Annotated in this window: 194 protein-coding genes, 5 tRNA genes, 3 pseudogenes and 2 riboswitches (1 of these 204 cut by a window edge); of the genes and pseudogenes, 126 read left to right on the plus strand and 76 right to left on the minus strand. The window is 69.5% G+C overall.

Translation table 11 applies throughout. From position 1 onward, the window contains the following. Positions 1-94: 94 nt before the first annotated feature. Both OP79_RS16360 and OP79_RS16365 read right to left on the minus strand, forming a co-directional pair. Positions 95-1,966 (minus strand): tetratricopeptide repeat protein, encoded by a 1,872-nt coding sequence (locus tag OP79_RS16360; RefSeq protein WP_051744705.1) that lies wholly within the window; start codon positions 1,964-1,966, stop codon positions 95-97. A gap of 118 nt (positions 1,967-2,084) precedes the next feature. After that, entirely contained in the window at positions 2,085-2,972 is an 888-nt protein-coding gene (locus OP79_RS16365) for a 5'-methylthioadenosine/S-adenosylhomocysteine nucleosidase family protein (protein WP_106972405.1), read from the minus strand. Between the two features lie 109 nt (positions 2,973-3,081). On the opposite strand from OP79_RS16365, the gene OP79_RS16370 reads away from it, so the two are divergent. Next, the gene (locus tag OP79_RS16370; protein ID WP_033321168.1) at positions 3,082-5,220 is read left to right on the plus strand and encodes a tetratricopeptide repeat protein; all 2,139 of its coding nucleotides are present in this window, start codon (positions 3,082-3,084) and stop codon (positions 5,218-5,220) included. On the opposite strand, the gene OP79_RS16375 is transcribed toward OP79_RS16370, so the two are convergent. The 3 genes from OP79_RS16375 to OP79_RS16385 are packed head-to-tail and all read right to left on the minus strand — an operon-like array spanning position 5,210 to position 8,433. After that, positions 5,210-6,055, minus strand: coding sequence for a carbohydrate ABC transporter permease (locus tag OP79_RS16375; RefSeq protein ID WP_033320958.1), 846 nt, complete (start codon positions 6,053-6,055; stop codon positions 5,210-5,212). The two genes, OP79_RS16370 and OP79_RS16375, sit on opposite strands and share 11 nt — an antisense overlap. Position 6,056: 1 nt before the next feature. Then, a complete protein-coding gene (locus OP79_RS16380; RefSeq protein WP_033320959.1) occupies positions 6,057-7,001 on the minus strand; it encodes a carbohydrate ABC transporter permease in 945 nt (314 codons plus the stop codon). A 52-nt stretch (positions 7,002-7,053) separates the two neighbouring features. After that, entirely contained in the window at positions 7,054-8,433 is a 1,380-nt protein-coding gene (locus OP79_RS16385) for an extracellular solute-binding protein (RefSeq protein WP_169786199.1), read from the minus strand. 212 nt (positions 8,434-8,645) lie between these two features. Between OP79_RS16385 and OP79_RS16390 the strand changes: the two genes are divergently transcribed. Further along, positions 8,646-9,185: a hypothetical protein gene (locus OP79_RS16390; RefSeq protein WP_033320961.1), complete on the plus strand. Its 540-nt coding sequence runs from the start codon at positions 8,646-8,648 to the stop codon at positions 9,183-9,185. An 89-nt stretch (positions 9,186-9,274) separates the two neighbouring features. On the opposite strand, the gene OP79_RS16395 is transcribed toward OP79_RS16390, so the two are convergent. Beyond that, positions 9,275-9,961: a response regulator gene (locus tag OP79_RS16395; protein ID WP_033320962.1), complete on the minus strand. Its 687-nt coding sequence runs from the start codon at positions 9,959-9,961 to the stop codon at positions 9,275-9,277. Beyond that, entirely contained in the window at positions 9,958-11,688 is a 1,731-nt protein-coding gene (locus OP79_RS16400) for an ATP-binding protein (RefSeq protein WP_078491829.1), read from the minus strand. Before OP79_RS16400 ends, OP79_RS16395 begins: the two co-directional genes overlap by 4 nt. Before the next feature lie 140 nt (positions 11,689-11,828). On the opposite strand from OP79_RS16400, the gene OP79_RS16405 reads away from it, so the two are divergent. The 6 genes from OP79_RS16405 to OP79_RS16430 all read left to right on the plus strand — a co-directional run bounded on the left by OP79_RS16405 (position 11,829) and on the right by OP79_RS16430 (position 19,808). Further along, complete coding sequence (locus OP79_RS16405; protein ID WP_033320963.1) at positions 11,829-13,211, plus strand: cation:dicarboxylate symporter family transporter; 1,383 nt, start codon at positions 11,829-11,831, stop codon at positions 13,209-13,211. Between the two features lie 329 nt (positions 13,212-13,540). After that, on the plus strand, positions 13,541-15,016 hold the full coding sequence (locus OP79_RS16410) for an AAA family ATPase (RefSeq protein ID WP_051744707.1): 1,476 nt from the start codon (positions 13,541-13,543) through the stop codon (positions 15,014-15,016). A gap of 59 nt (positions 15,017-15,075) precedes the next feature. Then, positions 15,076-15,504 (plus strand): MerR family transcriptional regulator, encoded by a 429-nt coding sequence (locus tag OP79_RS16415; protein WP_033320964.1) that lies wholly within the window; start codon positions 15,076-15,078, stop codon positions 15,502-15,504. Continuing rightward, positions 15,501-15,833, plus strand: coding sequence for a thioredoxin (gene trxA, locus OP79_RS16420; protein ID WP_033320965.1), 333 nt, complete (start codon positions 15,501-15,503; stop codon positions 15,831-15,833). The genes OP79_RS16415 and trxA overlap by 4 nt, the downstream gene beginning before the upstream one ends. Positions 15,834-15,994: 161 nt before the next feature. Beyond that, complete coding sequence (locus tag OP79_RS16425; RefSeq protein ID WP_033320966.1) at positions 15,995-18,253, plus strand: HelD family protein; 2,259 nt, start codon at positions 15,995-15,997, stop codon at positions 18,251-18,253. Between the two features lie 121 nt (positions 18,254-18,374). Then, the gene (locus OP79_RS16430) at positions 18,375-19,808 is read left to right on the plus strand and encodes a cytochrome P450 family protein (protein WP_033320967.1); all 1,434 of its coding nucleotides are present in this window, start codon (positions 18,375-18,377) and stop codon (positions 19,806-19,808) included. 19 nt (positions 19,809-19,827) lie between these two features. Here the strand turns inward: OP79_RS16430 and glgB are convergent, their stop codons facing one another. The 5 genes from glgB to OP79_RS16455 form a co-directional block, all read right to left on the minus strand. After that, positions 19,828-22,140, minus strand: a complete 2,313-nt coding sequence (gene glgB, locus OP79_RS16435) for a 1,4-alpha-glucan branching enzyme (protein ID WP_078491843.1) — start codon at positions 22,138-22,140, stop codon at positions 19,828-19,830. A 94-nt stretch (positions 22,141-22,234) separates the two neighbouring features. Continuing rightward, positions 22,235-23,632: a maltokinase N-terminal cap-like domain-containing protein gene (locus OP79_RS16440; RefSeq protein WP_033320968.1), complete on the minus strand. Its 1,398-nt coding sequence runs from the start codon at positions 23,630-23,632 to the stop codon at positions 22,235-22,237. 194 nt (positions 23,633-23,826) lie between these two features. Then, a complete protein-coding gene (gene treS, locus OP79_RS16445) occupies positions 23,827-25,527 on the minus strand; it encodes a maltose alpha-D-glucosyltransferase (RefSeq protein WP_033320969.1) in 1,701 nt (566 codons plus the stop codon). Beyond that, entirely contained in the window at positions 25,524-27,908 is a 2,385-nt protein-coding gene (locus OP79_RS16450; RefSeq protein WP_033320970.1) for an alpha-1,4-glucan--maltose-1-phosphate maltosyltransferase, read from the minus strand. The genes treS and OP79_RS16450 overlap by 4 nt, the downstream gene beginning before the upstream one ends. A 203-nt stretch (positions 27,909-28,111) precedes the next feature. Further along, complete coding sequence (locus OP79_RS16455) at positions 28,112-29,311, minus strand: S8 family peptidase (protein ID WP_033320971.1); 1,200 nt, start codon at positions 29,309-29,311, stop codon at positions 28,112-28,114. Positions 29,312-29,744: 433 nt separating this feature from the next. On the opposite strand from OP79_RS16455, the gene glgP reads away from it, so the two are divergent. Continuing rightward, positions 29,745-32,369: an alpha-glucan family phosphorylase gene (gene glgP / locus OP79_RS16460; protein ID WP_033320972.1), complete on the plus strand. Its 2,625-nt coding sequence runs from the start codon at positions 29,745-29,747 to the stop codon at positions 32,367-32,369. Between the two features lie 194 nt (positions 32,370-32,563). On the opposite strand, the gene OP79_RS55275 is transcribed toward glgP, so the two are convergent. Continuing rightward, positions 32,564-32,935: a DUF6188 family protein gene (locus OP79_RS55275; protein WP_157857321.1), complete on the minus strand. Its 372-nt coding sequence runs from the start codon at positions 32,933-32,935 to the stop codon at positions 32,564-32,566. 257 nt (positions 32,936-33,192) lie between these two features. Between OP79_RS55275 and OP79_RS55280 the strand changes: the two genes are divergently transcribed. Both OP79_RS55280 and OP79_RS16465 read left to right on the plus strand, forming a co-directional pair. After that, the gene (locus OP79_RS55280; RefSeq protein ID WP_157857322.1) at positions 33,193-33,609 is read left to right on the plus strand and encodes a hypothetical protein; all 417 of its coding nucleotides are present in this window, start codon (positions 33,193-33,195) and stop codon (positions 33,607-33,609) included. Next, positions 33,602-34,090 carry a GNAT family N-acetyltransferase gene (locus tag OP79_RS16465; protein WP_033320973.1) on the plus strand — a complete coding sequence of 163 codons (489 nt, stop codon included), beginning with the start codon at positions 33,602-33,604 and terminating at the stop codon, positions 34,088-34,090. The genes OP79_RS55280 and OP79_RS16465 overlap by 8 nt, the downstream gene beginning before the upstream one ends. 71 nt (positions 34,091-34,161) lie before the next feature. Here the strand turns inward: OP79_RS16465 and OP79_RS16470 are convergent, their stop codons facing one another. Beyond that, entirely contained in the window at positions 34,162-34,602 is a 441-nt protein-coding gene (locus OP79_RS16470; RefSeq protein ID WP_033320974.1) for an ATP-binding protein, read from the minus strand. Between the two features lie 286 nt (positions 34,603-34,888). On the opposite strand from OP79_RS16470, the gene OP79_RS16475 reads away from it, so the two are divergent. After that, complete coding sequence (locus tag OP79_RS16475) at positions 34,889-35,767, plus strand: helix-turn-helix domain-containing protein (RefSeq protein ID WP_033320975.1); 879 nt, start codon at positions 34,889-34,891, stop codon at positions 35,765-35,767. A 5-nt stretch (positions 35,768-35,772) separates the two neighbouring features. Further along, positions 35,773-35,979: a DUF397 domain-containing protein gene (locus tag OP79_RS16480; protein ID WP_033320976.1), complete on the plus strand. Its 207-nt coding sequence runs from the start codon at positions 35,773-35,775 to the stop codon at positions 35,977-35,979. Positions 35,980-36,226: 247 nt separating this feature from the next. On the opposite strand, the gene OP79_RS16485 is transcribed toward OP79_RS16480, so the two are convergent. After that, positions 36,227-36,562 carry an ankyrin repeat domain-containing protein gene (locus OP79_RS16485; protein ID WP_033321172.1) on the minus strand — a complete coding sequence of 112 codons (336 nt, stop codon included), beginning with the start codon at positions 36,560-36,562 and terminating at the stop codon, positions 36,227-36,229. Between the two features lie 84 nt (positions 36,563-36,646). Here OP79_RS16485 and OP79_RS16490 point away from each other — a divergent pair, with 84 nt between their 5' ends. Next, entirely contained in the window at positions 36,647-36,955 is a 309-nt protein-coding gene (locus OP79_RS16490) for a hypothetical protein (RefSeq protein WP_033320977.1), read from the plus strand. Here the strand turns inward: OP79_RS16490 and OP79_RS16495 are convergent. From OP79_RS16495 to OP79_RS16520, 6 genes are all read right to left on the minus strand, one after another. Continuing rightward, on the minus strand, positions 36,952-37,470 hold the full coding sequence (locus OP79_RS16495) for a DUF1990 domain-containing protein (RefSeq protein WP_033320978.1): 519 nt from the start codon (positions 37,468-37,470) through the stop codon (positions 36,952-36,954). The genes OP79_RS16490 and OP79_RS16495 overlap by 4 nt on opposite strands. Before the next feature lie 77 nt (positions 37,471-37,547). After that, positions 37,548-39,197 (minus strand): M4 family metallopeptidase, encoded by a 1,650-nt coding sequence (locus tag OP79_RS16500; protein WP_033320979.1) that lies wholly within the window; start codon positions 39,195-39,197, stop codon positions 37,548-37,550. Between the two features lie 331 nt (positions 39,198-39,528). Then, a complete protein-coding gene (locus tag OP79_RS16505) occupies positions 39,529-40,161 on the minus strand; it encodes a response regulator (RefSeq protein ID WP_033320980.1) in 633 nt (210 codons plus the stop codon). Further along, a complete protein-coding gene (locus OP79_RS16510) occupies positions 40,151-41,452 on the minus strand; it encodes a sensor histidine kinase (protein WP_211270809.1) in 1,302 nt (433 codons plus the stop codon). Before OP79_RS16510 ends, OP79_RS16505 begins: the two co-directional genes overlap by 11 nt. Positions 41,453-41,455: 3 nt before the next feature. Then, a complete protein-coding gene (locus OP79_RS16515; protein WP_033320981.1) occupies positions 41,456-42,193 on the minus strand; it encodes an ABC transporter permease in 738 nt (245 codons plus the stop codon). Then, positions 42,190-43,101, minus strand: coding sequence for an ABC transporter ATP-binding protein (locus OP79_RS16520; RefSeq protein ID WP_033320982.1), 912 nt, complete (start codon positions 43,099-43,101; stop codon positions 42,190-42,192). The genes OP79_RS16515 and OP79_RS16520 overlap by 4 nt, the downstream gene beginning before the upstream one ends. A gap of 185 nt (positions 43,102-43,286) precedes the next feature. Here OP79_RS16520 and OP79_RS16525 point away from each other — a divergent pair, with 185 nt between their 5' ends. Genes OP79_RS16525 through OP79_RS16540 form a run of 4 tightly spaced genes read left to right on the plus strand, consistent with a single transcriptional unit; the run spans position 43,287 to position 50,656 of the window. Continuing rightward, positions 43,287-45,230, plus strand: a complete 1,944-nt coding sequence (locus OP79_RS16525; RefSeq protein WP_078491830.1) for an ABC transporter ATP-binding protein — start codon at positions 43,287-43,289, stop codon at positions 45,228-45,230. Beyond that, positions 45,227-47,095, plus strand: a complete 1,869-nt coding sequence (locus tag OP79_RS16530) for an ABC transporter ATP-binding protein (protein ID WP_033320983.1) — start codon at positions 45,227-45,229, stop codon at positions 47,093-47,095. The genes OP79_RS16525 and OP79_RS16530 overlap by 4 nt, the downstream gene beginning before the upstream one ends. Before the next feature lie 46 nt (positions 47,096-47,141). Then, positions 47,142-48,884 (plus strand): ABC transporter ATP-binding protein, encoded by a 1,743-nt coding sequence (locus tag OP79_RS16535; RefSeq protein WP_245685349.1) that lies wholly within the window; start codon positions 47,142-47,144, stop codon positions 48,882-48,884. Positions 48,885-48,889: 5 nt separating this feature from the next. Beyond that, positions 48,890-50,656, plus strand: coding sequence for an ABC transporter ATP-binding protein (locus tag OP79_RS16540; protein WP_033321176.1), 1,767 nt, complete (start codon positions 48,890-48,892; stop codon positions 50,654-50,656). 10 nt (positions 50,657-50,666) lie between these two features. On the opposite strand, the gene glgX is transcribed toward OP79_RS16540, so the two are convergent. Then, on the minus strand, positions 50,667-52,997 hold the full coding sequence (gene glgX, locus OP79_RS16545; protein ID WP_033320984.1) for a glycogen debranching protein GlgX: 2,331 nt from the start codon (positions 52,995-52,997) through the stop codon (positions 50,667-50,669). 311 nt (positions 52,998-53,308) lie between these two features. Here glgX and OP79_RS16550 point away from each other — a divergent pair, with 311 nt between their 5' ends. From OP79_RS16550 to OP79_RS16565, 4 genes are all read left to right on the plus strand, one after another. Further along, complete coding sequence (locus OP79_RS16550; RefSeq protein ID WP_078491832.1) at positions 53,309-54,517, plus strand: L,D-transpeptidase; 1,209 nt, start codon at positions 53,309-53,311, stop codon at positions 54,515-54,517. A 191-nt stretch (positions 54,518-54,708) separates the two neighbouring features. Beyond that, positions 54,709-55,959 carry a L,D-transpeptidase gene (locus tag OP79_RS16555; protein WP_211270810.1) on the plus strand — a complete coding sequence of 417 codons (1,251 nt, stop codon included), beginning with the start codon at positions 54,709-54,711 and terminating at the stop codon, positions 55,957-55,959. 139 nt (positions 55,960-56,098) lie between these two features. Continuing rightward, positions 56,099-56,866 carry an enoyl-CoA hydratase/isomerase family protein gene (locus tag OP79_RS16560; RefSeq protein WP_033320986.1) on the plus strand — a complete coding sequence of 256 codons (768 nt, stop codon included), beginning with the start codon at positions 56,099-56,101 and terminating at the stop codon, positions 56,864-56,866. A 278-nt stretch (positions 56,867-57,144) separates the two neighbouring features. Next, complete coding sequence (locus OP79_RS16565) at positions 57,145-57,651, plus strand: ATP-binding protein (protein ID WP_033320987.1); 507 nt, start codon at positions 57,145-57,147, stop codon at positions 57,649-57,651. A gap of 27 nt (positions 57,652-57,678) precedes the next feature. On the opposite strand, the gene OP79_RS16570 is transcribed toward OP79_RS16565, so the two are convergent. Both OP79_RS16570 and OP79_RS16575 read right to left on the minus strand, forming a co-directional pair. Continuing rightward, positions 57,679-58,332, minus strand: a complete 654-nt coding sequence (locus tag OP79_RS16570; RefSeq protein WP_033320988.1) for a GNAT family N-acetyltransferase — start codon at positions 58,330-58,332, stop codon at positions 57,679-57,681. Further along, on the minus strand, positions 58,329-58,553 hold the full coding sequence (locus OP79_RS16575; protein WP_033320989.1) for a hypothetical protein: 225 nt from the start codon (positions 58,551-58,553) through the stop codon (positions 58,329-58,331). The genes OP79_RS16570 and OP79_RS16575 overlap by 4 nt, the downstream gene beginning before the upstream one ends. Before the next feature lie 171 nt (positions 58,554-58,724). Between OP79_RS16575 and OP79_RS16580 the strand changes: the two genes are divergently transcribed. After that, a complete protein-coding gene (locus OP79_RS16580; protein WP_033320990.1) occupies positions 58,725-58,937 on the plus strand; it encodes an EF-hand domain-containing protein in 213 nt (70 codons plus the stop codon). Positions 58,938-59,088: 151 nt separating this feature from the next. Here the strand turns inward: OP79_RS16580 and OP79_RS16585 are convergent, their stop codons facing one another. Then, a complete protein-coding gene (locus OP79_RS16585; RefSeq protein WP_033320991.1) occupies positions 59,089-59,739 on the minus strand; it encodes a TetR/AcrR family transcriptional regulator in 651 nt (216 codons plus the stop codon). Positions 59,740-59,849: 110 nt separating this feature from the next. On the opposite strand from OP79_RS16585, the gene OP79_RS16590 reads away from it, so the two are divergent. Continuing rightward, a complete protein-coding gene (locus OP79_RS16590) occupies positions 59,850-62,048 on the plus strand; it encodes an MMPL family transporter (protein WP_033320992.1) in 2,199 nt (732 codons plus the stop codon). A gap of 179 nt (positions 62,049-62,227) precedes the next feature. Here the strand turns inward: OP79_RS16590 and OP79_RS16595 are convergent, their stop codons facing one another. Beyond that, entirely contained in the window at positions 62,228-62,785 is a 558-nt protein-coding gene (locus OP79_RS16595; RefSeq protein WP_033320993.1) for a glycoside hydrolase family 25 protein, read from the minus strand. Between the two features lie 167 nt (positions 62,786-62,952). On the opposite strand from OP79_RS16595, the gene OP79_RS16600 reads away from it, so the two are divergent. After that, positions 62,953-63,453: an NUDIX domain-containing protein gene (locus tag OP79_RS16600; RefSeq protein WP_033320994.1), complete on the plus strand. Its 501-nt coding sequence runs from the start codon at positions 62,953-62,955 to the stop codon at positions 63,451-63,453. A 61-nt stretch (positions 63,454-63,514) separates the two neighbouring features. On the opposite strand, the gene OP79_RS16605 is transcribed toward OP79_RS16600, so the two are convergent. The 4 genes from OP79_RS16605 to gcvT all read right to left on the minus strand — a co-directional run bounded on the left by OP79_RS16605 (position 63,515) and on the right by gcvT (position 67,943). Further along, entirely contained in the window at positions 63,515-64,882 is a 1,368-nt protein-coding gene (locus tag OP79_RS16605) for an L-serine ammonia-lyase (protein WP_033320995.1), read from the minus strand. A gap of 112 nt (positions 64,883-64,994) precedes the next feature. Beyond that, positions 64,995-66,257, minus strand: a complete 1,263-nt coding sequence (gene glyA / locus OP79_RS16610; protein WP_033320996.1) for a serine hydroxymethyltransferase — start codon at positions 66,255-66,257, stop codon at positions 64,995-64,997. A 14-nt stretch (positions 66,258-66,271) separates the two neighbouring features. Beyond that, on the minus strand, positions 66,272-66,661 hold the full coding sequence (gene gcvH, locus OP79_RS16615; protein ID WP_033320997.1) for a glycine cleavage system protein GcvH: 390 nt from the start codon (positions 66,659-66,661) through the stop codon (positions 66,272-66,274). 154 nt (positions 66,662-66,815) lie between these two features. Further along, entirely contained in the window at positions 66,816-67,943 is a 1,128-nt protein-coding gene (gene gcvT / locus OP79_RS16620) for a glycine cleavage system aminomethyltransferase GcvT (protein ID WP_033320998.1), read from the minus strand. Between the two features lie 35 nt (positions 67,944-67,978). Next, positions 67,979-68,092: riboswitch (glycine riboswitch) on the minus strand. Beyond that, a riboswitch (glycine riboswitch) is annotated at positions 68,093-68,207 on the minus strand. It abuts the riboswitch before it with no gap. A gap of 208 nt (positions 68,208-68,415) precedes the next feature. Between gcvT and OP79_RS16625 the strand changes: the two genes are divergently transcribed. The 9 genes and pseudogenes from OP79_RS16625 (at position 68,416) to OP79_RS16665 (ending at position 78,459) form a co-directional block, all read left to right on the plus strand. Next, entirely contained in the window at positions 68,416-69,111 is a 696-nt protein-coding gene (locus OP79_RS16625) for an AAA family ATPase (RefSeq protein WP_033320999.1), read from the plus strand. A 231-nt stretch (positions 69,112-69,342) separates the two neighbouring features. Next, complete coding sequence (locus OP79_RS16630; protein WP_033321000.1) at positions 69,343-70,119, plus strand: enhanced serine sensitivity protein SseB; 777 nt, start codon at positions 69,343-69,345, stop codon at positions 70,117-70,119. Positions 70,120-70,313: 194 nt separating this feature from the next. Next, a complete protein-coding gene (locus tag OP79_RS16635) occupies positions 70,314-71,102 on the plus strand; it encodes an enhanced serine sensitivity protein SseB C-terminal domain-containing protein (RefSeq protein WP_033321001.1) in 789 nt (262 codons plus the stop codon). 435 nt (positions 71,103-71,537) lie between these two features. Then, on the plus strand, positions 71,538-72,548 hold the full coding sequence (locus OP79_RS16640; protein WP_033321002.1) for an ABC transporter permease: 1,011 nt from the start codon (positions 71,538-71,540) through the stop codon (positions 72,546-72,548). A gap of 61 nt (positions 72,549-72,609) precedes the next feature. Beyond that, positions 72,610-73,990 (plus strand): annotated as a pseudogene (locus OP79_RS49745) (ABC transporter substrate-binding protein). 116 nt (positions 73,991-74,106) lie between these two features. After that, positions 74,107-75,105 (plus strand): ABC transporter permease, encoded by a 999-nt coding sequence (locus OP79_RS16650; protein ID WP_033321003.1) that lies wholly within the window; start codon positions 74,107-74,109, stop codon positions 75,103-75,105. Further along, the gene (locus OP79_RS16655; RefSeq protein WP_033321004.1) at positions 75,102-76,199 is read left to right on the plus strand and encodes an ABC transporter ATP-binding protein; all 1,098 of its coding nucleotides are present in this window, start codon (positions 75,102-75,104) and stop codon (positions 76,197-76,199) included. The genes OP79_RS16650 and OP79_RS16655 overlap by 4 nt, the downstream gene beginning before the upstream one ends. A gap of 23 nt (positions 76,200-76,222) precedes the next feature. Beyond that, positions 76,223-77,467 (plus strand): ABC transporter ATP-binding protein, encoded by a 1,245-nt coding sequence (locus OP79_RS16660; protein WP_033321005.1) that lies wholly within the window; start codon positions 76,223-76,225, stop codon positions 77,465-77,467. A gap of 143 nt (positions 77,468-77,610) precedes the next feature. Next, positions 77,611-78,459: a thioesterase family protein gene (locus OP79_RS16665; RefSeq protein WP_033321006.1), complete on the plus strand. Its 849-nt coding sequence runs from the start codon at positions 77,611-77,613 to the stop codon at positions 78,457-78,459. A gap of 98 nt (positions 78,460-78,557) precedes the next feature. On the opposite strand, the gene OP79_RS16670 is transcribed toward OP79_RS16665, so the two are convergent. After that, positions 78,558-79,175 carry a TetR family transcriptional regulator gene (locus tag OP79_RS16670; protein ID WP_033321007.1) on the minus strand — a complete coding sequence of 206 codons (618 nt, stop codon included), beginning with the start codon at positions 79,173-79,175 and terminating at the stop codon, positions 78,558-78,560. A 133-nt stretch (positions 79,176-79,308) separates the two neighbouring features. Here OP79_RS16670 and OP79_RS16675 point away from each other — a divergent pair, with 133 nt between their 5' ends. The 3 genes from OP79_RS16675 (at position 79,309) to OP79_RS16685 (ending at position 81,084) form a co-directional block, all read left to right on the plus strand. After that, the gene (locus OP79_RS16675) at positions 79,309-79,473 is read left to right on the plus strand and encodes a hypothetical protein (protein WP_033321178.1); all 165 of its coding nucleotides are present in this window, start codon (positions 79,309-79,311) and stop codon (positions 79,471-79,473) included. A gap of 31 nt (positions 79,474-79,504) precedes the next feature. Continuing rightward, positions 79,505-79,783, plus strand: a complete 279-nt coding sequence (locus OP79_RS16680; RefSeq protein WP_033321008.1) for a DUF4190 domain-containing protein — start codon at positions 79,505-79,507, stop codon at positions 79,781-79,783. Positions 79,784-79,914: 131 nt separating this feature from the next. Continuing rightward, positions 79,915-81,084 (plus strand): cysteine desulfurase family protein, encoded by a 1,170-nt coding sequence (locus OP79_RS16685; protein WP_033321009.1) that lies wholly within the window; start codon positions 79,915-79,917, stop codon positions 81,082-81,084. A 149-nt stretch (positions 81,085-81,233) separates the two neighbouring features. Here OP79_RS16685 and OP79_RS16690 read toward each other — a convergent pair whose 3' ends face one another. Beyond that, entirely contained in the window at positions 81,234-81,992 is a 759-nt protein-coding gene (locus OP79_RS16690) for an N-acetylmuramoyl-L-alanine amidase (RefSeq protein ID WP_078491833.1), read from the minus strand. Positions 81,993-82,052: 60 nt separating this feature from the next. Between OP79_RS16690 and mnmA the strand changes: the two genes are divergently transcribed. Continuing rightward, entirely contained in the window at positions 82,053-83,177 is a 1,125-nt protein-coding gene (gene mnmA, locus OP79_RS16695; RefSeq protein WP_033321010.1) for a tRNA 2-thiouridine(34) synthase MnmA, read from the plus strand. A gap of 4 nt (positions 83,178-83,181) precedes the next feature. Here the strand turns inward: mnmA and OP79_RS16700 are convergent, their stop codons facing one another. Then, entirely contained in the window at positions 83,182-83,505 is a 324-nt protein-coding gene (locus tag OP79_RS16700; protein WP_033321011.1) for a DUF427 domain-containing protein, read from the minus strand. Positions 83,506-83,593: 88 nt separating this feature from the next. Between OP79_RS16700 and OP79_RS16705 the strand changes: the two genes are divergently transcribed. The 10 genes from OP79_RS16705 (at position 83,594) to gatB (ending at position 95,182) form a co-directional block, all read left to right on the plus strand. Further along, positions 83,594-84,397: a class I SAM-dependent methyltransferase gene (locus OP79_RS16705; protein ID WP_211270811.1), complete on the plus strand. Its 804-nt coding sequence runs from the start codon at positions 83,594-83,596 to the stop codon at positions 84,395-84,397. Then, complete coding sequence (locus OP79_RS16710; protein WP_033321012.1) at positions 84,394-84,933, plus strand: LOG family protein; 540 nt, start codon at positions 84,394-84,396, stop codon at positions 84,931-84,933. The genes OP79_RS16705 and OP79_RS16710 overlap by 4 nt, the downstream gene beginning before the upstream one ends. A gap of 15 nt (positions 84,934-84,948) precedes the next feature. Further along, positions 84,949-85,647 carry an SDR family oxidoreductase gene (locus OP79_RS16715; protein WP_033321013.1) on the plus strand — a complete coding sequence of 233 codons (699 nt, stop codon included), beginning with the start codon at positions 84,949-84,951 and terminating at the stop codon, positions 85,645-85,647. Positions 85,648-85,696: 49 nt separating this feature from the next. After that, positions 85,697-86,716 (plus strand): methionine synthase, encoded by a 1,020-nt coding sequence (locus OP79_RS16720; RefSeq protein WP_033321014.1) that lies wholly within the window; start codon positions 85,697-85,699, stop codon positions 86,714-86,716. Positions 86,717-86,731: 15 nt separating this feature from the next. Next, the gene (gene ligA / locus OP79_RS16725; RefSeq protein WP_033321015.1) at positions 86,732-88,939 is read left to right on the plus strand and encodes an NAD-dependent DNA ligase LigA; all 2,208 of its coding nucleotides are present in this window, start codon (positions 86,732-86,734) and stop codon (positions 88,937-88,939) included. Positions 88,940-89,052: 113 nt separating this feature from the next. Then, a complete protein-coding gene (locus OP79_RS16730; protein WP_425428574.1) occupies positions 89,053-91,494 on the plus strand; it encodes a putative bifunctional diguanylate cyclase/phosphodiesterase in 2,442 nt (813 codons plus the stop codon). Positions 91,495-91,606: 112 nt separating this feature from the next. After that, complete coding sequence (gatC, locus tag OP79_RS16735) at positions 91,607-91,903, plus strand: Asp-tRNA(Asn)/Glu-tRNA(Gln) amidotransferase subunit GatC (RefSeq protein ID WP_030258164.1); 297 nt, start codon at positions 91,607-91,609, stop codon at positions 91,901-91,903. A gap of 6 nt (positions 91,904-91,909) precedes the next feature. Continuing rightward, on the plus strand, positions 91,910-93,415 hold the full coding sequence (gatA, locus tag OP79_RS16740) for an Asp-tRNA(Asn)/Glu-tRNA(Gln) amidotransferase subunit GatA (RefSeq protein ID WP_033321017.1): 1,506 nt from the start codon (positions 91,910-91,912) through the stop codon (positions 93,413-93,415). Beyond that, positions 93,412-93,654 carry a hypothetical protein gene (locus OP79_RS16745; protein WP_033321018.1) on the plus strand — a complete coding sequence of 81 codons (243 nt, stop codon included), beginning with the start codon at positions 93,412-93,414 and terminating at the stop codon, positions 93,652-93,654. Before gatA ends, OP79_RS16745 begins: the two co-directional genes overlap by 4 nt. 16 nt (positions 93,655-93,670) lie before the next feature. Next, positions 93,671-95,182 (plus strand): Asp-tRNA(Asn)/Glu-tRNA(Gln) amidotransferase subunit GatB, encoded by a 1,512-nt coding sequence (gene gatB / locus OP79_RS16750; RefSeq protein ID WP_033321019.1) that lies wholly within the window; start codon positions 93,671-93,673, stop codon positions 95,180-95,182. A gap of 130 nt (positions 95,183-95,312) precedes the next feature. On the opposite strand, the gene OP79_RS16755 is transcribed toward gatB, so the two are convergent. Beyond that, positions 95,313-96,719, minus strand: a complete 1,407-nt coding sequence (locus OP79_RS16755; RefSeq protein ID WP_033321020.1) for a DHA2 family efflux MFS transporter permease subunit — start codon at positions 96,717-96,719, stop codon at positions 95,313-95,315. Then, positions 96,716-97,318, minus strand: a complete 603-nt coding sequence (locus OP79_RS16760) for an NADPH-dependent FMN reductase (protein ID WP_033321021.1) — start codon at positions 97,316-97,318, stop codon at positions 96,716-96,718. Before OP79_RS16760 ends, OP79_RS16755 begins: the two co-directional genes overlap by 4 nt. 96 nt (positions 97,319-97,414) lie before the next feature. On the opposite strand from OP79_RS16760, the gene OP79_RS16765 reads away from it, so the two are divergent. The 7 genes from OP79_RS16765 to OP79_RS16795 all read left to right on the plus strand — a co-directional run bounded on the left by OP79_RS16765 (position 97,415) and on the right by OP79_RS16795 (position 105,629). Next, entirely contained in the window at positions 97,415-98,059 is a 645-nt protein-coding gene (locus OP79_RS16765) for a TetR/AcrR family transcriptional regulator (RefSeq protein ID WP_033321022.1), read from the plus strand. A 249-nt stretch (positions 98,060-98,308) separates the two neighbouring features. After that, positions 98,309-100,585 carry an MMPL family transporter gene (locus tag OP79_RS16770; protein ID WP_033321023.1) on the plus strand — a complete coding sequence of 759 codons (2,277 nt, stop codon included), beginning with the start codon at positions 98,309-98,311 and terminating at the stop codon, positions 100,583-100,585. Continuing rightward, on the plus strand, positions 100,563-101,138 hold the full coding sequence (locus OP79_RS16775; protein WP_033321024.1) for a GNAT family N-acetyltransferase: 576 nt from the start codon (positions 100,563-100,565) through the stop codon (positions 101,136-101,138). Before OP79_RS16770 ends, OP79_RS16775 begins: the two co-directional genes overlap by 23 nt. A 35-nt stretch (positions 101,139-101,173) precedes the next feature. Further along, on the plus strand, positions 101,174-101,758 hold the full coding sequence (locus OP79_RS16780) for a hypothetical protein (RefSeq protein WP_033321025.1): 585 nt from the start codon (positions 101,174-101,176) through the stop codon (positions 101,756-101,758). Between the two features lie 200 nt (positions 101,759-101,958). Further along, positions 101,959-102,144, plus strand: a complete 186-nt coding sequence (locus tag OP79_RS16785; RefSeq protein WP_033321026.1) for a hypothetical protein — start codon at positions 101,959-101,961, stop codon at positions 102,142-102,144. Between the two features lie 134 nt (positions 102,145-102,278). Further along, the gene (locus OP79_RS16790; RefSeq protein WP_033321027.1) at positions 102,279-105,395 is read left to right on the plus strand and encodes a helix-turn-helix transcriptional regulator; all 3,117 of its coding nucleotides are present in this window, start codon (positions 102,279-102,281) and stop codon (positions 105,393-105,395) included. A 39-nt stretch (positions 105,396-105,434) separates the two neighbouring features. Further along, positions 105,435-105,629 (plus strand): DUF6191 domain-containing protein, encoded by a 195-nt coding sequence (locus OP79_RS16795; protein WP_033321028.1) that lies wholly within the window; start codon positions 105,435-105,437, stop codon positions 105,627-105,629. A gap of 23 nt (positions 105,630-105,652) precedes the next feature. Here OP79_RS16795 and OP79_RS16800 read toward each other — a convergent pair whose 3' ends face one another. Beyond that, the gene (locus OP79_RS16800) at positions 105,653-106,852 is read right to left on the minus strand and encodes a PQQ-dependent sugar dehydrogenase (RefSeq protein ID WP_078491834.1); all 1,200 of its coding nucleotides are present in this window, start codon (positions 106,850-106,852) and stop codon (positions 105,653-105,655) included. 171 nt (positions 106,853-107,023) lie between these two features. Continuing rightward, positions 107,024-108,034, minus strand: coding sequence for an aldo/keto reductase (locus OP79_RS16805; RefSeq protein WP_033321030.1), 1,011 nt, complete (start codon positions 108,032-108,034; stop codon positions 107,024-107,026). A 74-nt stretch (positions 108,035-108,108) separates the two neighbouring features. On the opposite strand from OP79_RS16805, the gene OP79_RS16810 reads away from it, so the two are divergent. From OP79_RS16810 to serA, 6 genes are all read left to right on the plus strand, one after another. Next, complete coding sequence (locus OP79_RS16810) at positions 108,109-109,050, plus strand: 2-hydroxyacid dehydrogenase (RefSeq protein ID WP_078491835.1); 942 nt, start codon at positions 108,109-108,111, stop codon at positions 109,048-109,050. A gap of 411 nt (positions 109,051-109,461) precedes the next feature. Next, positions 109,462-112,446 (plus strand): putative bifunctional diguanylate cyclase/phosphodiesterase, encoded by a 2,985-nt coding sequence (locus tag OP79_RS16815; RefSeq protein WP_051744711.1) that lies wholly within the window; start codon positions 109,462-109,464, stop codon positions 112,444-112,446. A gap of 228 nt (positions 112,447-112,674) precedes the next feature. Beyond that, entirely contained in the window at positions 112,675-114,555 is a 1,881-nt protein-coding gene (locus tag OP79_RS16820; protein ID WP_033321033.1) for an acetolactate synthase large subunit, read from the plus strand. Positions 114,556-114,575: 20 nt separating this feature from the next. Then, positions 114,576-115,103, plus strand: a complete 528-nt coding sequence (ilvN, locus tag OP79_RS16825; RefSeq protein ID WP_033321034.1) for an acetolactate synthase small subunit — start codon at positions 114,576-114,578, stop codon at positions 115,101-115,103. Positions 115,104-115,234: 131 nt separating this feature from the next. Then, a complete protein-coding gene (ilvC, locus tag OP79_RS16830) occupies positions 115,235-116,236 on the plus strand; it encodes a ketol-acid reductoisomerase (protein WP_033321035.1) in 1,002 nt (333 codons plus the stop codon). Positions 116,237-116,486: 250 nt separating this feature from the next. Further along, entirely contained in the window at positions 116,487-118,088 is a 1,602-nt protein-coding gene (gene serA / locus OP79_RS16835; RefSeq protein WP_033321036.1) for a phosphoglycerate dehydrogenase, read from the plus strand. 153 nt (positions 118,089-118,241) lie between these two features. Here serA and OP79_RS16840 read toward each other — a convergent pair whose 3' ends face one another. Further along, entirely contained in the window at positions 118,242-119,798 is a 1,557-nt protein-coding gene (locus OP79_RS16840) for an MFS transporter (RefSeq protein ID WP_033321181.1), read from the minus strand. A gap of 96 nt (positions 119,799-119,894) precedes the next feature. On the opposite strand from OP79_RS16840, the gene OP79_RS16845 reads away from it, so the two are divergent. Next, positions 119,895-120,479: a TetR/AcrR family transcriptional regulator gene (locus tag OP79_RS16845; protein WP_033321037.1), complete on the plus strand. Its 585-nt coding sequence runs from the start codon at positions 119,895-119,897 to the stop codon at positions 120,477-120,479. Here OP79_RS16845 and OP79_RS16850 read toward each other — a convergent pair. From OP79_RS16850 to OP79_RS16865, 4 genes are read right to left on the minus strand one after another with little or no spacing between them, the layout of a single operon-like run. Continuing rightward, positions 120,433-121,170 (minus strand): ABC transporter ATP-binding protein, encoded by a 738-nt coding sequence (locus tag OP79_RS16850; RefSeq protein WP_245685350.1) that lies wholly within the window; start codon positions 121,168-121,170, stop codon positions 120,433-120,435. The two genes, OP79_RS16845 and OP79_RS16850, sit on opposite strands and share 47 nt — an antisense overlap. Beyond that, positions 121,167-122,186 (minus strand): ABC transporter ATP-binding protein, encoded by a 1,020-nt coding sequence (locus OP79_RS16855; RefSeq protein ID WP_033321039.1) that lies wholly within the window; start codon positions 122,184-122,186, stop codon positions 121,167-121,169. Before OP79_RS16855 ends, OP79_RS16850 begins: the two co-directional genes overlap by 4 nt. Next, the gene (locus tag OP79_RS16860; protein WP_245685351.1) at positions 122,183-124,048 is read right to left on the minus strand and encodes an ABC transporter permease subunit; all 1,866 of its coding nucleotides are present in this window, start codon (positions 124,046-124,048) and stop codon (positions 122,183-122,185) included. The genes OP79_RS16855 and OP79_RS16860 overlap by 4 nt, the downstream gene beginning before the upstream one ends. Further along, positions 124,045-125,535, minus strand: a complete 1,491-nt coding sequence (locus OP79_RS16865; protein WP_033321040.1) for an ABC transporter substrate-binding protein — start codon at positions 125,533-125,535, stop codon at positions 124,045-124,047. The genes OP79_RS16860 and OP79_RS16865 overlap by 4 nt, the downstream gene beginning before the upstream one ends. 152 nt (positions 125,536-125,687) lie before the next feature. Here OP79_RS16865 and OP79_RS16870 point away from each other — a divergent pair, with 152 nt between their 5' ends. Next, entirely contained in the window at positions 125,688-126,071 is a 384-nt protein-coding gene (locus tag OP79_RS16870; protein WP_033321041.1) for a metalloregulator ArsR/SmtB family transcription factor, read from the plus strand. Continuing rightward, complete coding sequence (locus OP79_RS16875; RefSeq protein WP_033321042.1) at positions 126,068-126,574, plus strand: SRPBCC family protein; 507 nt, start codon at positions 126,068-126,070, stop codon at positions 126,572-126,574. Before OP79_RS16870 ends, OP79_RS16875 begins: the two co-directional genes overlap by 4 nt. A gap of 18 nt (positions 126,575-126,592) precedes the next feature. Here OP79_RS16875 and OP79_RS16880 read toward each other — a convergent pair whose 3' ends face one another. Continuing rightward, a complete protein-coding gene (locus OP79_RS16880) occupies positions 126,593-127,858 on the minus strand; it encodes a PucR family transcriptional regulator (protein WP_033321043.1) in 1,266 nt (421 codons plus the stop codon). A 180-nt stretch (positions 127,859-128,038) separates the two neighbouring features. Between OP79_RS16880 and OP79_RS16885 the strand changes: the two genes are divergently transcribed. Continuing rightward, entirely contained in the window at positions 128,039-128,965 is a 927-nt protein-coding gene (locus OP79_RS16885) for a proline dehydrogenase family protein (RefSeq protein ID WP_033321044.1), read from the plus strand. 32 nt (positions 128,966-128,997) lie between these two features. After that, positions 128,998-130,629 (plus strand): L-glutamate gamma-semialdehyde dehydrogenase, encoded by a 1,632-nt coding sequence (pruA, locus tag OP79_RS16890; RefSeq protein WP_033321045.1) that lies wholly within the window; start codon positions 128,998-129,000, stop codon positions 130,627-130,629. An 80-nt stretch (positions 130,630-130,709) separates the two neighbouring features. On the opposite strand, the gene OP79_RS16895 is transcribed toward pruA, so the two are convergent. Continuing rightward, positions 130,710-132,617, minus strand: a complete 1,908-nt coding sequence (locus OP79_RS16895) for a glycoside hydrolase family 97 catalytic domain-containing protein (protein ID WP_033321046.1) — start codon at positions 132,615-132,617, stop codon at positions 130,710-130,712. Between the two features lie 156 nt (positions 132,618-132,773). Continuing rightward, positions 132,774-133,721 carry an NADP-dependent oxidoreductase gene (locus OP79_RS16900; protein ID WP_033321047.1) on the minus strand — a complete coding sequence of 316 codons (948 nt, stop codon included), beginning with the start codon at positions 133,719-133,721 and terminating at the stop codon, positions 132,774-132,776. 112 nt (positions 133,722-133,833) lie between these two features. On the opposite strand from OP79_RS16900, the gene OP79_RS16905 reads away from it, so the two are divergent. After that, on the plus strand, positions 133,834-134,373 hold the full coding sequence (locus OP79_RS16905) for a GNAT family N-acetyltransferase (RefSeq protein ID WP_033321048.1): 540 nt from the start codon (positions 133,834-133,836) through the stop codon (positions 134,371-134,373). A 257-nt stretch (positions 134,374-134,630) separates the two neighbouring features. Next, positions 134,631-134,762: a hypothetical protein gene (locus OP79_RS58035; protein ID WP_103782913.1), complete on the plus strand. Its 132-nt coding sequence runs from the start codon at positions 134,631-134,633 to the stop codon at positions 134,760-134,762. Positions 134,763-134,835: 73 nt separating this feature from the next. Here OP79_RS58035 and OP79_RS16910 read toward each other — a convergent pair whose 3' ends face one another. Further along, positions 134,836-136,437, minus strand: a complete 1,602-nt coding sequence (locus OP79_RS16910) for a purple acid phosphatase family protein (protein WP_051744712.1) — start codon at positions 136,435-136,437, stop codon at positions 134,836-134,838. Between the two features lie 178 nt (positions 136,438-136,615). On the opposite strand from OP79_RS16910, the gene OP79_RS16915 reads away from it, so the two are divergent. The 5 genes from OP79_RS16915 to OP79_RS16935 all read left to right on the plus strand — a co-directional run bounded on the left by OP79_RS16915 (position 136,616) and on the right by OP79_RS16935 (position 143,841). Next, on the plus strand, positions 136,616-137,656 hold the full coding sequence (locus OP79_RS16915) for a 3-isopropylmalate dehydrogenase (protein WP_033321049.1): 1,041 nt from the start codon (positions 136,616-136,618) through the stop codon (positions 137,654-137,656). A 244-nt stretch (positions 137,657-137,900) separates the two neighbouring features. Next, positions 137,901-138,989 carry a branched-chain amino acid aminotransferase gene (locus OP79_RS16920; protein WP_033321050.1) on the plus strand — a complete coding sequence of 363 codons (1,089 nt, stop codon included), beginning with the start codon at positions 137,901-137,903 and terminating at the stop codon, positions 138,987-138,989. Between the two features lie 231 nt (positions 138,990-139,220). Further along, positions 139,221-140,480 (plus strand): TolB family protein, encoded by a 1,260-nt coding sequence (locus tag OP79_RS16925; RefSeq protein ID WP_033321051.1) that lies wholly within the window; start codon positions 139,221-139,223, stop codon positions 140,478-140,480. Positions 140,481-140,811: 331 nt separating this feature from the next. After that, positions 140,812-142,437: a citramalate synthase gene (cimA, locus tag OP79_RS16930; protein WP_033321052.1), complete on the plus strand. Its 1,626-nt coding sequence runs from the start codon at positions 140,812-140,814 to the stop codon at positions 142,435-142,437. Between the two features lie 72 nt (positions 142,438-142,509). Beyond that, on the plus strand, positions 142,510-143,841 hold the full coding sequence (locus tag OP79_RS16935) for a hypothetical protein (RefSeq protein WP_033321053.1): 1,332 nt from the start codon (positions 142,510-142,512) through the stop codon (positions 143,839-143,841). Positions 143,842-143,945: 104 nt separating this feature from the next. Here the strand turns inward: OP79_RS16935 and OP79_RS16940 are convergent, their stop codons facing one another. The 6 genes from OP79_RS16940 to OP79_RS16965 form a co-directional block, all read right to left on the minus strand. Next, positions 143,946-144,728: a S1 family peptidase gene (locus tag OP79_RS16940; protein ID WP_033321054.1), complete on the minus strand. Its 783-nt coding sequence runs from the start codon at positions 144,726-144,728 to the stop codon at positions 143,946-143,948. Positions 144,729-145,169: 441 nt separating this feature from the next. Then, a complete protein-coding gene (locus tag OP79_RS16945) occupies positions 145,170-146,042 on the minus strand; it encodes an alpha/beta fold hydrolase (RefSeq protein WP_211270812.1) in 873 nt (290 codons plus the stop codon). Between the two features lie 175 nt (positions 146,043-146,217). Further along, positions 146,218-146,712, minus strand: a complete 495-nt coding sequence (locus OP79_RS16950) for a hypothetical protein (RefSeq protein ID WP_033321056.1) — start codon at positions 146,710-146,712, stop codon at positions 146,218-146,220. 197 nt (positions 146,713-146,909) lie between these two features. After that, positions 146,910-148,079: a Cmx/CmrA family chloramphenicol efflux MFS transporter gene (locus tag OP79_RS16955; RefSeq protein WP_033321184.1), complete on the minus strand. Its 1,170-nt coding sequence runs from the start codon at positions 148,077-148,079 to the stop codon at positions 146,910-146,912. 212 nt (positions 148,080-148,291) lie between these two features. Then, positions 148,292-148,564: a DUF397 domain-containing protein gene (locus OP79_RS16960; RefSeq protein WP_033321057.1), complete on the minus strand. Its 273-nt coding sequence runs from the start codon at positions 148,562-148,564 to the stop codon at positions 148,292-148,294. Then, positions 148,561-149,382 (minus strand): helix-turn-helix domain-containing protein, encoded by an 822-nt coding sequence (locus tag OP79_RS16965; RefSeq protein ID WP_033321058.1) that lies wholly within the window; start codon positions 149,380-149,382, stop codon positions 148,561-148,563. Before OP79_RS16965 ends, OP79_RS16960 begins: the two co-directional genes overlap by 4 nt. A gap of 112 nt (positions 149,383-149,494) precedes the next feature. Here OP79_RS16965 and OP79_RS58525 point away from each other — a divergent pair. The 3 genes and pseudogenes from OP79_RS58525 to OP79_RS16980 all read left to right on the plus strand — a co-directional run. Continuing rightward, a pseudogene (locus OP79_RS58525) lies at positions 149,495-149,797 on the plus strand (ATP-binding protein); the annotation flags it as partial. A gap of 1,345 nt (positions 149,798-151,142) precedes the next feature. Then, positions 151,143-151,748, plus strand: a complete 606-nt coding sequence (locus tag OP79_RS16975; RefSeq protein ID WP_033321059.1) for a YdeI/OmpD-associated family protein — start codon at positions 151,143-151,145, stop codon at positions 151,746-151,748. A gap of 299 nt (positions 151,749-152,047) precedes the next feature. Beyond that, positions 152,048-152,536 carry an RICIN domain-containing protein gene (locus OP79_RS16980; RefSeq protein ID WP_033321060.1) on the plus strand — a complete coding sequence of 163 codons (489 nt, stop codon included), beginning with the start codon at positions 152,048-152,050 and terminating at the stop codon, positions 152,534-152,536. A gap of 70 nt (positions 152,537-152,606) precedes the next feature. Here the strand turns inward: OP79_RS16980 and OP79_RS51755 are convergent. The 3 genes and pseudogenes from OP79_RS51755 to OP79_RS16995 all read right to left on the minus strand — a co-directional run bounded on the left by OP79_RS51755 (position 152,607) and on the right by OP79_RS16995 (position 154,684). Then, positions 152,607-153,180, minus strand: a pseudogene (locus tag OP79_RS51755) (transposase). A gap of 73 nt (positions 153,181-153,253) precedes the next feature. Next, a complete protein-coding gene (locus OP79_RS16990; RefSeq protein WP_033321061.1) occupies positions 153,254-153,889 on the minus strand; it encodes a hypothetical protein in 636 nt (211 codons plus the stop codon). A gap of 186 nt (positions 153,890-154,075) precedes the next feature. Further along, positions 154,076-154,684, minus strand: a complete 609-nt coding sequence (locus OP79_RS16995) for a YceI family protein (RefSeq protein WP_033321062.1) — start codon at positions 154,682-154,684, stop codon at positions 154,076-154,078. 326 nt (positions 154,685-155,010) lie between these two features. On the opposite strand from OP79_RS16995, the gene OP79_RS17000 reads away from it, so the two are divergent. The 7 genes from OP79_RS17000 to OP79_RS17030 all read left to right on the plus strand — a co-directional run bounded on the left by OP79_RS17000 (position 155,011) and on the right by OP79_RS17030 (position 164,512). Then, positions 155,011-156,366, plus strand: a complete 1,356-nt coding sequence (locus tag OP79_RS17000) for a S1 family peptidase (RefSeq protein ID WP_078491837.1) — start codon at positions 155,011-155,013, stop codon at positions 156,364-156,366. Next, complete coding sequence (locus tag OP79_RS17005) at positions 156,363-158,669, plus strand: tetratricopeptide repeat protein (RefSeq protein ID WP_033321064.1); 2,307 nt, start codon at positions 156,363-156,365, stop codon at positions 158,667-158,669. Before OP79_RS17000 ends, OP79_RS17005 begins: the two co-directional genes overlap by 4 nt. Positions 158,670-158,760: 91 nt before the next feature. Next, positions 158,761-160,170, plus strand: coding sequence for a vWA domain-containing protein (locus tag OP79_RS17010; protein ID WP_033321065.1), 1,410 nt, complete (start codon positions 158,761-158,763; stop codon positions 160,168-160,170). Further along, on the plus strand, positions 160,167-161,249 hold the full coding sequence (locus OP79_RS17015; protein WP_245685352.1) for a hypothetical protein: 1,083 nt from the start codon (positions 160,167-160,169) through the stop codon (positions 161,247-161,249). Before OP79_RS17010 ends, OP79_RS17015 begins: the two co-directional genes overlap by 4 nt. Continuing rightward, on the plus strand, positions 161,246-162,529 hold the full coding sequence (locus tag OP79_RS17020; protein ID WP_033321066.1) for an ABC transporter substrate-binding protein: 1,284 nt from the start codon (positions 161,246-161,248) through the stop codon (positions 162,527-162,529). The genes OP79_RS17015 and OP79_RS17020 overlap by 4 nt, the downstream gene beginning before the upstream one ends. A 143-nt stretch (positions 162,530-162,672) precedes the next feature. Then, positions 162,673-164,277 (plus strand): acyl-CoA carboxylase subunit beta, encoded by a 1,605-nt coding sequence (locus OP79_RS17025; protein ID WP_033321067.1) that lies wholly within the window; start codon positions 162,673-162,675, stop codon positions 164,275-164,277. A 46-nt stretch (positions 164,278-164,323) separates the two neighbouring features. Then, positions 164,324-164,512, plus strand: coding sequence for an acyl-CoA carboxylase subunit epsilon (locus OP79_RS17030; RefSeq protein ID WP_033321068.1), 189 nt, complete (start codon positions 164,324-164,326; stop codon positions 164,510-164,512). 180 nt (positions 164,513-164,692) lie between these two features. Here OP79_RS17030 and OP79_RS17035 read toward each other — a convergent pair whose 3' ends face one another. From OP79_RS17035 to OP79_RS17070, 8 genes are all read right to left on the minus strand, one after another. Then, positions 164,693-165,274: a GTP-binding protein gene (locus OP79_RS17035; protein WP_026248371.1), complete on the minus strand. Its 582-nt coding sequence runs from the start codon at positions 165,272-165,274 to the stop codon at positions 164,693-164,695. Continuing rightward, positions 165,255-165,854, minus strand: a complete 600-nt coding sequence (locus tag OP79_RS17040; protein WP_033321069.1) for a DUF742 domain-containing protein — start codon at positions 165,852-165,854, stop codon at positions 165,255-165,257. Before OP79_RS17040 ends, OP79_RS17035 begins: the two co-directional genes overlap by 20 nt. A gap of 95 nt (positions 165,855-165,949) precedes the next feature. Then, a complete protein-coding gene (locus tag OP79_RS17045) occupies positions 165,950-166,363 on the minus strand; it encodes a roadblock/LC7 domain-containing protein (RefSeq protein WP_033321188.1) in 414 nt (137 codons plus the stop codon). 10 nt (positions 166,364-166,373) lie between these two features. Continuing rightward, a complete protein-coding gene (locus OP79_RS17050) occupies positions 166,374-169,601 on the minus strand; it encodes a sensor histidine kinase (RefSeq protein ID WP_078491838.1) in 3,228 nt (1,075 codons plus the stop codon). 349 nt (positions 169,602-169,950) lie between these two features. Continuing rightward, positions 169,951-170,526 (minus strand): GTP-binding protein, encoded by a 576-nt coding sequence (locus OP79_RS17055; RefSeq protein ID WP_033321071.1) that lies wholly within the window; start codon positions 170,524-170,526, stop codon positions 169,951-169,953. Next, complete coding sequence (locus tag OP79_RS17060) at positions 170,507-170,905, minus strand: DUF742 domain-containing protein (protein WP_033321072.1); 399 nt, start codon at positions 170,903-170,905, stop codon at positions 170,507-170,509. The genes OP79_RS17055 and OP79_RS17060 overlap by 20 nt, the downstream gene beginning before the upstream one ends. A gap of 102 nt (positions 170,906-171,007) precedes the next feature. Beyond that, positions 171,008-171,421 (minus strand): roadblock/LC7 domain-containing protein, encoded by a 414-nt coding sequence (locus tag OP79_RS17065; RefSeq protein ID WP_033321189.1) that lies wholly within the window; start codon positions 171,419-171,421, stop codon positions 171,008-171,010. A gap of 9 nt (positions 171,422-171,430) precedes the next feature. Continuing rightward, positions 171,431-175,285, minus strand: a complete 3,855-nt coding sequence (locus OP79_RS17070) for a sensor histidine kinase (RefSeq protein ID WP_033321073.1) — start codon at positions 175,283-175,285, stop codon at positions 171,431-171,433. A 595-nt stretch (positions 175,286-175,880) separates the two neighbouring features. Here OP79_RS17070 and OP79_RS17075 point away from each other — a divergent pair. The 9 genes from OP79_RS17075 to OP79_RS17115 all read left to right on the plus strand — a co-directional run bounded on the left by OP79_RS17075 (position 175,881) and on the right by OP79_RS17115 (position 179,979). Next, the gene (locus tag OP79_RS17075; protein WP_033321074.1) at positions 175,881-176,078 is read left to right on the plus strand and encodes a hypothetical protein; all 198 of its coding nucleotides are present in this window, start codon (positions 175,881-175,883) and stop codon (positions 176,076-176,078) included. A gap of 133 nt (positions 176,079-176,211) precedes the next feature. Then, positions 176,212-177,000, plus strand: a complete 789-nt coding sequence (locus OP79_RS17080) for a fumarylacetoacetate hydrolase family protein (protein ID WP_033321075.1) — start codon at positions 176,212-176,214, stop codon at positions 176,998-177,000. Continuing rightward, positions 176,993-178,492 carry a glutamate--tRNA ligase gene (gene gltX, locus OP79_RS17085; RefSeq protein ID WP_033321076.1) on the plus strand — a complete coding sequence of 500 codons (1,500 nt, stop codon included), beginning with the start codon at positions 176,993-176,995 and terminating at the stop codon, positions 178,490-178,492. The genes OP79_RS17080 and gltX overlap by 8 nt, the downstream gene beginning before the upstream one ends. Before the next feature lie 108 nt (positions 178,493-178,600). Continuing rightward, positions 178,601-179,368, plus strand: coding sequence for an HAD family hydrolase (locus OP79_RS17090; protein ID WP_033321077.1), 768 nt, complete (start codon positions 178,601-178,603; stop codon positions 179,366-179,368). A gap of 90 nt (positions 179,369-179,458) precedes the next feature. Continuing rightward, a tRNA-Gln gene (locus tag OP79_RS17095) sits at positions 179,459-179,530 on the plus strand. A 22-nt stretch (positions 179,531-179,552) separates the two neighbouring features. Beyond that, positions 179,553-179,625: transfer RNA gene (locus tag OP79_RS17100), tRNA-Glu, on the plus strand. 88 nt (positions 179,626-179,713) lie between these two features. Then, positions 179,714-179,786: transfer RNA gene (locus OP79_RS17105), tRNA-Glu, on the plus strand. Positions 179,787-179,806: 20 nt separating this feature from the next. After that, a tRNA-Gln gene (locus OP79_RS17110) sits at positions 179,807-179,878 on the plus strand. Positions 179,879-179,906: 28 nt separating this feature from the next. Continuing rightward, positions 179,907-179,979 (plus strand) — tRNA-Glu (locus tag OP79_RS17115). A gap of 119 nt (positions 179,980-180,098) precedes the next feature. Here the strand turns inward: OP79_RS17115 and ndgR are convergent. Further along, complete coding sequence (gene ndgR, locus OP79_RS17120; RefSeq protein ID WP_015036427.1) at positions 180,099-180,815, minus strand: IclR family transcriptional regulator NdgR; 717 nt, start codon at positions 180,813-180,815, stop codon at positions 180,099-180,101. A gap of 188 nt (positions 180,816-181,003) precedes the next feature. Here ndgR and leuC point away from each other — a divergent pair, with 188 nt between their 5' ends. The 4 genes from leuC (at position 181,004) to OP79_RS17140 (ending at position 184,288) form a co-directional block, all read left to right on the plus strand. Continuing rightward, complete coding sequence (leuC, locus tag OP79_RS17125; protein ID WP_033321078.1) at positions 181,004-182,437, plus strand: 3-isopropylmalate dehydratase large subunit; 1,434 nt, start codon at positions 181,004-181,006, stop codon at positions 182,435-182,437. 11 nt (positions 182,438-182,448) lie between these two features. Next, complete coding sequence (gene leuD, locus OP79_RS17130) at positions 182,449-183,042, plus strand: 3-isopropylmalate dehydratase small subunit (protein WP_033321190.1); 594 nt, start codon at positions 182,449-182,451, stop codon at positions 183,040-183,042. Between the two features lie 274 nt (positions 183,043-183,316). After that, positions 183,317-183,547, plus strand: a complete 231-nt coding sequence (locus OP79_RS17135) for an SCO5555 family protein (protein ID WP_033321079.1) — start codon at positions 183,317-183,319, stop codon at positions 183,545-183,547. A 138-nt stretch (positions 183,548-183,685) separates the two neighbouring features. Further along, complete coding sequence (locus OP79_RS17140) at positions 183,686-184,288, plus strand: HU family DNA-binding protein (protein WP_033321080.1); 603 nt, start codon at positions 183,686-183,688, stop codon at positions 184,286-184,288. Between the two features lie 121 nt (positions 184,289-184,409). Here the strand turns inward: OP79_RS17140 and OP79_RS53950 are convergent, their stop codons facing one another. Further along, positions 184,410-184,613 (minus strand): hypothetical protein, encoded by a 204-nt coding sequence (locus tag OP79_RS53950; protein ID WP_033321081.1) that lies wholly within the window; start codon positions 184,611-184,613, stop codon positions 184,410-184,412. Positions 184,614-184,623: 10 nt separating this feature from the next. Continuing rightward, on the minus strand, positions 184,624-185,256 hold the full coding sequence (cofC, locus tag OP79_RS17150) for a 2-phospho-L-lactate guanylyltransferase (protein WP_033321082.1): 633 nt from the start codon (positions 185,254-185,256) through the stop codon (positions 184,624-184,626). 205 nt (positions 185,257-185,461) lie between these two features. Here cofC and OP79_RS17155 point away from each other — a divergent pair, with 205 nt between their 5' ends. Genes OP79_RS17155 through OP79_RS17165 form a run of 3 tightly spaced genes read left to right on the plus strand, consistent with a single transcriptional unit; the run spans position 185,462 to position 188,481 of the window. Then, positions 185,462-186,247, plus strand: coding sequence for a lysophospholipid acyltransferase family protein (locus OP79_RS17155; protein ID WP_033321191.1), 786 nt, complete (start codon positions 185,462-185,464; stop codon positions 186,245-186,247). Further along, a complete protein-coding gene (locus OP79_RS17160) occupies positions 186,244-187,263 on the plus strand; it encodes an NAD(P)H-dependent glycerol-3-phosphate dehydrogenase (RefSeq protein ID WP_033321083.1) in 1,020 nt (339 codons plus the stop codon). The genes OP79_RS17155 and OP79_RS17160 overlap by 4 nt, the downstream gene beginning before the upstream one ends. A 60-nt stretch (positions 187,264-187,323) precedes the next feature. Continuing rightward, positions 187,324-188,481 (plus strand): D-alanine--D-alanine ligase family protein, encoded by a 1,158-nt coding sequence (locus OP79_RS17165; RefSeq protein WP_033321084.1) that lies wholly within the window; start codon positions 187,324-187,326, stop codon positions 188,479-188,481. Positions 188,482-188,511: 30 nt separating this feature from the next. Here OP79_RS17165 and OP79_RS17170 read toward each other — a convergent pair whose 3' ends face one another. Then, positions 188,512-188,994 (minus strand): DUF3515 domain-containing protein, encoded by a 483-nt coding sequence (locus tag OP79_RS17170; protein WP_033321192.1) that lies wholly within the window; start codon positions 188,992-188,994, stop codon positions 188,512-188,514. Positions 188,995-189,014: 20 nt separating this feature from the next. Continuing rightward, positions 189,015-189,248: an Lrp/AsnC ligand binding domain-containing protein gene (locus OP79_RS17175; protein WP_033321085.1), complete on the minus strand. Its 234-nt coding sequence runs from the start codon at positions 189,246-189,248 to the stop codon at positions 189,015-189,017. 206 nt (positions 189,249-189,454) lie between these two features. Between OP79_RS17175 and OP79_RS17180 the strand changes: the two genes are divergently transcribed. Both OP79_RS17180 and thiD read left to right on the plus strand, forming a co-directional pair. After that, entirely contained in the window at positions 189,455-190,420 is a 966-nt protein-coding gene (locus OP79_RS17180; protein ID WP_033321086.1) for a thiamine-phosphate kinase, read from the plus strand. Then, positions 190,417-191,244, plus strand: coding sequence for a bifunctional hydroxymethylpyrimidine kinase/phosphomethylpyrimidine kinase (gene thiD, locus OP79_RS17185; RefSeq protein WP_051744713.1), 828 nt, complete (start codon positions 190,417-190,419; stop codon positions 191,242-191,244). The genes OP79_RS17180 and thiD overlap by 4 nt, the downstream gene beginning before the upstream one ends. A 144-nt stretch (positions 191,245-191,388) precedes the next feature. On the opposite strand, the gene rpmB is transcribed toward thiD, so the two are convergent. Further along, positions 191,389-191,574, minus strand: a complete 186-nt coding sequence (rpmB, locus tag OP79_RS17190) for a 50S ribosomal protein L28 (protein ID WP_003993230.1) — start codon at positions 191,572-191,574, stop codon at positions 191,389-191,391. A gap of 264 nt (positions 191,575-191,838) precedes the next feature. On the opposite strand from rpmB, the gene OP79_RS17195 reads away from it, so the two are divergent. Further along, positions 191,839-193,599 (plus strand): DAK2 domain-containing protein, encoded by a 1,761-nt coding sequence (locus OP79_RS17195; RefSeq protein WP_033321194.1) that lies wholly within the window; start codon positions 191,839-191,841, stop codon positions 193,597-193,599. 41 nt (positions 193,600-193,640) lie between these two features. On the opposite strand, the gene OP79_RS17200 is transcribed toward OP79_RS17195, so the two are convergent. After that, positions 193,641-196,631, minus strand: coding sequence for a tetratricopeptide repeat protein (locus tag OP79_RS17200; protein WP_211270813.1), 2,991 nt, complete (start codon positions 196,629-196,631; stop codon positions 193,641-193,643). Next, positions 196,628-198,472, minus strand: a complete 1,845-nt coding sequence (locus tag OP79_RS17205; protein ID WP_033321087.1) for an HSP90 family protein — start codon at positions 198,470-198,472, stop codon at positions 196,628-196,630. Before OP79_RS17205 ends, OP79_RS17200 begins: the two co-directional genes overlap by 4 nt. A gap of 163 nt (positions 198,473-198,635) precedes the next feature. On the opposite strand from OP79_RS17205, the gene recG reads away from it, so the two are divergent. The 8 genes from recG (at position 198,636) to mutM (ending at position 206,089) form a co-directional block, all read left to right on the plus strand. Beyond that, positions 198,636-200,834, plus strand: coding sequence for an ATP-dependent DNA helicase RecG (gene recG / locus OP79_RS17210; RefSeq protein ID WP_033321088.1), 2,199 nt, complete (start codon positions 198,636-198,638; stop codon positions 200,832-200,834). Positions 200,835-200,917: 83 nt separating this feature from the next. Further along, a complete protein-coding gene (gene rsmD / locus OP79_RS17215; RefSeq protein ID WP_033321089.1) occupies positions 200,918-201,505 on the plus strand; it encodes a 16S rRNA (guanine(966)-N(2))-methyltransferase RsmD in 588 nt (195 codons plus the stop codon). 26 nt (positions 201,506-201,531) lie between these two features. Then, positions 201,532-202,011, plus strand: coding sequence for a pantetheine-phosphate adenylyltransferase (gene coaD / locus OP79_RS17220; RefSeq protein ID WP_211270814.1), 480 nt, complete (start codon positions 201,532-201,534; stop codon positions 202,009-202,011). Positions 202,012-202,144: 133 nt separating this feature from the next. Further along, complete coding sequence (locus OP79_RS17225) at positions 202,145-203,239, plus strand: F0F1 ATP synthase subunit B (RefSeq protein WP_033321091.1); 1,095 nt, start codon at positions 202,145-202,147, stop codon at positions 203,237-203,239. A 172-nt stretch (positions 203,240-203,411) separates the two neighbouring features. Continuing rightward, complete coding sequence (locus OP79_RS17230) at positions 203,412-204,056, plus strand: YceD family protein (RefSeq protein WP_033321092.1); 645 nt, start codon at positions 203,412-203,414, stop codon at positions 204,054-204,056. 2 nt (positions 204,057-204,058) lie between these two features. Beyond that, positions 204,059-204,232 carry a 50S ribosomal protein L32 gene (gene rpmF / locus OP79_RS17235; protein WP_033321093.1) on the plus strand — a complete coding sequence of 58 codons (174 nt, stop codon included), beginning with the start codon at positions 204,059-204,061 and terminating at the stop codon, positions 204,230-204,232. Between the two features lie 19 nt (positions 204,233-204,251). Further along, complete coding sequence (gene rnc, locus OP79_RS17240; protein ID WP_033321094.1) at positions 204,252-205,076, plus strand: ribonuclease III; 825 nt, start codon at positions 204,252-204,254, stop codon at positions 205,074-205,076. 152 nt (positions 205,077-205,228) lie between these two features. Continuing rightward, positions 205,229-206,089: a bifunctional DNA-formamidopyrimidine glycosylase/DNA-(apurinic or apyrimidinic site) lyase gene (mutM, locus tag OP79_RS17245; RefSeq protein WP_033321095.1), complete on the plus strand. Its 861-nt coding sequence runs from the start codon at positions 205,229-205,231 to the stop codon at positions 206,087-206,089. Here the strand turns inward: mutM and OP79_RS17250 are convergent. Both OP79_RS17250 and OP79_RS17255 read right to left on the minus strand, forming a co-directional pair. Next, complete coding sequence (locus OP79_RS17250) at positions 206,062-206,451, minus strand: winged helix-turn-helix transcriptional regulator (RefSeq protein ID WP_033321096.1); 390 nt, start codon at positions 206,449-206,451, stop codon at positions 206,062-206,064. The two genes, mutM and OP79_RS17250, sit on opposite strands and share 28 nt — an antisense overlap. A gap of 69 nt (positions 206,452-206,520) precedes the next feature. Further along, positions 206,521-207,654 carry a CAP domain-containing protein gene (locus tag OP79_RS17255; RefSeq protein ID WP_033321097.1) on the minus strand — a complete coding sequence of 378 codons (1,134 nt, stop codon included), beginning with the start codon at positions 207,652-207,654 and terminating at the stop codon, positions 206,521-206,523. Between the two features lie 132 nt (positions 207,655-207,786). On the opposite strand from OP79_RS17255, the gene OP79_RS17260 reads away from it, so the two are divergent. From OP79_RS17260 to OP79_RS17275, 4 genes are all read left to right on the plus strand, one after another. Continuing rightward, complete coding sequence (locus OP79_RS17260; RefSeq protein ID WP_033321098.1) at positions 207,787-208,068, plus strand: acylphosphatase; 282 nt, start codon at positions 207,787-207,789, stop codon at positions 208,066-208,068. A 391-nt stretch (positions 208,069-208,459) separates the two neighbouring features. After that, positions 208,460-208,663 (plus strand): hypothetical protein, encoded by a 204-nt coding sequence (locus OP79_RS17265; protein ID WP_033321099.1) that lies wholly within the window; start codon positions 208,460-208,462, stop codon positions 208,661-208,663. A 211-nt stretch (positions 208,664-208,874) separates the two neighbouring features. Beyond that, positions 208,875-212,456, plus strand: coding sequence for a chromosome segregation protein SMC (gene smc, locus OP79_RS17270; protein ID WP_033321100.1), 3,582 nt, complete (start codon positions 208,875-208,877; stop codon positions 212,454-212,456). Positions 212,457-212,682: 226 nt separating this feature from the next. After that, positions 212,683-214,101 (plus strand): sugar porter family MFS transporter, encoded by a 1,419-nt coding sequence (locus tag OP79_RS17275; RefSeq protein WP_033321101.1) that lies wholly within the window; start codon positions 212,683-212,685, stop codon positions 214,099-214,101. Between the two features lie 21 nt (positions 214,102-214,122). Here the strand turns inward: OP79_RS17275 and OP79_RS17280 are convergent, their stop codons facing one another. After that, complete coding sequence (locus OP79_RS17280; protein ID WP_033321102.1) at positions 214,123-215,103, minus strand: LLM class flavin-dependent oxidoreductase; 981 nt, start codon at positions 215,101-215,103, stop codon at positions 214,123-214,125. Between the two features lie 175 nt (positions 215,104-215,278). On the opposite strand from OP79_RS17280, the gene ftsY reads away from it, so the two are divergent. Continuing rightward, on the plus strand, positions 215,279-216,475 hold the full coding sequence (ftsY, locus tag OP79_RS17285; RefSeq protein WP_033321103.1) for a signal recognition particle-docking protein FtsY: 1,197 nt from the start codon (positions 215,279-215,281) through the stop codon (positions 216,473-216,475). A 94-nt stretch (positions 216,476-216,569) separates the two neighbouring features. Here ftsY and OP79_RS17290 read toward each other — a convergent pair whose 3' ends face one another. Then, positions 216,570-217,238: a bifunctional DNA primase/polymerase gene (locus OP79_RS17290; protein ID WP_033321104.1), complete on the minus strand. Its 669-nt coding sequence runs from the start codon at positions 217,236-217,238 to the stop codon at positions 216,570-216,572. Between the two features lie 437 nt (positions 217,239-217,675). Here OP79_RS17290 and nsdA point away from each other — a divergent pair, with 437 nt between their 5' ends. The 5 genes from nsdA to ffh all read left to right on the plus strand — a co-directional run bounded on the left by nsdA (position 217,676) and on the right by ffh (position 225,341). After that, positions 217,676-219,160, plus strand: coding sequence for a transcriptional repressor NsdA (nsdA, locus tag OP79_RS17295; RefSeq protein WP_033321105.1), 1,485 nt, complete (start codon positions 217,676-217,678; stop codon positions 219,158-219,160). 312 nt (positions 219,161-219,472) lie between these two features. After that, entirely contained in the window at positions 219,473-220,813 is a 1,341-nt protein-coding gene (locus OP79_RS17300) for an ammonium transporter (protein ID WP_033321106.1), read from the plus strand. Further along, positions 220,810-221,148 (plus strand): P-II family nitrogen regulator, encoded by a 339-nt coding sequence (locus OP79_RS17305; protein WP_033321107.1) that lies wholly within the window; start codon positions 220,810-220,812, stop codon positions 221,146-221,148. The genes OP79_RS17300 and OP79_RS17305 overlap by 4 nt, the downstream gene beginning before the upstream one ends. Before the next feature lie 22 nt (positions 221,149-221,170). Next, positions 221,171-223,645 (plus strand): [protein-PII] uridylyltransferase, encoded by a 2,475-nt coding sequence (locus tag OP79_RS17310; RefSeq protein ID WP_033321108.1) that lies wholly within the window; start codon positions 221,171-221,173, stop codon positions 223,643-223,645. Positions 223,646-223,787: 142 nt separating this feature from the next. Beyond that, positions 223,788-225,341, plus strand: coding sequence for a signal recognition particle protein (gene ffh / locus OP79_RS17315; RefSeq protein WP_033321109.1), 1,554 nt, complete (start codon positions 223,788-223,790; stop codon positions 225,339-225,341). Positions 225,342-225,417: 76 nt separating this feature from the next. Here the strand turns inward: ffh and OP79_RS17320 are convergent, their stop codons facing one another. Then, the gene (locus OP79_RS17320; protein ID WP_078491839.1) at positions 225,418-226,293 is read right to left on the minus strand and encodes an SAM-dependent methyltransferase; all 876 of its coding nucleotides are present in this window, start codon (positions 226,291-226,293) and stop codon (positions 225,418-225,420) included. 232 nt (positions 226,294-226,525) lie between these two features. On the opposite strand from OP79_RS17320, the gene proS reads away from it, so the two are divergent. From proS to trmD, 6 genes are all read left to right on the plus strand, one after another. Continuing rightward, positions 226,526-227,941, plus strand: a complete 1,416-nt coding sequence (gene proS / locus OP79_RS17325) for a proline--tRNA ligase (protein WP_033321111.1) — start codon at positions 226,526-226,528, stop codon at positions 227,939-227,941. Positions 227,942-228,191: 250 nt separating this feature from the next. Beyond that, on the plus strand, positions 228,192-228,788 hold the full coding sequence (locus OP79_RS17330; RefSeq protein ID WP_033321112.1) for a hypothetical protein: 597 nt from the start codon (positions 228,192-228,194) through the stop codon (positions 228,786-228,788). 225 nt (positions 228,789-229,013) lie between these two features. Then, positions 229,014-229,442 carry a 30S ribosomal protein S16 gene (gene rpsP, locus OP79_RS17335; protein WP_033321113.1) on the plus strand — a complete coding sequence of 143 codons (429 nt, stop codon included), beginning with the start codon at positions 229,014-229,016 and terminating at the stop codon, positions 229,440-229,442. A 2-nt stretch (positions 229,443-229,444) separates the two neighbouring features. Then, a complete protein-coding gene (locus tag OP79_RS17340; protein WP_033321114.1) occupies positions 229,445-229,684 on the plus strand; it encodes an RNA-binding protein in 240 nt (79 codons plus the stop codon). A 124-nt stretch (positions 229,685-229,808) separates the two neighbouring features. Then, positions 229,809-230,399: a ribosome maturation factor RimM gene (gene rimM / locus OP79_RS17345; protein ID WP_033321115.1), complete on the plus strand. Its 591-nt coding sequence runs from the start codon at positions 229,809-229,811 to the stop codon at positions 230,397-230,399. Beyond that, positions 230,399-230,686, plus strand: the beginning of a protein-coding gene (trmD, locus tag OP79_RS17350) for a tRNA (guanosine(37)-N1)-methyltransferase TrmD (protein ID WP_033321116.1). It continues 546 nt past the right edge of the window; only the first 288 of its 834 coding nucleotides appear in the window; the start codon lies at positions 230,399-230,401; the stop codon falls past the right edge of the window. The genes rimM and trmD overlap by 1 nt, the downstream gene beginning before the upstream one ends.

Raw genomic sequence — 230,686 nt, forward strand, 5'->3', positions numbered from 1 at the left:
CCGGGCGGTGGGTGATGAAACAGGAACCACCCGAAGGCCGTCGCTCAACAACGGCGGCCAGGCGGGAATCTCCCGGCTTCAGCCGGGAGAGACGTCAATCCTGTTCTTCGGCCCAGATGCGGGCTTGGGTGGCTCGGTCGGGGGCGTTGGCGCGGGTGTAGGCGTCGGCGGCCTGGAGATAGCAGGCGCGGGCGTCGGAGGGACGGTGGGCAACCTCGTGGGCGAGGGCCAGGTTGCGGAGAGTCTGGCCTGCCCCGTACCAGTCCTCGAACTCCCGGAAGATCTCCAGGGCTTTGCCGTACGCCTCGACCGCCTCCCCCACCCGGCCCGTCTGCCGCAGGGCGGCGCCGAGGTTGTTCCACACGGTGCCCTCGCGGTGGTGGTCCCCGGCGGCCCGGTGCAGGTCGCGGGCATGGGTGTGGGCGTCGACCGCCTCCTCCGCCCGGCCCGCCTGCCACAGGGCGCTGCCGAGGTTGTTCCACGCCATGCCCTCGCCGTGGTGGTCCCCGGCGGCCCGGTGCAGGTCGCGGGCGCGGGTGTGGGCGTCGACCGCCTCCTCCGCCCGGCCCGCCTGCCGCAGGGCGCTGCCGAGGTTGTTCCACGCGCTGCCCTCGGCGAGGCGGTCCCCGGCGCGGTGGGCGGCCTCCCGGGCGGCACGGCCGACGGTGATCAAGTCGTCGAAGGACCGCCGCCAGTCCAGGTACACCGCCAGGCATGACGCCAGCCGCACCGCCGCATCCGCGTACCGTTCCTCTCCCGCCCACTGCACCGCCGCCACCAGCCCGGCCCGCTCCCCGTCCAGCCACTCCAGTGCCTGCGCCCGGTCCGCGAACCGCTCCGGCTCCGCCTTCCCCGGCAGCCACCGCAACCGGCCGTCGGCGGCATTCGCCCACCGGCAGTAGAACTCCAGTACCCGGTCCCGCGCCGCCTCCCCCTCCTCCCTGAAGCCCGCATCCCCTGCCACCACACCCACCCCGAACGCCCGCACCAGGTCATGCAACCGCCACCGCACACCGGAAGCCGAGCCCTCGCAGCCCTGGACCGGCGTGACCAGATGGGTGGCGGCGAGGTCCTCCAGCAGGCCTAGGGCGGCCTGCACGTCGAGGTCCGCCAGCGCGGCCACGGCCTCCGTGCCCGTTTCCGTACCGGGGGCGAGGGCGAGCAGGCGCAGCAGTCGGGCCTGGTCGGGTGGGAGACGGCGGTACGAGGTCTCCAGGACCGGGCGGAGCACGAGCGAGCGGCCGTACAGGTCGGTGCCGCGACTGCCGTTGTCGAGTACGGCGGTGGGGTCGCCGGCCTCCTTGATCTCGGTCACCAGCGAGGCGATGCCGCGGTGGCGGCGTCGGCGCAGCATGGCGGCGGCGATCTGGAGGGCGAGGGGCAAGTGGCCGCAGAGGGAGGTCAGTTCGCGGAGAGCGTCCTGCTCCCGGGACGGGCGGTCGTCGCGTTCGTCGGCGTTGTGGAGGGCGCGGGTCACGAGGGCGGCGGAGTCGTCCGGGGCCAGTGTTTCGAGGTCGATGAGGCGTACGGGGATGGAGTCCGGGCGGTCTCGGGAGGTGATCAACACCCGGTGGTGGTCCGTCCCGGGCAGCAGGGGGAGGAACTGGGACGGGTCCGAGGAGTTGTCCAGGATCAGCAGCGTCCGATCCTGTCGCTCGGCGAGGAGTTTGCGGTACGTGTCGTACTGGTGCGCCGTCGTCTGTGGCAGATCCGGGCCGCGTATGCCGAGGGCGTCGAGGAGGGCGAGGACGGCTTGGTCGGCGGTGACGGGGGCGTCGTCGTAGCCGCGCAGGTCGACGAAGAGCGTGCCGCCGGGGAACCAGCCCTTCGCGCAGGCCTGGTGGGCGGCCTCCACCGCCAGCGCTGTCTTGCCGATGCCGCCCATGCCGGTGACGGCGAAGATGAGGAGAGGGAGCGCGGCGGCTCCGTCCGGGGCGGGTTCGAGGTGGGGGAGCAGGCGGCCCATTTCCGCCGATCGGCCGGTGAAGCCGAGGGGGCGGGGCGGGAGGGTGGTGGTCGCGGTGGGTACCGGGCCGTGGGACTGCTGTGGCGTACCGGTTCCGTGGTGCGGGCCTTCGTCTGGGCTACTGTCCGTCGCCGTGCGGTGGTTGGCCGACCGACTTGGCGGTGAAGGGGCCGGGAAAGGTGCTCCCCCGAAAGTCGAGGTGGTCTCCGCCGTACGTCGGGGCGTCCGTGGAGCTGCGAAAAGGACCCTCCCGAGTGTCGGAGTCGGAGTCACGAGGCTGCGGGGCAGTCGGCTTCGGTTCCAGCTCGCGGAGTACGGCGACCGCCGCCCTGGCCGCGTTCGCGGCGGCCCGGGGCTGTGAACCCTCGGCGTCCGCACGGGACTTGTCCGCGTTGGCCTTGTCGCTGATGCCTCGGATGATCAACGCGCCCGCCTCACCGGCGAGGTGAACGGCGTGGGCGACGCCGGAGCTTTCCATCTCGATGGCGACGGCGTCGTTGTAGCTCGCCCTGATGCGCTGGGCGAGTTCGGAGTCGCTGTCCGCGAGGACGACGTCCCCGACCGCGATCGGCTTGAAGTGGGCCTTCCCGCGCAACGCCTCCTTGGCAGCCTGCTCCAGGCGGTGTGAGGCGCGCCAGGCCTCGGGGCGGTTCAGGAAACCGTCGGGCGTCTGCTTGCCGCCGTGGATGGCGTACACCTTGGTCGCGACCACGACGTCGCCGATGCCGATGTCGTCCTTCAGACCGCCCGCGACCCCGACGAAGAGCACGGCCTCGGGGTCGAGCCACGTCATCACCCGCTCGGTGATCGTGGCGGCCGTGAGCGTGCCCTCGCCCATGTCGACCAGGGCGACGTGCCAGGGGGTGCCGGGGAGCTTCCCTCGCCTGGCCCGCGTGCCGGTGCGCTCATGCGTGAGCTTCTCGACATCCGTGAGGTGGTCGAGTACGGCGTCGTATTCGAGGGACAGCGCGGTGAGGATCGCTACGGTGGGCATTGGCTCCGGCACGCTCTCAACGGTACTGCCAAGTTGCATGTCCAGAGCGTGTGTTGGGCGGGGTGGGTGCGGCGTACCGTGATGTCACGCGATGTTCGGAGGCGGCACGGGGGACGGCGCGATGACGAACGAGTACGACGGGGACCACCTCGACTTCCGGGGAGCGAAGTTCCCCGGGTCCTTCACCGCCAAGGCGGAATACCACGAGCACGGGCCCGCGCCCACCGCGCTGGATGCCCTGCCCGCGCAGGCGGTCGGCTTCACCGGCCGGGACGGCGAACTGCGTGCGCTGCTGGACGCGTTCGACCCGTCCGCGCCCGAGAGGCCGGCCGCCGTGCTGGTCGCGGCGGTGTCCGGGCTCGGCGGCATCGGCAAGACGGCGCTCGCGGTGGAGGCGGCGCACGAGGCGTGCGGGAGGGGCTGGTTCACGGGCGGGGTGCTCTTCATGGACCTGCACGGGTATGACGACGATCCCGTTACGGCGGACCAGGCGCTGGAGGCCTTGCTGCGTGCGCTGGGTACGGCTCCGGAGCACATCCCGGCCACTGCGGACGAACGGGCCGCGCTCTACCGTTCGACCCTTGCCGAGCGTGCTCGGGAGCGGGGCGCGGTGCTGATCCTGGCGGACAACGCGTCCTCTCCGGAGCAGGTGCGCCCCCTGCTTCCCGGCAACACGCGGCACCGTCTTCTGGTCACCTCTCGCAACAAGTTGCCCCAACTGGGCGCGCGACTCCTGCCGTTGGAGGAGCTGACGCCGGAGGAGGCCTACGCCCTGCTCGACCGCGCCCTGCGGATCGCCGACCCGTCCGACAGCCGCGTCGCCGATGGGCCCGAGGCAGCCGCGGAACTCGCCTCCCGCTGCGGGCATCTGCCGCTGGCCCTCCAGATCGCGGCTGCTCTGCTGGTGCTGGACCGGGGCAAGCCCGTAGCCGAACTCGTCGCCGAACTCACCGAGTTCCGCGACCGGCTCACCCACCTCGACGATGGCGAGCGGAGTGTCCGCGCCGCCTTCGATCTGTCATACCGACGTCTGCCACCCGAGCAGGCCCGCCTGCTCCGCCTGCTGTCTCTTGCCCCAGGGCCTGACGTGAGCACCGAGGTCGTCACCGTCCTGACCGAGGCAGACGCTCCGCCGACCCGCGCCCTGGACGCGCTGACGCGCACGCATCTCGTCGAGCGGGGGAATGGGCGGGGGAGGTGGCGGCTGCATGACCTGGTGCGGGCGTTCGGGGCGGGTGTGGTGGCAGGGGATGCGGAGTTGGTGAGGGAGGGGGAGGCGGCGCGGGGGCGGCTGCTGGAGTTCTACTGCCGGTGGGCGGAGGCCGCCGACGACCGGTTGCGCTGGCTGCCCGGGATGCCGGCGCCGGAACGGTTCACCGACCGGGCGCAGGCGCTGGAGTGGCTGGACGGGGAGCGGGCCGGGCTGGTGGCGGCGGTGCAGTGGGCGTCGGAGGAGCAGTACGCGGACACGGCGGTGCGGCTGGCCGCAAGCCTGGCGGAGTACCTGTCCTGGCGGCGGTCCTTCGACGACTCGATCACCGTGAGCCGGGCCGCCCGGGAAGCTGCCCACCGCGCCGGGGACCGCCACCGCGAGGCCATCGCGTGGACCAACCTCGGCCTCGCCCTGCAGGAGGCGGGCCGGGTGGCGGAGGCGGTCGACGCCCTCACCCGGGCCCGCGACCTGTACTGGGCGGCCGGGGACCGCCACGGCGAGGGCGACACGTGGAACAACCTCGGCATCGCCCTGCAGGAGGCGGGCCGGGCGGGGGAGGCGATCGACGCCCTCACCCGGGCCCGCGACCTGTTCCAGGCGGTCGGGGACCGCCACGGCGAGGCCGACGCGTGGAACAACCTCGGCACCGCCCTGCGGCGGGCGGGCCGGGTGGCGGAGGCGGTCGACGCCCACACCCGCGCCCGCGCCCTGCACCAGGCCGCCGGGAACCGCCACCGCGAGGGCACCGCGTGGAACAACCTCGGCCTCGCCCTGCAGGAGGAGGGCCGGGCGGGGGAGGCGGTCGAGGCGTACGGCAAGGCCCTGGAGACCTACCGGGAGTTCGAGGACTGGTACCGGGCAGGCCAGACCCTCCACAACCTGGCCCTCGCCCACCAGACTGCCCACCGTCCCTCCGACGCCCGCGCCTGCTGGCTCCAGGCCGCCGACGCCTACACCCGCGCCAACGCCCCCACCGAAGCCACCCAAGCCCTCAACTGGGCCGACAGAACGGACAAGGATCCGGCCCCCACCCCCATCACCCCTTAACAGCCCCACCCAAAGCAAACCCCCCGCCCAACCTCCGCGCGACGAGCACATACAACAAAATCACCGGCGTCGAATAAATAACCGAGAACGCAGCCAACTGCCCATAAACCACCGTCCCCCGATTCCCGAAGAAGTCATTGATGCTCACCGAAGCCGGCATCTGATCCGGACTCAGCAGCAGCATGAACGGCACAAAGAAGTTCCCCCACATCATCACGAACGAGAAGACCGTAACCACCCCCACCCCCGGCCCCATCAGCGGCAGCACGATCCGCAGCAGCGACTGGAACGACGACGCGCCGTCCGTCCAGGCCGCCTCTTCCAACTCCTTCGGCACCCCGTCCATGAAATTCTTCATCAGCCAAATGGCAAAAGGAAGTTGAGAAGCCGCGAAGAAGAAGATCGTGCCCTGCATGGTGTCGATCAGATCCACCTGCACGAACAACGCGTACACCGGAACCATGATCGCCGTGATCGGCAGACTCGTGGCGAAGAGAATCGTCAGCAGGAACGGCCGGTTGAGCCGGGACCGGAACCGTGACAGCGGGTAGGCCGCCAGAGCCGCGCAGACGACCGTCAGCAGGGTCGCCCCGCCGCACAGGATCAGGCTGTTGAGCAGGGGCGTGAAGGTGATGTCGGGTTCGAGTACGGCGTCGAAGTTGTCCAGGGTGACGCCGTCGGGGATCTTCACCTGCAGGCCGGCGTCCGGGTCCAGGGCGGAGAGGACCACCCAGGCCAGCGGCAGGACGAAGGCGGCCGCTACGACGAGGAGGCCGGCGTCAGCGGCGTAACGGCGGTTGGCGCGACGGGACTTGAGGGTCGGCGCTACGGGCATCTCAGACCTCCGTCCGCAGCAGGCGCATATAGACGAGGGAGAAGAGCGAGCCGACCAGGAGGAGGAGCAGGGCCACGGCGGTTCCGTACCCGATCATGCTTTTCTGGAAGGCCTGTTCGTACATGAAGAGGGGGAGGGTCTGGCTGCGGTTTCCCGGGCCGCCTCTCGTCATGACCCAGATCAGGCCGAAGACCGACAGCGTCTGGAGCGTGTTGAGCATCAGGTTCGTGCCGATGGAACGTCTGATCATCGGCAGCGTGATGTGCCACATGCGGCGCCAGCCGCCCGCCCCGTCGACCTCCGCCGCTTCCGTGATCTCCTTCGGGATTTCATTCAGCGCCGCCGAGTACACCAGCATGGAGAAAGCCGTGCCCCGCCATACATTGGCGAAGGAGACGGCCAGGATCGGAAGCGTGAACAGCCAGTTCTGGGACGGGAGATGCAGCCAGTCCAGAATGGCGTTCAACGTGCCTTCGCGGCGGAAGAAGGCGTACAGGAGGAAGCCTGCCACGACTTCCGGCAGCACCCAGGCCGTGATCACGATGCCGCCCGTGAGCGTGCGAACGGGCTTTGACGCGCGCTGCATCAGCGAGGCGAGGGCAAGGCCCAGGGTGTTCTGGCCGATGAGGGAGCTGAGGACGGTGAACACCAGCGTCAGCCATACGGCGTTGAGGAACGCCGCGTCCTGGAAAGCGTCGCGGAAGTTGTCGAAGCCGACGAAGGACGACTCGGCCTGGCCGGTGAGTTGGAGGTCCGTGAAGGCGATGTAGGCGCAGTACGCGATGGGGCCCGCGAGGAAGAGGACCAGGAGGACGACGGCGGGGGAGACGGGGAGGGCTCGGGTGAGTGCGCGGCGCAGGGAGCGAATCTTCGGCGTGGGCGGTGGGACGGCCGGTCCCGGCGCGGTCTTGATGACGCCGGGACCGGCCGGGGGCGCGGCGGTCATGAACGGCTGCTCACTTCTCGCTCAACCTCCTCGCTCAACTCCCGCTTCTCGCTCACTTCTTGATCACTTGGTTGTCCGTGGCCGACTTGAGTTCCTCGTCGTAGCCGCTCGCCGCCTCCTCGACCGAGCTGTCGCCCGTCGTCACGCCCTCCATGGCCTCCTGGATCGCCGTCGAGACCTTCGGGTATGCGGGGTAGGCGGGACGGTAGTGCGTAATGGACACCAGGTCCGTGAAGAACTTGATGCCGGGCTGCGCCTTCACGTACTCCGGGTCCTCGGCGACGTCCTTCCGCACCGCGATACCGGAGTTGGCGATGTACCACTTCTGCGCGTTCGCCTTCGTCTGCATCGTCTCGATGAACTTGAAGGCCAGGTCGGGGTTGGCCGCCTTGGACGGAATCGACCAGGTCCAGCCGCCCGACATGCTCACCTTGCCGGGGGCCTGGCCGTTCTGAGTCGGCATGGCCGCGAGGCCCAGCTTCTCCGACCACTCCGGCCATTCGTGGCCGCTGCCCTCCAGCCAGTCCTGCGGGAGCCAGGAGCCGTCGAGGTTGATGCCGAGCTTGCCCTCGGGGAGGAACTCGCCGCGGACCCGGGTCGCGATGTTCGGGTCGAGGGCGTCCGACACGTCGGGGCCGAGCTTCTCTTTGTAGACGGTCTCCACGAAGGTGAGGGCGTCCTTGAAGGCCTGGCTGCCGGTGATCCATTTCTTGGACGCGGTGTCGTAGAGGGGATCTTCGTCTTTGCTCGCTGAGTTGCCCGTCCCGTACAGGAGCATTTCGAAGCCCTGCATGGCGGAGGCTTCGCCTGCCGGTTTGCCCGTGTAGACGTTGAGCGGGATGACGCCGGGGACCTTCTGCTTGATGGTCCGGGCGGCTTCGAGGACGTCGTCCCACGTCTTCGGCTGCCAGTTCTCCGGCAGGCCCGCCTTCTTGAAGATTCCCTTGTCGAACCAGAGGCCCCGGGTGTCGGTCCCGTCCGGAACGCCGTACGTCTTGCCGTCCTCGGCCTTGGCCGCCGCCTTGGCCGTGTCGATGAACTGGTCCCAGTCCTTCCACTTCTCCAGGTACGGGTCGAGGGGCTTCAAGTACCCGCTCGTGATGTCCGAGTTGATGAGGAACGTGTCCTCGTACACCAGGTCCGGGGCCGTCTTGGGGGAGCGGAGCATCTGCTGGAGCTTCGTGTAGTACTCCGAGTCCGGCGCCTTGATCGGGACGAGTTTGACCTTCTTGCCCGGGTTCGCCTTCTCGAACTGCTTCTTCATGTCGGCCAGGTAGGTGTCCAGGACCTTGATCGAGTTGTCCGTGGACTGTTTGAAGGAGACCTCGATGGTGTCCGGGTCGCTTCCGGAGCCGCCGCCGCAGGCGGAGAGAGTGGTGGCGGCGAGCAGAGCTGCGAGGAGAAGAGGAGCGGCGGTGGGGCGCACGGGCACGACCTCCTACTGGCCGACGTCATTGTGGCCGAGCTTGGCTGCATCGTGAACGTAAGAGCGGTGGTCTAGTCAGGTCAATGACCTTGCAGCGGCTCGGACTTGGGCTTGGCCCGGACATCCCCGCGGTGTCTCCAGCCTGCGGCACACGCTTAAGGTACTGCCGAGTCGCCTGACCAGCAGAGACGTTGGGCGTCGCAAAGGGGGACAGAGACGTGCCGGAACAAGACGTCACCACAGGCCAGTTGCTGCTCGCCGAGTACGCGAGCGTGAAGGACGAGCAGAAGGCGCGGATCGGGTTCCGGGACAACCTGCTGTACGTCACCCTCGCGGTCGTCGCCGCCGTCATCGCCGCGGCCGCCCAGGCCAAGCAGGCGTCGATGCTGCTCGCCCTGCCGCCGGTGTGTGTCGTTCTCGGGTGGACCTACCTCGTGAACGACGAGAAGATCTCGGCGATCGGGGCCTACGTACGGGGCGAGTTGGGGCCTCGGCTGGCCCAACTCGCCGGTACTGAGGGCGCCTTCGGCTGGGAGACCGTACATCGCGGTGACTCCCGAAGGGCCTCCCGCAAAGCCATCCAGTGCGGGATCGATCTGCTCGCCTTCTGCGTCGTGCCGTTGGCGGGGCTCGTTGTGTACTGGGCCGGTGGTCAGGTCACCGGGGGCCTGCTGGCGGTGTCCGTGATGGAGGCGCTCGCTGTCGCGGGGCTGGGTGCCCAATTCCTGGTGTACGCCGGGGTGTTCACCTCTGCTTGACGGTACGCCGATGGCCTTCGGGCGATGGGCGATCCGGGAGCGATCCGGACTGACCGGAGGCCGCCGCCGTGCCAACCGCCCCTCGCCGCCTACCCCTTGATCCACCGATACTGCAACTCCGGCCTTCCCACCTGCCCGTACTGAGGACTCCGCCCCGCCCTGCCCGCATCGACCAGATGCTCCAGATACCGCCGGGCAGTGATCCGCGATATCCCCACCGCCTCCGCCACCCCCGCCGCGGTCAGCCCCTCCGTGGAGTCCCGCAGCGCCCGGGTCACCCGCTCCAGTGTCGGCGCGCTCAGTCCTTTGGGCAGTTCCGCGGGACTCGGTGCGCGCAAGGTCGCGAGCGCCCGGTCCACCTCGTCCTGGCCGCTGGCCTCGCCGGCCGCCGCGTGGAACTCCGCGTACCGCACGAGTCGGTCCCGCAGGGTGGCGAAGGTGAACGGCTTCAGGACGTACTGCACGACGCCCAGCGAGACGCCCTCTCGTACCACCGTGAGGTCCCGCGCGGAGGTGACCGCGATGACGTCCGCGTGATAGCCGGCCGTGCGGAGCGAGCGGGCGAGCTGCAGGCCGTGCCCGTCCGGGAGATGGAGGTCGAGGAGCAGCAGATCGACCGGCATCCGGTCCAGCGCCCGTCGCGCCTCCGCCCCGGTGTGCGCCTTCCCCACCGCCGTGAAACCGGGCACCCGCCCCACATACATGACATGCGCGTCGGCCGCGACGGGGTCGTCCTCGACGACCAGGACGCGGATGTCCTTGGAGGGCGTGCTCATACGGTGCCTCCGTGCGGGGTGGGCTGCGGAGCTGGCTCGGGCCCGGACTCGGGCTCGGCGTGGACCTTAGTCCCCTTGGCCGAAAATCGCCCTGTCGAAGCCTCCTCCAAAGCAGCCCGCCCCGTCTCCGCCTTCGTTTCCGTCCCCGGCAACGGCAACCGCGCCTCGAACGACGCCCCGCCCCCCGCAGCCTCAGTCACGGTCAGCGTCCCCTCGTGGCGGCTGACGGCCTGCCGTACGAGCGCGAGGCCGAGCCCCCGGCCCCCGGGACCGGACGGCTTGGTCGACCAGCCGCGCTGGAAGACCGCCTCCGTGTGGGCAGGGTCCACGCCGTCCCCGGTGTCGGAGACCCGCAGGACCAGGCCCGACTCGTCGGCGAGTGCGGTGACCGTGACGCGGGCGCCGACCGAGCCCTGGGCCGCGTCGACCGCGTTGTCGATCAGGTTGCCGAGCACCGTCACGAGGTCCCGGGCGGGGAGGGAGTCCGGCAGCAGGCCGTCGTCGATGCTGCTGTCCTCCGAGACGACCAGCTCGACGCCCCGCTCGTTGGCCTGGGCCGCCTTGCCCAGCAACAGGGCCGCGAGCACCGGTTCGCTCACCGCCGCGACCACCTGGTCCGTCAGCGCCTGGGCCAGTTCCAGCTCGGCCGTGGCGAAGTCGACCGCCTCGTCCGCGCGGCCCAGCTCGATCAGGGAGACCACCGTGTGCAGCCGGTTCGCGGCCTCGTGCGCCTGCGAGCGGAGCGCCTGTGTGAAGCCGCGCTCCGAGTCCAACTCGCCCATCAGGGACTGGAGTTCGGTGACATCGCGCAGGGTCACGACCGTGCCCCGGCGTTCACCGCCCGACACCGGCGAGGTGTTCACCACGAGCACCCGGGAGGCGGTGAGATGCACCTCGTCCACGCGCGGCTCCGCCGACAGCAGAGCCCCCGTCAGCGGGGCGGGCAGCCCGAGGTCCGCCACCGAGCGGCCGATCACATCGCCGTCCACCCCGAGCAGTTCGCGCCCGCCGTCGTTGATCAACGCCACCTTGAACTGGCCGTCGAGCATCAGCAGCCCCTCGCGTACGGCATGCAGCGCGGCCTGGTGATAGTCGTGCATCTGGCTGAGCTCGCTCGCGTTCATCCCGTGGGTGGAGCGACGCAGCCGGGCGTTGACCACGTACGTGCCGACGGCGCCCAGCGCCAGTGCGCCCACCGCGACGCCGAACAGCGCCGTCACCTGGTCCTGCACCCGCTCGCTTATGGCCTCGACCCGGATGCCCGCGCTGACCAGGCCGACGATGCGGCCGTTGTCGTAGATCGGCGTGACGGCCCGGACGGACGGGCCGAGCGTGCCGGTGTACACCTCCGTGAACGGCTCGCCCTTGAGGGCGTCCTCCGTGTGGCCGAGGAAGGGCCGGCCGATCTGGTTCTTGTCGGGGTGCGTCCAGCGGATGGCCTTCGTGTTCATGATCGTGACGAAGTCGACGTGCGCATGTCGCCGCACCTCGTTCGCATACGGCTGGAGGGTCGCCGAAGGATCGGGAGTACGGATGGCCTGCCGTACGGAGGGCGAGTCCGCTACGGAACTGGCCACGCCCAAGGCCTGACGGCGCGCCGCGTCCTCGGTCTGGCTGCGGTCGCTGACGTACGTGAACAGGGCGCACCCGGCCACCACGACGGCGACGAGAACTGCCTGCATGGCGAAGAGCTGGCCCGCCAGGCTGCGGGGCCGGGGGATACGCATGGAATCAGTCTGCCTCGTTGCGTCCATGTGAACTAAATGAACGGAAGGGTGACCGGCCTCACAGCGCACGGGATAGTCACCCCAACCCCCGGACGTGAGCCGCACGCCGGTGATGCGACGATGACGTCAAGGAGGCAGCCGTGACGAATACGTCAAAAACGGCAGCTACCGCACCCGCTGGCAAGCGGGATCGCACCCACTACCTCTACATCGCGGTGATCATCGCGGTGGTGCTCGGCATCACCGTCGGTCTGGTCGCCCCCGACTTCGCGGTCGAACTGAAGCCGATCGGTACCGGCTTCGTGAACCTGATCAAGATGATGATCTCGCCGATCATCTTCTGCACCATCGTGCTGGGCATCGGCTCGGTACGGAAAGCCGCGAAGGTCGGCGCGGTGGGTGGCATCGCACTCGGCTACTTCACGGTGATGTCGCTGGTCGCGCTCGGCATCGGCCTGGTCGTCGGCAACATCGTCGAGCCGGGTACGGGCCTCGCGGTCACCGACGCGATCAAGGAGACCGGCCAGGCGCAGGTCACGGAGGCCAAGACCACCGAGGAGTTCCTGCTCGGCATCATCCCGACCACGATCGTCTCCGCGTTCACCGGCGGTGAGGTCCTGCAGACCCTCCTGGTCGCCCTGCTCGCCGGCTTCGCACTGCAGGCCATGGGCGACGCCGGTCAGCCGATCCTGCGCGGTGTCGAGCACATCCAGCGCCTCGTCTTCCGCATCCTCGCGATGGTGATGTGGGCCGCCCCGATCGGTGCCTTCGGTGCCATCGCCGCGGTCACCGGCTCCGCGGGTCTTGACGCTCTCAAGAGTCTCGCGGTGCTGATGCTCGGCTTCTACGTCACGTGCTTCCTCTTCGTCTTCATCGTGCTGGCCGCGCTGCTGCGAGTGGTGGCGGGCATGAACATCCTCACGCTCTTCAAGTACCTGGGCCGTGAGTTCCTGCTGATCCTGTCCACCTCCTCCTCCGAGTCCGCGCTGCCGCGGCTCATCGCGAAGATGGAGCACCTGGGCGTCAGCAAGCCGGTGGTGGGCATCACCGTCCCGACCGGCTACTCCTTCAACCTCGACGGCACCATGATCTACATGACCATGGCGTCCCTCTTCATCGCCGACGCCATGGGTACGCCGATGTCGGTGGGCGAGCAGATTCCGCTGCTGCTGTTCCTGCTGGTCGCCTCGAAGGGCGCGGCGGGTGTCACCGGTGCGGGTCTTGCCACCCTGGCGGGTGGCCTCCAGTCCCACAAGCCCGCCCTGGTCGACGGCATCGGTCTCATCGTCGGCATCGACCGCTTCATGAGCGAGGCGCGCGCCCTGACGAACTTCGCGGGCAACGCGGTCGCCACGGTGCTGATCGGTACCTGGACCAAGGAGATCGACCGTGAGCGGGTCGATCAGGTTCTTGCCGGGAACCTGCCGTTCGACGAGAAGACGCTTCTCGACGACCATGAGGCTCCCGCCGGGGATGGGGAGGCTTCTCGCGAGGGTGAGGACAAGGAGCTCGCGAAGGCGTAGTTGCTGTACGGGTAGCCGCCGTAGGGCTGTGGGGCGGTAGCCGGCTGCGGGTCCGTTGTGGCTGGTCGCGCCCACGCGGCGGAGCCGCAAATCGACACAGCCCCGCGCCCCTTGCGGGGCGCCCCCCCCGAAACCCCGGGCGGCTGGGTGCCTCCCCCGTCGCTCAGCCGCCCGGTTTCAGTTGCTCAGCCCGGTCACCAACTCGGTGGCCGGGCTGAGCCTTTGCTGTCACCGTCCCAACTCCCGCCGCCGGAAAAGCCTTTGACCCCTCCCTGCGCAAGGCTCAGGCTGAAGAGCCGTAAGTGGAGCGGAACGGTACGGAGGTGCGCATGGGGGACGACTCGGTGGTCACCGGCACGGAGGAGACGTCGGAGGAGCCGTACTCGTTGGACGAGATCGACGGTCTCTTCCATGAGTTCCTTCTGGCGGTCGCCCGGCCCAAGCGCAGGGAGGGCTACCGTGATCTCACCAAGCGACTCCGTGCTCATCTGCGTACGGCGCCTGGGGACCAGCCGGTGGTCAAGGCCGCCTACCCCCCGTACGAACTGCCGAATGTCCATCTGGCCCTGGAGCGCTGGTTCGCCGTCGAGGGGCGGACGCACGAGCTGATCGGGATGACCGGCTCGGAGAGCCGCGGCGACCTCACGCTGGGCGAGATCCTCGAATCGGCGAACCTGTACGACCGGTTCGTACTCGGAGCCGTCGACTACGCGCATCTGCCGGTCTCCCCGGACGACGAACTCGCCTGTGTCTCCTTCGGGTTCTACCTCGGCCAGGAGGGCGAGGAGCGGTTCGCTCTGCTGCTGCGCGGCCCGGCGGACGAGTACGGACGCAACAAGGTCGAGCTCGAAGTCCTCGCCGCCGACAAGGAGTTCGCGCACCGGCTGCTCGCCGACATCGACGCGCTGATGCTCGAGCACAACATCTACCGCGGGCAGATCCTCTCCTTCGACGGCTCGGAGTTCGACAACGGACTCGGCCCGTTCCGCTTCCACCGCCGGCCCACGCTGACACGCGAGGAGATCGTCCTGCCGTCCGGTCTTCTGGAGCGGGTGGAGCGGCAGGTCGTCGGGGTGGCCAGGCGCCGCGAGCGGCTGCGCGCGGCGGGCCAGCATCTGCGCCGCGGACTGCTCCTGTACGGGCCGCCCGGCACCGGCAAGACCCACACCGTCCGCTACCTCCTCTCCCACCTCCCGGAGTTCACGGTCGTCGTCCTCTCCGGTACGAGCATGGGTGCGATCGGCCCCGCGTGCCGGCTCGCCCGTATGCTCCAGCCCGCGCTCGTGGTCCTCGAGGACGTCGACCTGGTCGCCGAGGCCCGCGATCACGACGGCGGTGCACAGCCCCTGCTCTTCCAGGTGCTGAACGAGATGGACGGCCTCGGCGACGACGCCGACGTGGCGTTCCTCCTCACCACCAACCGGGCCGACCTCCTGGAACCGGCCCTGGTCCAGCGCCCCGGCCGCGTCGACCTCGCCGTCGAGATCCCCCTCCCGGACGCCGACGGCCGCGCCCGCCTCCTCGGCCTGTACGGAGCCGACCTCGACCTCGGCAAGGACATCACCGAGGAGATCGTCACCCGCACCGAGGGCGTGACGGCCTCCTTCACCAAGGAGCTGATACGCCGGGCCGTGCTCATCTCCGCCGAACGCGAGGCGGACCACACGGAGACGGCAGACCTCCGGACGGCGGTCGACGAGCTGCTGTCGGACCGCGACCGCCTGACGCGGCGGCTGCTGGGGGTAAAGCACCCCGACGACGACCAGGACGACGAGGACTGGCTGATCGAGGAAGACGACGAGTAGGTCGATGCGGTCGCCTGGCCGTTTGCCTTGACGTCGGCGTCAAGGATTACCGTCGCAGCATGCGAATCGGCGAGCTGGCGGCGCGGGCAGGGACCACCACGCGGACCCTCCGGTACTACGAGTCGCGGGGGCTGCTGCCCGCGCGACGTGGATCCAACGGGTACCGGACCTACGACGAGCACGATCTGCGGCTGTTGGAGCAGATCAGGACGTTGCAGGACTTCGGGTTCGAGCTGGAGGAGACACGGCCCTTCGTGGAGTGTCTGCGGGCCGGGCACCCGGAGGGCGACCTGTGCCCGGCATCGCTGGCGGTGTACCGGCGCAAACTGGGCGAACTCGACGCGCTGATCGGCGAGTTGCAGGCCGTACGGGCGCAGGTCGGTACGCAGTTGGCGAAGGCCGAGCAGGCGCGCGAGGAGCTGGCGGCCGGGGCGGAGGTTCCGGGCGGCCCGGAACCCGTATGCGAACTGGGAGGGCGGACGCGGTGATCAAGGTAGCGGGCGTGGCCGAGGTGACGGACGCGGACTTCGAGGCGGAGGTGATCGGGGCAGAGCTGCCCGTGCTGGTGGAGTTCACGGCCGACTGGTGTCCGCCGTGCCGGCAGATCGCGCCGGTACTGAGCGCCGTCGCCTCCGAGGAGGGCGACCGGCTCAAGGTGGTCCAGCTGGACGTGGACACGAATCCGGAGATCACGAACGCGTACGGGGTGCTGTCGATGCCCACGCTCATGGTGTTCCGGGGCGGCGAGCCGGTGAAGTCCATGGTGGGAGCCAGGTCGAAGCGGCGGCTGCTTGAGGAGCTGTCCGACGTACTCTGACCTCCACATACACCTCCACGCGCACCTCCACATACAAAGGAATCCCCCGCAGGCAATTGCCTGCGGGGGATTCCTTTGCGTATATTTAATGGTTCGCGACTTCACGGAAATTAGGTCGCGAAGAAGTTGAGTAAGCACAGTATATCGGGCCGGGAGTGGAATTGTCAAACAACGATTTTCCGGACGATGAATTCCGCCGTGAGCAGGAATTCATCGACGGGTTGTACGCGCGCGTCGACGCCCTCCGCGGCGGCACCGAGACCTCCGTGGCGGACGCCCTCGCACAGGGCCACACGCCGCAACAGGCCCGCCTGGAGCGGGACATCCTCGTCGCCGAGCGGTCGGGGCTGCTCGCCGCGCTGAACGCGGTGGACGGTTCCCTCTGCTTCGGCCGGATCGACCTCACCAACGGAACCACCCACCACATCGGCCGTATCGGAATCCGCGCCGACAACACCGAGCACACCCCGATCCTGATCGACTGGCGGGCCCCGGTCGCCCGCCCCTTCTACCTCGCCACCGGCCATACACCCATGGATCTGCGCCGCCGTCGGCACATCACCACCGAGGGCCGCGCCGTCACCGCCCTGCACGACGAGATCCTCGACCTGGGCGACCAGGAACGCACCGGCCACGAGGACCCGACGGGCGACGCCGTGCTGCTCGCCGCCCTCAACTCCGCGCGCACCGGACGCATGGGCGACATCGTGCGGACCATCCAGGCCGAGCAGGACCGCATCATCCGCGCCCCGCACCGCGGCGTACGGGTCGTGGAGGGCGGCCCTGGCACCGGCAAGACGGCCGTGGCCCTGCACCGCGCCGCGTATCTCCTGTACGAGCACCGGGAGCTGCTCGCCAGGCGGGCCGTCCTGATCGTCGGCCCGAACCCGGCGTTCCTCGGCTACATCGGCGAGGTCCTGCCCTCCCTCGGCGAGACGGGCGTCCTGCTCGCGACCGTCGGCGAGCTGTACCCCGGCGTGAAGGCGACCGCGACCGACACCCCCGAGGCCGCCGCGGTGAAGGGCCGCGCCGACATGGCAGACGTCCTCGCCGCCGTCGTACGCGACCGCGAGGCCCTGCCCGACCCGGTGATCGCCATCGAGCACGACCGGGACATCCTGATGCTCGACGACGATCTCGTACGCGTCGCGCGCGAGCGCACCCGCGAGGCGAAGCTGCCGCACAACGCCGCCCGCGAGCCCTTCGAGGGCCACATCCTCAACACCCTCACCGACATGGTCGCCGAGCGGATCGGCACAGACCCCTTCGACGGTACGAACCTGCTCGACCCCAGCGACATCACGCAGATCCGCGAGGAGCTGGCCGAGAACCCCGAAGTCTGGTCGGCCATCGACCAGTTGTGGCCGCGGATCACCCCGCAGCGGCTCGTCGCCGACTTCCTCGCCGAGCCCGACGGCTACCTCTCCGAGGCGGACGCCGCCGCCGTCCGGCGCCCGGTGACGCGCTCCTGGACCACCGCCGACGTCCCCCTCCTCGACGAGGCCGCCGAACTCCTCGGCGAGGACGACCGGTTGGCGCGGGCCGCCGCCGAGAAGGAACGCGAGGAGCAGGTGGCGTACGCGCAGACCGTGCTGGACATCTCGTACGCCTCACGGACGTACGAGTTCGAGGACAAGGAGGAGGACGACCCCGAGGCGGGCGAGGTCCTCTCCGCGCACGACATCATCGACGCCGAGCGGATGGCCGAGCGGCACGAGGAGGACGACCACCGCAGCGCCGCCGAGCGGGCCGCTGCCGACCGTACCTGGGCGTTCGGGCACATCATCGTGGACGAGGCGCAGGAGTTGTCGCCGATGGCGTGGCGGCTGCTGATGCGGCGCAGTCCGACGCGCTCGATGACGCTGGTCGGGGATCCGGCACAGACGGCGGACGCGGCGGGCGTCGGCTCCTGGTCGGGCATCCTCCATCCGTACGTCGAGGACCGCTGGGAGCACACCCGCCTCGCCGTCAACTACCGCACCCCGTCCGAGATCATGGACGTCGCGGCGGCCGTGGTGCGCGCCGAGCATCCCGGCTTCGAGCCGCCGAGTTCGGTGCGGTCGACGGGCGTACGGCCCTGGGCGCGGGCCACGGACGACCTGCCGGGAGCCGTGGCGAAGGCGGTCGCGGAACTGACCCCGGAGGAGGGGCGGTTGGCGGTGATCGCGCCACGCGATCTCCACCGTGCACTGGCCACGCGCCTTGACGGCGTCACGGCGGGCAAGGAACCCGACCTGACGCGCTCGGTCGTACTCCTCGACCCGCGCCAGGCCAAGGGTCTGGAGTTTGACTCGGTACTGGTGGTCGAACCTGCCCGCTACGGCACGAGCGATCTGTACGTCGCGCTGACCCGGGCCACGCAGACGCTGGGCATCGTGCACACGGGGGAGCTGCCGCAGGCGCTGGCGACGGCCTTCTGAGAGGACCGGGGCTTTGCGGGTGTCTCAACACAACTTCACAGCTCCCGCAGGCATCACCGAGTCGTAACAGTTGACGTCATGGTCACTGCTTGTGCATGTCCGGTGCTGTATGCGTGGTCGCATGAACCCTCAACCATTCGCCGCGGCTCCGGCCGACGCGCCCTCACTCGAGTCGTTGCGCGTCGAGCCGTTGCTGACGTCGGCCTTCGACACGGACCCGGCCGGCGTGTACGCGCAACTGCGGCGTATGTACGGTCCGGTGGCGCCGGTCGGTCTCATGGGCGTACCGGTGTGGCTGGTCCTCGACTACCGCGAGGTCCTGGACGTGCTCCGCCAGGAGAGCGTGTGGCGGCGGGACATCCGGTACTGGCGGACGCGTGCTGAGGGGCGGCTGCCTCAGGACTGGCCGCTGCTCGCGGGCTATGAGGTCCGGCAGACGATGTTCATGGACGACGAGGAGCATCTGGCCGCGCGGCAGACGTACCACTCGGCGCTCGGTCCGTTCCAGGACGCTCGTACGCCGCAGGGGTGGGAGCTGCGGTCGGCCGTCGTGTCGTACGCGGACGAACTGGTCGCCATGCTGGCGGCGGAGTCCGGTTCCGCGGGGTTCATGGACCTGGCCGCGCAGTACACCAGGCCCCTGCTGCTGATGGTCACGACCCGGTTGTTCGGTTTCCCCGTCGAACTCGGGGACGAGATGGTCATAGACATGTGGCGGATGCTCGACGGCGGGCCCGACGCGGGGCCCGCCACCGGGCGGGCGCTCGCGGCCATGACCCGGCTGGCCGCGCACCGGCGGGCCGTGCCCGGCGACGACCTCACCTCGTACATGCTCCTCGCCGATCCGTCCCTGTCCGACGAGCAGCTCGGCCGGGAGCTGTTCATGAACGCGGTGTACCTCAACGACATCACCGGCAACATGGTGTGCAACACGCTGCTGGAGGTGCTGCGCGGCAACGCCACCGTCCGGCGGAGCCTGTCGGCCGGGCAGATCGGCGAGACCATCAACCGGGCCGCGCTGGCCAACTCACCCGTGGCCAACATGTGCTTCCGCTTCGCGGCGCGTGATGTGCGCCTCGGCAACTTCTGGATCCGGGCGGGCGACGTGGTCTCGCCGTCCGTGGCGGCGGCCCACCAGGACCTGATGGCGATCGGCTCCAGCCTCGTGGACTCCACGGTGAGCACGCGGGCGCATCTGGGGTGGGGGGCGGGGCCGCACCAGTGCCCCACCGCTGCCCGCGAGCTGGCGGGCACGGTGGTGGCCACGGCCGTGGGCCGCGTCTTCGACCACTTCACCAAGGTCGAACTCACGCTTCCCGCCGACCAGTTGCCCTGGCGCTCGGGGCCGGTGGTGCGGGGCCTGCGGTTGCTCCCCGTCCGCTACGAACTCGGCCCCGGCCATCCCACTACCGGCGATCCCGCTCGCCAGGGTCCGGCGCGCGCTGCCGCGAACGGAGCCCCGCGGCCGGATCCCTCGCACGCCTCCAGGCGCCATGCGAGGGGTCTGCTGCAGGCGTTGCGGCATCTGATGTGGGGCACGCGCAAGGGGGGTTGAGGGGGCGAAACAACCCCTCCTACGCCGGCCGCAGCCACACCGTGGCCAACGGCGGCAATGTAAGCCGGATGCTGGCCGGCCGCCCGTGCCACCCCTGGGCGTCCGGCTTCAGGGGGTCGGGGTTGGTGACGTCGCTGCCGCCGTAGCGGGCGGAGTCCGTGTTCAGCACCTCGTGCCAGGCGGGGATGTCGTCCGGGACTCCCAGCTGGTAGTCGCGCCGGACCACCGGCGAGAAGTGGGACACCGCCAGCAGCGGCGAGCCCGCCGCGTCGAAGCGCAGGAACGCGAAGACGTTGTCCTCCGCCGCGTCCCCCGTGACCCACGAGAACCCGGAGGGATCCGTATCGCACTCCCAGAGCGCCGGAGTCTGCCGGTAGACGGAGTTCAGGCTGCTCACCAGGTCGCGTACGCCCCGGTGGTCCGCCTCCGCGCCGTATGCCGGATCCAGCAGCCACCAGTCCGGCCCGTGGCTCTCCGACCACTCCGTCCCTTGTGCGAACTCCTGCCCCATGAAGAGGAGTTGTTTCCCGGGATGCGCCCACATGAAGCCCAGATACGCACGGTGGTTCGCCCGCTGCTGCCACCAGTCACCCGGCATCTTCGACACCAGCGACCGCTTGCCGTGCACCACTTCGTCGTGCGAGATCGGCAGGACGTAGTTCTCGCTGTACGCGTACACCATCGAGAACGTCATCTCGCCGTGGTGGTACTTCCGGTGCACGGGCTCCTTCGCGACGTAGTCGAGCGAGTCGTGCATCCAGCCCATGTTCCACTTCAGGCCGAAGCCCAGACCACCGAAGCCGCCGGGGCCGATGTGGTGGGTGGCGCGCGTGACGCCGTCCCAGGCGGTGGACTCCTCGGCGATGGTGACGACGCCGGGCTCGCGCCGGTACACCGTCGCGTTCATCTCCTGCAGGAAGGCGACCGCGTCGAGGTTCTCGCGTCCGCCGTGCACGTTCGGGGTCCACTGGCCGGGTTCGCGGGAGTAGTCGAGGTAGAGCATCGAGGCCACGGCATCGACCCGCAGTCCGTCGATGTGGAACTCCTCGCACCAGTACACGGCGTTGGCGACCAGGAAGTTGCGGACCTCCTTGCGGCCGTAGTCGAACTCCAGGGTTCCCCAGTCGGGGTGCGCGGCCCGGAGCGGGTCCTCGTGCTCGTACAGCGGGCGGCCGTCGAACTCGGCCAGCGCCCAGTCGTCGCGCGGGAAGTGCGCGGGCACCCAGTCCATGATCACGCCGATGCCGGCCTGGTGCAGTGAGTCGACGAGGTGCTTGAAGTCGTCGGGGGTGCCGAGGCGGGCGGTGGGTGCGTAGAAGCCGGTGACCTGGTAGCCCCAGGAGCCGCCGAAGGGGTGTTCGGCGACCGGCATCAGCTCGACGTGAGTGAAGCCCAGGTCCAGGACGTAGGCGGGGAGCTGCTCGGCCAGCTGGCGGTACGTCAGCCCGGGGCGCCAGGACGCGAGATGGACCTCGTACACCGACATCGGCGCCTCATGGGCGGGCTTTTCCGCCCGCTGGGACATCCACGCCTCGTCCTGCCACTCGTGGTGCGAGGCGGTCACGACGGAGGACGTCTTGGGCGGAACCTCGGTACGCCGCGCCATCGGATCCGCCCGCTGGGTCCTGGAACCGTCCGGCCGCATGATCTCGAACTTGTACAGCTCGCCCTCGCCGAGCCCCGGCACGAACAGCTCCCACACCCCGGAGGAGCCGAGCGACCGCATCGGATACGCCGTGGCGTCCCAGAAGTTGAACGATCCGGCCAGCCGCACCCCGCGCGCGTTCGGCGCCCAGACCGTGAAGCGGGTGCCGGTCACCCCCTGGTGCTCCATCGGCTGAGCACCGAGCGCCTTCCACAACTGCTCATGGCGCCCCTCACCGAACAGATGCAGATCGAGGTCACCGATGGCGGGCAGGAAACGGTACGCGTCCTCGACCTCCTGGACGCTCCCCTCGTACTCCACCACCAGCCGGTACGCCGGCACCTCCCGCAGCGGCAGCACGGCCGAGAAGAATCCGTCCCCGTCGTCGTGCAGCTCGACCCGCAGCTCCTCCGCGACCACGGTGACGGACCGCGCGTACGGCCGCAGCGCCCGGAAGACCACACCGTCCGGCACCGGATGCGCCCCGAGCACGGAATGCGGATCATGATGGGCCCCGCCCAGCAGCCGCTCCCGTTCACCGCGATCCAGTACGGCCAGGGGGCGCACCTGTGCACCGGGCTCCACCGTGGCCGCCGTCTCGGACGGCCCGGTCGCGGCCTCCGCGGGCCGCGCATCCTCAGCCGGCTGGGGCTCCGGAGTGACACCTGGCTTGGGTACCTCGTTCATGGCCTTGGCCTTCGTACTCTTCGGCTGCTGGGCGGCTGGGTTCGGGCGGGACGTCACAGGTGGGGCCTCCTCGACGGGGTGAGGTGGGGCAGGATCAGGATGCCGCAATGCCACCGGAAAGGCGCTGCACCGCGGCCAACGGTACGGGCAGCCAGTCGGGCCGGTGCCGGGCCTCGTACACGACCTCGTAGATCGCCTTGTCCGTCTCGTACGCACGCAGCAGTACCGGCTCGGAGCGCGGGTCACGGCCGCTGACCTCGGCGTATCCCGTGCAGTACGCGGCCCGGCAGCGATCGGCCCAGTCGGGCACGAGTGGTTCATGGGAGTGCGCCGCGTAGTCGAAGGACCGGAGCATGCCCGCGATGTCCCGCGCGGTCGGCTGGGGCATCCGGCGCTCGGCGAGCGGCTTCGACGGCTCGCCCTCGAAGTCGATCAGCGACCAGTCTCCGGCCGGGTCCTGCAGGCACTGCCCGAGATGCAGATCGCCGTGTATCCGCTGCGCGGTCCAGGTCTCGCCCTCCGCCGCCAGCTCGGTGAGCGCGTCGAAGGCGGACCGCAGCCCTGGTGCGTACGGACGCAGCGCGGGCACCGCCTGGACCGCCGCATCCAGCCGCTCGATCATGCCGTCGACGAGGGTGTCCATCTGGGTGTGGCCCAGCGTGACCGTCGGCAGCGCACGGGCCAGCGCCGTGTGCACCTCGGCGGTGGCCCGACCGAGCGCCCGCGCCTCGCCGGTGAAGTCCTCGCCCTTGGCCAGCTCGCGCAGCGCCAGGTCCCAGCCGTCCGTGGCCCCGCGCACAAAGCGCTGCAGCACACCCAGGACGTACGTGTCGCCGTCCAGGTCCCCGACCATCCAGCCGGCCGGGGCGGGCACCCGCGGGCAGTGCTCGCGGGCCAGCGCCAGCGGCAGCTCCAGATCGGGGTTGACGCCCGGCAGGATCCGGCGCAGCAGCTTCAGAATGAACGTATCTCCATAGATGATCGAGGAATTCGACTGCTCGGCCGTCACCACCCGGGGCACCAGGTCCTCCCGGAGCTCCTGCCGGGTGTCGCGCTCGAAGCGCAGCGCGCCGACCTGCGTCCTCGACCGCAGCGCCTCCAGGAGCAGATCGGCGGCGCGCGGGTCGTGCAGCGCCTCGTACACCGTCCGCCCGGCCAGTGGCCCCTTTTCGGGATGGCCGATCAGCGCGGGCGCCAGCCGTGGCGGGAGCGTCTCGCGCACACCGATCAGCAGCTGGTAGCAGTCGCCGGGATGCGACAGCGCGCCGGGCGCGGCGGAGAGCGGCTGATGGGCCCGTACGAGCAGATGCAGCAGCCCCAGCTTCGCGTTCCACGGCAGCAGCTCGACCGCCGCGACCAGCGAGAAACCGGTCACCGGGCGCCCTTTGCCCGCGAACCACCGCTGCCTCGGCAGCCACTCGCGCAACAGTGGATCGAGGGACGCGAGGAGGCCCTGGCTTGTGGTGACGGGGCTGGTGACGGTTTCCGACATGGCGTCGCGTCCTTTCCCCATTTCGGTTCGCGTCCGGGGCGCACCGGTGGGCGGGGTGTTACTGATGCGTGCCCAGGGCGGGGCGGGGAAAACCGCCCCCGCCTGTCGTTTTTGCGCAGATCCTCGCGCCCCTCGCGGACTCCGATGGCGGAGTCCTCGCGGGGCGCGAGGCCAACTGTCTACGCCCTCTGTTTCTACGCCATGTCCTTGCGAAGGCGGAACCAATAGAAGCCGTGTCCCGCGAGGGTGAGGAGATAGGGCAGGTCACCGATGGCGGGGAAACGGACGCCGCCGATGAGTTCGACGGGGTGGCGGCCGTTGAAGGTCTGCAGGTCGAGTTCGGTGGGCTGGGCGAAGCGGGAGAAGTTGTGCACGCACAGCACCAGGTCGTCCTTGTACTCGCGCAGGAAGGCGATGACGGCCGGGTTGGTGGAGGGCAGTTCGGTGTAGGAGCCCAGGCCGAAGGCGGGGTTCTGCTTGCGGATCTCGATCATGCGGCGGGTCCAGTGCAGCAGCGACGAGGGGCTGCTCATGGAGGCCTCGACGTTGGTGACCTGGTAGCCGTAGACCGGGTCCATGATCGTGGGCAGGTACAGCCGTCCGGGGTCGCAGGAGCTGAAGCCGGCGTTGCGGTCCGGGGTCCACTGCATGGGGGTGCGTACCGCGTCGCGGTCGCCGAGCCAGATGTTGTCGCCCATGCCGATCTCGTCGCCGTAGTACAGGATCGGCGAGCCGGGCAGCGACAGCAGCAGCGCGGTGAACAGTTCGATCTGGTTGCGGTCGTTGTCCAGCAGGGTGGCCAGCCGGCGGCGGATACCGATGTTGGCGCGCATGCGGGGGTCCTTGGCGTATTCGGCCCACATGTAGTCGCGTTCTTCGTCGGTGACCATCTCCAGGGTGAGTTCGTCGTGGTTGCGCAGGAAGATGCCCCACTGGCAGCCGGACGGGATGGCCGGGGTCTTGGCCAGGATCTCGGAGACCGGGTAGCGGGATTCCCGTCGCACCGCCATGAAGATCCGCGGCATGACGGGGAAGTGGAAGGCCATGTGGCATTCGTCGCCGCCGACGCTGTAGTCGCCGAAGTAGTCGACCACGTCCTCGGGCCACTGGTTGGCCTCCGCCAGCACCACCGTGTCCGGGTAGTGCTCGTCGATCTCCTTGCGGACCCGCTTGAGGAACTCGTGGGTCTGCGGGAGGTTCTCGCAGTTGGTGCCCTCCTCCTGGTAGAGGTAGGGCACCGCGTCGAGGCGGAAGCCGTCGATGCCCAGGTCCAGCCAGAACCGCAGCGCGGAGATCATCTCCTCCTGCACGGCCGGGTTCTCGTAGTTGAGGTCCGGCTGGTGGGAGAAGAAGCGGTGCCAGTAGTACTGCTTGCGGACCGGGTCGAAGGTCCAGTTGGAGGCCTCGGTGTCGACGAAGATGATCCGGGCGTCCTGGTACTGCTTGTCGTCGTCGGCCCACACGTAGTAGTCGCCGTAGGGGCCGTCGGGATTGCTCCTCGACTCCTGGAACCACGGGTGCTGGTCGCTGGTGTGGTTCATGACGAAGTCGATGATCACGCGCATGCCCCGCTGATGGGCCGCGTCGACGAATTCGACGAAGTCCGCCAGGTCCCCGAAGTCGGGCAGGACGGCCGTGTAGTCGGAGACGTCGTAGCCGCCGTCGCGCAGGGGCGATTTGAAGAACGGCGGTAGCCACAGGCAGTCGACGCCGAGCCACTGCAGGTAGTCGAGCTTGGCGGTGAGGCCTTTGAGGTCGCCGATGCCGTCGCCGTTGCTGTCCTGGAAGGAGCGGACGAGGACTTCGTAGAACACCGCGCGTTTGAACCAGTCCGGATCGCGGTCCTTGGCGGGGGTGTCTTCGAAGGTGTCCTGAACGGGCTCGTTGACGATCATGGTGTGGGTGACCCTCCGATCGGTGAGGACGGTCGCAGGACCTTGAAGATGTGCGCCGGCTGCCTGCCGGGCTCGAGGCGCACATAGTTGGCCCTGCCCCAGTGGTAGGTGGCGCCGGTGAGCTCGTCGCGCACCGGCACGGTCTCGTGCCAGTCCAGGCCGAGTCGCGGCATGTCCAACGAGACCGTGGCCTCCTGGGTGTGGTGCGGATCCAGGTTGGCCACCACGAGCACGGTGTCCGTCCCCGCCCGTTTGCTGAACACCAGCACCGCCTCCTGGTCCGCCTGGTGGAAATGGAGATCCCGCAGCTGGCGCAGGGCCGGGCTGTTCCGCCGGATCTCGTTGAGCCGGGTGATGAGGGGGGAGATGCTACGGCCCTCCCGCTCGGCCAACTCCCAATCTCGCGGACGGAGTTGGTACTTCTCCGAGTTCAGGTATTCTTCGCTGCCCGGCCGCACCGGGGCGTTCTCACACAGCTCGAACCCGCTGTAGACCCCCCACGTCGGCGACAGCGTGGCGGCCAGCACTGCCCGCACCTCGAACGCCGGCCTGCCGCCGTGCTGCAGATACTCGTGCAGGATGTCCGGGGTGTTCACGAAGAAGTTCGGCCGCATATAGCTCGCTGCCTCGCCGGACAGCTCGGTGAGGTAGTCGGTCAGCTCCTGCTTGGTATTGCGCCAGGTGAAGTACGTGTATGACTGCTGGAAGCCGATCTGGGCCAGGGTGTGCATCATCGGCGGCCTGGTGAACGCCTCCGCAAGGAAGATCACATCCGGGTCGGTGCGGTTGATGTCGGCCAGCACCCGCTCCCAGAAGACGACCGGCTTGGTGTGCGGATTGTCCACCCGGAAGATCCGCACCCCGTGCGCCATCCAGAACCGCAGCACCCGCAGCGTCTCCGCGATCAGGCCGTCCATGTCGGCGTCGAAGGCGATGGGGTAGATGTCCTGGTATTTCTTCGGCGGGTTCTCCGCGTACGCGATGCTGCCGTCCGGGCGGTGGTTGAACCACTGGGGGTGTTTGTCCACCCAGGGGTGGTCCGGGGAGCACTGCAGTGCGAAGTCCAGCGCGATCTCCAGGCCCAGCTCGCCGGCCCGTGCCACGAACGCGTCGAAGTCGTCCAGGGTGCCCAGGTCGGGGTGGACGGCATCGTGGCCGCCGGCCGGGGAGCCGATCGCCCACGGGACGCCCACGTCGTGCGGGCCCGCGTTCAGGGTGTTGTTGGGGCCCTTGCGGAAGGTGCTGCCGATCGGGTGGACGGGCGGCAGGTAGACCACGTCGAAGCCCATCGCGGCGATCGCCGGCAGCCTGCGTGCCGCGGTCTGGAAGGTGCCGCTGACCGTCGGCTTGCCGGTCTCGACGATGGCGCCCTCCGAACGCGGGAAGAACTCGTACCACGAGCCGTACAACGCCCGCTCCCGCTCCACCAACAACGGCAACTGCTCGGAGGACGAGACGAATTCGCGCAGCGGATGGCGGGCGAGGACGTGGTCCACGTCCGGAGTGAGGGCGGCGGCGAGGCGGGCCGCGGCGGGGCGGGCGGTGTCGCGCAGGGCGTCGGCGGCGGCGAGGATCGTGTCACGGCGGCCCCTGCTCTTCGGCACGCCGGCCGCGGCACGCTCGTACAGCAGCGCGCCCTCCTCCAGGACCATCTCCGTGTCCATCCCCGCCGGGATCTTGATCTGCGCGTGATGGCGCCAGGTGGTGACCGGATCGCCCCAGGCCTCCACGGTGTAGGTCCAGCGGCCCTCCTTCGGTACGGAGACGGTGGCGCCCCAGCGGTCCGTACCGGGGACCAGCTCCCGCATGGGGGTCCAGGGCCCGGAGTTGCCCTCCGGGTCCCGCAGTACGACGTTGGCGGCCACCGCGTCGTGGCCCTCCCGGAACACCGTCGCCGAGATCTCGAACGCCTCGCCCGCCACGGCCTTGGCGGGGCGCCGCCCGCACGCGACGAGGGGGCGGACGTCCAGGACGGGGATACGCCCGATGAGGGCGTCGCCGTCCGGTGGCGCGGTCACGGCGTCCGGGGGTTCGGCCGGTGGCGACTCGGGTTTCGGCGCCGCGGTCTTCGCCGGTGTGGCCTTCGCAGCCTTCGTGGGCTTCGCGGCCTTCTTGGTCTTCGCAGCCTTCGCGGTCTTCGAAGGCGTGGCCTTGGCCGCCTTCGCCGGTGTGGCCGCTGCCTTCTTCGCGGCTGAGGCCTTCGCCGTCTTCGCGGGAGCGGCTTTGGCCCTTTTGGCCGTCGGCTGTTCGGGTTTCTCGGCTGCCGCCTGCTGCGGCTGTTCGGCCGTCGCCTGTTCCGGCGGGCCGGCTTTCGCCCCGCGTTCGGGGGGTGTGCTGGTGCTGTGTGTCGGTGGTGATGACGAGTGGTGCGTGGCGGGCATGACCGCTCCTGTCCGCGTCAACGTGGGCGGGCGGATGGGGGTGTGGGGAGGTGGGTCCTGCAGGGCGTACCGGGGAGCCTTCCCACCCTAATCGGGTGGGCAATCCGGCACGTTGTTAACTACTCGCGCGTATCTCCGCACACAAGACCGGCCCCGTCCAGTGATACTCCACGGACGGGGCCGGTCTGTAAACGCGCAACTACTTAGGGGTTGCTGACCTGCAAGAGCTTGTTCGGTGAGCCGAGGCCCGGGTTGGATATCTTCCCGGACGCCGCCTGCGCGACAAGAGCCTTGCTCACGTCGGCGGGACTCGCCGTGGCGTGATCGGCCAGGTAGAGCGCCGCCGCGCCCGCGGTATGGGGCGACGCCATCGACGTACCGGAGAAGGTGGCGTTCGCGGTGTCGCTCGCGTTCGACGCGGAGGTGACGTCCACGCCGGGTGCGAACAGATCGAGCCGACTGCCCCAGTTCGAGAAGCTCGCCCGTGCGTCCGCCGCGTCGCTCGCGCCGACCGTGACCGCCTCCGCGACCCGGGCCGGCGAGTACAGGCTCGCCGGAAGGCCGTCGTTGCCGGCCGCGACCGCGTAGGTGACGCCGGACGCGATGGAGTTGCGGACGGCGGCGTCGAGTTGAGCGTTCGCGAAGCCGCCCAGGCTCATATTGGCCACCGCGGGCTTCTGGGCGTTCTTGGTCACCCAGTCGATGCCCGCGATCACCTGGGCGGTGGTGCCCGAACCTTCGTTGTCGAGTACGCGGACCCCGACGACCTTGGCCTTCTTCGCGACGCCGTACGTCGTGCCGGCGATCGTGCCCGCCACATGCGTGCCGTGGCCCTGGCCGTCCTGCGCGGTGGCGTCGTTGTCGACGAAGTCCCAGCCGGAGCTCGCCCGGCCGCCGAAGTCCTGGTGCGTGGTCCGGATCCCGGTGTCGATGACGTACGCCGTCACCCCCTGGCCCGCGGACTCCGGCCACGTGTAGCTCTTGTCCAGCGGCAGGTTCGGCTGGTCGATGCGGTCGAGGCCCCACGGCGGGTTCTTCTGCTGGTGATCGATGCTGACTCTGGTGTTCTGCGTGACCGAGGCCACACGTGAGTCGGCGGCGAGGCGCTTGGCCTGTTGCTCGTCGACCTTCACCGCATAGCCATTGATCGCGGTGCTGTAGGTGTGGCTGATTTTCGCCCCGTACGTGGCGACGAGATCCTTGCCCGCGTTCGACGGGGCCTTCGTTCCGCCCTTGAGCGTGACGATGTAGCTGTCACTGACGGAGCCGGGGGCGCCGGCGCCGAGTATCTGCCCCAGTGGGGCGGCCTGCGCGGGCAGGGTGGTGGCCGAAAGCACCGCGGCCGTGATGACCGCGGTGAGGCCTCCCGCCCAGGACAGACGCCTTTTGTACGTCACTGCCATGGTGTGAGTTCCCCTCCTCAACTCGGCGTACTCCGACCGCAGTTACGTGCGCCCTGACAGGTGCAGGTCGGATCGCCGTTGGCAGCCTCTCGTGCGGTGTGAAGCCCCACAAGGCCGCAGGGAGTGGCGGAATCGGCCATATCTCGCGTGGTGTACGTGTGAAGGTTGCGGCGATTTCAAGCCGGGTTTTGTGCGGTGTGCTGCCGGGCGGTGACATATGCAACTCCGCCGCAGAGGAGCGCCCCGATAGGGGCGCGGGGAACTGCGCGACCAGCCCCCACCAACCCGCAGACGAAGAACCGCCCAACCCGCGGAGCGAACCGCGCCGTGGTTGCCGGAGGCAGTCGCCGCTACCGTCATGGGTGACAAAGGTCGCGCATACGTAAGCGTGTGCGTGCCGCTGCCGCGTATGCCCCCGTGAAGGTGGAAGCTCGTGAAGGCCATCCGCAGGTTCACCGTGCGTCCCGTACTCCCCGAAGCCCTTCACCCGCTCAGCGATCTGGCGCGTAATCTGCGCTGGTCCTGGCATGCCGAGACCCGTGATCTCTTCCAGTCCGTGGATCCCGAGCGCTGGGCCGCCTCCGAATCCGATCCCGTACGCCTTCTGGGGAACGTCTCACCCGGACGGCTCACCGAGCTGGCCGAGGACCGGCGCTTCCTGCGGCGGCTCGCCGCGGCGGCCGACGACCTGAACGACTACGTGACCGGCGACCGCTGGTACCAGTCCCAGGCCCAGTTGTCCGAACTGCCCGCCGCCATCGCCTACTTCTCACCCGAGTTCGGCATCACGGCCGCGCTGCCCCAGTACTCCGGCGGCCTCGGCATCCTCGCCGGGGACCATCTCAAGGCGGCCAGCGATCTCGGCGTACCCCTGATCGGTGTAGGACTGCTCTACCGGCACGGTTACTTCCGGCAGACACTGTCGCGGGACGGCTGGCAGCAGGAGCACTATCCGGTCCTCGACCCGAACGAACTCCCGCTCTCGCTCCTGCGCGAGGAGGACGGCACACCCTCCCAGGTCTCCCTGGCCCTGCCTGGCGAGAAGTCGCTCCATGCCCGCATCTGGCTGGCACAGGTCGGCCGGGTCCCGCTGCTGCTGCTCGACTCGGACGTGGAGGAGAACGATCTCGGCGAGCGGGGCGTGACGGACCGCCTGTACGGGGGCGGCAGCGAGCACCGGCTGCTCCAGGAGATGCTGCTGGGGATCGGCGGGGTGCGTGCGGTGCGTACGTACTGCCGGCTGACCGGGCACGCGCGGCCGGAGGTCTTCCATACGAACGAGGGGCATGCGGGATTCCTCGGTCTTGAACGTATTCACGAACTCTCTTACGAGGACCTGGACTTCGACGCCGCGCTGGAGGCGGTCCGCGCCGGAACCGTCTTCACGACCCACACCCCCGTACCCGCCGGAATCGACCGCTTCGACCGGGAGCTGGTGGCCCGGCACTTCGGCCCGGAAGCGGAGCTCCCGCGGATCGAGGTGGAGCGGATCCTCCAGCTCGGGATGGAGACGTACCCAGGCGGCGAGCCCAACCTCTTCAACATGGCGGTGATGGGCCTGCGGCTCGGCCAGCGGGCCAACGGGGTGTCGTTGCTGCACGGGCACGTCAGCCGGGAGATGTTCTCCGGGCTCTGGCCGGGCTTCGACTCCGACGAGGTGCCGATCACCTCCGTGACGAACGGCGTGCACGCCCCCACCTGGGTGGCGCCCGAGGTCCTCCGGCTCGGCGCCCGCCAGATCGGCGCGCAGCGGATGGAGGACGCCATGACGGTCGGCGCCTCGGACCGCTGGGACGCCGTGGCCGAGATCCCCGACCAGGACATCTGGGAACTGCGCCGGGTACTGCGCGAACAGTTGGTCACAGAGGTACGGGAGCGGCTGAACGCGTCCTGGCGCCAGCGCGGCGCCGGCACCGCCGAACTCGGCTGGATCGACGGCGTACTGGACCCGGACGTACTGACCATCGGCTTCGCGCGCCGCGTCCCGTCCTACAAGCGCCTGACGCTGATGCTGCGCGACCGCGACCGGCTGATGGACATGCTGCTGCATCCCGAGCGGCCGGTGCAGATCGTGGTGGCGGGCAAGGCGCACCCGGCGGACGACGGCGGCAAGCGCCTCATCCAGGAACTGGTGCGCTTCGCGGACGACCCGCGCGTACGCCACCGGATCGTGTTCCTCCCCGACTACGGCATGGCGATGGCCCAGAAGCTCTACCCCGGCTGCGACATCTGGCTCAACAACCCGCTCCGCCCCCTGGAGGCCTGTGGCACATCCGGCATGAAGGCGGCGCTGAACGGCTGTCTGAACCTGTCGGTCCTGGACGGCTGGTGGGACGAATGGTTCCAGCCGGACTTCGGCTGGGCGATCCCCACGGCGGACGGTACGGCGACGGACGACGACCGCCGCGACGACCTGGAGGCCTCGGCGCTGTACGACCTCCTGGAGCAGCGCGTGGCCCCCCGCTTCTACGACCGCGGCCCCGGCGGCCTCCCCGACCGCTGGATCGAGATGGTCCGCCAGACGCTGACGCTGCTGGGCCCGAAGGTCCTGGCGGGCCGCATGGTCCGCGAGTACGTGGAACGCCTCTACGCCCCCGCGGCCCGCGCCCACCGCTCCATGGACACCTCCTCCGCCCGCGAGCTGGCGACCTGGAAGTCCCGCGTCCGCACGGCGTGGCCACGGGTCACGGTCGACCACGTGGAGACATCGGCGGCCACGACGACGGCGGAGCTCGGCACGACCATGTCGCTACGGGTCCGCGTGGGCCTGGGCGACCTGGTCCCCGACGATGTCGAGGTCCAGGCGGTCTCGGGCCGAGTCGACTCGGAGGACCGCATCACCGACGGCACGGCGGTCCCCCTGAAACCGGCGGGCGGCCCGGACCAGGAGGGCCGCTGGCTCTACGAGGGCCCGCTGTCCCTGGACCGCACCGGCCCCTTCGGCTACACGGTCCGCATCCTGCCCACGCACCGACTGCTGGCGTCGAGCGCGGAGTTGGGGCTGGTGGCGGTTCCTTCGGAGGAGTTGGTGGAGGCGGCGGGGGTTCTGCTGCGGTGAACGGGCGCGCTCCGGCTTGTGGTTGAGCGGCCGGCCGGCGTGCCGTGCGGCGTGGCGGCTGACGCTGCGGGACCCAGGTAGGCGGTCCGGGAAATGTGACACTTGCCGGCGTAACTGTCACATTTCCCGGACCAACCGCCTGCCCGGGGATGCTTCGCCGACAGCATTGGGAGTTTCCCGGCCCCTGCGTGCCCTCACTCCCCACTCCACACTGCAATCTCCCCTCCGGGCGTGCAGATCACCCGCCTTCTCTTCGACCCGACAAGTCCCCAGGCCTCATAGTCGTCATCGGGCTGAACAGTCAGTTTCACGCCGCTCTCGAACCCGATCACGAGTTCTCCGGCTTTTCCCACCTCTGCCTCAGAGATAACGTCACGGGCCAGCCGGACGAGATGCGGAGCCACAATGTCCGGGGTACACGGATCGAAAGACACGCGATCCCCGTCCGGGACTTGAAGAACCGCCTCGCCCTCGACGCGCAGCTCACATTCACCGCTGGTCAGGATTGTGAGAGCCGCGTCGAAACAGACGCGGATAACTGCTTCACCCCGAAGGTTCAGTTTCATGTCGACCGCCTGACCGGAAAGTGGATATGTAGTGGATATGCGTCATTAGGATTCAACCGGATATAGGTAGCCGATTTTGAGCAGGATTTCCGTCGAGCCAGATCGGCCGGTCACGATCACATCGGTGACCTCGGGAGCGGGGGCATCCTTGAAGTAGAGTTCCCGCGCCTCGCGCAGGCTTTCCAGAGACTCCTCGATGGTCTTGCCCTGCGAGGTGACCTCGACCTGGACGCAGCGGGCTACGTACCACCCGCCTCGTGGGTAATCGCGGCGGTCAAACGCAGTACATCAGCCGTCATGCCGCCAGCCTGACACGCACCGACCCGGTGGACACCGGCTTTCCCTGCTGTCACCCGCGGCCGTACTCGCGTTGGCCTGGCGGAAGCCGCTCCGACATGGCGTGCGCCCGCCTCAGCTCGCATATGGCGCCTTGCCGTCATGGCGATGCAGGGCCGCCCCGGCTGCACGCGCATCCGCCCCCGTGCGTCTTCGACGCCAACGCGGCCCGCTTCGCCGAGGCAACCTCGCATCTGACCGTCGGCCCGGTCACCGAGGCGATCGTGAGGGCCGGGGTCCGCTGGGAGATCGAGGAGAACAACGAGCTCGCTAATGCTGTGACCGGCATTGTTCACCGGGTCACTGAACTGCGAGCAGTAGTCTCATCGGATGATTGACCACGGATTTTTCGACCGGACCGGACGGCGCGTCACCTTACGGGAGGTGGGCGATGAGAACTGGCGCGCGGTCGCTGACATCGTGCCTCTCGACGAGCAGCGAAGTCATGTCCCCGCGATGGCAGCCCGCTACCTCTTGCTGTCGATGCGTGAGGACAGCTGGAACTCGCTGGCGGTCTACGCAGACGACGCGGCCGTCGGACACGTCATGTGGGGTCTGGACGAGGACGGCTCGCACTGGATCGGGGGAATGCTGATCGATGGCGCCGAGCAGGGCAAGGGCCTCGGCCGCGCCCTTCTGCTGACCATGACGGGCTGGTTGGCGGCGCAGGAGGGCTGCTGGACGATCCGGCTGGCATATCAGCCGGACAACGCCGTTGCCGGACGGCTCTACACATCGCTGGGTTTCGTGCCGACGGGAGCAGTTGATGGTGATGAGGTCATCGCCGAGCTGGCACCAAGCCGGGTCGGTAATCGCTGAGAAGTGACGGGGCGGATCACCGGGCCCGGTCATGCTGCGGCTGAGTGGGGGTGTCCGCCCCAGCGGATGCCTTATTCGGCGACCACGCGGGCGCGGACCGTCTTGCCAATGTGCCGGCGCGGACGCCAGGTGAGTTCCGTGGTCAGCGCTCGCACGATGCCCAGGCCCCGTCCTTGCTCCTCTGCCACCTCCTGTGGTGCCGCCTCGGTGAAGTTCGGGAACTGCGGGACCGGGTCCGAGACCTCGATCAGCAGTGAGCCGTCTGACAAGTGCGTCAGACGTAGCCACAGTTCATGCCCGGGGCACCTGGCGTGGCGTACGGCGTTGGCCACGAGTTCCGATGTGATCAGTACGGCGTCTTCGGTGTCTCCTTCCCAGTTCCAGAGCGTCAGCCGGCGTCGTGTGTGGAGACGAGCCAAGCGCACGGTGGCGGGGAGCATGGGATAGCTCAGGGTCCATTCGTTCTGCGGGGGTGTGGCGGTGGTGGTCGTCGTCGGCTCGGCTGTGCTCATCTCGTGCCCTTCCCGGAGCGCCCTCGTGCACGAGGTGCGCATGATTGAGGTCACCGCAGGTGCGTCAGCAGACACCCTGCGTAGCGGTTCAGGGACAGCGTGACGCCAGAGAGTCGTCTGCAGAACGCGTTTCGCAGAATTCTGCTGACTAGATTTCGCGAAACAACGCCCCTCCCTGGCAGTTGTGTTGGCAGAATCGACGAAGGCTCCGACTCCCTGGGCAAGGCGTGCCGTCGGCGCGCAACGTTCCTCGGATCCCTCGAAGTCGCTGCCGCAGGAGGACGCATTGAACGAAGCCATCGAGTCAGCTACGCCCGCTCTGTGCCGACTCCAACTCGGCGTCGAACTACGGCGGTTGCGCACGGACAAGGGCCTGACGGCTGCGCAGGTGGCGCGACGGCTCTACTGGGCGCCGTCCAAGCTCACGCGACTGGAGACCGGGGACAACGGCGTTGTCGCACCCTCGGACGTCATAGCGCTGTGCGACCTCTACAGTGCCTCGCCCGAAGAACGGGCGGTGCTCGAGGGGTACGCCGTGGTCACCAAGACCAAGAAGGACTGGTGGCAGTCGCCGCTCTACCGGCCCGTCATCCCGCCCGGCTTCAAGGCGTTCCTGGGCTTGGAAGCGATCGCCACCCAACTTCGCACGTACGAAGCGGAGTTCGTGCCGGGACTGCTGCAGACCGAAGCGTACGTGCGGGTCATCCACGAGCGTGCCATGGCCGGACTCGGGCCCGACGAGATCGACCGGCTTGTCGAAGTACGGCTGACCCGCCAGGAGGTGCTGCGGCGCACGCAGTCCCCGCTGAAGCTCACCGCGATCGTGAACGAGTCCGTCCTGCGGCGGCGAGTGGGGAACGGGCAGGTCATGCGGGGGCAGCTGGAGCACATCGCCGAGCTGGCCGATGGGCTGCCGAACGTACGGGTCCAGGTCGTGCCCTTCGCGGCCGGCGCCCATCCAGGGATGAACGGCTCCTTCGCCGTCCTGCACTTCAGGGAACCGCTGAAACCGATCGTGTACCTGGAGAACCTGGCCGCCGCCGGCGTTACCCGCAAGGAGGACGACGTCGAGCGATACGAGGAAGCCTTCAGCGACCTCCAGGCAACCGCTCCAGGACACCGCGAGTCCCTGAACCTGATCCACAACGCCCTCAAGGAGTTCTGATCCCCATGCACATCCCGGCACCCGAACTGACCGAAGCTCGCTGGTTCACCTCCAGCTACAGCAACGACCAAGGGGGGAATTGCGTCGAGGTCGCCGACCTCACCTCGACCGCCTGCGCAGGCGTGGCCGTTCGCGACTCCAAGGCACCGGACGGGCCCGTACTGCTGATAGGTCCTGCGGTGTTCCGGGCCTTCGTACGCGCCCTCGCGTGAGACGAGCCCGACGGGCGACAACTCGACGTCGGGTCTACGGCGGGGTGGTGTCTCAGACGCGGTGTTGCGGAGGCGGGCGCGGCGATGGGGCAGCGGTCGCGGGGTGGCCCCAGGGGGTACTGGCCCCAGGCGTGAGCACTTCTCCTCGTGATGTTCACGCATCGCTCGTTTGAGAGCCTGAAGGGCATACTCACCCTGTGTGTTCACGCTTTCTGCGAGCCCCCGGCCCTCGCTGATCCCTGCATCCTCAGCTGTTGTCGGTGGCTCGCCTGCCGATGTGCTCCCGCAGCAGGTTCACCGCCAGGTCATGGCCGTAGTCCGTAGCCATGTGCATAGGCGTGTGCCCATCGGGATCCGAGAGTTCCGGATCGGCGCCGAAAGCAAGCAGCACTGCTGTGGTGTACACGGTCAGGGGGCGGCCACTCTGCAAGGCGCCGTCGCCCTCCGCATCGATGGCATGCGTCAGCAGCGTCATGTTGGCGAACACCTCGTTGGGATCCGCCCCGGCGGCCAGGAGCTGGGCCAACGTCTCTGCGTCCTCGTGCTCGACCGCATGATGAGCTGGCGTCCAGTAGTCGTGCACGGAGACATTCAACTGTCGCCGCACCACGTCCACCAGCGAATTTCAGCACCGTCAGCCAATTTGCGGCATAAGGTCTGCCCTCCCATGACCGAATACGCCACTTACGGCATCAGTACGCACAGCCCGAGCGAGTTGGCTCGGCTTGTCACCAGTCGCCTCGGGCTGGTCTTCACCGAGCGGGACAGTTGCTACCGCGGCGTCTACCACACAGCCGAACACTCCGATGGGCGCGTGCAGATCCAGCCCAACTCCATTCCGGGCGACGATGACGAAGACGAGCTCTACGCGTCAGAACACCCGGCGAGCCGCGTGCTGCTGCTGACTGAGAGCGCGGCTCCTGCCCCTGCTCTGCATGCAGGCTTGGAGTCCATCGATGGGCTCGTCCGGCTCTAGACCTCGCCACCCCCATGCAACCGCCGCAACACCACCCCGCACCTCCGCGCATACGCATGCTGAAACCCCCGCGTCGCCGGCCCGCCGGCCCGCGCGTACCACTTCGCCGGGCGGCTGAAGGCCGTGACCGTGAGCCAGACCGTGCCGTCGCCCGTCATTTCGACCAGGAAGGCTTCCTCGCCGGATTCGGGGTGGCCGGGGAGGGTGCCGTAGGCCCAGCCGGCTCGGCGGGGTTCTTCCGTGGTCCAGACGATGCGGCAGGGGGCCTTGATGAGGCCGCCGAGGGTGACCGTCAGTTCGACGCCGGGGGCGGCCTTGGGGGCTTCGGTGGTGATGCCTACGCCTACCGCGCGGTGCAGTTCCCAGGTCAGGACTGCGCGGGAGGACGCCTCGAAGACGTTGCGGCCTTCGCCGATACGCGTTCTGACGTGCAGGGGGTGGTAGCCGGGCGGGGTGCGGTTCTCGCGGGTCGCGCCCACGTCGTCGTACGTGAAGGGCGTTTCCGTGGAGGGCATGGGGAGCAGCGTAGGGCAGCCCCCGGAACGCCTTCTTTTCGGGGGCTGCCCATGTGCGTGCGGTGACCGGCTGAGCGTCAGTTCACGTTGACCGCGGCCCAGGCCGCCTGGACCGCCTTGTACTCCGTGCTCGTTGCGCCGTACAGGTCGCTCGCCGCGCTCAGCGTCGCGGTGCGGGCGCCCGCGTACTTCGTCGTCGACGTCATGTACTCGGTCAGCGCCTTGTACCAGATCTGGACCGCCTTGTCGCGGCCGATGCCGGTGACGGTGGAGCCGTTGGAGGTGGGGGAGTTGTACGTGACTCCGTTGATCGTCTTGGTGCCGCTGCCCTCGCTCAGCAGGTAGAAGAAGTGGTTCGCCGGGCCCGAGGAGTGGTGGACGTCCAGGCCGCCGAGGCTGGAGGACCAGGCGTCGGCCGAGTCGCCGTCCTTGCTGGGCTTGTCCATGTAGCGGAGCGGCGTGCCGTCGCCGTTGATGTCGATCTTCTCGCCGATCAGGTAGTCGCCCACGTCCGAGGAGTTCGCCGCGTAGAACTCCACCGCCGTGCCGAAGATGTCGGACGTCGCCTCGTTCAACCCGCCTGATTCACCGCTGTAGTTGAGGCCCGCGGTGTTGGAGGTGACGCCGTGCGTCATCTCGTGGCCCGCCACGTCGATCGACGTCAGCGGCTTCGCGTTGCCCGCGCCGTCGCCGTAGGTCATGCAGAAGCAGCCGTCGGACCAGAAGGCGTTGACGTACGCGTTGCCGTAGTGGACGCGGGAGTAGGCGGCCTTGCCGTCGTTCCTGATGCCGCTGCGGCCGAGGACGTTCTTGTAGAAGTCCCAGGTGACCTGCGCGCCGAAGTGCGCGTCCACGGCGGCGGTCTGGGCGTTGGAGGCCGCGCCCGTGCCCCAGGTGTCGTCGGCGTCAGTGAAGAGGGTGCCGGTGCCGGACGTACCGCGGTTGAGGTTGTACGTCTTGCTGGCGCCCCGGGTCGGGTCGTTGAGCTGGTACGTCGAGCCCGACTGCGAGGTGCCGATGGTGACGTCGCCGCTGTACTGGCTGTGGCCCGTACCGGTCTGGATCGCCTCCCACTCGTACAGCTTCTCGCCCGTGGTGGCGTCCGTGATGACGTGCAGTTCCTGCGGGGTGCCGTCGTGCTGGAAGCCGCCGACGACCGTCTCGTACGCGAGGGCCGGCTTGCCGCTCGCGGCCCAGATGACCTTGCGGGGGGCCTTGTCGGCCGCGGACTTCTTGCTGCCCTCCGCCTTGGCGGCCTTCAACGCCTGCTTCTCCGCCGTGGACTTGGCGATGTCGGGCGTGACGTCGGTGACCTTGATGTCGGCCTTCGTCGCTCTGGTCACGCCTTCCGTCTTGCCGGACTTGGTCTCGTGGATCACCAAGTCGCCGCCGAGGACGGGGAGTCCGCCGTACGTGCGCTCGTAGCGGGTGTGCGTGGTGCCGTCGGCGTTCTTGATGACGTCTCTGACGACCAGCTTCTCCTTGGCGCCGAGGCCTATCTCGTCCGCCGTTTCGGGGGTCGCCGCGTCGGCCTTCTTGATCAGGCTCGTACGGGCTGCCGCGGACAACTGGACCGGGGCGCCCGCGAGTTGCGTGTCGGCGGACGGCTTGGCGCCGGACTGGGCGGTGGCGCCGGTGGTCAGGCCGGCGGTGAGGAGGGCTCCGGCCGCGACGGCGGTGGCGATGGCCAGAGTCGTGCGCTTGTGACGCGCGTAGAGGGGGGTCACGCAAGCTCCTTTGTGGGGGTGCTCGACAGGCATGGGTGGCCCGTCGGGCGGGTGAAGGGGCGGTGCGGGGTGCCTGCGGCAGCTGTGCGGGAGTGCCGCGTGAGCTGAAGAGTGCCAGGTGAGGCGTGTGCATGTCAGTGGGCGAACGGATGTTGGCCGGAAATCGTCCAGGCTTCGTTCGCCTGCGGCGTGCGCCTATTCGCCTGCGGCGGCGCCTACAGGGGTGGGGAGTTGGGTTCGTGGGCGAGTGCGGGCCGTCTTGGGTTGCTCGCGCAGTTCCCCGCGCCCCTTACGGGGCGCTTCCCCCGGCCGGAGGAAACCCGTACCGAACTCAGCCCAAGATCCCCCGGTCGTACCCCACCGCCACCGCCGCCGCCCGGTCCTTGACCCCCAACTTGGCGTACAGGTGCGTCAGATGCGTCTTGACCGTCGCCTCGCTGATGAACAGGACCCGGGCGATCTCGCGATTCGAGGTGCCCTTGGCCACCAGCGCCAGGACCTCGCGTTCGCGGGCCGACAGCGGCTCGTTGGCCGGTGCTCGGACTGCCGAGACCAGGCGGGATGCCACTGCTGGAGACAGGACCGTACGGCCCTCCGCCGCCGCGCGGACCGCGGTGAAGAGTTCGTCCCTCGGGGCGTCCTTCAGGAGATAACCCGTCGCGCCCGCCTCGATCGCGGGGAGGGTGTCGGAGTCCGTGTCGTACGTCGTCAGGACCAGGATCTTGGCGCGGGCGCCCTGCCGGGTCAGCTCGGCGATGGCCTCCACGCCGTTGCCGCCGGGCATGCGGAGGTCCATCAACACGACGTCCGGGTCCAGGGTTTGGGCCAGCGTCACGGCCTCCACGCCGTTCGACGCCTCGCCCAGCACCGTGAATCCCGGTGCCGATTCGAACATGCCGCGCAGACCGTCCCGTACGACGGGATGGTCGTCGACGATGAGGAGCGTGATGGCGTCATCGGTCATGGCGTACCAACGGTACGCGAGCCGACACCGCCGTACCGTGCCCCGGTTCGGACTCGACGGTGAGCGACCCGGCGATGCGTTCGGCGCGGGCGCGCATGCCGTCGAGGCCGAAGCCGCCGTGGCCGTTGCGGGAGGGGAGGGCGAGAGGGTCGAAGCCGCGGCCGTCGTCGCGTACGTCGAGGACGACCTCGTCGCCCATGAAGGAGAGGGTGACGCCGAGTCGGCCGGCGTGGGCGTGCCGGGAGGCATTCGACAGGGCCTCCTGGACGATGCGCAGCAGGGTCGCCGAGACCTCCTCGTGCAGGTGCTCGGCGGTGCCCGTGGTCGTGAACTCGGCGCGTACGCCCGTCCGTTCGGCCCATTCGGCGACCGTCTTCTTCAGCGCCTGGGGCAGCCCGTCGTGCTCCAGGGCGACGGGCGCGAGGTTCTGCACGGAGCGGCGGGCCTCGCCGAGGCTGTGGCGGGCCAGGGCGGAGGCGCGGTCGAGGTGGGTGCGGGCGGTCGGCAGGTCGGGGGCGTTCGCGACGACCTGGAGCTGGGCGATGATGCCGGTCAGGCCCTGGGCGATGGTGTCGTGGATCTCGGCGGCGAGCCGCCGTCGCTCGTCGGCGACGCCCGCTTCCCTTGCCTGGACGAGGAGTTGGGCGTGGAGGGCGGCGTTCTCGTCGAGGGCTTGCTGCAAGGCGGTGTTGGTGCGCTCGAGTTCGGTGATGGTGGCGGCCCGGGCCTCGGAGCGGATCTCCTCCTGTTCGGAGAGGTGGGCGAACACCATCAGAATCGCGTTGTTGGCGACCAGGAGCCCGGCGAACACCGCCCACTGGATCCCGTTCTTCGGCGGCAGTCCGCCGGACTGCGAGCCGGCCATGACGATCGAGGTGAGGAACAGCGCGAGCCGCTGCCGACGTCTGCCCGGGATCAGCTTGTCGGCGTCGAAGTAGCCCATGACCGCGTAGAACGCGCAGAACGGGTTGATCCAGGTGAGGACGAAGGCGATCACCCAGCGCACGATGTAGTACGTCGTCCCGGTCCGGGTGGGGGTCAGTCCGCGGTCGGGTCGGCGGTGGCGGGTCCGGTCCCACCACATCTGGAGCGCGAGAGCGGTGACGATCAGGACCCCGCCCACGGCCCACTCGACGGGACCGCCCAACAGCTCGGCGGTGACGGCCGAGAGGGCAGTGGAGACACCGAGCAGCCCGTACGGACCCCAGGTGTGGAACTGCTCCCACCGCTTCTCGATCTGCCGGTCCTGCATGTCCGCCGCGGTCACATCCCCAGTCTGCACGGCCGGCATCGCCTACTCCCAGCGGAACCAGCGCGCGGCCGCCACCGTCAGGATTACCGTCCACGCGACGAGCACCCCCAGGTGGTCCCAGCCCGGCCAGTCGCCCGCTGCCGCTTCGTTCAGGGCCTGGGCCGCCGCGCCGAACGGGGTGAACTCGACGATACGGGTGAGGACGTCCGGCATCGTCTGGACGGGTATATAGACACCCGCGCAGAACATGCTCGGGAAGAACGCCGCGGTACCGAGGGCCGTCGCCGCCTTCGAGGTGCGGGCCAGCGCCGAGATCAGGGCACCCATGGCGAGGGCGACCGCCACGGCGAGCAGCAGCGCCAGTACGTATCCGAAGGGCTGGCGTGGTAGGGCCACATCGAACGCGATCCGGCCCACCGACAGCGCCAGCAGCGCCGACAGTACGGCGGCGGCTCCGTGCAGCCCCATGTGCGCGGACAGCAACGCGCTCGGACGTACCGGAGTCGTCGACATACGGCGCAGGATGCCGCGTTCGCGGTAGCCGGTGATGCCCGGCGGCAGGGACTGCAGGCCGGCCACGATCATGCCGAGCAGCACCGCCACCGGTACGTACGTGTCGATGATCCGGAGGCCGCCGAGGTCTTCCTGGGTGGTCCGGAACCCTGGGATGCTGCCGAGGAGCACCAGGAGCAGGGTGGGGAACGCCAGAATCCAGAAGTGGGCGCCGGGTTCGCGGCCGAAGAGCCGGGCCTCGGTCTTCAGTACGGCGGTGCTGCTCATCGTGCGACTCCCGTCAGATCGAGGAACGCGTCGTCCAACGTGGCGTCGGTGACGCGGAGTTGATGGGCCGTGATGCGCTGCCGGGCGAGCAGCGTGATGACCGCGTTGACGGTCTCGTCGGTGCCGCCGAGCGTGATCCGGCCGTCCTTGCACTCGACGGACGCCACGGCGGGCAGCGCGGCCAGGTCGCGTTCGTCGAGCGGGACCGAGGGCGTGAAGCTGATGAGGGTGGCGTTCGTGGCGCGGGCGATCAGCCCGCGGGGCGTGTCCAGCGCGGCGATCCGGCCCTGGTCGATGACCGCGATCCGGTCGCAGAGGCGCTGCGCCTCCTCCATGAAGTGGGTGACGAGGAGGACAGTCACGCCGTTCGCGCGGATGTCCTCGATGAGCTCCCAGGTGTCACGGCGGGCTCGTGGGTCGAGGCCGGAGGTCAGCTCGTCCAGCACGACGACCCTCGGATCGCCGATCAGCGCGAGCGCGATGAACAGGCGCTGCTTCTGGCCGCCGCTGAGTTTGCCGAACCGACTGTCCAACTTGCCGGTGAGGCCCAGGCGTTCGGCGAGTGGGCGCCAGTCGGCGGGGCTCGGATAGAAGGCGGCGTACAGCTCCAGCGCCTCGCGGACGGTGAGTTTCTCCTGGAGTTCGCTCTCCTGGAGCTGGGCGCCGAGGACGCGGCTGACGGCGTCGTGGTCGGCGACGGGGTCGAGGCCGGTGACGCGTACGCGGCCCGCGTCCGGGATCCGCAGACCCTCCACGCATTCCACGGTGGTCGTCTTGCCGGCGCCGTTCGGGCCGAGGATGCCGAAGATCTCCCCCTCCTCGACGGCGAAGGAGACCCCGTCGACGACGGCCCTCCCTCCGTACGACTTGCGCAGTCCGGTGACTTCGATGACGGGTTCGCTGGTCATGCCTCGAGGGTCCCCGGCAGCAGGGGCGGAGCACATCGGCCGTCTCGCTCGAAGGCACATCAGCCGATCGGTTGATACGGGGCTACGACTGCGCAGGTCGGACCGGTCCTAGGTCCTCCGAAGGAGCGCAGGACCGGCCGAAACTCGGTGGGCGGTGTCAGTGCCGATCCGTAGGCTCACTACTGATGGCCACTACACCCGCAGTCACCGATGACAAGGACCTCACGAACCCTGAGGACACAGCCCAGGCCGGTCGCCGCGACGGCGACCGTTCCGTCGTACGGATTCTGCTGCGCCTGTGGCCGTACGTACGGCCCGTGCGGACGCGGCTGTTCACGGCGGCGTTCGTCGCGATACTCGCCTCATGCATGGGGCTGGTGATCCCGCTCGTCCTCAAGTGGATCGTGGACGGTCCTGTGGCTAGCCGGGATCCGCGCGGGGTGTGGCTGGGGGCGCTGGTTCTGCTGGTGCTCGGGCTCGCCGAGGCGCTGCTGTTCGGGCTGCGACGGTGGCTGGTGGCCCGGCCGCTGGCCGGTGTCGAGGCGTCGATGCGGGCGGATCTGTACCGGCATCTGCAGCGGCTGCCGGTGGCCTTCCACGACCGCTGGCCCTCGGGACAGCTGCTGTCGCGGGGCACGACCGACCTGATGCTGCTGCGCATGTTCCTGGCCTTTCCGCTGACGTTCCTACTGGTCAACGGCGTGACCATCGTCGTCGGCGTGCTCATCATGCTGGCGCAGGACTGGACGCTCGGCCTTGTGATCCTGGGTCCTGTCGTGCCCGTGATCGTCGTGTGTTCCGTCTTCGAGAAGCGGTACGCCGATGTGGCGCGGCTCGCGCAGGACCAGGTGGGCGATCTGACGACGGTCGTCGAGGAGAGCGTCCTCGGGATCCGGATCATCAAGGGGTTCGGGCGGCACCGCAGCCAGTCGCGGGCCTTCCGGAAGCTGTCGCGGACCCTGCGCGGCACCGAGCTGCGCAAGGCTCGGCTGCTCGCCGCGATCTGGGCCGTCATCATGACGCTGCCCGAGCTGGCCATCGGGGCGGCGCTGGTTCTCGGGACGGTGCAGGTCGCGGACGGTGCGCTGTCCGCGGGCACACTCGTCGCCTTCCTCTCCACCGCGCTGGCGCTGCGCTGGCCGGTCGACTCCATCGGGTTCCTGCTGGCCATGACCCAGGAGGCGGCGACGGCGACGGAGCGGTACTTCGAGGTGATGGACGCGGAGCCGGAGAGTACGGGGAGCCTGAAGAGCACGGGCAGCCGGGTGTCGCCCGAGGACGCCGCCTCCGTGGAGAGCACGGGCGGTCTGCGGTTCCACTCCGTGTCGTTCCGCTATCCCGATGCCCCCGCTGACTCTCCTCCCGTACTCGACCGGATCGACCTCCACATCCGGCCCGGCGAGTCCATGGCTCTCGTCGGCGCGACCGGCACGGGCAAGACCACCCTCACCGCCCTCGTCCCCCGCCTCCACGAGGTGACCTCGGGCCGGATCACGCTGGACGGCGAGGACATCACGGCGATGCCCCGTGAGGAACTGCGCTCCAAGGTCGCCGTGGCCTTCGAGGAGCCCACCCTGTTCTCGGCGTCCGTCGGGGAGAACGTCCTCATGGGCGCTCAACCGGACGCGGGGGAGCGGGAGTTGGAGCGTGCCCTCGCCATCGCCCAGGCCGACTTCACCCACGCCCTCCCACACGGCACCGGCACCCAGGTCGGCGAGCAGGGCCTCAGCCTCTCCGGCGGTCAGCGCCAACGGCTCGCGCTGGCCAGGGCAGTCGTGGGCCGCCCCCGCTTCCTCGTGCTCGACGACCCGCTCTCCGCCCTTGACGTGCACACGGAGGCCGCGGTCGAGGCCGCCCTGCGCCGCGTACTGGCCGAGACGACCGCCCTGATCGTGGCGCACCGCCCGTCCACGGTCCTGCTCGCCGACCGCGTGGCCCTGCTCTCCGGCGGCCGGATCGCCGCGACCGGCACCCACCACGAACTGCTGCGCACGAACGCCGAGTACGCCCGTCTGATGTCCGGCGCGGAACACCCGGAAGCCGAACATCTGGAAGCGGAACCCCCAGAAGCGGACGGCGAGAGCGGCGCGTACGGCGAGACCGTCCTGGAAAAGGAGAACGACCGATGACCGCGGCGCCCACCACCACCGCGCCGAACCAGGAACCCCGCAAGGACCGGCCCGCCGGCGACCCCCCGGAGACAGGCGACGCCTTCGACCGCGACGCCCTCCCCACCCCACCGGGCGCGACCGCCGCCCTGCTGCGCTCCCTGCTCGCCCCGATGAAGGCCCGCGTCGCCCTCACCTCCCTGCTGCTCCTGCTCCAGCAGGCGGCGGTGCAGGCGGGCCCGCTGCTCGTGGCGTACGCCATCGACCGTGCCGTCCCCGCGTTCCGCGACGACCGGCACGGGCCGCTGATCGCGGTGGCGGTCGGGTATCTGCTGTGCGCGCTGGCCTCCGGCGGGCTCCAGTACGCGTTCATCACCGCGTCCGCGCGCGTCAACCAGGACGTGCTGCTCGACCTGCGCGGCCGGATCTTCCGCCACGCCCAGGCGCTGAGCATCGACTTCCACGAGCGCTACACCTCGGGCCGCCTCATCTCCCGCTCCACCACGGACGTCGAGTCCCTGCGCGAGCTGCTCGACGAGGGCCTGCAGGAACTCATCACCGTCATCATCTCCTTCATCTACATCTCGGCGATGCTGCTCTGGCTCGACCTGGGCCTGGGAGCGGTGGCCGTGGCGTCGTTCGCGCCGCTCTACCTGTTCATCCGCCAGTACCGGCGCCGCGCCGGCCGCGTCTACGCCGTCCGCTCGACCGCGATCGCCGCCGTGATCGTGAAGTTCGCCGAGACGATGAACGGCATCCGGCCGGTGCGCGCGTTCCGCCGCGAGGACACCAACGACAAGGAGTTCCGGGTCCTCAACCACCGGCACGAGCGCAAGAACGGCGACGCCCTGCTGGAAATGGCCCGCTACGTCGTCAAGTCCCGGCTGGTCGCCAACACGACGGTCGCGGCGATCGTGCTGTGGGGCGCGTACCGGGTGGCCTCGGAGTCGCTGGCGCTCGGCGTACTGGCCGCCTCGGTCCTCTATCTGCGCCGCCTGTACGACCCCATCGACCGGCTGGGCATGTTCCTCAACTCCTACCAGTCGGCCGCCGCCTCACTGGAGAAGATCGCGGGCCTGCTCGCCCAGACGCCCACGGTTCCGGAGCCCGCCGAGCCGAAGCCCCTGCCCGCGCTCGTCTCCGAGCAGCCGGGCCGCGAGGTCGTCTTCGACGGTGTGCGGTTCGGCTACCGCACGGGCGGCGAGGTGCTGCCGCGCTTCGACCTGACGCTGCCCGCCGGTCAGACCGTCGCCGTGGTCGGCTCGACGGGCGCGGGCAAGTCGACGCTCGCCAAACTCCTGGCCCGCTTCTACGACCCCACGGCAGGCCGCATCCTCCTGGACGGCGTCGACCTGCGCGAGCTCGCGATGCCCGAACTGAGGCGCGGTGTGGTGATGGTGACCCAGGAGGCCTTCCTCTTCTCCGGCACGGTCGCCGAGAACATCTCCATCGGCCGCCCCGACGCCACCCGCGAGGAGATCGAACGCGCCGCCAAGGCCCTCGGCGCCCATGACTTCATCGCCGCCCTGCCCGACGGCTACGACACCGACGTACGCAAAAGGGGTGGCCGTATCTCGGCAGGCCAGCGCCAACTCGTCGCGTTCGCCCGGGCGTTGCTAGCCGACCCGGCGGTCCTGATCCTCGACGAGGCGACCAGCTCGCTGGACATCCCCGGCGAACGGGCCGTCCAGCGCGCCATGTCCACCGTCTTGCGGGGCCGCACGGCGGTCGTCATCGCGCACCGCCTGTCGACGGTGGAGATCGCCGACCGGGTACTGGTGATGGAGCACGGTCGGATCGTCGAGGACGGCTCGCCCGCCGAACTCGTCGCCGCGACCGGCAGGTTCGCGGACCTGCACCAGGCGTGGCGGGACAGCCTGGTCTAACGGCGGGGCAGGTGATCCGACAGTCGACGGGGAGGGTGGTCAACGGGTGGGGCAGATCGATGCGTACGGGGATCCGGGTACGCCCGACTGTCGCGGCGGCGGCCGGTATCTGTGGTGGCTGGTCAGGGCCCAGCCGGGCCGGTCCGCCGCCGGTGCGCTGCTGGCCAGCGTGTGGTTCGTGCTGATGGCGCTCGCGCCGTATCTGCTGGCCCGCGCGATCGACGACGGTCTGGAGCCGGGTGACCGGGCCGCGCTGATCGGCTGGGCCGCCGCACTGCTCGGCATGGGAGCGTTCAACTCCTGGCTGAGCATCATGCGACACCGCACCATGACCAGACTCCGGATGGACGCCAACTTCCGCACGGTGAAGGTCGTGGTCGGCCATGCGGTCCGGCTGGGCGCCGCGCTGTCGCGCCGGGCCGGGGCCGGGGAGGTCGTCACGATCGGCGTCGGCGACGTCCACACGATCAGCCAGTCCCTGACCGTTGTCGGGCCCGGCGTCGGCGCGATCGTCGCCTACCTGGTCGTCGCCGGGCTGCTGCTGACGGTCTCGCCCCTGCTCGCCGGAGTCGTCCTGCTCGGCATCCCGGCGATGGCCGTCGTGGCCGGTCCGCTGCTGGCGCGGCTGCAGAACGCGGAGACCACCTACCGCGAACGGCAGAGCGTGCTGACGGCGCGCATCGGCGACCTCGCGAGCGGACTGCGCGTCCTCAACGGCCTGGGCGGCAAGGGCCTGGTGGCCGACGCCTTCCACCGGGACTCGCAGCGGTTGCGGGCCCAGGGCTACCGGGTCGGGGCGGTGACCAGCTGGCTCCAGGCCCTTGGCGTCGGGCTGCCGACGGTGTTCCTCGCCGTGGTGACCTGGCTGGCGGCCCGGCAGGCCGCTCAAGGGAAGCTCACCGTGGGCGAGTTGGTGTCGGTGTACGGCTATGTCGCCGTCCTGGTGCCGATGGTGGGGTTCTTCGTGGAGTGCAGCTACGGGATCAGCCGTGGACTGGTGGCCGCGCGGCGCGTCGCCCATTTCCTGCGGCTGGAGCCGCCTGCCGACCACGGCACACGGGACGCCCCCGCGGAGCCCTCGGTGCTGCACGACCCGCAGTCCGGAGTGCGGGTGCTGCCCGGCCGGCTGACCGCGCTGGCCGGTGCCCGTCCCGCCGAGTCCGCGGCCGTGATCGACCGCCTCGGCCGGTACGTGGAGTCGGCGGCGACCTGGGGTGGCGTACGCCTCGACGAGATCGAACTGGCGCAGCTGCGCGAGCGCATCCTGGTCGCGGCCAACGAGGCCGACCTGTTCGCGGGAACACTGCGGGAGCTGGTGGCCGGCAGCCGGGACCCCGGCGAGGAGGACATCGCACGCGCCGTGCACACGGCCGCGGCCGACGACATCGTCCTCGGCCTGCCCGACGGAGTCGACTCGGCCGTCGACGCGCAGGGCCGCAGCCTGTCCGGCGGCCAGCGCCAGCGCGTACGGCTCGTGCGGGCGCTGCTGGCCGACCCCGAAGTACTGCTCGCCGTCGAACCCACCTCGGCACTCGACGCCCACACCGAGGCCGCCGTCGCGGACCGGCTGCGGGCCGAGCGGGCGGGCCGTACGACCGTCGTGACCAGCACCTCGCCGCTCGTACTGGACCGGGCGGACACCGTGTTCTACCTGGTCGACGGCAAGGTCGCGGCGAGCGGGAGCCATCACCGGCTCCTGGAGGAGGAGCCCGGATACCGGGCGCTCGTGGCTCGCGATGCGGACGCGGACGCGGAAACTGGCGCAGGCGCAGAGGAGGCCGTTCGGTGACATCGGTGACGAAGCAGTCGTCCGGTCAACTGCCTGTCGCCGAAGCGGCCGATGTGCGGCGGGCGGCGGGGCGGCTGATCCGGGCGGACGGGCGCGCCTTCACCGCCGTGCTCGCCCTGAACGCGCTGGCCGCCGCCGTCGGACTCGTCGGCCCTTGGCTGCTCGGCCGCATCATCGACGAGGTCAGGGCGGGCGGTGGCGTGGAGGTCGTGGACCGGCTGGCGCTCGCCATCCTGCTGTGTGCGCTGGCGCAGTTGCTGCTGACGCGGTGGGCCCGCTATGTGGGACACCGGTTCGGGGAGCGGACGCTGGCGCGGGTGCGCGAGCAGTTCGTCGAGCGGGCCCTGTCGCTGCCCGCCTCGGTCGTGGAGCGGGCGGGCACGGGTGATCTGACCGCGCGGGGCACGGCTGATGTCGCCCAGGTGGGCACCACGCTGCGCGATGCCGGACCCGAGTTGCTGATCTCCACCGTGCAGTGCCTGTTCATCCTCGGCGCGGTCTTCTTCCTCGATCCGCTGCTCGGTGCCTGTGCGGTGCTCGGTCAGGCCGGCATCTGGTTCATGCTGCGCTGGTATCTGCGCCGGGCGCGCACCGCGTATCTCGCCGAGGGCGCCGCCACGTCGGAGGTCGCCGAGATCGTGGCCGCCACCGCGGCGGGAGCCCGTACGGTCGAGGCCTTCGGCCTACAGGGACGGCGGATCGCGGCGAGCCGGGACGCGCTGGAGACGTCCCGTCGCACCCGGATGTACACGCTGTACCTGCGCTCCGTGTTCTTCCTGGTCGTGGAGGTCTCGTACATCGTCCCCGTGGTCGGCGTGCTGCTGGCGGGCAGTGTCCTGCACGAGCGGGGACTGATGAGCCTGGGTGCGGTGATCGCGGCGGCGCTGTATCTGCGCCAGCTCGAGTCGCCGCTCGACACGATTCTGATGCGGGTCGAGCAGTTGCAGAGCAGTGGCGCGTCGTTCGCCCGCGTGGAGGGGCTGGGGCGGGCTCCGCAGGCTTCGGCGGCGTCCTGTCCCACGCCGGAGGACGACCGGATCGATGTCACGGGGGTGCGGTACGCGTACGACCGTGGGGGCGAGGTGTTGCGCGGAGTGGACCTGACGGTGCGGCCGGGGGAGCGGCTGGCGATCGTCGGTCCGTCCGGCGCGGGCAAGACCACGCTGAGCCGGTTGCTTGCAGGGGTCGATGCGCCGAGTTCGGGGACGGTGACGGTGGGGCGGGTGCCGATCGCCGCACTCGGCCCGGAGCAGTTGCGGCGGCAGGTCGTGCTCGTCACCCAGGAGCACCATGTGTTTCTGGGCACGGTCCGGGACAACCTGCTGATCGCCGAACCGTCCGCTGGTGACGGTGAGTTGTGGGCGGCGCTGGCAGCGGTGGGCGCGGACTGGGTTTCCGAGCTGGCTTCCGGCCTTGACACCGAGCTGGGCCCCAGCGGGCACCGTCCGGACGGCTCACAGGCTCAGCAACTCGCCCTGGCGCGAGTGGTGTTGGCGGACCCGCACACGCTGATCCTCGACGAGGCCACGGCGCTCTTGGACCCGTCCACGGCTCGCCACACGGAGCACGCCCTGGCCGCCGTGCTCACCGGCCGCACGGTGATCGCGATCGCCCACCGCCTGCACACGGCCCATGACGCGGACCGGGTGGCCGTCATGGAGTCGGGGTGCCTGACGGAGGTGGGCACGCATGAGAGCTTGGTGGCGGCGGGCGGGGCGTATGCGGCGCTCTGGGGGTCGTGGCATGGGCAGGCCCAGGCTCACGACGGTTGAGCGCTTGGGTTCACCCCACCACCCGAAGCAGCAGAACCGCCCGCCCCGGCACCGAAATCCCCGCCCCCGCCCGATGCGCCACCCCCGGCGCCACCCCCTGCTCCTCCAGCGACGTATCCACCACGACCTCGTAGCTCTCCGCCCAAGGCGACCCGGGGAGGACGAAGTTCACCGGCTGCTCCCCCGCGTGGAGGACCGCGAGGAAGCTGTCGTCCGTGATCGGGGTGCCCTGGGCGTCCCGGCCGGGGATGTCGCGGCCGGAGAGGTACATGGCGAGCGTGGTGGTCGGGTCGTACCAGTCCTGTTCCGTCATCTCCTTGCCGTGGGCCGTGAACCAGGCCAGGTCGCGCAGCCCGTCCGTGGAATGGGCCTTGCCCGAGAAGAACGCCCGGCTTCGCAGCACCGGGTGCTCATGGCGCAGGGCGATCAGGCGGGAGGTGAGGTCGAAGAGGGGCCGCCACTCGGGGTCGTCCAGCAGACGCCAGTCGACCCAACTCAGCTCGTTGTCCTGGCAGTACGCGTTGTTGTTGCCCCGCTGGGTCCGGCCCAGCTCGTCACCCGCGAGCAGCATGGGCACGCCCGTCGAGAGCAGCAGAGTCGTCAGCAGGTTACGCAGCTGACGGCGCCGCAGCGCACGTATGGACGGGTCGTCCGTCTCGCCCTCCACGCCCCCGTTCCAGGAACGGTTGTCGTCCGTGCCGTCCCGGTTCCCCTCCCCGTTCGCCGCGTTGTGCTTGCGCTCGTAGGACACCAGGTCACGGAGGGTGAAGCCGTCGTGGGCGGTCACGAAGTTCACGGAGGCGTAGGGGCGACGGCCGCCCCAGGCGTACAGGTCGCTGGAGCCGGACAGGCGGTATCCCAGGTCGCGTACGTCCGGCAGGGCGCCCCGCCAGAAGTCGCGTACCGCGTTGCGGTAACGGTCGTTCCACTCCGTCCACAGCGGTGGGAACGCCCCCACCTGGTAGCCGCCAGAGCCCACGTCCCAGGGTTCCGCGATCAACTTCACCCGGCGCAGCACCGGGTCCTGCGCGATGACCGCCAGGAACGGGGACAGCATGTCCACGTCGTGCATCGAGCGGGCCAGCGCCGCCGCCAGGTCGAAGCGGAAACCGTCCACGCCCATCTCCGTCACCCAGTAGCGCAGCGAGTCCGTGATCAGGCGCAGGACGTGCGGCTGGACGACGTGCAGGGTGTTGCCACAGCCCGTGTAGTCCGCGTACCGCCGTGCGTCCTCCTGGAGCCGGTAGTAGCCGCGGTTGTCGATGCCGCGGAGCGACAGCGTCGGGCCCAACTCGCTTGCCTCGGCCGTGTGGTTGTAGACCACGTCGAGGATGACCTCGATACCGGCGGCGTGCAGCGCGCGCACCATGCGCCGGAACTCGCCGACCTGCTGGCCCCTCGTCCCGGAGGCCGCGTACGCCGCGTGGGGCGCGAAGTAGCCGATGGAGTTGTAGCCCCAGTAGTTCTTCAGGCCCCGCCGCAGCAGATGATCCTCGTGCGCGAACTGGTGCACCGGCAGCAGCTCGACCGCCGTCACACCCAGCTTCACCAGGTGCTCGATCGCCGCCGGGTGCGCCAACCCTGCGTACGTACCCCGTAGTTCCTCGGGGATGTCCGGATGCAGGCGGGTGAAGCCGCGTACATGCACCTCGTAGATCACCGAGTCCGCCCACGGCGTCTTCGGGCGGCGGTCGTCCGCCCACTCGTCGTCGGGCGCGTCATCGTGGACGACGACACCCTTCGGGACGTACGGCGCCGAGTCCCGGTCGTCGCGCACGGTGTCGGCGACCTGCTGCTGAGGCCAGTCGCGGACGTGCCCGTACACCTCGGGCGGCAAGCTGAACTCGCCGTCCACGGCACGCGCGTACGGATCGAGGAGGAGCTTCGCCGGGTTCCAGCGGGCGCCGGTCCACGGGTCCCAGCGGCCGTGCACACGGAAGCCGTACCGCTGTCCCGGCCGCACGCCCGGCACGAAACCGTGCCAGATCTCATGGGTCAGCTCGGTGAGAGGCAGCCGCACCTCCACGCCCTCGTCGTCGAAGAGGCACAGCTCGACCGACTCGGCACCGCCCGCCCACAGCGCGAAGTTGGTGCCCGCCACGCCGTCGGGGCCGACGCGGAAGCGCGCCCCCAGCGGGGTCGGGGCACCGGGCCATACGGGCATGACGGGCGCCGTACGCGCAGCGCCGTTCAGCACGGCGGACGGGGCACGCCCCTGTGGAGCGGAAGCGGGCAGCCCGCCTGCCGGGGCGAGCTTCTGCTGACCGGGCAGCCCGTCGCCCGGCGCACGCTCCTCCTGCTGCTCGATCTGCTCGATCTCCTGCTCGGGTGCGCTCGACACCTGTTCAACCTCCAGCGGCTCGGTTGAACGGCGCCAAGAAGAACACATGGCCCTATATTTTGGCTCGCCTCCGGGGCGCTCCAGTCGGTGTCGAGATGCCGATCGTGCTCAGCCCTTCGGGCCTCCGCGCGCTCGCCCTCTCGACACCGACGCGCCCCTTCGGCTCGCGGCCAGCCATGGCTCATCGTCGCGTCGTCCTTCCCACTGTTCTGCCCAGAGCAAGGCTCGCACTCACGTTTCCCCAGGAGGGGAATGATCGTTGGGTGCACGTGATGGATGCACACAGGCGCACACGGCGCACACAGTCAGTGATGACCGCCGTACTGACATGGGCAGGGCTGCTGGCCGCTGCCACGGCATGCACCTCCCACGGGCTCGACAGCGTGCTCGGCAAACCCCGCTCACCCGAGGAGACGATCCGCATCCTGCCCGACGACGGCAGCAAGGCCGTACGCCCGGACCAGGAGCTGAAAGTACAGGTGGAGTCCGGGCGCCTGGAGTCGGTGAAGGTCGTCAAGTCCCGGGACACGCAGGAGTCCGACGCGCAGGAGTCCCCGGTCCCCGGGCGCATCGAAGCGGACGGCATGACCTGGCGGCCGGCCGGCGACGGAAGGCTGGAGCCGGCCGCCACGTACACCGTGGACGCGGTCGCCCTCGACGGGCACGGACGGCGGATCGCGCGGCATACGACGTTCCGGACGCACGTCCCCGGCAAGCGGCTCATCGGACACGTCACCCCCGCGTACCCGTCGACCGTCGGCACCGGAATGATCGTCTCGCTCCAGTTCAACCGCGAGATCCAGAACCAGGCGGCCGTCGAGCGCGCGATCCACGTACGGGCACGTCCCGCCGTCGAGATCCGCCCGCACTGGTTCGGCAGGAACCGGCTGGACTTCAGGCCCGAGAAATACTGGAAGCCGGGTACGAAGGTCACCGTCGCCCTGCGGCTACGGGACGTCGAGGCGGCGCCCGGCGTCTACGGGGTCCAGCACCGGACCTACTCCTTCACTGTCGGCCGCAGCCAGACCAGCCTCGTCGACGCCGCCGAGCACACCATGGAGGTACGCCGCGACGGCAAGCTCCTCGCCACCGTGCCGATCACCGCGGGCGCCCCCGAATCCACGACGTACAACGGGAAGATGGTGGTCACCGAGAAACTCGAGGTGACCCGGATGAACGGCGCCACCGTCGGTTTCAAGGACGCCGACGGCAAGGGCGAGTACGACATCCCGGACGTCCCGCACGCGATGCGGCTCACCAACTCCGGGACCTTCCTGCACGGCAACTACTGGGCGCGCGGCGTCTTCGGCAACACCAATGTCAGCCACGGCTGTGTGGGCCTGCGCGATGTGAAGGGCGGCAGCTCCACGACCCCCGCGGGCTGGTTCTTCGACCGCAGCCTGGTCGGTGACGTCGTCGAAGTCGTGCACAGCGATGACAAGAAGGTCGCTCCCGACAACGGGCTCGGGGGATGGAACATGGCATGGAAGGAGTGGAAGGCGGGCTCCGCCATGAATTAGCCGGACATGGGCGGGACATAAGACGGACAGAGGGACGTGAACACGAGATCACTTTCAGCTGAACTTGCGACTGAAAAGTGACAATTACGAGGAGCCACCGCTGCTGGTCATATGGTTAATTGGCGCGGTGCGCGCGTGCGACGCGCAGGAGTGCGGGCCCGGTTGACGGGCCGTGCGAGGGGAGAAGCAAGTTGAACAACGGGCGACCGATATCGGGGGCGTCGGTTGGCGCACGGGGGCACGGACGTACAGGGCGTACGGGGCTTCTGGCGCTGATACTCGGCGTGCTGCTGATCGCCGTGACGGCGTGCGGCGGCGGAGGGGGGTCCGACTCGGGCTCCAGCGGCGACAAGAACGGCAAGGGCGGCTCTGACCAGGCCGAGACCAAGACCTCACAGGCCGTCGTGACCATAGCGCCCAAGGACGGCGCCGACGACGTGGACACCAGCGGCGCCCTGAAGATATCCGCGGCCAAGGGCAAACTGACCAAGGTCACTGTCGAGGATGCGAAGGGCAAGGCGGTAGCGGGCAACATCACTGACGGCGGGGCGAGTTGGACGCCCACGTACCACCTGGCGTCCGACACGAAGTACAAGGTTCAGGCCACGGCCAAGGACTCCGAGGGCCGCCAGGCGACCGAAGAGTCCAGCTTCACGACGCTGACCCCGAAGAACACCTTCGTCGGCATCTTCACACCCGAGGACGGTTCCAAGGTCGGCGTCGGAATGCCCTTCTCAATCAACTTCACGCGGGGCATCACCAACCCCGAGGACGTCGAGAAGGCCATCCGCATCAAGACGGAGCCCGCTGTGGAGGTCAAGGGCCACTGGTTCGGCAACGACCGGCTGGACTTCCGTCCGGAGAAATACTGGAAGCCCGGTACGAAGGTCACGGTCGACCTCGACCTCGACGGCGTGAAGGGCCGGCCCGGCGTCTACGGCGAGCAGGCCAAGACCGTGGAGTTCACCATCGGCCGCAGCCAGATCTCCACCGTGGACGTCAAGTCCAAGAAGATGACCGTCAAGCGCGACGGCAAGGTCATCAAGACCATCCCGGTCACCACGGGCAAGCCGGGTTACGAGACCTGGAACGGCCAGATGGTCATCACCGAGCGCCACGAAATGACCCGTATGAACGGCGAAACGGTCGGCTACGGCGGCGAGTACGACATCAAGGACGTATCGCACGCCATGCGTCTGTCGACCTCGGGCACCTTCATCCACGGCAACTACTGGGGCGGCGGCGCCTTCGGCAACTACAACGCCAGCCATGGCTGCATCGGCCTGCGCGACCTGAAGGGCGGCAGCTCCTCGAGTCCGGCGGGCTGGTTCTTCGACCGCTCGATGATCGGCGACGTGGTGATCGTGAAGAACTCCAACGACCGGATCATCGATCCGGACAACGGTCTCAACGGCTGGAACATGCCGTGGGACAAGTGGTAGACGACTCCGGTCGTACGGGCCTGGCGTGACGGTCCGGTGTGACCGCCGGCGTGACAGTTGGGTGTGACCGTGACGGGCCCGATGTGCTGTGACTGAGCACACCGGGCCCGTTGTCGTTAGTCGCCGTTAACCTTCCTTCATGACTGTGCATCTCGAAGTCGCCGAAGGCGTCGGCACGATCCGCCTCGACCGTCCCCCCATGAACGCGCTGGACGTCGCCACACAGGACAGGCTCAAGGAACTCGCGGAGGAGGCCACGCGTCGCGAGGACGTGCGCGCCGTGATCCTCTACGGCGGCGAGAAGGTGTTCGCGGCGGGCGCGGACATCAAGGAGATGCAGGCCATGGACCATACGGCGATGGTCGTACGGTCCCGGGCCCTGCAGGACTCCTTCACCGCCGTGACCCGTATCCCCAAGCCGGTGGTGGCCGCGGTCACCGGTTACGCGCTGGGCGGGGGCTGCGAGCTGGCACTGTGCGCGGACTACCGGATCGCCGCGGACAACGCGAAGCTCGGCCAGCCGGAGATCCTGCTCGGGCTGATCCCCGGGGCGGGTGGCACCCAGCGCCTGTCCCGGCTGATCGGGCCCTCACGCGCCAAGGACCTCATCTTCACCGGCCGTATGGTCAGGGCCGACGAGGCACTCACGCTCGGACTGGTGGACCGGGTCGTGCCCGCCGCCGAGGTGTACGAGCAGGCGCACACATGGGCCGCCAAGCTCGCGCAGGGACCGGCGCTCGCACTGCGGGCCGCCAAGGAGTCGGTGGACGTGGGTCTTGAGACGGACCTCGAGACCGGGCTCGCGGTGGAACGCAACTGGTTCGCGGGGCTGTTCGCGACGGAGGACCGGGAGCGGGGGATGCGGAGCTTTGTGGAGGAAGGGCCTGGGAAGGCGAAGTTCCTCTGATCAACTTGCTCTGATCAACCGGCAGTTGACGCGGCGTCTTACGCCGGCGTCCCCCGATGGGGCGGTTTGTATGAGCCTTGAGTCGAACTCGAGGTCGCCTGGTCGGGGGCCGTCGGCGATTGCCCCCGACTGGACTGTCGTCGCAGGTCAATCGGTCTGCACCGCCTCGCGCACTACCCGTGGCATATGCCTTCCGGCTGGCTTGGAACGGAGGGTTCCCGGGGGCGTATTCCCCTGGAACGGCCCCGAAAGCCGCTCTGGGCGGCCATGATGGGGGCATGGCGGGGCTGGAGGGTATGGAACAGCCGCGGCGGCACGCGAGTGCGACCGCGGCGCGTTGGTCACCCGGAGTCGAGGACGAACGCGCACTGAAGGCACTGGAGTTGTTCGGCAACCCGACGCAGGCCGAGGTTCCGTTGCCGTCCCGTCCCGAGTCGGCGGCCACCGCGCGCCGGCTGACCCAGGTGGTCGTCCTGCGCGAGTGGGGACTCTCCCCGAAGATCGCCGAGGACGCCGTACTCCTGGTCTCCGAACTCGTCGGCAACGCCGTACGCCACACCGGCGCCCGCGTCTTCGGCCTCCGCATGCGCAGCCGCCGCGGCTGGATCCGCATCGAGGTTCGCGACCCCTCCCGCGGTCTCCCCTGCCTCATGCCTGTCCAGGAAATGGACATCAGCGGCCGCGGCCTGTACCTCGTCGACAAACTCTCCGACCGCTGGGGCGTCGACCTGCTGCCCCGCGGCAAGACGACGTGGTTCGAGATCCGGGTGGCCTCCGACCGCTGACGAGCACCGCACAGCTGACCGCCGGGCTCAGTGCGCGACGAGCAGGGCCTCCGCTCCGACCGGCCGGAACCCGGCCGCCTGAAAGGCCCTTACGCTACGGGCGTTCCCGGCCGCCAACTGCGCCCAGACGGGTTCGCCCGCGCCGAGGTGCCGTGCCGCCGAGGCCAGCGCACGCCCCAGCCCCCGGTGCCGTACGGACTCCTCCACCTCGACCGCGGCCTCCAGGCGTCCCGCGACCCCGCGCCCCAGGACGAGTACGCCACCGTCGACGGCCCATACGCGCACCTCGTCACGCCGCTTGCGGGCGCGGGCGACCCGGGGATGGTCGGGGTCGCGCAGCTCCGACAGCGCGAGCGACGGCGGACCCGGCACGGGCGTCGCGACGGCCAGCAGATCGATGGTGTCCGTCGTACGCCCCGTACGGTCCATGAAGGCGGCGAGGAACCGCGGGTTCATGGCCGCCGCGAGGGCGTCGCAGTCCAGGGACTGCAACTGCGCACGCACCCACTCCGGATCCTCGTCCGTGAACACGACGGAGTGCGCGGTGAAGGCGATGACACCCGCGTCCCGCCGACCATGCTGCGGTACGACGCTGACACCACCGTCCGCCGGCGGGAACTCCCCACGGGCTGCGGCATCGAGAATGTCCCGCAAGGCGCCAGGCGTGAAGTCCTCACTCATCTGCGCCCGGCCTCCAGCGCCTCGGCGAAGGCCTTCGCGGCGGCCAGTACATGCGGCGGCACGTTCTCGTCAGGGATGTCCTTACCCTCCAGGTCCCGCTCGATCAGTGTGCGGATGTAGCCGGAGAGCATCATGCCGCGCTCGTGCGCTATGGCCTTCGCCTTGTCGACCAGCTCGGCGGGGAGGCGCACGTTGAGCTGTTTCGTGTCCTGGGCGTGCATGGTTGCTCCCTGGTGAGGATCTGCGGTTTACCGCTGGCTAGCATGATCTAGCAATTGCTAGCTGCCCACTCCGGCCCGGGTGGTCGCCGCACTTCGTTCCCAGCCAGCCGGTTAATCTGACCCCCGACAGCAAGGCATGGTCGACAGTGACACAGCACGAAGGGGCACCCGGTGGCGGACATCGAGGAAGCACGCAAGCAGTTCCAGCGGATTGACACGGACGGTGACGGCTTCATCACCGCCGCCGAGTTCAAGACCGCCCTGGCCCAAGGCGGCGACTGGAACGTCACCGAGTCCGTGGCAGAGTCCGTGATCGCCGACCGAGACCTCAACGGCGACAAGCTTCTCTCGTTCGACGAGTTCTGGAACTACCTGAACAAGTGAGCCGAGCAACTTGGGGCGCCCACCGCGGAATGCGGAGGGCGCCCTTCGTCATCCGCGTCGCCCGATCCGTATCGATCAACTCCCGGAATGGCTCGGCACCTTCCCGCTCATGCGACGACGCCGTGGGACCAACCCCCCTGAGACACGACACCTACCGGACAAGGCCCGCCACGATCGTGGTGAGGGTGCGTTCGACGACCGCGTCGCGCTGATCGGCGGGGAGGTGGGCGAGGGGCCCGTCAAGGATGAGCAGCGAGAGGCCGTGGACGGTCGACCAGGCGGCGACCTCGGCGGCGGGCCGGTTCTCCGGCCGCATCCGGCCCGTGGCCACGAGCGCGTCGAGCGTGTCGGAGAGCTCCACGAACGCCGCGAACTCCGGTCTGTCGTCGGGGGCTTCGAGGCCTGTGAAGGCATCGGGCTCCTCCGTGGTCGTACGGCAGAAGGCGGTGCGGAAGAGCCCGGGGTGCTCGATCGCGAACCGTACGTACCCGCGCCCGATCGTCTCGGCCCTGCGCACGGCCTCCTCCCCGGGGTCGTCGAGCGGGGGCAGCGCGTGCAGGGCCTCGGTCATCGACGCGACGAGCGCCTGCTGGCCACGAGCCTTCACGGCATGGAGGAGATCTCCCTGGCCGCTGAAGTGGCGGTACGCGGCGGTGGGCGACACGCCGACGCTGCGGGCCGCCTCGCGCAGGACGACCCGCTCGGGGCCGCCCTCGGCCGCGAGTTCCACGGCGGCCCCGATCAGCGCGTTACGGAGATCGCCGTGGTGGTAGCGGGACTTGCCGCCAGTGATCGCTCCCATGACTCCATCCTGCCCGATGACTCCAATCCCGCCCGAATCCCGAAGTTGACGCCGTTAACATCCTGTGTCACCGTCTATGTTAACGGCATAAACATCCGGAGGCGATCACCGTGTTCGATCGAATTGCCGAGCTGGCCCTCCACCGGGGCCGACTCGTACTGACACTGACCGTGGTGGCCGTGGTCGCGATGGGGGCCATCGGCTTCGGGGCGTTCGGCAAGCTCCTGGGCGGCGGCTTCGAGGATCCGAACGCGCCCTCGACCCACGCCCAGGAGCTCATCGACGAGAAGTTCGGCGGCGAGACCAATCTGGTCCTGCTGGTACGGGCCGACGACGGCGACCTCGGTTCCGCCGCCGCCGAACGCGCGGGCCGCACCCTCACCTCGGAGCTCAAGGACGAATCCACCGTGGCGAACGTGATCTCGTACTGGGACACCGGCGCCGCCACGCTGACCTCCCGGGACGGCGACGCGGCGCTGGTGCTGGCCCACGTCAAGGGCGACGACACCGAGCAGGGCGACAACGCCTCGGCGCTCATCGACGAGTACACCGGCGACCGGAACGGGCTGACCGTGCAGGCCGGCGGAGAGGCCGCGGTCGGCGACGAAGTACCCACCCAGGTCGCCAAGGACCTCGCCCTGGCCGAGACGATCGCCGTGCCCCTGATCCTCATCCTGCTCGTGATCGCCTTTGGCAGCCTCGTCGCGGCACTGCTGCCCCTGGTCATCGGGCTGATCGCGATCGTCGGCACCTTCGCCGAGCTCTATGTGCTCGGCAGCATCACCAACGTGTCGGTGTTCTCGATCAACCTCACCACCGCCCTCGGTCTCGGCCTCGGCATCGACTACGCCCTGCTCATGATCAGCCGGTTCCGCGAGCACCTCGCGGAGGGCGCCGATGTCCCCGAGGCGCTCCGGCACACCGTACGGACGGCCGGGCGGACCATCGTCTTCTCGGCGGCGACCGTCGCCGCCGCACTCGCCGCCCTACTGGTCTTCCCGCAGTTCTTCCTGCGCTCCTTCGCCTACGCGGGCATCGGCGTGGTGATCATCGCCGCCGTCAGCGCCCTGCTCGTCGTCCCGGCGCTGCTCGCCGTGCTCGGCCACCGGGTCAACAGCGGCCGCCTGCCCTGGGCCCAGACCGTACGCAGCGCCGAGGCGCCCTTCTGGGGCCGGCTGGCCCGCACGGTCATGCGCAGGCCCGCGCTGACCGCACTTCCGGTCCTCGGGATCCTGCTGCTCGCCGCGAGCCCGCTGCTCGGCGTCACCTTCGGCACGCCGGACGAGCGGGTCCTGCCCGAGAGCGCCCAGAGCCGGCAGGTCGCCACCGAGGTCCAGCGCGACTTCAGCGGCAGCGACGACTCGGCGGTGCAGATCGTCACGACCGGGCCGGTGGCCGCGGACGGGCTGCGCTCGTACGCGACCGAGCTGTCGCGGCTCGACGGCGCCGTGCGGGTCGAGACGTCCGCCGGCACATTCAGCGAGGGCCGCGCCACCCCGCCAGGCCCCGCGAATGCCGCACTGGGCCGACCCGACGCCCAGCGGATCACGGTCGTCACCGGCCTCACCCCCAAGTCGGACGAGGCCCAGGACCTGGTCAAGGACGTACGGGCGGTGGATCCGCCGGCCGGGACCCAGACACTGGTCGGCGGCACCGACGCGCGCCTCGTCGACTCCAAGGACTCGATCGCCGACCGGCTCCCGGCCGCCATCGCTCTCGTAGCGGTCACCACATTCGTACTCCTCTTCCTGTTCACCGGCAGCGTGGTCCAGCCACTGCGCGCGCTGGTCCTCAACGCCGTCAGCCTCACCGCGGCCATCGGCGTGATGGTGTGGATCTTCCAGGACGGCCATCTGTCCTCCCTGCTCGGCTTCACGCCGCAGCCGATGGACACCTCCATGACGGTGCTCATGTTCTGCATCGCCTTCGGCCTGTCCATGGACTACGAGGTCTTCGTGACCAGCCGGATCAAGGAGCTGCACGACGCGGGCGCCGACACCGAGACCGCCGTCACCAGTGGGCTCTCGCACACCGGGCGGATCGTGACCATGGCCGCCGGGCTGCTCGCGGTGAGCTTCTTCGCCTTCGGCACGGCCCAGGTCAGCTTCATCCAGATGTTCGGGCTCGGCAGCGGCCTGGCGATCCTGATCGACGCGGTGGCTGTACGCGGGGTACTGGTACCGGCGGCCATGCGCCTCCTCGGCCGTACGGCCTGGTACGCGCCGAAGCCGCTGCGCGCGGTGCACGGCCGGCTGGGCCTCACCGAGGGCGCGCCCGCCGAGGAGGAGCGGACGCCCGCCAAGGTCTGACCTTCTGGCGGCTCGCAGTTGACGCAGGCGCTCGGCCGGGATTTCCGGTCGAGCGCCTCAGGACGGACGCGTTCGGCGCTGACCGCGGGGCAGGAGCGGTACTCGGACGCCTGATCGAGGGAATCGCCCGCCAGGCGGCTCCGGATGGAACTGGCCGCTTTGTTACGCGAGTAGGCGATTCAGCCGCCCTGGGCCCATTTCTTCAGCGCAGCTTTGCTGCTGAAATCGGCCACGTTCTTGTCCAGTGGGTCATCGGTGTACTGGTGAAAGCGCCACTTGGCCTGGATGCGGGGCTTGCCCGCGGTGACGTAGTCGGCGATCCAGAGGCCGTCGCCCGCGTACGAGGTCGTGTCGATGTTCAACCAGTAATTCCTGTTCGCGTACAAGACGACCCGGTGGTTCGGCCGCAATTCCTTCACCTTCTTGATGAAGCGGTCCTTCTCGGAGTTGCTGGCATGCGTGCCCTCACTCGTCGTTTCCCAGTCCACCGCGAGGATGTCGCCCGCCTTTTCCGGGGCCTTGCTGACGAAGTACTCGGCCTGGGCGGTGAGGTTGCCGGGCCAGAGGAAGTGGTAGAAGCCGACCACGCAGCCGGCGTCGCGGGCCGTCTTCGTCTGGGCGCCGAGTTTGGGGTTGACGTACGAACGGCCCTCCGTCGCCTTGACGAAGACGAAGGACAGGCCATCGGTGTTGTACGAGGACGACTGATAGGAACTGACATCGATGCCGCGCAGCATGGGGGGATCCTCCGTGCAGTGGGGGAGAGGAAAGTGGGGGGGCAGGAAAGCTGCAACTACCTTGCTTTTTCCCTTACTTCAGCCGCCCCACCCTCGCATGGATGTTCTGTCGAACGCAGGCGCAAAGCGTAAGCTGCCCACTCACTTGCCGATGAAGGGACGCAACCGTGGCTCAGAGGTCAGCCGATGACAAGCCCAAGGCGTTCAAGCCCGCCCTGGAATCCATGACCGCGCTGGTCGCCGCCGTCATCGTCCACGACAAGGCCACCAACCGCGTCGTCCTCCTCCAGCGCGGCCAGAACGCCAAGTTCGCCCAGGGCATGTGGGACCTCCCGGTCGGCAAGAGCGAACCCGGCGAACCCATCACCGAAACCGCCGTACGCGAGCTCTACGAGGAGACCGGCCTCACCGTGAAGCCGGAGTCGCTGAAGATCGCCCACATCATCCACTGCGCCTGGGGCGTCGGAGCCCCCAACGGCTTCCTCACGGTCGTCTTCGCCACCCACGAATGGACTGGCGAACCCGAAAACCGAGAACCGCACAAGCACGCCCAGGTCCGCTGGGTTGACGTCGACGCCATCCCCGACGAGTTCGTGAGGTCCACCGCAAGTGCCCTCCACAGCTACCTCAAGGGTGGCCCTCAGGTGTTCCTGGACGGCTGGAGGTAGGGAAGGGCTTCAGCGCGGGGCGGCGCCTTGCGTGAGTGGACGGCCCGGCGGACGGGCGCCCTCAGCACTCGATGATGTTCACCGCCAGCCCGCCCCGCGCCGTCTCCTTGTACTTCACGCTCATGTCGGCGCCCGTGTCCTTCATCGTCTTGATGACCTTGTCGAGGGACACCTTGTGGGAACCGTCCCCGCGCATGGCCATCTTCGCGGCGGTGACCGCCTTCACCGCGGCCATGCCGTTGCGTTCGATGCAGGGGATCTGGACGAGGCCGCCGACGGGGTCGCAGGTGAGGCCGAGGTTGTGTTCCATGCCGATCTCGGCGGCGTTCTCGACCTGTTCGGGGGAGCCGCCCAGGACCTCGGCGAATGCGCCCGCCGCCATGGAGCAGGCGGAGCCGACCTCGCCCTGGCAGCCGACCTCGGCGCCGGAGATGGAGGCGTTCTCCTTGAAGAGCATGCCGATCGCTCCGGCGGCGAGCAGGAAGCGGACCACTCCGTCCTCGTCGGCGCCCGGCACGAAGTTGATGTAGTAGTGCAGGACTGCCGGGATGATGCCCGCCGCGCCGTTGGTCGGGGCGGTCACGACCCGGCCGCCCGCCGCGTTCTCCTCGTTCACGGCCATCGCGTAGAGCGTGATCCACTCCATCGCGTGGGCCAACGGGTCACCCTCCGCCCGGAGTTGGCGTGCGGAGACGGCGGCCCTGCGGCGGACCTTCAGGCCGCCGGGCAGGATGCCCTCGCGGGACATACCGCGTGCGACGCAGGCCTGCATCACCCGCCAGATGGCGAGAAGCCCCTCGCGGATCTCCTCCTCCGTGCGCCACGCCCGCTCGTTCTCCAGCATCAGCGCGGAGATCGACAGGCCCGTCTCCCGGGTCAGGCGCAGCAGCTCGTCGCCCGTGCGGAAGGGGTACTTGAGGACTGTGTCGTCGAGCTTGATCCGGTCCGCGCCGACCGCGTCATCGTCTACGACGAAGCCGCCGCCCACGGAGTAGTACGTCTTGGAGAGGAGTTCGGCGCCGGAAGCGTCGTACGCCCAGAGCGTCATGCCGTTCGCGTGGTACGGCAGCGTCTTGCGGCGGTGGAGGATCAGGTCGTCGTCGAAGGAGAAGGGGATTCGGTGCTTGCCGAGCAGTTTCAGGGACTTTTCGGAGCGGATCGCGTCCACTCGCTCGTCCGCCGACTCGACGTCCACGGTCCGCGGGGAAGCGCCCTCCAGGCCTAGCAGCACCGCCTTCGGGGTTCCGTGGCCGTGTCCGGTCGCGCCGAGGGAGCCGTACAACTCGGCGCGTATCGAGGCCGTCGGGGCCAGCAGGCCCTCGTTCTTCAGGCGGCGGGCGAACATCCGCGCCGCGCGCATCGGGCCGACCGTGTGGGAGCTGGACGGGCCGATGCCGATCGAGAAAAGGTCGAAGACCGAGATGGCCACGGTGACTCCTCAACTACAAGGTGGTGCATGGGGTGGGGCACCGCGCACGTACGTCCAGTGTGCGCGGTGCCCCGAAGAAAGCGCCCGAACAAGGCGCCCGGAACGTACGGACCTACTTCAGACCGGCGTACAGCGGGTGCCTGTCGGCCAGCGCGGACACCCGGGCCTTCAGCGACTCGGCGTCGTAGACGGGCTTCAGTGCCTCGGCGATGATGTCCGCGACCTCGGCGAAGTCCTCGGCCGTGAAGCCGCGGGTGGCGAGGGCGGGCGTACCGATCCTGAGCCCCGACGTCACCATCGGTGGGCGCGGGTCGTTCGGGACGGCGTTGCGGTTGACGGTGATGCCGACCTCGTGGAGGCGGTCCTCGGCCTGCTGGCCGTCGAGCTCGGAGTGGCGCAGGTCGACGAGGACGAGGTGTACGTCCGTGCCGCCGGACAGCACCGAGACGCCGGCCGAGGTGACGTCGTCCCGCATCAGGCGCTCGGCGAGGATCCGCGCGCCCTCCAGCGTGCGCTGCTGGCGCTCCTTGAACTCCTCCGAGGCCGCGACCTTGAAGGAGACGGCCTTGGCGGCGATCACATGCTCCAGAGGGCCGCCCTGCTGACCCGGGAAGACAGCCGAGTTGATCTTCTTCGCCAGTTCCGCCGTGGACAGGATCACGCCACCGCGCGGACCGCCCAGCGTCTTGTGGGTGGTGGTCGTGACGACATGCGCGTGCGGGACGGGGTTCGGGTGCAGGCCCGCCGCGACCAGGCCCGCGAAGTGCGCCATGTCGACCATCAGGTACGCGCCGACCTCGTCCGCGATGCGGCGGAAGGCGGCGAAGTCGAGTTGACGCGGGTACGCCGACCAGCCCGCCACGATCAGCTTCGGCTGGGACTCCTTGGCCAGCTTCTCGACCTCGGCCATGTCGACCTGGCCGGTCGCGTCGTCCACGTGGTACGCGACGACGTTGTAGAGCTTGCCGGAGAAGTTGATCTTCATGCCGTGGGTCAGGTGCCCGCCGTGGGCGAGGTTCAGGCCCATGATCGTGTCGCCGGGCTTGAGCAGGGCGAACATCGCGGCGGCGTTGGCCTGGGCGCCCGAGTGGGGCTGGACGTTGGCGTGTTCGGCGCCGAAGAGCTCCTTGATCCGCTCGATGGCGATCCGCTCGACGACGTCGACGTGCTCACAGCCGCCGTAGTAGCGGCGACCCGGGTAACCCTCGGCGTACTTGTTGGTGAGGACCGAGCCCTGGGCCTCCATGACCGCGACCGGAGCGAAGTTCTCCGAGGCGATCATCTCCAGGGTGGACTGCTGACGGTTCAGCTCGGCGTCGACGGCGGCGGCGACGTCCGGGTCGAGTTCGTGCAGGGGCTGGTTCAGAAGCGACATCAGTCAGGAGTCCTTCAGGAGGCGGAGTCGGAGCCGGAGAATTCGGTGTACTCGGTCGCGGAGAGCAGGTCCTTCGGCTCCTCGGCGATACGTACCTTGAACAGCCAACCGCCCTCGAACGGGGCGGTGTTCACCAGCGCGGGGTCGTCCACGACGTCCTGGTTGATCTCGGTGACCTCACCGGTGACCGGCGAGTACAGATCGCTGACCGACTTCGTCGACTCCAGCTCGCCGCAGGTCTCGCCCGCGGTCACCGTGTCGCCGACCTCGGGGAGCTGGACGTAGACGACGTCGCCGAGCGCGTTGGCCGCGAACTCGGTGATGCCGACCGTCGATACGCCGTCCTCGGCGACCGACAGCCACTCGTGCTCCTTGCTGTAGCGCAGCTGCTGGGGGTTGCTCATGGCCTGAATTCTCCTGTACGCGGGGGAGTGGTGATCAACGGGTGGTCTTGCGTCACGAGACGCCGGACAAGAGACGTCAGATGCGAGACGTCGGATACGAGACGGCACACGGGAACGTACGTCACGTCGCTGCGCTGCCGAACCGTCGGCGGGATTACTTCTGGCGCTTGTAGAACGGCAACGCCACGACCTCGTACGGCTCGTGGCTGCCCCGGATGTCCACGCCGACACCGGGCGTGCCGGGCGCGGAGTGCGCGGCGTCGACGTACGCCATCGCGATCGGCCTGCCGAGGGTCGGCGAGGGCGCGCCGGAGGTGACCTCGCCGATGACCTTGCCGTCGGCGACGACCGCGTACCCGGCGCGCGGGACGCGGCGGCCCTCGGCGACCAGGCCGACGAGGACGCGCGGCGGCGACGACTCGGCGCGGGCGGCGGCTTCGGTGAGCGCCTCGCGCCCCACGAAGTCGCCCTCCTTCTCGAACTTCACGACCCGGCCGAGCCCCGCGTCGAAGGGGGTGAGCGAGGTCGACAGCTCGTGCCCGTACAGCGGCATGCCCGCCTCCAGGCGCAGCGTGTCCCGGCAGGACAGCCCGCAGGGGACGAGGCCCGCCGAGGATCCCGCGTCGGTCAGCGCCTGCCACAGCTTCTCCGCGTCGGCCGGGGCGACGAACAGCTCGAAGCCGTCCTCGCCGGTGTAGCCGGTGCGCGCGATCAGGGCCGGGACGCCGGCGACCGTGCCGGGCAGGCCCGCGTAGTACTTCAGGCCGTCGAGGTCGGCGTCGGTGAGGGACTTGAGGATGCCGGGGGACTCGGGGCCCTGGACGGCGAGCAGCGCGTACGCGTCACGGTCGTCGCGTACGGCGGCGTCGAAACCCCCGTGAGCCGCGGCGCGCTCGGTGAGGGCGTCCAGGACCACCTGGGAGTTGGAGGCGTTGGCCACGACCATGTACTCGGTCTCCTGGAGCCGGTACACGATCAGGTCGTCGAGGATGCCGCCGTCCTCGCGGCAGATCATCGTGTAGCGGGCACGGCCGACCTTGACGCCCCCGATGTTCCCGACCAGCGCGTAGTCGAGCAGTGCGGCGGCCCCCGGCCCGGTGACCGTGATCTCGCCCATGTGGGAGAGGTCGAAGAGACCCGCCTTCGTACGTACGGCGAGGTGCTCGTCGCGCTCGGAGCCGTATCGCAGGGGCATGTCCCAGCCGGCGAAGTCGGTCATGGTGGCGCCGAGCGAGCGATGCAGGGCATCGAGTGCTGTGCGGCGTGGAGTGGTGCTGCTCATCGGACAGGGCTCCCAAGGCATGACGGCGAGGTCGTTCCTCCCCATCTGTCATCGGAACCTGAGAGGTTCGCCGTGACCGCCGACAGACGGTGGTCATGGTTTGCACCTTGGGTGGAGCCGCTGGTCGGCGGCCCGCTTTTCAGATGTGCCTCGCCCGCGCGGTAACGGGGCCTGAGAGATTCAAGGGAGGGACTTGCTCCTTCGGCGCCCGGACACCCGTACACCTGCGTGTACACGTACCCGGAACTCTCCCGCGCGGATTCAAGCGGCCGGTATGCAGTTGGCGCGCACATCATCGCACGCATCGGTGCGCCGTGGCAGGGGGGTCTTTCACAGGCGTGGGGGGCCTTCACAGGGGGCACAGACCCGTCACAGTGATCTGTGACGGGCCTGTGGCATGACGAGAACGAAAACGACAGGGGGCACGCATTACCTTCTCTTTACACTTGACGGGGATGGGTCTCCCGACCCGATGGGGAGGACGAACAGCGTGAACAGGACCACGGCGTACGCGACGGGTGCCGCCGTCGCACTGCCCAAGCAGCCCGCTGTCCCGGCTGTCCCGGCCAGGGAGGCGTGCGGCCCGCTCCCGGCGCCCGTCGTCCGTGATCTACGGGAGCGCGCGGGACACAGTCCGCACGGCCTGCGCTTCGGCGCGGCCGATCTCGTCGTGGTCACGGGACTCCCGGGCAGCGGCAAGTCGACCCTGATGCGCCGCGCCGTGACGGGCGTCCGCATCGACTCGCAGGACACCCGCGACCGCTGGGACCGCCGCCTGTCCGGCGTTCTGCCGTACGCGGTCTACCGCCCCCTCGTACGGGCCGCGCACTACGCGGGCCTGCGTCGCGCCCTGCGCTCCGGCGAGGGCGTCGTCGTGCACGACTGCGGCACCCAGGCCTGGGTGCGCAACTGGATCGCGCGCGAGGCCAGGCGCCGCGGCGGCACGCTGCATCTGCTGCTCCTTGACGTCCCGCCGGACACGGCCCTGGACGGCCAGCGTGAGCGGGGCCGTGGCGTCTCGCGGTACGCCTTCGCCCGGCACCGCGCCGCGGCCGCCCGGCTGCTGCGCTCCGTGGAGAAGGGCGACCTGCCGGAGGGCTGCGGTTCGGCCGTCCTCATCGACCGGTCCGCGGCGGACGTGCTGCGGCGGATCGACTTCGACGACTAAGCGCTCCGCTGGGTGAGGCGGTTTGATGCTGCGGGTCCGTCGTGGGTGGTCGCGCCCGCGCGGCGGAGCCGCAAATCGATACAGCCCCGCGCCCCTAAAGAGGCCTACGGCCTCCTTTAAGGGGCGCGGTACTGCAGTGGACTTCGGCAAGTCTGCTCAGGCGGGAGCTAGGGTTTTCCGACGCAGCGGTTGCTGCCCCGGCAGTGGTTTTCGAGCAGGTGGTAGAGGCAGATGGACTTTCCGGCACAGGCGCACCCCCATCCGCACGTCGGCTGGCCCGGCAACGAGTTGGAGGAGGTGCTCGCCGCGTCCCTCGGCGCTCCGGCGGGACCCTCGGCGGGAGCCCGGATCGTGGAGGTCCTCGGCCGCAGCTTCCTCTGGGTGCCGCTGCCGAACGGCGGCGGCCCGCACAGCGGCCCGCTGAACCTGCCCGCGATGGAGCTCGGCGGACAGGCGTACGTCCCGGTCTTCAGCTCGGAACAGCAGTTCCGGCAGACCGTCGGCGACCACATGTCGTACACGATCGCGCCCGCCGTCGAGTTCGCACGCGGACTGCCGCCGCAGGTGGGCATCGCGGTGAACCCGGAGGGCACGGTGGGCATCCCGCTGCCCCCGCCCGCCGTCGCCGAACTGTGCCGCGCCGGACGCACCGAGCTGGACGGCCCCGCGAGCGGCGGCCGGGTCCGCCTGTTCGAGCCCGACTGGCAGCAGGACCCGGTGGACTTCCTGACGGCCGCCGCGACCGAGTTCGAAGCCACCGGCGCCGTACGAACCGCCCGCCGCTGCCTCGCAGCCATCGAAACGGCAGACCCGGTCCTGTTCATAGGCGTGGAACTGACCTCCTGGAACCCCGACGCCAGAACCCTCCCCCTGGACGCCCTGGGCCGAGCCCTGACCCGAGCCCCGGCCCCCTGGCCGGTCAACCTGGTCTTCCTGGAAGCAGCCCTGGACCCGGTGACGACCTGGCTACGAGAAAGGGTCCGCCCCTTCTACCAAGCTTCGCTGTAGCGCGCCCCTGAAGGGGGCGCAGCCCCTTCAGGGGCGCGGGGCTGTGACATTAGCGGCTCCGCCGCGGGGCGCGACCAGCCACGACGCATCCGCAGTCGAAAAACGACATCGAGCCCCGAGCTCTAATCGGTTCAGCCAGCGCAGCGCATAAGCTGGTTTCATATCCGAGTCAACTTCAAGAAGGGGCGGTACAGGTGAGCGCCAGCGGCATCGCGGCCGGGCAGGTCGAGCACATGCTGCGCCAGGTGACGCCCGGGCGTTACGACGCCTACGAGGCGCTCCTGCGGGCGCTCGCGACCCCCGGCGGTGGCCAGATCTGGATGCTGCTCTGGCACGGCCAGGCCGGCTCACCGGACGCCCAGTACGGAAACATGGAGGTGGAGGGCTTCAGCTACGCGCCCTGCGTCACCTCCGCCCAGGAGCTCTCGGCCAGCGGCTGGAACCGTTCGTACGAAGTCGTCGACGGCCTCGACGTGGCCCGCACCCTCTACCCCGACCACTACGGTCTGTGGCTGAACCCGCACGCGCCCGGCGGCGGCGTCGGTGTCCCCTGGCTCGACCTGCGCCGTATCGCCACCGGCCTGGAGCGGCAGCCCGCAGGACCGCTCCGGATGGCCGAGCCGAGCATCGAACTCCCGCAGTTCTACGCCCTCCTCGCGCAGAACGCGCACCGCACCGCCGCCGTGCGCTCGCTGCGCCGCGCCTGGGTGCAGCCCGCGCTGGGCGCGCCGTATCTGGCCATCGGCCTCGATGTGTACGACACGAGCCCGCCCGCCGTGGACTCGGTACGGGCGATGATGCAGCAGTCGATCGGCGTCGTGCCGGACGGGCTGCCGGTGTCGACCGTCGCGATGTCCGACGAGTACGACCCGGTGGCCATGTGGATGCGTGCCATGACGCGCCCGTTCTACGACCGCGAGGCCCACGCGGCCCCCGCGCAGGCACCGGTGGCGGGCGGCTACGGCTACCCGGATTCTTACTGACCTCTCGTACTGACCCGCTGGTGCTGAGGTGCTCGTACTGCCACGCTCGTACTGACACGCCGTCGGCCTCCGCTCGGGTCGGCTGACCCGGGGTCACCCCGCCTGATCCCCTCCGTTCGCCTCCCGTTCGGCCTCGATTCGACTTCGGATCCGGGTCGGGTTTATTGTCCCGATCTACGCGGGTAAACGCGGCGTGTGGTCCTTGTGCATCAACTGTCCCGCGTCCGCACCTCGTTACGTACCGTTCGGATAACGGAACGTCCCAGACAGCATCACGTTTAGGCATCCATTCACCGCCAGGTCTTTCAACAGATCGCTGAACCGTTGAAGACTCCGGCTCCAGGGGTGTTCGCCCCTATGTACGACGGACTGGTCACGCCGCTACAGCGGCAAGTGGGGGCCGGCTACAGCCGGTTGAGAGGGGTCGCTGCCACGATGACGGCACCATTGCACGAGCCGACCGCGGAAGCGGCCCCGAGCGCTGCCGAGGAGGCGGTGCTCGCGGGCTCCGCCGAGGGCAAGGCGGTACAGGGGCGTTCCCTCGGCCGGATCGCCTGGGAGCGCCTCAAGCGCGACAAGTTGGCCCTCACGGGCGGCGTCGTCGTGCTCGCACTGATCGCGATCGCGCTGCTCGCACCGGTGATCACCAACCTGGTCGGGCAGGACCCCGAGACGCACCACGAGGACCTGATCGACCCTCTGTTCTCCACCCCCAAAGGCGCTTGGGGCGGCATCAGCGCGGACCACCTCCTCGGCGTCGAACCGGTCAGCGGGCGTGACGTGTTCGCCCGGATCGTCTACGGCGCCCGGATCTCGCTCCTGGTCGGCTTCCTGTCCGCCCTCGTCGCGGTCGTGCTCGGCACGGTTCTGGGTGTCCTCGCCGGCTACTTCGGCGGCTGGCTGGACGCGGTCATCAGCCGGGTGATGGACGGTCTGCTGGCCTTCCCGCAGCTGCTCTTCATCATCGCGCTGGTCTCGGTCATGCCGAACGAGATGCTGGGCCTCACCGGCACAGGCGTGCGCCTGTTCGTGATGATCCTGGTGATCGGCTTCTTCGGCTGGCCCTATGTCGGACGCGTGGTGCGCGGCCAGACACTCTCGCTGCGTGAGCGCGAGTACGTCGAGGCGGCCCGCAGTCTCGGGGCCGGGCGGATGTACATCCTGTTCAAGGAGCTGCTGCCCAACCTCGTCGCCCCCATCATCGTGTACACGACGATGATGATCCCGACCAACATCCTCACCGAAGCGGCGCTCAGCTTCCTGGGTGTGGGCGTCAAGCCGCCCACGGCCTCCTGGGGGCAGATGCTCTCGAGCGCGATCGACTACTACGACTCGGATCCCATGTACATGGTGATCCCGGGTGTAGCGATCTTCATCACCGTTCTTGCCTTCAATCTCTTCGGCGACGGCGTGCGTGACGCGCTGGACCCGAAGGGTTCCCGCTGAACTGCCGTACCCCCAGGGCCCGTCATCTGTCGGCGGGCCGCTATACACACGGAGGATCCGAGTGACTACCCAACGCACCACAAGGCGGCGCAAGCAGGCCGTGGCCGCCGCCGGCGTGGTCGCCGCGCTGCTTGCCACGGCGGCGTGCGGCGGCGGCGGCACCGACGAAGGCGGGGAAGGCGGCGCGGCCGGCTTCAACGCCGCGAACAACAAGGTCGCCCAGGCATCCGAGGCCAAGAAGGGCGGCGAGCTGAAGTTCGCCGCTGCCCAGGACGCCGACTCGTGGGACACCACGCGTGGCTACTACGGCTTCATGTGGAACTTCTCCCGCTACTACGCCCGCACCCTGGTGACCGGCAAGACGGAGCCCGGAGCGAAGGGCGCCGAGGCCACCCCGGACCTCGCCACCAGCACGGCGAAGATCACCAACGACGGCAAGACCTACACGTACACGCTGCGTGACGGGGTGACCTGGGAGGACGGCAAGCCGATCACCACCATCGTCTTCAACCTGCCTGCGCCCAACTCGGACTTCGAGGACATGCTCACCATGGCCTCGGCGGCCCCGGTCCGCCAGGACAAGGACACCAAGTCGAAGTACGGTCTGAAGCCGTTCTCGTCCGGTCCGTACAAGTTCCAGTCGTACAATCTCGATGACGTTCTTCACCAACGCCAATGACATGGACCAGCGTCTGATCAACGGCGACTACGACCTGGACGCCAACCAGACCGGTCTGTCCCCGCAGGGCCGCACCACCGCCCTGAAGGAGCACAAGGGCAACCTGGACAACCCGGTCTCCGGCTACATCCGGTACGCGGTCTTCCCGCAGACGGTCAAGCCGTTCGACAACATCCACTGCCGCAAGGCCGTGATCTACGGCGCCGACCACGAGTCGCTGCAGACCGCGCGTGGTGGCCCGATCGCCGGTGGCGATATCGGCACCAACATGCTGCCGCCGTCCGTCCCGGGCGCCGAGGGCCAGAAGTACGACCCGTACGAGATGGCCGGTGCGAACAAGAAGGGCAACGTCGCCAAGGCCAAGGAAGAGCTGAAGGCCTGCATCGGCAGCCCCGAGAACGTGAAGAAGAAGGGCTACGGCATCATCATCATGGGCTGGGGTCCTGACTTCCCGACCGTCCAGGGCTTCGGTCTGCCTCTGTGGGGCAGCAAGTACATCCTTGAGAGCGGCAACAACAACTTCGCGATGATCAAGGACAAGACGATCGACGGCCTCTTCGCCGACTACGTCACGGAGCTGGACGACGCGAAGAAGGAGCAGATCTCCACGGAGATCAACCACAAGGTCATGGAGGGCGGCTACTACCTGCCCTTCACCTTCGAGAAGTTCATCAACTGGCGCTCGAACCGGCTGGCGAACGTCTACACGACCGACAACTACAACGGTACGTACGACTTCGTGAACCTGGGCCTCAAGAAGTAATCCCGACCGGCGCACCCGCCATACGGCACGAAAGGCAGGTGAAGGCCGGCGCGGCGTGACTCGTGGGCCACCGGAAGACCTCCGGTGGCCCATGGTCCGCCGCCGGGCCGAGAGCAGTGCTCGCTTACCTCACCAGGCGGCTCTTCGCCGCCGCAGTGATGCTGGTGGTCATCATTCTGGTGGTCTTCTGCATCTTCTTCCTCGTCCCCCGCTGGGCGGGCGTGGACCCGGCCACGATGTTCGTGGGCAAGCAGGCCGACCCGGGGGCCATCGAGGCGGTGCGCCAGAAGCTCGGCCTCGGCGACCCGATCCTCGCCCAGGTCTGGGAGTTCTTCAAAGGCCTCTTCGCGGGACGTACGTACGTCGGTGGCGGCGACGTCACGCAGTGCTCGGCGCCCTGCTTCGGCTACTCCTTCCGCAACGAGCAGGCCATCTGGCCGGTGCTCACCGACCGCTTCCCGGTCACCCTGGCGCTCGCGCTCGGTGCCGCCGTGCTGTGGCTGATCTTCGGTGTCGCGGCGGGTGTGCTCTCCGCGCTCAAGCGAGGCTCCCTGTGGGACCGCGGCGCGATGGTCGTCGCCCTCGCCGGCGTCTCGCTTCCCATCTACTTCACCGGCCTGCTGTCGCTGGCGATCTTCAGCTACGGACTCGGCTGGCTCGACGCCCAGTACGTCCCCATCGAGGAAAGCTTCACCGGCTGGTTCGGCGGCATGCTCCTGCCCTGGATCACGCTCGCCTTCCTCTACGCGGCGATGTACGCCCGGATCACCAGAGCCACGATGCTGGAGGTCATGGGCGAGGACTACATCCGCACCGCCCGCGCCAAGGGCCTGCGCGAGCCGGTCGTCATAGGCAAGCACGCCATGCGTTCCACCATGACGCCGATCCTCACCATGCTCGGCATGGACCTCGGCGCCCTGATCGGCGGCGCGATCCTCACCGAGACCACCTTCAGCCTTCCCGGCCTCGGACAGGCGGTCCTCAAGGCGATCAGCGACAAGGATCTGCCCGTCATCCTGGGCGTCACACTGATCACCTCGCTCGCGGTGATCGTCGCCAACCTCGTCGTGGACATCCTGTACGCCGTGATCGACCCCCGAGTGAGGCTCGCATGACCGAACTCAGCAAGAGCGGGGCGGCGCTGAGCGAACCCGTCAAGGATTCGCCCGCCCCGTCCGCCTTCCTCGAAGTCCGCGACCTGAAGGTGCACTTCCCGACCGACGACGGACTGGTCAAGTCCGTCGACGGGCTCAGCTTCACGCTGGAGAAGGGCAAGACCCTCGGCATCGTGGGCGAGTCCGGCTCCGGCAAGTCGGTGACCTCGCTCGGCATCATGGGCCTGCACACCACCGGCCAGTACGGCAAACGCAAGGCGCAACTCTCCGGCGAGATCTGGCTGGACGGCACGGAACTGCTCACCGCCGATCCCGACCACGTACGCAAGCTGCGTGGCCGCGAGATGTCGATGATCTTCCAGGACCCGCTGTCGGCGCTGCACCCGTACTACACGATCGGCCACCAGATCGTGGAGGCGTACCGCATCCACAACGACGTCGACAAGAAGACCGCGCGGCGGCGTGCGATCGAGATGCTCGACCGGGTGGGCATTCCGCAGCCGGACAAGCGTGTTGACGGCTACCCGCACGAGTTCTCCGGCGGTATGCGCCAGCGCGCGATGATCGCGATGTCGCTGGTCAACAACCCCGAACTGCTCATCGCGGACGAGCCGACGACCGCTCTGGACGTGACCGTCCAGGCGCAGATCCTCGACCTGATCCGCGATCTGCAAAAGGAGTTCGGCTCCGCGGTCATCATCATCACCCACGACCTGGGCGTCGTCGCCGAGCTCTCCGACGACATCCTGGTGATGTACGGCGGGCGCTGCGTCGAGCGCGGCCCGGCCGAGAAGGTCTTCTACGAGCCCCGGCACCCCTACACCTGGGGTCTGCTGGGTTCGATGCCGCGCCTGGACCGCGACCAGCAGGAGCGGCTCATCCCGGTCAAGGGCTCCCCGCCCTCGCTGATCAACATCCCGTCGGGCTGCGCCTTCAACCCGCGCTGCCCGTACGCGGACGTCCCCAAGGACAACGTCACCCGCACGGTCCGCCCCGAGCTGACCGAGGTCGGCAGCCAGCACTGGGCCGCCTGCCATATGACGCAGGAGCAGCGGGAGCGTATCTGGACCGAAGAGATTGCGCCCAAGCTGTGAGTGAGAAACCCGAGGACGCGGCAGTGACCAAACCCGCAGAGAGCGACGGCGCGGGCCCGAAGACGGCCCCGGGTGCGACCCTCACCAAGGACGCCGCCCCCGGCGAGACCCTCCTGAAGGTGACCGGGCTCCAGAAGCACTTCCCGATCCGCAAGGGCCTGCTCCAACGGCAGGTCGGCGCGGTGCGGGCGGTCGACGGCATCGACTTCGAGGTCAAGTCCGGCGAGACCCTCGGCGTCGTGGGCGAATCGGGCTGCGGCAAGTCGACGATGGGCCGGCTGATCACCCGGCTGCTCGAACCGACCGCGGGCACCGTGGAGTTCGAGGGCCGGGACATCACGCACCTCGGGGTCAGCGGTATGCGCCCGATGCGCCGTGACGTCCAGATGATCTTCCAGGACCCGTACTCGTCGCTGAACCCGCGCCACACGATCGGCACCATCATCGGAGCCCCTTTCAAGCTCCAGGGCGTCACGCCCGAGGGCGGCATCAAGAAGGAGGTCCAGCGGCTGCTGGAGGTCGTCGGCCTCAACCCCGAGCACTACAACCGCTATCCGCACGAGTTCTCCGGCGGCCAGCGCCAGCGCATCGGCATCGCCCGCGCGCTCGCGCTCAACCCGAAGCTGGTCGTGGCGGACGAGCCGGTCTCCGCGCTTGACGTGTCGATCCAGGCGCAGGTCGTGAACCTGCTGGACGACCTCCAGCAGGAGCTGGGTCTGACGTACGTGATCATCGCGCACGACCTGTCCGTCGTACGCCATGTCTCGGACCGTATCGCGGTGATGTACCTCGGCAAGATCGTCGAGCTCGCGGACCGCGAGTCGCTCTACAAGGCGCCGATGCACCCGTACACCAAGGCGCTGATGTCGGCCGTGCCGATCCCGGACCCACGGCGCCGGGCGGCGAAGAGCGAGCGCATCCTGCTCAAGGGCGATGTGCCCTCACCGATCTCGCCGCCGAGCGGATGCCGCTTCCACACCCGGTGCTGGAAGGCCACGGAGATCTGCACCACGAAGGAGCCACCGCTCCTTGAGCTGAAGCCCGGTCAGCAGGTGGCCTGCCACCACCCGGAGAACTTCGCGGACCAGGCGCCGCAGGACACCGTCCTGCTGACCGCCGCGAAGGAAGCGGCGGAGCTGGTGGCCGACGAGGTGCTCGCGGAGTCGGCGGAAACGTCGGCTGCGGTCGCGGCGCAGGTGGGGGACAGGTCGGGCGAGGAGCCCGGGGATTCCGGTGCCGCCAAGGACTCCGGGGCCTCCAAGGAGTAGCTTCCGCGGCATGACAGGACGGGAGAGCGCGTGTGCGCTCTCCCGTTTCCGTGTCAGTGGGGAGATGTTGTGAGTCGGGAGATGTCACGTGGCTGAAATCTCAAAAGCTACTGCTTAGTAATTTCCTGTTGTACCGTTCAGGTATGTCAGAAGCGACTCTCGTACAGGCAGCGATCGGCGACAGCGAGTTCGACCGCGACACCGCGGTCACGCGTCGCGCACCCGGCGTCTACGACATCGATCTGTCCGCCGGATGGACGATCATCAACGCCGTCAACGGCGGTTACCTGCTGGCCGTTCTGGGCCGCGCACTCGCGGACACCCTGCCGCACGACGACCCGTTCACCATCTCCGCGCACTACCTGACGGCATCCGAGCCGGGTCCGGCCGTCGTCCGCACGGACGTCGTACGTACCGGCCGTACCCTCTCGACGGGCCAGGCCTCCCTCTTCCAGTACGACGACGAAGGCCGGGAGATTGAACGGATCCGAGTCCTCGCCTCCTACGGGGACCTGGACCAACTCCCCGACGACGTACGGACATCGGCGAAGCCGCCCGCGATTCCGCCGCTGGGCCAGTGCTTCGGCCCCGCCGACGCGCCCGCTCCCGTCCCCGGCAGCTCCGCCATCACCGACCGGCTGATGCTCAAGCTCGACCCCTCCACTCTGGGCTGGGCCCTCGGCTCGCCGTCCGGCAAGGGCGAGATGCGGGCCTGGTTCGGGCTCGCCGACGGCCGGGACGCCGACCCCTTCTCGCTGCTCCTCGCGGTCGACGCCCTGCCGCCGACCGCCTTCGAACTGGGCCTGTCCGGCTGGGTCCCGACCGTCGAGCTGACCGTGCACATCCGCTGCCGTCCGGCGCCGGGTCCGCTGCGGATCTCGATCACCACGCGCAATCTCGCCGGCGGTTTCCTGGAGGAGGACGCCGAGGTCTGGGACAGCGCGGACCGGCTGGTGGCACAGTCACGACAACTCGCTCGGGTCAGGATCTGACCGGCTCCGACTGAGGAGCAAGCGGGGCGACGAAAGGGCGCGTACGAGAGCTTCGTGCGCGCCCTTTCGTGTTCGTACGCACTCTTCGTGAGGGGACGTCATCCCAGCCAGTGCCGCCGGCCGATGCTGATCAGGCGCATGCGGCGGGTCGCAGCCCGGATGACCTGGTCCTGCTCCTCGGGGGACGCGTCCAGGAGGTTGGAGGCGGTCACCAGCATCTGGTCGACGTACAGGCCCGCGAGCATCAGCAGGTCGTCGTCGCTCCAGCCCGCCGACTCCGGGTGCTGGGCCAGCGCGGTCTTCACCTCGGCGGTGAACCGGGTGAGTTGCTCCGCGATCGCGGCCCGGACCTTCTGGACCCCGCCGTTGCGTTCACGGGCGATAAAGCGGATGTGGGCTGGGTACTCGGCGACATGACGGGCGATCAGCGCGATGGCGCGCTCTATACGTTCGTCGCCGTCGCCGGCTGCGGACACCGTGCCGGCGATTACGGCGTGCAGGCTGCCCAGTGCCTCCTCGACCAGGGCCACCCCGAGATCCGCCGTCGAGGGGAAGTGCCGGTAGAAGGCGGTCGGGGCGACGCCCACGGCCCTGGTGACCTCGCGCAGGCCCAGACTGCTGAGGCTCTGCTCCTCCAGCAGGGCCAGCGCGGCGTCCAGGAACGCCTGCCTCGTCTTCTGTTTCTGGGCCTGCCGGACGCCGAGGGTGTGACTCATGCCATGCAGTTAACAACTGTTCTCCGGGATTGGAAAGACGCGTACAGGCTAGACTGATAAGTCAGTGAACAACTGTAACTACAAGCGTTCACCGATCGACGATCAGCACTCACGACACCACGAGAGGCATCTCATGCTGTTCCTCGTCGCGGCACTCCTGCTGCTGGGCGTCGTCCTGGGCACCGTGGCCCACGCGCCGCTCTCCTTCACCCTCGTCGCCGCCGCGGTCATCGGCGTCTGGCTGGCCGTCTTCGCGGCCCGCGAGCATCACTCACGCCGCCGCGCGAACACCAACTGACCACGCCCTTACGCTTGTTGGGAGCAGACCCATGCAACTGACCACCGCCGCGCCCCAGCGCCGTAACGCTGTCCGTCGCGACGCCGACGGCATGGCAGTGGCGTCCTTCGTCCTCGGCCTGGTGGGGCTCCTGGTCTTCAACATCTTTCTCGGCCCCATCGCCATCGTCCTGGCGTCGGTAGCCCTCCACCGCAACACCACGCGTCGCGGTCGCGCCTACCTGGGCCTGGGCCTGGGCATCGCCGACCTACTGGTCCTCGCGGCCTTCATGTCGGCGGACAACACCATGTCGTGGAGCCTCGGCGGCTGACGGAAGGTGTTGCGCGCCTGGTTGGCTACGGGGTTGGCCGCGGGCAGAGCCTGGTCGGCTGCGGGCAGTCGTGCCGCTACCGCTCGGCCCGGCCGAGGCAGAAAACAGCGGGCTCTAGAATTGGGCCCACCATGGCATACCTCGACCACGCCGCGACCACCCCGATGCTCCCGGAGGCGGTCGAGGCAATGACCGCCCAGCTGGGCGCAACCGGCAACGCCTCCTCCCTGCACGCCGCCGGCCGCCGTGCGCGGCGAACCGTCGAGGAAGCCCGCGAAACCCTGGCGGCAGCCCTCGGCGCACGCCCCAGCGAGGTGGTCCTCACCTCCGGCGGCACCGAGGCCGACAACCTCGCCGTGAAGGGCCTGTACTGGTCCCGCCGCGACGCCGACCCGGCCCGCACCCGGGTCCTGGCCAGCCCCGTCGAGCACCACGCTGTCCTGGACGCTGTGCACTGGCTCGGCGAACACGAGGGCGCCACGGTCGAGTACCTCCCGGTCGACCCGTACGGCCGCGTCCACCCCGAGGCCCTGCGCGAGGCCATCGCCCGCAACCCCGACGATGTGGCGCTCGCCACGATCATGTGGGCGAACAACGAGATCGGCACGGTGCTGCCGGTCCGTGAACTGGCCGACGTCGCCGCCGAGTTCGACATCCCCCTGCACGCCGACGCCGTCCAGGCCTTCGGCCAGCTCCCCGTCGACTTCGGCGCCTCCGGGCTCGCCGCGATGTCCGTCTCCGGCCACAAGATCGGCGGCCCGTACGGCATCGGCGCCCTGCTCCTCGGCCGCGAGTACAGCCCCGTACCCGTCCTGCACGGCGGCGGCCAGGAGCGCCACGTCCGCTCCGGGACCCTGGACGTGCCCGCCGTCGCCGCCTTCGCCGTCGCCGGCCGGACCGCTGCCGAGCAGCGCGAGTGGTTCGCCCGCGAGATCGGCGCGCTGCGGGACGACCTGGTCGACGCCGTACGCAAGGCCGTCCCCGACGCCATCCTCGGCGGCGACCCCGCCGGCGAGGGCCGACTGCCCGCGAACGCCCACTTCACGTTCCCGGGCTGCGAGGGCGACTCGCTGCTGCTGCTCCTGGACGCCCAGGGCATCGAGTGCTCCACGGGCTCGGCGTGCACGGCGGGCGTGGCTCAGCCCAGCCATGTCCTCCTCGCCACGGGCACCGACCCGGACCTGGCCCGCGGCACCCTCCGCTTCTCCCTCGGCCACACCTCCACGGAGGCGGACGTCGAAGCGGTGGCCCAGGCGATCGGCCCGGCGGTGGAGAGGGCACGGACGGCGGGGCTCAGCTAGGCGGGCTTGCCGAAGTCCGGCGCGCTATTGCGCCCGAGGGGGCCGCAGGCCCCCAAGGGGCGCGGGGCTGTGACATCTGCGGCTCCGCCGCGGGGCGCGACCAGCCACAACGGATCCGCAGCTCAAAACCGCCTCACCCAGCGGAGCGCTCACGCACTGGCGCTGCGCGCCTCTTGGACCAGCCGCATGTACCGGTCCCAGTCCCAGCCGTCCCCGGGATCCGTGTGGGTCGCCTCCGGCACCTCGACGTGGCCGATGATGTGCTTCCGGTCCACGGGTATCTTGTGGCGCGCACAGACCCGGGCGGTCAGCTGTGCCGACGCGCGGTACATCGCGTCCGTGAAGTCCTGCGGACGGTCCACGAAACCCTCGTGCTCTATGCCTATGCTCCGCTCGTTGTACTCCCGGTTCCCCGCGTGGTACGCCACGTCCAGCTCGCGGATCATCTGGGCGACATGCCCGTCCTTGCGGAAGACGTAGTGCGCTGCCGCGCCGTGTGCCGGATTCTGGAAAACCTTCACCGCCGAGTCGAAACTGCCCTGCGTGACGTGAATGACGACCATGTCGATCGTGTAGTCGGCGGGCCGGTCCGCCATCCGCCAGTTCGCCGAGGACGCGGCGACCCACTGGGCGCCCGAGAAGTCGACCTCCCCCTCTTTCCGCGGCTTGCGCATGCCGGGCATCTTCCACATGTCCCGGGCCATCCCCTCGCGCATGGCGCCGCCCTGCGCCAGTTGGTCCCACCCCAGCGTGGCCCCGCCCACGGCAGCCGCGGCCCCACCGACGATCAGCGCCCGCCGGCCGATGGGTCGTCCCGCCTCCTTCTCCCGGCGGTGTCTGCGAGGGGGCTCCTGAGAGGAGTCCGTCGCCCGCAGACCTGACCACTGATTCGTCCAGTCCTCTCCCATGAAAGGGCCAACGGATACCCGCGGGCTCCGGTTCCCATGGACCCGTACCCTGGAAGCGTTATGACTGAGATCTCACAGCGCCCCCTCCGCGTACTGGCCGCCATGTCCGGCGGCGTGGACTCCGCCGTCGCCGCCGCCCGAGCCGCCGAAGCCGGGCACGACGTGACCGGTGTCCACCTCGCCCTCTCGGCGAACCCGCAATCGTTCCGCACGGGCGCGCGTGGCTGTTGCACCATCGAGGACTCGCGCGACGCCCGCCGCGCCGCGGACGTGATCGGCATCCCCTTCTACGTCTGGGACCTCGCCGAGCGCTTCCGTGAGGACGTGGTCGAGGACTTCGTCGCCGAGTACGAGGCCGGCCGTACCCCGAACCCCTGCCTGCGCTGCAACGAGAAGATCAAGTTCGCGGCCCTCCTCGACAAGGCCCTCGCCCTGGGCTTCGACGCCGTCTGCACCGGTCACTACGCCAAGGTGATCGTGAACGACGACGGCACGCGCGAGCTGCACCGTGCCTCCGACATGGCCAAGGACCAGTCGTACGTCCTCGGAGTCCTCGACGACCGCCAGCTCGCGCACGCCCTCTTCCCGCTCGGCGACACGGTCACGACGAAGGACGAGATCCGCGCGGAGGCCGAGCACCGGGGCCTGGCCGTCGCCAAGAAGCCGGACTCGCACGACATCTGCTTCATCGCCGACGGTGACACCCAGGGCTTCCTGGCGAACCGGCTGGGCAAGTCGGAGGGCGACATCGTCGACGAGTCCGGTGACAAGGTGGGCACCCACGAGGGCGCGTACGGCTTCACGATCGGCCAGCGCAAGGGGCTCCGCATCGGGACGCCCGCCCCGGACGGCAAGCCGCGCTACGTCCTCGACATCTCGCCGGTGAACAACACAGTGACGGTAGGCCCGGCGGCGTCTCTGGAGGTCTCTGCCCTGACGGCCATCAAGCCCCGCTGGTGCGGCGCGGCCCCGACCGGCCCGGGTACGTACACGGCGCAGTTGCGCGCCCACGGGGGCGAGACGGTCGTCACCGCCGAGCTCGTCGACGGCTCCCTGGAGGTCGCCTTCACCGAGCCCGTCCGCGGCGTCGCTCCCGGCCAGGCGATCGTGCTGTACGACGGCACGCGGGTGGTGGGCTCGGCGACGATCGCGACGACGGCGCGGGCGACGACTGCGGTGGCCTAGTCGGTCAGATGACTTCAACTTCGTAGAAGCACACGTGGTTCTTGATCTCCGCGACCTCCGGCTTCGGGTCCGGATAGGTCCAGACGAGGTCGGGGGCGCCGGGCAGCGACCAGTAGGACGCGTCGCCCTTGAAGGGGCAGTGGGTGTGGGTGTCCGAGGGCGTCAGCAATTCGGTGCGTACGTCCTCAATGGGCAGGTAGTAGCGCACGGGCAAGCCTGTTTCGCGCAGCAGCAGAGGGCGTGTACTCTCCGCGAGCACCTGCCCGTCGTGCACCACGCGTACGTGCTCGGTGCCCTGCTCGATGGTGATGCGGTGGCCTGCGGTCACGTTCCGGCTCCTCGAATAGGGGTCTCACCGGGTGCAAGCGCACGCCGACGGCGGATTCTTCCCTGACGTCGTCCGATCGGGAGTCCCTATGGGAGCCACGCGACTGACCCGCTACCGCAAAAGCCTTGCCCATCAGGTGACTTACGCGCTGCGGCACCCCGAGAAGGTGCCCCCGTACGCCCGCCGGGCCGCGCGTGACGCCTGGCTGCGGCTCAAACACCGCGACCACATCGCGTACTACCGGGCCGTGATGGCCTCCGACGCCGCGCGCAGTACGGAGGCGGCGGTGGGCCACAATCCGTCACGCGACCGGTGGGCCCAGATCGGCCGGATGCAGTTCGACTATCTGGTGCGGCACGGGCTGAAGCCGCAGCACAGGATGCTGGAGATCGGCTGCGGGAACCTGCGCGCCGGGCGGCTGTTCATCGACCACCTGGAAAGCGGCCACTACTACGGGATCGACATCTCGCCGGACATCCTGATCGCGGCCCAGGACACCCTTGTACGGGAAGGACTCCAGGCCAAGCTGCCCCACCTGACGCTCACGAACGACCTGACCTTCGCCTTCCTGCCCGACGCGTACTTCGACGTGGTGCACGCGCACAGTGTGTTCTCGCATTCGCCGCCGGACGTCATCGAGCAGTGCCTCGCTCATATCGGCCGCGTTCTCGCGCCGGGCGGGTTCTTCGACTTCACCTTCGACCGGACCGAGGGCAGAGAACACCAGGTGCTGCACGAGGACTTCTACTACCGCACCGACACGCTCGTCGAACTGGCCGCGAAACACGGCCTTTCGGCCCGGTTCATGGACGACTGGGAGAAGCTGCCGCATGGTCAGTCGAAGCTCCGGGTGACCGCGATGTCAGAGGCGGCCCGTACCGTGAAGCCATGAACATCTGCGTCTTTCTCTCGGCCGCCGATCTCGACGAGCGCTATACGCGCCCCGCCCGCGAGTTCGCCGAACTGCTCGGCAAGGGTGGGCACACCCTGGTGTGGGGCGGTTCGGACGTCGGGCTCATGAAGGTCGTCGCCGACGGGGTGCAGGAGGCGGGTGGGCGGCTGCTCGGGGTCTCCGTGGAGTTCCTGGTGGCCAAGGCGCGGCCGGGCGCCGACGAGATGGTCGTGGCGCGGGACCTCGCCGAGCGGAAGGCGCTGCTTCTGGAGAAGGCCGACGCCGTGGTGATCATGGTCGGCGGGACCGGCACGCTGGACGAGGCGACGGACATCCTGGAGCTGAAGAAGCACGGTCACACCACCAAGCCGGTGGTGCTGCTCAACACGGCGGGCTTCTACGACGGCCTCAAGGAGCAGTTCCGGCGCATGGAGGACGAGGGCTTCCTGCCGGTGCCGCTGACCGACCTGGTGTTCTTCGCGGAGGAGCCGGTGGGGGCGCTGGCGTACCTGGAGGAGTCACTCGGCAAACAGTGATGCAGTGGTGCGAGCATGGCGGGCATGGCTACACATGTGATCACCGGGGCCGGTTCCGGAATCGGCGCGGCCGTCGCCCGCCGCCTCCACGCGCGCGGGGACGAGTTGGTGCTGCACGCGCGCGACGCGGGCCGCGCGAAGGAGCTGGCCGCCGAGTTCCCGGGGGCGAAGACCCTGGTCGGCGATCTCGCGGATCCGGACCGGTTGTCCTGGGCGTTCTCGCACCAGACGTTGCCCGGCCGGGTCGATTCGCTCATGCACATCGCGGGCGTCATCGACCTCGGCCCGGTCGGCGAGCTGACCCCCAAGACCTGGCGCCACCAGCTGAACGTCAACCTGATCGCGCCCGCCGAGCTGACCCGGCACTTCCTGCCTCAACTCCGCGTCGCGCAGGGGCATGTGATCTTCGTCAACTCCGGTTCGGGACTCAACGCCGGCCGTGAATGGTCCGCGTACGCCGCCTCCAAGCACGGTCTGAAGGCTCTCGCCGACTCGCTGCGCCACGAGGAGCACGCGAACGGCGTCCGCGTCACCTCGGTCTACCCGGGCCGTACCGCGAGCCCCATGCAGGCCAAGGTCCATCAGCAGGAGGGCAAGGAGTACGACCCCGCGATGTGGATCGACCCGGAGTCGGTGGCGACGACGATCCTGATGGCCCTGGACCTGCCGAGGGACGCGGAGGTCAACGACTTGACGGTGCGGCCGGGGCGCTGACCGCGCTCTCACGATTCCGTACGCTTCCGGCGTGAGCGACACTTCCCGCGTGAGCGAAAACAGCAAGTTCAGGCCCGGTCCCGCGACCGGGATCGGGTCGATGCCGGGCGAGGACGCCCGGGAGGCCGCCAAGACCGTGACCGGGACCTTTGAGGGGCCGGAGACGGGGATGCCGTATCTGGCGGAGCTGCCTGCCCGGGGGCCCGGGGCCGACATGATCGGGCGGACGGCCGGGATGCTGGTCGAGCTGTACGCGCGCGTGGAGCCCAGCGGGTGGCGGATCGGGGACCGGCCGGGGCGGGACACCCGGCGGGCCAGGGCCTGGCTCCGCCAGGACCTCGACGCGCTGGAGGAGTTCACGCAGGGGTACGAAGGGCCGCTGAAGGTGCAGGCGGTGGGGCCCTGGACGCTTGCGGCGGCGCTGGAGCTGAAGAACGGTCAGGTGGCGCTGTCCGATGCCGGCGCCTGCCGTGACCTCGCAGGATCGCTCGCCGAGGGGCTGCGTGCCCATCTCGACGACGTACGACGGCGGGTACCCGGTGCCCAGATCGTGCTGCAACTCGACGAGCCCTCGCTCGTCGCCGTCCTGCGCGGCCAGGTGAAGACCGCGAGCGGCTACCGCACCCACCGGGCCGTGGACCGCCAGGTCGTCGAAGCCACCCTGCGGGACATGGCGGGTGTGCAGGACACAGGGCCCGTCGTCGTGCACACCTGCGCCCCCGATGTCCCGTTCGCCCTGCTGCGCCGGGCCGGAGCAACCGCGATCTCCTTCGACTTCGGGCTCCTCACCGAGCGTGACGACGACGCGATCGGGGAAGCAGTCGAAGGGGGCACGAAGCTGTTCGCGGGCGTAGTGCCGGGCACGGACGGCCCATTGTCAGACCCTGCCGGTAGCGTCATGGGTGTCAGGACGCTGTGGCGCAGGCTGGGGCTGAATCCGGGGCTTCTCGCGGAGTCGGTCACAGTCACTCCGACGTGCGGACTCGCGGGTGCTTCGCCCGAGTACGCGCGCCGGGCGCTCGCCCACTGCGTCCAGGCGGCGAGATCCCTCGCGGACAACCCAGAGTAAGGGGAGGACGACACGGTGGCCGGCGACAAGGACGCACAGACTGGTTCGACTGCGGGGCCCGTGCCCGCCGAGGCACGGGAGAAGCACGCGCAGCTGGCGGAGCAGATCGAGGAGCACCGCTTCCGGTACTACGTGAAGGACGCGCCCGTCGTCAGCGACGCGGAGTTCGACCAGCTCCTGCGCGCCCTGGAGGCCCTGGAGGAGGAGTATCCCGAGCTGCGTACGCCCGACTCGCCGACCCAGAAGGTGGCGGGGGCGTACGAGACGGAGTTCACGGCCGTCCAGCACCGCGAGCGCATGCTGTCGCTGGACAACGCCTTCGACGAGGCGGAGCTGGCGGCCTGGGCCGACCGAGTCGCGAAGGAGGTCGGCACGTCCGACCACCACTTCCTGTGCGAGCTGAAGGTCGACGGCCTCGCGGTCAACCTCACCTATGAGCACGGCCGCCTCACGCGCGCGGCGACCCGCGGCGACGGCCGCATGGGCGAGGACATCACGCCGAACGTCCGGACGATCGCCGAGATCCCCGACCGCCTGAGGGGCGACCGCATCCCCGACCTCGTGGAGATCCGCGGCGAGGTCTACTTCCCGATGGAGAAGTTCCAGGAGCTCAACGCCCGCCTGGTGGAGGCCGGAGACAAGCCCTTCGCCAACCCGCGCAACGCCGCGGCGGGTTCACTGCGCCAGAAGGACCCCCGCGTCACGGCCACCCGACCCCTGCACATGGTGGTGCACGGCATCGGCGCCCGAGAGGGCTTCGACGGACTCGACCGGCTCTCACAGGCCTACGACCTGCTGCGCGAGTGGGGGCTGCCGACGACCCCGTACAGCAAGGTGGTCGACGACCTCGACGGCGTACGGGAGTTCATCGAGTACTACGGAGAAAACCGCCACTCCGTGCAGCACGAGATCGACGGCGTCGTCGTGAAGCTCGACGAGATCCCCCTTCAGGGCCGTCTCGGATCGACCTCGCGCGCCCCGCGCTGGGCGATCGCGTGGAAGTACGCGCCGGAGGAGGTCAACACCAAGCTGGTCAACATCCGGGTGGGCGTGGGCCGTACCGGCCGCGTCACGCCGTATGCGCAGGTGGAGCCGGTCACCGTGGCGGGCTCCGAGGTCGAGTTCGCCACGCTGCACAACCAGGACGTGGTCAAGGCCAAGGGCGTCCTCATCGGCGACACGGTGGTGCTGCGCAAGGCCGGTGACGTCATCCCGGAGATCCTCGGCCCGGTCGTCGATCTGCGCGACGGCAGCGAGCGGGAGTTCGTGATGCCTGCCGAGTGCCCCGAGTGCGGCACACCGCTGGCGCCCGCCAAGGAGGGCGACATCGATCTGCGCTGCCCCAACGGCCGCACCTGCCCGGCCCAGTTGCGCGAGCGCCTCTTCTATCTCGCGGGCCGCAAGAGCCTGGACATCGAGAACTTCGGATACGTCGCCGCCGCCGCGCTCACCAAACCCCTGGAGCCCGCCGAGCCACCCCTCAAGGACGAGGGCGACCTCTTCGACCTCACCATCGAGCAGTTGCTGCCCATCAAGGCGTACGTCCTCGACCAGGACAGCGGCTTGCCGAAGCGGGACCCGGAGACCGGTAAGGAGAAGGACGCCTGGATCTTCGCCAACAAGGAGGGCGGGCCGCGGAAGAACGCGCTGGCGATGCTCAAGAACATCGAGGCCGCCAAGCAGCGCCCGCTCGCCCGTATCCTCACCGGCCTGTCGATCCGTCATGTCGGACCGGTCGCCGCCGAGGCGCTGGCCCGTGAGTTCCGCTCCGTCGACCGTATCGAGCAAGCCACCGAGGAGGAGCTGGCCGCCACCGAGGGAGTCGGCGCGATCATCGCGGCCTCCCTCAAGGAGTGGTTCACGGTGGACTGGCACCAGGAGATCCTGCGCAAGTGGCGGGCGGCCGGTGTCCGGATGGCGGAAGAGAGTTCGGGCGAGGACGAAGGACCGCGCCCGCTCGAAGGACTCACCGTCGTCGTCACCGGAACGCTCGAGCACTACACACGGGACGGCGCGAAGGAGCAACTCCAGATTCGGGGCGCGAAAGTAACCGGTTCGGTTTCGAAGAAGACTTCTTTTGTAGTCGTTGGTGACAATCCTGGATCGAAGTACGACAAGGCGATGCAGCTCAAAGTGCCTGTTCTGAACGAGGACGGCTTTGCCGTTCTGCTCGAACAAGGTCCGGAAGCAGCCGCTGAAGTCGCGCTTCCGGTCGAGGAGTAGGGATTGAAGGTCACCCGTTCGGCGCATACCAGATGCATGTGGGTGGCCTGGTCGCATTCGGGCAACCGTAGACGACCGGTGCCCGTAGAAGCCTTCTGCGGCCTACTGTTGAGATGTGCGCCTGCCGTGCCCAGCTGCGGTCGGGGCATCCCCCACTCGTCAAGAGCGGGGGAAGGGTTTTCAGACGCGGTGCCGTTAGAGGGTGTCGGGCATCGGGCCGCGTGGCGTGGGCACCGCCGGCTGTGAGAGGGACGGGAATGGAACCGACCGAGAGCGCCGCCCCGGACTCACGGCTGCGCCCGCGCTGGGTGACCGGTATGCGGAGATGGGGGGCGTCCCTGGCTGCAGCCGGACAGCGCACCATGGTGGCCGGGCACGGGCCGGGCACGGACGCGCGCGGACAGGGGCACGGACAGGGCCGGGTGGGCGCCGGCTCCGGGCTCGGAATGCCCGGCCAGGGGAGCACCGGCGCCGGGCACGGGATGCCCGGCCATGAACCCGAGCGGCAGACGTACTGGCCCACACTGCCCACGGCGGTCGTCGCGGCGGCCGGGTTCGTGCTGGGCGCGGGCTTCTTCCGGGGGTTCACCGGGCACCAGGCGCTCTTTCCGTCCGGTTCCGTCGGCTGGTCTTTTGCCGTGCTGGTCGGCATCATCGTCGGCCATCTGGTGGCGCTCGGCCGCGCCCGCTGGTGGGGCGGCACGGGCTCCGGCGCCGCCCTCACACTCGCCGTCCTGCTGCTGTACGGCTGGGTGCCGGCCGGAATGGTCAGCCTCACCGTCGTCGTGCTCGTCGGCATAGCCCGCCGTCACCGCTGGCGCCAGGGCGTGCTGCAAGGCGCGGTGGACATTCTCGGCATCGGCGGCGGTGCGCTGGTGCTGGCCATCTTCGGCCGGGTCCCGTCCGTGGAGAAGCCCTGGAACCCGGAGAGCTGGACCGTCTACACCGCGCCCGAGGTGGTGTTGGTGGCAGTCGCGTATCTCGCCGTGACGCGCGCGCTCCTGTGGTACCTCCACGCGCCCCGTGCCGGGGTGCCGACCGTCGCCCGTACGGCCCTGGTCAGACACGGGCTCGTGGCCGTGGCGCTGCTCGGTATCGCCCCGCTGATCTGCGTCGTCGCGATGTCGCTCCCCGTACTGCTGCCGCTCTTCTCGATCCCCCTCATCGCGCTCGACTTCAGCCTGTGGATAGCCCGCGCCCGAGCCGAGGAACAACTGCGCGACCCGCTCACCGGGCTGCCCAACCGCCAGTGGCTCCTCGAACGCACCTGGACGGCGCTCGAGGACGCCGAGCGGATCGGTGCGCGTTCCGCACTGATGCTGATCGACCTGGATCGATTCCGGTCCGTGAATGACACGCTGGGACATCTTGCGGGGGACCGGCTGCTGTTGCAGATAGCGGATCGGTTGCGGCTGGCGTTGCCGCGCGGGGCGGAGGCCGCGCGGCTCGGTGGTGACGAGTTCGCCGTACTGCTGCCCGTGGCCGACTCGACGACGTCCGCGACGCGGGTGGCTCGTAACCTCGTCGCCGCGCTCGGTTCGCCACTGGATCTCGACGGGCTGACGCTCGTACTGGAGGCCAGTGCCGGGCTCGCCGTCTTCCCCGATCACGCGCTGGACGCGGAGGGGCTGCTGCGGCGGGCGGATGTCGCGATGTACCAGGCGAAGCGGGACCGTACGGGAGTGGAGGTGTACGAGTCCAAGCGGGACTCCAACACCCCTGACCGGCTGGGGCTGTTGGGGGATCTGCGCCGGGCACTGGATACCGGGGACGTCGAGTTGCACTACCAGCCGAAGGTCCGCTTCGACGGGCAGGTGGCCGGGCTCGAGGCGCTCGTACGGTGGGTGCATCCCGAGCGCGGGAGGGTACCGCCGGACGAGTTCATAGCGATCGCCGAGTCGTCCGGGCTGATGCCGCATCTCACGGAGTACGTGCTGGAGACGGCGCTCGGGCAGGTGGCCCGCTGGCGGGCTCAGGGGCTTTATGTGCCCGTGGCCGTCAATGTGTCGCCGCGCGATGTGCACACGCCGGGGTTCGCCGGAGGCGTCGCCGCACGGCTCGCACGGCACGGGGTCCCGGCGGGGGCCTTGCAGCTGGAGATAACCGAGCATGTGCTGCTCGAGGACCCGCACCGGGCCGCGGCCACGCTGGCCGCGCTGACCGGGCACGGCGTGAAGATGTCCCTCGACGACTTCGGGACCGGGTACTCCTCGCTGGTACATCTGCGCCGGCTGCCCGTGAGCGAACTGAAGATCGACCGGTCCTTCGTGGCTCGGCTGGCCGTCGACACGGAGGACGCCGAGATCGTTCGCTGCACCGTCGATCTCGCGCATTCGCTGGGGCTTCTCGTCGTCGCCGAAGGGGTGGAGGACGACGAGACGTGGGAGCGACTCCGGGACCTCGGATGCGACGCGGTTCAGGGGTGGCTGGTCGCCGCGGCGATGCCCGCGGAGGAGACCACCGCGTGGCTCCGGGCCCGTGGGTCCAGGGGGTGGCAGCGGCCTCGGGCCGCGCTGCCCGCGGCTGCGGCGGATGATCCGGGGCGGGTCGTTTAGGGGCACGGCACCCCAGAGTGTGGGCGGCAGAAAGGAAACCCGGGCGCAGCCACCCGCATCGGCGCCATAGGATTGGCGCAAAGCACACACACTCACCCCTGAGGATCGCTGCATGCCTGGCATCACGCGCGAGGAGGTCGCCCACCTCGCACGGCTGGCGCGTCTGGAGCTGAAGGACGAAGAGCTCGATCACTTCGCCGGTCAGCTCGACGACATCATCGGCGCGGTCGCCCGCGTCAGCGAGGTCGCCGACCAAGACGTACCGCCGACCTCCCACCCGCTGCCGCTGACGAATGTCATGCGCGCGGACGAGGTCCGTCCGTCGCTCACCCCCGAGCAGGCGCTGTCCGGCGCCCCGGCCCAGGAGCAGCAGCGTTTCAAGGTGCCGCAGATCCTGGGGGAGGAGTAACCCGACATGACGGACAACAACGTCACCATCATCAAGCTCACCGCCGCCGAGATCGCCCAGAAGATCGCCGCCGGCGAGCTTACGGCCGTGCAGGTCACCGAGGCCCATCTCGCCCGTATCGAGGCCGTCGACGAGAAGGTGCACGCCTTCCTGCACATCGACCGGGAGGGCGCGCTCGCCCAGGCCCGTGCCGTCGACGAGAAGCGGGAGCGAGGGGAGAAGCTCGGTCCCCTCGCCGGTGTGCCCCTCGCGCTCAAGGACATCTTCACCACCGAGGGGATTCCGACCACCGTCGGTTCGAAGATCCTCGAGGGCTGGATTCCGCCGTACGACGCGACCGTCACCCGGAAGCTGAAGGCCGCCGACGTCGTCATCCTCGGCAAGACCAACATGGACGAGTTCGCCATGGGGTCCAGCACCGAGAACAGCGCGTTCGGGCCGACCGGCAACCCGTGGGACCTGACGCGCATCCCCGGCGGCTCCGGCGGTGGGTCCTCCGCCGCCCTCGCCTCCTTCCAGGCCCCGCTCGCCATCGGCACCGACACCGGCGGCTCCATCCGCCAGCCCGCCGCCGTCACCGGCACGGTCGGCGTGAAGCCGACGTACGGTGGCGTGTCGCGGTACGGCATGGTGGCGTTCTCGTCGTCCCTCGACCAGGGCGGCCCCTGCGCCCGTACGGTCCTGGACGCGGCCCTCCTCCACGAGGCCATCGCCGGTCACGATCCTCTCGACTCGACCTCCATCGCCGCGCCCGTACCGCCCGTTGTCGAGGCCGCCCGCAACGGCAGCGTCGAGGGCATGCGCGTAGGCGTCGTCAGGCAGTTCAGCGGCGAGGGCTACCAGGCCGGTGTCGTCCAGCGCTTCGACGAGTCCGTCGCGCTCCTCAAGGAGCTGGGCGCCGAGATCGTCGAGCTGGACTGCCCGTCCTTCGACCTGGCGCTGTCCGCGTACTACCTGATCGCGCCGTCCGAGTGCTCCTCCAACCTCGCCCGCTTCGACGGCCTGCGCTACGGACTGCGCACCGGCGACGACGGCAGCCGCTCCGCCGAGGACGTCACCTCCCTCACCCGCCAGGCGGGCTTCGGGGACGAGGTCAAGCGCCGCGTCATGCTCGGCACGTACGCCCTGTCGAGCGGCTACTACGACGCGTACTACGGCAGCGCCCAGAAGGTCCGTACGCTCATCACCCGCGACTTCGAGAAGGCCTTCGAGCAGGTCGACGTGATCGTCTCCCCGACGACGCCGACCACCGCCTTCCCGATCGGTGAGCGCGCCGACGACCCAATGGCGATGTACCTCGCGGACCTGTGCACCATCCCGACCAACCTGGCGGGCAACGCCGCCATGTCGCTGCCCTGCGGTCTCGCGCCGGAGGACAACCTCCCGGTCGGTCTGCAGATCATCGCCCCCGCGATGCAGGACGACCGCCTCTACAAGGTGGGCGCCGCGGTCGAGGCCGCGTTCGTGGAACGCTGGGGTCACCCGCTGATCGAGGAGGCTCCGTCGCTGTGAGCAAGGCACTGTCGAAGGCCAAGGGCTTCAAGAATTCGAAGTCCGGTACGTACCTGTCCATGGCCGGGACCGCGTTCGGCGCGATCGGTGTCGCCAAGCGGCTCAAGAAGGCCCGCGCCGAGAAGGACACCCTGGTCCTGATCGACGCCACCGTGTCCGCCGTAGCCATCGTCACCGGCCTCGCCATCCTCTACCGGGAGCTCAAGCGCCTGGGCGACGACGACGTCCTGCTGGGCTGAGAGGGAAAGTTTCACCGTGACTGTCACGACTGAACTGGTGTCGTACGAGGACGCGCTGGCGTCGTACGACCCCGTCATGGGCCTCGAGGTCCATGTCGAACTCGGCACCAAGACCAAGATGTTCTGCGGCTGTTCGACCGAGCTGGGCGCCGAGCCCAACTCGCAGACCTGCCCGACCTGCCTCGGCATGCCCGGCTCGCTCCCGGTCATGAACGCGACCGGTGTCGAGTCCGCGATCAAGATCGGTCTCGCGCTGAACTGCGAGATCGCCGAGTGGTGCCGTTTCGCCCGGAAGAACTACTTCTATCCGGACATGCCGAAGAACTTCCAGACCTCCCAGTACGACGAGCCGATCGCCTTCAACGGCTATCTGGACGTCCAGCTGGAGGACGGCGAGATCTTCCGCGTGGAGATCGAGCGCGCCCACATGGAGGAGGACACCGGCAAGTCCACGCACGTGGGCGGCGCGACGGGCCGTATCCACGGCGCCTCGCACTCCCTGCTGGACTACAACCGCGCCGGCATCCCGCTCATCGAGATCGTCACCAAGCCGATCGAGGGTGCGGGGGAGCGCGCTCCCGAGGTCGCCAAGGCGTACGTCGCCGAACTGCGCGAGCTGATCAAGGCGCTCGGTGTGTCGGAAGCCCGCATGGAGATGGGGCAGATGCGCTGCGACGTGAACCTCTCGCTGCGCCCGAACGGCACCGAGAAGTTCGGCACACGCTCCGAGACGAAGAACGTCAACTCGCTGCGGTCGGTGGAGCGTGCCTGCCGGTACGAGATCCAGCGGCACGCCGCCGTCCTGAACAGCGGTGGCACGATCATCCAGGAGACCCGCCACTTCCACGAGGACACGGGCTCCACGACCTCCGGCCGAGTGAAGGAAGAGGCGGAGGACTACCGCTACTTCCCCGAGCCGGACCTCGTCCCCGTCGCCCCGACCCGCGAGTGGGTCGAGGAGCTGCGGGCGGTCCTGCCCGAACTGCCGCGGCTACGCCGCAACCGGCTGCGTGAGGAGTGGGGGATCTCCGAGCACGACATGCAGTCGATCCTGAACGCGGGCGCGGTCGACCTGATCGCCGCCACGATCGAGGCGGGCGCCGACTCGGCCTCGGCCCGCAAGTGGTGGATGGGCGAACTGGCCCGGAACGCCAACGAGTCGGGCCGCCCGATCGACGCGCTGCCGATCACGCCCGAGCAGGTGGCCCGGGTGACCACGCTGGTCAAGGACGGCTCCCTCAACGACAAGCTGGCCCGTCAGGTCATCGAAGGCGTTCTCGCGGGCGAAGGCACCCCGGACGAGGTCGTCGACAAGCGCGGCCTGAAGGTCGTCTCGGACGAGGGCGCCCTCACGGCCGCCGTCGACGAGGCCATCGCGGGCAACGCGGCCATCGCGGACAAGATCCGCGGCGGCAAGGTGGCCGCGGCGGGTGCCCTCGTGGGCGCGGTCATGAAGGCCACGCGGGGCCAGGCCGACGCGGCGCGCGTCAAGGAACTGATCCTGGAGAAGCTGGGGGTCGAGGGCTAGCCCTCGCTCTGTCGCTTGAGGGGCGGTGCACCTGGGTTCAGGCGCACCGCCCCTCGTGTGTGCCGTCCTGGGGGCTCCGCCCCCAGACCCCCCGTATCGGCCTGGCGGCCTCGTCCTCGATCTCCCCCAGCTACCGCTGGGAGGTGCCCCCAGACGGGCTCGAACGCGGCAACCGAACCGCCATAGGAAGCGCCAGCGCCATCAACCCCACCCCGCACAACAACGTCGTACGGAACCCGTCCGTAGCCGTCAGCAGCAGAGCCGTCAGCGCCGTGCCGACGGACGCGGCCATCTGCAGGATGATGTTCAACGCCGTGCTGCCGGCGGCGACTTCACCGTCCGCGAGGCCGCGCGTGGCCGCGGCCATGACCGGCATGTTGGTCATGCCGACACCTGTGCCCATGACGGCGAGCGAGGCGACCAGGCGCCAGTACGGGGTGTCGGCCCCTGCCTGGACGGCGAAGGCGCAGAAGCCCGCGGCGGCGACCAGGATGCCGGGCACGACGATCGCGCGGGTCGCGACGCGGTCCGAGATCCGGCTGGAGAACTGCATCACCGTGCCGCTGAACAGGAACTGAGGCGCCATCAGCAGGCCGGCCTCGGTGGCGGTCAGGCCGCGCCCCTGCTGCCAGTACAGCGGTACGAGGATCATGGAGCCGAAGTACGCGGCCGAGAACGGCACCATCGTCGCCACCGCCCGCCCGAACGATGCCCTGCGCAGCAGCCGCAGGTCGAGCAGGGGATGGGCGGCTCGCAGCGCCCGTATCGCGAAGGACACCACCAGCGCCGTACCGGCGATGAGCGGGACCACGACGTCTGCGTCGGCGAAGGTGCCGCGCTCGCCGCCCAGCGTCAGGCCGTAGAGGAGGGCCGCGAGGCCGGGGGAGAGGGTGAGCAGGCCGGGCAGGTCCAGTGGGCGGTGGATGCGTTCGTCGTCGCCGCGCAGGACGCGCGCGCCCAGCAGCAGGGTCAGGGCGCCTACGGGGACGTTGACGAAGAAGATCCAGCGCCAGGAGAGCGCGTCGGTGAAGACGCCGCCGAGGATCGGTCCCGCCATCGGGCCGATGAGGACGGGGATGCCGAGGATGCCCATCATCGTGCCCTTGCGCTCCGGCGGGGCCGCGCGCAGGACCACGGTCATCGCGACCGGCATGATCATGCCGCCGCCGAGCCCCTGGAGCACCCGGAAGGTGATCAGCGAACTGGCGTTCCAGGCGAGGCCCGTGAGCGCCGAGCCGAGCGTGAACAGCGTGACGGCGGTGAGGAAGACCCGCTTCGCGCCGAACCGGCCCACCGCCCACGCCGTGACCGGGATGACGGTGGCCAGCGCGAGCGAGTAGCCGGTCACCGTCCACTGGACCACGGACAGCGGGGCGTCGAAGGCGCGTGAGAGGTGGTCCAGCGCGACATTGACGATGGTCATGTCGAGCACCGTCATGAACGAGCCGAGGACCACCACGCCCGCGACGGCCAGGACGTGCCGGGGGATGGCGGGGACCGGCGCGCTCCCGGCCCTCTTCGGCAGCGTGGCGCTCATGCGGCCTCGTACGGCGAAACGGCGCGGCCCGCGCGCAACGTCCGGCCCCACCAGGTCAGTTGGTCCAGCATGCCCTTGGCGGCGCCCTCGGGTAGGTCGGGCCGCAGCAGCGAGCCGTCCTCGGCGAAGTTCTCCCAGGCCATGTGGAAGCTGACCGTGTCCCGCATCGTCACGGCGTGCAACTCGGCGAAGACCAGCCGCAGTTGCTCGACCGCGCGCAGACCGCCGCCTATGCCGCCGTACGAGACGAAGCCGACCGGCTTGGCCTGCCACTGGGTGTAGTGCAGGTCGATGGCGTTCTTCAGGGGGGCCGGGAAGCTGTGGTTGTACTCGGGTGTGATCACCACGAAGGCGTCGGTCGCCTCCAGGGTTGTCGTGACCGGGGCGGCCTCGGGGTGGGGCTCCGGGGAGACGACATCGGGCAGTGGGTGTTCGGCCAGGTCGACGTGGTCGAGTTCGAGACCGTCGCGCTCGGCGGCGAACTTCAGGAACCAGTCGGCGACCACGGGTCCGAAGCGGCCCTCGCGGGTGGAGCCGGTCAGGACGGCGACCCGGAGCGGGGCCTTGGACAGGGTCGGTGCGGTGAATGAGTTCGTCATGCCAGGAAAGTACAACCATCATGGCAGTGAATGCAACGAACGTTGTAATTTTCCAGGTCCGGCTACCGTGACAGGCGACAGGAAGGGGCAGGACGCGTGAGACAGGGGCTCGCCGAGAAGCGGCAGGCGATCGTGCGGGGAGCGCGCCGGGTCTTCGGGCGCGACGGCTACACCCGCGCCGGAATCGACTCCATCGCCAAGGAGGCGGGGGTCTCCACCCGCACGATCTACAACCACTTCCCCGAGGGCAAGGCGCAGCTCTTCCGCGTCGTCATCGTGGAGGGTTCCGAGGAGGTCGTACGGGCCCATGCCGACGCCATCGACCGGCGGTTGTACAAGGTCACGGACCTGGAAGCGGACCTCGCCGACTTCGCGCACGCCTGGATGAGTCCGATGTACGAGTTCGGCGACCACTTCTCCCTCGTACGGCAGTTGCGGGCCGAAATCGGCCATGTTCCGCAGGAGTTCGTGGACGCCTGGCGGGCGTCCGGGCCCGACCGCGCGCTCAAGTTGGTGGCCGCCCGGTTCCGTGAGCTGGCCGACGAGGGGCTGCTCGACGCCCCGGACCCGGAGCGGGCCGCGATGCACTTCCTCCTGCTGACCGGGTCCGAGATCAGCGATCGCACGTACGGGGGCGTGATCCCGATGCCGGACGAGGAGCGGGACGAGCTGATCGTCTCGGGGGTGCGGGCGTTCCTGCACGGGTATCTGCCGCGACGGGAGTCCTCCGGAGGGGCGTGAGCCGGGCCTCGTCGTCCGGGAGGGGTGCCGGTGACCTCACCGGCGCCTTCGACTTCAGCCGCGGTGGACGCCGGGAAATGCGAGGGGATTCACATAAGCGTGCTGTGAAGTCCCTCGCATTTCTGTGAGTAAGTCCACGAAAACGGCTAACGATCTCTACGGCCTGCGAGGGTTGTCCACGTCTTGCTCATGTGTTCTTTGCGGGCGGTTCCCGGTAAAGATCCACAATCCCCCCACGGGAGCTCGTTCGTGGCAGCACTCGCACGCTGGTGTGTCCGGCACCGCCTTCTGGTCGTTCTGCTCTGGATCCTCGCGCTCGGCGGTACGACCGCTGCCGCAGCGGTCGCCGGATCCGCGTACTCGAACGACTACAAGGTGCCAGGCACCGAATCCGGCCGTGCCGCCCAGCTGCTGCAGAAGAGCTTCCCGGACCTCGGCGGGGACAGCGACACGATCGTCTGGCACACCGGCTCCGACACGGGTTTCGTACGGGCCGCCGATGTCGAGCAGACGATGAAGGTCACCCTCGACAAGATCGAGGACCTGCCCGGCGTGGCCTCCGTGACCGACCCGTACGACAGCCAGGGCGCCGGTCGGATCAGCGCCGACGGGCGTACCGCCTACGCCACGGTCACCTTCGACGAGCAGTCCAAGGACGTCGACCAGGCCGAGGTCCAGGCCGTCGTGGACACGGCCAAGGACGCGGAGACGGACGGCCTCCAGGTCGAGCTGGGCGGTAACGCCATCGGGCTCACCGAGTCGTCGGGCGGCCATGTCGCCGAGGTCGTCGGAGTGATCGTCGCCGCCGTGGTTCTCTTCCTCGCCTTCGGCTCGCTCGCCGCCTCCATGCTGCCGATCGCCACGGCCCTGGTGAGCGTCGGCACGGCGTACGCCGGGATCGTGCTGCTCGGCCACTTCATGACCGTCGCCGACTTCGCGCCGATGCTCGGCATGCTGGTCGGCCTCGGCGTCGGCATCGACTACGCGCTGTTCATCGTCACCAGACACCGGCGCGGGCTGAAGCGCGGGCTGCCGGTCGAGGAGGCCGCGCGGAACGCCGTGACCACCACCGGACGCGCCGTCGTCTTCGCGGGCGCAACGGTGTGCATAGCCCTGCTCGGCATGCTCATCCTGCGGCTCAGCTTCCTCAACGGCGTCGCGATCGCCGCCTCCCTGACCGTGCTCCTCACCGTCGCGGCCTCCGTGACCCTGCTGCCCTCGCTGCTCTCCTTCATCGGCATGCGCGCCCTCAGCCGCCGCGAGCGTCGCCACCTGGACGAGCACGGTCCCGCGCCGGAGCTCCCCACCGGGTTCGCCGCCCGCTGGTCCGCCTTCGTCGAGCGGCACCCCAAGCTGCTCGGAGTCGTCGCCCTCGCCGTCATGACCGTGCTGGCGCTGCCCACGCTCGGCCTGCACCTCGGCACCTCGGACCAGGGCAACAACCCGGAGACCGCCACCACCCGCCAGGCGTACGACCTGCTGGCCGACGGCTTCGGCCCCGGCGTCAACGGCCTGCTGACCCTCGTCACCGATGTCGACGGCGCCCAGGACCGGCTCGCCCTCGAGAACCTCGACACCACACTCCGGTCGACCGAGGGTGTCGCCTCGGTGACCCCGGTGACGTACGACACGGGCGGCGACACCGCGTACCTCACCGTCGTGCCGGAGTCCTCGCCGCAGTCCCAGAAGACCAGCGACCTCGTCGACCGGCTGCGCACCGACGTGCTCCCGCGGGCCGAGACGGACACCTCGCTGGACGTGCACGTCGGCGGGGTCACGGCCGGCTACGACGACTTCGCCGAGGTCATCATCGGCAAGCTGCCGCTGTTCGTGGGCGTCGTGATCGGGCTCGGCTGCCTGCTGCTGCTGCTCGCCTTCCGCTCCATCGGCATACCCCTGAAGGCCGCCGCGATGAACGTCGCGGCCGTCGCCGCCGCCTTCGGCGTCGTCGTCGCGATCTTCCAGTGGGGCTGGGGCAGCGAACTGCTCGGCCTCGGCAGCGCGGGCCCGATCGAACCGTTCCTGCCCGTGATCATGGTGTCCGTGCTCTTCGGACTCTCCATGGACTACCAGGTCTTCCTGGTCAGCCGGATGTACGAGGAATGGCTGGAGACCGGCGACAACCGGCGGGCCGTCCGCGTCGGCCTCGCCGAGACCAGCCGGGTGATCAACTCCGCCGCCGTGATCATGATCTCGGTCTTCCTGGCCTTCGTGCTCAGCGGCGACCGCGTCATCGCGATGTTCGGCATCGCGCTCGCCGCCGCGGTCGCGCTCGACGCCTTCGTCCTGCGTACGCTCCTGGTGCCCGCCCTGATGCACATGCTGGGCGGTGCCAACTGGTGGCTGCCCCGCTGGCTCGACCGCCGTCTGCCTCGCATCAGCATCGAACCGTCCGAGTCCAGCCCTGCCGTCCCTGCCGGTCCCGCCGGCTCCTCCCATGCGACGATTCCCGCTGCGCGCGACGGCGCGCTGAGGGACGTACTCGTGAAGGAGCGGCAGCAGGATGTACGCGATATCCCTGGGTGAGGACGGCGCCGAACTGCGACCCCTGGAGCCCTGGCACGCCGAGGAGTTCCTGGCGCACCTGGAGCGGGGACGTGAGTTCATCGGGCGGCACATCCCCTTCGGGGCGAATGTCACAGATGCCGACTCCGCGCGCGAGCTCCTCCAGTCGTACGCCGACAAGCGCGCCGCCGACACCGGCAGCCTGCACGGGCTGTGGCTGGACGGAAAGCTCGTCGGCGGTGTGCTGTTCCTGCACTTCGACGCCGAGCGGGGCACCTGCGAGGTCGGATGCTGGCTTGAACCGGCCGGCGCGGGACGCGGACTGGTCACCCGCGCCATGCGGATCCTCATCGACTGGGCGGTCGAGGAGCGCGGCATCCACCGTGTGGAGTGGCAGGCGTCGACCGCCAACGAACCGAGCATCAATGTGGCGCGGCGGCTGGGCATGAGCCGCGACGGCGTGCTCCGGGAGGTCTACCCCTACCGGGGCGTGCGCCAGGACCTCGAAGTGTGGTCCGTGCTCGCGCCGGAATGGCGTGACGCACGCACGCGTGCAGCTCGCGACGATCATTAAGACACTTCTCAGACAGCGTCCGTACGGTGCGGTGCATGGGATCCAAGACAGTTGACGAGGCCGGCACCGACACCGGCACCGAGGCAAAGCGCGACGAGGAGGACGTGCAGCTCACGAAGGACGGCGACACGGCCGCGGACCAGGCCGACGCCGAGGCGTACGAGGACGACGAGCAGGCGTACAAGGACTCCGCTGACGGCGCCGATGCGGCTGCCGGAGGCTCCGGAGTGGGCCAGGGTGCAGCCGCCGTCGTCTCCGCCGGGCTCGGCATCGTTTCGCTGACGGGCAGCTGGGTCGGCACGGTGGCCTCCGCGCGACAGGAGATCGTCGGCCAGCTGGAGATGCAGGCCGCGTCCAACCCGAGCGTGGCAACGCAGCTCCAGGCGCTCTACGGCGATGCCTGGCAGGCCACCGCTCTGTGGGGCGGGCTCTTCGCGGTGGTCGCACTGGTCGTCGGCGTCGTGGTGCTCGCGCGGCCCGCGTTCGGGAACCCCGACCGGGTGCAGGCCCCGTGGATCAAGTCGGTCGCCTGGGCGGGCGTCTCGCTCGGCGTCGTCGGTCTGCTGCTGGCCGCCCTCAAGTACTCCGACGTCCTGCTGTCCGTACCCAGCGCCGGCTGAACCGCCTACTGGGAAGCTGACTCAAAAACCGCACGTCCTGAGGGGCCTTAGGTCCGCCGCGAGCTACTTACGGCAGACCTAAGGCCCCTCCCGTGCGCAAGATGCGGAACTCTCCCGATGTGACGCACCCCCCTTGGAGACGAAGGTTGAGGCATCGCACCAAGCGAGGCCCGAAACCGACTCTTCATGAGGGGTACGAGATGTTCGAGTACGAGCTCCAGCAGATCCGTTCCGCCGAGATGATCCGCGAGGCCGACAACTACCGGCTGGCGCGCGAGGCCATTCGCGCCCGCCGTGCCGCCCGCCGCTCCGCGAAGGACGACACCGAAGGGCGGGTGAACCGCCGCCCGCACTCACGCCGCCACCGCTTCGCACGCGCGGCGTGATGCCGGCCGGGGAAGGCGCCGCGAGCGCCGGCAGTGCCGGGAGCCCGGGGGGACTCCCGGCACTGCGCCGTGCAGGGCAGTCGGGGACGGGCGGGGCGCCGAAAATCGCTGCCGCGTTGTCAGACCCCTGTGCGATGCTCGGCGTTGTGGAGACCAGGTCCGTCAGTCCGGTCTTCGTCGGTCGCGCCGACGAGCTGGACGTGCTGAACGACGCGCTCGCCCGCGCTGCCGGTGGGGGCACCTCCCAGGCGTTCAGCACTGGGGGAGAGCCACAGGCGTTGCTGGTCGGCGGTGAGGCGGGCGTCGGAAAGACGCGGCTCATCGAGGAATTCGCCGGCGCGGCCGACCGCGAGGGCGCTGTCGTGGCGCTCGGCGGCTGTGTCGAGATCGGCGCCGACGGGCTGCCGTTCGCCCCCTTCTCCACCGCCCTGCGCGCCCTGCGCCGCCAACTGCCCGACGAGCTGGCCGCCGCCGCGGCCGGGCAGGAGGAGGAGCTGGCCCGGCTGCTGCCCGAGCTGGGCGACACCTCGCGGGGGCGGCACGACGAGGAGGGCATGGCCCGCCTCTTCGAACTCACCGTCCGCCTCCTGGAGCGCGTCGCCGCCGAGCGCACGGTGGTCGTCCTCCTGGAAGACCTGCACTGGGCCGACGCCTCGACCCGCCACCTCCTCGCCTACCTCTTCCGTACGCTCCGCAGCGGCCGGCTCGTCGTCGTCGCCACCTATCGCGCCGACGACGTCCACCGCCGTCATCCGTTGCGTCCGCTGCTGGCCGAGCTGGACCGGCTGCGCACGGTCCGCCGTATCGAACTCGGCCGCTTCAGCCGCGCGGAAGTCGGCCGCCAGATCGCCGGAATCCTCGCCTCCGAGCCCACCCCGACCCTGGTCGACGAGATCTTCGAACGCTCCGACGGGAACGCCTTCTTCGTCGAGGAGCTCGCCGTAGCGGCGAGCGAGGGCTGCCGCACCGGCCTCACCGACTCCCTCCGCGACCTGCTCCTGGTCCGCGTCGAGAGCCTGCCCGAGAGTTCCCAGCGGGTCGCCCGGATCGTCGCGGAGGGCGGCTCCACCGTCGAGTACGGACTGCTCGCCGCCGTGGCGCAGCTCTCCGAGGACGATCTCATCGAGGCGCTGCGGGCCGCGGTGGGCGCCAACCTCCTGCTCGCGACACCCGACGGGGACGGCTACCGCTTCCGGCACTCCCTGGTGCGCGAGGCCGTCGCCGACGACCTGCTGCCCGGCGAGCGCTCCCGCCTCAACCGGCGGTACGCCGAAGCGCTGGAGGCCGACCCGACGCTCGTACCCGCCGATGAGCGCGCCGCCCGCCTGGCCAGCTACTGGTACCACGCGCACGACGCGGCCAAGGCCCTGCCCGCCGTCCTCGACGCCTCCGTGGCGGCCCGCCGCCGGCACGCCCACTCCGAGCAACTGCGGCTCCTGGAGCGGGCGATGGAGCTGTGGGACAGCGCCCCCGATGCTGTACGGGCCGAGCTGCGCCCCGTCGACTACGCCGAGGCCTATCCGCCCTGCGGCTGCGCCCCGACCCCTCAGTGCGGTTGCGACCCGGTCAACAAGCCGCTGACCTATCTCGACCTGATGGCCGAGGCGGCCGTCGCGGGCCGGCTCTGCGGGGAGCGCGAGCGCGCTCTGAAGATCACCAAGCGGGCTCTACAACTCATGGAGGGCGAGGGCGAGCCCCTGCGCGCCGCCTGGTTCTGGACCCAGCGCTCCCGACTGGTGCAGGCACTGGGCCGCGGCGACGGCTGGAAGGAACTCGGCACCGCCGAGGAACTGGTGCGAGGTCTGCCGCCCTCGGAGGTACACGCCGAGGTCCTGGCGACGGTCGCCGGCTGGTCCATGCTCCATACCCCGGGACCAGACGCTCTGACGGACGCCGAGCGCGCCGTGGAGTACGCGCGCATGGTGGGCGCCCGTGAGATCGAGCTGAACGCGCGGCTCACCCTCGGCGGACTCATGGTCGAAGCGGGGGACATCGAGGCGGGTCTCGCCGAGTTGTACGAGGTCCGGAGCCAGTCGGTGGAGCTCGGGGCGGCCCGGGAGGTGGGCCGCAGTTATGTGAACCTGCCAGCCACTCTGGAAGACATCGGCCGCTCCAAGGAGGCTGTCGGCATCCTGCGGGACGGTCTTGAACTCACCCGGAGAATGGGCCTGTTGGAGTCGGAGTCCTGGGTGTGGGACAACCTCTCGGATTCTCTCTACTCCCTGGGCCAGTGGGAGGAGGCCGGTCAGGCCGCGACGAACGCTCAGCATGCCCTCCCGAGCGCCAAGCCGCATGGCGGCGCGTGCCTGAGCTTGGCCGACATCGCGCTCGCCCGGGGAAATCTTGCCGAGGCGGGTCGCCACCTGGACGCCGCCCGCGACGCGTATGGCACCCACGACCCCATGCCGCGGAACTCCCTGCCGCTGGCCCGGCTCGCCCTCACTCTCGCCGCGGCCGAGGGCCGCCTCCCCGACGCCCGCGCCGAACTCGACCGCGCGCTGGAGGCCGGCCTCCCACCCGGCACCCAGCGCCACGGCTGGCCGCTGCTGCTCGCCGCCGCCACCGCGGAGGCCGACGCCCGCGGTCTGCCCGCCGCCGAACAGGGCCGCACCGAGTACGTCGAGCGCATCCGCGAGAGCGCCAAGCCGCTCGCCACGAACGTGCCGCTCTGGGGGGCGTACGAGCGTTGGGTGCGCGCCGAACTGCTGCGCGCCGAGGGCAGGGACACCACGGACGACTGGTCCGCCGCCGTGACCGCCTTCGAGCCGCTGGAGCGTCCCTACGACCTGGCCCGCGTCCGCCACCGCCTAGCCGGGTCCCTGCTGGCCTCCGGCCCTGGCGACGACGACGCCCGCGACCGTGCCACCGAGCTCCTGCGCCTGGCCGGAGCCGTCGCCGGCCACCTCCGCGCCCGCCCCCTCGCCGAGTCCGTCGCCCTGCTCGCCCAACGCGCCCGCCTCACCCTGACGCGCACCCCGGGGACCCCGGAGCGGACCGCCCTCACTCCCACCGACCCGGCCGAGGCGCTCGGCCTCACCAGCCGCGAGCGCGACGTCCTGCGCCTGGTCGCCGCCGGCCGCAGCAACCGCCGGATAGCCGAGGAACTCTTCATCTCCCCGAAAACGGCCAGTGTCCACGTCTCCAACATCCTCGCCAAGCTGAACGTCTCCGGCCGCGGCGAGGCAGCGGCACTGGCCCACCGGCTGCGGCTGTTCCCGCCGGAGACACCCGCTGCCAAAGCGGCAGGGTGACGCTTACGCTGTGAAGAACCCCGGGCCGAGGGAGGCGCCGTGTTCAACATGATCGAGCAGCTCTTCGCACCCGGCCGCAAGCACACCGAAGACGAGCGCAACCGGCTGGAGATGACCCGCGAGGACACCGGGGACGGCGATCCGGGGCGCGGGCCGATAGACCTCACGTCCGGGAAGGTCGTCGTACGCCTGCCTGCGCAGACGCCCGCGGAACCGGGCCCCGACGAGGGCTGAGAACAAGCCCGTCCGGAACCGCCCTACGTCACCTCCAGCTCAAGAATCTTGTCGTCCCCGTCCTCCGGGGACCCCCGGCCGTCCGTTTCGCTGGTGACCAGCCACAGCTTGTTGCCGCCCGCCGGGACCACCGTGCGCAGGCGGCCGTGTTCGCCCTCCAGGAAGGCCTGGGGGTCGGCCGCCGTCTCCGTGCCGCTGAGGGGGATGCGCCACAGGCGCTGGCCGCGCAGGCCCGCCATCCAGATGGAGCCCTCCGCGTAGGCGATGCCGCTGGGGGAGGCCTCGGCCACGCCCCACTGGGCGACCGGGTCGTGGAACTGGGAGTCGTCGGACTTGCCCTCGGCGTCCGGCCAGCCGTAGTTGTCGCCCGGCTCGATGTGGTTCAGCTCGTCCCAGGTCTGCTGGCCGAACTCGGAGGCCCACAGGCGCTTTTCGGAGTCCCAGGCCAGGCCCTGCACATTGCGGTGGCCGTAGGAGTAGACGGGGGAGTCGAAGGGATTGCCCGGAGCCGGCTCGCCATCCGGGGTCAGCCGGAGGATCTTGCCGCCCGTGGAGTTCCTGTCCTGGGCCAGCTCGGCTTCGTACCGCTCGCCCGTGCCGGCGTAGAGCATCTTGTCCGGGCCGAAGGCGATCCGCCCGCCGTTGTGATTCGTGCCCTTCGGGATGCCCCTGAACACCGTGTCGGGAGCGCCCAGTTGCTCACCCGCCGGCTTCTCCGCGTCGTACAGCATGCGCACGATGCGGTTGTCCGACGCCGAGGTGAAGTACGCGTAGACCATGTGGTCCGAGGCGTACTCCGGTGAGAGCGCGAGGCCCATCAGGCCGCCCTCGCCTGCGGCGGCGACGCCCGGCACCGTGCCCACCTCGGTCTTCTTGCCGCTCTCCGTGTCGACCTGCGTGATCGTCCCCTCGTCCCGCGAGGACACCAGCAGGCCGCCCTCGGGCAGGGGCGCGAGACCCCACGGCGTGTTCAGCCCCTCGGCGACGGTCCGCACGACCTCCACGGAGCCCTTCGCGGGCGGTGCCCCCTCGGTCGCCTGCCCCCCGGGCGAGGACCCCGACTCCGTACGACTGGGGGAGGCGTTCGCTCCGCCGTCCGACCCCTCCTCGTCGCCGGAAGAACAGCCGGCCGTCAGCAGGAGCGCGGCAGCGGCCAACACGGCCGTCACAGCTCGACGTTGCACGATCTGGATCCCTTCGACGCGGCAGGTTCTACTGTTCATACACCGCAACCGCCTCATAGGTTCCCGATCTCCGGACGCGAAGTCCGACGAGATCCGGACGCGCGTTACGGCGAGACCCTTACGCGGCCCTCGAACCACCCTCGCTCATCAAGCTGTGAGCCTGTGGCGCATTCGAGCCGGTGGTGCGTCTGAGCCCCTACTGCATCCCGCTCAGTCCCACGACCCCTGAGCCGAAGGCAGCTCCGCCACCTCCGCGAGATCCCGCGCCGACAGGCGCAGCCCGGCCGCCCCCGCGTTCTCGGCCGCCCACCGCTCCCGCTTGGCCCCCGGCACCGGCACCACATGCCGCCCCTGCGCGAGCACCCACGCGAGCGCCACCTGCGCCGGAGTGACCTCCTCGCCGCTCTCCTCCCCATGCCGCCGCGCGATACGGCGCAGACCGGCCACGATCGGCTGGTTCGCGGCCATCATCTCGGCCGTGAAGCGGGGATGCCGGGCGCGTACGTCATCGGGTTCGAAGCCCTCGCCGGGCGTGAGCGTGCCGGTCAGGAAGCCGTTGCCGAGCGGCATCGCGGCCAGGAAACCGATGCCGCGCGCCTCGCACCAGGGCAGCAGCCCGTCCAGTGCCTCCGGCGACCAGACCGACAGCTCGGCCTCCACGGCGCTCACCGGGAAGACCTGCTGCACCCGCTCCAGCTGCCGGATCGTTCCGTCGTGCAGGCGTGCCCCCGAGCGGCGGCCGGAGCGGGCGCCCACCGCGCACAGCCCGAGCGCCCGTACCTTCCCCGCCGTCACCAGCTCCGCCATCGCGCCCCAGGTCTCCTCGACGGGCACCTCGGGGTCGGCGCGATGCAGCTGGTACAGGTCGATGACGTCCGTCTGCAGCCGCCGCAGCGAGGCGTCGCAGGCCCGTTTCACATAGCCGGGACGGCCGTTGGCCACGATGTGCTGCTCACCGACCAGCAGCCCGCACTTGGTGGAGACGAAGGCCTCGGGGCGCCGCTCCTTGAGTACCCGGCCCAGCAGCAGCTCATTGGTGAACGGCCCGTACATGTCGGCGGTGTCGAGGAGGCTCGAGCCCCGGTCGAGGGCCGTGTGCAGGGTCCGCAGCGACTCGTCGCCCCGCTGCCGCGAAGCCGAGTACGCCCAGCTCATCGGCATGCATCCGAGCCCGACAGCCCCCACCTCGAGCGCCGCAGCCCCGATCGTCCTGCGCTCCACCTGGCCGTGCCTCCCTTTCCCGAGCCCCAAAACTAACCTCTGGGTCTGTCGATGCTTCGCCTAGCCTCCTGAGCATGACTTCCGAAGTGTGGCTCCCCTTCGACCCAGCCGACATCGATGGCCTCCCCGAAGGCCTCGACTACCGCTTCTGGGACGGTGAGCAGGACTTTCCCGCCGACCCCGCCGACTGCGCGTTCTATGTCGTGCCCTACATGAAGAGCAGCGAGATCTCGGTGCGTCCGATGGCCGAAATGACGTCCGTACGGGTCGTGCAGACGATGTCGGCCGGAATCGACCACGTCCAGCCGGGCCTCGGACTGCTCCCCAAGGGCGTGCAGTTGTGCAACGCGCGCGGGGTGCACGACGCCAGTACGGCCGAGCTCACGCTGACGCTGATCCTCTCCTCACTGCGGGGCGTCCCCGACTTCGTACGCGGACAGGACCGCGAGGAGTGGCGGTCCGGGTTCCGGCCGGCGCTCGCCGACAAGTCCGTTCTGATCGTCGGATACGGCTCGGTCGGCGCCGCGATCGAGGACCGGCTCGCGCCCTTCGAGGTCGCGCGGGTGGCGCGCGTCGCGCGCTCCGCACGTGAGACGGAGCGCGGTCCCGTGCATCCGATCACCGCACTGCCCGAACTCCTCCCGGACGCCGACGTCGTGGTGCTCATCACCCCCCTCACCGAGCAGACGAAGGGCCTGGCGGGCGCCGGCTTCCTGGCGCGGATGAAGGACGGCGCACTGCTGGTGAACGTCGCCCGCGGCGGTGTCGTCGACACGAAGGCGCTGCTCGCCGAGCTGGAAAGCGGCCGGATCCGAGCGGCTCTTGACGTCACCGATCCCGAACCGCTGCCCAAGGGACACCCGTTGTGGCATGCGCCGGGCGTGCTCATCAGTCCGCATGTGGGGGGTCCGACATCCGCGTTTCTTCCGCGGGCCAAGCGGCTCCTGGTGGACCAGTTCCATCGATTTGTGAACCGGGAGCCGATGCGAAACGTGGTCCTTACGACGGGCGCGTAGCCTCTGCGACCACCCTCCGCAGTCCCCCGACTGCGGTGGGTTCACGTATCACCGCTGGTCGTCACGGAGAGTAGAGGGACTATGTCCCTGAGTGACGGAACTGGTGTATCGTCCGGACAGGGGATGCGCCGCACACCGGACGGCGCCGGGGACGAGACGTGGACTGTGAGGGGGGCGACGGGCGATGTACGGCCTATGGACCAACGATCCGAAGCGGCGGGGCCGCCGACGGCAAATCCCGCGCGCACCACGCAAAAGCGGCCACGGCCACCTTCACCACCGCAGGCCCAGTGGTCGCAGGCGGCACGCGCCTCCACCTTCGAACCGGCTTCGCACGGCTCGGTCGGGAGGACCTCCTTCGGCAAGCCGGGACCAGAGGGACTCGGGGGCGGCACGGACCGGAGGGACACAGTGAGTTCCCAGGGGGCGCTGCTGGCCCGTCGCCCGCTCGCCGACTCCGGCACAAGCCTGGTCCCGCAAGTGGTGCTGGCCCTGGTGTGCGCGGCGTACACCATCGGCTGCGTGTTCAACTGGGGCTCGCAGACGCTCGCGTTGATCATGGGTGACTTCGGGCTGAGCGCGGCAGCCGCCGCCGCGGCCGTCTCCTGCTTCCTCGCCGCCCAGCCCGGCCGCAGCCGCTTTCGGCCCGCCTGGCTGCTGTTCGCCCTCTCCTCCGCGATGACGGCGGCGGGCAACTTCCTCTGGGGCTGGTACGAGATCGTCCTGTCCCGCCCGATACCCAGTCCCAGTTACGCCGACCTCTTCTTCCTGTGCTTCGCACCGCCGGCCATCGTGGGACTGCTCGTGTTCGCCAAACGGCCCGTGACCAAGTCCGGCTGGATCTGCCTGGCGCTGGACGCCTGGCTCATCGGCGGCTCGCTGCTCACGCTCTCCTGGAGCCTCGCGCTCGCCCAGGCGGCCAAGGCCGGGGGGCCGAGTGTCGCGCACACCGCGCTGTCGCTGGGGTACCCCCTGCTGGACATCGCCCTGATCAGCATGGTGCTGGTGCTGCACTTCAGGCGATCGCCCGTCCACAGGTCCGCGGTGAACACCGCGATCGGCGCCCTCGCCCTGACGGTGATGTGCGACGCGCTGTTCACCTCACCGCTGCTGCACAACGACTACCGCTCGGGCCAGTTGCTCGACGCCGGCTGGTTCGCCGGTTCGCTGCTGCTCGCCTACGCCCCCTGGGTGGGGCACCGAAACGGCCAGGCGGAAACGGAAGAAGAGGGACACACGCGCGTGGTGGTCGGCTATGTGCCGGGGCCCCGACCGGGACAAGCGGCACCCCTGCCGGAACAACCGGCCCAGGTGCCCCTCCAGGAAGGAGGTCTCAGCCGGCATCCGGCGGGCCGGCCCATCGCCGGTTCGCTCGCGGCACTCACGCCCTATCTGGCCGCGGCCGTCTGCACGTTGGGCATTCTCTACAACGTGCTCAACGGCCGCAGCGTCGACCGCGTGGTGCTCATCACCGGTGGCACGGTCGTACTCGCCCTCGTCGTACGCCAGGGCATCATGCTGCTCGACAACATCACCCTCACCCAGGAACTGGCCCAGAAGGAGAACCACTTCCGCTCCCTGGTGCAGGGCTCCAGCGACGTCATCATGATCGCCGCGCCGAACGGCATCCTCCAGTACGTCAGCCCGGCCGCCGCCGGAGTCTACGGCCGGCCCGCGGAGGAGCTCGAAGGGACCGAACTCGCCTCGCTCATCCACCCGGAGGACCTGGGCTGCGTGGTGCACGAAGTGCGCCGCTTCCTCGCCGCCGGCCCCGGCAAGGAACCCACCACCCGCATCGAGTGCCGCTTCAGGTCCGGCGACGGCGGCTGGCTCAACGTCGAGTCGACCGTCAACCGGCACCACGGCGGCCTCATCCTCAACAGCCGTGACGTGACCGAACGGGTGCGCCTGCAGGCCCAGTTGCAGCACAACGCCGAGCACGACCCGCTCACCGACCTGCCCAACCGCGCCCTGTTCACCCAGCGCGTCCAGCAGGCGCTCTCCGGCCGCCGCTCCTCCGACCGCGGCACCGCCGTTCTCTTCATCGACCTCGACGGCTTCAAGGCCGTGAACGACACGATCGGGCACCAGGCAGGCGATGAGCTGCTCGTCCAGGCCGCCCGCAGACTCCAGGACGCCGTACGGCAGGGGGACACCGCCGCCCGGCTCGGCGGCGACGAGTTCGCGGCCCTCATCGTCGGCGACGGCACCCGCGACCGCACCGCGCGTGAACGCCATATCTTCGAGCTCGCCGACCGGCTCCGCGTCACCCTCTCGCAGCCGTACTCCATCGACGGCAACGACGTCCGGGTGGCCGCCTCCATCGGCGTCGCCTTCGCCGAACCGGGCCTCGGCGCGGGCGAGTTGCTGCGCAACGCCGACCTGGCGATGTATCGCGCCAAGGCGGCGGGCAAGGGCCGCGTCGAGCTGTACGCGCCACAGATGCAGCAGGACGTCGTACGCAAGGCGGAGCTCGCGACCCGGCTGCGGGCCGCGCTGCACGACGGCGAGTTCGCGCTGCTGCACCAGCCGGTGGTCTGTCTCGACACCGGCCGGATCGCGACGGTCGTCGCGCAGGCGCGCTGGCGCTCGGCCCAGGGCGCGCTGCTCACGCCCGCCGACTTCCTGCGCGTGTCCGAGGACAGCGACCGCACCGCCGAGCTGGGCCGCTGGGTGCTGGAGGAGGCCATCGAGCAGGCCGCCGAGCGCGGTGCCACCGGGCTCGGTGTGCCCGTCGCCGTCCGGATGAGCGCCGGCCGGCTCCTCGACCGGTCGATGCCCCTCAGCTCCGTTGAAGCCCTGCTGACCCGGCACGGCGTGGCCTCCGGCGCCCTGGTCATCGAACTGGCCGAGACGGATCCCCGGGTCTCCTTCGACGAGTTGGAGCGCCGCCTGAGCGCGCTCAGGCGCCTCGGCGTCCGGATCGCCCTGGACGGCTTCGGCAGCGGCTACGCGGCTATCACCGCGCTACGGCGCCTCCCCGTCGACGTACTGAAGCTCGACCGCTCTCTGGTTGAGGGCGTCGTCGAGTCGGCCCGGCTGCACAAGATCACCGGTGGGCTGCTCCGTATCGCTCGTGATCTCGGGCTGCAGTCGGTGGCCGACGGAGTTGACCGGCCCGAGCAGGTCGCCGCGCTGCGCGAGATGGGCTGCACCCATGGCCAGGGCATGGCGTTCTCCGAACCGCTCGACGAGGTCCGGCTGCGCCGCGCACTGGCCTCCGGCCACTACCCCGTGCCCGGTCGCCCGGCCGAGCCGGTCCTCGTCAGTGGCTCGGTGGCCGGGGTCTACGCAGGTGGAGGCTCCGGTGCCTATACGGTCAGCGGCTCTCCGGGGGCGTACGCCACAGGGACGGCCCTGCGCTCACATAATGAGACTCCCGTCCCACCCACTTGACAGGCACAGTATGCCGGGGAGAGGGTCTGTGCCATGCGCACCCGAATTCTCGTACTTGGAAAGCGCGTCGGCTGAGCTGGGAACGACCGGATCGATGATCCGGAACTCCCAGCGACCGCACCCGACGCGCTCCCCTCGCTTGCCTCACGGCACGAGGGGTTTTTTGTTGCACCAACACCAGTCGAACTTCGTACAAACTTCGCAAAAACCCTCAGCATCGAGAAGAGAATGCCGATGACCGAGCAGGCCACCGGGGCCCACCATCCGCAGCCGCGGCCCCGTTCCTCAGGGCAGCCGTCCGCGCCCGAGCACGTCACGGGTGCGCAGTCCCTCATCCGCTCTCTCGAGGAGGTCGGGGCCGAGACGGTATTCGGCATTCCCGGCGGTGCGATCCTCCCGGCCTACGACCCGATGATGGACTCCAAGCGGGTGCGGCACGTGCTGGTCCGCCACGAGCAGGGCGCCGGCCACGCGGCCACCGGGTACGCGCAGGCCACCGGCAAGGTCGGCGTCTGCATGGCGACGTCCGGGCCCGGCGCGACCAACCTGGTGACGCCGATCGCGGACGCGCACATGGACTCGGTGCCGCTGGTCGCGATCACCGGCCAGGTCGCGTCCAAGGCGATCGGCACGGACGCCTTCCAGGAGGCGGACATCGTCGGCATCACGATGCCGATCACCAAGCACAACTTCCTCGTCACCAAGGCCGAGGACATCCCGCGGACCATCGCGGAGGCGTTCCACATCGCCGCCACCGGCCGCCCGGGGCCGGTCCTCGTCGACATCGCCAAGGACGCCCTCCAGGCGCGTACGACCTTCCAGTGGCCGCCCGCCCACGACCTGCCCGGCTACCGCCCGGTGACCAAGCCGCACGCCAAGCAGATCCGCGAGGCCGCCAAGCTGATCACCGCCGCCAAGCGGCCCGTCCTGTACGTCGGCGGCGGCGTCATCAAGGCCGGCGCGACCGCCGAGCTGAAGGTCCTCGCAGAACTCACCGAAGCGCCCGTCACCACCACCCTGATGGCGCTCGGCTCATTCCCCGACAGCCACCCGCTGCACGTGGGAATGCCGGGCATGCACGGTTCGGTCACCGCCGTCACCGCGCTGCAGAAGGCCGACCTGATCGTCGCCCTCGGAGCCCGCTTCGACGACCGCGTCACCGGCAAGCTGGACAGCTTCGCCCCGTACGCCAAGATCGTCCACGCCGATATCGACCCGGCCGAGATCGGCAAGAACCGCGCCGCCGACGTGCCGATCGTCGGGGACGCCCGCGAGGTCATCGCCGACCTGATCCAGGCCGTGCAGAAAGAGCACAGCGAGGGCAACACCGGCGACTACAGCGCCTGGTGGAAGGACCTGAGCCGCTGGCGCGACAACTACCCGCTCGGCTACGACCAGCCCGACGACGGCTCGCTCTCGCCGCAGCAGGTCATCGAGCGCATCGGTCAACTCGCCCCGGAGGGGACGATCTTCGCGGCGGGCGTGGGCCAGCACCAGATGTGGGCCGCGCACTTCATCCAGTACGAGAAGCCCTCGACCTGGCTCAACTCCGGCGGCGCCGGAACGATGGGCTACGCGGTCCCGGCCGCCATGGGAGCCAAGGCGGGGCGTCCGGACCGTACGGTCTGGGCTGTCGACGGCGACGGCTGCTTCCAGATGACCAATCAGGAACTCACCACCTGCGCCCTGAACAACATCCCGATCAAGGTCGCCATCATCAACAACGGCGCCCTCGGAATGGTCCGCCAGTGGCAGACCCTCTTCTACAACCAGCGCTACTCCAACACCGTGCTGCACTCCGGCCCCGAGGCGGACAGCGTGGGATCCAACAGCGGCTCCCCCGCGGCGCCGAGCGCGGGCACCCGCGTCCCCGACTTCGTGAAGCTGTCGGAGGCCATGGGCTGCCACGCGATCCGCTGTGAGTCCCTGGACGACCTGGACAAGGTCATCGAAGAGGCGAACTCCATCAACGACCGCCCGGTCGTCGTCGACTTCATCGTCCACGAGGACGCGATGGTCTGGCCGATGGTCGCCGCCGGCACCTCGAACGACACGATCATGGCCGCCCGGGACGTCCGCCCCGACTTCGGCGACAACGAAGACGACTGAGCGAGAGAGACCACACAGAAATGTCCAAGCACACGCTCTCCGTCCTGGTCGAGAACAAGCCAGGTGTCCTCGCCCGGATCACCGCCCTGTTCTCCCGCCGCGGCTTCAACATCGACTCGCTCGCCGTCGGAGTCACCGAGCACCCCGAGATCTCCCGTATCACCATCGTGGTGAACGTGATCGAGGACCTGCCGCTCGAACAGGTGACGAAGCAGCTCAACAAGCTCGTCAACGTCCTGAAGATCGTCGAACTCGAGCAGGGCTCGGCCGTTCAGCGGGAACTCGTTCTGGTGAAGGTCCGCGCCGACAACGAGACCCGCTCCCAGATCGTCGAGATCGTCCAGCTGTTCCGCGCCAAGACCGTGGACGTCTCCCCGGAGGCCGTCACCATCGAGGCCACCGGCTCCAGCGACAAGCTGGAGGCCATGCTCAAGATGCTGGAACCCTTCGGCATCAAGGAACTCGTCCAGTCCGGCACCATCGCGATCGGCCGCGGCGCGCGTTCGATCACGGACCGGTCGCTGCGTGCGCTGGATCGTTCCGCGTAATTCTTGATACGGGCGGTCGCGCCCCCAAACAGGGGGGCCTGCCGCCCGTATTCCGAGACCCGGAAACTTCCCTTCCCCTCACCGTCATACGGTGGGACGCAACACCTGTACTCCCGAGGAGAGAACCCAAAGTGGCCGAGCTGTTCTACGACGCTGACGCCGACCTGTCCATCATCCAGGGCCGCAAGGTCGCGGTCATCGGCTACGGCAGCCAGGGCCACGCCCACGCGCTGTCGCTGCGCGACTCGGGTGTCGACGTCCGCGTCGGTCTGCACGAGGGCTCCAAGTCCAAGGCGAAGGCCGAGGAGCAGGGGCTGCGCGTGGTGACCCCGTCGGAGGCCGCCACCGAGGCCGACGTCATCATGATCCTGGTGCCGGATCCGATCCAGGCGCAGGTCTACGAGGAGTCCATCAAGGACAACCTCAAGGACGGCGACGCGCTGTTCTTCGGCCACGGCCTGAACATCCGCTTCGACTTCATCAAGCCCCCGGCGAACGTCGACGTCTGCATGGTCGCCCCCAAGGGCCCGGGTCACCTCGTGCGCCGCCAGTACGAGGAGGGCCGCGGCGTTCCGTGTATCGCGGCCGTCGAGCAGGACGCCACCGGCAGCGCCTTCGAGCTGGCCCTCTCGTACGCCAAGGGCATCGGCGGCACCCGCGCCGGCGTCATCAAGACGACCTTCACCGAGGAGACCGAGACCGACCTGTTCGGTGAGCAGGTCGTCCTGTGCGGTGGTACGGCCGCGCTGGTCAAGGCCGGTTTCGAGACGCTGACCGAGGCCGGCTACCAGCCGGAGATCGCGTACTTCGAGTGCCTGCACGAGCTGAAGCTGATCGTGGACCTCATGTACGAGGGCGGCCTGGACAAGATGCGCTGGTCGATCTCCGAGACCGCCGAGTGGGGCGACTACGTCACCGGCCCGCGGATCATCACGGATGCCACCAAGGCCGAGATGAAGAAGGTCCTCGCCGAGATCCAGGACGGCTCCTTCGCCCGCGAGTGGATGGCCGAGTACCACGGCGGTCTGAAGAAGTACAACGAGTACAAGACCCAGGACGAGAACCACCTCCTGGAGACCACTGGCAAAGAGCTGCGCAAGCTGATGAGCTGGGTCAATGACGACGAGGCGTAAGCCGTAGGCACGGGGGCCGCAGCGACTTGCTGCGGCCCCTTCGCCGAACCTCCGGTAACCGCTCGTCCGCGGCGCGCAGCCACGGACGGGTGATCCTTCCGCGGAGGCGCAGGACGTCCTCCCGCGCGGCACTAGACTGCTGCACTACATACGCGTCGGGCCCACAGCGTCGTGCGTCTTCCACGCGGCAATCCCTCCACCGCATGCGGCCGTCGGGACGGCCGTCCGCATTGGACTTGTGAGGACTCACGTGAGCACTGCTGCCAACGGCAAACCGGTCGTACTCATCGCTGAAGAACTGTCGCCCGCGACCGTCGACGCCTTGGGCCCGGACTTCGAGATCCGGCACTGCAACGGAGCGGACCGAGCCGAACTGCTCCCCGCCATCGCCGAGGTCGACGCGATCCTGATCCGCTCCGCCACCAAGGTCGACGCCGAGGCCATCGCGGCCGCCGGCAAGCTCAAGGTCGTCGCACGAGCCGGCGTCGGCCTGGACAACGTCGACGTCTCGTCCGCCACCAAGGCCGGCGTGATGGTCGTCAACGCGCCGACCTCCAACATCGTCACGGCCGCCGAGCTCGCCTGCGGCCTGCTCCTGGCCACCGCGCGCCACATTCCGCAGGCCAACACGGCGCTCAAGAACGGCGAGTGGAAGCGCTCCAAGTACACGGGCGTCGAGCTCGCCGAGAAGACCCTCGGTGTCGTCGGCCTCGGCCGCATCGGCGCCCTCGTCGCACAGCGCATGTCGGCCTTCGGCATGAAGGTCGTGGCGTACGACCCGTATGTGCAGCCCGCGCGGGCCGCGCAGATGGGCGTGAAGGTCCTCTCCCTCGACGAGCTGCTCGAGGTCTCGGACTTCATCACCGTGCACCTGCCCAAGACCCCTGAGACCCTCGGCCTCATCGGCCACGACGCGCTGCACAAGGTCAAGCCGTCGGTGCGGATCGTGAACGCCGCGCGTGGCGGGATCGTCGACGAGGAGGCGCTGTACTCGGCGCTCAAGGAGGGCCGCGTCGCGGGCGCCGGCCTCGACGTGTACGCGAAGGAGCCCTGCACGGACTCCCCGCTCTTCCAGTTCGACCAGGTCGTCTGCACCCCGCACCTCGGGGCGTCCACGGACGAGGCGCAGGAGAAGGCGGGCATCGCGGTCGCCCGTTCCGTGCGGCTCGCGCTCGCCGGTGAGCTCGTCCCGGACGCGGTGAACGTCCAGGGCGGCGTCATCGCCGAGGACGTCAAGCCGGGTCTGCCGCTCGCCGAGAACCTCGGCCGCATCTTCACCGCCCTCGCGGGCGAGGTCGCGGCCCGCCTCGACGTCGAGGTGTACGGCGAGATCACCCAGCACGACGTCAAGGTCCTCGAACTCTCCGCTCTGAAGGGCGTGTTCGAGGATGTCGTCGACGAGACCGTGTCGTACGTCAACGCTCCGCTGTTCGCGCAGGAGCGGGGCGTCGAGGTGCGGCTGACCACCAGCTCGGAGTCGCCGGACCACCGCAATGTGGTGACGGTGCGCGGCACGCTCGGCGACGGCGAGGCGGTGTCGGTCTCCGGCACGCTGGCCGGACCGAAGCACCACCAGAAGATCGTCGCGGTGGGTGAGTACGACGTGGATCTCGCCCTCGCGGACCACATGGTCGTCTTCAAGTACGTCGACCGCCCGGGCGTCGTCGGCACCCTCGGCCGGATCCTCGGCGAGGCCGGCATCAACATCGCCGGCATGCAGGTCGCTCGTACGGACCTGGGTGGCGAGGCACTGGCGATCCTGACGGTGGACGACACGGTTCCGCAGAACGTGCTCAATGAGCTGGCCGAGGAGATCGGCGCGACGTCGGCTCGGTCGGTCAACCTCGTGTGAGGTTGTCCGCCACCTGGGGGCTCCGCCCCCAGACCCCCGTATCGGCCTGAACGGCCTCGTCCTCAAACGCCGGACGGGCTTGAAGGTGCCGGGCGGGCTGGATTTCCAGCCCGCCCGGCGTTTTTGTGTGGGGCCGCCCTCAGAGGGCCGTCGTCAGACGAGGGCAGCCTTATCGCACTCGCACTCCGTGGCCTTCGTCTCGCGGACCCGTACTCGCCGCAGTGTCACCGATGCCAGGACCGCCGCCCCCAGCAGGAGCACCGTCGCGGCGATCGCAGCCGCCTGCATTCCGTCGGTGAAGGCCTCGCGGGCCGCTGTTACGAGGGCTTCGCCCGTGCGGCCTGGTAGTTGCCGGGCCACGGCGAGTGCGCCGCCGAGCGTCTCGTGGGCCGGGCCCGGAGCCGAGGCCGGGATCCCGTCGCGGTACACCGCGGTGCCGATGGAGCCGAGAGCCGCCATGCCCAGCGCCCCTCCGAACTCCGCGCCGGTCTCCAGGACCGAGGAGGCGGTGCCGGCCTTCTCCACCGGTACTGTGCTCAGCGCCAGGTCCATCATCTGGGACATCACGACGACGATCCCGGAGGCGATGACCGCGGCCCCGCCCAGCACCAGCCACATCGAGTCCGTACCGGAGACGGTCAGCATCCCGTAACCGCAGGCGGCGACCACGAAGCCCCCGGCGACGACGTGCGCACGGTTCACCCCCCGCTGCACCAGCTGCGCGGCGACCGGCGCGGCGATCCCGACCGCTGTGCTGGGCAGCAGCCCCCACAGCGCGGCCTCCATGGAGCTCTTGCCGAGGACCGACTGGAGGTACTGCGTGGTGAAGTACGCCGAGCCCATCATCGCGAACATGGAGAGCAGGTTCAGCGAGACGGCGGGGGCGAAGCCGCGGCCGCGGAAGAGGGTGGGCGAGATCATCGGGGAGGCGATGGTGCGCTGTCGGTGGACGAAGAGGGCGGCGAAGAGCAGGCCGACGGTCACCGAGATGACGTAGCGGACGTTCCAGCCCTCCGAGGAGATCTCCTTGAGGCCGTAGATCACCGGCAGGACGGCGGCCATGGACAGCGGCACGCTCAGCAGGTCGAAGCGGCCCGGCGCCGGGTTCCTGGACTCGGGGAGCAGAATCGGGCCGAGGATCAGCAGCAGCACCATCGCGGGCAGGTTCACCAAGAAGACCGAGCCCCACCAGAAGTGCTGGACGAGGAAGCCGCTCATCACCGAGCCGAGTGCGATGCCGGCCGTCATGACGCCCGACCACAGGCCGATCGCCTTGGCGCGCTGGGCCTGGTCCGTGAACATCGTGCGGATGAGCGCCATCGTCGACGGCATCAGAGTCGCCCCGCCGATGCCGAGCACCGCACGGGCCGCGATCAGCGTCTCGGCACTGTTCGCGTAGGCCGCCACCAGCGAGGCCGCGCCGAAGGCCGCCGCGCCGATCAGGAGCAGCCTGCGACGGCCGATGTGGTCGCCCAGCGAGCCCATCGTCATCAGCAGTCCGGCGAGCACGAAGGCGTACATGTCGAAGATCCACAGCTGCTGGGTGCCGGACGGCTCCAGGTCGGCGCTGATGTCCGGGATCGCGAAGTAGAGGACGGAGACGTCCATCCCGACCAGGAGCAGCGGCAGCATCAGGACACCGGTCGCGAACCATTCGCGGCGGCCGGCAAGGGGCGCGGGGTCGGTGGTCGTGCTCGTCGGATTCGTCATGCCGAGCAATGTACGAGCGTCTTAAACGTTTGTCTAGAACGATTGTGTAAATCGACCGTATAGGACGGTCGTATGGATCGGAGTAGGGTGGCCCGCATGGGACACCGTGAGGATCTGCTCGAAGGCGCCAAGCGCTGCCTGCTGGCGAAGGGCTTCGTGCGCACGACCGCGCGCGACATCGTCAAGGAGTCGGGGACGAACCTGGCGTCGATCGGCTACCACTACGGCTCGAAGGACGCGTTGCTGGCAGAGGCCTACCTCGCGCTGGTCGGCGAGCTCTCCGACGCCTTCGAGGGCGACGGGACCGCCGAGAGCGCCACCGCACCCGGCTCCGTCGAGCGCTTCCAGGAGGCGTGGTCGAACATCATCGACACCATGCGGGGGCCCGGTTCGATGTGGCGGCTCAGCGTGGAGATCGTGGCCATGGGGGATCAGCTGCCCGCGGTGCGCGACCATCTGGCGTCGCAGCAGCGGGACGCCGAGCGCGCTCTCGTGGCGCTGTTCATGGGGGTGCCGGAGGATGAGATCCCCGACAAGACCCTGGACACGCTCGGAAGGTTCTACACGACGCTGATGACGGGCCTCATCGCACAGTGGAACTTCGACCCCGAGCACGCGCCCGACGCCGACGCGCTCACCGAAGGGCTGCGTCAGGTGATGGAGGCTGCCACTCGGAAATGATGCTCCCGTCCCGCATCTCCGCGACCCGGTCGCAGAAGTGGCGTACGAGCGCCATGTCGTGGCAGATGAACAGGTAGCCCAGGCCCAGGCGTTCCTGTAGTTCGGCCAGGAGGTTCAGGATTCCCGCGCGCAGGGACGGGTCGAGGGCGGAGACCGGTTCGTCGAGGATCAGGAGCTTGGGCTCGCAGGCCAACGCTCGGGCGATACCGGCGCGTTGGCACTGCCCGCCGGACAGCTCGTGCGGGCGGCGGTCGCCGTGGGCCGGGTCCAGGCCGACCTGTTCCAGCAGCTCGGCCACGCGGGCGGGGCCGGTTGCGCGGTCCCAACTCCCTTGTACGCGCAGGGGTTCCGCGATGGCGTCGCGGATCCGGTGGCGGGGGCTGAGTGATCCGTACGGGTCCTGGAAGACGGGTTGCATGGTCTGCCGCAGCGGCCGGAGCCGCCGCTCGTCCATCGCGGTCAACTCCTGCCCGTCGAACCAGACTTCGCCGCTGTCGGGGCGGCGCAGTTGCAGTACGGCCATGGCGGTGGACGACTTGCCGCAGCCCGACGGGCCGATGAGGCCGAGCGTCTCGCCGGGGGCGATGTCGAAGGAGGCGTGGTCCACGGCGGTGCGGGTGCCGTGGCGGACGACGAGATCGCGTACGTCCAGGAGGGGGCTCACCTGGCTCGCTCGGCTCACATCGCTCACACGGTCTCCAGGAACAACTCGGCGGGGCTGTCGGGCAGTTCGCGCCAGCGGTGACAGGCGACGGTGCGGCCGTCGTGGGTCTCGGGTTCGGGTTGCTCCGTACGGCAGCGGGTGGCGTCCGCCAGGGGGCAGCGGGGGGCGAAGGCGCAGCCGGGTGGAAGGTCGGTGGGGGCGGGCGGAGCTCCGGCGATTGCGGGGAGTCGTCGGAGTCGTGTGCTCCTGACGGGGCGCGCCTCCGGCACCGACGCCAACAGCCCCGCCGTATACGGCGCCCGTGGCCGCGCGAACACCTCATCCACCGGCCCCGCCTCGACCAACCGCCCCGCGTACATCACCACCATCCGGTCCGCGTGCTCCCGTACCGTCGCGAGGTCGTGCGTGACCAGGACGAGGGACGCGCCGGCGGCGCCCGTCCTGGTGGCCAGCAGGTCGAGGACCTGCTTCTGCGTTTCCGGGTCCTGGGCCGTCGTCGGTTCGTCGGCGATGACCAGGTCCGGCTGGTGGAGCATCGCCATGGCGATGACCGCCCGTTGGCGCATGCCGCCGGAGAACTCGTGCGGATACGCCCGCGCCTTGTCCGCCGCGATGCCGACCTCCTCCAGCGCGGCCACCGCACGGGCCCGCGCCTCCTTGCGGGAGGCGCGGTCCACGGACCGTACGGCGGCGGCGAGTTGGTCGGCCACCTGGTGTACGGGGGAGAGGGCCGAGAGCGCGTCCTGGGGGACGAGGGCGACGCGGCGGCCCCAGAGGGCGGAGCGTACGGAGCGGGGGGCGTCGACGAGTTCGTCCGCGCCCAGTCGTACGCTCCCCGTCACTGTCGCCCCGCGCGGCGGCATGCCCAGCAGTGCCCGCGCCGTCAGCGACTTGCCCGCGCCCGACTCGCCCACCACGGCGAGGACTTCGCCCTCGTGTACGTCGAAGGAGAGGCCCCGTACCGCTTCGACGGCGCCGAAGGAGATGCGCAAGTCCCGTACGGAGAGGAGGACTTCAGTACTCGGTGTACTCGGCGTGCTCATCGGACGGGCTCCTTGAGAGACTCCTTGACGGACCCCTGGACGGACTCCTTGGGGGAACGGAACGAGGCAAAGGCGACAGCGAACCGGCCCCGCCCCGAAGCCGAACCAGCCCGGGCCGCGCCCCCAGCACCCCCCGCATCCCTCTCCGCATAAGCCGCCAACGACACCGCAAGACCCGCCATCACCGCCAGCGCGACCGCCGGAGCCAGCGCCGCCCACGGAGCCCGTTCCACATACGCGCGGGACTCGTCAAGCAGCAGCCCCCACTCCGGAGCGGGCGGCTGGGCGCCCAGGCCCAGGAAGCCCAGGGAGGCCAGGGCCAGGGCGATGCCCGGCAGGCGCAGGATGGCGTGGCGGGCGACCGGGGCCGTCACGGAGGGCAGCACGTGACGCGTGAGGATCCACCACGGCGTTGCGCCGATGGCCCGTTGGGCGTGCAGGAACGTCGAGGCGCGCACCTCCTGCACCAGTGCCGCCGCGTGGGCCGCCAGCGGAGGCCAGGAGATCAGGGCCACCGCGAGCGCCGCGCCGCCCGTGCCGGGGCCCGCTGCCGCCGCGACGAGGATGCCGACGATCACCGGCGGCAGCGCGTTGGCGATGTCCGAGGAGCCCGTGGCCACGGACGGCAGGAAGCCGAGGGCGAGCGCGAGGAGCAGGCTGACCAGGCAGACCGCGGCGGCCGTGCCGACCGTCGACGCAGCCCCGTGCCCGAGCCGGGCCAGCACGTCACGGCCGAGCCCGTCCGTGCCGAGCGGGTACGCCCACGACGGCGCCTGGAGGCGGGCGGTCGTGTCCACGGCGTACGGATCGCGCAGCAGCCCCCAGCCGATACAGGTCAGCAGTACGACTCCGAGCGCCACCGGAACGGCCGGATGCGCCCGGACCGGACGGGCCGCGGGCAGCGTCAGCCCCGCGTCCCGCAGTGCCGGGCCCAGCAGCCGGCGCCGTACGAGGGCCGCGAGCGCACCCGCGACCAGGCCCAGTGTGAGCAGCGCGAGGACCGAACCCTGGAGCAGCGGCAGGTCCTGCGACTTGGCCGCCCCCAGCGCCGTACGTCCGATGCCGGGCACCGCGAACACGACCTCCACGGCGACCGCCCCGCCCGTAAGACCGACGGCGACCATGCCGAACTGCGGTACCAGCGGCGGCAGTACACGCCGCAGCGCGGCGGCCGAGATCCGCGCCTGACTGACCCCCGCACCCCGCCACAGCTCCACCCACCGCTCCTCCAGAACGGCGGGCAGCGCGTCGGCGACCAGACGGCCGAGCAGACCGCCCGCGGGGATACCCAGGGCGAGGGCGGGCAGCACCATGTACTGCGGGCCCGCCCAGCCGGAGGTCGGCAGCCAGCCCAGCCACACCCCGCCCACCAGCAACGCGAGCGTGGCGAGCAGGAATTCGGGGAGCGCGGCGAGCATCGCGGCGAACGAGCCGGCCGACCCCCGGCCGCGTACGAGCACAGGCGCGACCAGGACGCAGGTGATCAGCAGTGCGACGCCGAGGGCGGCGCCCATCAGGGACAGCGACACCTGGAGCCCGGCCACCACCGACGGCAGTACGTCGGTGCCCGACACCCAGGAGGTGCCGAGGTCGCCGCGAAGCAGTCCGGAGGCCCAGTCCCCCAGCAGGGAAAGGGGACCCGCGCCCAGTCCGAGGTCCTCGCGGATCGCGGACAGCGCCTCCTCGGTCGCCTCCTGCTCGGCGGACCGGGCGCGCAGCACGGTGAGCGCGGGGTCGCGGCCGGAGAGCCAGGGGAGCAGTCCGACGGTGGCGAGGACGGCCGCGAGGCAGCCGAGCCGGGTGAGTCCGGCCCGGCTGCCCGGTGTTCTCGCCGCCTTCAACAGGCATGCCACGAGCGTCACTTGACGTAGGTGTCCTTCGTGATCAGCTCACGCTCCCGCGGGTCGTGCGTGACATCGACGACACCGGCCGCGTCGCCCTGGATGACCCGCTCGTGCAGCATGGGGATGGCGGCGTCGGTGGCGAGCACCGCGGCCTCCGCCTCGATGACGGCCTTGCGGCGCGCGTCACCGGCCTTGGTCGCGGAGGCCTTGTCCAGAGCCGCGTCGACGGTCTTGTCGGAGAGCTGGGAGATGTTGAAGGAACCCTTGGAGCCGAAGTCGCTGTAGAGGTACGCGGCCGGGTCACCCGAGTCGAGGATCGTCGCCCGGGACAGGATGAAGGCGTCGAACTCGCCCGCCAGCGCGTCGGATTCGATGTTCGCGTACTCGCGGACGTCCAGCTTCACCTTGAACCCGGCCTTCTGGAGCTGCTGTTGCAGTGTCTGGGCCACCTCGGGCAGTTCGGCGCGGTCGGTGAACGTACCGATGGTGATGGACTTCCCGGCCGGGTCACCGGCCTTGGCGCGCTTGACCGGCGTACGCAGGTCGGCGGCCCACGGCAGCGCGGGCCCGAGCAGCCCTTCGGCGACGTCGGCGCGGTCCTCGTACACGCCCTTGACGATCGACTCGGCGTCGATGGCCTCGCGGGCGGCGGCCCTCAACGCGGCGTCCTGGAAAGGACCTTCGGAGGTGTTCAGGTACAGGGTGTTGGTGCGCGGCATCGGCACCTCGGTGATCTGGTCCTCCTCGAGCAGCGCGGCCTGCGAGACCGGCACCGCCTCGACGACGTCGGCCTCGCCGCTGCGCAGGGCGGCGGCGCGGGCGGTGCCGTCCGGCACGAACTTGACGTCGATTCCGGGGGACTTGGCCTTGCCGCCCCAGTAGTCGTCGTAGCGGTCGAGGGACGCGGAGGACGTGCCGTTCACCTTCTTCAGCTCGAAGGGACCGGTGCCCGCGCCGAGGGGGTTGACCGTCTTCCCCTCGTACGCCTTCGCCGCCAGGATCGACAGCTGCGGCGAGCTCATCCGCTGCGGGACGAGCGGGTCCTCGGTGCCGGTGGTGACGGCGACCGAGTCGCCCTCGGCCTTCACCGTCAGGTCCACGCCGTCGAGGATGCGGGGCTTGGGGGAGGCGCCGGCGGCCTCGGTGAGCGACCGTACGACGGCCTCGGCGGTGAGCTTCGTACCGTCGTGGAAGGTCACGCCGTCCCGTATCTCGAAGGTCCAGGTCTTGCCGTTCTGCTGCCACTTGGTGGCGAGTGCGGGTTCGGCGTCACCTTCCACGTCGAGCTTGACGAGCGTCTCGGCGGTCGACCAGCGGGACAGCTTGAACGCGTCGTCGGACAGCGGCGAGAGCCCGGAGCGCGGCGGCAGCATGTGCGCGACGCGTACCCGCTTCTCGCCGCCCTCGGCGGAGCTGTCCGAAGCGGCCCCCGAGAAGCAGCCGGTGAGCAGGGCGGAGGCGGCGGCGACCGCGGACACGGGGAGAAGGCGGGCGGGCAGACGCACGGGACCCTCCGGTAAAGGGGTGGTCAAGGGGACGTATACCTGACCGTAGCATGATGACAATCGTTTTCAGTAATCCCGTCCGAATTTCAACCTCCGGCCGGCCTCGGGCCTGCATCTGGCTCAACGCGTAACCTACGGGTTACGCTTCAGTCGTGGACGAACTGACCGAGGTGGCCGTCGCGGTCGCCGATCCGGTGCGCCGGGAGATCCTGGTCATGCTGCGCCACGCCCCGCTGACGGCGGGCGAGATCGCCGCGCGGTTCACCATCAGCCGGCCCGCGGTGAGCCGTCATCTGCGGGTACTGCGGGAGAGCGGCCTGGTGCGGGACGAGCAGGTCGGACGGCATCGGCGTTACTCGCTCGTCCGCTCCCGGCTGGGGGAACTGGCCGCGTGGCTCACCCAGTTCGACGAACGGCGCCCGGACTGGGCTATGCGCCTCGCCGCCCTTGACACCGAAGTGCACCGCACACGCCGGGACCGCGGCCGGGCGGAGCCCGCCGACACCGCGCGCCACTCCAGGGAGGACACGGCATGACTGGCACGACCTCGGAACCCACACCCACCGGGCGGCTCGTACCCACGCCGACGGGATACGACCTGATCCTCACCCGCACCTACCGCGCCCCCGTCGACGACGTCTGGGCGAGCGTCACCGAGCCGGAGCGCACGGCCCGCTGGTTCGGGCCGTGGCGCGGCGAGGCGGCGCCGGGCCGCACCATCGAGGCGCAGATGGCCTTCGAGGAGTCGGCGCCCTGGATGCCGATGCGCATCGAGGCCTGCGAACCGCCGCACCGGCTCGCCGTCACGACGGAGGACGAGGCCGGCGTCTGGTCCCTGGAGCTGCTCCTGGCCGAGACCGACGGCACCACCGAACTCCGCCTGATCCACCACCTCACCTCCACGGAGGATCTCGGCTCGACCGGACCCGGCTGGGAGTACTACCTGGACATGCTCACCGCCGCCCGCATGGACGGGCCCCGCCCGGACTTCGACGACTACTACCCCGCCCAGAAGGCGTACTTCGAGTCCCTGGCCTGAGACCGACGCGGGTAGGGCTCAGAGACGCTGCGCCTTCAGCGTCATGTGCAGGAGCAGGCGGTCCTCGCCGTCGTCCAGGTCCAGGCCGGTGAGCTGTTCGACGCGGGAGAGGCGGTAGTAGAGGGTCTGGCGGTGGATGCCCAGGTGGGCTGCCGTGCGGCCCGCCTGGCCCGCGCAGTCGAGGAACGCCTCGGCGGTGCGGGCCAGTTCGCGGTGGGCCGGGTCCAGCAGGGGGCGTACGACGGGGTCGTGGGCCGCCTCCGCGGGCAGAGCCGTCAGCAGACGGTACGGGCCGATGGAGGCCCACTCGGCGACCGGGCCGAGCCCGGGTTCGGCCAGGGCCGCGCCGGCCGCGGCCGAGGCCTCGTGCCAGGCGGCGCCGAGTTCGGCGAGGCCACTTCGGGGCGCCGCGATTCCCGCCGCCGGGCCTCCCGAGGCCTCCCGCGCCCCCTCCGCCCGGCCTCCAGAAGCCCCCCGCGTTCCAGCCACCAGGCCGGACCCCCCTCCCATCCCCTCCGCCTCCCTCAGCAGCCGCGCAGCCGCCGAAGTCGCCGGAGTCAGCACCGTCGACGAGCGCAGTCGTACCAGCAGGGCCAGGCTCTGGCCGGTGGTGCCCCACGGGACCGTGCACAGGGCCGTCGCCCCCGGGATCGTACGGACCGAAGGCGCGTCGTCCGGGTCGGCGGACGGCCAGGGGGTCACGCAGACCACGGTGTGGAGGCCCTCGCCGCGTACGCCGAGTGCCGTACGCAGCTCCGCCACCGCCATGTCCCGTGGCCAGCCGCGCTCGGCGGTCAGGACGGCGCGCAGCTCACGGGTCAGGTCCGCGCCCGCCTGGGCCTCGTCCGCGAGGAGGTCGCCGATCCGGGCGGTCACCTCCATGGCCGCGTCGAGCTGCTCCTCGGTGGGGCCCGGATCGTCGGCGAGCAGCCATACGTAACCGAGGACGAGCCCCCGATGACGTACCGGAAGGCACACCCGCCCCCGGTACACCCCCGCCTCGGGCGTCGGCGGGATACGGACCGGGCCGGTGGCCTGGGCGATGCCGAAGCCCTCGAACCAGGTGCGGACCGCCGTGGTGGAACGGCGGGTGAGGATCGAGCGGGTCCGCACGGGATCGAGGGCGGACTCGTCGATCTCGCTGTCGCTGTCGTACGCGCCGAAAGCGATCAGCTCGAAGTCCCGGTTCTCCAGCGTCGCGGGGGCGCCGAGGAGCTCCGAGATCTCGTCGACCAGCTCCTGATACTCGCCTTTCGCCTGCGTCACTCGGGCATTCTCCCGCATTTCCCACGCCCTTCATACAGATGTCTGAGATCCAGGGCACGGATGCGTGACGTCTGTCGATGGCCCACGATCGGAGGGATCCTTAAGTTTCACGGTGGTTCTCCGCGCCGTCGCCGCACCGTTCACCCGCGAACGTTCGGTTACGGCCCCCCTGCTGGTCGCTGTTGTGGAGGTTGCCCCGTGTTGGGACCCGTGATTCTCGCCGCCTCGCGCAGCGACAGAATGCGCCGCCTGGTGTCGGCGGCCCCGGTGACGAAGCCGGTCGTCGAGCGGTTCATCGCCGGTGAGACGGTCGACGACGTCGTACCGGTCGTCAAGCACCTCGCCGACCGTGGCCTTGAGGTCAGCCTGGACGTGGTCGGCGAGGACATCACCACGCCCGAACAGTCCACGGCGGCGCGCGACGCGTACCTGCGACTGATCGACCACCTCGAAGGCCTCGGCCTGGGCGAGCGGGCCGAGATGTCGGTCAAGCTGACCCTCTTCGGCCAGGCGCTTCCCGGAGGTCACGAGCTGGCGCTCGCCAACGTCCGTCCCGTCGTCGAGGCCGCCGCCCGCATCGGCACCACTGTCACGCTGGACGCGGAGGACCACACCACCCTCGACTCGATGTTCGCCATCCACGAGGAGCTGCGGAAGGACTTCCCGCAGACCGGCTGCGTGATCCAGGCCTACCTGTTCCGCACGGAGGCCGACGCCCGCCGTCTCGCCGCGAACGGCAGCCGCGTGCGTATCGTGAAAGGGGCGTACAAGGAGACCGCGTCGGTCGCGTACCAGGACAAGGCCGAGATCGACAAGGCGTACGTCCGCATCCTGAAGATCCTGATGGAGGGTGAGGGCTACCCGATGATCGGGTCCCACGACCCACGCCTCATCGCCATCACCCAGGAGCTGGCCCGGCGCGTGGGACGCAAACTGGACGACTACGAGTTCCAGATGCTGTACGGCATCCGCAGCGAGGAGCAGACCCGGCTCGCCGCCGAGGGCCACCGCGTGCGCGTCTACACGGCGTACGGCACCGACTGGTACGGCTACTTCATGCGCCGCCTCGCGGAGAAACCCGCCAACCTGCGCTTCTTCGCCCGCTCGATGATCACCAAGGGCTGACCCCACCGCTCAGTTAAGGAGTTCGGAACCTCATGGACGCTGTGACCCAGGTCCCCACCCCCGTCAACGAGCCGGTGCACGGCTACGCCCCCGGCTCTCCCGAGCGCGCCCGCCTGGAGGCCAAGCTCAAGGAGCTGGCCGAGAACCCCGTCGACCTGCCCTGCACCATCGGCGGCGAGAAGCGGATGGGCGGCGGCGAGCCGTTCCAGGTCGTGCAGCCGCACAACCGCAAGGCCGTGCTCGGCACCTTCCGCAACGCCACTCAGCAGGACGCGCAGGACGCGATCGACGCGGCCCTGGCCGCCGCGCCCGCCTGGCGCGCGATGTCCTTCGACGACCGCGCCGCGATCATCCTGCGCGCCGCCGAGCTGCTGTCCACGACCTGGCGCGAGACGCTGGCCGCCTCCACGATGCTCGGCCAGTCGAAGACCGCGCAGCAGGCCGAGATCGACACCCCCTGCGAACTGATCGACTTCTGGCGCTTCAACGTCAAGTACGCCCGTGACCTGCTCGCCGAGCAGCCGCCGGCCAACTCCACCGGCGTCTGGAACCGTCTCGACCACCGCCCGCTGGAGGGCTTCGTCTACGCGATCACGCCGTTCAACTTCACGGCGATCGCCGGCAACCTGCCGACCGCGCCCGCCCTCATGGGCAACGTCGTCGTGTGGAAGCCGTCCCCGACGCAGACCCACGCGGCTGTCCTGCTGATGCAGCTGCTGGAGGAGGCGGGCCTGCCCAAGGGTGTCATCAACCTGGTGACGGGCGACGGTCTGGCCGTCTCCGAGGTCGCCCTGAACCACCGCGACCTCGCCGGCATCCACTTCACGGGCTCGACGAAGACGTTCCGTCACCTGTGGAAGACGGTCGGTGCGAACATCGACAAGTACCGCACGTACCCGCGTCTGGTCGGCGAGACGGGCGGCAAGGACTTCCTCGTCGCGCACCCCTCCGCGGACCGTGCCGTGCTGAAGACCGCGCTGACCCGGGGCGCCTTCGAGTACCAGGGGCAGAAGTGTTCGGCGACCTCCCGCGCGTACATTCCGGCCTCCATCTGGAACGCCGGTTTCAAGGAGGAGTTCGCGGCCGAGGTCGACGGCATCAAGATGGGTGACGTCACCGACCTCTCGAACTTCATCGGCGCCGTCATCGACGAGCGCGCCTTCGCGAAGAACAAGGCGGCCATCGACCGGGCCGCCGAGGACCCGAAGTGCACGATCGTCGCGGGCGGTTCGTACGACGACTCGGTGGGCTACTTCGTCCGCCCGACCGTCGTCGAGTGCTCCGACCCGGCCAACGAGGTCTTCACGACGGAGTACTTCGGCCCGTTCCTCGCCGTGCACGTCTACGACGACGAGAAGTACGAGGAGATGCTGACCCAGATGGAGTCGGTGTCCGACTACGCGCTCACGGGCGCCGTCATCGCGAACGACCGCGCGGCGGCGGCGTACACGGCGGAGAAACTCCGCTACGCCGCCGGCAACTTCTACATCAACGACAAGTCCACCGGCGCCGTCGTCGGCCAGCAGCCCTTCGGCGGCGGCCGCAACTCCGGCACCAACGACAAGGCCGGCGCCCCCCAGAACCTCCAGCGCTGGACCCTCACCCGAGCCATCAAGGAAACCCTGGTCCCGCCGACGGACTACGCGTACCCGCACATGGGTTGATCCCGCACGGGTTCAACTACCGCCCCCGCTCCGGGACTCCGGAGCGGGGGCGGTGTCGTATCGGTGTTCGGTCGGCTCGGTCAGCGGTCGCAGGTCGTGCGGCCCGCGTACCAGCGGCAGGCGAGGGCCGCGAAGCCGCCGTCCGCCACGACCGGGACGGTGAGCGTGTCGCCGCCGCGCACGGCGTGCGGCTCGCGGACCAGCCCCGACGGGCCGTCGGTGACGGTCTCCACGAGCCACTTGCCCGCACCGAGACGCAGGGGTACGTCCACACTCTGGGCCGCACCCGCGAACGTACCGCCGATGAACCAGCGGCCGTCGGGCGCTTTCCGCGCGAGCACCGCCGAGCGGCCCGGGTCGCCGGTGAGCAGGCGGGTGTCCTCCCAGCCGGTGGGGAGTTGCTCCAGGTAGCGGCGGGCCTCGGGGCGGGCGTCGTACGACTCCGGAGTGCCGGCGAGGTTCTGGATGCCGGACTCGTAGAGCACGCTCAGGCCCAGCTCACCCGCGTCCGACTGGACGTTGGGGCGGAACGGGCGGTGGAAGGCGCCCGGGGTGAAGTCCATGGAGCCGATGACGTTGCGGGTGAAAGGCAGTGCGGCCAGCTGTGCCGCCGTGTTGTTGCGCTTCTCCTCGCCGCCGACCCCCTCCAGCGTCATGACGTGCGGCCAGGTGCGCTGCATGCCCTTGGGGATCGTGGAGCCATGGAAGTTGACCATGAGGTGATGCTTCGCGGTGTCCTTCAGCACGTCGTCGTACCAGCTCATCCGCTCCTGCGACTCAGAGTCCATGAAGTCGATCTTCACGCCCTTGACGCCCCACTTCTCCAGCGTGGAGAGCCACTTCTCGCGTTCGACGGGGTCGGTGAGGAGGGTGTAGTGCAGCCAGACGTGGATGCCGACGCCGCGTTCCTTGCCGTAGCGCACCAGCTCCGGCATCCAGCTGTTCGTCTGCCAGTCCGGGTCGATGACCTCCCACTCGCCGGGCTTGAAGTACCAGCCCGCGTCCACGACTTCGTACGGCCAGTTGCGCTCGGCCGCGTAGTCCACGTACTTCTTCTGCGCCTCCAGGCTCTGCCCGGCCTCCTTGCCGCCGGCCAGCCAGGTCCACAGCGCCGCGCCCGGCTTGATCCAGGAGGTGTCGCGGACCCGGGACTTGGGGGCGAGGTCGTCGGTGAAGGTTGACTCGGTGACGGTTGCCAGATCACCGGTGATCATCGCGCGCCAGGGGGTGGTGAGCGGGCCGGACGCCTGGACCGGCTCGTCGTTCCACAGACCCACGCCGTACGTCGGCGAGTTGGCCGCGTGGGTGAGGTGGGCGCCCGCGTAGCTGCCGGTCAGGTCCGACTCGGCGATCAGGGCGTAGCCGCCGTCCGTCTTGAAGAGGGCCTGCATCGAGTACGTGCCCTCAGGCGCGGCGGCTGCCGACTCGTAGCGGACGAAGGGGAGTTCGTTGTCCGCGCGATAGCGGTTGATGACGGCCTCGGCCGTGGCGGGGAAGGTGAAGGCGGAGGCCTCGCGTACGACGTCGCCGTGGTCGCCCGGCAGGACGTAGCGGTAGGCGACGCCGTCCGGTGCGACACGCGTGAGCAGGTCGAGCCGGGCGCCGTCGGCCGTACGGAAGCGGAAGCGGGACTCGGTCATCCGGGCAACACGCTTGTGGGACTTGCCGGTTGGGATGGTGTAGCGCTCGTTGACCGTGCGGTCGCTGCGGCCGGTGAAGGTCAAGTCCTTGGAGAAGTCGGCCTGTTCGGTGACGAGGCCGAGCGGAGACGGTTCGAGGACGGTGCGGCCGGCGCGTCTCACGGTGAGCGTCGGCCGGCCGTCGTCGAGAGCCACCACGGCCGTGGGGGAGCCCTGCGGGCCGCGCACCTCCCAGGATGCCGGGGCCGCGGGCGCCTCGGCGCGAGCGGGAAGCGCCGCGGTGGCCGTGGCGAGCAGTGCGGAGCAGAGCGTCAACACGATGGTGCGGGCCCGGGGTTGGACCGCCATGTAGAACCCCTCCTGTCACAGACATCGGATGACTGTGAGCGTGAAGGGGCTCTTGAGGAGTGTCAAGGAGTCTGACAGCATCAGACATCGGATTGCTGATGACTGGTTCAGTACAGGGACCGGACCTTCGGCGTGGGAGGTGGCCGGAGGAAGGCGTCAGTCCGGGAGCGTGAGGACGAGCTTGCCCTGGACGTGTCCGGACTCGCTCAGCTCATGGGCCTTGGCTGCCTCCGCGAAGGGCAGGACCGCCTCCACGTGGATACGCAGGCGATTGCTCGCCAGGAGCGAGGCGATCTTCCCCAGGCGGACGCCCGACGGCTCCGTCAGGACGACCGCGAAGCGCATGCCCCGGGCGTCCACGTCCTCGGGGGAGAGGCCGAGGTCGCCGGGGATCGCCGAGATCAGCAGGCCGCCGGGACGCAGGGTGTTGAGCGTGCGCGGGCCGTAGTCGCCGCCGATCAGGTCGAGAGCCACGTCCATGTCGTGTACGGCGGTGGCGAAGTCCGTGGCCGTGTAGTCGACCGCCTCGTCGATGCCGAGGTCGTACAGGAAGCCGTGTTTGCCGGCGCGCGCCGTGCCGATGACGTACGCGCCCTCTGCCTTGGCAAGCTGTACTGCCGCGTGGCCGACACCGCCCGCCGCCGCGTGCACCAGCACACGTGTGCCCGGGGCGACTTGGGCGAGGTCGACGAGGGCCTGCCAGGCGGTGAGCGTCGCCGTGGGCGCGGCTGCCGCGTGGACGTGGTCCAGTGTCGTGGGCTTGGCCGCGAAGTGCTCGGCCGGCGCGGTGACGTGCTCCGCGTAGCCGCCGGCCGGGATCTTGCCGAAGACCTCGTCACCGGGGCGGAAGAGCGTGACACCCTCACCGGTCGCCTCAACCACGCCGGAGACGTCGGCACCCAATGTGAACGGCGGCTCCCCGAGGACCGGAGCCGCCCCTGAACGCACCAGCCGGTCAAGGGCGTTGACCCCCACCGCACGTACCCTCAGCAACACCTCACCCGGACCTGGAACGGGCCGCTCCCGCTCCTCGATCACCAGAACCTCCGGTCCGCCGAACCGGTGCTGAGTCATCACACGCGTACGCGGGAGTGCGGTGGTCATCGGGTCTCCCTCCCGAAGCCGGAATCGCGAACCGCTCCACTCCCCATGGTGCTCCCGAAGCGAGCCGTCCGCACCCGCCGTCCGCACTCGCCGCCCCCGCGATACTGACGCGATGACCCTCCGACTGCGTACCGCTCACACGGCCGATCTCGCCCCCGCAGAGCTCCGCGCCGTCCGCACCCTCCTGGACGACGCCTTCGAGGGTGACTTCAGCGATGAGGACTGGGATCACACGCTCGGTGGCGTCCACGCCCTCGTACACGACGACACCGGTCTCGCCGCACACGGCGCGGTGGTCCAGCGCCGGGTGCTGCACCACGGCCGCTCGCTGCGCACCGGTTACGTCGAGGGCGTCGCGGTCCGCGCGGACGTCCGGCGCCAAGGGCTCGGCGGCCGGGTCATGGCCGCCCTGGAAGGGGTCATCGACCGCGCGTACGCACTCGGCGCGCTGTCCGCCACCTACGAGGGCGAGGGTCTGTATGCCGGTCGCGGCTGGCAGGCGTGGCCGGGACGGATCCACGCGCTCGGCCCGGACGGCATCGTGCACCTCCCGGACGAGGAGGTCTGGCTCTTCCTCCGCCCTGCCTCCGCCGGTGCGCTCGACCCCGCGTACGAACTTGTCTTCGACTGGCGCGACGGCGACGTGCTCTGACCGGATCAGGCATCGTCACAGGTCAGCGGAGTGTGACCCATTTCGCCGTCTCAGATAGTAGGAAGCCCAAGTAATTGTGGAGACAGACGCTCCGTCCTCGCTTAGCTTTGTAGAAGCCGAACGTCTCGCTCGATCAAGCGAATGGCGGCCGTGAGCCGGAGCCCTAGGCAGGCAACCCCTGCGGCACCGCTCCCCGCCCCACCCGGCGTCTCGTAACCCCTTCCGCACTCCGTGCCGCCATAAGGAGTCGATTTCCCATGGCCGAGACGACCGTCCGCCGCCGAGTCCGTCACGTCTCCCGTACGAGCGAGTCCGACCGTAAGAACGCCGCCGCCGCGCTCCAGCGCGCCCTCGACCGCAGGGACAACGGCGGCGCGACGGGCCACTGAGCCCCCGAGTCCTTCGATGGGCCACTGAGCCCCCACCTTCCGGGAGCCGCCCGTAAGTGGTGCGGCGCGGGTCTCAACTCCCGCGCCGCACCTCGAAGTAGTCGACGCGCCCGCCGTTCTGCGCGAGCGCCGACACCTTGAGCTTCGCGGCCGAGCCGGTCTCCGCCTCGATCGCGAGGAACGAAAAACCGGTGTAGCGGACCCGGGACCACTCCACGGTCTCCGGGTTCTCCGACTTCCCCTTGGTCCAGCGGAAGCTGTCGACCGACTCCCGGTCGTTCACCTTCCCCTCGTAACTGTCCTTCACCCCGTCCGGAAAGCCGTACAGCTCCTTGCCGGCGCCGCCCGCGGTGACGTACACGGTCCCGTCGCGCGTCGGATCCGTCGAGGCGCCTACGGGCACGCGCTTGCCGACCTCGCCGCCCTTGATCGCGTCGGTCCGTTCGTAGACGTGGTTGTGCCCGTTGATTACCAGGTCCACCTGGTGCTTGGTGAACAGCGGGAGCCAGGCGTCGCGCAGACCGCCGTCCGAGGCGTGCGTCGACGTCGAGTACATGCAGTGGTGGAAGAACACCACGATGAAATCAACGGACTTGCGCAGCTCCCCGAGCCGCTTGTCCAGCCACTCGCTCTGCTTCCCGTCCGAGTAGCCGAGGTTGGCGGGTATCTCGTACGAGACGTCGTTCGCGTCGAGCGCGACGATGCCGACATTGCTGTACGTGAACGAGTAGACGCCCGGCGATTTCTTCGGGTCGAAGCCGTTGTCCGGGAGCGACCAGCGGGCCGACTGGCCGCCGTAGCCGTCGGGGGAGTACCAGGCCTCCATGTCGTGGTTGCCGGTCGTCACCATCCAGGGCACGGACTTCGCGACCGACTCGGTCTGCGCGAGGAACTGGTCCCAGACGCGGGCGTCGTACGTGTCCGAGTCCTTGCCGTGGCCCGTCGTGTCCGCGTAGCAGATGTCGCCCGCGTGGAGGTGGAAGGACGGGTTCTGACCGAGGATCACCTGGTCGTTGGCGAGCGCGTCATAGCTGACGCCCTGGTCGCCGAAGGCCGTGAAGACGAACTGCTCGGGGCGCGCGGGCGCCGTACGGAACGAGCCGATCGTCGACAGGCGGTCGGCCGACGTCGGGTCGAAGCCCTCGTGGCCGACGCCGTAGTAGTACGTCGTGCCGGGCTTGAGGCCGTCGAGGGCGGCGTGCAGGTAGTACTGCTCGACCGCGGGGAGCTTCTTCGACAGGGACGGGGTGCGCAGGTCCCGGACCTCGGCGTCGATCCTGCGGCTCAGGTCCCAGGGCTTCGAACCCACCCGTACATAGGGCTTCTTGACGGCGAAGGGCACCTGCCAGGAGATCCGCATCTGCGTCTTCGGGTCGGCGCCGAAGGCGAGATGGCGGCCGAAGGGTGCGACCACGGAGCCGGGCACGCGACCGGTCGCGGGATGCGTCACCGGTGAGGACGTCGTCCGCGTGGGGCTCGCCGAGTCCTCGCCCGTACAGCCGGCCAGCAGCCCTGCCCCTGCGAAGGCGCCCGCGGTCACCAGCGCCCGCCGCGACAGTCTCGCCCGCAAGTACTCGTGCTGCTCCGCCATGCTCATACGGCGGGCCAGCTGCTCGGGTATGCCGACGTTCGGGACGGGGTGCTCGAGCGGTGACCCGCTGGGCGGAACAGTCATGGTGGGAAAACTTCCCAGCGAGCCCCAACACAGGCCTGACTTCTGGATGAACGGAGACTTACGGGCCGATGCGGTGTCACTCGACGGTCCGTGGACCGGCTATAGATGGGTCGTACATGCGTGTCCGTATCGCGGACGCCTCGTGTCATCCCGTGGGACGGAGGAGTAGGCTGCCGACATGTCTCGCAGCCTCAATCTCGCAGTGATCCCCGGTGACGGCATCGGCCAAGAGGTCGTTGCCCAGGGCCTGAAGGTGCTCTCCGCCGTCCTTCCGCAGGATGTGAAGCTGGAGACCAAGGAGTACGACTTCGGCGCCAAGCGTTACCACGCCACCGGAGAGACCCTCACCGACGCGGACGTCGACGCGCTCAAGAAGCACGACGCGATCCTGCTCGGCGCGATCGGCGACCCGAGCGTGCCGTCCGGCGTCCTGGAGCGCGGCTTCCTGCTGAAGCTCCGCTTCCTCTTCGACCACCACGTCAACCTGCGTCCGTCGAAGCTCCTTCCGGGCGTCGCCACCCCGCTCGCCGGCCAGCCCGAGATCGACTTCGTCGTGGTCCGTGAGGGCACCGAGGGTCCGTACACCGGCAACGGCGGCACGATCCGCAAGGGCACCCCGCACGAGGTCGCCACCGAGGTCTCCGTCAACACGGCCTTCGGTGTCGAGCGCGTCGTCCGCGACGCCTTCGCCCGTGCCCAGGCCCGCCCGCGCAAGAAGCTGGCGCTGATCCACAAGAACAACGTGCTGGCCTTCGCGGGTCACCTGTGGACCAACATCTTCAACAAGGTGGCCGAGGAGTTCCCCGACGTCACCACCGAGTACATGCACGTGGACGCGGCGACGATCTACCTCGTCACGCAGCCCGAGCGGTTCGACGTGATCGTCACCGACAACCTCTTCGGTGACATCATCACCGACCTCGCCGCGGCCGTCTCCGGCGGCATCGGCGTCGCCGCGAGCGGGAACATCAACCCCTCCGGCGAGTTCCCGTCGATGTTCGAGCCGGTGCACGGCTCGGCGCCCGACATCGCAGGCCAGGGCAAGGCCGACCCCTCCGCCACCGTCCTGTCCGTCGCCCTCCTGCTGCGTCACCTCGGCTACGAGACCGAGGCCGCCCGCATCGAGGACGCCGTCTCCGCCGACCTCGCGGAGCGCGGCACCACGACCCGTACGACCGACGAAATCGGCGACGCGCTCGCCGTACGAGTAGCCGGCTGACCCGCCGCGCTCTCGCCAGCCGCCGGGTCGCTTCCGCACCCGGCGGCTTTTCCTATGCCTCGCCGGGTGCCACCATCATCCCCTGGGCCGCATTCACACCCATATCCTCCACGGCTCCGCTCACGCGATAATCGAACGTGGAGCCGCGGATCAAGGGAATGCTCGGACGTCCTCGCACTGGCCATCGGTCGGTACGGGCGTGAGCGCGGCCCGTCACAAACAAACCGGTGAAGGACAACCACTCATGACGACGCCCACGATCGAGCTCAAGCCCTCCGCGCACCCGCTCTCCGACGCGGAGCGGGAGGCGATCCTCGCCAGCCCCGGGTTCGGCCGCCACTTCACCGACCACATGGTGACGATCAAGTGGACCGAGGGCCGCGGCTGGCACGACGGGCAGCTCACGCCGTACGGGCCGCTCTCCCTCGACCCCGCGACCAACGTCCTGCACTACGCGCAGGAGATCTTCGAGGGACTGAAGGCCTACCGGCAGCCGGACGGCTCGGTCGCCACCTTCCGTCCCGACGCCAACGCCCGCCGCTTCCAGGCCTCCGCCCGCCGCCTCGCCATGCCGGAGCTGCCCGTCGAGACGTTCATCGAGGCCTGTGACCTGCTCGTCCAGCAGGACAAGGCATGGGTGCCGGCGCACGGCGGCGAGGAGTCGCTCTATCTGCGCCCGTTCATGATCGCGACCGAGGTCGGTCTGGGCGTGAAGCCCGCGAACGAGTACCTGTTCATGGTCATCGCCTCCCCGGCCGGCGCGTACTTCCCGGGCGGCGTGAAGCCCGTCTCGATCTGGCTCTCCGACGACCGCGTGCGCGCCGTCCCCGGCGGCATGGGCGACGCCAAGACCGGCGGCAACTACGCCGCGTCCCTGCTCGCGCAGGCCGAGGCCGCCGCGAAGGGCTGCGACCAGGTCTGCTACCTCGACGCCGTCGAGCACAAGTGGGTCGAGGAACTGGGCGGCATGAACCTGTACTTCGTGTACGGCGACAAGATCGTCACCCCGACTCTGACGGGCTCCATCCTGGAGGGCATCACCCGCGACTCGCTGCTCTCGGTCGCCGGTGACCTCGGCTACGAGTCCGAGGAAGCCCGCGTCTCCATCGACCAGTGGCGGGACGACACCGCGAACGGCACCCTCACCGAGGTCTTCGCCTGCGGCACCGCCGCCGTCATCACCCCCGTCGGCACGGTCAAGTGCCACGCGGGCGAGTGGCAGCAGAGCGGCGGACAGCCCGGCGAGGTCACGCTGAAACTGCGCGAGGCGCTGCTCGACATCCAGCGCGGGGTGAGCGAGGACAAGCACGGCTGGATGCACAACCTCGGCTGACGGCCTTTACCCGAAGCCTTGTTGGTCCCCGCTCTCCTCAACTGGAGGGCGGGGACCGGCCGTTCACGGTCCAGGAACATCAACGTCCTGACGCGCACGGACGCCTGACGCACCGCCCAGGTTGTACGCAATACGGCCGATTGACCCCGTACCGCTGGTGAGTTTGTATCCCTGTGGGCCTCGGCGCTGGGCCGGGGGAGAAAGCGACCAACGGGGAACACGGGGAGAATCATGACCACTGCACGGAGGGTTGCGCTCGGCGCTGCCCTGATCATCGCGCTCACCGGCGTCGCGCTGCCCGCGTCCGCCGCGCCACAGCCCGTGCCGCGCACCGAGAAGGCCAGCGTGGCACCGGACGGCACCGATGGGGACGCATGGTCGACGGCCGAGGGGCTGAGCGCAGACGGGCGGTATCTGGCCTTCCAGTCGCGGGCCGGTAATCTTGTCGCGGGCGACACGAACGGCGCGCGGGACGCCTTCGTACGGGATCTGAGAACCGGTGAGACCCGCCGGGTGAACACTGCCGCGGACGGCGGCCAGAGCGACGGCGATGTCTCCAGCCTCTCGCTGAGCGCCAACGGCCGCTACGCGGCCTTCAGTTCGGACGCGAGCAACCTGGTGCCCGGTGACACGGACGGCCGGACACATGTCTACGTGAAAGACCTCAAGACAGGTGCGGTCGACCGGATCGAAGACATCGCTCCCGGATACGACACCGCGAACTCGCCGGTGATCAGCGCGAACGGACGCTATGTCGCCCTGGTCGCGGGACGCTCGGAACCCGTCCAGGGCGACGCGTGGGGCAGTGTCCACCGGGTCGACCGCAAGACGGGCACGGCGGTCAGGGTCAGCCAGGTGCCCGACGCCAACCGGCCCAGGTCGGTCACCAACATCTCGATCAGTGCCGACGGCGAACGGGTCGGCTACCAGTACTTCGTCCCGTTCCCCTCCAGCGGCGACTGGAGTGACATCTACGTCCGCGACGTACCGAGCGGGAAGCTGTGGCAGGCCGACAAGGCGCCGGACGGTGCGGTCTCCGACGCTCAGTCCGAGTACTCGTCCCTCAGTGCGGACGGCCGTTACGCACTGTTCCACTCGCTCGACTCGAAGCTGACGCCGGGCGACACCAACAACGCACACAACGTGTTCATCCGCGACCTCGAGACCGGTGAGCTGCGCCGGATCGACGCGGCGGACCCGTCGGAGTCCACCGGGTTCGCCGCGCTCAGTGCCGACAACCGCCGACTCGCGTTCGTCTCGTCCAGCCCGAGCACCGGCGACTACGAGACCCATGTGTACGTGCGCGATCTGCGCACCGGGCGCACCGAACTGGTCAGCGCCGACACCGAGGGCGGCTTGAACGACGACTCGGCGGTCTCGCCGGTGATCGACGCGCACGGTCGCCGGGTGGCCTTCAGCTCCTACTCGGCCGACCTGGTGCCGGGCGACAGCTACGACCATCAGCACGCGTACGTCCGCCATCTGCGCTGAAGCGCGCCGGACCCGGCGCAACCATGCGCTGAGTAGCGTCCCGCTCGCATTCTGAGACAAACGTGAGCACGGGGACGGTCTGTGCCAGACTGCCCCCGTGCTCTCGTTCGCCACGATTATTGGCAGCAGGCGCGCCGGTCCGCAGTGACCGCCCCGTACGACCACGTACGGGCGGACACCGTCGTCCTCGACCCGCGCGCAGACCTCTCGCATCCGCGAGGGGTTTTTCTGTTTCCCGGCCCACCCGCAGCCGGGACGGAGCGCGAGGGATCATGAGGGCGGTGGAGCCGGTCATTCCGGTAGACCGCATCCCACACAGGAGCCAGTAGAGATGACAGACGCAACCGACGAGAACTACGGCCCTTCCCACGTCGACGACGACTTCCACGTCTTCGACACGACGCTGCGCGACGGTGCGCAGCGCGAGGGCATCAACCTCACCGTCGCGGACAAGCTGGCCATCGCACGGCACCTGGACGACTTCGGCGTGGGCTTCATCGAGGGCGGCTGGCCCGGCGCCAACCCGCGCGACACCGAGTTCTTCGCCCGCGCCCAGCAGGAGATCCACTTCAAGCACGCCCAGCTCGTCGCCTTCGGCGCCACGCGCCGCGCGGGCGGCAAGGCGGCCGAGGACGCCCAGGTCAACGCGCTCCTCGAGTCCGGCGCCCCTGTCATCTGCCTGGTAGCCAAGTCCCATGACCGGCATGTCGAGCTGGCCCTGCGTACGACGCTCGACGAGAACCTGGAGATGGTCCGCGACACGGTGGCGTATCTCCGCTCCCAGGGCCGTCGGGTGTTCGTCGACTGCGAGCACTTCTTCGACGGCTACCGGGCGAACCCCGAGTACGCGAAGGCGGTCGTACGAGCCGCCTCGGAAGCGGGCGCCGACGTGGTCGTGCTCTGCGACACCAACGGCGGCATGCTGCCGGCCCAGGTCCAGGCCGTGGTCGCCACGGTCCTGGCCGACACGGGCGCCCGGCTCGGCATCCATGCCCAGGACGACACGGGGTGCGCGGTCGCCAACACCCTGGCCGCGGTGGACGCGGGCGCGACGCACGTCCAGTGCACGGCGAACGGGTACGGGGAGCGCGTCGGCAACTCGAACCTGTTCCCGGTGGTGGCGGCGCTGGAGCTGAAGTACGGCAAGAAGGTTCTCCCCGAGGGCGCGCTGTCCGAGATGACGCGCATTTCGCACGCGATCGCCGAGGTCGTGAACCTCACGCCGTCGACGCATGAGCCGTACGTAGGGGTCTCGGCCTTCGCGCACAAGGCGGGCCTGCACGCCTCCGCCATCAAGGTCGACCCGGACCTGTACCAGCACATCGACCCCGAGCAGGTCGGCAACACCATGCGGATGCTGGTCTCCGACATGGCGGGCCGGGCGTCGATCGAGCTGAAGGGGAAAGAGCTGGGCGTCGACCTCGGTGACGACCGTGAGCTGGTCGGCCGGGTCGTGGAGCGGGTCAAGGAACGCGAACTCCAGGGCTACACGTACGAGGCCGCCGACGCCTCCTTCGAGCTTCTGCTCCGGGCGGAGGTGGAGGGCAAGGTCCGCAAGTACTTCGAGGTGGAGTCCTGGCGGGCGATCGTCGAGGACCGCCCCGACGGCAGCCACGCCAACGAGGCCACGGTCAAGCTCTTCGCCAAGGGCGAGCGCATCGTCGCCACGGCGGAGGGGAACGGTCCGGTGAACGCGCTGGACAAGACCCTGCGCGTGGCCCTGGAGAAGATCTACCCCCAGCTGGCCAAGCTCGACCTGGTCGACTACAAGGTCCGCATCCTGGAGGGCAAGCACGGGACCTCCTCCACGACGCGGGTCCTCATCTCCACGTCGGACGGTGCGGGGGAGTGGTCGACGGTGGGCGTGGCGGACAACGTGATCGCCGCGTCGTGGCAGGCACTGGAGGACGCGTACACGTACGGCCTGCTGCGGGCTGGGGTCGAGCCCGCGGAGTGAGCGGGCGGGCGTGCATGCGCCCGGCGTGCACGCCCACCTCGCTTTGCGCCGCACAGGAGTAACTTCGAAGGTATGAAGGCCGCACTGAACCGTGGACTCTCCATACTCCTGATCGCGTTCGCGGCCTTGGCGGTGCTGTCCGTCGGGGCCACGCGCGCCCATGCCGCCACAGATGTCTCGACGGTCGCGGACGCTCTCAAGGAGAGCCCCGTGTACGTCGACCCGTCCATGTCCGAGCAGCTGCCGAAAGCCGACGCCGAAGCCCTGGCCAAGGAGATCGAGGACGCCGACAAGCCGGTCTTCGTCGCGGTGCTCCCGGCCGACTTCCCGGAGGAGAACCTCTTCCGGAACCTGCGTACGGCGACCGGTGTCACGGGCCTGTACGCGATCCGGCTCGGTGACGAGTTCCAGGCAAGGGCCGACTCGACGGTCCTGTCGAACGAGGCCGTGCGGAACCTTGTCACCAGCGTCCAGGGCGAGAGCAGCACCGAGACCCAGCTCGACGACTTCACTGACCGCGCCCTCGCCAACGTCGGCGGCTCCGCCCCCAGCAGCTGGACCGACGGCGGCGACAGCGACCCGACCGGCGTACTGATCGGAACGGGCGTCGTGCTCGCGGCCGGTGGCGCGGGCGCCTACACGCTCGTACGCCGCAACCGCCGCAAGAAGGAAGAGGAGCGGCAGGCCGCGCTCGAGAAGCTCCGTGTGGTCGTCGACGAGGACATCACCGCGTTCGGCGAGGAGCTCGACCGGCTCGACTTCCACCCCGCCGAGAAGGGCGCGGACGACGCGATGCGCGCCGACTACGAGCGCGCCCTCGACGCGTACGACCAGGCGAAGTCGTTCATGGCCGCGGCGCAGCGACCCGAGGAGGTGCGCGCCGTCACCCAGGCCCTGGAGGACGGCCGCTTCTCGCTCGCCATGCTCGCCGCGCGCCGCGAGGGCCGTCCGCCGCCCGCGCGCCGCGCCCCCTGCTTCTTCGACCCGCGCCACGGCCCGTCGGTCGCCGACGCGACCTGGACACCCGACGGCGGCACACCCCGCGAGGTCCCGGTCTGCGCCGCCGACCGCACCCGCCTGGCCGACGGCCTAGAACCCGCCGTCCGCGAGGTCGACACCGACTCCGGCCGCCGCCCGTACTGGGAGGCGGGCCCGGCCTACGGCCCCTGGGCCGGCGGCTACTTCGGTGGCGGCATCCTCCCCGGCCTCCTCATCGGCACTCTGCTCGGCCAGATGATGGCCGCCCCGGCGTACGCGGCCACCTACGGCTCCGGCTACGGCGACTTCGGAGGCGGCGGCTACGGGGGCGGCGATGTCTCCGGCGCGGACTTCTCCTCCGGTGACTTCGGGGGCGGTTTCGGCGACGGTGGTTTCGGTGGGGGTGACTTCGGGGGCGGCTTCTGAGGCACCCAGTAATCCCGTAAAGGGCAAGGGGAACGGGTCCGGCGCAGAGGGCGCCGGACCCGCGTACGTTCGTACGAGGCTTACGTCGTCGTACGAGACTTACGTCAGAGAGAAGCCGCCGCCGAAGCGATCGCCGAGGCGAACGTGGAGACCTCGGTGTAGACGCCCGGCGCGTTCGGCTGGGCGCAGCCGTCGCCCCAGCTGACTATGCCGACCTGGATCCAGTCACCGGCGTTGTCCTTGCGGAACATCGGCCCGCCGGAGTCACCCTGGCAGGTGTCGACGCCGCCCTCCTCGAAGCCGGCGCAGATCTCCTCGCCCGGCACGAGGTCGCTGTAGAAACCGCCGTAGCCCTCACACGTGGCGTCGTCGATGAACGGCACGGTCGCCTTGAGCATGTAGCGCTGCTGGGCCCCGCCCTCGGTGGCCGCACCCCAGCCGGCGACGGTGAAGTCACCGGTGTTGTACTGGCTGTTGGTGGCGATCTTCAGCGTCGGCAGGTTGATGGGCTGGGCGAGCTTGATGAGCGCCCAGTCCTTGCCGGTGCCGTTGTAGCCGGGGGCCTGGAGGACCTTGGTTGAGCGCACCTGGACCCGGCCGCTCGTGCTCTGCAGGTCCACGACTCCGGCGGTGGCCGTGATGCTGGTGTTGTTGCCCGAGCCGCTCACGCAGTGTGCGGCGGTGAGCACGATCTGCTGGGTGTAGAGCGCACCGCCACAGCCCATGGAGAGCCGCACCATGAACGGGAACTCACCCTGCGCGGCGCGGGTTCCGCCGACGACGGGCGGGGTGGCGGCTGTGGCGCTGACGGGCTGAAGGCTGACGATCGCGAGGGCGGCGGCGCCGAGGACTGCGCATCTCTTGAACGCCTTGAGGAGCTTCTTCAACGTGATGCCTTCCGTGGGGGGTTGGGCATTGATGTTGGGGGATGAATGCCAGAAATTTATGTCAGGCACATGCCAAAGAAGTAACAGACGATCGCGCCCTCAACGGCATGAGCTGGTGATTTCTGTTGGAGGATTATGAGAACGCGCTGCGCGCCACCACAAGGCGCGAATTCCAGCCAGGGGTGTCCGATTCCCGGGCGGGGGTGCCCCGTTCGGCGATACGAGGGGGGCGAGGGCGGCGGACTGGGGCTGCTGGGACGCGTAACCCCGGTGCCGGGGTACCACGTGCGAAAAGCGTGAACGCTAGGGGGCGTAATGCCCTTTACCCGCTCAAACGAGCAGCGTTTGAGCGCCGCGGGGAGAACTGTTCACGCTTTTGCGGAGGGTGTGCCTGGATCACCCGCGGCGCCCCGTCCGCTCAACTGACGCCGGGCCCACCGCTCACGAAGGCGCCCCAGGACACGGGGTGAGCGTGGCGAGTTCGCCCAGGACTCGGGCCGCCGGCACCGGGTCGACCAGCCACTTCAAGTGGCTGCCCTCGAGAGTGCGGACGTCGTACGGGTTGTCCGGCGTCAGCTCGTTGCCCTCGTGGATCAGCCGGTCCTGCATGGCGAGCGGCATGCTCGCGTCGTCGGCCAGGCGGACGAAGGTCTTCGGGATACGCCCCCAGGTCGCGGCCTGCGCCCGGTCGGCGGAGGTGCCGACGTCCAGGTTCTCGTCGGGCTGGAAGGTGCTCAGGAAGGTCAGGAACTCCTCGTCGGTGCCGTCGGCGAGGAAGGCCGCCTTGAGCGCCGCAAGGGCGCCCGGATCCGCAGTGCGGAAGTTGACGCGGAGCAGGCCGAGTTCGGCGGGGTTCCCGGCCATCGCCATGGCCAGGGAAGCGGCGTCGAACTCGGCCATCTCCGGCTCGGCGTAGTAGTCGCCGACGTCGAGAGCGACCGGGCACCAGGCCGCGACATAGACGATGCGGTCGATCAGGTCCGGCCGCGCGTTGGCCGTGGCCGTGGCCGTGGCGCCGCCTCGGCTGTGGGCGACAAGGATCACGGGGCCGTTCCGCTTGGCCCGCTCCAGGATCCCGATCAGGTGCGCGGCGTTGTCGGCGAGCGTGACACCCTTGATCGAACCGGGCGCGGTGGCGAGCCCGTCCAGGTCCTGTGGCGCCTGATAGGCGCGGGAGAAGGTCGCCCCGAAGCCGTGGCCGGGCAGGTCGACGGCGACCGAACGGTGTCCCAGGAGGCCGAGCTCGGCCTGGAGCGGTGCCAAGGAGAAGGAGTTCGCGAAGGCTCCGTGAACCAGTACGAACGTCGGTTGCATCTGTCTACTCACTTTCTGGCCTCTGCAGCGCACCGTCTCCGCCGCAGCAACGTCTTGGTACGCGGTAAACGCTTCTGGGTGTCCGGGGACGAAGCCCCCACGCGGCGGAGCCGCACATTGATACAGCCGGGAAGGGGCGGGCCTGGGGAAGAAAACCCCGCACAAGCCACCCGCTTCAGCCGGCATCCGGCAGAGCCAGCCACTCCTTCCACGTCAAATCCCGCCCGATGAACCGAGGCCGCTCAAAAGGCCACGCCTCCCCGATCCACCGAGGCACGAACGCGTCGAACTCCCGCTCCAGCCCAGTCCCGACGGCGTCGTCCACCACCCACCACGAGACCTCGGCATCGGCGCCCGCCTTCTCCGGCGGATCGATGTAGACGCACCCGTACTCGGTGGTGCCCGCCGCGTCGAACAACACGTAGTTGAACGACTCATGCGCAGCGATCTCAGCCGCGTGCCGCTCAAGATCCGCCTTGTTCGCCTCATACGTGATCGTGTCCGCAGGCCACCCCCAGGCCTCCCCGAAGATGCTCCACAACCGCTCCCGCGAGCCCATCACGGCGGGATAGTCGATCGGAGCGTCGGCTCCACTGATCGGCCGGAGGTACTGCCCACCGGGCAACTCGACACGTACGGGATGGACGAAGTCCGAGGGCAGCCAGGTCATGGCCGAAGGCTACGGGCGAAGGGCTGGTCCCCGCACCGGGTTAAGGCCTTGATGGCCAATCCCCGCTGCCGGGGGGCGAGTTGCGAAAAGCGTGACACTTTCCGGGAAAGTGTCACGCTTTTCGCGGAGAGAACGCCTGGACCGTCGGGACATTCTCGTACGCGGACGACGGGCGGCGTACTGCTCGACGTCGTTGGTCACACGGGCGGCGACGCCGGAGCCGCAACGGCCCGACTCCGGCGGCCGGTCACTCCCACGGCGAGGGCCACACCCACGAGCCCGGCACTCACCCACAGTGGCGAGCGATAACCGAACCCCGCCCCGATCACGACCCCACCGACCCACGGGCCCACCGCGGCACCGACATTGAACGCCGCCGTGGCGAAGCCGCCCGCCAGGGTCGGTGCGTCGGCCGCCGCGTACAGCGCCTGGGAGATCATCGTGGACCCGACGGCGAAGGAGAGCGCGCCCTGAACGAAAGCGAGCACGGCCGCCGCCACCGGATTACCGGCGGACAGTGCGAACACGCTCCATCCGATCAGCAGCGCAACTCCACCGACCACGAGGAGCGGTACGGGCCGGACATCGGCAATCCGCCCACCGACACTCACGCCCACGAACGACCCCAGCCCGAACAGCGCCAACACGACGGGCACCCACGCGGCCCCGAGCCCAGTGACCGAGGTGACCACCGGCGCGAGATAGGTGAACGTGCAGAAGGTCGCCCCGTTCACCAACGCACCCAGAAGCAGAGCGAGTTGAAGCCGAGGCCCTCGCAACGCCCGTACTTCCTGGCGCACACTGACACGAGCGACGTCGGGAACCCCACTCGGCACGGACCGCAGAATCGCGAACAGAGCCGGTACAGACAGAACGACCACGGCCCAGAAGGCCGACCGCCATCCCCACACCTGCCCCAGCCACGCCCCACCGGGAACCCCCGCCACACACGCGACGGTGACGCCACCGAGCAGCACGGACGTGGCCCGCCCCTTGGCCTTCGCGTCGACCATCCCGACGGCCGTCACGACAGCGACGGCAAGGAACCCGGCGTTGGCCAAGGCCCCCACAATCCGTGTGACCAGCAGTACCGAGAAGTCACTGGTGACCGCCCCCACCACATGGACAACCAGGAAGATCCCCAGAAACCCCAACAACGCCCCACGCCGAGACCACCGCCGACTCACGACGGCCATCAACGGCGCCCCCGCGATCATCCCGACAGCGAACGCCGAGGTCAGCGACCCGGCAGCCGGAACGGACACGCCCAAATCCCGCGCGATGTCCGGCACAAGCCCGGACAACATGAACTCAGAGGTCCCCTGAGCGAAGACAGCAAGCCCCAACAGATAAAGCCCAAACGGCATGAAAAACTCCGCACACCCGAAAACGAACACGGCCGACGGCACGGCGTTCCGGCGACGGTGAGGGGTGACGTGAATCGTCGATCTTTGATCGCCGATCGAGGAGCTTCAGCCCGACATCCCAAACAGCCACCGGAGAGCCGGTGGCTGGAGTCTTGACGCCTCGGGGCTGGACATGAGGGGCAGGTTAGTTACGCCCGCTGCCCTCGGTCCACTCAATTAACGACGGGCCCACCGCTCATGAACGCGGCCCAGGAGACGGGGGCGACGGTGAGAACGGGGCCGGTGGGGTTCTTGGAGTCACGGATGTGGACGGCGGCGGTGTGGGCGGCGATCTCGACGCAGTTGCCGCCCTCACTGCCGCTGTAGCTCGACTTGCGCCAGGCATAGGCGACTTCGAGACAGTTGCCGCCCTCGTCGCTGCTGTAGCTGGACTTGAACCACGCCAGGGCGTTCGAGCGGTGCTGGTGCCGTGCTGCGGTGTTCATGACCTCTCCTGCAGTCCGTTCAAGAGGCGCACGCTCTCGTCGGGCGAGAGGGCCTGTGACCGCAGCATTCCATACTTGTGGTGATAGTCGCTGACCTCATCGGGATCATCGACGAGGAAGCTGGCGCGGTGCGCCTCCAGGTACACCAGACGCTCGTACTCAGGCGTTTCCAGCAGCAACATGGGTCCCGCGAGACCGCAGTGCGGCGTCCGGTCCATGGGCATGATCTGCAGACCCATGTGGACGGGCTCGGTGTACTCCAGGATCTGACGGATCTGCTCCCGCATCACCTCCGGACCGCCAACCTTCCGCCGCAGGATGCTCTCCTCCAGGATGAAGTGGCCCACGGGTGGCCGGTCCCGCTGCCAGACCAACTGCCGTTCCATCCGGGCGTTCACCCATTGCTCGGCTGTCTCGCTGCCGAGCGCCGGATACCGGTAGTCGAAGACGGCGCGGCAGTAGTCCCTGGTCTGGAGGAGTCCCGGAACCACCTGCGCCTCGTACGAGAGGATGCCGACCGCCTCCTGCTCGTGATCCACCAGCCCCTGCGCGAACTGAACGATCCGCTCCCGCACAGGCAGTTTGGCCACCAGCACCGCCAACACCCCACCCGTCCCCAGCAGTTCGTCGAACTGCTCCGCCCGGTCGGGTTGCAGTGCCAACCTGCCCTGCTCGATCGACGCCACCGTGTCCACATGCAGGTTCGCCAACTCGGCGAGCTGCTCCTGCGTGAGACGGGCTTGCTTCCGGCAGTGCGCCAGCACCGCGCCGACCGCCTGCCACGAACCGACCTTCTTGGGCTTCTTCACCACGGGCATGAGCGTCCCTTTCCCCCGTCGACCGCCGAACTCCTCGTAGCGCCCCCGTAGCAATCGGAACTACGAATTCACTCACTGCCCAACTGTAGTAACACCCTGTGACAGTCGCCCCATGAACGCACAACCCCAACTCCTCCACACCCGTGAGGCGTTCTACCGCCGAGACCGCCGATCAGTACGCCTGGCCCGCGAGTTCACCCGCGAGGCCCTCACCGACTGGGCAGTGGCCGACCGCAGCGACGACGTCCTGATCTGCGTGAGCGAACTCGCCACCAACGCCGTGCTGCACGGCGTACCACCCGGCCGCGGCTTCCGCCTCCAACTGGCCCTGGACACCGATGGAGTGCTGCGCATTGAGATCCACGACAGCGGCCCGGGCGAGGTCCGGCCCCCGGACCCGGACACCGAGGCGGAGGCCGAGTCGCTCCGCCGCTTCGGCGAGGAACTCGGCCAGTACACCGGCAGCATCGCCCCCATGCGCTTCGACCGCTGGGAGCAGGCCATCGACGCGCTGCTCGCACTGGGCAAGGAGCGGCCCCTGCCCGTCGTCATCGACGAGTTCCCGTACCTGGCCAGGGCAACGCCCTCGCTCCCCTCCATCGTGCAGGTCGCGTACGGCCCTCGACGCCCGGAGCGGCTCGAGTCCCGTACCCGCCTGCTGCTGTGCGGCAGTTCCCTCGCCTTCATGGGCAAGCTGCTCAGCGGTACGTCGCCTCTCCGGGGCAGGGCTGGCCTCGAACTCATCGTCCAGCCACTGGACTTCCGCCAGGCAGCGGCCTTCTGGGGCATCGACGATCACCGTCTCGCCCTTCTCGTGCACAGCGTCGTGGGCGGAACCCCCGCTTATCGGAGGGAGTTCGTACGCGATGACGTCCCCGCCGACCTGGATGACTTCGACGCCTGGGTCTGCCGTACTGCCCTCTCGCCCCGGTCCCCGCTGTACCGCGAGGCCCGCTACCTCCTGGCCGACGAGTCGGACCTGCGGGACCGGGCCCTCTACCACTCTGTACTGGCGGCGCTCGCCTCGGGCAACGCCACGGCCGGCGGCATCGCCGGCTGCCTGGAGCGCCCCACCAGCGACATCACCCACCCCCTCACCGTCCTGCAGGACTGCGGCCTCGTACGCCGCGAAGTGGACGCCTTCCGCAAGAACCGCAGCGTCTACCGGGTGGGCGAACCGCTCATCGCCTTCGACCACGCCATCTCACGGCCGAAGCTCCCGCTGCTGGACCGGGGTTCGGCGGAACAGGTCTGGGAGACCTCCCGAGCCCGCTTCCTCTCGGCCGTCGTCGGTCCGCACTTCGAACAGATCTGCCGCGAATGGGTCGCCCATTTCGCCGCTCCGGAGACCTTCGGCGGCATGCCGATCGACGTCTCGTACGGCACGGTCCCGGACCCGGCGGCGCAGACGAGCCACAAGATCGACGTGGTGGTCCGCGGCGCGGTGGGCCAGGGCAACGGAGTCCTGCTCTCGCTCGGCGAGGCCAAGTGGGACCAGGTCATGGGCGTCGGGCATCTCGACCGCCTGCGTCGCGTAGAGTCCCTGCTCGCGGGGCGTGGGATCGACACATCAGCCGTGCGGCTCACCTGTTACAGCGGCGCGGGATTCACGGATGACCTGCGGGCCGCCGAGGCCAAGGGTGAGGTGGTCCTGGTGGATCTGCAGCGTTTGTATGGAGGGGAATAGGACCGCCCTGGCTGCGACGAGATATTGCCTCTATAGGACGGAAATTGTCCTACTCTCACCCTACTGTGCCCTCATGGACACTTTCGATGGCCTGGAGATCAAGGTTTTCGATGACGCGGAACAGCTGGACGCCTGGCTCGGTGCTCATGCGGAGGTTGAGCGCGGGATCTGGCTGAAGATCGCCAAGAAGGGCTCCGGCCGGACCACCGTCACCGTGGCGGAGGCCCTCAACGTGGCCCTCTGTCATGGGTGGATCGATGGGCAGCGTCGGCGCCAGGACGAGACGTACTACCTGCAGAAGTACACCCCACGCCGGCCGCGCAGCGAGTGGTCGATGGTGAACGTACGCAAGGTCGAAGCCCTCACGGCGGCCGGGCGTATGCGGCCCCGCGGGCTCGCGGAGGTGGCGGCGGCCAAGGCGGACGGGCGATGGGACGCGGCGTACGAGTCGCAGCGGAACGCCACGGTTCCGGACGATCTGGTCGCCACGCTGGAGCGGAATCCTCGCGCGAAGGAAGCCTTTGAGCGGCTCGGTAGGACCGGTCAGTACCAGGTCATGCTGGGGCTGTTGAAAGCCAGGACGCCGGAGGTCAGGGCTGCTCGGTTGGACAAGGCTCTCGCCGAGCTGGCGTCACCCGGGGCCGGGGTCCGCGCCCGGACCGGCGCCGACCAGTCTTAGGGGAGTTGAACGAGCCGTTCATGCCGGTAAGGTGCTATGCCACCTCCGGCCTTTTCCGGACCGCTGGGAGCCGCTGAGGTCGCTCACGGCACCGAAGCACAGGTCGCTGCCGGTCGTCGCTGGCTGGATCTTGAGCGTGCAGCTGAGGGGGTGATCGAGGCGCAAGCCGGACCGGCTTTCGCGCCGGTCGCCCCTGTAAATGGATCACCGTCGGCCACCCTTTCCAAGCAATCCCAGCAACGCGGAATGTTCATGATTGATTCATGTGGGCATCTCCTCTCCCCTAAATGATCGCAATCATGAAATCGCTGAAGGCTCTGAGAGTGACCCTGCCCGTGGGACTCGCCGCCCTCACGCTCGCCGTGGCGGGCTCAATGTCCACTGCGTCGGCGGCGACTTACTGGGTGTACAAGAATGCCTACGAGGGCAACTGCCTCACCGCGTCGACCACGACCGGCAGCGCCTGGTCGGGCCCCTGCAACCAGAGTGTTGGCAGCTACTGGGACTGGGGCAGCCAAACGCAGACCGACATCCGTGGGCGGACGTACAAACGACTGGTGAGCCGTGCCACCGGCGACTGCCTCACCACGGACAAGAAGACCACCACCAACGCTGTCTGGATGTCCCCCTGTGGGAGCGGTTCCGGTCATCAGTTCTGGAGCGGCGACAACAACAACCTGGACAACCTCGACGGATACAGTCTCCGCACCTCGGACAACGGTGATGCCATCTACTCCACCCCCTGGGGCCAGAGCGAACGATGGGTCTGGAATGGCACGCACTACTGACGCTGACCGCTCCACGATGTGACGAAGGCCCTCACTCCCCAGGGAGCGAGGGTCCTGCGCTTAGTTGTGATCAATGGGTGGTCCGCGTGAGGTCCTTGATCCAGATCATCGAGGCGCGAAGGTGGAGGCTGGCGAGGTAGCTCTCATGGATCTTGTCGTATCGGGTAGCGGTGTCTCGCCAGGCCTTCAGTTTGTTGATCAGCCGCTCGACGGTGTTCCGTTCCTTGTAGAAGTCAGCGTCGTGGCTAACGGGTCGACCGCCCTTGCAGCCTATCTTTTTCCGGTTGGCGGCCTGGTCCTTCTGGCCGAGGTGCATCCCGACAGTGTCGTGGTGGACCCGGGCGGTGGTCGAGTCCATGCTGACCCGGAACAAGTCCACCTCACCCCGCTTCGCGGCCTCGACAGTCAGGCCCTCCAGCAGGGCTTCCAAGACGCTGGCGTCCCTACACTGCCGAAAGCAGTTGTGCACGGCGACCAGGCACCGAACTCCTTCGGCATCTCCCACCACTGCCCCCCGTTCGAAACCGCCAGATGACGACCTCGAGCTGCTGCCGCAGCCGCTCGGGGTGCGGGCCGTACCTGCCGATCGGCAGGTACGGCCCGATGGACTCCCACTCGCCGTCGGTCAGTTGCACCTGCGTCATGCAAAACGATCTACCGCACTAAGCCCTGACACGAGGGCGGATTCCACGGATTGATCACGACTCGATACGCGCCCTAGTCCACCGCCTCCTTCGCGTACTTGATGAGCTGCGAGAAGTCGATCGCTCCAGGATCCCCGTGCAGGTTCTCGGGGACATGCATATGCCCGCAGACCCCGTTGAAGTCGTTCCACTCCGCACCGCTCATCCGCTGTCCCTCATCGTTTCCGTACGACTTCGGGTAGGCGGGCCAGGCCTTCGGGCCGGACAGCGGTACATCGTGCTTGCTGTGCATCCATGCCAGGAAGCGGGCGACCTCGCGCAGGGCCCAATCGGGTGCCTTCGGCCAGTAGATGTGGGACTGGCCCGCCTCTTCCCACTTGGCGTGGGTGCTCGGGTCGCAGGTGCCGACGAGTTCGAGCTGGCAGACGTTGAGCGCGTTCGTCTCCACGCCGCCCGACTCGTTGACCAGGGCGCGGGACGAGGTCTCGATGTCGAAGTGCTGGTACCAGCGCAGCTTCTCGGCGGAGAGGTCCGGCACCGCCGTGAGGTTCGGGGCCGAGGCCCCGCCGCCGTAGTCCGGCAGGGTGCGGCCCTCCGTGGTGTGCAGGACGACGGCGTTGACCTCCATCGCGTCGCCGCCGTACTCGTCCTGGTACCAATGCGTCCTGCTCGCACCGGGGTAGCGCTGCGGTCCCGTCTTCGTGCTCAACTGCGTCTCCTGGAACTGGACTTCCCTGGACTCCCCATGCCGGGTCGCCAGGAAGGTTCATCGTGCGTCAACAGCCGTACTGGGTACGGCTGTTGCACATTACGCACACGAAATGGTCGCAGGAGTTCCGCCCGACCTGGAGCGGCGGGACGTGACGGAACGTGCAGAGAGACCGACCCCGCAGGGTCAGCCCGCGTTCTTGATCGCCGAGATGTCGAAGTTCAGCTTGATCTTGTCGGAGATCAGGACGCCGCCCGTCTCCAGTGCCGCGTTCCACGTGAGGCCCCACTCCGAGCGCAGGATCTCCGCCTTGCCCTCGAAGCCGACGCGCTCGTTGCCGGAGGGGTCCTTCGCGGAGCCGTTGAACTCCAGGTCTATGGAGAGCTGCTTGGTGGTGCCGAGGATCGAGAGGTCGCCGGTGATGCGGTAGTCGTCGCCGCCGAGGGACTCCGCCTTGGTGGAGCGGAACGTCATTGTCGGGAACTCGTCCGTCTTGAAGAAGTCGGCGCTCTTGAGGTGGCCGTCACGGTCGGCGTTGCCGGTCTCGATGCTGTCCATCTTGATGTCGACGGTCGCGGTCGAGCGGGACGGGTCGCTGCCGTCCAGGTGCAGGGAGCCCGAGAGGTCGGTGAAGCTGCCCTTGACGTTGGTGACCATGGCGTGCCGGGCGACGAAGCCGATGGTGGTGTGGGACGGGTCGATGGTGTAGTCGCCGGTGAGGGCGGACAGGTCGGGAGTCGCGGCGGTGGCTGTGGCGGTGCTGCCGCTGGAGTTCTTGTTTCCGAACAGACCCATGACTGGCTCCTTGGGGACGAGCCTCGACTCTGCACCGAGGCTGTTTAATCTTCAACCAGGCGCATCATAGAACTATTCCGGGTCGCACGCGGGCATTCGCACGTGTACATCTGCATGCGGATGTACACGGACATTCGTACGCGGACGTACGCGACATTCGGGCGGGTCGCCCTTTCGGGGGACACCGAGCCGCCGGCGGCCTCGGCGAGGAACGAGCGGTTCCGGGCCCTGCCTCGTCATCTCCCGCCCCCCTTCCGCTCATTGGCCGATCAATCCTGGTCAAGGGTCTAGGGGCGGGCCGTGCGACGCGCGTACGCTGATGCGGCATGGGGGAGCTACGGGCGGACTGGCGACTGCGGCTGCGACGCGGGGATGCGAACGGTCCGGTGTGCGGGGCGGGTGTGCTGATCGCCCCGGACATCGCGATGACGTGTGCACATGTGGTGCGCGACCCGGACGACGTGATGTGGGTGGAGTTCGCCGAGAACCGGGAGATCGAACCGGTGGCGGCACGTGTCGCCGAGGGCGACTGGCTGCCCGGTCCCGACGGTCAGGGCGAGGACGTCGCGTTGCTCCGGCTGGAGAGCCCGCGCCCGCAGGCGCGCCCCGCCACCTTGGAGCCCCGGATGTGGGCCGGACTCCAGGTGTACGCCACGGGGTACGCGAAGGGGTTCGAGGACGGCATGGCCCTGCACGGCACGATCGGCGGCGTGAGCGGGGAGTGGGTGCAGGTGGACGCCGTCCACCGCAGGGGGGTCGTACGCCGGGGTTTCAGCGGGGCCGCCGTGTGCACCAGACCGGACGAGCAGAATCCACCCAGGGTGGTCGGACTGATCGTCAGCTGGCGCGGTGACAGGGGGATGCCGCTGCCCGAGGACAACCTGCTTGCCTTCTCCTATCTCATCCCCGTCGAGCGCATCGCCGAACTGTCGCCCACGGTCAAGGAGTTGATACGCCCGGATGCCTGGGACCACGACTTCGAGCGCCGGCTGCGCACCTGGTTCGACGACCCCGACGAGGATCCGGTGAAGATCACCGTCGTGCCTCCGGAGAGCGGCAAGGACCGCTCGCTGCGGCCTCCGTTGCACCGCGCCACGCTGCGCTACCAGGGCGGTCGCTCCAGCAGACCCCAACTGGCCGCCAGTGCCCTGGATTACGTCGCGTACCCGCCCGGACAGTATCTGGCGTACTGGGAGTGGCTGCTCGGCACCCGGCTCAGTCCGGGCCCGGCGACCCTGCGTGATCCCCGCCGCCCCCTCACGATCGCCGTCGACGGCCTGGACCAGGAGTCCGAGCCCCGGCCGTTGATGGAACTCCTGGCCAAGTTACGCAAGTTGGGCTTCAGGCTGCTGATCGTCTTCCGCACCGACGGAGGCACCGGCTGGACGCCGGCCCGCGACGAACTGCTGGAGCCCGCGCTCGTGGACCACGCGGATCTGCTGCTCACCCGTCTGAAGACGCTCGAGTCTGACCGTAAGCGCCAGATGAGCGTGGTCGACAGCGCCTCGCTCGGCACGGCGTCCGAGGTGGCCGAACTGCGCCGCGCCGAACGCCGCGCGATCGACGGCATCAGCGATCCGCAGGAGCGGCTGAAGCGGCTGCGCAGGCTGACCAAGAGGCTGCGCACGGACATCGGCTTCCACACGCGCGCGGACCTCCGCTCCCACGGAGGACGGGCATGACCTCCTGCCCGCACCGCCGCTTCACCGGCGCCCCCTGCGACGGCACCGTCCTGTCCACCGGCTACTGCGCCCAGTGTGGTCGCGCTGCCGAGACCGACCCCGGCCTGCCCCAACTCCCCGAGAAACCCATGGAGTTCGGCCCCAGGGACCTGCTGGCCCTGCCCGAACGCGAACCGCGGGCACCGGAGGAGCGGCTGATCAGTCCGCAAGCCCCGCTGCGTATCCGGATGACCTGCTCGTCAGCGGACTGCGGCATCACCTTCGCCCCGCCCTACACAGAGGGCCCGGTGCCGCTCGAGGGCTACTGTCCGGCCTGCGACGAGCGCTACTCGTACCGGCCCGAACTCGCCAAAGGCGACGTACTGCGTGGCCAGTACAAGATCGTCGGGCCCATTGCCCACGGCGGCCAGGGCTGGGTCTATCTCGCCCGTGACACCCACCTCGGCGACATGGTCGCCGTCAAGGGCCTGCTCAACCGGTACGAGCAGGACGGTGCCCGGCTCGCGGTCATCGAGCGCCAGAATCTCGTCGCCGTCCGCCACCCCCGCATCGTCCAGATCCGTGACTTCGTCAGCCGCGAGGACGATTCCGGCAAGGTCACCGGCGGCTACATCGTCATGGACGACGTTGGTGACCACACACTCCAAGCGGTCGTCGAGGAGACCCGGCGAGGGGAGTTCGTGCTCGACATCGAGCATGTCGCGGCGTACGGCTGCCAGATCCTCGAAGCCCTCGGCTATCTGCACGCCGGAGGCGAGAAGGAATTCGTGTACGGGGATCTGAAGCCGTCCAACGTCGTGCATCACAAGGACGGCGTCAAGGTGATCGACCTCGGCGGGATGCGCGAGCGCGGCCAGAGCGAGCCGCCCGCCCATGTCACTCCCGGCTACATGGCGCCCGAGACGAAAGGCGCCGCCACGCTCACCGTCGCCCATGATCTGTACACCGTCGGCGTCACCCTGCGCGAGCTGGCCACCTGGGCCGTCGGCGACGACGTACCGGGGCTCGGCACCGCCTCCTTCCACTGGGTCGTCGAGCGCGCCACCCGTGAGGATCCCGGCCGCCGCTTCGCCGACGCCCAGGAGATGGCCGGCCAACTGCGCGGTGCGCTGCGGGAGATCAGGGCCCTGCGCGGCAAGTCCGACCCGCCCGAGCCCTCCGCGTACTTCCGGCCCTCCGCCCAGCTGCTCGGCGCACGGCTCGGCGCGGTGCCCGGGCTCGACCACTGGCTGGCCCGCCCGCGCCGCGACCGGCACAGCCCGCCCACCGCGCCCGCCCTGGACCTCGGCGCGCCCACGCCCACCGAGATCGCCCGCTGTCTGCCGGTGCCGCGACGCTATCCGGGTGATCCCCAGACCAGCCAGTTCGAGATAAGCAGTGGCTACGACCCCGGCAAACTCCTGAGCCAGGACAGCGAGCGGCCCACCTCGGTGGAGATCTGCCTGCACAACGTACGCGTCCTCGTGAGCCGGGACGGCAGGGACGACCTGGAGCGCGCCCAGGAGGAACTCGACACCGCCGACTCCATCCCCGGACCGCGGGCCGTACGCGACTGGCGGCTGAAGTGGCACCGAGCCCTGGTCGCGCTGCGCCGCGCCGACATCGACGACGACCCACGCCAAGTCGCCGAAGCCCAGGCCCACTTCACCCAGGTCCGGTTCGACCTGCCGGGCGAGTACGCGCCGAAACTGGCGCTCGCCTACTGCCTGGAATCGCTCAGCGAGGCTGCGGGAGCGGGAGGAGGCGGGGGCGGGGGCGGCGAGCCCACCGCCCGGCAGCTGTACGAGTCCGTGCTCGCCCGCAACCGCTCCCACGGCGGCGCCGCCCTCGGCCTTGCACGGCTCGCGCTGCGTGACGGCGACCGCGAGGCCGCCCTGGAGGTGCTCGGCCGGGTCCCCGCCGGCTCGCTCGACCACACCGTGGCCGCGGTCGCCGCCCTGCGTATCCGGGCCGCGCGGCTGCCCGTCGGGTCACACCCGCTGCCCGCCCCCCACGACGTGGACGCCGGCCTCGACGAGCTGCGGCGCGCCGGCGAACAGGCGCCGGGCGCCTCCGAGTTGCGGCTCTCCGAGGACGAGGCGCTGCGGCTGCGTACCGAACTGTACGAATGGAAGCTCGACGCCCTGTACGCACGCGGCGACCGCATCGGGACGCGCCGCCGGCTGCCGTCCGCGGAGCGCGAAGTACGCGAACAACTCGAGCAGCACTATCGGCAGTTGGCCGCACACCACCAGGACTCGGCCACCGCGCACGAACACTTGGTCGACCTGTCCCACGCGATACGACCGCAGACCCTCGTCTGACCTCGGCCCGACCCCGCACAGGTACAGCCACAGCCATCGCTGAAGCACACGAGAGCGCACCAAAGCCGAAGGAACGCTGGAGGAGGAATCCATGAGCACCCCCACCCGGCCGCGACAGCTGGACATTCGGCTCTCCGTCGCCCTCGAACGCGATCTTCACCCCCACCGCAACGCCAAGATCGAGGCCCATCTGCGGGTCGAGATCGCCGACACCGGCGTTCCCGCCGAGCTCCCGGCCGTCGAACTCGCCGTGATCATCGCCCTCGACCTCGCCGAACCGCACCGCCACACCGTGCGGCACGCCCTGCCCGCGGCACTGCGTGCCCTGCCCGACGGGATCTCCTTCGCCGTACTCGGCTCCGGCCCCGAGCCGGAACTGTGCTACCCGGTCGGCGGCGAGGAGTGGGCCGTGGCCGACACGCACGACAAACGCCGCGCCGCCTTCACGGCCCAAGCTCTCACCCTCCACCGGGACGGCCCGCGCCCGGCCGGGTACGCCGTGTGGATGGCCCGGGCACGCGCCCTGCTCGCCGCCCGCCCCTTGTCCGTACGTCACCTGCTGCTGATCACCGATGGCAGCAGCGGCCCCGGCGACACGCACCTGGACGAGGAACTCGGCGCCTGCGCCGGGCAGTTCACCTGCGATGTGCTGGCCGTCGGCAGCGACTGGGCGCCCGAGCCGCTGCTGACCATCGCCGAACACCTCCATGGCACCGCCGAGTTCGTGGAGGACGGGCTGGGCAACGCGATCACGGCGGCGATCCGGCGACTGCGCCGGGTGCACAGCCCCGAACTGCCCATCGAGGTGACCCCCCGGCCCACCGTCCGCCAGGTCGGCCTGGGCGAGAAGGCGCCACGGCCGCACCGGCTCGGCGGTCTGTTCCAGCCGGGAGAGCCGGGGCACCCGCCCCGCTGGCGGTTCCCCACGTACCAGTGGGAGTCCGGTGTCCGCGACTACCTGCTCACCCTGGCCGTCGACGCCGAGGCCGACCCGCTGGAGACCGACCTTCAGTTCGCCATGGTCAGCATCGGCGATCAGTCCGTGCCCGTTGTCGCCCGCTGGCATCGCGCCGACGAGCGGAAGCCCTGCGTCGTGGATCCGGAAGCCGGGGCAAGTGTCCGCAGCATGAAGGACGCCACCGCCATGCACCTCGCCCTGCAGACCGGCCTCCGCGCCCTCGATCCGCTGCAACGCGAGGTCGCCGAACAGCACTTGGGGAAGGCAGCGCGCCTTGCCACGCGGCTCGGCGTCGAGCATGTGCTGGAGAACATACGTGTCTTCGCGGACATCATCGACGCCGAGGCGGGCCTGGTCCGGCTGCACGCCACGGTGAACACCAACACGCTCGGCCAGAGGATTCTGTGGGCCGGATCGCGCTCCAGCGGACCGCTGACCGAGGTCCCGGCCAGGGCAGACAGCGGCCCGCGCTGTGCGGACTGCGGGCACCGGCCGGGCCGCGAGGCCCGCTACTGCATCAAGTGCGGAGGGCAACTGCTGTGAGCGACCAGGCGACGAAGCGTCCCGCCGCATCGGCCGACGCCCGCGCCCGTACGTGGACGGGGCCGTCAGCCGGGTACCGCAGACGGCTCAGCCGCTACCGGACCCGCAGGCTCCTGGAGTTCCACCTCCTGGCGATGGCCGTCACCGCGGTCGTCGCGGTCAGCGCGCTCCTCGTCTCGTATCGCGAAGTGGTGCTGAGCGCCGACGGGCTGCGTTCCGAGGCGGCGCCCGCGGTGCAGGGCGTGGCCGCGACACGGCTGGCGCTGCTGCGGGCCGACTGGGAGGCCAACGCCGCGGTCGAGAAGGGGCTCGACGACGTGGAGGGCGCGGGGGAGACTTACCAGAGGCAGCTCTCGGCGGCCGACCAGAGCCTGTCCCGGCTCGCCGAGAACACCAGCGAGAACCTCGGCACGGTCAACGGCCTGCTCACCTCGTACCGCAACTCCATCACGCTCGGCGCCGACCGCTATCACGATGACGAGCAGATACAAAAGCAGAAGCTCAGGCAGGCGGGCTCACTGCTCACCCGCTCCGAGGTGGGGCTGGTGCCGCGCCTGGACGCCCTGCAGGACACTCAGATGGGTCGCGCGGAACGGCTCGCCACGATGGGGGCAGCGGGGTACACCGGCTGGGTCGTCGCCGAACTCGCCCTGCTGGTCCTCGCGTTGACGCTGCTGTCCGCGCTGTGGGTACTGCGCGACCGCTGCGGCCGTGACCACAACCCGTGGCTGCTCGGCGCCCTCGTACTCACCGTCGCTCTCGCCGTGGTTCCGCTCCTTGCCACTTCCGCCACCCAGCGGCACCTGGACAACGTCCGCGACACGCTCATCGAGATCAGAAACGTCGCGGAACAGGCCAAGCGCTACCCGGAGGCGGACGACCTGGCCCAGCGCAAGCAGCTCGACGACGCCCAGATTGAGGTCTCCGACACGTCTCAAGAGGTACGTGATGAGCTCCGCGCCCCCGAGTGGCAGAACTCGGTGTACTACGGCGCGCTCGGCGGCGGCATCTTGGTCGCCGTCCTGCCAGCCGTAGGCATGGGCCGCAGGCTCAACGCCGACTACTGGAGGGCCCGTTGACCAGACTCCGCGCCGTACTCCTAGTCTGCGCACTGTTCTTCACGGCCGTGGGCTGCGAACTCGCCGCGCCGGGCCGGACGGAAAGCGAGGAGAAGGTCACCATCCTCGGCACTTGGACCGGTCCCCAGGGAGAGAAGTTCGACGCCCTCCTCAAGATCATCGGCATCCCGTACGAGTACCAGGGCACCGCTGCGCAGCGCGAGGTGCTGCTCTCGCAGGTGCAGGCGGGCGAGCCCCCGGACATCGTGATCATGCCCGGCCTCGGTGAACTCGCCGAGTACGCCCAACAGGAGCGACTGAAGCCGCTGGACCGCCTCTACGAGAAGAGCGAGTACGGCCCGCCCTGGCAGCCCTCCGGCAAAGGCGCAGGATCGGTGTACTGGGTACCGCTGAGGGCCGACCTGAAGAGCATCGTCTGGCACCGCAAGGACATGGCACCGCCGAAGTCGCCTCAGCCGCTCGCGAGTTGGTGCATCGGTATGGGTGACGACGGTCCCTCCGGCTGGCCCGGCAGCGACTGGATCGAGGACCTGGTACTGCAGCGCGAAGGGCCCGAGGACTACGAACGGTGGGTGCGTGGCGATCTGGACTGGACCTCGCCCGAGGTGCGGGATGCTTGGCTGGCCTGGGGCTCACTGCTCGCTCAGGACAAGAAGGCGACCGGGGAGGCCCTGACCGCCGACCACCGGGGGCCCGACAGGAGCAACGGGCTCTTGTTCGGCAAGGACGAATGCACGCTGGAGCACCAGGGCTCCTTCGCGCCCTTCTTCTACAACAAAAGGGCCAAGGAGGCCACCTTCATGGACTCGGCCGACCTGCTGCCCGGCGGCCCCTACGAGGTGCGGGCCCACGAGGTGACCGGAGACTTCGCCGCACTCTTCAGTGACAATCCCCGAGCCAGGGACCTGTTGCGCAGGCTCGCCTCCGAGTCCGGACAGCAGGACTGGGTGAACTTGGCCGGAGTTTTCTCCGCCAACAACAAGGTCAGCCCCAAGCCCGGTGACGTCGAGCGCAAGATCGCCGACCGGCTCACCACCAAAGAAAAACCCCGCTGCCTGGACGCCTCGGACGTAATGCCCCCTGCCGTACGCGACGCCTTCTACGAAGCGATCCTGCTGACCCTCACCCGCTACAGCGAGGGCGAGGGGCCGGGAAGCGTCAAGGCCATCCTGGACAACGTCCAGAAGGTGCAGGACGCCCAGAGGGCCCAGGACGCCCAGGCCGAAAACCCGGTCCCCCGCATCGAAGTGTGCAGCACGCCACAGCAGCCCCCTTTGTAGAATCCCAACAAGCCAGACCGCCCCTGAGCTGGTGGTTGACCCGCATGCCACCCAGGTTCTGTTCAGGGGTACCAGGAAAACGACCCGGAGACTGTGAGGAGTCGACGGCCCGCTTTGCCAGGTGGACTTCGTAAGGTCGCTACATGACCGTTTTGGACGATGCCGGATCCTCCGCCCCAGAAGCCGCAGGAGAACCCACCGACGCCCGCGGGCGCGTGGCCGAGCTGCATGAGATCCGCGCGCAGGCGCTGGCGGGGCCCAGTGAGAAGGCGACCCAGGCACAGCACGCCAAGGGCAAGCTGACCTCCCGGGAGCGCATCGAACTCCTGCTGGACGAGGGCTCGTTCAACGAGGTCGAGCAGCTGCGCCGGCACCGGGCCACCGGCTTCGGCCTGGAGGCCAAGAAGCCGTACACGGACGGTGTGATCACCGGCTGGGGCACGGTCGAGGGCCGTACGGTCTTCGTCTACGCGCACGACTTCCGGATCTTCGGCGGCGCGCTGGGCGAGGCCCACGCCACGAAGATTCACAAGATCATGGACATGGCCATCGCCGCCGGGGCACCGCTCGTGTCGCTGAACGACGGGGCGGGCGCCCGCATCCAGGAAGGCGTCAGCGCGCTGGCCGGCTACGGCGGCATCTTCCAGCGCAACACCAAGGCGTCCGGCGTCATCCCGCAGATCAGCGTCATGCTCGGCCCGTGCGCGGGCGGCGCCGCCTACAGCCCGGCGCTCACGGACTTCGTGTTCATGGTCCGCGAGACCTCGCAGATGTTCATCACCGGGCCGGACGTCGTCAAGGCCGTCACCGGCGAGGAGATCACCCAGAACGGCCTCGGCGGCGCGGACGTGCACGCCGAGACCTCCGGTGTCGCGCACTTCGCGTACGACGACGAGGAGACCTGCCTCGCCGAAGTCCGCTACCTCCTGTCGATGCTGCCGCAGAACAACCGCGAGAACCCGCCCCACGCGGACTCCGAGGACCCCGCCGACCGCCGCTCCGACGTCCTGCTGGACCTCGTCCCCGCCGACGGCAACCGGCCGTACGACATGACCAAGGTCATCGAGGAACTCGTCGACGACGGCGACTACCTGGAGGTCCACGAGCGCTGGGCCCGCAACATCATCTGTGCCCTGGCCCGGCTCGACGGCCAGGTGGTCGGCATCGTCGCCAACCAACCGCAGTCCCTGGCCGGTGTCCTGGACATCGAGGCCAGCGAAAAGGCGGCGCGCTTCGTGCAGATGTGCGACGCGTTCAACATCCCGATCGTCACTCTTCTGGACGTCCCCGGCTTCCTGCCCGGCGTCGACCAGGAGCACGGTGGAATCATCCGCCACGGAGCGAAGCTGCTGTACGCGTACTGCAACGCGACCGTGCCCCGGATCTCGCTGATCCTTCGGAAGGCGTACGGAGGTGCCTACATCGTGATGGACAGCCAGTCCATCGGTGCGGACCTCACCTACGCCTGGCCGACCAACGAGATCGCAGTGATGGGAGCCGAAGGTGCCGCCAATGTGATCTTCCGCCGGCAGATCGCCGAGGCCGAGGACCCCGAGGCGATGCGGGCCCGCATGGTCAAGGAGTACAAGGCCGAGCTGATGCACCCGTACTACGCGGCCGAGCGCGGCCTGGTGGACGACGTGATCGACCCCGCCGAAACCCGCGAGGTCCTCATCCGCTCGCTGGCGATGCTCCGCACGAAGCACGCGGATCTGCCGTCCCGCAAGCACGGAAACCCGCCGCAGTAACTCTGCGGTCCCCCCGCGGAAACCTCACTCACGGAGACTTACGCCCATGAGCACCCCTGACATTCGCGTCGAGAAGGGCCACGCCGAGCCCGAGGAAGTCGCCGCCATCACGGCCATCCTCCTGGCCCGCGCCGCCGCCACTCCCACGACCACGGCCCACCGCGGCCGCACCAAGGCCGGCTGGCGCCGCCTTGAGCGCGAGCCCGGCTTCCGAGCCCCGCACAGCTGGCGCTAGAAGCCACGCCCGAAGGAGGCCGAAGGCCTCCAAGGGGCGCGGGGAACTGCGCGACCAGCCACATACGGCCCGCAGACGGCCAACTCCCCATAGGGGCAGCCCGCTAGCCGCGCTAAAGCCCAAAAGGGGGCGCCCTCTCCGAACGGAGAGGGCGCCCCCTTCGTGCATCGCGCGGCAGCGCTACCGCAGGCGTGCCATCAGCGCGTGCTCCACAAGCGTGATCAGCGCAGACTTGGCGTCAGCGCGGTGCCGGGCGTCCGTCGTGATGATCGGCGTGTCCGGGCCGATCTGGAGGGCCTCGCGGACCTCGTCAGGGTTGTACGGCTGGTTGCCGTCGAAGCCGTTGAGGGCGATGACGAACGGCAGTCCGCTGTTCTCGAAGTAGTCGACGGCCGGGAAGCAGTCGGCGAGGCGGCGGGTGTCGACCAGGACGATCGCGCCGATGGCGCCGCGTACCAGGTCGTCCCACATGAACCAGAAGCGGTCCTGGCCGGGCGTACCGAAGAGGTACAGGATCAGGTCCTGGTCCAGGGTGATGCGGCCGAAGTCCATGGCGACGGTGGTCGTCGTCTTGTCTCCGGTGTGGGTGAGGTCGTCGATGCCCGCGGACGCGGACGTCATGACGGCCTCGGTACGCAGCGGGTTGATCTCCGAGACGGCCCCGACGAACGTGGTCTTGCCCACGCCGAAGCCGCCCGCCACCACGATCTTCGCGGACGTGGTGGAGCGGGAAGGCCCTCCGCTAGAGCTTGCGAAGTCCACTGAGCACCCTTTCGAGCAAAGTCACGTCTGGCTGACCGCCGGCGTTCTCGTCGCCGCCGGGCTGATGGATGGCGACCAGGCCCGCCTCCGCCAAGTCGGCGACGAGAATCCTGGCCACGCCGAGAGGGATGGTGAGCAGGGCCGAGATCTCGGCCACCGACTTGATCTCCCGGCAGAGGTTGCAGATCCGCTGATGCTCGGGCAGCTGCCCCTGCATCTGGTGCGGCTGCGCGGTGGTGTGCACCAGCGCCTCGATGGCGAGCTGGTACCGCGGCCTGGTGCGGCCGCCCGTCATGGCGTACGGGCGCACCAGAGGGTTGTGCGCGCCCCCGGCGGGGGACGACTCAGGGGAGCGGCGCTGCGGCTGCACGGGCTGGATGCGCGGGGCCGACGGCTGGTCGTACGGCGAGGGACCAGGGCCCTGGGGGCCCTGGGGCGCGTACGGCTGGTGCTGCCGGTGGCTCGGTGCGGAGGGGAAGTTGTACCGGTTCGGGTTCTGCGAACCGTCACCCTGGCCCCGGCCCTGGCCAGGACCGTAAGACCAGTTGCCCGAAGACGAACCGCCTGGGGGTGTTGCCACTTTCTCCTCCTCCGACTGTGCCGGTAACCCATCACTCTGGATAGCCGTGTCCGAAACCTTACGGGCACGGGACGCCAAAATGTATCGCTTGTCTGCTAGTTGAGAAGGCTCCCCTGGAGCTCAGCACGCAGATCAGGCGTCAGAACCGTACCGGCACGGTCCACCAGAAGGGCCATCTCGTACCCAACGAGACCGATGTCCGCTTCCGGATGTGCAAGGACCGCGAGCGAAGAACCATCGGAAATGGACATGATGAAGAGGAATCCTCGCTCCATCTCCACAACGGTCTGATTCACACTGCCACCCTCGAAGATGCGGGACGCGCCCGCGGTCAGCGAGGTAAGACCCGACGCGACGGCCGCCAGCTGGTCGGCGCGGTCGCGCGGAAAGCCTTCGGACATCGCCAGAAGGAGTCCGTCGGCGGAGACCACCACCGTGTGGGACACCCCGGGGGTGTTGTCCACGAAGTTGGTGATCAACCAGTTCAGGTTCTGCGCCGCCTGGCTCATCGGGCTCACACTAACGCTCCTGGTTGTAGGTGCTATCAGGGCTGAAGCCCTGGCCGTTCGTTTCACTGCCTGCGTTACGTCCCCGCTCGACACCCCGGCGCAGGTTGCTCAGCCTGCCCCGGACGTCCTCGGGGGCGCGGGAGACCTGTGGGCCGCCCTGGTTGGTCGACTCCGCGGTGCCCTCGACCAGGTTGGCCTTGGGCACCCGCCGCGGCAGGCCGGAGGAGGTGACCCCGCCCGCCTTGGGCTGCTTCAGCTGTTCGGCGCGCTGCCACCGCTGGTCGTTGGCCGACCGCCAGTCGCCGCTGCCGTTGCTGTCCGCGGTGGCCGGCGCTTCCTGGCTCACGGACTGCCGGGCGCTCGGGCCGCTCGTCGCGGGGGAACCGCGGCGCGGAAGCCCGGCGTCGGTCAGCTCGTGGGCGGCGGAGGGGGCCGGTCCCGGACGATCGAAGCCTACGCGGTCCTGCTCGGCCACGTCAGCGGCCTGCGCGGATTCCGTTTCCGGAGCGTACTCGGAGCTGTACCCGTTGCGGTACTCGTCCTGCTGCGGCCAGTCGTCCCGGTAGGACTGCTCTTCGAACGGCGAGAACCTGTCCTGCGGGGACCCGTGGGCCGACGGCTGCTCCTCCTGGACCGGCTCCGCATAGGAGGGTTCCGGATAGCCGCTGTTCGTCGGGAAGTACGTCTCGTCGTACGTCGGGCGCTGCGGCTCCTCGTACGGCATCTGCTGGTCGTATGCGGGCTGCCCGGTGTACGCGGTCGGTGCGCCGTCGTACGCGGGCCTGCCCTCGTCGTAGGCGGGCTGGTTGCCGTCGTAGCCGGACTGGCCGTCGTCGTACCCGGGCTGCCCGCGGTCGTAGTCGTCGCGGAAGGACGCGGCCTCGAGCTCCGGCTGGTCCTGCGACTGGGCCTCCAGCGCCGCGCGGCGCTCCTCACGCATCAGCGAGCGGCCGACGGGGTCCAGCTCACGTATGTCGTCCGGGACCTCGGCGTACCGGCTGTCGTCGAAGCCCAGCTCGGCAGCCGTGCGCATGGGCGGGCCCTGGAAGTTCTCGCCCTGGTAGGACTGCTGCTGCTGTTCCGGGATGATCTGCGAGACGGTGAACTCGTCGCCCTGGAGCTGGTGATCGCCGCCGCCACCGTGGGTGATCGCGTCGGGCAGCATGACGAGCGAGGTCGTACCGGCCTGCTCGCCGGAGGGGCGCAGCTGGACCCGGATGCCGTGCCGGTCGGACAGCCGGCCGACCACGAACAGGCCCATACGTTGCGAGATCGCGGCGTCCACGGTCGGCGGGTTGGCCAGCTTGTGGTTGATGTCCGCGAAGTCCTCGGCGGTGAGGCCGATGCCCTTGTCGTGGATCTCGATCATGACGCGGCCGTCGGGCAGCCGGGTCGCGGTGACGCGGACCTTGGTCTGCGGCGAGGAGAACGTGGTGGCGTTCTCCAGCAGCTCGGCCAGCAGGTGCACGAGGTCGGTCACGGCGCGGCCGTGGATCTCGGCCTCCGGGACGCCGGAGAGTTCGATGCGCTCGTACTGCTCCACCTCGGAGGAGGCGGCGCGCAGCACGTCGACCAGCGGGACCGGCTGGTCCCAGCGGCGGCCGGGCTCCTCGCCGGCGAGGACCAGGAGGTTCTCGCCGTTGCGGCGCATACGGGTCGCCAGGTGGTCCAGCTTGAAGAGGTTCTCCAGCTGGTCCGGATCGGCCTCGTTGTTCTCCAGGTCGGTGATCAGGGTCAGCTGGCCCTCGATCAGCGACTGGTTGCGGCGCGAGAGGTTGGTGAAGATCGCGTTGATGTTGCCCCGCAGCAGGGCCTGTTCGGCGGCGAGCCGGACGGCCTCGCGGTGGACCTGGTCGAAGGCGCGGGCGACCTCGCCGATCTCGTCCGTGGAGGTGATCGGGATGGGCGCGACCCGGGTGTCGACGCGGCCGGGGTCGGTGCGCGAGAGCTGGTCGACCAGCATCGGCAGGCGCTGCTCGGCGACACCGAAGGCGGCGTTGCGCAGCTGGCGCATCGAGCGGCTCATCTGGCGGGCCATGAGCGAGGCGATGATGAACGCGGCGAGCAGGGCGATGATGACGATCGCGCCGTTGATGATGGCGTCGCGCTGGGCGTCGGAGGCGATCTGGTCCGCGTCGGCGACGGCCCTGTCGATGAGGTCGGCCTCGATCTCGTCGTAGCCGTCGAACTTGGCGGTGGACGCGGCCATCCAGGTCGCCGGGGTGATGCCCTGCGTGGCCAGCTCTTCGGGCGTCCTCGCGGCGACACCCTGGACCATCTTGTCCATGGCGGGCGGGGCCACGAACTCGCGGCCCGCGGCCTCGGCCTGGCGCTCGGCCTCGGCGATCTGCTGCTGGCCCTCCTCGGTCTTCTGCGCCATGACCGTACGGAGCTTCTCGGCGTCCTGCGCCGTACCGCCGGAGATGTACTCCTGGACGGCGATGCCCTCCAGGTAGGCATAGGAGGTGAACGCGACCCGCTGCCGGTTGTACGTGGCCTCGTCCTCACTGGGCCTGACGAGCAGGTGCATACCGATGGAGCGCTGCAGCGAGGCGGCGCCCTTGCCCAGCGCGACGGCGTACACGGTGCGGCCGTAGCTGGTGATGTTGCCGGTGCCGAGACCCAGCTCGTTCGAGAACTCCAGCAGAAGGTGCTCGATGTCGACGTAGTCTTCTTCGGTCTTCACCGGGTCCTGCGACGTTTTGTACGCGTTCTTGCGCAGGCCCGCGAGCGTCGGCTCGGCCGCCTCCACGAGGCGGAGGCGGCGCTCCAGGCCGTATCCGGAGGGCATGCCCTCGACGGACTTATGGAAGGCCTCGGCCTTCTGGTCGGTGATGGCGCGGACGTCCTTGACGATCTTGTCGTCCTTGGCGGACGGGTTCTCCTTGAGGCGCGGCTCGGCGGTGAGGTCGCGCTCGTTGAGCAGGGCCGCGGCGTACTGCGAGGCGGAGGCCACGATCTGCGCGATCTTCTCGGCGTCCTGGGCTTCGTTCCAGGTGTCGATCGAGCTCTTCACGTTGAAGCCGCCCATGACCAGGCCGACCAGCACGGGTATGAGCAGGATGGCATTCAGCCTGGTCGGTACGCGCCAGTTACGCGGAGACAGCCGACTGCCGCTGGACGCCGGTGGCGCCGTCGGCTCCGGCTTCCGGGGCACGGGTGCGGGTGCCGCTCCGCGCGGCGGCGGGGTGAAGTTGCCCCGTGCCGACGGCTCGGGACCGTTCTTGCTTCGCCTCACTCGACCAACAACCTCTCGGCGTCGGCACCAACGTTGTGCCGCGTGTGTCTTCCAGCCCTCGGCTACCGGGCAGTTCAGGCATTCCAGCACGTCAGGCTGTGCTCGTCCAAACACTCGGAACCGATGATTCCGGGCCGCGTAAACCCCAGATAAAACGGTCATAAAGAGCGAGCCCCGCCAAAAGGCGGGGCCGATGTGAGCACAGCGGCACCATGCGACCGCGACGCGTGTTGATACCACGCAATATCTCTGTCGAAACGTTATGAACAGCCTGGCCGACCGTGTCAAAGGACACAGCCGGCTCCAAGGCTTCTACGACAACTGCCGTACGGCATGGCTGATTTGTGTGCTAGCGCAGACGCGCCATGAGTGCGTGCTCGACCAGCGTGATCAGCGCACTCTTGGCATCAGCCCGGTGCCGGGCGTCCGTCGTGATGATGGGGGAGTCGGGCCCGATCTGCAAGGCCTCCCTGACTTCGTCGGGGGTGTACGGCTGGTGCCCGTCGAAGCCGTTGAGGGCGATCACGAACGGCAGCCCGCTGTTCTCGAAGTAGTCGACCGCCGGGAAACAGTCGGCGAGACGCCGGGTGTCCACCAGGACCACGGCACCGATGGCGCCGCGTACCAGGTCGTCCCACATGAACCAGAAGCGGTCCTGACCAGGTGTACCGAAGAGGTACAGGATCAGGTCCTGGTCCAGGGTGATACGGCCGAAGTCCATGGCCACCGTCGTGGTGGTCTTGTCCCCGGTGTGGGTGAGGTCGTCGATGCCCGCGGACGCGGACGTCATGACGGCCTCCGTGCGCAGCGGGTTGATCTCGGAGACGGCTCCTACGAACGTGGTCTTGCCCACGCCGAAACCACCCGCCACCACGATCTTCGCGGAGGTGGTCGCCCGGCCTCCGTCAGAGCTTGCGAAGTCCACTGAGCACCCTTTCGAGCAGTGTCACGTCCGGCTGGCCACCGGAGTTCTCGTCGCCACCGGGCTGGTGGATGGCGACGAGACCGGCCTCCGCGAGGTCCGCGACGAGAATCCGTGCCACGCCCAGGGGCATGGACAGGAGTGCCGAGACTTCGGCAACAGACTTCACCTCACGGCAGAGGTGGCAGATGCGCTGGTGCTCGGGGAGCAGCCCCATCAGCTGCGCCGGGTCGGCCGTGGTGCTGATCAGTGCCTCTATGGCGAGCTGGTAGCGCGGCCGGGTCCGGCCGCCGGTCATCGCGTACGGACGTACCAGCGGCTGGTCGCCCTCGTCCCCGTACGGCTCTGCGTACGGGTCGTGAGAGGCGGTGGGCGGGGTCATGAGTCCTCCGGGCGGGACAGCAAGTCGGTCATCGTGCCGTCGATGAGGGCCGGTGGGGAGCGGGCGGCCTGACGGTGGGTCTTGCCTTGTGCGTGGGGGGATCTAGTGCAACAGGCTGCCTTGCAGTTCGGCCCGCAGGTCGGGCGTCAGTACGGCGCCCGCGCGGTCGACGAGCAGGGCCATCTCGTATCCGACGAGGCCGATGTCGCAGTCCGGGTGGGACAGGACCGCGAGCGAGGAGCCGTCGGAAATGGACATCAGGAACAGGAAGCCGCGTTCCATCTCGACCACCGTCTGGGCCACCGTGCCGCCCTCGAAGATCCGGGAGGCACCGGCGGTGAGCGAGGTCAGTCCGGAGGCGACGGCCGCGAGCTGGTCCGCGCGGTCGCGCGGGAAGCCCTCCGACAACGCCAGAAGGAGTCCGTCGGCGGAGACGACGACGGTGTGGGACACCCCGGGGGTGTTGTCAACGAAGTTGGTGATCAACCAGTTGAGGTTCTGTGCTGCCTGGCTCATCTGGCTCAACTAACGCTCCTGCTGGTGAGTGGGGCTGGGGAAGCTGCCGGTCTGGCCCGAACCGGCCTGGCGACCCTGCTGGATGCCCCTACGAAGATTGGTCAGCCGGCCGCGTACGTCATCGGGCGCACGCGAGACCTGCGGACCGCTTTGGTGCTGTTGTTGCTGAGCCGTCCCCGCGACAAGGTTCGCGCGGGGGACCCGGCGCGGCAGACCCGAGACGGTCACGCCACCCGCGGTGGGCTGGCGCACCTTCTCGGCCTGGCGGCCGAGTTCATCATTGGGAGAGGCGCGCCAGGACGACGTGACGGCGGGAGCCGGGGCCGACGCCGGGCGCTGCGGGGCCGCGGGAGCCTGGGAGGGCTCCTGCGGGGGGAACATGGAGGACGTGGTGGACGCGGACTCGGTCCGGGAGCCGTTGCTCCGGCCCTGGTCCTGATCCTCGACCTGGTCCTGTCCCTGGTGGAACCAGTTGGTCTCCAGGGTGTCGTACAGCGGTGTACGTCCGTCGCCGGGACCCGACGCCGGGGGCAGACCCTCGAGCTCCTGCTGCGGGGGATACGACGGCTGCGGGGGGAGCGAGGGGCGCCGACGCGGCTGCGGGCGCTGCGGGGACTGGGGGCGCTTGCCGCCGTTCGTCCCGTTGGTCCCGGGGCGCTCGAACTGGCTGGTGTCGCCACCGCCCTGGCGCTCGCCGCGGCCGCCCGGGTCCGCGGGGGAACCGTTGTAGCCGGACGCCGGTGACCGCCCGTTCGAGGGCTGGTCCTGGCGGCCGTCTCGGCCGGGCTGGGCGAACTGGCCGGTCGAGGGCGGGTTCTGCCTGGCGGAAGGATTCGGCGGACCGAACACGTCCGGGCGTACGAACTGGCCGGTGCCCTGACCGGGACGCGGGATGTCGAAGTCGGACGGACCGGTACCGGAACCGGGCCGCGGGGCGTCGAAGTCCGGCCGGGCGTACTCACCCGTGGAGCTCGAACCCTGGCGGTCGTCGATCCGGGGGATCTCCTCGGTCGAGCCCGGACCCTGACGGCCGTCCACGCGCGGCATGCGCGAGGTCGCGTCCGGCTCCTCGTGGCCACGCGGGCCGTCCATCGAGTCGCGCGGGACCGGCGGCTGCGCGTTGTCGTCGCTCCAACTGCTCACGCGCGGCTTGGGGTTGCCCCCGGGCAGCTCGGCACGCGGACCACCGGGCGGCGGCAGCTGCGGCTGCCCGGCGGCATGACGGCCCTGCTCGGCGTTCCCGCTGTCGGGGCGCCGCGGCGGCGGTACGGAGCCACGGGCGCCGAACGCCTCCTGGCGGCCACTGTCACCGAAACCGTCGAAGCCCTGCGGAGCACCCGTACCCGCGGCCTGAAGACCCTGCGGAGCACCCGGCGCGGCACCGGCCGGAGCCGGCCTGCCCTGCGGGGGCGCGGGCGGCATCGGAGGCTGCGGCCCACGCGAACCGCCGGGCCCACCCGGACGACCGCCCGGGTCGCTCCCGGTCAGCGCAGGGCGCGGACCCGTGCCCGCGACCTGCCCGCGCTGAGGACCGGCGTTCAGGCGTCCGGGGCCACCGGGCGCACCTGCACCGGCACCAGCACCCGCGCTGAGCGCGGGACCGCTGCCGGCCCCGCCACGACGGGCCGCCGCCACACCGGCCGCGGCCTGCGCGGCGGCCGGACCGCCGGCACCCGCGCCCTGGCCCGGCTTGCCCGGGGCCTTCTTGCCGCCCTGGGCGACATCGACGGGGAGCATGACCAGCGCGGTCGTACCACCGGAGTCGGACGGCCGCAGCTGGATACGGATGCCGTGCCGCTGCGAAAGGCGGCCGACCACGAACAGACCCATGCGGCGCGAGACCGAGACGTCCACGGTGGGCGGCGAGGCGAGCCGCTCGTTGATCGCCGCGAGGTCCTCGGGAGAGAGGCCGATACCGGTGTCGTGGATCTCGATCAGTACGCGGCCGTCGGGCAGCGCGTGACCGGTGACCTTGACCTTGGTCTGCGGCGAGGAGAACGAGGTGGCGTTCTCAAGGAGCTCGGCGAGCAGGTGCACGAGGTCGTTGACGACGCGGCCCGCGACCTCGGTGGCCGGAACCGAGGACAGCTCGATGCGCTCGTACTGCTCCACCTCGGAGGCGGCGGCACGGAGCACGTCGACCAGCGGGACCGGGCGGGTCCAGCGGCGGCCGGGCTCCTCACCGGCGAGAACGAGGAGGTTCTCACCGTTACGGCGCATGCGGGTCGCGAGGTGGTCGAGCTTGAACAGCGAGGACAGCTGGTCCGGGTCGGCCTCGCGGGACTCCAGCTCGGAGATCAGCGACAGCTGACGCTGGATGAGGCCCTGGGAGCGGCGCGAGAGGTTGGTGAACATCGCGTTGACGTTGCCCCGCAGCAGGGCCTGCTCGGCGGCCAGTCGTACGGCCTCACGGTGCACGTCGTCGAAGGCCGCGGCCACCTGGCCGATCTCGTCCTTGGAGTGCACACCGACCGACTGGACGGAGGTGTCGACGTCCTGCGGGTCGGACTCGGACAGCTGCTTGACCAGCTCGGGCAGCCGGTCCTGGGCGACCTTGGTCGCGGTGTCCTGGAGCCGGCGCAGCGAGCGGATCATAGATCGGGCCACCACGAAGGCGCCGACGAGCGAGACACCGAGGACGAGCAGGATCAGCGCACCGGAGATGATCGCTTCCTGCTCGGACTCGTTGCGCAGCTCACGGGCCTTCTGCTCCATCTGGTTGAGCAGCGTGAGCTCGATCTTGGACATCTCCTGGATCTTGGCCGAGTCGGCGTCGATCCAGTCCAGGTACGAGCGCTTCTCGCGCTGCTCCAGGCCGCCCTCCTGGCGGAGCACACGCTGCGCGTAGTTGTCGGCTTCCTTGATGGTCGGGCTGCCGTCGTCGATCGGCTTCGTCAGGGCCGCCGCGTTGCCGTCGTAGACGCTTTCGAAGCCGGAGAGGTCGGACTTCTGGTTCTCCTGCGCGGAGAGGGCGTACCGCCGGTCGTTCTCCGAGAGATCGCCGAACGTCTTGGGGGTCGCGGGCAGGGCCGCGGCGATCACGGCACGCTGGATGGACGCGTACTCCTTGGCGGAGGAGAAGGCCGCCAGGGCGCGCGTGCGCTGGATCATCTCCGGGTTGCTGGTCGCCTGCGCCATGTCCTGCGAAAGGCCCAGCAGCCGCTCGATGAGCCGGTGGTACTCCTCGACCGTCTGGGAGGAGTTGGCGCGGTCCGTGTAGGCGTCGTTGCGGATGTTCTTGATCTGGCTCAGCTCGGCGACGATGGAGACGACGTTGTCGCGGACGCCGTCGAGGGTCTCGTCGTTGTCCGCGTTGTCGATCTCACGCGAGCCCTCCGTGAAGGCGACACGCGCCCGGTCCGTCTTGTCCCGTACGCCCTTGACCGCGAAATCGGTCCCGTCCGCGCCGTGCGAGAGCGGGCCGGCCGACTTGTCGCGCTCCTCCTGGAGCGCCGCGGCGAGCTCGGTCGCCTGCTTGGTCATGTCGGTCAGCAGCCTCATGTTGTCGAGCTGCTGGATGTCGTCCATGGAGTCGCTGATGCGCAGCGCGCCGAGCGAGGTCGCGGCGACCACGGGGAGCGCGAGCAGCGAGACCAGTCGGGTGGAGATGCGCCAGTTGCGCAGCGCTATTCGGGAGCCGGGGCCGCTGGAGCCCTTCGGCTGCGCAGCCGGGACGGCGGGCGCCGAGGCGGCGGGGCCGCCCGAAGAGCCTGCCAGGCCGGGGCGCGAGCCGCGCTCACCGCTGTCACCGGACTGTGCCGGTCCTTGGTTCTGGGCGTGCTGGGGCGATGAACCGCGGTCGGTCCCGCCGTGCGGCTCCGGCTCCGCCGAAGCGCTGCCATCCCTCTTGAAACGTCCCTGCACTAGCGTCGCAACCTCTGGACCAGGCGCCTCTCCGCAGAACGGTGAGGCGGTGTCGGCGTCGTACCGGCGCAATGCGCCTTCTGTCGGTCTCCGGTGACCGGCGCTGTTCCCCCTATCCCGCCGCCATGCGGCGCTGCGTTGCGCCCCCTGTGCGCCGGTTCGATCCCACGGCGGTTCGTGGAATTCCAGCACAGTGCCGGATCTCCAACAAGGGCCATGGGTCATGCTGTGACCTACGTGACCCCTTGTGAGGGGCGAGTTACGGGTCGTATAAAGTGATCCCCCGCATACCGGACACAATACGGCGTTCCGCTCGTGCGCGAGACGTGTCCCAGTCGCGATGATCAGGAGCGGAATGATGTCTTCAGTGGGGCAATGCCCGCTTTGTCAGGGTCAGTAGTCGGCCTGAATTGACCGTTTTGATGGACGGTTCGTGAGGAAACTCACACGGCGATCATGGGGTCTTCACAACTTTCCCGGGGAACCCGACGTTTAGCCTGATGCCTTTACAGGCACAGCAAATCCGACAACACGCGCTTCTGCGACGGCCGTTGGCCGCGCCGAGGCGCCCGTACGACGGGGTCAGACACCACACATGAAGACGACGATGATGTTCCGCAACATAGCCAATCCGCAGCGCACCACGCTGGCGCACCTCGATGACGCCGACGAACTGCGCATGCCGGAGCAGCGGGAACACCAGGAGCACGCCGTCGAGCTCCCCGCCCAGACCGCCAACCCCCGCCGTACGGTCCTGGTGGACATCCCGGCCGGCGCGGGCGCCGAGCAGTAGGCCTCCGAGCCGAGGACGAGCCCTGCCCCAATTCCCGGGACCGCCGGAGGTAATTGCGCAAGGTCGCGCCCCCTTACCGCGTTAGCCTGGAGCGTCATACTCCGGCTGGTTCAGTAGAGGGGCGCAAGATCCCGTGCGCATCGCCAGGTTCTCCATCGACGGCAACGTCGCGTTCGGCGCGGTCGAGGGCGACAGCCCTCCTGGATCGACCGACGGGCTCGTCCTCGACATCATCAAGGGCATCCCCTTCGCGGACTTCGAACTCTCCGGTACGAAGCTGCCGCTGAGCAAGGTCAGGCTGCTCCCGCCGGTGCTCCCGAACAAGGTCGTGGCCTTCGGCCGCAACTACGCGGAGCACGCGAAGGAACTCGGCAACGAGGTGCCCGACGCCCCGTTCGCCTTCTTCAAGCCGTCCACCTCGGTGATCGGCTCCGGCGACGAGATCGCGTACCCCTCCTTCTCCCAGGAGCTGCACCACGAGGCCGAGCTGGCCGTGGTCATAGGCCGGATGTGCCGTGAGGTCCCACGCGAGCGCGTCAAGGACGTCATCCTCGGCTACACCTGCGCCAACGACGTCACCGCACGCGACGTCCAGAAGCGCGAGAAGCAGTGGGCGAGGGCCAAGGGCTTCGACTCCTCGTGCCCGCTCGGCCCCTGGGTGGAGACGGATCTCGATCCCTCCGACCTGACGATCCAGTGCACGGTCAACGGCCGACAGCGACAACTGGGTCGCACCAGCGAGATGATCCACTCCATCGAGGATCTGATCGTGAACATCACCGAGGCCATGACGCTGCTCCCCGGCGATGTGATCCTCACGGGCACCCCCGCGGGGGTCGGCCCGCTCAACGTCGGCGACGAGGTCGCCGTCACCATCGAAGGCATCGGCACTCTCACCAACAAGGTGATCAAGCGTGGCTAACGCGAACGTCCGCGTACGTTTCTGTCCCTCGCCGACCGGCAACCCCCATGTGGGCCTGGTCCGCACCGCCCTGTTCAACTGGGCATACGCCCGTCACACCGGCGGCACTTTCGTGTTCCGTATCGAGGACACCGACGCGGCCCGCGACTCCGAGGAGTCCTACGAGCAGCTGCTGGACTCCATGCGCTGGCTCGGCTTCGACTGGGACGAGGGCCCCGCCGCATTCGACAGCGCCTCCGGCGCGGACAGCGGCCCGCACGCCCCGTACCGCCAGTCGCAGCGCATGGACATCTACAAGGACGTCGCGCGCAAGCTCCTCGACGGCGGCTACGCGTACTACTGCTACTGCTCGACGGCGGAACTGGACGCCCGCCGCGAGGCGGCCCGCGCGGCAGGCAAGCCATCCGGCTACGACGGTCACTGCCGCGCGCTCACCGACGAGCAGATCGCTACGTACAAGACCGAGGACCGCGAGCCGATCGTCCGCTTCCGCATGCCCGACGAGCCGATCACCTTCACGGACCTGGTGCGCGGCGAGCTGACGTTCACGCCCGAGAACGTGCCCGACTACGGGATCGTACGAGCCAACGGGGCGCCCCTGTACACGCTCGTGAACCCCGTCGACGACGCCCTCATGGAGATCACCCACGTCCTGCGCGGCGAGGACCTGCTCTCCTCCACCCCGCGCCAGATCGCCCTCTACAAGGCATTGATCGAGCTGGGCATCGCCAAGTCCGTGCCCGCCTTCGGGCACCTGCCGTACGTGATGGGCGAGGGCAACAAGAAGCTCTCCAAGCGCGACCCCCAGTCGTCGCTGAACCTCTACAGGGAGCGCGGTTTCCTCCCGGAGGGTCTGCTCAACTACCTCTCCCTGCTGGGCTGGTCGCTCTCCGCCGACCAGGACGTCTTCTCGATCGACGAGATGGTCGCGGCCTTCGACATCAAGGACGTCGTCCCGAACCCGGCCCGCTTCGACCTGAAGAAGTGCGAGGCGATCAACGCCGACCACATCCGGCGGCTGGACCTGAAGTCGTTCATCGAGGCCTGCGGCCCGTGGCTGAAGGCCCCGCACGCGCCGTGGGCGCCGGAGGACTTCGACCAGGCCAGGTGGGAGGCGATCGCCCCGCACGCCCAGACCCGCCTGACGGTCCTGTCCGACATCACGCAGAACGTCGACTTCCTGTTCCTGAAGGAGCCCGTCGAGGACGAGGCGTCCTGGACGAAGGCGATGAAGGAGGGCTCGGACGCGCTCCTGCGCACGGCCCGCGCGAAGCTGGAATCCGCGGACTGGACGAGTCCGGAGTCGCTCAAGGCCGCCGTCCTCGCGGCCGGCGAGGAGCACGGCCTCAAGCTCGGCAAGGCCCAGGCCCCCGTCCGCGTGGCCGTCACCGGCCGCACGGTCGGGCTCCCCCTCTTCGAGTCCCTGGAAGTACTGGGCAAGGACAAGACCCTGACCCGCATCGACGCGGCTCTGGCCAAGCTGACGGCGTAGCGCACGAACGGAGGGGCGGCACCCGCGCGCCGGGTGCCGCCCCTCCGCGTTGCGTGCCGGTGGCACGAAAGCCGGACGCCGTCGCCGTCAGGGCGTTACCGTCAAACCATGAGCATCAGGGCCGTGGTCTGGGACATCGATGACACGATCTTCGACTACACCACGGCCGACCGGGCCGGAATGCGCGGGCATCTGGCGGCCGAGGGACTGCTCGACGGGTACGCGTCCGTGGAGCAGGCGCTCGGGCACTGGCGGGAGGTCACCGACCAGCAGTGGGCCAGGTTCGCGGCGGGCGAGGCCTCCTTCGAGGGGCAGCGGCGGGACCGGGTGCGGGTCTTCCTGGGCGAGGAGCTGACCGACGCCGAGGCCGACGCCTGGTTCCTGCGGTACCTGGGCCACTACGAGGCCGCCTGGGGGCTCTTCCCGGACGTGCTGCCCGCCCTGGACACCCTCGCCGCCAGCCACCGACACGCCGTGCTGTCCAACTCCAGCCTCCACGTCCAGGACCGCAAGCTCCGCGTCCTCGGCGTACACGACCGCTTCGAGACGGTGCTGTGCGCGGCCGAGCTGGGCGTCTCCAAGCCCGAGGCCCGGGCCTTCCACGCCGCCTGCGAGGCCCTGGCGCTGCTCCCGCACCAGGTCGCGTACGTCGGCGATCACCCGGAGATCGACGGACAGGGCGCGGCCGACGCCGGGCTCTTCTCGGTCTGGATCGACCGCGCGGGCGTGAGCGCGGTCACCGGCGACGCGCCCGACACGCGCGAGGGCGCCGCTCCGGATCAGCCCGCCGGCCTGCGCCGAATCACGTCTCTGGCCGCACTTCCGGCACTCCTTGCGGCCGATACCCGTTTTGGAGCGCCGTCCACCTTCGGGTAATGTTCTTCCTGCGTCACCGCGAGCGGGCCGACAGGCCGGGACCGGGAAGCGCAAGCTAAGACAAGATCCCCGCTGGGGGTTGTGTTTCAGTGGCCTATGGTGTAATTGGCAGCACGACTGATTCTGGTTCAGTTAGTCTAGGTTCGAGTCCTGGTAGGCCAGCTCGCAGAGCTCATCTGCAAAAGCCCCCGTTGTGTAGCGGCCTAGCACGCTGCCCTCTCAAGGCAGTAGCGCCGGTTCGAATCCGGTCGGGGGTACAGATCCTTCCCAGGGACACAGTCCGGGTCGCACCCACTGGTTCTCACGGAGACAACATCCGGCTACCGCCGGGTGGGGATCGCTAGGGCCCCCGTTGTGTAGCGGCCTAGCACGCCGCCCTCTCAAGGCGGTAGCGCCGGTTCGAATCCGGTCGGGGGTACGAACTGGTCTAAATCACATTGGTCTATGGTGTAATTGGCAGCACGACTGATTCTGGTTCAGTTAGTCTAGGTTCGAGTCCTGGTAGACCAGCTCGGATCTGCGGAAACGCAAGATCCTCGCCCCCGTTGTGTAGCGGCCTAGCACGCCGCCCTCTCAAGGCGGTAGCGCCGGTTCGAATCCGGTCGGGGGTACGTCACGAAGAAGCCCTCCCCAGCTGGGGAGGGCTTCTTCGCGTTGAGTTGAACGGCAGGACAACCTCAACCCCAGCCGGTCGCTGCGGCGTTGAAGCGACCGGTCGGGTCAACTCGTGTCAGCCGGTGCGGCGCAGCGCCTCCGAGAGGCGGGCCGCCGCGTCGATGACCGCCTGGGCGTGCATCCGGCCCGGGTGCCGGGTCAGGCGCTCGATCGGCCCGGAAACAGAGACGGCGGCCACCACCCGGTTCGAGGGCCCGCGCACCGGCGCCGAGACGGACGCGACGCCCGGCTCGCGCTCACCGATCGACTGGGCCCAGCCCCGGCGCCGTACGCCCGACAGGGCCGTCGCCGTGAAACGGGCGCCCTGCAGGCCCCGGTGCAGGCGCTCCGGCTCTTCCCAGGCCATCAGGATCTGGGCCGAGGAGCCCGCCTTCATGGTGAGTGTCGAGCCGACCGGGACCGTGTCCCTGAGGCCCGACAGGCGCTCCGCCGCGGCGACGCAGATACGCATGTCACCCTGGCGGCGGTAGAGCTGCGCGCTCTCGCCCGTGACGTCACGGAGGTGGGTCAGCACCGGCCCCGCCGTCGCCAGCAGGCGGTCCTCGCCCGCCGCCGCGGCCAGCTCGGCCAGGCGCGGGCCGAGAATGAAACGGCCCTGCATGTCCCGCGCCACCATGCGGTGGTGCTCAAGTGCCACGGCGAGGCGATGTGCCGTGGGTCGTGCCAGTCCGGTCGCCGCGACCAGGCCCGCGAGGGTGGCCGGACCGGACTCCAGGGCGCTCAGGACAAGGGCTGCCTTGTCCAGAACTCCTACGCCGCTACTGTTGTCCATGCAACGATACTCGCGTCTCACTCTGTGAAACGCAAGTTCAATTTTCCGTGGAACGCGCCACCCTGTACGTACAACGGCCCGTAGACCATCGGGCCCGGCGGCAGGCGTCCGGCGCGGGGGTGACGGACGCGGCCATCCCGAAGTCTCTAGTTGGGCCGGCGCCATACAGGCCGGCCGGAGGGAAAGCGATGGGTAGGACACTCGCTGAGAAGGTCTGGGACGACCATGTCGTCCGGCGCGCGGAGGGCGAGCCCGACCTTCTCTTCATCGATCTGCACCTGCTGCACGAGGTGACCAGCCCGCAGGCCTTCGACGGCCTTCGCCAGGCGGGGCGCCCCGTGCGCCGCCTCGACCTCACCATCGCGACCGAGGATCACAACACCCCGACCCTCGACATCGACAAGCCCATCGCCGACCCAGTCTCGCGCGCCCAGCTGGAGACGCTGCGCAAGAACTGCGCCGATTTCGGCGTACGCCTGCACCCGCTCGGCGACGTCGAGCAGGGCGTCGTCCACGTCGTGGGACCGCAGCTGGGCCTCACCCAGCCCGGCATGACCGTGGTCTGCGGCGACTCGCACACCTCCACGCACGGCGCCTTCGGTGCGCTGGCGTTCGGCATCGGCACCTCCCAGGTCGAGCATGTGCTGGCCACCCAGACGCTGCCGCTGGCCCGCCCGAAGACCATGGCCATCACGGTCGACGGTGAACTGCCCGAGGACGTCACGGCCAAGGACCTGATCCTGGCGATCATCGCCAAGATCGGTACGGGCGGCGGCCAGGGCTACATCCTGGAGTACCGCGGCTCCGCCATCGAGAAGCTCTCGATGGAGGCCCGGATGACCATCTGCAACATGTCGATCGAGGCCGGTGCCCGCGCGGGCATGATCGCCCCCGACGAGACGACCTTCGAGTACATCAAGGGCCGCGCGCACGCCCCCGAGGGCGAGGACTGGGACGCCGCCGTCGCGTACTGGAAGACCCTGAAGTCGGACGAGGACGCGGAATTCGACGCCGAGGTCGTCATCGACGCCGCCTTGCTCGCGCCGTTCGTCACCTGGGGCACCAACCCCGGTCAGGGCTCGCCGCTTTCGGCGTCCGTCCCCGACCCTGCTTCGTACGAGGACGCTTCGGAGCGCCACGCCGCCGAAAAGGCCCTGGAATACATGGGGTTGACCGCCGGACAGCCGCTGCGCGACATCAAGGTCGACACTGTCTTCGTAGGCTCCTGCACCAACGGCCGTATCGAGGACCTGCGCGCGGCAGCCTCCATCGTCGAGGGCCGCAAAGTCGCCGACGGCGTACGGATGCTGGTCGTTCCCGGCTCCGCGCGCGTCGGTCTGCAGGCCGTCTCCGAGGGACTGGACCTCGTCTTCAAGGAGGCCGGCGCCGAATGGCGGCACGCGGGCTGCTCGATGTGCCTGGGCATGAACCCCGACCAGCTGGCCCCCGGTGAGCGCTCCGCGTCCACCTCCAACCGCAACTTCGAAGGCAGGCAGGGCAAGGGCGGCCGTACGCACCTGGTCTCGCCGCAGGTCGCCGCCGCCACCGCCGTGCTCGGCCACCTGGCGTCCCCCGCCGACCTGAACGACCAGTCTGCCGTCCGTACGCCCGCTGGAGTCTGAGAACCATGGCCATGGAAGCATTCACCACGCACACCGGACGGGCCGTCCCGCTGCGCCGCAGCAACGTCGACACCGACCAGATCATCCCCGCCCACTGGCTCAAGAAGGTCACCAGGGACGGCTTCGAGGACGGACTGTTCGAGGCCTGGCGCAAGGACTCGTCGTTCATCCTCAACCAGCCCGAGCGCCACGGTGCCACGGTCCTCGTCGCGGGTCCCGACTTCGGTACGGGCTCCTCGCGCGAGCACGCCGTGTGGGCGCTGCAGAACTACGGCTTCAAGGCCGTCATCTCGTCGCGTTTCGCGGACATCTTCCGCGGCAACTCGCTCAAGAACGGTCTGCTCACGGTCGTTCTGGAGCAGAAGATCGTTGACGCGCTGTGGGACCTCACGGAGAACGACCCGCAGGCTGAGGTCACTGTTGACCTTGAGGCGCGTGAGGTTCGCGCGGAGGGCATCACCGCCTCCTTCGAACTCGACGAGAACGCCCGCTGGCGGCTGCTGAACGGGCTCGACGACATCTCGATCACGCTGCAGAACGAGCCGGACATCGCCGCGTACGAGTCCAAGCGGCCCGCCTACAAGCCGCGGACGCTCCGAGTTTGACGAGACGAACCGGCCCAAGCACACAAGGCTGATTCCAGCCACCTCAACAGGCTCCAGTACCCCCAACCGTGGACGGTTGGGGGTACTGCCTTGTGTGCCTGAGGACGAGGTCAGCGGCCTGTTCTGATTGGCTTCAACTCCCCTTGTTTCAAGGGGGATTGTTAGGGTAGTCGAGCCTTGGCACAGTCTTGTGCGGAGGTGTGCGGGAAGCGCCTGGGAGGCGGCAGTTGACCCTGCGCAGGCGACAACTCGCCCCAGATGGCACAATCTGTGCATGGAACACGACGGCCAACTCGAGCTCTATACGGCGGTCGCGTCCCAACTCAAGGAAGCGCACGCAAGGGTGCGCGCACTGCAAGTCCCGGAGGGCGTACGGATGGCGCTGACCCGGAAGCTGCTGGTCATTACGGCCGTGGCCAAGCACGATCTCGCCGATGCGACAAGGCGTCTGGAGCGGTTCATCTCAGACCTTGATGAGGGTCGATTCCCTGAAGAAGGTCTCTGAGGAACTTCGCGACAGTCCTGGTTCGTTGCGGCACTAGGGTGATTAGCCCGTTTCGTGTTTGATTTGCGGTATATATCTGCCTAACGTGCGAAAAAGCTTGAACACTTTCGTTCTGGCAATGTCTCCGAAGGGGAAGACGTGAACAAGGCGCAGCTCGTAGAAGCGATTGCGGACAAGGTCGGCGGGCGTCAGCAGGCCGCCGACGCGGTCGACGCCGTACTGGACGCCGTGGTCCGTGCGGTTGTCGCAGGGGAACGGGTCTCGGTCACCGGTTTCGGTTCCTTCGAGAAGGTCGATCGTCCGGCCCGCTACGCACGTAACCCCCAGACCGGGGAGCGTGTTCGGGTCAAGAAGACCTCCGTGCCGCGGTTCCGCGCGGGCCAGGGTTTCAAGGACCTGGTGAGCGGTTCGAAGAAACTCCCGAAGCACGATGTGGCGGTCAAGAAGGCGCCCAAGGGCAGCCTGTCCGGAGGCGCTGCCGCCACGGTCAAGAAGGCGACGGCCAAGAGGGCCGCCGCCAAGAAGGCGGCGACGCCCGCCAAGAAGGCCGCGGCCAAGAAGACGACCGCCAAGAAGGCGGCGCCGGCCAAGGCCGCGGCCAAGAAGACCACGGCCAAGGCGGCGACCGGCAAGACCGCGGCCAAGACGACCACCGCCAAGAAGGGGGCCGCCAAGAAGGCGCCCGCGAAGAAGTCGACGGCGCGCAAGACCACCGCCAAGAAGACCACCGCCCGCCGGTAGACAGGGCGCTGGGACACTCACGCGCCGGGCCGGGCTCCTCACGGAAGAGAGCCCGGCCCGCGGCGTGTTCAGAGACTGCTCAGAGATCTTGGGGGACGGTCCTGAGGGTCTTCAGGGGGCCTCAGAAGGTCTGCAGCGTCACCAGAGTGATCCGGCGCGCGTCCCCTTCGCCCTCCGTCTCGATCCGCACCCGCTGCCCCGGCCTGAGCAGCCTGAGCCCGCCCGCCTCGAACGCCGGGCCGTCGAAGGGCACCGGGGTGCCGTCATCGAGCAGCACCTGACCGCTACGGGTCTCGGGGTCGTACGTGTACGCGGTCGCCTGCATGAGGCCCAGACTAGGCGACGTTCAACGCCGCGACCGCCGCCGCCGTGCGCGGTCCCACGCCCAGGGCCAGTGCCGCTCGTAGGTCGTCGCCGGTGTCCACGTCCTGGCGTACGGAATCCACTGAGTCCAGGGGAAGTTCCACGGCGCCCGAGGTTCGGTGGCGGGTGCGAGAATCCGGGCCGAACATGGGGAGCAATTCACGGTCCGCGGACGCGGTCAGCAGAGTCGTGCCGGTTCCGGCGGCGTCCGGGAGAAAAGCGCGGGGGAATTCGGCGGCCGCGTCGAGGACGCGGGCCAATTCCAGGGGGCGCAGTGCGGGGAGATCGGCGTTCAGGGCCGCCAAAGGGCTTTCGGGGCTTCTGGATCGTACGAGCGACGCCCCGTGCGTGAGGGCGGCGTTCAGTCCGCCCGCGGGCTCGTCCGGGACGATCCGGGCGCCCAGCGCGGCCAGTTCACGGCCGGCCAGCACGTCGTCCGTGACGACCGCCACATCGCGTACCGCGGCGCAGGCGAGGGCCGCCGTCACGGTGTCCTGCGCGAAGGCGAGGGCGAGTCCGGGGCGCAGTCCGTCGGCGGCGGTGTCCGAGAGCCTGCTCTTCGCCCGCGACAGGGCTTTCAGGGGTATGACCAAGGTCCACTGCACCAGCGTTCCGTCCCTCTCTTGTCGCGCCCATTGTGACCTGGACAGTGAGTGAGACACCCTGGCGGGGGCATGGACGGGGGAGAGGATGCGAAGCTCCTTGCAAGGGCGGTGGTGGGAGACGGGCGGGCGTACGGTGTTCTCGACAGACCGTCGGCCTGGAGCGACACTTGTGCGGCCCACCCAGGCCCTGGAGGAAGGTGTCCGCGTGCCCCGCCGCAGAATCGGCTTCTGGTACCGCTTCGCAGCGGTCCTGTGCAAACCGCCGTTGGTGGTTCTGATCAAGCGGGATTGGCGTGGAATGGAGAACATTCCGGCCGAGGGCGGATTTATCGCCGCGGTGAACCACAATTCTCATCTGGATCCGTTCGCTTACGGGCATTACCAGTACAACACCGGGCGCGTTCCACGCTTCCTGGCAAAGTCCGCGCTTTTCGGAAAAGGATTCATCGGGACCGCGATGCGCGGCACCGGACAGATTCCCGTGTACCGCGAGAGCACCGACGCACTGAGCGCCTTCCGGGCCGCCATCGCCGCCGTGGAACGCGGGGAGTGCGTCGCCTTCTATCCGGAGGGCACCATTACGCGCGATCCCGGCCAGTGGCCGATGATCGGCAAGACCGGCGCCGCACGCGTCGCGTTGCAGACCAAGTGCCCGGTGATTCCGGTCGCCCAGTGGGGAGCCAACCTGCTGCTGCCGCCGTACGCGAAGAAACTCAACATCCTTCCCCGCAAGACCCATCACGTGCTCGCGGGACCTCCGGTGGATCTGTCGCGCTTCTACGACAAGGAGATGACCCCGGAGGTCCTGAAGGAGGCCACCGAGGTCATCATGGCGGCGATAACCACGCAGCTGGAGGTGATCCGCGGCGAGAAGGCGCCCCAGACGCGGTACGACCCGAAGCAGGTGCGCATCGAGCAGCGGCGCAGGGCGCAGGCCCACGAACAGCGGCCACACGAAAAAGCAGAACAGGAAGAGGGGCACGGCAAGTGACGACATCCGGCAAGCCCGTCAAGGCGGCCGTCTTCGGGACCGGATCGTGGGGCACGGCCTTCGGCATGGTGCTCGCCGACGCCGGATGCGACGTGACGTTGTGGGGACGGCGGGCCGAACTCGCCGAAGCGGTCAACTCCACGCATACGAACCCCGACTACCTGCCGGGCATCGAACTCCCCGAGAACCTGCGCGCCACCACGGACGCGGCCGAGGCGGCCCGCGACGCGGACTTCACGGTGCTCGCCGTCCCCTCGCAGACGCTGCGCGGAAATCTCGCCGAATGGGCTCCGCTGCTCGCTCCCGGCACCGTCCTCGTCTCCCTCATGAAGGGCGTCGAACTCGGTTCCGCGATGCGGATGAGCGAGGTCATCGAGGACGTCGCCAAGGTCGGCGCGGACCGCATAGCGGTGGTCACCGGACCCAACCTGGCCCGGGAGATCGCCGCCCGGATGCCGGCCGCCGCGGTGGTCGCGTGCAGCGACGAAGCGGTGGCCCAGCGCCTCCAGTCCGCCTGCCACACGCCGTACTTCCGCCCGTACACCAACACCGACGTGATCGGCTGCGAACTCGGCGGCGCCGTCAAGAACGTGATCGGTCTCGCCGTCGGCATCGTGGACGGCATGGGGCTCGGCGACAACGCCAAGGGCTCACTCATCACCCGCGGGTTGGCGGAGACGACCCGCCTCGGCCTCGCCATGGGCGCCGACCCGCTGACGTTCTCCGGACTCGCGGGCCTGGGCGACCTCGTGGCCACCTGCTCCTCGCCGCTCTCGCGCAACCACACCTTCGGCACCAACCTCGGCAAGGGCATGACCCTTCAGGAGACCATCGCGGTCACCAAGCAGACCGCCGAGGGCGTCAAGTCCTGTGAGTCCGTGCTGGATCTGGCCCGTCGCCACGGCGTCGACATGCCCATCACGGAGACGGTCGTCGGCATCGTCCACGAGGGCAAGCCGCCGGTGGTCGCACTCAAGGAGCTGATGGCGCGCAGCGCCAAGCCGGAGCGGCACTGACACTCGGGAGCCCGGCGGACGCTGACTCACCGCCCTACCAACGGGTACTCTCAACGCGATATGAGCACCGAGAACCTCCCCCAGAGCCCTGGGCAGACGCCTCGTAAACCGCGTGTGGCCATCGTGTTCGGCGGCCGCAGCTCCGAACACGGGATCTCCGTCGTCACCGCCGGCGCCGTCCTGCGCGCCATCGACCGGACGAAGTACGACGTCCTGCCGATCGGCATCACCCAGGACGGCCGCTGGGCGCTCACGGCGGACGAGCCGGAGCGGATGGCCATCGCCGACCGGCGCCAGCCGAGCGTGGAGCAGCTCGCCGAGTCCGGTGAGGGCGGGGTGATCCTCCCCGTCGACCCGTCCAACCGCGAAGTCGTCTACAGCGAGCCCGGTTCGGTTCCCAAGGCGCTCGGTGAGGTGGACGTCGTCTTCCCGGTGCTGCACGGCCCGTACGGCGAGGACGGCACCCTCCAGGGGCTCCTGGAGCTGTCCGGTGTCCCGTACGTCGGCGCGGGTGTGCTCGCCTCGGCCGTCGGACAGGACAAGGAGTACATGAAGCGGGTGTTCACCTCCTTCGGGCTGCCCGTCGGCCCGTACGTGGTGATCCGTCCGCGTGAGTGGGAGCTCGACGAGGCGGGTGCCCGGCGGCGCATCGTCGACTTCGCGGGCGAGCACGGCTGGCCGCTCTTCGTGAAACCCGCGCGCGCGGGGTCGTCGATCGGCATCACCAAGGTCGACGACTTGGGCGGCCTCGACGAGGCGATCGCGGCGGCCCAGCAGCACGACCCGAAGATCATCGTGGAGGCGCTGCTGCGCGGTCGCGAGATCGAGTGCGGGGTCCTGGAGTTCGAGGACGGGCCGCGCGCCTCGGTGCCCGCCGAGATTCCGCCGGTGCAGTCCCACGAGTTCTACGACTTCGAGGCGAAGTACATCGACTCCGCCCCCGGGATCGTGCCCGCGCCACTCACCGACGAGCAGACCGCCGAAGTGCAGCGGCTGGCGGTCGCGGCCTTCGATGCGGCGTCGTGCGAGGGTCTCGTACGGGCGGACTTCTTCCTCACCGAGGACGGCGACTTCGTGATCAACGAGATCAACACGATGCCGGGCTTCACGCCCATCTCCATGTACCCGCGCATGTGGCAGGAGAGCGGGGTCAGCTACCCGGAGCTGGTGGACCGTCTGGTGCAGGCGGCGCTGCGGCGCTCCACGGGGCTGCGCTGAGCCCTGGCGGTCCCCTTCGTGGAGTGCGAGCTAGTCGGCGATCCCTTCGGGGATCGCCTTCTTGATGGGCGCGGCGAAGTCGACGAGCGGGCCCGCACCCTTCGCGGCCTGCTCCTTGCTGAGCCCGACCTCCACGTACGCCGTGCGCAGACCCGTGGTGAAGACGTACGAGCCGTCGTCCTGTTCCTGTACGAGCCAGGCCACGCCGTTCACCTCGGTCGTGGACGCTTTCGGGTCGAGCATCTCCGCGGGCCGTTCGACACCACAGCGCAGTATGATCGCCGGACTTCCCCAGCCCGCGGTCAGTGTGGACCGGGGCTCGGGATCCTCCCGGTCGAGACCGTCCACCTTCGGCGGCAGCCGTTCGTCCAGGTTCTGACACAGCTTGATGACCTTCGCGTCCGGGCTGGGAACCACGGCCGAAGCGCTGTCGTCTGCCGAGGAGCAGCCTGTGGCGGAGATCAGCAGGACGAAGGCGGGAAGACCGAACTGCCGGGAACGGAACAAGTTCACCGGCACAGGGTAGACGGGGGCTACAGGTGCACCACCGGGCAGGTCAGGGTACGGGTGATGCCGTCCACTTGCTGGACTTTCGCGACCACCATGCGGCCGAGATCGTCCACGGTGTCGGCTTGGGCCCGCACGATCACGTCGTACGGTCCGGTCACGTCCTCGGCCTGGATCACCCCCGAAATCTTGCTGATCGTGTCAGCGACGGTCGACGCCTTGCCGACCTCCGTCTGAATCAGGATGTACGCCTGTACCACGGAACCTCCAGGGCGGCCACGAGGATCATGTGGGGAAAAGGAACGCCACGGTATCGCGTCGCCGCTCACCGCGGGGAGACCTGCGGAGACCGGGCTTGCGGGCCGGGGCGGCACATACGGCACAAGTTGGCGGTCGGCTCGACCGTACCCAGGTCGGTGACGGCTCGCGACCGGGCAGCGGCAGTAACAGAAGGAGACGTACGACAATGAAGGGAACCGTGGGCGAGTTGGGGGAGTTCGGGCTCATCAGAGAGCTCACCTCACGGCTCACCACCACCCCGGCGGTACGCGTCGGGCCGGGCGACGACGCCGCCGTGGTGGCCGCCCCCGACCGCAGGGTCGTGGCGAGCACCGACATCCTCCTTGAGGGGCGGCACTTCCGCCGCGACTGGTCCACGGCGTACGACGTCGGGCGCAAGGCGGCGGCGCAGAACCTCGCGGACATCGCCGCCATGGGCGCCGTCCCCACCGCATTGCTGCTCGGCCTGGTCGTCCCGGCCGAACTCCCGGCCACCTGGCCCTCCGAGCTGATGGACGGCCTGCGCGACGAGTGTCAGGTCGCGGGCGCGGCCGTGGTCGGCGGCGATGTCGTGCGCGGTGACACCATCATGGTCTCGATCACCGCGCTCGGCGATCTGCGCAACCACGAGCCGGTCACCCGCGGGGGTGCCCAGCCCGGCGATGTCGTCGCCGTCACGGGCTGGCTGGGCTGGTCCGCGGCCGGCCACGCGGTGCTCTCGCGCGGCTTCCGCTCGCCGCGCGCCTTCGTCGAGGCCCACCGGCGGCCCGAACCGCCGTACCACGCGGGCCCCGCGGCCGCCGGGCTCGGTGCGACCTCCATGACGGACGTCAGCGACGGGCTGATCGCCGACCTCGGGCACATCGCGGAAGCCAGCAAGGTGCGGATCGACATCCGCTCCGGCGCTGTCGACATTCCCTCGCAGATGAACGACATCGGGCAGGCCGTCGGCGTCGATCCGCTCCAGTGGGTGCTCACCGGCGGCGAGGACCACGCGATCGTCGCCACCTTCCCCTCGGACGTGAAGCTGCCCGCCCGCTGGAAGGTGATCGGCGAGGTCCTCAACCCCTCGGCGCTGCCCCAGGTCACGGTCGACGGGGCGCCGTGGACCAGCAAGGGCGGCTGGGATCACTTCGGGGACATCGAGTCATGAGTGCCGTGGACGGAGTGAGTGTCCGGGGTGCTCCGCCGTGTGTGCTGACGGTCGCGGGTTCCGACTCCGGTGGAGGGGCCGGAATCCAGGCCGACCTGAAGACGATGCTCGCACTCGGCGTGCACGGCATGAGCGTGCTCACGGCGGTCACCGCCCAGAACTCCCTTGGTGTGCAAGGAGCTTGGGAGCTTCCGGTGGAGGCGGTGCGGGCCCAGTACCGCAGCGTGGTCGACGACATCGGGGTGCAGGCGGTCAAGACCGGGATGCTTGCCTCGGCCGAACTCGTCGAGGCCGTCGCCGAGTTGATCGCGGGCACGGACGCGCCCGCCGTCGTCGACCCGGTCGGAGTGTCGAAGCACGGGGACTCGCTGCTGGCCGCGTCCGCCCTGGATTCCGTACGTACGAAGCTGCTGCCCGTCGCCACGGTGGCGACGCCGAACCTCGACGAGGTCGTCCAACTCACGGGCGTACGGGTCGAGTCGGAGGACGGGATGCGACGGGCTGCGGAGGCTCTGCTCTCGTACGGGCCGCAGTGGGCGCTCATCAAGGGCGGCCACCTCAGTGGTGATGCCGTGGATCTCCTCACCGATGGCTCCGAGGAGCACTGGCTGCGCGCTCCCCGGCTCGACAACCGGCACACTCACGGCACCGGCTGCACCCTAGCGTCCGCGATCGCCTCGGGACTGGCGAAGGGGCAGTCCGTACCGGAGGCGGTGGCGGCGGCCAAGGAGTACGTCACCGGGGCGATCGCGGCGGGGTTCGCGCTGGGGGGCGGGATCGGGCCGGTGGATCATGGGTGGTGTTGGGAGAGGGAGCGCACGTAAGCGTTCGCGTAAACGCTTGCGCAAGCGTTTACGCTGCGGCGATGCAGGCGTTTACGCATCTGTCCGGGCACGGCAAAAAGCCGGCCCACCCTTCGGTGGACCGGCCATGCAGCGAACCAGCAGTGGCCGCGCGCTAGCAGAGCGTCAGCGCGAGACCTTGCCGGCCTTGATGCACGAGGTGCAAGCGTTCACGCGCTTCGGCGTCCCGCCCACCACGGTACGGACGCGCTGGATGTTCGGGTTCCAGCGACGGGACGTACGGCGGTGTGAGTGCGAGATGTTGTTGCCGAAGCCCGGCCCCTTGCCGCAGACGTCGCAGTTGGCAGCCACGGGTCACTCCAAAGACTTCAGATGCTCTTACGGTTGATCCCGGCATGCCGGGATCAAGATCAAGGAATCCAGGATCTGAGTGGCGGTGCCAGGGAGAAGGCCCGATCGGATCGGGCAACCGGAGCAGCATACAACGACTGCGTCCGTACAACGAAACTACCATGGTCGGCCCGGGGGCCTGCCCCGGCCCTCTTCCGGCGGAAACCTGACCTGGGTCTACGCTGCGTCCCACGTTCGCTGCTCAAGGAGGCGCAGGTGCCACAGGTGCCGCAGGTGCCGCAGACATTGGATGCTCTCGCGGTGCGCGCCTGGTGCGGACTCGCGCTCGAGGCACTCGGTCGCGCGCGCGAGGAGATCGACGCGATCAACGTCTATCCGGTCGCGGACGGGGACACCGGCACCAATCTGTATCTGACCGTGGAGTCGGCGGCCGGGGCGGTCGAGGCGGTCTTCGCGGCGCACGACGCGGTCTCCGGCGAGGCCTCCGGTGCCTCCGCGTTTTCTGGTGCTTCCGGTGCCTCTGGCGAAGGGGCGGCCGAGCGGCCGACGCTTGCCGACGCGGTGCGCGCGATGGCGCATGGCGCGCTCATCGGGGCCCGGGGGAACTCAGGGACGATCCTCGCGCAGCTCCTGCGAGGCATGGCCGAGGTGCTCGCCGCCGACGATGAGACTGCCCGCACCGACGGCCAGGGACTGCGGCTCGCCCTCAGGCAGGCGGCCGACTCGGCACGGCAGGCCGTCGCGCACCCCGTCGAGGGCACGGTCCTCACGGTCGCCTCGGCCGCCGCCGACGCGGCCTCCGGGGCAGAGGGCGACTGCGGGACGGTGGCGCGGGCGGCGTACGAGGGGGCTCGTGCCGCCCTCGCGGCGACTCCGGGGCAGTTGGCGGCCCTGAAGCGGGCCGGAGTGGTGGACGCCGGCGGACGGGGACTTGTGGCCGTACTGGCGGCGCTGGTCGAGACGTTCACGGGGGAGGCACCCGGCGCTGCGGCGGCGGTGCCCGTTCTCATGGGGCACGCGCGCGTGGAGGCCGCTGCCGTGGAGCCGCTCGGAGACGTGGGGGAGTGCGCGGACCCGGCCCCGGCTCCGGAGGAGGGCGGGCCCGCGTTCGAGGTGATCTATCTCCTGGAGGCGGACGGCGCCGCCGTGGACCGGCTGCGGGAGCGGCTCGACCAGCTGGGCGACTCGCTTGTCGTGGTCGGCGGTGACGGGCTGTGGAACGTCCATGTGCACGTCGACGACGCGGGCGCCGCCGTGGAGGCGGGCGTTGAGGCCGGGCGGCCGTACCGGATCCGGATCACGCACTTCGGGGCCGGTGACGCGCATATGGCGGGCGCCGCCGGGCGGCCGGTCCGTGAGCGGGTGCAGCGCGCGGTCGTGGCCGTGGTCCCTGGAGAGGGGCTGGCCGGGCTGTACACCGAAGCCGGGGCGACCACCGTCCTCGCACGCCCGGAGGAGCCGCCCGCGAGCGGAGAGCTCGTCGAGGCGATACGGCGGGCCCACGCGCGCGAGGTGGTGCTGTTGCCCAACGATGCCGATCTGCGGCACACGGCTGCCGCTGCGGCCGAGCAGGTCCGCGCGGACGGAGTCCGGGTCGCCCTGATCCCCACGCGTTCCGCGGTGCAGGGGATCGCGGCGCTCGCCGTGCACGAGCCGGAGCGGCGCTTCGACGAGGACGTCGTCTCGATGACCTCGGCGGCAGGGGCGACCCGCTACGCGGAACTCGCCGTCGCGGAACGCGAGTCCTGGACCATGGCCGGCATCTGCCAGGCCGGTGACATCCTGGGCCTCATCGAGGGCGACGTCGCGGTGATCGGCTCCGACATCACGGCCACCGCCGAAACCGTCCTCGACCGCATGCTCTCGGCGGGCGGCGAGATGGTCACCCTGGTCCTGGGCGACGAGGCTCCCGGCACCATCGCCGCCCACCTCGAAGCCCGGGTACGCGAGTCCTACCTGGCCGTCGACACGGTGGTGTACCGGGGCGGTCGACAGGGCGCGTTGCTGCTGATCGGCGTGGAGTAGCACCCCGAGCCGAGGCGTGGGTTCGGGCAGGCCGCCTCGCTCTACGGCTCCTGGGTCTCCGCTCCCGTGACGCGCAGAAGGCGTTCCGCCTCCGCCCGTCGAGACGCCACCGTTTCGTCGGAATCGTCAGCATCCTCGGAGTAGTCGGCCTCCGTGTACGCCGCGAGAACCACGCGCGCGCGTGCCGCCGCCGCTTCGGGGCGCTCGAGGTCGGCCTCCAGCCAGCCGGCGGCGAGTTCGGCGCCCGTACGGCTGTGGAGGCCTGCTTCGCCCAAGGAGGCGAAGCCTGTGACGGCTCGCGTGATGTGGGCGAGAGACTCCTCGAACACGGCGTTGACCGACTCGTCGTCGGCGGCGTCGCCGGCCACGGACCGTGCGATCAGGTCACCGAACTGCCTGTGTGTATCGGCGAGTTCGGCGACGAGCCGGTCACGCGCGCCGTCGTCCTCCGGTACGGCGGCCTGGCACTCCCGGACCGCGGCCGTCATCAGCTCCCGTGCCGCGTCGGGCCCGGAGCCCTCCTCGCGCGCCGCGAGCCACGCGCGCGCCCGCAGGGAGCGGACCAGCCCGTGGACGTTGCCGAGGGACCGCCACAGGTCACCGGCGCGCTCGTAGGCACGCTCCGCCTGGTCGGGCAGCCCGGCGTTCCCCAGGGCTTCCGCGGCGAGGTGCGCGAGCATGGCGTGGTCGCGCTGCTCGGGCCAGTGCCGGGCGATCTCGGCGGCCTGGAGCCAGTGCTCGGCGGCCTCGCGGTGCTCTCCGAGCTCGGTGAGACAGTCGCCGAGCCACCATCGGGTCTGCACGAGCGCACCGTCGCCGTGGGTCTCCGCGGCCAGCTCGGGCAGCGCTGACTCCAGGACCTCCGCGCCCTCCGCCCACCGCCCCTGGCCCACCAGGAAGCCGCCGAGCTGATGCCGGGCCCAGGCGCCCAGCGTGGCCCCCTCGCCGCCCTCGTCGGCCCAGTACGCCGCCTCCAGGGCGTGCTCCACGGCGGGCCCGAACCGGCCGGTGGCGCCGAGTACTTCGGCCAGCTGGAGGTGCAGCTGAGCGTGGCCCGTCGCCTCCAGGTACGGCCCGCCGTGCTCCAGCGCCGCCCGGGCCGCCCGCTCCGCCGCCTCGGCATCACCCAGGTGGCGTGCCATGCCGGTGAGCCGGGCCTCGTACTCCACCGCGAACCACGGCAGCCCGGCCGCCACGAACGCCTCCGAGGCCCGCGTGAGCAGCTCCGTGGCCCGCTCCACGTCCCCGGCGTGCGCCGCGAGCTCCCCGAGCATGGCATGCGCCTCCGCGGCGCGTGAGGCGACCAGGAGGTCGTCCCCGGTGTGCGGTTCGGCGAGGGCCAGCAGCTCCCGCACGGCGGACTCCGCGGCGGCGAACGCCTCGGCTCCCTCGTCTCCGGAAAGGCCCCTCTCGTCCTCCTCCGCTGCCTCCTGCACCCGCTGCAACAGGATCCGCGCCCGCCCCACCAGCACGGAGGCCGCCTGCTGGACCCCGGTTCCGCCGTCGGCAAGGAGGGCGACCACTCGCTCGTACGGCTCCGAGACCGCGGCCAGCGCCTCGTCGGTGCGGCCGGAGAGGGCCAGTACGTACGCTCCACGCGCGCGTGCGGCCATGGCCTCGCCCGGGTCGCCCGCCTCGGTGTACAACTCGGCGGCGCGGGCGAACAGTTCCACGCCCTCGGGACCGAGGCCCATCGCTTGGTGGTCGGTCATCTCCGCGCGGTCCCGGGGTGCCAGTTCCTCGTCCCCGGCCGCCTCGGCGACCGCGGCCCACGCCGCGACGGATTCCGGGTGCAGCGCCGCCGAGAGCCGGCGGGCCTCGGCGAGCAGCGCGGACAGGTCCGGCTCGGCGGAAGCGGCCGCGGCAGGTGTGTCGGCGGCAGTACGGGCGGGCGCGGGCCTCACGGGCACCGTCATGGTCCGTGCCCGTACGCCCAGCGGCAGCCGGTCCACCAGCGGCTGTCGGCTCATGCGCTCCCGGGCGAGGGCGCCGACGTACGCCGTGCCGTTGCGCTCGTCGAAGCGGGTGGCCAGCGAAAGGGCCTCCCCGCGCGCGTGGGCGGCGAGTTCGCGTGCGGTCCACGTACGGCCTGCCGGGCCGGGCACCGGCTGGTCGCCCCGACCGAGTTCGGTCACGCGGTCCATCAGGAGGGCCACCACGGACATGAAGTCGAGCTTGCTGCGCGGTTCCCCGGAGTCCGTGAAATACGCCGGACGCTCCGCCAGCAGCTCCAGGCCGCGCGCTTCGTTGCCGGTGAGCGCGCAGAACTCCACATGGTCGGCGTACGCGCCCCGCATGCTCTCCATGGGCCGCACCAGCCGGAAACCCCGCAGATGGTGGGTGCGCGCCTCGTCGAGGCGGCCAAGACGCAACAGCGGGAGCAGGGAGGACGCCAGCGCCGTGTGCGGCTCGTGGGCGCAGGTGTACTCGCCCTCCAGGACCGGCTGCCACAGCTCCAGTGCACGGACGTCCTCGCCCCGCTGGGCCTGCCACCAGCCCTGGCCGTGCAGCTCACAGGCGTGGCAGTCGGCCATGGTGTCCCGGTCGGCGGCCAGCCACGCCGCGTACGCCCGCTCGGCACGCGCCATGTCCCCGACATGCGAGGCCACGCTGAACTCGGCGCTGCGCACGGCCCGTTCGGAGTGCCCGGCGAGGCGATAGCGGTGCTCCATCTCGCCGAGCCACTTCTCGATGGAGGCGAGCGGAATGTGCGGCTGGCTCAGCATGCCGGCCGACATCCACTTGAAGACCCAGTGCAGCGAGTGGACCTCGTACTCGTCGAAGTCCTCGGGCCGTTCGTCCCACATGCGCAGCAGTCGCGCGAAGGGGACGAACATCTTGTCCTTCTCGGAGCTGTAGTTGTAGACCTTCAGCTGGTGCCCGAGCGCCTCGATCACGGCGAGCGGAATGTTCAGCTTCTCGGCCTCCGAAAGCAGCTGCTCCGCGCGCGCGTTGCGGGCGGGGCCCTCCGGCTGCTCGTAGTTCTCGGCCATCGCCCGGCGCAGCGCCTCGAAGTCCATGGTCGCGCTCATCGGCCGCCCTCCTCCGGGGAGTTGCTGTGGGTGGCCCACTCCAGGAGGCCGATGAACGCACGGTTCAGGAGTGCCGAATCCGCGGGGCGCAGCGGTCGCTGCGCCATCAGCAGGGCCTGCCCGTAGAGGGACTCCGTGGCCGTTCCGATCAGCTCCGGGTCGTCGAGTGAACTGACCTTCCGGATGAGCGGGTTGAGGTGGTTGAGCACCAGCCGCGCGCGTGGGGCGCTGCCGCGCAGCGAGCCGAGGATGCCCGCCCACAGGTCGTCGGCCTGCTCCTCGGCGTCCGCACGCGCCTGTTCGTGACGCACCGACCGGTCGTCCAGGTGCAGCGCGGGCACGGAGAGGGGATGGAAGGCGCGCAGGACGACATCGCACCCCAGGGGGTCGAGTCTGGCCCGCGCGGCCCCCAGGAAGCCGGACAGCGCCAGCTCCACGGCCGGGTCGACCGCGTCCAGGTGCGCGGTCACCGTGTCGGCGTCCAGCTCGGCGACCACCGTCCCCGGGCGCACCGAGGGCAGCGCCTCGACGAGCTCACTGTCGTACGTGTAGCCGCCGTTGATCACCCCGACGCCCTGCGCGGAGGCGATCGGGGCGACCTGCCGGAACTCCTCCACGGTCCGCGTGAAGTGCACCACCGGGTGCCGCGACGCGAACTCCTCCAGGGACAGCCGCCCGTCGCTCGTCTCGAAGGGCAGCCACGGCAGCATCGTGCGCAGCATCTCCTTGTCGTGCCGCGCAAGGGACTTGACGCCCAGGTGGTGCACCGACAGGAAAGCCGCCAGCCGCTCCGGATCGCCCGCGGCGAGCCCGGTCAGCCAGGACCGGATCCGCTCGCCCAGCGCCTCCCGTACGGCCGCCAGGGTCTCGTCCTCGTACAGCGCCTCCCGTGAGGCGGTGGGCCGCAGACTGTCCGTGTCGAGGACGCAGCGCACGAAGAACGCCCAGTCGGGCAGCAGCTGTTCGGCCCGCTCGGTGAGCAGCATGCCCTTCAGGTGCACACGATGACCGGCGCGCTGGGCCGGGCTGACCGCGGACGGCAGCACGTACGCCACGCCGCGGATCCCGGCGAGCGGCACGTCCAGCTCGATGGAGTCCAGCGGCGTGAAGCCGAACAGGTCGTGACAGTGCCGCGCCAGGGCCACCCTTCGGGTGGTGGGAGAGGGGTACGAACGGTTCCAGGGCGCCGGAAGGTCCGTGACCGCCTCGTCGCCCACCCGGACGTCGTACGGCAACAGCGACCCGAAGTCCCGGGCCAGCGACAGCACACGCTCCCCGGACAGCCACTCGGCCGCGCCCGGGCGGGCCACCAGGTGCACGGTCGTACCCGGTTCGGTACGGGCCTCATCAGGCAGCGTACGGACCGTGTACGAGCCGTCGTCCGTCGCCGTCCACTCGACGGGCGGTGCGTCGGGCGTACGCGCGCTGCGGCTGACCACCCGGATGCGCTCGGCGACCACGAAACAGGCCAGCAGGCCGATCCCGAACTGCCCGAGGAAGTCGGAGCGCGCCGACTCAAGACCGTCGTCCCGCTTGGAACTGCGGCCGATCGTCGCGAGGAGGTTGTGCACGTCCGCCTCGGTGAGCCCGATCCCGGAGTCCTCCACGCGCAGCGTGCCGGCCTCCGTGAACAGCCGCACCCGGGCGGGCGCGTCCGGCTGCTCGGCGCGGCGGGCCGTGATCGCGTCCACGGCGTTCTGCAGCAACTCGCGGAGGTAGACCTTGGGGCTGGAGTAGAGATGGTGGGAGAGCAGGTCCACGAGTCCGCGCAGGTCGACCTGGAACGTATGGGGTGACTGAGATGCCTGGGAAGACTGAGAATCCGAAATCTGAGAGTCCATCGTCGCTGCGCCGGTGGGGGGACGGGCGACGGCGCGGGGTCGGGCGGTCCCGAGGAAAGATGACCGCGAACAGGGCCGGAGCGCGTCATCCTAGGCCTGAACAGACCCGCCTGACCAGCGGAATTCCGGGACGTATACGGCGTTGTCAGTGGCGTGGTGTGCAATGGATCTCGTGCCCGCGCTAGATGAACCACTGAAGAAGGTGCTCGGCCCCGCCACCGCGAAGGTGATGGCCGAGTTCCTCGGCCTGCACACCGTCGGCGACCTGCTGCACCACTATCCGCGCAGGTACGAGGAGCGCGGCCAGCTCACCCACCTCGCCGACCTGCCCATGGACGAGCACGTCACGGTGGTCGCCCAGGTCGCCGACGCCCGCCTGGTCACCTTCTCCTCGCCCAAGGCCCCGCGCGGGAAGGGCCAGCGCCTCGAGGTGACCATCACGGACGGCAGCGGCAGACTCCAGCTGGTCTTCTTCGGCAAGGGCGCCCACAAGCCGCACAAGGAGCTCCTGCCGGGCACGCGCGCGTTGTTCGCGGGCAAGGTCTCCGTCTTCAACCGCCGACTCCAGCTTGCGCATCCTGCCTACGAGTTGCTGCGCGGGGACGGTGAGGAGGCCATCGACAAGTGGGCCGGATCGCTCATCCCGATCTACCCTGCCACCGCCAAGCTGGAGTCCTGGAAGATCGGCAAATCCATCCAGACCGTGCTGCCGAGCGCCCAGGAGGCGGTTGATCCGCTGCCGGACTCGCTCAGGGACGGCCGTGGTCTCCTCCCCCTCCCCGAAGCGCTCCTGAAGATCCACCAGCCGCGCACCAAGGCCGACTGCACAGACGCCCGCGACCGCCTCAAGTGGGACGAGGCCTTCGTCCTCCAGGTAGCACTGGCCCGCCGCCGCTACGTGGACGCCCAACTCCCGGCCGTCGCCCGCAAACCCACCCCCGACGGCCTCCTCACCGCCTTCGACGCCAAGCTCCCCTTCACCCTCACCGAGGGCCAGCGAAAGGTCTCCAAGGAGATCTTCGACGACCTCGCCACCGAGCACCCAATGCACCGGCTGCTCCAGGGAGAGGTGGGTTCCGGAAAGACGATGGTGGCGCTGCGCGCCATGCTCGCCGTCGTCGACGCCGGCGGGCAGGCCGCCATGCTCGCGCCCACCGAAGTGCTCGCCCAGCAGCACCACCGGTCGATCACGGAGATGATGGGGGAGTTGGCCGAGGGGGGCATGCTGGGCGGTGCCGAGCAGGCCACCAAGGTGGTGCTGCTGACCGGCTCCATGGGCGCGGCCGGCCGCCGTCAGGCACTCCTCGACCTGGTCACCGGAGAGGCCGGGATCGTGATCGGCACGCATGCGCTGATCGAGGACAAGGTGCAGTTCCACGACCTCGGGCTGGTCGTCGTCGACGAACAGCACCGCTTCGGAGTGGAGCAGCGCGACGCGCTCCGCGGCAAGGGCAAGCAGCCACCGCACCTGCTCGTCATGACCGCCACACCCATCCCGCGTACGGTCGCGATGACCGTCTTCGGCGACCTGGAGACCTCCGTCCTCGACCAGCTCCCGGCCGGCCGCTCGCCGATCGCCAGCCATGTCGTCCCGGCCGCCGACAAGCCGCACTTCCTGGCGCGCGCGTGGGAGCGGGTGCGTGAGGAGGTCGGGAACGGCCATCAGGCGTACGTCGTCTGCCCCCGTATCGGCGACGAGGAGGACAGCTCGGCCAAGAAGAAGTCCCCCGAGGACGAGGCCGAGAAGCGCCCGCCCCTCGCCGTCCTCGACATCGCCGACCAGCTCGCCAAGGGGCCGCTCCAAGGGCTCAAGGTCGAGGTCCTGCACGGCCGTATGCAGCCCGACGACAAGGACGCGGTCATGCGCCGCTTCGCCGCAGGCGAGACCGACGTACTGGTCGCCACGACGGTCATCGAGGTCGGGGTCAACGTACCCAACGCCACGGTGATGGTGATCATGGACGCCGACCGCTTCGGCGTCTCCCAACTGCACCAGCTGCGCGGCCGGGTGGGCCGCGGCTCGGCGGCCGGCCTGTGCCTGCTGGTCACCGAGATGCCCGAGGCGAGCGCCGCCCGCCAGCGGCTGAACGCCGTGGCCACCACCCTCGACGGCTTCGAGCTCTCCCGTATCGACCTCGAACAGCGCCGCGAGGGCGACGTCCTCGGCCAGGCCCAGTCCGGCGCCCGTACGTCGCTGCGCATGCTCACCGTCATAGAGGACGAGGAGATCATCGCCGAGGCCCGCGAGGAGGCCGCCGCGGTCGTCGCCGCCGACCCGGACCTGGAACACCTGCCCGCCCTGCGCACCGCGCTGGACGCCCTGCTCGACGAGGAGAGAGAGCAGTACCTGGAGAAGGGCTGACAGACTGGGAACGGCCACCACAGGAGCACCCGACAGACCGCACCGCACACCGCACCACCGACAAGGACCGAGGAACAGAGGACATGACCCGCGTGATCGCCGGCACGGCCGGCGGACGCCGTCTGGCCGTCCCGCCGGGACACCGCACCCGGCCCACCTCCGACCGCGCGCGCGAGGGCCTGTTCTCCACCTGGCAGTCCCTGCTCGGTGGTCCCCTGGAGGGCGAGCGCGTCCTCGATCTGTACGCCGGCTCCGGTGCCGTAGGCCTGGAGGCACTGTCGCGCGGCGCCGGGCACACCCTCCTCGTCGAGGTCGACGCCCGCGCGGTGCGCACCCTGAAGGAGAACGTGAAATCGCTCGGGCTGCCCGGCGCCGAGGTGAGATCCGGCAAAGCGGCGCAGATCATCCGCGCGGGGGCGCCGACAGCCCCGTACGACCTGGTCTTTCTCGATCCGCCGTACGACGTCCCGGACGACGATCTTCGCGAGATACTGCTCACACTCCGTGCGGAAGGCTGGCTCACGGGCGAAGCGCTCGTCACCGTTGAACGCAGTACTAGAGGTGGCGAATTCCGGTGGCCCGGCGGTTTCGAGGCCCTGCGCTCCCGTCGCTATGGCGAGGGCACGTTTTGGTACGGTCGCGCCGCCTCTACGTGCGAAGACGCACGATGACCGGACCGGAGAGCGAGGGACCTCAGTTGCGCCGCGCCGTCTGTCCCGGGTCATTCGACCCGATCACCAACGGACATCTCGACATCATCGCCAGAGCGTCCAAGCTGTACGACGTCGTGCACGTCGCGGTGATGATCAACCAGTCCAAGAAGGGCCTCTTCGAGATCGACGAGCGGATCGACCTGATCCGCCAGGTCACCGCGGAGTTCGGGAACGTCGAGGTGGAAGCCTTCCACGGCCTCCTCGTCGACTTCTGCAAGCAGCGCGACATCCCCGCGATCGTCAAGGGACTCCGCGCGGTCAGCGACTTCGACTACGAGCTCCAGATGGCCCAGATGAACAACGGCCTCTCCGGAGTCGAGACCCTCTTCGTCCCCACCAATCCCACCTACAGCTTCCTGTCCTCCTCGCTCGTCAAGGAGGTCGCGACCTGGGGCGGCGACGTCTCCCACCTGGTGCCGCCGGTCGTCCTGGAAGCGCTCAGGGAACGCCTCAAGAAGGACTGAGCCGGGCGCCTCGAGGAGACCGGGACGGCCCCTGCGGGCTGACAGTGCGTCACCCGGTGTCGGATGGTGCGGGAGTGGCCGTACAGTCGATCCGTCCGTCTCCATCACAGCTGTAGAGAGTGGCGAGCACACGGTGGACGTGCAGAAGAAGCTCGATGAGATCGTCGCGGCGGTCGGCAGCGCCCGTTCGATGCCCATGTCGGCCTCGTGCGTGGTCAACCGCGCCGAGCTGCTCTCCCTGCTCGAAGAGGTGCGCCAGGCCCTGCCAGGCTCCCTCGCCCAGGCCCAGGAACTCATCGGCGGGCGCGAGCAGTTGGTCGAGCAGGCCCGCGAGGAGGCCCAGCGGATCATCGAGTCCGCGCACGCCGAGCGCGGCTCGCTGATCTCCGGCACCGAGGTCGCCCGCCGCTCCCAGAACGAGGCCGACCGCATCCTCGCCGAGGCCCGCAAGGAGGCCGAGGAGATCCGCGCGGAGGCCGACGAGTACGTCGACTCCAAGCTCGCCAACTTCGAGGTCGTCCTCACCAAGACCCTCGGCTCCGTCGGCCGCGGCCGCGAGAAGCTCCTCGGCACCGGACCAGGCCTCGACGAGCACGGATACGAGGACGAGGACGCGCCCGAGCGCAGCCACGACCCTCAGACCCTGCGCCGCAACGCCGATGAATACGTCGACGTCAAGCTCGGTGCCTTCGAGGCCGTCCTCGCCAAGACCCTGGACGCCGTCGGCCGCGGTCGTCAGAAGCTGCACGGCCGGATCGCCAGCGACGACCTGGGCGACCTGGGCGGCTTCGCGGACGACGGAACGCCCGTGCAGCACACCTCCGACGCCGAGTACCTGGACGGCCTCGCGGCCCCCGCGGACACCCCCGCCCGGCCCGCCGAACCGGCCCCGGCCGTTCCCGCCCAGCAGCCGTACGGCCAGCAGGACCAGCAGCAGTACGCGTATCAGCAACAGACGGACGCGTACGGCTATCAGCAGCCGTACGGCCAGCAGGACCCGTACGCGTACCAGGCGCAGCAGGCCGATCCGTACGCCGCCTATCCGCAGCAGGGCTACGACCCGAACGCCCAGCAGGCCGGATACGACCCCGGCCAGGGGCAGCAGGCCTACGGGCAGCAGCAGCCCGAGCCGCAGGCGCACGCCCTCGACGAGACCAGCCTCTTCGACACGAGCATGATCAGCGCCGAGCAGTTGCGCCAGTACGAGCAGGAGCGCGGCGGACGCTGACGGGGCGCCCATAGCGGCGTACGCCGGTGTCCGGGACCCCCGCACCCACCGGATTGGGCCGAGAGCGGAAGGTCCAGTATCCTGGCTCTTCGGTCGCGCGTTCGTCCGCGATCCACGCTGCCCGGGAACATCTGGGGCGGCGAACCTCTGAGTTTCAAGATCGAAAGCAGGAATGGCCCTGAACGCCCGCCTCGACCACCGCAACCCTCTCGTGTTCGACACACACGAGCTGGGGCGACGGCCTGGTGCGCTGCAGCGGCTGACCCGCGCGGTCGACGCTCCCAAGGACCTCGGTCTCCAGGGAGTGATCGGAGTGCCGGAAGGCGCCCCGGTGGAGCTCGAACTCCGGCTCGAGTCGGTCATGGAGGGTGTCCTGGTCACAGGCACCGCCCGGGCCGTCGCCGAGGGGGAGTGCGTAAGGTGTCTGGAACCGCTTCAGCTGGAACTCGAAGCGGACTTCCAGGAGATGTTCTCGTACCCTGACGCCGACGACCGGGGCCGCCCCAAGGGGGAACCGGCCGACGACGCCGAGGAAGACGAGGACAGGCTCTTCATCGAGGACGGCTTGTTCGACCTCGAGCCTGTGCTGCGTGATGCGGTGGTGCTCGCACTGCCGATGCAGCCGGTGTGCCAGGAAGACTGCGAAGGACTGTGCTCCGAGTGCGGAGTACGTCTCTCGGACGAACCGGGCCACCACCATGACGCCGTCGACATCCGTTGGGCGGCACTGCAGGGACTCGCCGGTTCACTCGAAGATGGCGAGAAGGACGAGATCAGCGGCGCCGAACCGGGCGCCGACGAGAAGCAGGAGAAGTAGCCGTGGCTGTTCCGAAGCGGAAGATGTCGCGCAGCAACACGCGCCACCGCCGGTCGCAGTGGAAGGCTGCGGTCCCCAACCTGGTTGCGTGCGAGCGCTGCCACGAGCCCAAGCTGCAGCACATCGCGTGCCCTGCTTGCGGCACTTACAACAAGCGCCAGGTCCTCGAGGTCTGAGCGGCTGGTGAGAGGCTTCATGTCTGACGCCAAGGCGGACGTAAACGCCAAGAAAAAGGCGGACAACACGGCCTCGTCCCACACGCTTCTGGAAGGGCGGCTCGGCTACAAGCTGGAGTCCGCCCTTCTGGTGCGTGCGCTGACCCACCGTTCGTACGCATACGAGAACGGCGGTCTGCCGACCAACGAGCGCCTGGAGTTCCTCGGGGACTCCGTACTCGGCCTCGTGGTCACGGACACGCTGTACCGCACCCACCCCGACCTGCCCGAAGGCCAGCTGGCCAAGTTGCGGGCCGCGGTGGTCAACTCGCGTGCACTGGCGGAGGTGAGCCGCGGGCTCGACCTGGGCTCCTTCATCCGGCTCGGCCGGGGTGAAGAGGGCACGGGCGGCCGGGACAAGGCGTCCATCCTTGCCGACACCCTCGAAGCGGTGATCGGCGCGGTCTATCTCGACCAGGGGCTCGACTCGGCGGCGGAGCTGGTGCACCGCCTGTTCGACCCGCTGATCGAGAAGTCCTCGAGCCTCGGTGCCGGCCTGGACTGGAAGACCAGTCTCCAGGAGCTCACCGCGACCGAGGGGCTCGGTGTGCCCGAGTACCTGGTCTCGGAGACCGGCCCGGACCACGAGAAGACCTTTACTGCTGCCGCCCGCGTCGGAGGCGTCTCGTACGGCACCGGCACCGGCCGCAGCAAGAAGGAGGCGGAGCAGCAGGCCGCGGAATCCGCGTGGCGGGAGATCCGCTCCGCCGCGGACGAGCGCCTGCGGGCGACGAAGGCCGCCGCGGACGCCGAGGGGGAGGCCGGTATCCCCTCTACCGCGAGCTCCGACACCGCTCCCGCCTGACCCACGGCCCACAGCCGTCGCCGATCGCCCGTCCCCCTGAGGGGGCGGGCGATCGTGTTCAGCAGCCCCGGGCGGGCCCGGCCAGGAGGCAGCGATACGCTGCCCCGGCTCGGAGCGCCCGAGCCGTCCGTCCACGCATCCGGAGGAGAACTGTGCCCGAGCTTCCTGAGGTCGAGGTCGTACGGCGCGGCCTTGAGCGCTGGGTCAGCGGACGGATCGTCTCCGACGTACAGGTGCTGCACCCGCGCGCGGTACGCCGGCACATCGCCGGAGGCGAGGACTTCGGCGCCCGGCTCAAGGGGCACCGCATCGGGTTGCCTCAACGCCGCGGCAAGTACCTCTGGCTGCCGCTCGCCGACCAGCCCAGCGCCGTCCTCGCGCACCTGGGCATGAGCGGACAGCTGCTCGTCCAGCCGGAGGACGCGCTCGACGAGAAGCACCTGCGGATCCGCGTCCGCTTCGACGACACCCTCAACACCGAACTCCGCTTCGTCGACCAACGCACCTTCGGCGGGCTCTCGTTGCACACGACCACTCCCGAAGGACTGCCCGACGTCATCGCGCACATCGCCCGCGACCCACTGGACCCGCAGTTCGACGACGCCGCCTTCCACGAGGCGCTGCGGAGACGGCGTACGACCATCAAGCGGGCCCTGCTCGACCAGTCGCTGATCAGCGGTGTCGGCAACATCTACGCGGATGAGGCGCTGTGGCGCTCGCGACTGCACTACGAGCGTCCGACCACCGGTTTCACCCGCCCGCGCACCGCCGAACTCCTCGGCCACGTACGGGATGTGCTGTACGAGGCCCTCACCGCCGGCGGCACCAGCTTCGACAGCCTGTACGTGAACGTGAACGGCGAGTCCGGCTACTTCGACCGGTCCCTCGACGCCTACGGGCGGGAGGGCGAGCCGTGCCGGCGCTGCGGCACCGTGATCCGGCGGCGGCCCTGGATGAACCGGTCCAGCTACTTCTGCCCGCGCTGTCAGCGAGTGCCGCGCGTCGCGTCGTAACGCTCGCGTGCCGCCAGGACCTCGCCCATGTGCCCCTCCATGAAGTGGATGAGGGACAGCAGCCGCTCGGCGACCCCGCGGCCCAGCGGCGTGAGTTCGTAGTCCACGCGCGGCGGGTTCGTGGGCTGTGCCTCGCGGTGCACCAGACCGTCGCGCTCCAGCGCGTGCAGAGTCTGGGAGAGCATCTTCTCGCTCACGCCGTCGATGCGCCGACGCAGCTCGTTGAAGCGGAACGGGCCGTCGTACAACGCCCCGAGCGTGAGCCCGCCCCAGCGCCCCGTGACGTGCTCCAGGGTGCCCCGCGAGGGACACGCCTTGGAGAACACGTCGAACGGAAGATCCTGTGTCTCCGTGAGGTCCATACCTTCAGCGTACTCTGGCACAGCGCCTACCGGCAGGTGGCGCTAACCAAGAGAAACCGCTCAGTAGCCTCAGTAGCCGAAGTCCTGCGTCCACCAGGGGCCGCCCGCAGCGAAGTGGGCGCCGACTCCCAGGGTCTTGAAGTCGCAGTTCAGGATGTTCTCGCGGTGGCCGGGGCTGTTCATCCAGGCCTCCATGACCGCCTCGGCGTCGGCCTGGCCGCGGGCGATGTTCTCACCGCCGAGGTTCGCGATGCCGAGCACGTCCGCCCGGTCCCAGGGGGTGGCCCCGCTCGGGTCGGTGTGGTCGAAGAAGTCCAGCTCGGCCATGTCCTCGCTGAATGCCTGGGCCAACTTGGCGAGCGTGCCGGACGCCGTCACAGGGCTGCAGCCCACCTTCTCCCGCTCCTGGTTCACCAGCTTGAGCACCTCGGCCTCGGCCGCGGTCTGCGGGGACACCGCCTTGGGCGGGGTGGGCTTGGGCACCTTCGTGGCCGTGCGCTCCGGAGTGGGCTTCGGCTTCGACTTCTCCGGAGTCTTCGTGGTCGGCTTCGCGGAGGGCTTCTTCGTGGGCTCCTCCGTCGGCTTCGTGGGCGTCGGCGAGGGCGAGGGGGAGCGCTCGGTGTCACGGCTCGTGCCCGAGTCGTCGCGGTCGTTCGTGGAGCCGTCCGCACCGCCCTGGGCGCCGAGGCCGGTCGGGAAGTCCGAGGTCTGCACATTGCCCGCGTTGTTGCCGCCGGCCGTGTTGGTGTCACCGCCGCCGGGCAGCAGCCCGGAGGCGACCGCGACGGCGCCCATCGCGACGGCCGCGGAGACGCCGAGCAGGCCGGTGCGCACGGGCACCGCGGTCTTGGCCTTCTTACGGCGGCGATGCGAGCGCCCGGCGGGCGCGAAGCTGGTGGTGGCGTACGCGTCGACGTCGCCCGTCGAGTAGAGGTAGGCGGCGCTCCCCGGGGCGCTGTCGCCCGCGGCGAACAGGTAGGCGTCACTGTGCGCGTAGGCCTCACCGTGCGCATAGGCATCGTTCTGCGCGTGGTGGGCATGGGTCTCGTAGCGACCCTGGCCGGCCGCCGAGATGGCCGCGGTCGCGTAATCACCCGCGCCGGCCGTTGAGTAACCGCCGGAGTATGTTCCGTACGTTTGAGTGACGCCGGTGGCGCGGCCTGTGGCGGCGCGGCCGGCGGCGGAGCGTCGGTGGCGTCCCATCTCCTGGCCTTCCTCATCCTTGCAGTCAACGTGCCCCACTCGAACGAGTGAGGTGCATTGCGTCGGGACGGTACCGCATGACGCAGGGGGGAGGGAGTGCTCGCAGGCCAAATGACTGGTTAGCGTGCCCCCATGAACGACGATGTGCGACTCGTGGCATGGGTACGCGGAAGTGTCCAGGGTGTGGGTTTCCGCTGGTTCACGCGCGCCAAGGCGCTGGAGCTCGGCGGCCTGAGTGGCTTTGCTCTCAATTTGCCGGACGGACGGGTTCAGGTGGTCGCCGAGGGCCCGCGGTCGCGATGTGAGGGCTTGCTCGACTGGCTGCGAGGGGACGACACACCCGGCCGGGTCGACGGAGTCACTGAGATTTGGGACACGTCCAGGGGCGGCTACGACGGCTTCGCCATCCGCTGAGATCCACCGCTTCTCGTCGGCCACAACACCGCAGGCCGGGGTGCGAGAGGGGTCCGGGGTGCCTGCCCGGGGCGGAAACTACCTGGTGGTTGCCAAGAACCGCTTGCCGTGGCAGGCTCGCGAGGTAAGGATGATCTCTACGCCCTCAGGGTCCCGAAGGAGAGGCAGCGCCGCCCGTTTTCAGGCCGCGCGCCCCGGGTTGCCCGTCAATACGGGGCGTGATCGTGTTGACCGTCAAACTTTTTGGTGAGACGCTGAAAACCCCGCGCACCTTAGATGTTTGGCATGTAAGAACGGCAGCAACAACTGAACAGTGCCAAGCACCACGGGTGCGATTCCCTCACGACCCACACCGCTTCGGTCGGTCACTCATTGTGGAGGACCATCCATCATGGCAAAGGCGCTTCTCGGTTACGTCGGCGGCTCCGACCCGCGACTCATTGCCGAGATGCGACGGCTCCAGCAGCGCGTCCAGGACCTGGAATCCGAGCTCGTACGGATCCAGGCCGAAAACGACGAGCTCGCGGCTGCCGCTTCTCACGACTCGTTTCTCGAAAGCATCGACGTACCCCAGGCGGAGCCTGCGCTCACCTGACCACTCCGGCAACGACGCCGCCAGTGATCAGGCTGTCCGTGTCAGCCGCTAACCAGTGTTGCAAGGGACGCTTCGGCGTCCCTTCTTTTTGCTCCCGAGTCTGTCCCGCGCACTCTTTCACTCTCTTTAACGTCTGGTGTGCCCTGCACGTTCATGGGTGAAACCGTTCGTTCATGGAGTGAGACAGACCCGGAAGGTAGAGTCCAGCGCCGTGCACCTCAAGGCCCTGACCCTCCGAGGGTTCAAGTCGTTCGCCTCTGCGACCACGCTCCGGTTCGAGCCGGGGATCACGTGTGTCGTCGGTCCGAACGGCTCGGGCAAGTCCAATGTCGTGGACGCGCTCAGCTGGGTCATGGGCGAGCAGGGCGCCAAGTCGCTGCGCGGCGGCAAGATGGAGGACGTCATCTTCGCCGGCACCACCGGGCGCCCGCCGCTCGGCCGTGCCGAGGTGTCCCTCACCATCGACAACTCCGACGGCGCGCTGCCCATCGAGTACGCCGAGGTCACCATCACGCGGATCATGTTCCGCAACGGTGGCAGCGAGTACCAGATCAACGGCGACACCTGCCGGCTGCTGGACATCCAGGAACTCCTGTCCGACTCCGGCATCGGCCGCGAGATGCACGTCATCGTCGGCCAGGGCCAGCTCGACTCCGTGCTGCACGCCGATCCGATGGGCCGCCGTGCCTTCATCGAGGAGGCCGCGGGCGTCCTCAAGCACCGTAAGCGCAAGGAGAAGGCGCTGCGGAAGCTGGACGCGATGCAGGCGAACCTCGCACGCGTGCAGGACCTGACGGACGAACTGCGGCGCCAGCTCAAGCCGCTCGGCCGGCAGGCGGCCGTCGCACGCCGGGCCGCCGTCATCCAGGCCGACCTGAGGGACGCCCGGCTGCGGCTGCTCGCCGACGACCTCGTACGACTCCGCCAGGCGCTCCAGGCCGAGATCGCCGACGAGGCCGCGCTCAAGGAACGCAAGGACGCCGCCGAGGCCGAGCTGAAGAAGGCGCTCCAGCGGGAGGCGCAGCTCGAGGACGAGGTGCGGCGCCTCACACCGCGGCTCCAGCGGGCACAGCAGACCTGGCACGAACTGTCGCAGCTAGCCGAGCGGGTGCGCGGCACGATCTCGCTGGCCGACGCCCGGGTCAAGAGTGCGACCTCCGTGCCGCCCGAGGAGCGGCGCGGGCGCGATCCCGAGGACATGGAGCGCGAGGCCGCACGGATCCGTGAGCAGGAGGCCGAACTCGAAGCGGCCCTCGAGGCGGCCGAGCGGGCACTGGAGGACACGGTCGCGCACCGGGCCGATCTTGAGCGCGAACTGGCACTGGAGGAACGACGCCTGAAAGACGTGGCCCGCTCCATCGCCGACCGCCGCGAAGGGCTCGCCCGGCTGAACGGCCAGGTCAACGCGGCCCGTTCGCGCGCCGCCTCCGCCCAGGCCGAGATCGACCGCCTCGCCTCCGCACGGGACGAGGCCCAGGAGCGGGCGGTCGCGGCGCAGGAGGAGTACGAGGCGCTCAAGGCCGAGGTCGACGGTCTGGACGAGGGCGACGCGGAGCTGGCCGAACGGCACGAGGCGGCCAAGTCGGCGCTGGCTCAGGCGGAGTCCGCCCTGGCGGCGGCCCGCGAGGCGACCACCTCCGCGGAGCGCAAGCGCGCCGCCACCCAGGCCCGCCACGAGGCCCTGGCCCTCGGCCTGCGCCGCAAGGACGGCACGGGTGCCCTGCTCGGAGCGAAGGACCGGCTCAGCGGCCTGCTGGGCCCGGCCGCCGAACTCCTGTCGGTCACCCCGGGCTACGAGGTCGCCCTGGCCGCCGCCTTCGGAGTGGCAGCGGACGCCATCGCGGTCACCAGCCCCGACTCGGCCGCCGACGCCATCCGCCTGCTCCGCAAGCAGGACGCGGGGCGAGCCGCCCTGCTGCTGGCGGGGGCACCCGAGGAGGCGCCGACATCGGGCGACGGCGCCCCCAGCGACGTAACTCCGGAGCACAGCGGGCCTCCATACGCCGCCGATCTCGTCCGTGGACCCGCCGACCTCATGCCCGCCGTACGGCGGTTGCTGCGGGGCATCGTCGTGGTGGGGACCCTCGAGGACGCCGAGGATCTGGTGAGTGCGCGGCCGGAGCTGACCGCTGTGACCACCGAAGGCGATCTGCTCGGGGCGCACTTCGCGCACGGGGGGTCCGCCGGGGCGCCGAGTCTGCTCGAGGTACAGGCGTCCGTCGACGAAGCCGCGGCGGAGCTGGAAGAACTCGCCGTGCGGTGCGAGGAGTTGAGCGAGGCGCAGCATCTCACCGCCGAGCAGCGAAAGGAACGGGCCGCGCTCGTCGAGGAGTTGGGGGAGCGGCGGCGGGCCGGGGAGCGGGAGAGATCGGCGGTCGCCCAGCAGCTCGGACGGCTGGCCGGGCAGGCCCGAGGGGCTGCAGGGGAGGCCGAGCGGAGCACCGCCGCCGCCGCGCGGGCACAGGAGGCCCTCGACAGGGCCCTGGAGGAAGTCGAAGAGCTGGCCGAACGGCTCGCCGTGGCCGAGGAGATGCCCGTCGAGGAGGAGCCCGACACCTCCGTACGGGACCGGCTCGCCGCCGACGGCGCCAACGCACGGCAGACCGAGATGGAAGCCCGGCTCCAGGCGCGTACGCACGAGGAACGGGTCAAAGGGCTGGCCGGGCGGGCCGACTCGCTCGACCGGGCAGCGCGCGCCGAACGTGAGGCACGCGCGCGTGCCGAACAGCGCAGGGCGCGGCTGAGGCACGAGGCCGCCGTCGCCGAAGCCGTCGCCTCAGGTGCGCGGCAGCTCCTCGCGCACGTCGAGGTCTCGGTGGGCCGGGCGGAGGAAGAGCGGGCCGCCGCCGAGAGCGCCAAGGCCCTGCGGGAGCAGGATCTCGTCGCCGCCCGGAACGCAGGGCGCGACCTGAAGGCCGAGCTCGACAAGCTCACGGACTCCGTGCACCGCGGCGAGGTGCTCGGCGCCGAGAAGCGGCTGCGGATCGAGCAGCTGGAGACGAAGGCGCTGGAGGAGCTCGGTGTGGAGCCGGCGGGGCTTGTCGCCGACTACGGCCCCGACCAGCTCGTACCGCCCTCACCGCCCGCCGAGGGCGAAGAGCTGCCCGAAGACCCCGAGCACCCGCGCAACCAGCCCCGGCCGTTCGTCCGCGCCGAGCAGGAGAAGCGGCTCAAGTCGACCGAGCGGGCGTACCAGCAGCTCGGCAAGGTCAACCCGCTGGCCCTGGAGGAGTTCGCCGCACTCGAGGAACGCCACCAGTTCCTCAGCGAGCAGCTGGAGGACCTCAAGAAGACGCGCGCCGATCTTCTCCAGGTGGTGAAGGAGGTCGACGAGCGTGTCGAACAGGTCTTCAGCGAGGCGTTCTGGGACACGGCCCGGGAGTTCGAGGGCGTCTTCAGCAGGCTGTTCCCGGGTGGGGACGGGCGGCTGATCCTGACCGACCCCGACAACATGCTCACCACGGGCGTGGACGTGGAGGCCCGGCCTCCGGGCAAGAAGGTCAAGCGCCTCAGCCTGCTGTCCGGCGGCGAGCGCTCGCTGACCGCCGTGGCGATGCTCGTGTCGATCTTCAAGGCGCGACCCAGCCCGTTCTATGTGATGGACGAGGTCGAGGCGGCGCTCGACGACACCAACCTGCAGCGGCTGATCCGCATCATGCAGGAGCTGCAGGAAGCCTCGCAGCTGATCGTGATCACCCATCAGAAACGCACGATGGAGGTCGCCGACGCGCTGTACGGCGTCTCGATGCAGGGCGACGGGGTATCGAAGGTCATCAGCCAGCGGCTTCGGTAGCTCGGCTTCGCCGGCTCTCGGACGGCTTGGCAGTTGCGTGACGGTCACAGCATGGGCACACCATTCAAGCAGCGAACACAAAACCCTTACCTGTTTATGGTCTTGCTCTCATCTAGCCCGGTTGACTTCAAAACTTGAAGGAATAGCCTCGGAAACGTTGCTTTTACCTTCAGTTGAAGGGCTTGCCCACCCCCCGGCAGCGAGGCCGGCGGCCCGAGGAGTACACGTGACCAGCGCAGCACAGGCATCCAAGTCAGGAGCCCGAGAGGCTCATCCCGAACACCTCGGGCACGTCATCTTCATCGCGGCGGCGGCCGCGATGGGCGGCTTCCTCTTCGGCTACGACAGCGCCGTGATCAACGGCGCCGTCGAAGCCATCCGAGACCGCTACGACATCGGCTCCGCGGCCCTGGCGCAGGTCATCGCCGTCGCGCTGATCGGCTGCGCGATCGGCGCCGCCACAGCGGGCCGCATCGCCGACCGCATAGGCCGCATCCGCTGCATGCAGATCTCGGCCGTCCTCTTCATCGTCAGCGCCGTCGGCTCCGCACTGCCCTTCGCGCTGTACGACCTCGCCTTCTGGCGCATCGTCGGCGGCTTCGCCATCGGTATGGCCTCCGTGATCGGCCCCGCCTACATCGCCGAGGTCGCCCCCGCCGCGTACCGCGGACGCCTCGGCTCCTTCCAGCAGGCCGCGATCGTCATCGGCATCGCCGTATCCCAGCTCGTCAACTGGGGCATCCTGAACGCCGCGGACGGCGACCAGCGCGGCACCCTGATGGGCCTGGAAGCCTGGCAGGTCATGCTCGGCGTCATGGTCGTCCCCGCCGTCCTGTACGGACTGCTCTCCTTCGCCATCCCCGAGTCGCCCCGCTACCTCATCTCCGCCGGCAAGGAGACCCGCGCCCGCGAGGTGCTCGCCGAGGTCGAGGGCAAGGACATCGACCTGGACGCCCGCGTGCGGGAGATCGAGCACGCCATGAAGAGCGAGCACAAGTCGACCTTCAGGGACCTGCTCGGCGGCAGCTTCTTCTTCAAGCCGATCGTCTGGATCGGCATCGGGCTCTCCGTCTTCCAGCAGTTCGTCGGCATCAACGTCGCGTTCTACTACTCCTCGACGCTGTGGCAGTCGGTCGGCGTCGACCCGACGGAGTCGTTCTTCTACTCGTTCACGACGTCGATCATCAACATCGTCGGCACCGTGATCGCCATGATCTTCGTCGACCGGATCGGCCGCAGGCCCCTCGCGCTCATCGGTTCCGTGGGCATGGTCGTCGGTCTCGCCCTGGAGGCCTGGGCCTTCTCCTTCGACCTCGTCGACGGCAAGCTGCCGGCCACCCAGGGCTGGGTCGCACTGATCGCCGCCCACGTCTTCGTGCTCTTCTTCGCCCTCTCCTGGGGCGTGGTCGTCTGGGTCTTCCTCGGCGAGATGTTCCCGAACAAGATCCGCGCCGCCGCCCTCGGCGTAGCCGCCTCCGCGCAGTGGATCGCCAACTGGGCCATCACCGCGAGCTTCCCGTCCCTGGCCGACTGGAACCTCTCCCTGACGTACGTGATCTACACCGTCTTCGCAGCCCTCTCCATCCCCTTCGTGCTCAAGTTCGTCACGGAGACCAAGGGCAAGGCGCTGGAGGAGATGGGATAGGCCAGGCCGTACGGCCCCGGCTCAGCCCTCCGCGGCCTTGAGCCGGGGCAGCACGTTCTCGCAGAACAGATGCATGCTCCGCCAGCCCTCGTCGACCGGCATCCCGCCGGACAACGGATGCAGTACGTAGTTCTCGAGGCCCTGCGCCAGGCACTCGTCCGGCGTCACAATCCGGTACACACCCTCCGCGCGCAGCTCGTCGACCGTCGTCGCCCCCGACTTCACCGCGGAACGGATGTCGCCGGACTGCCAGGACGCGTACGTCCGCGCCTCGTGCAGGAAGTGCTCCCCGTGCTCCGCCCACACCCGGTCCGGGTCCTCGGCCAGGTGCAACAGCGGGGTCTCGGCCGGAGGCATCATCGTCCAGCCCTCCGTGCCGTACTCGACGAGACGCTCCTTGTAGTACGCCTCCAGTTCCGGCAGATGCGCGCTCGGGAAGAACGGCAGCCCCAGCCGAGCGGCACGCCGGGCCGCCGCCTGCGAGGAGCCGCCGACCAGCAGCAGCGGATGCGGCCGGGTGTACGGACGCGGGGTGATCCGGACCGTACGGCCGCGGTACTCGAAGTCCTCGCCCGTCCACGCCTTGAGCAGCGTCTCCAGCAGCTCGTCCTGGAGCTTGCCGCGCCGCTTCCACTCGACGTCGAAGAGCGCGTACTCCTCGGGGCGGTAGCCGATCCCCGCGACCGTCACCAGCCGGCCGCCGCTGATCAGGTCGAGTACGGCGATCTCCTCGGCCAGCCGCAGCGGATCGTGCAGCGGGCCGATGATCGCCGAGACCGTGACCGCGATCCGGCGGGTGGCGCCGAAGACAGCGCCGGCGAAGGTGAAGGGGGAGGGCAGCCAGTTGTTGGCGGCACCGTGGTGCTCCTCGGTCTGCACGGTGGTCATCCCGCGGTCGTCGGCGTACGCGGCCATCTCCAGGGCGGCCTGGTAGCGGGCGCTGAGGGATTCGCTCGTCGCGTCGGGCTCCACCAGATTGAAACGTACGACCGTCACGGGCATGGCGGGTCCTCCTTCGGGCGGGTTCCGGAGAAGGGGGACGGTAGCTGACGGGGCGTCAGACAGCCATAGTCGCGACATCGGGGCCACACTCTGGAAACACCCCGCGCATCCTGGCGGTGCGCGCCCGTGAGCGGAGAAAGACGGCGGGTGGAGGGTCGCGCATACTGGGTCCGTTATGGAAATCGTCATCCTTCTTGTAGTCATCGCCGTGGTCGTGATCGGTGCGCTCGGCGGGCTCGTCGTCGGCAGCCGCCGACGGAAGCAGCCGCCCCCGCCGCCTCCCGCCACGCCCGACATCACCGCCCCTCCTGCCGAGCCGCACGTCGGCGACGAGGCCGAGACGCCGCGCGAGGAACCGCGCCGCACGATCGAGGAGGTGGATCTTCCGGACACCTCGGGGGCCGTTGCCGTCGAGGAACGCCCGGCCGCACCCGAGATCGAGATCCCGGAGCCGACCGCCGGACGCCTGGTGCGTCTGCGCGCCCGGCTCTCCCGCTCGCAGAACGCGCTCGGCAAGGGGCTGCTCACGCTCCTCTCGCGCGAGCACCTGGACGAGGACACCTGGGAGGAGATCGAGGAGACGCTGCTCACCGCCGATGTCGGCGTGCAGCCCACCCAGGAGCTGGTCGAGCGGCTGCGCGAGCACGTGAAGGTGCTCGGCACCCGTACGCCCGAGGAGCTGCGCGGCCTGCTGCGTGCGGAGCTGCTCACGCTGATCGGCCCCGACATGGACCGCACCGTGAAGACGGAGCCCGAGGCCAGCAAGCCCGGCATCGTGATGGTCGTCGGCGTCAACGGCACCGGCAAGACCACCACCACCGGCAAACTCGCTCGCGTCCTGGTGGCGGACGGCCGCACCGTCGTACTGGGCGCCGCCGACACCTTCCGTGCCGCCGCCGCCGATCAGCTCCAGACCTGGGGCGAGCGGGTCGGCGCGTACACCGTGCGCGGGCCCGAGGCCGGCGATCCCGCTTCCGTGGCCTTCGACGCGGTCAAGGAGGGCAAGGAGATGGGCTCGGACGTCGTGCTCATCGACACCGCGGGGCGCCTGCACACCAAGACCGGCCTGATGGATGAGCTGGGCAAGGTCAAGCGCGTGGTCGAGAAGCACGCGCCGCTCGACGAGATCCTGCTGGTCCTGGACGCCACCACCGGTCAGAACGGCCTCGTCCAGGCCCGTGTCTTCGCCGAGGTCGTCGACATCACCGGCATCGTCCTGACCAAGCTCGACGGCACGGCCAAGGGTGGCATCGTCATCGCCGTCCAGCGCGAGCTGGGCGTACCGGTCAAGCTCGTGGGTCTCGGCGAGGGCGCGGACGACCTGGCGCCGTTCGAGCCGGAGGCGTTCGTTGACGCTCTTATCGGCGACTAACCGCCCCGTAACGTTACGGGGTGCTAGGAGGAGAAGCGCGCGTTCCCGAGGTGCAGTCGGGGACGCGCGCTTCGCTGTTGCCACCCCCGCAGGGCTACGCCCGCGACCGGTGCGCCACGTAAGCCAGTGTCCCCAGCAGCAGTCGGGCCGCGGGCGGCTTTGTCGCCGAGTCGAGGGCGGGGGAGCGGAGCCAGTGGACCGGGCCGAGGCCGGCGCGGTCGGAGGGTGGGGCGGTGATATAGGTGCCGTGGCTGAAGCCGTGCAGGTCGAGGGTGGCGTCGTCCCAGTCCCAGCCCATGCGGTAGAGGAGCTCGGGCAGTTCGGCCGCTGTGCCGGGGGCGACGAAGAAGTGGGCGCGGCCCTCGGGGGTGGCCGTCACGGGGCCGAGCGGGAGGCCCATCCGTTCGAGGCGGATCAGTGCGCGTCGTCCGGCGGGTTCGGCGACCTCGATCACGTCGAAGGCGCGTCCCACCGGCAGCATCACGGCGGCGCCGGGGAAGTCGGTCCAGGCCTCGGTCGCCTGGTCGAGCGTGGCGCCGGCCGGGATGACGGGGGCGAAGTCCAGCGGGTGTGCGCCGGGTGCCGGGCAGTCGGTCCGGCCGCAGGAGCAGGAGCCCGCGGCCGCTCGGGCGCCGGGCACCACGTCCCAGCCCCACAGTCCGGTGAACTCGGCCACGGTGGTGCACTCAGAGGAGCGGCCGCGGCGGCGTGAGCCGGGCCTGATCTCGCGCATCCCACGGCTGCCGCCGATCGTGAAGCCCATGCCCCCTCCAACAGGTTCAGCGCACCGATGGTTACGTGGCGGAATCAGGACGTAACCCTGAGTTCCCGGCGCCGGCTTGGGTCAAGCGGCGTCCAGAAGCGCTCCGGGTGGTGCGCTTGGCTCTGTGCGCTCCGGTGTGCACCGTTCCGCCTCTCCTGGCTGTCCTGTGTCAAGTGAATCGCGGTCCGGCAACAGGGAGTTCATTCGAAGGGGTGGCGAATGGTGGCGTTTCTGCGTCCGCCATGGTCCAAGTGGTGATCGTAGGATTACTGTGAGTGCACGACTCCTGGGGACGCTCGCACTCGTGGGTATGCCGGAGGCAAGTCGGCTCTTCGTTCGACAGGTGAGAACCGCCGGACGGGCGACCGTATTTACCGGCAATCTGGTAGGGCTTGGCGCACAGCGCAACAAGTGGTTTCAGGAATGGGGGCGTGCCAGTGGGCGGCAACGGCGGAAGCGGGACGACCGCGACTGGCGCTGACAAGCGCCCCAATGAGCTGCTCGGCTCGTGGTTCGTGCGCAGCGGCTGGTCCAAGGGTGAGCTGGCGCGCCAAGTGAACCGCAGGGCCCGCCAGTTGGGGGCCAACCACATCTCCACGGACACCTCGCGCGTACGCCGCTGGCTGGACGGGGAGAACCCGCGCGAGCCGATCCCGCGCATCCTGTCCGAGCTGTTCTCCGAGCGCTTCGGCTGCGTCGTCGCCGTCGAGGACCTCGGCCTGCGCTCCGCCCACCAGTCACCGTCCGTGTCCGGTGTCGATCTGCCATGGACGGCCCCACAGACCGTCGCTCTGATCAGCGAGTTCTCCCGCAGCGACCTGATGCTGGCCCGTCGCGGCTTCCTCGGTACCTCGCTTGTCCTGTCCGCCGGTTCGTCACTGATCGAGCCCATGCAGCGCTGGCTGGTGCCCGGTCCCGCCAATCCCCGCGAAGAACCTGAGCCCCAGGCCGTCGCGCGCCGCGCCGGCCGGCTGTCCCAGCCCGAGCTCGATCTACTGGAGACCACCACGGTCATGTTCCGGCAGTGGGACGCGCAGTGCGGCGGCGGCCTGCGCCGCAAGGCGGTCGTCGGCCAGCTGCACGAGGTGACGGACCTCCTCCAGGAGCCCCAGCCCGAGGCCACCGCCAAGCGCCTGTTCAAGGTCGCCGCCGAGCTGGCCGAGCTGGCGGGCTGGATGAGCTACGACGTCGGGCTGCAGCCCACCGCGCAGAAGTACTTCGTCCTCGCCCTGCACGCCGCCAAGGAAGCCACCGACAAGCCGCTCGGCTCGTTCATCCTGTCCAGCATGAGCCGCCAGATGATCCATCTGGGGCGGCCCGATGACGCCCTGGAACTGATCCACCTCGCACAGTACGGAGGCCGCGACTGCGCGAGCCCTCGTACGCAGTCCATGCTGTATGCGATGGAGGCCCGGGCGTACGCCAATATGGGCCAGCCCGGCAAGTGCAAGCGCGCCGTCCGGATGGCCGAGGACACCTTCGTCGACGCCCAGGAGTTCGACGAGCCCGAGCCCGACTGGATCCGCTTCTTCTCGGAGGCGGAGCTGCACGCCGAGAACTCCCACTCGTACCGTGACCTCGCCTATGTCGCGGGTCGCAGCCCCACCTACGCCTCGCTCGCCGAGCCCGTGATGCAGAAGGCCGTCGACCTTTTCGAGAAGGACACCGAGCACCAGCGTTCGTACGCACTCAACCTCATCGGGATGGCCACGGTGCACCTGCTGCAGCGGGAGCCCGAGCAGGGTTCGGTGCTCGCCAGGAGGGCGCTGGGAGTCGCCAAGAAGGTCCGCTCCGAGCGGGTCAACACCCGTATCCGAAAGACCGTCGACACGGCCGTACGCGACTTCGGGGACCTCGCCGAAGTGGTGGATCTGACCGAGCAGTTGGCCCTGGACCTGCCCGAGACCGCCGACGCGGTCTGACCCCTCAAGCCCCGGCCGCGGCCCGCCTTCCCTTACCGCCCGACTCGGCTCCCCACGCCAGGTCATCGGATGGCAGGCCGCGGTCGGCTGTCCCCCTTCGCCCGAAGGTTGCGCCACGATAACGATCGCGCGAGCGGACATCCGGCAGTTCATCAAGGCGTAACACGCGAGGCGCCTTCGTCACGTCGGCGAAACATCGAGGCGCTTCGACGGAAACGGCGCTGCGCCAATCTCATGCCGCATAACCGGCCCACCCCTCTGCCCGCTCAGGCTTCGCCCGCACGGGGCCGTACCAACGACGAGGAGACGCCGATGGCACCAGCCATCACCCTGGCCGCAGACGCAACGCTGTCTGCCGCCAACACCGGGTTCATGCTCATCTGTTCTGCCCTGGTGATGCTCATGACGCCGGGTCTGGCCTTCTTCTACGGAGGCATGGTCCGCGTCAAGAGCACCCTCAACATGCTGATGATGAGCTTCATCAGCCTGGGGATCGTCACCATTCTGTGGGTGCTGTACGGCTTCTCCATGGCATTCGGCACCGACTCCGGCAGCATCATCGGCTGGTCCTCGGACTACGTCGGGCTCAGCGGCATCGGCCTCACGCAGCTCTGGGACGGCTACACGATCCCGATCTACGTCTTCGCCGTCTTCCAGCTGATGTTCGCCATCATCACGCCCGCCCTGATCAGCGGCGCCCTCGCGGACCGTGTGAAGTTCTCGGCGTGGGCCCTGTTCGTCGCCCTGTGGGCCACGGTCGTCTACTTCCCGGTCGCGCACTGGGTCTGGGGTGCCGGCGGCTGGGCCTTCGAGCTCGGTGTGATCGACTTCGCCGGTGGTACGGCGGTGCACATCAACGCGGGTGCCGCGGCGCTCGGCGTGATTCTGGTCATCGGCAAGCGCGTCGGTTTCAAGAAGGACCCGATGCGCCCGCACAGCCTCCCGCTGGTCATGCTCGGCGCCGGTCTGCTCTGGTTCGGCTGGTTCGGCTTCAACGCCGGCTCCTGGCTCGGCAACGATGACGGCGTCGGCGCGCTGATGTTCATCAACACGCAGGTCGCCACCGCCGCCGCCGTACTCGCCTGGCTCGCCTACGAGAAGATCCGCCACGGCGCGTTCACCACCCTCGGTGCCGCCTCCGGCGCGGTCGCCGGTCTGGTCGCGATCACCCCGTCCGGTGGTGCGGTCTCCCCGCTCGGCGCGATCGCCGTCGGCGCCATCGCCGGTGTGCTGTGTGCCATGGCCGTCGGTCTGAAGTACAAGTTCGGCTACGACGACTCGCTCGACGTCGTCGGCGTCCACCTCGTCGGCGGTGTCGTCGGCTCCCTGCTCATCGGCTTCTTCGCCACCGGTGGCGGCCAGTCCGACGTCGCGGGCCTCTTCTACGGCGGCGGCCTGGACCAGTTCTGGAAGCAGTGTGCCGGTGTCTTCGCGGTCCTCGGTTACTCTCTCGTCGCCTCCGCGGTCCTCGCCTTCCTGATCGACAAGACGCTCGGGATGCGGGTCAGCGAGGACGATGAGGTCGCGGGTATCGACCAGGCGGAGCACGCCGAAACCGCATACGACTTCAGCGGTGGCGGCGGTGGCTCGGCGTTCAGCGCCGCGCCCGCGGCCCCGGCTCAGGAGGCCAAGGCCAAGAAGGTGGACGCATGAAGCTCATCACCGCAGTCGTCAAGCCCCACCGGCTCGACGAGATCAAGGATGCCCTGCAGGCCTTCGGGGTGCACGGCCTGACGGTCACCGAGGCCAGCGGTTACGGTCGTCAGCGGGGACACACCGAGGTCTACCGCGGCGCCGAGTACACCGTCGACCTGGTCCCCAAGATCCGTATCGAGGTGCTGGCCGAGGACGACGACGTCGAACAGCTGGTCGACGTTATCGTCAAGGCGGCCCGTACCGGCAAGATCGGAGACGGCAAGGTCTGGTCCATCCCGGTCGAGACGGCCGTCCGGGTCCGGACCGGCGAGCGCGGACCCGACGCGCTGTAAAGAGAAGAACAGGAGTCGCTGGGTGACGAGTACGGATGTGCGTACGGAAGCAGAGGATTCGGGACCCAGCGGCTATGCGGCGGCCCGGCTGCGCCTCCTCCAGGAGGGGGCGCGGTCCGGGCCGCCGCGCCGTGCGGCCCTCGCGGAACTGACCGACGACTGGCTCACCGGTCTCTTCGACGCCGGAGCCGAAGGACTGCGTGGCGTCTCCCTCGTCGCCGTCGGAGGCTACGGCCGCGGCGAACTGTCCCCACGCAGCGACCTCGACCTGCTGCTCCTGCACGACGGCAGCGCCGACCCGGACGCGGTCGCCGCCCTCGCCGACCGCATCTGGTACCCCGTATGGGACCTCGGCCTCGCCCTCGACCACTCCGTCCGTACGCCGGCCGAGGCGCGCAAGACCGCGGGCGACGACCTGAAGGTCCAGCTCGGCCTGCTCGACGCCCGCCATCTCGCGGGCGACCTCGGCCTGACCGCCGGACTGCGTACGACCGTCCTCGCCGACTGGCGCAACCAGGCGCCCAAACGCCTGCCCGAACTCCAGGAACTGTGCGCCGAACGGGCCGAGCGCCAGGGCGAGTTGCAGTACCTCCTCGAACCGGACCTCAAGGAAGCGCGCGGCGGCCTCCGCGACGCCACCGCCCTGCGCGCCGTCGCCGCCTCCTGGCTCGCGGACGCCCCGCGCGAGGGCCTCGCCGACGCGCGCAAGCGGATACTCGACGTCCGCGACGCCCTGCACCTCGCGACCGGCCGCGCCACCGACCGGCTCTCGCTCCAGGAGCAGGACCAGGTCGCCGCGGAACTCGGCCTGCTGGACGCCGACACCCTGCTGCGCCAGGTGTACGAGGCCGCCCGCGTCATCTCGTACGCCAGTGACGTCACCTGGCGTGAAGTGGGGCGCGTCCTCAAATCGCGCGCTGTACGCCCGCGCCTGCGCGCCATGCTGGGCGGCGGCAAGCCCGTCCCCGAGCGTTCCCCGCTGGCAGAAGGCGTCGTCGAGCAGGACGGCGAGGTCGTCCTCGCCCGCGCCGCCCGCCCCGAACGCGACCCGGTGCTGCCGCTGCGTGCCGCCGCCGCTGCCGCCCAGTCCGGACTGCCGCTCTCGCTGCACGCCGTCCGCCGGATGGCCGCCGTGGCCCGCCCGCTCCCCACGCCCTGGCCCGCCGAGGCCCGCGAACAGCTGGTCACCCTGCTCGGCTCGGGCCCCTCGACCATCGAGGTCTGGGAGGCCCTGGAGGCGGAGGGCCTGATCACCCGGCTGCTGCCCGACTGGGAGCGCGTCCGCTGCCGCCCGCAACGCAACGCCGTCCACATCTGGACCGTCGACCGGCACCTCATCGAGACCGCGGTGCAGGCCTCCGAGCTGACCCGTCGCGTCGGCCGCCCCGACCTCCTCCTGGTCTCCGCGCTGCTGCACGACATCGGCAAGGGCTGGCCCGGCGACCACTCCGTCGCAGGCGAGATCATCGCGCGCGACGTGGCCGCCCGGATCGGCTTCGACCGCACGGACGTCGCGACACTCGCCACCCTCGTACGTCACCACCTGCTGCTCGTCGAGACGGCGACCCGGCGCGACCTGGAGGACCCGGCCACCGTGCGCTCCGTCGCCGAGGCGGTCGGCTCGCAGGGCACGCTGGAGCTGCTGCACGCGCTCACCGAGGCGGACGCGCTGGCCACCGGGCCCGCCGCCTGGTCCTCGTGGCGCGCTTCCCTGGTGGCCGACCTCGTCAAGCGGGTCTCGGCCGTACTCGCCGGGGACGCCCCCGAGGAGCCGGAGACCGCCGCGCCCACCGCCGAGCAGGAGCGGCTCGCGATCGAGGCGTTCCGCACCGGCAGCCCCGTACTGTCCCTGCGCGCCCAGACCGAGCCGCCGTCCGAGGATCCCTCGGGCGAGCCGGAGCCCCTCGGTGTGGAGCTGCTCATCGCGGTGCCGGACCAGCCCGGGGTGCTGCCCGCCGTGGCCGGCGTGCTGGCGATGCACCGGCTCACCGTGCGTACGGCGGAACTGCGGGCGCTGGATCTGCCGGACTCCGTCCAGGATGCCGAGGGCTCCTCGGGTTCCGAGGGCTCCGTGCTGCTCCTCGACTGGCGTGTCGCCGCCGAGTACGGCTCGTTGCCGCAGGCCGCCCGGCTCCGCGCGGACCTCGTGCGCGCCCTGGACGGCTCCCTCGACATCACCGGGCGGCTCGCCGAGCGGGACGCCGCGTATCCCCGGCGACGGGGGATCATCGCGCCGCCGCCGCGGGTGACGGTCGCTTCGGTCGGGTCGCGGCGGGCCACGGTGATCGAGGTGCGGGCTCATGACGCGCCCGGGTTGCTGCACCGCATCGGCCGGGCCCTGGAGGATGCGAACGTCCGCGTGCGGAGCGCGCACGTCAGCACTTTGGGGGCGAACGCGGTGGACGCCTTCTACGTGACGGATCCCGAAGGGGCGCCCTTGCCGGGTGAGGAGGCGGCTTCGGTGGCCCGGGCGCTGGAGGAGACGTTGCGGGAGTAGCCAGGGGGCGCCTCCGGCTCCGTACGACGTGAGGGCGCCCTCCGGCTTCGTATGAACGGGGTGAAGACCCCACTTGGCGGGTGCGGATACCCTGGAGGGCGACCCTGTCCGCCTGCTCCCAACTTGAGGATTCGCGACCGCCGTGTTCGACACTCTTTCCGATCGCCTCGCAGCGACATTCAAGAACCTCCGCGGCAAAGGGCGCCTCAGCGAGGCGGACATCGACGCCACGGCGCGTGAAATCCGTATCGCCCTGCTGGAGGCGGACGTCGCGCTGCCAGTGGTGCGCGCCTTCATCAAGCAGGTCAAGGAGAGGGCGACCGGCGCCGAGGTCTCCCAGGCGCTGAACCCCGCCCAACAGGTCATCAAGATCGTCAACGAGGAGCTCGTCGGCATCCTCGGCGGCGAGACCCGCCGTCTGCGCTTCGCCAAGCAGCCGCCGACCGTGATCATGCTCGCGGGTCTGCAGGGTGCCGGTAAGACGACCCTCGCCGGAAAGCTCGGCAAGTGGCTTCAGAGCCAGGGCCACACTCCCGTGCTCGTCGCCTGCGACCTCCAGCGCCCGAACGCCGTGAACCAGCTGAGCGTCGTCGCCGAGCGCGCCGGCGTCGGCGTCTACGCGCCCCAGCCGGGCAACGGCATCGGGGACCCGGTGCAGGTCGCCAAGGACTCCATCGAGTACGCGAAGCAGAAGCTGCACGACGTCGTCATCGTCGACACCGCGGGCCGGCTCGGCATCGACCAGGAGCTGATGCAGCAGGCGGCCGACATCCGTGACGCGGTCTCGCCCGACGAGATCCTCTTCGTCGTCGACGCGATGGTCGGTCAGGACGCGGTCAACACCGCCGAGGCCTTCCGCGACGGCGTCGGCTTCGACGGCGTGGTGCTCTCGAAGCTCGACGGTGACGCCCGTGGTGGTGCGGCGCTGTCCATCGCGCATGTCACCGGCCGCCAGATCATGTTCGCCTCGAACGGCGAGAAGCTGGACGACTTCGACGCATTCCACCCGGACCGCATGGCGTCCCGCATCCTCGGCATGGGCGACATGCTCACGCTGATCGAGAAGGCCGAGCAGACCTTCTCGCAGCAAGAGGCCGAGCAGATGGCCTCCAAGCTGGCCTCCAGCAAGGGCAAGGACTTCACGCTCGACGACTTCCTGGCCCAGATGGAGCAGGTCAGGAAGATGGGCTCCATCTCCAAGCTGCTCGGCATGCTCCCGGGCATGGGTCAGATCAAGGACCAGATCAACAACCTCGACGAGCGCGACGTCGACCGTACGGCCGCGATCATCAAGTCGATGACTCCGGGCGAGCGCCAGGACCCGACGATCATCAACGGCTCGCGGCGCGCGCGTATCGCCAAGGGTTCCGGTGTCGAGGTCAGCGCGGTGAAGGGCCTGGTCGAGCGGTTCTTCGAGGCGCGCAAGATGATGTCCCGCATGGCCCAGGGCGGCGGAATGCCGGGTATGCCCGGGATGCCGGGCACGGGGGGCGGCGCCGGCCGGACGAAGAAGGCGCCCAAGAAGGCCAAGGGCAAGCAGCGCTCCGGCAACCCCATGAAGCGCAAGCAGCAGGAGCAGGAGGCCGCGGCCCGCCGTGAGGCCGCGAGCCAGGCCGGGGGTGCCCTCGGCCTGCCGGGCGGCCAGCAGCCGCAGGACTTCGAACTGCCCGACGAGTTCAAGAAGTTCATGGGCTGACGGGTTTTCTCGTACGTCGCTGGGGGCGCCCTCCTTCGGGAGGGCGCCCCCAGCGACGTAATGGGGCCCCGACTCCTTAAGGCGTACGCGCGATCAGGTACCGGAACACATTCGGCATCCACACCGTGCCGTCGCGTCGCTGATGCGGATGGAGCGCTTCCGTCAGCTCCTTGTCGACCTGGGCCTGGTCGGTCGCGGCGACGGCCGCGTCGAAGAGTCCCGTGGACAGCAGGCCGCGTACCGCGTTGTCCATGTCGGCGTACCCGAAGGGGCAGGCCACCCGCCCGGAGCCGTCGGGCCTCAGGCCGGCGCGCTGGGCGACCTCCTCCAGGTCGTCGCGGCGGGCAGGGCGCCAGCTCCCCGTGCTGCGCAGGGGGTCCGCCAGCTTGGTGGCGACCCGCAGCACGGAGGAGGTGGCGCAACGTTCCGGCGGACCCCAGCCGACCAGCACGACCGGAGTCCCGCGGACGGCGAGCGGTGTCGCGGCCGACAGGAGCTCGCCGAGCCCTTCGGAGTCCCTGGCCATGCATCCGATGGGTTCGAAGGCGGTCACCAGGTTGTACGCGGGCGTCTCCGCGTCGGCCGCGTCTGCCGCGTCTGCCGCGTCTTCAGGGGTCCCGTCGACCAGTCGTACGTCGGCACGCGCGCGCGTGCCCCACGCTTCGGGCAGCAGACGTTCCCTCGCGAGGGCCAGCCGTTCGGGTGTGCACGAGTCGACACCGGTGACCGCGGCGCCCCGTGACGCCGCCATCAGGAGGGCGAGCCCGGAACCGCAGCCGAGGCCGAGCAGCCGGGTCGGGGGGCCTACTTCGAGTCGTTCGTAGACGGCTTCGTAGAGGGGGACGAGCATCCGTTCCTGGATCTCGGCCCAGTCACGCGCGCGTGAGCACGGGGCCACACGGGACGTGGGTCCGGCGTGAGGCAGGTGCTGCCGCACGAGCGTAGGTGTCATAAAGCGCCCCAATCAACCGAGAGTTGCTGCTGTGCCCCGTTTCCTTTGCCCCCGTGCAGTGCGCTCGCACTGCCCCCGTATGCCAGGAAACTCCGCGCTCGTCGTGGCGTCCAGGGGTTGCGGCCTTCTGCTTGTGTGCCACCTTTGTGCGCCTCAATGCGCCCTGGCCTGTTGGCGCTCGGAGGAATAATTCGGTCACGATCGGGACAGTGGCCGCCGTACCCTTCGCACCATGGCAAAGGCACCTGTTCTCACTCCCCGGGCGGACGATTTTCCGCGCTGGTACCAGGATCTGATCACCAAGGCCGAGCTGGCCGACAACGGCCCGGTGCGCGGCACCATGGTGATCCGACCGTATGGATACGGGCTGTGGGAGCGGATGCAGCAGGACATGGACGCCCGCATCAAGGAGACGGGCACCCAGAACGCGTACTTCCCGCTCCTGATCCCGCAGTCCTACCTCGCCAGGGAGGCCGATCACGTCGACGGTTTCGCGCCCGAGCTGGCCGTGGTCACCCACGGTGGCGGCAAGGAGCTCGAGGAGCCCGCCGTCGTACGCCCCACCTCAGAGATGATCATCAACGCCTCCTTCTCGAAGTGGGTGCAGAGCTACCGCGACCTGCCGCTGCTGATCAACCAGTGGGGGAACGTGGTGCGCTGGGAGCTGCGTCCGCGCCTCTTCCTGCGGACCACCGAGTTCCTGTGGCAGGAGGGGCACACCGCGCACGCCACGTACGAGGAGGCGCGTGATTTCGCGGCCCGTATTCAGCGCCAGGTCTACGCGGACTTCATGGAGAACACCCTCGCGATGGACGTCGTTCTCGGCCGCAAGACCGTCAAGGAGCGCTTCGCGGGCGCCATCAACACCCTCACGCTCGAAGGCATGATGGGCGACGGCAAGGCTCTCCAGCTGGGCACCAGCCATGAGCTCGGCCAGAACTTCGCGAAGGCGTTCAACACCCGCTTCCTGTCGAAGGAAGGCACGCAGGAACTGGTCTGGCAGACCTCCTGGGGGTCGACGACCCGCATGATCGGCGCCCTGGTGATGATGCACGGCGACGACGACGGACTCCGGATCCCGCCCCGTCTCGCCGCCGTTCAGGCCGTCGTCCTCGCCGTGAAGGGCGATGACGCGGTTCTGGCCAAGGTCCGCGAGATCGGCGACCGGCTGAAGGCGGCGGGCGTACGCGTCCACGTGGACGACCGCACGGACACGCCGTTCGGCCGCCGCGCCGTCGACTGGGAGCTCAAGGGCGTTCCCGTACGTATCGAGGTCGGCCCCCGTGACCTGGAGAGCGGCACCGCGATGCTGACCCGGCGCATCCCCGGCGGCAAGGAGCCGGTGGCGATCGACTCGCTCGCAGGCCTGCTGCCCGCTGTCCTGGAGGAGGACCAGGCGCTGCTTCTGCGGCAGTCGCGCGAGCGCCGTGAGTCCCGTACGGCTCAGGTGTCGACGATCGACGAAGCCGTCGAGGTGACAACCGCCGGCGGCTGGGCGCGCATCCCCTGGGCCGACCTCGGCGCGGATGGCGAGGCCAAGCTGGCCGAGCGCGCCGTGACCGTACGGTGTCTGGTCGCCGAGGACGGGTCGGTTCCCGAGTCCGAGGACGCACCCGGTAACGTCGCCGTCGTCGCGCGCGCTTACTGAGGTCCGACGAGGGCGGCTGAAAGGCCTCTTGCGCTACTGATGACCACAGGTGCCCCGGTGCGTGGACATGGTCTACGTGCCGGGGCGTACGTGTTACTACGTACCAGCTTGGTACGAGCTGTGAAGCTTCTCCGCAGATCAGCGCACCCGCCCTCGTCCGGACGCATCAGCGGCAACTGACGGGTACGTGCAAATTATTTGAGATGCCCCGGAATAGGAACACACGGGCACTCAGGCTCGTTGTCACGACGTGAGCACGACACCACCTGTTCTCGCCGCAGAGCTGGCAGGGGCGTGGGCCGATATTCAGCGGCACCACCCCGAACTGCCGGATCTTGCCGCGCCCGAGTCCCTGATCGGGGAGTCGTCGTCCGCCTGCGGACACGAACTCTCCTTCGAGCGACTGCTTCATGAGGCAGTCCACGGCATCGCCGCCGCCCGAGGAGTCCGAGACACCTCTCGCGCCGGCCGGTACCACAACCGCAGATTCCTCGCTATTGCCGAGGAGCTGGGCCTCGACCACCCCGAGGAGCCGCATCCCAGCAGTGGCTTCTCGCTGGTCACGCTCAGCCCCGAGGCGAAGCGGCGCTACCGCCCGACGATCGAGCGGCTGACGCGCGCCCTCAAGGCGCACACCGCCGCGACCACCACCGACACGGCCCGCAGCTTCCGGGGCCCAGCCGCAAGGCACGGCTCTTCCGGAGGCGGTGTCCGGGTCAAGGCGGTCTGCGACTGCGGGCGTAACGTCCGCGTCGTCCCGTCGGTCCTCGCCCAGGCACCCATCGTCTGCGGCGGCTGCGGGAAGCCGTTCCGCATCCCCGAGGTGGTCGGCGCCGCAGCGGGCTGAGCGGCGCCCCGGCGGGGACGGTGACCCCCGTGGCCGTCCTGGTGACGGCCACGGTCCCGGTTCGGCATGCCCGTCCACGTATGGCAGAATGGCTGGCTGTACTCGACAGCCGCACAGGACCCCTCTCTCCTCCGGCTGACGCGTCCATCGGGCACTCGGGTACCGCAACCCCACGCGGCAATCTCGCCGTGCCCAACCACGTCAAGACCAGGAGACACCACTTCCGTGGCAGTCAAGATCAAGCTGAAGCGTCTGGGCAAGATCCGTGCGCCTCACTACCGCATCGTCGTCGCCGACTCCCGTACCCGCCGTGACGGCCGGGCCATCGAGGAGATCGGCCTGTACCACCCGGTACAGAACCCCTCGCGCATCGAGGTGGACTCGGAGCGCGCGCAGTACTGGCTGTCCGTCGGCGCCCAGCCGACCGAGCCGGTGCTCGCCATCCTGAAGAAGACCGGCGACTGGCAGAAGTACAAGGGCGAGCCCGCCCCGCCGCCGCTGCTGCAGCCGGCCGAGAAGGCCGCCCGTCCGTCGTTCGAGGCCCTTGGCGGCGACGACGAGGGCAAGGGTGAGGCCATCACCCCGAAGAAGAAGGCTGAGAAGAAGGACGAGGCCAAGGCCGAGTCTTCTTCCTCTGAGTCGACCGAGGCCTGAGCATGCTCGAGGAGGCTCTCGAGCACCTCGTGAAGGGCATCGTCGACAACCCCGACGATGTGCAGGTCGCCTCGCGCGACCTGCGTCGCGGGCGTGTCCTCGAGGTCCGGGTGCACCCTGACGACCTCGGCAAGGTGATCGGTCGCAACGGCCGCACCGCGCGCGCCCTGCGCACCGTCGTGGGCGCCATCGGCGGCCGTGGAGTCCGCGTCGATCTCGTCGACGTGGATCAGGTTCGCTGACGTATACGCAACACCGGCTCGGGCCGGGGAGGGCCACTGGGCCGTCCCCGGCCCGTAGTCGTCTACGAGTAATGCCGTAGGCACACGACTAATGCGGCAGGCACACGACAGGAGATCAAACACAGTGCAGCTGGTAGTCGCTCGCGTCGGCCGCGCCCACGGCATCAAGGGCGAGGTCACCGTCGAGGTACGCACCGACGAGCCGGAGCTGCGGCTCGCGCCCGGCGCCGTGCTGGCCACGGAACCCGCCTCGGTCGGCCCGCTGACCATCGAGACGGGCCGCGTCCACAGCGGCCGTCTGCTGCTGCGCTTCGAGGGCGTACGCGACCGGACCGCCGCCGAGGCGCTGCGCAACACCCTGCTGATCGCCGAGGTCGACCCGGACGCGACGCCCGAGGAGCCGGACGAGTACTACGACCACCAGCTGATGGACCTGGACGTCGTCACGAAGGACGGCACCGAGGTCGGACGGATCACGGAGATCTCGCATCTGCCCTCGCAGGACCTCTTCGTGGTGGAGCGGCCCGACGGCAGCGAGGCGCTGATCCCCTTCGTCGCGGAGATCGTCGTGGAGATCGACCTGGAGGAGCAGCGGGCGGTCATCGATCCGCCGCCGGGACTGATCGACGACCAGACGGCCCGCGACGAAGTCGCTGATGGACACAGCGTCTCCTCCAGGGATGCCGAAAACACGCCCTCCGGAGAAGAGGCGTAATGCGGCTCGACGTCGTCACGATCTTCCCCGAGTACCTGGAGCCCCTGAACGTCTCCCTCGTCGGCAAGGCACGTGCGCGTGGACAGCTGAATGTGCACGTGCATGACCTGCGGCAGTGGACGTACGACCGGCACAGCACCGTCGACGACACTCCCTACGGCGGCGGCCCCGGCATGGTCATGAAGACGGAGCCCTGGGGCGACGCCCTGGACTCCGTGCTCGCGGACGGCTACGAGACCGGCTCTCACGAGCCCGCCCTGGTCGTCCCCACACCCAGCGGGCGGCCC

This window comes from Streptomyces yerevanensis, assembly GCF_000716805.1.
Lineage (GTDB): Bacteria > Actinomycetota > Actinomycetes > Streptomycetales > Streptomycetaceae > Streptomyces > Streptomyces flaveus.

Bases quoted from the DNA above. Each gene is read 5' to 3' on its own strand.
- OP79_RS16360 (WP_051744705.1), bottom strand. From the start codon at position 1,966: ATGGGCCGCCTGCTCCCCCACCTCGAACCCGCCCCGGACGGAGCCGCC.
- OP79_RS16370 (WP_033321168.1), top strand. From the start codon at position 3,082: ATGACGAACGAGTACGACGGGGACCACCTCGACTTCCGGGGAGCGAAG.
- OP79_RS16375 (WP_033320958.1), bottom strand. From the start codon at position 6,055: ATGCCCGTAGCGCCGACCCTCAAGTCCCGTCGCGCCAACCGCCGTTAC.
- OP79_RS16380 (WP_033320959.1), bottom strand. From the start codon at position 7,001: ATGACCGCCGCGCCCCCGGCCGGTCCCGGCGTCATCAAGACCGCGCCG.
- OP79_RS16395 (WP_033320962.1), bottom strand. From the start codon at position 9,961: ATGAGCACGCCCTCCAAGGACATCCGCGTCCTGGTCGTCGAGGACGAC.
- OP79_RS16400 (WP_078491829.1), bottom strand. From the start codon at position 11,688: ATGCGTATCCCCCGGCCCCGCAGCCTGGCGGGCCAGCTCTTCGCCATG.
- OP79_RS16410 (WP_051744707.1), top strand. From the start codon at position 13,541: ATGGGGGACGACTCGGTGGTCACCGGCACGGAGGAGACGTCGGAGGAG.
- OP79_RS16415 (WP_033320964.1), top strand. From the start codon at position 15,076: ATGCGAATCGGCGAGCTGGCGGCGCGGGCAGGGACCACCACGCGGACC.
- OP79_RS16430 (WP_033320967.1), top strand. From the start codon at position 18,375: ATGAACCCTCAACCATTCGCCGCGGCTCCGGCCGACGCGCCCTCACTC.
- glgB (WP_078491843.1), bottom strand. From the start codon at position 22,140: ATGAACGAGGTACCCAAGCCAGGTGTCACTCCGGAGCCCCAGCCGGCT.
- OP79_RS16440 (WP_033320968.1), bottom strand. From the start codon at position 23,632: ATGTCGGAAACCGTCACCAGCCCCGTCACCACAAGCCAGGGCCTCCTC.
- treS (WP_033320969.1), bottom strand. From the start codon at position 25,527: ATGATCGTCAACGAGCCCGTTCAGGACACCTTCGAAGACACCCCCGCC.
- OP79_RS16450 (WP_033320970.1), bottom strand. From the start codon at position 27,908: ATGCCCGCCACGCACCACTCGTCATCACCACCGACACACAGCACCAGC.
- OP79_RS16455 (WP_033320971.1), bottom strand. From the start codon at position 29,311: ATGGCAGTGACGTACAAAAGGCGTCTGTCCTGGGCGGGAGGCCTCACC.
- OP79_RS55275 (WP_157857321.1), bottom strand. From the start codon at position 32,935: ATGAAACTGAACCTTCGGGGTGAAGCAGTTATCCGCGTCTGTTTCGAC.
- OP79_RS16465 (WP_033320973.1), top strand. From the start codon at position 33,602: ATGATTGACCACGGATTTTTCGACCGGACCGGACGGCGCGTCACCTTA.
- OP79_RS16470 (WP_033320974.1), bottom strand. From the start codon at position 34,602: ATGAGCACAGCCGAGCCGACGACGACCACCACCGCCACACCCCCGCAG.
- OP79_RS16480 (WP_033320976.1), top strand. From the start codon at position 35,773: ATGCACATCCCGGCACCCGAACTGACCGAAGCTCGCTGGTTCACCTCC.
- OP79_RS16490 (WP_033320977.1), top strand. From the start codon at position 36,647: ATGACCGAATACGCCACTTACGGCATCAGTACGCACAGCCCGAGCGAG.
- OP79_RS16495 (WP_033320978.1), bottom strand. From the start codon at position 37,470: ATGCCCTCCACGGAAACGCCCTTCACGTACGACGACGTGGGCGCGACC.
- OP79_RS16505 (WP_033320980.1), bottom strand. From the start codon at position 40,161: ATGACCGATGACGCCATCACGCTCCTCATCGTCGACGACCATCCCGTC.
- OP79_RS16510 (WP_211270809.1), bottom strand. From the start codon at position 41,452: ATGCCGGCCGTGCAGACTGGGGATGTGACCGCGGCGGACATGCAGGAC.
- OP79_RS16515 (WP_033320981.1), bottom strand. From the start codon at position 42,193: ATGAGCAGCACCGCCGTACTGAAGACCGAGGCCCGGCTCTTCGGCCGC.
- OP79_RS16520 (WP_033320982.1), bottom strand. From the start codon at position 43,101: ATGACCAGCGAACCCGTCATCGAAGTCACCGGACTGCGCAAGTCGTAC.
- OP79_RS16525 (WP_078491830.1), top strand. From the start codon at position 43,287: ATGGCCACTACACCCGCAGTCACCGATGACAAGGACCTCACGAACCCT.
- OP79_RS16530 (WP_033320983.1), top strand. From the start codon at position 45,227: ATGACCGCGGCGCCCACCACCACCGCGCCGAACCAGGAACCCCGCAAG.
- OP79_RS16550 (WP_078491832.1), top strand. From the start codon at position 53,309: ATGACCGCCGTACTGACATGGGCAGGGCTGCTGGCCGCTGCCACGGCA.
- OP79_RS16560 (WP_033320986.1), top strand. From the start codon at position 56,099: ATGACTGTGCATCTCGAAGTCGCCGAAGGCGTCGGCACGATCCGCCTC.
- OP79_RS16565 (WP_033320987.1), top strand. From the start codon at position 57,145: ATGGCGGGGCTGGAGGGTATGGAACAGCCGCGGCGGCACGCGAGTGCG.
- OP79_RS16570 (WP_033320988.1), bottom strand. From the start codon at position 58,332: ATGAGTGAGGACTTCACGCCTGGCGCCTTGCGGGACATTCTCGATGCC.
- OP79_RS16575 (WP_033320989.1), bottom strand. From the start codon at position 58,553: ATGCACGCCCAGGACACGAAACAGCTCAACGTGCGCCTCCCCGCCGAG.
- OP79_RS16585 (WP_033320991.1), bottom strand. From the start codon at position 59,739: ATGGGAGCGATCACTGGCGGCAAGTCCCGCTACCACCACGGCGATCTC.
- OP79_RS16595 (WP_033320993.1), bottom strand. From the start codon at position 62,785: ATGCTGCGCGGCATCGATGTCAGTTCCTATCAGTCGTCCTCGTACAAC.
- glyA (WP_033320996.1), bottom strand. From the start codon at position 66,257: ATGTCGCTTCTGAACCAGCCCCTGCACGAACTCGACCCGGACGTCGCC.
- gcvH (WP_033320997.1), bottom strand. From the start codon at position 66,661: ATGAGCAACCCCCAGCAGCTGCGCTACAGCAAGGAGCACGAGTGGCTG.
- gcvT (WP_033320998.1), bottom strand. From the start codon at position 67,943: ATGAGCAGCACCACTCCACGCCGCACAGCACTCGATGCCCTGCATCGC.
- OP79_RS16625 (WP_033320999.1), top strand. From the start codon at position 68,416: ATGGGGAGGACGAACAGCGTGAACAGGACCACGGCGTACGCGACGGGT.
- OP79_RS16630 (WP_033321000.1), top strand. From the start codon at position 69,343: ATGGACTTTCCGGCACAGGCGCACCCCCATCCGCACGTCGGCTGGCCC.
- OP79_RS16640 (WP_033321002.1), top strand. From the start codon at position 71,538: ATGACGGCACCATTGCACGAGCCGACCGCGGAAGCGGCCCCGAGCGCT.
- OP79_RS16655 (WP_033321004.1), top strand. From the start codon at position 75,102: ATGACCGAACTCAGCAAGAGCGGGGCGGCGCTGAGCGAACCCGTCAAG.
- OP79_RS16665 (WP_033321006.1), top strand. From the start codon at position 77,611: ATGTCAGAAGCGACTCTCGTACAGGCAGCGATCGGCGACAGCGAGTTC.
- OP79_RS16670 (WP_033321007.1), bottom strand. From the start codon at position 79,175: ATGAGTCACACCCTCGGCGTCCGGCAGGCCCAGAAACAGAAGACGAGG.
- OP79_RS16675 (WP_033321178.1), top strand. From the start codon at position 79,309: ATGCTGTTCCTCGTCGCGGCACTCCTGCTGCTGGGCGTCGTCCTGGGC.
- OP79_RS16680 (WP_033321008.1), top strand. From the start codon at position 79,505: ATGCAACTGACCACCGCCGCGCCCCAGCGCCGTAACGCTGTCCGTCGC.
- OP79_RS16685 (WP_033321009.1), top strand. From the start codon at position 79,915: ATGGCATACCTCGACCACGCCGCGACCACCCCGATGCTCCCGGAGGCG.
- OP79_RS16690 (WP_078491833.1), bottom strand. From the start codon at position 81,992: ATGGGAGAGGACTGGACGAATCAGTGGTCAGGTCTGCGGGCGACGGAC.
- mnmA (WP_033321010.1), top strand. From the start codon at position 82,053: ATGACTGAGATCTCACAGCGCCCCCTCCGCGTACTGGCCGCCATGTCC.
- OP79_RS16705 (WP_211270811.1), top strand. From the start codon at position 83,594: ATGGGAGCCACGCGACTGACCCGCTACCGCAAAAGCCTTGCCCATCAG.
- OP79_RS16710 (WP_033321012.1), top strand. From the start codon at position 84,394: ATGAACATCTGCGTCTTTCTCTCGGCCGCCGATCTCGACGAGCGCTAT.
- OP79_RS16715 (WP_033321013.1), top strand. From the start codon at position 84,949: ATGGCGGGCATGGCTACACATGTGATCACCGGGGCCGGTTCCGGAATC.
- OP79_RS16730 (WP_425428574.1), top strand. From the start codon at position 89,053: ATGTGCGCCTGCCGTGCCCAGCTGCGGTCGGGGCATCCCCCACTCGTC.
- gatC (WP_030258164.1), top strand. From the start codon at position 91,607: ATGCCTGGCATCACGCGCGAGGAGGTCGCCCACCTCGCACGGCTGGCG.
- gatA (WP_033321017.1), top strand. From the start codon at position 91,910: ATGACGGACAACAACGTCACCATCATCAAGCTCACCGCCGCCGAGATC.
- OP79_RS16755 (WP_033321020.1), bottom strand. From the start codon at position 96,719: ATGAGCGCCACGCTGCCGAAGAGGGCCGGGAGCGCGCCGGTCCCCGCC.
- OP79_RS16760 (WP_033321021.1), bottom strand. From the start codon at position 97,318: ATGACGAACTCATTCACCGCACCGACCCTGTCCAAGGCCCCGCTCCGG.
- OP79_RS16775 (WP_033321024.1), top strand. From the start codon at position 100,563: ATGTACGCGATATCCCTGGGTGAGGACGGCGCCGAACTGCGACCCCTG.
- OP79_RS16780 (WP_033321025.1), top strand. From the start codon at position 101,174: ATGGGATCCAAGACAGTTGACGAGGCCGGCACCGACACCGGCACCGAG.
- OP79_RS16785 (WP_033321026.1), top strand. From the start codon at position 101,959: ATGTTCGAGTACGAGCTCCAGCAGATCCGTTCCGCCGAGATGATCCGC.
- OP79_RS16790 (WP_033321027.1), top strand. From the start codon at position 102,279: ATGCTCGGCGTTGTGGAGACCAGGTCCGTCAGTCCGGTCTTCGTCGGT.
- OP79_RS16800 (WP_078491834.1), bottom strand. From the start codon at position 106,852: ATGAACAGTAGAACCTGCCGCGTCGAAGGGATCCAGATCGTGCAACGT.
- OP79_RS16810 (WP_078491835.1), top strand. From the start codon at position 108,109: ATGACTTCCGAAGTGTGGCTCCCCTTCGACCCAGCCGACATCGATGGC.
- OP79_RS16820 (WP_033321033.1), top strand. From the start codon at position 112,675: ATGCCGATGACCGAGCAGGCCACCGGGGCCCACCATCCGCAGCCGCGG.
- ilvN (WP_033321034.1), top strand. From the start codon at position 114,576: ATGTCCAAGCACACGCTCTCCGTCCTGGTCGAGAACAAGCCAGGTGTC.
- OP79_RS16840 (WP_033321181.1), bottom strand. From the start codon at position 119,798: ATGACGAATCCGACGAGCACGACCACCGACCCCGCGCCCCTTGCCGGC.
- OP79_RS16845 (WP_033321037.1), top strand. From the start codon at position 119,895: ATGGGACACCGTGAGGATCTGCTCGAAGGCGCCAAGCGCTGCCTGCTG.
- OP79_RS16855 (WP_033321039.1), bottom strand. From the start codon at position 122,186: ATGAGCACGCCGAGTACACCGAGTACTGAAGTCCTCCTCTCCGTACGG.
- OP79_RS16875 (WP_033321042.1), top strand. From the start codon at position 126,068: ATGACTGGCACGACCTCGGAACCCACACCCACCGGGCGGCTCGTACCC.
- OP79_RS16880 (WP_033321043.1), bottom strand. From the start codon at position 127,858: ATGCGGGAGAATGCCCGAGTGACGCAGGCGAAAGGCGAGTATCAGGAG.
- pruA (WP_033321045.1), top strand. From the start codon at position 128,998: ATGGACGCTGTGACCCAGGTCCCCACCCCCGTCAACGAGCCGGTGCAC.
- OP79_RS16895 (WP_033321046.1), bottom strand. From the start codon at position 132,617: ATGGCGGTCCAACCCCGGGCCCGCACCATCGTGTTGACGCTCTGCTCC.
- OP79_RS16900 (WP_033321047.1), bottom strand. From the start codon at position 133,721: ATGACCACCGCACTCCCGCGTACGCGTGTGATGACTCAGCACCGGTTC.
- OP79_RS16905 (WP_033321048.1), top strand. From the start codon at position 133,834: ATGACCCTCCGACTGCGTACCGCTCACACGGCCGATCTCGCCCCCGCA.
- OP79_RS58035 (WP_103782913.1), top strand. From the start codon at position 134,631: ATGGCCGAGACGACCGTCCGCCGCCGAGTCCGTCACGTCTCCCGTACG.
- OP79_RS16910 (WP_051744712.1), bottom strand. From the start codon at position 136,437: ATGACTGTTCCGCCCAGCGGGTCACCGCTCGAGCACCCCGTCCCGAAC.
- OP79_RS16915 (WP_033321049.1), top strand. From the start codon at position 136,616: ATGTCTCGCAGCCTCAATCTCGCAGTGATCCCCGGTGACGGCATCGGC.
- OP79_RS16920 (WP_033321050.1), top strand. From the start codon at position 137,901: ATGACGACGCCCACGATCGAGCTCAAGCCCTCCGCGCACCCGCTCTCC.
- OP79_RS16925 (WP_033321051.1), top strand. From the start codon at position 139,221: ATGACCACTGCACGGAGGGTTGCGCTCGGCGCTGCCCTGATCATCGCG.
- cimA (WP_033321052.1), top strand. From the start codon at position 140,812: ATGACAGACGCAACCGACGAGAACTACGGCCCTTCCCACGTCGACGAC.
- OP79_RS16935 (WP_033321053.1), top strand. From the start codon at position 142,510: ATGAAGGCCGCACTGAACCGTGGACTCTCCATACTCCTGATCGCGTTC.
- OP79_RS16945 (WP_211270812.1), bottom strand. From the start codon at position 146,042: ATGCAACCGACGTTCGTACTGGTTCACGGAGCCTTCGCGAACTCCTTC.
- OP79_RS16950 (WP_033321056.1), bottom strand. From the start codon at position 146,712: ATGACCTGGCTGCCCTCGGACTTCGTCCATCCCGTACGTGTCGAGTTG.
- OP79_RS16955 (WP_033321184.1), bottom strand. From the start codon at position 148,079: ATGCCGTTTGGGCTTTATCTGTTGGGGCTTGCTGTCTTCGCTCAGGGG.
- OP79_RS16960 (WP_033321057.1), bottom strand. From the start codon at position 148,564: ATGAACACCGCAGCACGGCACCAGCACCGCTCGAACGCCCTGGCGTGG.
- OP79_RS16965 (WP_033321058.1), bottom strand. From the start codon at position 149,382: ATGCCCGTGGTGAAGAAGCCCAAGAAGGTCGGTTCGTGGCAGGCGGTC.
- OP79_RS16975 (WP_033321059.1), top strand. From the start codon at position 151,143: ATGGACACTTTCGATGGCCTGGAGATCAAGGTTTTCGATGACGCGGAA.
- OP79_RS16980 (WP_033321060.1), top strand. From the start codon at position 152,048: ATGAAATCGCTGAAGGCTCTGAGAGTGACCCTGCCCGTGGGACTCGCC.
- OP79_RS16995 (WP_033321062.1), bottom strand. From the start codon at position 154,684: ATGGGTCTGTTCGGAAACAAGAACTCCAGCGGCAGCACCGCCACAGCC.
- OP79_RS17000 (WP_078491837.1), top strand. From the start codon at position 155,011: ATGGGGGAGCTACGGGCGGACTGGCGACTGCGGCTGCGACGCGGGGAT.
- OP79_RS17005 (WP_033321064.1), top strand. From the start codon at position 156,363: ATGACCTCCTGCCCGCACCGCCGCTTCACCGGCGCCCCCTGCGACGGC.
- OP79_RS17010 (WP_033321065.1), top strand. From the start codon at position 158,761: ATGAGCACCCCCACCCGGCCGCGACAGCTGGACATTCGGCTCTCCGTC.
- OP79_RS17025 (WP_033321067.1), top strand. From the start codon at position 162,673: ATGACCGTTTTGGACGATGCCGGATCCTCCGCCCCAGAAGCCGCAGGA.
- OP79_RS17030 (WP_033321068.1), top strand. From the start codon at position 164,324: ATGAGCACCCCTGACATTCGCGTCGAGAAGGGCCACGCCGAGCCCGAG.
- OP79_RS17045 (WP_033321188.1), bottom strand. From the start codon at position 166,363: ATGAGCCAGGCGGCGCAGAACCTGAACTGGTTGATCACCAACTTCGTG.
- OP79_RS17060 (WP_033321072.1), bottom strand. From the start codon at position 170,905: ATGACCCCGCCCACCGCCTCTCACGACCCGTACGCAGAGCCGTACGGG.
- OP79_RS17065 (WP_033321189.1), bottom strand. From the start codon at position 171,421: ATGAGCCAGGCAGCACAGAACCTCAACTGGTTGATCACCAACTTCGTT.
- OP79_RS17075 (WP_033321074.1), top strand. From the start codon at position 175,881: ATGAAGACGACGATGATGTTCCGCAACATAGCCAATCCGCAGCGCACC.
- OP79_RS17090 (WP_033321077.1), top strand. From the start codon at position 178,601: ATGAGCATCAGGGCCGTGGTCTGGGACATCGATGACACGATCTTCGAC.
- ndgR (WP_015036427.1), bottom strand. From the start codon at position 180,815: ATGGACAACAGTAGCGGCGTAGGAGTTCTGGACAAGGCAGCCCTTGTC.
- leuC (WP_033321078.1), top strand. From the start codon at position 181,004: ATGGGTAGGACACTCGCTGAGAAGGTCTGGGACGACCATGTCGTCCGG.
- leuD (WP_033321190.1), top strand. From the start codon at position 182,449: ATGGAAGCATTCACCACGCACACCGGACGGGCCGTCCCGCTGCGCCGC.
- OP79_RS17135 (WP_033321079.1), top strand. From the start codon at position 183,317: ATGGAACACGACGGCCAACTCGAGCTCTATACGGCGGTCGCGTCCCAA.
- OP79_RS53950 (WP_033321081.1), bottom strand. From the start codon at position 184,613: ATGCAGGCGACCGCGTACACGTACGACCCCGAGACCCGTAGCGGTCAG.
- OP79_RS17165 (WP_033321084.1), top strand. From the start codon at position 187,324: ATGAGCACCGAGAACCTCCCCCAGAGCCCTGGGCAGACGCCTCGTAAA.
- OP79_RS17180 (WP_033321086.1), top strand. From the start codon at position 189,455: ATGAAGGGAACCGTGGGCGAGTTGGGGGAGTTCGGGCTCATCAGAGAG.
- thiD (WP_051744713.1), top strand. From the start codon at position 190,417: ATGAGTGCCGTGGACGGAGTGAGTGTCCGGGGTGCTCCGCCGTGTGTG.
- OP79_RS17200 (WP_211270813.1), bottom strand. From the start codon at position 196,631: ATGAGCGCGACCATGGACTTCGAGGCGCTGCGCCGGGCGATGGCCGAG.
- OP79_RS17205 (WP_033321087.1), bottom strand. From the start codon at position 198,472: ATGGACTCTCAGATTTCGGATTCTCAGTCTTCCCAGGCATCTCAGTCA.
- recG (WP_033321088.1), top strand. From the start codon at position 198,636: ATGGATCTCGTGCCCGCGCTAGATGAACCACTGAAGAAGGTGCTCGGC.
- rsmD (WP_033321089.1), top strand. From the start codon at position 200,918: ATGACCCGCGTGATCGCCGGCACGGCCGGCGGACGCCGTCTGGCCGTC.
- OP79_RS17230 (WP_033321092.1), top strand. From the start codon at position 203,412: ATGGCCCTGAACGCCCGCCTCGACCACCGCAACCCTCTCGTGTTCGAC.
- rnc (WP_033321094.1), top strand. From the start codon at position 204,252: ATGTCTGACGCCAAGGCGGACGTAAACGCCAAGAAAAAGGCGGACAAC.
- OP79_RS17250 (WP_033321096.1), bottom strand. From the start codon at position 206,451: ATGGACCTCACGGAGACACAGGATCTTCCGTTCGACGTGTTCTCCAAG.
- OP79_RS17255 (WP_033321097.1), bottom strand. From the start codon at position 207,654: ATGGGACGCCACCGACGCTCCGCCGCCGGCCGCGCCGCCACAGGCCGC.
- OP79_RS17260 (WP_033321098.1), top strand. From the start codon at position 207,787: ATGAACGACGATGTGCGACTCGTGGCATGGGTACGCGGAAGTGTCCAG.
- OP79_RS17265 (WP_033321099.1), top strand. From the start codon at position 208,460: ATGGCAAAGGCGCTTCTCGGTTACGTCGGCGGCTCCGACCCGCGACTC.
- OP79_RS17280 (WP_033321102.1), bottom strand. From the start codon at position 215,103: ATGCCCGTGACGGTCGTACGTTTCAATCTGGTGGAGCCCGACGCGACG.
- ftsY (WP_033321103.1), top strand. From the start codon at position 215,279: ATGGAAATCGTCATCCTTCTTGTAGTCATCGCCGTGGTCGTGATCGGT.
- OP79_RS17290 (WP_033321104.1), bottom strand. From the start codon at position 217,238: ATGGGCTTCACGATCGGCGGCAGCCGTGGGATGCGCGAGATCAGGCCC.
- OP79_RS17300 (WP_033321106.1), top strand. From the start codon at position 219,473: ATGGCACCAGCCATCACCCTGGCCGCAGACGCAACGCTGTCTGCCGCC.
- OP79_RS17305 (WP_033321107.1), top strand. From the start codon at position 220,810: ATGAAGCTCATCACCGCAGTCGTCAAGCCCCACCGGCTCGACGAGATC.
- OP79_RS17320 (WP_078491839.1), bottom strand. From the start codon at position 226,293: ATGACACCTACGCTCGTGCGGCAGCACCTGCCTCACGCCGGACCCACG.
- proS (WP_033321111.1), top strand. From the start codon at position 226,526: ATGGCAAAGGCACCTGTTCTCACTCCCCGGGCGGACGATTTTCCGCGC.
- OP79_RS17340 (WP_033321114.1), top strand. From the start codon at position 229,445: ATGCTCGAGGAGGCTCTCGAGCACCTCGTGAAGGGCATCGTCGACAAC.